192 protein-coding genes, 6 tRNA genes, 6 rRNA genes, 2 pseudogenes and 2 riboswitches (2 of these 208 running past the window's edge) are annotated in these 230,686 nt (G+C 51.5%); of the genes and pseudogenes, 110 read left to right on the top strand and 96 right to left on the bottom strand.

Annotation, left to right across the window (positions count from 1 at the left end):
* Positions 1–1,757, bottom strand: the 5' portion of a protein-coding gene (gene ppc / locus FEM44_RS11485) for a phosphoenolpyruvate carboxylase (protein WP_138159000.1). 895 nt of this gene lie to the left of the window's left edge; the window shows 1,757 of its 2,652 coding nt (coding positions 1–1,757); the start codon lies at positions 1,755–1,757; its stop codon lies beyond the left edge, outside the window.
* A gap of 333 nt (positions 1,758–2,090) precedes the next feature.
* Positions 2,091–3,242 carry an acetylornithine deacetylase gene (gene argE / locus FEM44_RS11490; RefSeq protein WP_130206552.1) on the bottom strand — a complete coding sequence of 384 codons (1,152 nt, stop codon included), beginning with the start codon at positions 3,240–3,242 and terminating at the stop codon, positions 2,091–2,093.
* 199 nt (positions 3,243–3,441) lie between these two features.
* On the opposite strand from argE, the pseudogene FEM44_RS25845 reads away from it, so the two are divergent.
* The 8 genes and pseudogenes from FEM44_RS25845 to oxyR all read left to right on the top strand — a co-directional run.
* Positions 3,442–3,696 (top strand): annotated as a pseudogene (locus FEM44_RS25845) (transposase); the annotation flags it as partial.
* Positions 3,697–3,771: 75 nt separating this feature from the next.
* On the top strand, positions 3,772–4,875 hold the full coding sequence (locus tag FEM44_RS11500) for an RNA-guided endonuclease InsQ/TnpB family protein (RefSeq protein ID WP_240726894.1): 1,104 nt from the start codon (positions 3,772–3,774) through the stop codon (positions 4,873–4,875).
* Positions 4,876–5,084: 209 nt separating this feature from the next.
* The gene (gene argC, locus FEM44_RS11505; protein ID WP_135523466.1) at positions 5,085–6,089 is read left to right on the top strand and encodes an N-acetyl-gamma-glutamyl-phosphate reductase; all 1,005 of its coding nucleotides are present in this window, start codon (positions 5,085–5,087) and stop codon (positions 6,087–6,089) included.
* Between the two features lie 7 nt (positions 6,090–6,096).
* Positions 6,097–6,873: an acetylglutamate kinase gene (argB, locus tag FEM44_RS11510; protein ID WP_130206548.1), complete on the top strand. Its 777-nt coding sequence runs from the start codon at positions 6,097–6,099 to the stop codon at positions 6,871–6,873.
* Positions 6,874–6,933: 60 nt separating this feature from the next.
* Positions 6,934–8,307, top strand: coding sequence for an argininosuccinate lyase (argH, locus tag FEM44_RS11515; protein ID WP_135523467.1), 1,374 nt, complete (start codon positions 6,934–6,936; stop codon positions 8,305–8,307).
* 512 nt (positions 8,308–8,819) lie between these two features.
* On the top strand, positions 8,820–10,034 hold the full coding sequence (manD, locus tag FEM44_RS11520; protein ID WP_064530325.1) for a D-mannonate dehydratase ManD: 1,215 nt from the start codon (positions 8,820–8,822) through the stop codon (positions 10,032–10,034).
* Between the two features lie 66 nt (positions 10,035–10,100).
* A complete protein-coding gene (locus FEM44_RS11525; RefSeq protein ID WP_135523468.1) occupies positions 10,101–11,384 on the top strand; it encodes an MFS transporter in 1,284 nt (427 codons plus the stop codon).
* 251 nt (positions 11,385–11,635) lie between these two features.
* Entirely contained in the window at positions 11,636–12,553 is a 918-nt protein-coding gene (gene oxyR / locus FEM44_RS11530) for a DNA-binding transcriptional regulator OxyR (protein WP_135523469.1), read from the top strand.
* Here oxyR and sthA read toward each other — a convergent pair.
* Positions 12,536–13,936: a Si-specific NAD(P)(+) transhydrogenase gene (gene sthA / locus FEM44_RS11535; protein ID WP_001120822.1), complete on the bottom strand. Its 1,401-nt coding sequence runs from the start codon at positions 13,934–13,936 to the stop codon at positions 12,536–12,538. The genes oxyR and sthA overlap by 18 nt on opposite strands.
* Positions 13,937–14,265: 329 nt before the next feature.
* Between sthA and FEM44_RS11540 the strand changes: the two genes are divergently transcribed.
* The 4 genes from FEM44_RS11540 to FEM44_RS11555 all read left to right on the top strand — a co-directional run bounded on the left by FEM44_RS11540 (position 14,266) and on the right by FEM44_RS11555 (position 17,904).
* Complete coding sequence (locus FEM44_RS11540; protein WP_135523470.1) at positions 14,266–15,432, top strand: M20 aminoacylase family protein; 1,167 nt, start codon at positions 14,266–14,268, stop codon at positions 15,430–15,432.
* Positions 15,433–15,474: 42 nt separating this feature from the next.
* Positions 15,475–16,791, top strand: a complete 1,317-nt coding sequence (locus FEM44_RS11545) for a citrate-proton symporter (protein ID WP_135523471.1) — start codon at positions 15,475–15,477, stop codon at positions 16,789–16,791.
* A gap of 103 nt (positions 16,792–16,894) precedes the next feature.
* A complete protein-coding gene (gene fabR, locus FEM44_RS11550; RefSeq protein WP_001309117.1) occupies positions 16,895–17,545 on the top strand; it encodes an HTH-type transcriptional repressor FabR in 651 nt (216 codons plus the stop codon).
* Positions 17,545–17,904, top strand: coding sequence for a YijD family membrane protein (locus FEM44_RS11555; RefSeq protein WP_135523472.1), 360 nt, complete (start codon positions 17,545–17,547; stop codon positions 17,902–17,904). The genes fabR and FEM44_RS11555 overlap by 1 nt, the downstream gene beginning before the upstream one ends.
* A gap of 39 nt (positions 17,905–17,943) precedes the next feature.
* Here the strand turns inward: FEM44_RS11555 and trmA are convergent, their stop codons facing one another.
* Positions 17,944–19,044, bottom strand: a complete 1,101-nt coding sequence (gene trmA, locus FEM44_RS11560; protein WP_135523473.1) for a tRNA (uridine(54)-C5)-methyltransferase TrmA — start codon at positions 19,042–19,044, stop codon at positions 17,944–17,946.
* A gap of 113 nt (positions 19,045–19,157) precedes the next feature.
* Positions 19,158–19,348, top strand: a riboswitch (cobalamin riboswitch).
* A 65-nt stretch (positions 19,349–19,413) separates the two neighbouring features.
* Here trmA and btuB point away from each other — a divergent pair.
* The 8 genes from btuB to birA all read left to right on the top strand — a co-directional run bounded on the left by btuB (position 19,414) and on the right by birA (position 29,737).
* Entirely contained in the window at positions 19,414–21,258 is a 1,845-nt protein-coding gene (gene btuB, locus FEM44_RS11565) for a TonB-dependent vitamin B12 receptor BtuB (RefSeq protein ID WP_135523474.1), read from the top strand.
* Positions 21,203–22,060: a glutamate racemase gene (murI, locus tag FEM44_RS11570; protein WP_130206536.1), complete on the top strand. Its 858-nt coding sequence runs from the start codon at positions 21,203–21,205 to the stop codon at positions 22,058–22,060. Before btuB ends, murI begins: the two co-directional genes overlap by 56 nt.
* A 372-nt stretch (positions 22,061–22,432) precedes the next feature.
* Positions 22,433–23,974, top strand: a 16S ribosomal RNA gene (locus FEM44_RS11575).
* Between the two features lie 85 nt (positions 23,975–24,059).
* Positions 24,060–24,135 (top strand) — tRNA-Glu (locus FEM44_RS11580).
* Positions 24,136–24,325: 190 nt separating this feature from the next.
* Positions 24,326–27,227: ribosomal RNA gene (locus FEM44_RS11585) — 23S ribosomal RNA — on the top strand.
* A 101-nt stretch (positions 27,228–27,328) separates the two neighbouring features.
* Positions 27,329–27,444, top strand: a 5S ribosomal RNA gene (rrf, locus tag FEM44_RS11590).
* The 16S, 23S and 5S rRNA genes sit together here with 1 tRNA gene alongside, the layout of an rRNA operon.
* Positions 27,445–27,746: 302 nt before the next feature.
* Entirely contained in the window at positions 27,747–28,775 is a 1,029-nt protein-coding gene (gene murB, locus FEM44_RS11600) for a UDP-N-acetylmuramate dehydrogenase (protein WP_135523477.1), read from the top strand.
* Positions 28,772–29,737, top strand: a complete 966-nt coding sequence (gene birA, locus FEM44_RS11605) for a bifunctional biotin--[acetyl-CoA-carboxylase] ligase/biotin operon repressor BirA (RefSeq protein ID WP_000654626.1) — start codon at positions 28,772–28,774, stop codon at positions 29,735–29,737. The genes murB and birA overlap by 4 nt, the downstream gene beginning before the upstream one ends.
* A 28-nt stretch (positions 29,738–29,765) precedes the next feature.
* On the opposite strand, the gene coaA is transcribed toward birA, so the two are convergent.
* Positions 29,766–30,716 carry a type I pantothenate kinase gene (gene coaA / locus FEM44_RS11610; protein WP_000023076.1) on the bottom strand — a complete coding sequence of 317 codons (951 nt, stop codon included), beginning with the start codon at positions 30,714–30,716 and terminating at the stop codon, positions 29,766–29,768.
* A 362-nt stretch (positions 30,717–31,078) separates the two neighbouring features.
* Here coaA and FEM44_RS11615 point away from each other — a divergent pair.
* From FEM44_RS11615 to rpoC, 13 genes are all read left to right on the top strand, one after another.
* A tRNA-Thr gene (locus FEM44_RS11615) sits at positions 31,079–31,154 on the top strand.
* An 8-nt stretch (positions 31,155–31,162) separates the two neighbouring features.
* Positions 31,163–31,247: transfer RNA gene (locus tag FEM44_RS11620), tRNA-Tyr, on the top strand.
* Between the two features lie 116 nt (positions 31,248–31,363).
* Positions 31,364–31,438: transfer RNA gene (locus FEM44_RS11625), tRNA-Gly, on the top strand.
* Positions 31,439–31,444: 6 nt separating this feature from the next.
* Positions 31,445–31,520 (top strand) — tRNA-Thr (locus FEM44_RS11630).
* 114 nt (positions 31,521–31,634) lie between these two features.
* Positions 31,635–32,819: an elongation factor Tu gene (tuf, locus tag FEM44_RS11635; protein ID WP_000031784.1), complete on the top strand. Its 1,185-nt coding sequence runs from the start codon at positions 31,635–31,637 to the stop codon at positions 32,817–32,819.
* A 229-nt stretch (positions 32,820–33,048) separates the two neighbouring features.
* Entirely contained in the window at positions 33,049–33,432 is a 384-nt protein-coding gene (secE, locus tag FEM44_RS11640; protein ID WP_001275702.1) for a preprotein translocase subunit SecE, read from the top strand.
* A 1-nt stretch (position 33,433) separates the two neighbouring features.
* The gene (nusG, locus tag FEM44_RS11645) at positions 33,434–33,979 is read left to right on the top strand and encodes a transcription termination/antitermination protein NusG (RefSeq protein WP_001287516.1); all 546 of its coding nucleotides are present in this window, start codon (positions 33,434–33,436) and stop codon (positions 33,977–33,979) included.
* Positions 33,980–34,137: 158 nt separating this feature from the next.
* A complete protein-coding gene (rplK, locus tag FEM44_RS11650) occupies positions 34,138–34,566 on the top strand; it encodes a 50S ribosomal protein L11 (protein ID WP_001085926.1) in 429 nt (142 codons plus the stop codon).
* A 3-nt stretch (positions 34,567–34,569) separates the two neighbouring features.
* Positions 34,570–35,274: a 50S ribosomal protein L1 gene (rplA, locus tag FEM44_RS11655; protein WP_001096684.1), complete on the top strand. Its 705-nt coding sequence runs from the start codon at positions 34,570–34,572 to the stop codon at positions 35,272–35,274.
* 412 nt (positions 35,275–35,686) lie between these two features.
* Complete coding sequence (gene rplJ / locus FEM44_RS11660; protein ID WP_001207201.1) at positions 35,687–36,184, top strand: 50S ribosomal protein L10; 498 nt, start codon at positions 35,687–35,689, stop codon at positions 36,182–36,184.
* 66 nt (positions 36,185–36,250) lie between these two features.
* Positions 36,251–36,616 (top strand): 50S ribosomal protein L7/L12, encoded by a 366-nt coding sequence (rplL, locus tag FEM44_RS11665; RefSeq protein ID WP_000028879.1) that lies wholly within the window; start codon positions 36,251–36,253, stop codon positions 36,614–36,616.
* 319 nt (positions 36,617–36,935) lie between these two features.
* Positions 36,936–40,964 (top strand): DNA-directed RNA polymerase subunit beta, encoded by a 4,029-nt coding sequence (gene rpoB, locus FEM44_RS11670; protein ID WP_135523478.1) that lies wholly within the window; start codon positions 36,936–36,938, stop codon positions 40,962–40,964.
* A 76-nt stretch (positions 40,965–41,040) separates the two neighbouring features.
* Positions 41,041–45,264, top strand: a complete 4,224-nt coding sequence (gene rpoC, locus FEM44_RS11675; RefSeq protein ID WP_135523479.1) for a DNA-directed RNA polymerase subunit beta' — start codon at positions 41,041–41,043, stop codon at positions 45,262–45,264.
* Positions 45,265–45,505: 241 nt separating this feature from the next.
* Here the strand turns inward: rpoC and thiH are convergent, their stop codons facing one another.
* From thiH to FEM44_RS11710, 7 genes are all read right to left on the bottom strand, one after another.
* The gene (thiH, locus tag FEM44_RS11680; protein ID WP_135523480.1) at positions 45,506–46,639 is read right to left on the bottom strand and encodes a 2-iminoacetate synthase ThiH; all 1,134 of its coding nucleotides are present in this window, start codon (positions 46,637–46,639) and stop codon (positions 45,506–45,508) included.
* Positions 46,636–47,406, bottom strand: coding sequence for a thiazole synthase (gene thiG, locus FEM44_RS11685; RefSeq protein WP_135523481.1), 771 nt, complete (start codon positions 47,404–47,406; stop codon positions 46,636–46,638). Before thiG ends, thiH begins: the two co-directional genes overlap by 4 nt.
* A 1-nt stretch (position 47,407) precedes the next feature.
* Positions 47,408–47,608 (bottom strand): sulfur carrier protein ThiS, encoded by a 201-nt coding sequence (gene thiS / locus FEM44_RS11690; RefSeq protein WP_001166251.1) that lies wholly within the window; start codon positions 47,606–47,608, stop codon positions 47,408–47,410.
* Positions 47,592–48,347: a thiazole biosynthesis adenylyltransferase ThiF gene (gene thiF, locus FEM44_RS11695; RefSeq protein ID WP_135523482.1), complete on the bottom strand. Its 756-nt coding sequence runs from the start codon at positions 48,345–48,347 to the stop codon at positions 47,592–47,594. Before thiF ends, thiS begins: the two co-directional genes overlap by 17 nt.
* Positions 48,340–48,975 carry a thiamine phosphate synthase gene (thiE, locus tag FEM44_RS11700; RefSeq protein ID WP_135523492.1) on the bottom strand — a complete coding sequence of 212 codons (636 nt, stop codon included), beginning with the start codon at positions 48,973–48,975 and terminating at the stop codon, positions 48,340–48,342. Before thiE ends, thiF begins: the two co-directional genes overlap by 8 nt.
* Complete coding sequence (gene thiC, locus FEM44_RS11705) at positions 48,975–50,870, bottom strand: phosphomethylpyrimidine synthase ThiC (protein ID WP_135523483.1); 1,896 nt, start codon at positions 50,868–50,870, stop codon at positions 48,975–48,977. The genes thiE and thiC overlap by 1 nt, the downstream gene beginning before the upstream one ends.
* A 78-nt stretch (positions 50,871–50,948) precedes the next feature.
* A riboswitch (TPP riboswitch) is annotated at positions 50,949–51,049 on the bottom strand.
* Between the two features lie 51 nt (positions 51,050–51,100).
* Complete coding sequence (locus FEM44_RS11710; protein WP_000934290.1) at positions 51,101–51,577, bottom strand: Rsd/AlgQ family anti-sigma factor; 477 nt, start codon at positions 51,575–51,577, stop codon at positions 51,101–51,103.
* Between the two features lie 94 nt (positions 51,578–51,671).
* On the opposite strand from FEM44_RS11710, the gene nudC reads away from it, so the two are divergent.
* The 6 genes from nudC (at position 51,672) to FEM44_RS11740 (ending at position 56,030) form a co-directional block, all read left to right on the top strand.
* Positions 51,672–52,445, top strand: coding sequence for an NAD(+) diphosphatase (gene nudC, locus FEM44_RS11715; protein ID WP_135523484.1), 774 nt, complete (start codon positions 51,672–51,674; stop codon positions 52,443–52,445).
* Between the two features lie 39 nt (positions 52,446–52,484).
* Positions 52,485–53,549: a uroporphyrinogen decarboxylase gene (hemE, locus tag FEM44_RS11720; RefSeq protein WP_135523485.1), complete on the top strand. Its 1,065-nt coding sequence runs from the start codon at positions 52,485–52,487 to the stop codon at positions 53,547–53,549.
* A 9-nt stretch (positions 53,550–53,558) separates the two neighbouring features.
* Positions 53,559–54,230 (top strand): deoxyribonuclease V, encoded by a 672-nt coding sequence (gene nfi, locus FEM44_RS11725; RefSeq protein ID WP_135523486.1) that lies wholly within the window; start codon positions 53,559–53,561, stop codon positions 54,228–54,230.
* 42 nt (positions 54,231–54,272) lie between these two features.
* A complete protein-coding gene (locus tag FEM44_RS11730) occupies positions 54,273–54,863 on the top strand; it encodes a YjaG family protein (protein WP_000940106.1) in 591 nt (196 codons plus the stop codon).
* Between the two features lie 186 nt (positions 54,864–55,049).
* A complete protein-coding gene (gene hupA / locus FEM44_RS11735; protein ID WP_001044513.1) occupies positions 55,050–55,322 on the top strand; it encodes a nucleoid-associated protein HU-alpha in 273 nt (90 codons plus the stop codon).
* Positions 55,323–55,334: 12 nt separating this feature from the next.
* A complete protein-coding gene (locus tag FEM44_RS11740) occupies positions 55,335–56,030 on the top strand; it encodes a DUF1481 domain-containing protein (protein WP_032147960.1) in 696 nt (231 codons plus the stop codon).
* 1 nt (position 56,031) lies between these two features.
* On the opposite strand, the gene zraP is transcribed toward FEM44_RS11740, so the two are convergent.
* The gene (zraP, locus tag FEM44_RS11745; RefSeq protein ID WP_135523487.1) at positions 56,032–56,454 is read right to left on the bottom strand and encodes a zinc resistance sensor/chaperone ZraP; all 423 of its coding nucleotides are present in this window, start codon (positions 56,452–56,454) and stop codon (positions 56,032–56,034) included.
* A 237-nt stretch (positions 56,455–56,691) separates the two neighbouring features.
* Here zraP and zraS point away from each other — a divergent pair, with 237 nt between their 5' ends.
* Both zraS and zraR read left to right on the top strand, forming a co-directional pair.
* Positions 56,692–58,089, top strand: coding sequence for a two-component system sensor histidine kinase ZraS (gene zraS, locus FEM44_RS11750; protein WP_135523488.1), 1,398 nt, complete (start codon positions 56,692–56,694; stop codon positions 58,087–58,089).
* Positions 58,086–59,411 (top strand): sigma-54-dependent response regulator transcription factor ZraR, encoded by a 1,326-nt coding sequence (gene zraR, locus FEM44_RS11755; protein ID WP_135523489.1) that lies wholly within the window; start codon positions 58,086–58,088, stop codon positions 59,409–59,411. The genes zraS and zraR overlap by 4 nt, the downstream gene beginning before the upstream one ends.
* Here zraR and purD read toward each other — a convergent pair.
* Positions 59,408–60,697, bottom strand: coding sequence for a phosphoribosylamine--glycine ligase (gene purD, locus FEM44_RS11760; RefSeq protein WP_135523490.1), 1,290 nt, complete (start codon positions 60,695–60,697; stop codon positions 59,408–59,410). The genes zraR and purD overlap by 4 nt on opposite strands.
* Before the next feature lie 11 nt (positions 60,698–60,708).
* Entirely contained in the window at positions 60,709–62,298 is a 1,590-nt protein-coding gene (purH, locus tag FEM44_RS11765) for a bifunctional phosphoribosylaminoimidazolecarboxamide formyltransferase/IMP cyclohydrolase (protein ID WP_135523491.1), read from the bottom strand.
* A 616-nt stretch (positions 62,299–62,914) separates the two neighbouring features.
* On the opposite strand from purH, the gene FEM44_RS11770 reads away from it, so the two are divergent.
* The 4 genes from FEM44_RS11770 to rrf (FEM44_RS11785) all read left to right on the top strand — a co-directional run bounded on the left by FEM44_RS11770 (position 62,915) and on the right by rrf (FEM44_RS11785) (position 67,926).
* Positions 62,915–64,456 (top strand): 16S ribosomal RNA (locus tag FEM44_RS11770).
* 85 nt (positions 64,457–64,541) lie between these two features.
* Positions 64,542–64,617, top strand: a tRNA-Glu gene (locus FEM44_RS11775).
* A gap of 190 nt (positions 64,618–64,807) precedes the next feature.
* A 23S ribosomal RNA gene (locus FEM44_RS11780) occupies positions 64,808–67,709 on the top strand.
* A 101-nt stretch (positions 67,710–67,810) separates the two neighbouring features.
* A 5S ribosomal RNA gene (gene rrf / locus FEM44_RS11785) occupies positions 67,811–67,926 on the top strand.
* 285 nt (positions 67,927–68,211) lie between these two features.
* Here the strand turns inward: rrf (FEM44_RS11785) and FEM44_RS11795 are convergent.
* The gene (locus tag FEM44_RS11795) at positions 68,212–68,655 is read right to left on the bottom strand and encodes an acetyltransferase (RefSeq protein WP_135523493.1); all 444 of its coding nucleotides are present in this window, start codon (positions 68,653–68,655) and stop codon (positions 68,212–68,214) included.
* Positions 68,656–68,811: 156 nt separating this feature from the next.
* On the opposite strand from FEM44_RS11795, the gene metA reads away from it, so the two are divergent.
* The 4 genes from metA to aceK all read left to right on the top strand — a co-directional run bounded on the left by metA (position 68,812) and on the right by aceK (position 75,066).
* Positions 68,812–69,741: a homoserine O-acetyltransferase MetA gene (metA, locus tag FEM44_RS11800; protein WP_135523494.1), complete on the top strand. Its 930-nt coding sequence runs from the start codon at positions 68,812–68,814 to the stop codon at positions 69,739–69,741.
* Between the two features lie 268 nt (positions 69,742–70,009).
* On the top strand, positions 70,010–71,611 hold the full coding sequence (gene aceB / locus FEM44_RS11805) for a malate synthase A (RefSeq protein ID WP_135523495.1): 1,602 nt from the start codon (positions 70,010–70,012) through the stop codon (positions 71,609–71,611).
* A gap of 29 nt (positions 71,612–71,640) precedes the next feature.
* Positions 71,641–72,945 (top strand): isocitrate lyase, encoded by a 1,305-nt coding sequence (aceA, locus tag FEM44_RS11810; RefSeq protein ID WP_000857847.1) that lies wholly within the window; start codon positions 71,641–71,643, stop codon positions 72,943–72,945.
* Between the two features lie 396 nt (positions 72,946–73,341).
* Positions 73,342–75,066 carry a bifunctional isocitrate dehydrogenase kinase/phosphatase gene (gene aceK / locus FEM44_RS11815; RefSeq protein ID WP_135523496.1) on the top strand — a complete coding sequence of 575 codons (1,725 nt, stop codon included), beginning with the start codon at positions 73,342–73,344 and terminating at the stop codon, positions 75,064–75,066.
* Between the two features lie 15 nt (positions 75,067–75,081).
* On the opposite strand, the gene iclR is transcribed toward aceK, so the two are convergent.
* Complete coding sequence (gene iclR, locus FEM44_RS11820; RefSeq protein WP_000226399.1) at positions 75,082–75,906, bottom strand: glyoxylate bypass operon transcriptional repressor IclR; 825 nt, start codon at positions 75,904–75,906, stop codon at positions 75,082–75,084.
* A gap of 199 nt (positions 75,907–76,105) precedes the next feature.
* On the opposite strand from iclR, the gene metH reads away from it, so the two are divergent.
* Both metH and FEM44_RS11830 read left to right on the top strand, forming a co-directional pair.
* Complete coding sequence (gene metH, locus FEM44_RS11825; RefSeq protein WP_135523497.1) at positions 76,106–79,789, top strand: methionine synthase; 3,684 nt, start codon at positions 76,106–76,108, stop codon at positions 79,787–79,789.
* Between the two features lie 219 nt (positions 79,790–80,008).
* Positions 80,009–81,640 carry a Na/Pi cotransporter family protein gene (locus FEM44_RS11830; RefSeq protein WP_130205749.1) on the top strand — a complete coding sequence of 544 codons (1,632 nt, stop codon included), beginning with the start codon at positions 80,009–80,011 and terminating at the stop codon, positions 81,638–81,640.
* An 89-nt stretch (positions 81,641–81,729) separates the two neighbouring features.
* Here FEM44_RS11830 and pepE read toward each other — a convergent pair whose 3' ends face one another.
* The 9 genes from pepE to FEM44_RS11875 form a co-directional block, all read right to left on the bottom strand.
* On the bottom strand, positions 81,730–82,419 hold the full coding sequence (pepE, locus tag FEM44_RS11835) for a dipeptidase PepE (RefSeq protein WP_097752848.1): 690 nt from the start codon (positions 82,417–82,419) through the stop codon (positions 81,730–81,732).
* 305 nt (positions 82,420–82,724) lie between these two features.
* Positions 82,725–83,537: a shikimate 5-dehydrogenase gene (locus FEM44_RS11840; RefSeq protein WP_135523498.1), complete on the bottom strand. Its 813-nt coding sequence runs from the start codon at positions 83,535–83,537 to the stop codon at positions 82,725–82,727.
* On the bottom strand, positions 83,530–84,759 hold the full coding sequence (sorE, locus tag FEM44_RS11845; RefSeq protein WP_135523499.1) for an L-sorbose 1-phosphate reductase: 1,230 nt from the start codon (positions 84,757–84,759) through the stop codon (positions 83,530–83,532). The genes FEM44_RS11840 and sorE overlap by 8 nt, the downstream gene beginning before the upstream one ends.
* A gap of 51 nt (positions 84,760–84,810) precedes the next feature.
* Positions 84,811–85,635: a PTS system mannose/fructose/sorbose family transporter subunit IID gene (locus tag FEM44_RS11850; RefSeq protein ID WP_135523500.1), complete on the bottom strand. Its 825-nt coding sequence runs from the start codon at positions 85,633–85,635 to the stop codon at positions 84,811–84,813.
* Between the two features lie 10 nt (positions 85,636–85,645).
* Entirely contained in the window at positions 85,646–86,443 is a 798-nt protein-coding gene (locus tag FEM44_RS11855; RefSeq protein ID WP_135523501.1) for a PTS mannose/fructose/sorbose transporter subunit IIC, read from the bottom strand.
* Between the two features lie 65 nt (positions 86,444–86,508).
* Positions 86,509–87,003 carry a PTS system mannose/fructose/N-acetylgalactosamine-transporter subunit IIB gene (locus FEM44_RS11860; protein WP_130205757.1) on the bottom strand — a complete coding sequence of 165 codons (495 nt, stop codon included), beginning with the start codon at positions 87,001–87,003 and terminating at the stop codon, positions 86,509–86,511.
* The gene (locus FEM44_RS11865) at positions 87,003–87,410 is read right to left on the bottom strand and encodes a mannose/fructose/sorbose PTS transporter subunit IIA (protein ID WP_135523502.1); all 408 of its coding nucleotides are present in this window, start codon (positions 87,408–87,410) and stop codon (positions 87,003–87,005) included. Before FEM44_RS11865 ends, FEM44_RS11860 begins: the two co-directional genes overlap by 1 nt.
* A gap of 9 nt (positions 87,411–87,419) precedes the next feature.
* Positions 87,420–88,226: an SDR family oxidoreductase gene (locus tag FEM44_RS11870; RefSeq protein ID WP_135523503.1), complete on the bottom strand. Its 807-nt coding sequence runs from the start codon at positions 88,224–88,226 to the stop codon at positions 87,420–87,422.
* Between the two features lie 70 nt (positions 88,227–88,296).
* Entirely contained in the window at positions 88,297–89,244 is a 948-nt protein-coding gene (locus FEM44_RS11875; RefSeq protein ID WP_130205763.1) for a sugar-binding transcriptional regulator, read from the bottom strand.
* 348 nt (positions 89,245–89,592) lie between these two features.
* On the opposite strand from FEM44_RS11875, the gene rluF reads away from it, so the two are divergent.
* On the top strand, positions 89,593–90,465 hold the full coding sequence (gene rluF, locus FEM44_RS11880; protein WP_130218604.1) for a 23S rRNA pseudouridine(2604) synthase RluF: 873 nt from the start codon (positions 89,593–89,595) through the stop codon (positions 90,463–90,465).
* Here rluF and FEM44_RS11885 read toward each other — a convergent pair whose 3' ends face one another.
* From FEM44_RS11885 to FEM44_RS11990, 21 genes are all read right to left on the bottom strand, one after another.
* Complete coding sequence (locus FEM44_RS11885) at positions 90,466–90,738, bottom strand: DUF3811 domain-containing protein (protein WP_001207629.1); 273 nt, start codon at positions 90,736–90,738, stop codon at positions 90,466–90,468.
* Between the two features lie 250 nt (positions 90,739–90,988).
* On the bottom strand, positions 90,989–92,131 hold the full coding sequence (locus tag FEM44_RS11890) for a lipopolysaccharide N-acetylglucosaminyltransferase (RefSeq protein ID WP_138159002.1): 1,143 nt from the start codon (positions 92,129–92,131) through the stop codon (positions 90,989–90,991).
* 371 nt (positions 92,132–92,502) lie between these two features.
* Entirely contained in the window at positions 92,503–92,958 is a 456-nt protein-coding gene (locus FEM44_RS11895; RefSeq protein ID WP_135523504.1) for a hypothetical protein, read from the bottom strand.
* A complete protein-coding gene (locus FEM44_RS11900) occupies positions 92,955–93,560 on the bottom strand; it encodes a DUF4376 domain-containing protein (RefSeq protein ID WP_135523505.1) in 606 nt (201 codons plus the stop codon). Before FEM44_RS11900 ends, FEM44_RS11895 begins: the two co-directional genes overlap by 4 nt.
* A gap of 4 nt (positions 93,561–93,564) precedes the next feature.
* On the bottom strand, positions 93,565–95,118 hold the full coding sequence (locus FEM44_RS26025; protein ID WP_135523506.1) for a phage tail-collar fiber domain-containing protein: 1,554 nt from the start codon (positions 95,116–95,118) through the stop codon (positions 93,565–93,567).
* Between the two features lie 2 nt (positions 95,119–95,120).
* A complete protein-coding gene (locus FEM44_RS11910) occupies positions 95,121–95,753 on the bottom strand; it encodes a phage tail protein I (RefSeq protein ID WP_135523507.1) in 633 nt (210 codons plus the stop codon).
* Complete coding sequence (locus FEM44_RS11915; RefSeq protein WP_135523508.1) at positions 95,746–96,861, bottom strand: baseplate assembly protein; 1,116 nt, start codon at positions 96,859–96,861, stop codon at positions 95,746–95,748. Before FEM44_RS11915 ends, FEM44_RS11910 begins: the two co-directional genes overlap by 8 nt.
* The gene (locus tag FEM44_RS11920; RefSeq protein WP_135523509.1) at positions 96,852–97,211 is read right to left on the bottom strand and encodes a GPW/gp25 family protein; all 360 of its coding nucleotides are present in this window, start codon (positions 97,209–97,211) and stop codon (positions 96,852–96,854) included. Before FEM44_RS11920 ends, FEM44_RS11915 begins: the two co-directional genes overlap by 10 nt.
* A gap of 98 nt (positions 97,212–97,309) precedes the next feature.
* Positions 97,310–98,011, bottom strand: coding sequence for a phage baseplate assembly protein V (locus FEM44_RS11925; RefSeq protein WP_135523510.1), 702 nt, complete (start codon positions 98,009–98,011; stop codon positions 97,310–97,312).
* Between the two features lie 9 nt (positions 98,012–98,020).
* The gene (locus tag FEM44_RS11930) at positions 98,021–99,061 is read right to left on the bottom strand and encodes a phage late control D family protein (protein ID WP_135523511.1); all 1,041 of its coding nucleotides are present in this window, start codon (positions 99,059–99,061) and stop codon (positions 98,021–98,023) included.
* A complete protein-coding gene (locus tag FEM44_RS11935) occupies positions 99,049–99,258 on the bottom strand; it encodes a tail protein X (protein ID WP_135523512.1) in 210 nt (69 codons plus the stop codon). Before FEM44_RS11935 ends, FEM44_RS11930 begins: the two co-directional genes overlap by 13 nt.
* Positions 99,258–100,211, bottom strand: a complete 954-nt coding sequence (locus FEM44_RS11940; RefSeq protein WP_135523513.1) for a phage tail protein — start codon at positions 100,209–100,211, stop codon at positions 99,258–99,260. Before FEM44_RS11940 ends, FEM44_RS11935 begins: the two co-directional genes overlap by 1 nt.
* Entirely contained in the window at positions 100,211–102,571 is a 2,361-nt protein-coding gene (locus FEM44_RS11945) for a phage tail tape measure protein (protein WP_135523514.1), read from the bottom strand. Before FEM44_RS11945 ends, FEM44_RS11940 begins: the two co-directional genes overlap by 1 nt.
* 189 nt (positions 102,572–102,760) lie before the next feature.
* Positions 102,761–103,078 (bottom strand): phage tail assembly protein, encoded by a 318-nt coding sequence (locus FEM44_RS11955; protein WP_001402753.1) that lies wholly within the window; start codon positions 103,076–103,078, stop codon positions 102,761–102,763.
* A gap of 49 nt (positions 103,079–103,127) precedes the next feature.
* Complete coding sequence (locus tag FEM44_RS11960) at positions 103,128–103,652, bottom strand: phage major tail tube protein (RefSeq protein WP_000907502.1); 525 nt, start codon at positions 103,650–103,652, stop codon at positions 103,128–103,130.
* Positions 103,652–105,076, bottom strand: coding sequence for a phage tail sheath subtilisin-like domain-containing protein (locus FEM44_RS11965; protein WP_135523515.1), 1,425 nt, complete (start codon positions 105,074–105,076; stop codon positions 103,652–103,654). Before FEM44_RS11965 ends, FEM44_RS11960 begins: the two co-directional genes overlap by 1 nt.
* Positions 105,066–105,263 (bottom strand): hypothetical protein, encoded by a 198-nt coding sequence (locus FEM44_RS11970; RefSeq protein ID WP_135523516.1) that lies wholly within the window; start codon positions 105,261–105,263, stop codon positions 105,066–105,068. Before FEM44_RS11970 ends, FEM44_RS11965 begins: the two co-directional genes overlap by 11 nt.
* Entirely contained in the window at positions 105,260–105,715 is a 456-nt protein-coding gene (locus FEM44_RS11975) for a Gp37 family protein (protein WP_135523517.1), read from the bottom strand. Before FEM44_RS11975 ends, FEM44_RS11970 begins: the two co-directional genes overlap by 4 nt.
* Positions 105,716–105,861: 146 nt before the next feature.
* Entirely contained in the window at positions 105,862–106,176 is a 315-nt protein-coding gene (locus tag FEM44_RS11980) for a membrane protein (RefSeq protein WP_000777272.1), read from the bottom strand.
* 12 nt (positions 106,177–106,188) lie between these two features.
* On the bottom strand, positions 106,189–106,794 hold the full coding sequence (locus FEM44_RS11985; RefSeq protein WP_135523518.1) for a lytic transglycosylase domain-containing protein: 606 nt from the start codon (positions 106,792–106,794) through the stop codon (positions 106,189–106,191).
* 2 nt (positions 106,795–106,796) lie between these two features.
* Positions 106,797–107,084 carry a putative holin gene (locus tag FEM44_RS11990; protein ID WP_001402757.1) on the bottom strand — a complete coding sequence of 96 codons (288 nt, stop codon included), beginning with the start codon at positions 107,082–107,084 and terminating at the stop codon, positions 106,797–106,799.
* Positions 107,085–107,621: 537 nt separating this feature from the next.
* On the opposite strand from FEM44_RS11990, the gene FEM44_RS11995 reads away from it, so the two are divergent.
* Positions 107,622–107,963: a Mor transcription activator family protein gene (locus FEM44_RS11995; protein WP_135523519.1), complete on the top strand. Its 342-nt coding sequence runs from the start codon at positions 107,622–107,624 to the stop codon at positions 107,961–107,963.
* Positions 107,964–108,024: 61 nt separating this feature from the next.
* Here FEM44_RS11995 and lysC read toward each other — a convergent pair whose 3' ends face one another.
* Entirely contained in the window at positions 108,025–109,374 is a 1,350-nt protein-coding gene (gene lysC, locus FEM44_RS12000; RefSeq protein ID WP_135523520.1) for a lysine-sensitive aspartokinase 3, read from the bottom strand.
* Positions 109,375–109,667: 293 nt separating this feature from the next.
* Here lysC and pgi point away from each other — a divergent pair, with 293 nt between their 5' ends.
* From pgi to FEM44_RS12025, 5 genes are all read left to right on the top strand, one after another.
* Complete coding sequence (gene pgi, locus FEM44_RS12005; RefSeq protein ID WP_135523521.1) at positions 109,668–111,317, top strand: glucose-6-phosphate isomerase; 1,650 nt, start codon at positions 109,668–109,670, stop codon at positions 111,315–111,317.
* A gap of 511 nt (positions 111,318–111,828) precedes the next feature.
* Entirely contained in the window at positions 111,829–112,071 is a 243-nt protein-coding gene (gene yjbE / locus FEM44_RS12010; RefSeq protein ID WP_000757333.1) for an exopolysaccharide production protein YjbE, read from the top strand.
* A gap of 113 nt (positions 112,072–112,184) precedes the next feature.
* Positions 112,185–112,823, top strand: coding sequence for a YjbF family lipoprotein (locus tag FEM44_RS12015; protein WP_001296632.1), 639 nt, complete (start codon positions 112,185–112,187; stop codon positions 112,821–112,823).
* The gene (locus tag FEM44_RS12020; RefSeq protein ID WP_135523522.1) at positions 112,820–113,557 is read left to right on the top strand and encodes a capsule biosynthesis GfcC family protein; all 738 of its coding nucleotides are present in this window, start codon (positions 112,820–112,822) and stop codon (positions 113,555–113,557) included. Before FEM44_RS12015 ends, FEM44_RS12020 begins: the two co-directional genes overlap by 4 nt.
* On the top strand, positions 113,557–115,653 hold the full coding sequence (locus tag FEM44_RS12025) for a YjbH domain-containing protein (RefSeq protein WP_001550422.1): 2,097 nt from the start codon (positions 113,557–113,559) through the stop codon (positions 115,651–115,653). Before FEM44_RS12020 ends, FEM44_RS12025 begins: the two co-directional genes overlap by 1 nt.
* 46 nt (positions 115,654–115,699) lie before the next feature.
* Here FEM44_RS12025 and FEM44_RS12030 read toward each other — a convergent pair whose 3' ends face one another.
* The gene (locus FEM44_RS12030; RefSeq protein ID WP_024212568.1) at positions 115,700–115,978 is read right to left on the bottom strand and encodes a hypothetical protein; all 279 of its coding nucleotides are present in this window, start codon (positions 115,976–115,978) and stop codon (positions 115,700–115,702) included.
* Between the two features lie 269 nt (positions 115,979–116,247).
* Here FEM44_RS12030 and psiE point away from each other — a divergent pair, with 269 nt between their 5' ends.
* Complete coding sequence (gene psiE / locus FEM44_RS12035) at positions 116,248–116,658, top strand: phosphate-starvation-inducible protein PsiE (RefSeq protein WP_000202902.1); 411 nt, start codon at positions 116,248–116,250, stop codon at positions 116,656–116,658.
* Between the two features lie 94 nt (positions 116,659–116,752).
* Here the strand turns inward: psiE and malG are convergent, their stop codons facing one another.
* The 3 genes from malG to malE form a co-directional block, all read right to left on the bottom strand.
* The gene (malG, locus tag FEM44_RS12040; RefSeq protein ID WP_001252058.1) at positions 116,753–117,643 is read right to left on the bottom strand and encodes a maltose ABC transporter permease MalG; all 891 of its coding nucleotides are present in this window, start codon (positions 117,641–117,643) and stop codon (positions 116,753–116,755) included.
* Between the two features lie 14 nt (positions 117,644–117,657).
* Complete coding sequence (gene malF / locus FEM44_RS12045; protein ID WP_135523523.1) at positions 117,658–119,202, bottom strand: maltose ABC transporter permease MalF; 1,545 nt, start codon at positions 119,200–119,202, stop codon at positions 117,658–117,660.
* 336 nt (positions 119,203–119,538) lie between these two features.
* The gene (malE, locus tag FEM44_RS12050) at positions 119,539–120,729 is read right to left on the bottom strand and encodes a maltose/maltodextrin ABC transporter substrate-binding protein MalE (RefSeq protein ID WP_135523524.1); all 1,191 of its coding nucleotides are present in this window, start codon (positions 120,727–120,729) and stop codon (positions 119,539–119,541) included.
* Positions 120,730–121,093: 364 nt separating this feature from the next.
* On the opposite strand from malE, the gene malK reads away from it, so the two are divergent.
* The 5 genes from malK to ubiA all read left to right on the top strand — a co-directional run bounded on the left by malK (position 121,094) and on the right by ubiA (position 126,343).
* Entirely contained in the window at positions 121,094–122,209 is a 1,116-nt protein-coding gene (malK, locus tag FEM44_RS12055; RefSeq protein ID WP_135523525.1) for a maltose/maltodextrin ABC transporter ATP-binding protein MalK, read from the top strand.
* A gap of 71 nt (positions 122,210–122,280) precedes the next feature.
* Complete coding sequence (lamB, locus tag FEM44_RS12060; protein WP_135523526.1) at positions 122,281–123,621, top strand: maltoporin LamB; 1,341 nt, start codon at positions 122,281–122,283, stop codon at positions 123,619–123,621.
* Between the two features lie 241 nt (positions 123,622–123,862).
* Positions 123,863–124,783 carry a maltose operon protein MalM gene (malM, locus tag FEM44_RS12065; RefSeq protein ID WP_135523527.1) on the top strand — a complete coding sequence of 307 codons (921 nt, stop codon included), beginning with the start codon at positions 123,863–123,865 and terminating at the stop codon, positions 124,781–124,783.
* A gap of 177 nt (positions 124,784–124,960) precedes the next feature.
* Positions 124,961–125,458, top strand: a complete 498-nt coding sequence (gene ubiC, locus FEM44_RS12070) for a chorismate lyase (protein ID WP_000019214.1) — start codon at positions 124,961–124,963, stop codon at positions 125,456–125,458.
* A gap of 12 nt (positions 125,459–125,470) precedes the next feature.
* On the top strand, positions 125,471–126,343 hold the full coding sequence (gene ubiA, locus FEM44_RS12075; protein WP_135523528.1) for a 4-hydroxybenzoate octaprenyltransferase: 873 nt from the start codon (positions 125,471–125,473) through the stop codon (positions 126,341–126,343).
* 153 nt (positions 126,344–126,496) lie between these two features.
* Here ubiA and plsB read toward each other — a convergent pair whose 3' ends face one another.
* Positions 126,497–128,920 (bottom strand): glycerol-3-phosphate 1-O-acyltransferase PlsB, encoded by a 2,424-nt coding sequence (gene plsB / locus FEM44_RS12080; protein WP_135523543.1) that lies wholly within the window; start codon positions 128,918–128,920, stop codon positions 126,497–126,499.
* Positions 128,921–129,089: 169 nt separating this feature from the next.
* On the opposite strand from plsB, the gene dgkA reads away from it, so the two are divergent.
* From dgkA to FEM44_RS12100, 4 genes are all read left to right on the top strand, one after another.
* Positions 129,090–129,458, top strand: a complete 369-nt coding sequence (gene dgkA, locus FEM44_RS12085; RefSeq protein WP_135523529.1) for a diacylglycerol kinase — start codon at positions 129,090–129,092, stop codon at positions 129,456–129,458.
* A gap of 109 nt (positions 129,459–129,567) precedes the next feature.
* Positions 129,568–130,176, top strand: coding sequence for a transcriptional repressor LexA (gene lexA, locus FEM44_RS12090; protein WP_064525560.1), 609 nt, complete (start codon positions 129,568–129,570; stop codon positions 130,174–130,176).
* A gap of 72 nt (positions 130,177–130,248) precedes the next feature.
* Positions 130,249–131,574, top strand: a complete 1,326-nt coding sequence (gene dinF, locus FEM44_RS12095) for an MATE family efflux transporter DinF (protein ID WP_135523530.1) — start codon at positions 130,249–130,251, stop codon at positions 131,572–131,574.
* Positions 131,575–131,689: 115 nt separating this feature from the next.
* Positions 131,690–131,899 carry a CsbD family protein gene (locus tag FEM44_RS12100; RefSeq protein WP_001030602.1) on the top strand — a complete coding sequence of 70 codons (210 nt, stop codon included), beginning with the start codon at positions 131,690–131,692 and terminating at the stop codon, positions 131,897–131,899.
* 41 nt (positions 131,900–131,940) lie between these two features.
* On the opposite strand, the gene zur is transcribed toward FEM44_RS12100, so the two are convergent.
* Positions 131,941–132,456, bottom strand: a complete 516-nt coding sequence (gene zur, locus FEM44_RS12105; protein WP_000416266.1) for a zinc uptake transcriptional repressor Zur — start codon at positions 132,454–132,456, stop codon at positions 131,941–131,943.
* A gap of 155 nt (positions 132,457–132,611) precedes the next feature.
* Here zur and dusA point away from each other — a divergent pair, with 155 nt between their 5' ends.
* Entirely contained in the window at positions 132,612–133,607 is a 996-nt protein-coding gene (dusA, locus tag FEM44_RS12110; protein ID WP_130224280.1) for a tRNA dihydrouridine(20/20a) synthase DusA, read from the top strand.
* A gap of 132 nt (positions 133,608–133,739) precedes the next feature.
* Positions 133,740–133,982: an envelope stress response protein PspG gene (gene pspG, locus FEM44_RS12115; RefSeq protein ID WP_000891404.1), complete on the top strand. Its 243-nt coding sequence runs from the start codon at positions 133,740–133,742 to the stop codon at positions 133,980–133,982.
* A 163-nt stretch (positions 133,983–134,145) separates the two neighbouring features.
* Here pspG and FEM44_RS12120 read toward each other — a convergent pair whose 3' ends face one another.
* Positions 134,146–135,129, bottom strand: a complete 984-nt coding sequence (locus FEM44_RS12120; protein ID WP_135523531.1) for a quinone oxidoreductase — start codon at positions 135,127–135,129, stop codon at positions 134,146–134,148.
* A gap of 82 nt (positions 135,130–135,211) precedes the next feature.
* Between FEM44_RS12120 and dnaB the strand changes: the two genes are divergently transcribed.
* The gene (gene dnaB / locus FEM44_RS12125; protein WP_135523532.1) at positions 135,212–136,627 is read left to right on the top strand and encodes a replicative DNA helicase; all 1,416 of its coding nucleotides are present in this window, start codon (positions 135,212–135,214) and stop codon (positions 136,625–136,627) included.
* 35 nt (positions 136,628–136,662) lie between these two features.
* On the opposite strand, the gene FEM44_RS12130 is transcribed toward dnaB, so the two are convergent.
* A complete protein-coding gene (locus FEM44_RS12130) occupies positions 136,663–137,223 on the bottom strand; it encodes a DUF3828 domain-containing protein (protein WP_135523533.1) in 561 nt (186 codons plus the stop codon).
* Between the two features lie 126 nt (positions 137,224–137,349).
* Between FEM44_RS12130 and alr the strand changes: the two genes are divergently transcribed.
* The 5 genes from alr to FEM44_RS12160 all read left to right on the top strand — a co-directional run bounded on the left by alr (position 137,350) and on the right by FEM44_RS12160 (position 141,816).
* Complete coding sequence (gene alr, locus FEM44_RS12135; protein ID WP_130218569.1) at positions 137,350–138,429, top strand: alanine racemase; 1,080 nt, start codon at positions 137,350–137,352, stop codon at positions 138,427–138,429.
* A 253-nt stretch (positions 138,430–138,682) separates the two neighbouring features.
* A complete protein-coding gene (gene tyrB / locus FEM44_RS12140) occupies positions 138,683–139,876 on the top strand; it encodes an aromatic amino acid transaminase (RefSeq protein WP_135385193.1) in 1,194 nt (397 codons plus the stop codon).
* 339 nt (positions 139,877–140,215) lie between these two features.
* On the top strand, positions 140,216–140,929 hold the full coding sequence (gene aphA / locus FEM44_RS12150; RefSeq protein WP_130205816.1) for an acid phosphatase AphA: 714 nt from the start codon (positions 140,216–140,218) through the stop codon (positions 140,927–140,929).
* Positions 140,930–141,039: 110 nt separating this feature from the next.
* Entirely contained in the window at positions 141,040–141,456 is a 417-nt protein-coding gene (locus FEM44_RS12155) for a secondary thiamine-phosphate synthase enzyme YjbQ (RefSeq protein WP_138159004.1), read from the top strand.
* Positions 141,457–141,459: 3 nt separating this feature from the next.
* Positions 141,460–141,816: an MmcQ/YjbR family DNA-binding protein gene (locus tag FEM44_RS12160; RefSeq protein WP_130218565.1), complete on the top strand. Its 357-nt coding sequence runs from the start codon at positions 141,460–141,462 to the stop codon at positions 141,814–141,816.
* Positions 141,817–142,023: 207 nt separating this feature from the next.
* Here FEM44_RS12160 and uvrA read toward each other — a convergent pair whose 3' ends face one another.
* Positions 142,024–144,846, bottom strand: a complete 2,823-nt coding sequence (uvrA, locus tag FEM44_RS12165) for an excinuclease ABC subunit UvrA (RefSeq protein ID WP_135523534.1) — start codon at positions 144,844–144,846, stop codon at positions 142,024–142,026.
* 251 nt (positions 144,847–145,097) lie between these two features.
* Here uvrA and ssb1 point away from each other — a divergent pair, with 251 nt between their 5' ends.
* Positions 145,098–145,634 (top strand): single-stranded DNA-binding protein SSB1, encoded by a 537-nt coding sequence (ssb1, locus tag FEM44_RS12170; RefSeq protein WP_000168309.1) that lies wholly within the window; start codon positions 145,098–145,100, stop codon positions 145,632–145,634.
* 98 nt (positions 145,635–145,732) lie between these two features.
* Here ssb1 and FEM44_RS12175 read toward each other — a convergent pair whose 3' ends face one another.
* Complete coding sequence (locus FEM44_RS12175) at positions 145,733–146,014, bottom strand: YjcB family protein (protein ID WP_130224293.1); 282 nt, start codon at positions 146,012–146,014, stop codon at positions 145,733–145,735.
* Positions 146,015–146,452: 438 nt separating this feature from the next.
* Here FEM44_RS12175 and FEM44_RS12180 point away from each other — a divergent pair, with 438 nt between their 5' ends.
* A complete protein-coding gene (locus tag FEM44_RS12180) occupies positions 146,453–148,039 on the top strand; it encodes an EAL domain-containing protein (RefSeq protein ID WP_135523535.1) in 1,587 nt (528 codons plus the stop codon).
* A gap of 2 nt (positions 148,040–148,041) precedes the next feature.
* On the opposite strand, the gene soxS is transcribed toward FEM44_RS12180, so the two are convergent.
* Positions 148,042–148,365: a superoxide response transcriptional regulator SoxS gene (gene soxS / locus FEM44_RS12185; RefSeq protein WP_000019357.1), complete on the bottom strand. Its 324-nt coding sequence runs from the start codon at positions 148,363–148,365 to the stop codon at positions 148,042–148,044.
* An 85-nt stretch (positions 148,366–148,450) separates the two neighbouring features.
* Between soxS and soxR the strand changes: the two genes are divergently transcribed.
* The 3 genes from soxR (at position 148,451) to FEM44_RS12200 (ending at position 152,607) form a co-directional block, all read left to right on the top strand.
* Positions 148,451–148,915, top strand: a complete 465-nt coding sequence (gene soxR / locus FEM44_RS12190; RefSeq protein ID WP_000412432.1) for a redox-sensitive transcriptional activator SoxR — start codon at positions 148,451–148,453, stop codon at positions 148,913–148,915.
* A gap of 543 nt (positions 148,916–149,458) precedes the next feature.
* Positions 149,459–150,808: a guanine/hypoxanthine transporter GhxP gene (gene ghxP / locus FEM44_RS12195; protein ID WP_130205830.1), complete on the top strand. Its 1,350-nt coding sequence runs from the start codon at positions 149,459–149,461 to the stop codon at positions 150,806–150,808.
* A 149-nt stretch (positions 150,809–150,957) separates the two neighbouring features.
* Positions 150,958–152,607 (top strand): Na+/H+ antiporter, encoded by a 1,650-nt coding sequence (locus FEM44_RS12200; RefSeq protein ID WP_130205832.1) that lies wholly within the window; start codon positions 150,958–150,960, stop codon positions 152,605–152,607.
* An 82-nt stretch (positions 152,608–152,689) separates the two neighbouring features.
* On the opposite strand, the gene actP is transcribed toward FEM44_RS12200, so the two are convergent.
* From actP to acs, 3 genes are all read right to left on the bottom strand, one after another.
* Entirely contained in the window at positions 152,690–154,339 is a 1,650-nt protein-coding gene (gene actP / locus FEM44_RS12205) for a cation/acetate symporter ActP (RefSeq protein WP_000832548.1), read from the bottom strand.
* A complete protein-coding gene (locus tag FEM44_RS12210) occupies positions 154,336–154,650 on the bottom strand; it encodes a DUF485 domain-containing protein (RefSeq protein WP_001337746.1) in 315 nt (104 codons plus the stop codon). The genes actP and FEM44_RS12210 overlap by 4 nt, the downstream gene beginning before the upstream one ends.
* A gap of 515 nt (positions 154,651–155,165) precedes the next feature.
* Positions 155,166–157,124, bottom strand: coding sequence for an acetate--CoA ligase (acs, locus tag FEM44_RS12215; protein ID WP_135523536.1), 1,959 nt, complete (start codon positions 157,122–157,124; stop codon positions 155,166–155,168).
* Positions 157,125–157,517: 393 nt separating this feature from the next.
* On the opposite strand from acs, the gene nrfA reads away from it, so the two are divergent.
* From nrfA to gltP, 8 genes are all read left to right on the top strand, one after another.
* Positions 157,518–158,954, top strand: coding sequence for an ammonia-forming nitrite reductase cytochrome c552 subunit (gene nrfA, locus FEM44_RS12225; RefSeq protein WP_135523537.1), 1,437 nt, complete (start codon positions 157,518–157,520; stop codon positions 158,952–158,954).
* Positions 158,955–158,998: 44 nt separating this feature from the next.
* Positions 158,999–159,565, top strand: a complete 567-nt coding sequence (nrfB, locus tag FEM44_RS12230) for a cytochrome c nitrite reductase pentaheme subunit (RefSeq protein WP_001437857.1) — start codon at positions 158,999–159,001, stop codon at positions 159,563–159,565.
* Entirely contained in the window at positions 159,562–160,233 is a 672-nt protein-coding gene (gene nrfC / locus FEM44_RS12235; RefSeq protein ID WP_000220281.1) for a cytochrome c nitrite reductase Fe-S protein, read from the top strand. The genes nrfB and nrfC overlap by 4 nt, the downstream gene beginning before the upstream one ends.
* Complete coding sequence (gene nrfD, locus FEM44_RS12240; RefSeq protein WP_135523538.1) at positions 160,230–161,186, top strand: cytochrome c nitrite reductase subunit NrfD; 957 nt, start codon at positions 160,230–160,232, stop codon at positions 161,184–161,186. Before nrfC ends, nrfD begins: the two co-directional genes overlap by 4 nt.
* A 19-nt stretch (positions 161,187–161,205) precedes the next feature.
* On the top strand, positions 161,206–162,924 hold the full coding sequence (locus tag FEM44_RS12245; RefSeq protein ID WP_167850678.1) for a heme lyase CcmF/NrfE family subunit: 1,719 nt from the start codon (positions 161,206–161,208) through the stop codon (positions 162,922–162,924).
* The gene (gene nrfF / locus FEM44_RS12250) at positions 162,917–163,300 is read left to right on the top strand and encodes a heme lyase NrfEFG subunit NrfF (protein WP_135523540.1); all 384 of its coding nucleotides are present in this window, start codon (positions 162,917–162,919) and stop codon (positions 163,298–163,300) included. The genes FEM44_RS12245 and nrfF overlap by 8 nt, the downstream gene beginning before the upstream one ends.
* Positions 163,297–163,893 carry a heme lyase NrfEFG subunit NrfG gene (nrfG, locus tag FEM44_RS12255; RefSeq protein ID WP_135523541.1) on the top strand — a complete coding sequence of 199 codons (597 nt, stop codon included), beginning with the start codon at positions 163,297–163,299 and terminating at the stop codon, positions 163,891–163,893. The genes nrfF and nrfG overlap by 4 nt, the downstream gene beginning before the upstream one ends.
* Positions 163,894–164,234: 341 nt before the next feature.
* Positions 164,235–165,548 (top strand): glutamate/aspartate:proton symporter GltP, encoded by a 1,314-nt coding sequence (gene gltP / locus FEM44_RS12260; protein ID WP_135523542.1) that lies wholly within the window; start codon positions 164,235–164,237, stop codon positions 165,546–165,548.
* A gap of 530 nt (positions 165,549–166,078) precedes the next feature.
* Here the strand turns inward: gltP and yjcO are convergent.
* The 7 genes from yjcO to yjcS form a co-directional block, all read right to left on the bottom strand.
* Positions 166,079–166,768 (bottom strand): Sel1 family TPR-like repeat protein YjcO, encoded by a 690-nt coding sequence (gene yjcO, locus FEM44_RS12265; RefSeq protein ID WP_135523544.1) that lies wholly within the window; start codon positions 166,766–166,768, stop codon positions 166,079–166,081.
* Between the two features lie 93 nt (positions 166,769–166,861).
* Complete coding sequence (gene fdhF / locus FEM44_RS12270) at positions 166,862–169,009, bottom strand: formate dehydrogenase subunit alpha (RefSeq protein WP_077629246.1); 2,148 nt, start codon at positions 169,007–169,009, stop codon at positions 166,862–166,864.
* 197 nt (positions 169,010–169,206) lie between these two features.
* Positions 169,207–170,673: a multidrug efflux transporter outer membrane subunit MdtP gene (gene mdtP, locus FEM44_RS12275; RefSeq protein ID WP_135523545.1), complete on the bottom strand. Its 1,467-nt coding sequence runs from the start codon at positions 170,671–170,673 to the stop codon at positions 169,207–169,209.
* A complete protein-coding gene (mdtO, locus tag FEM44_RS12280) occupies positions 170,670–172,721 on the bottom strand; it encodes a multidrug efflux transporter permease subunit MdtO (RefSeq protein WP_135523546.1) in 2,052 nt (683 codons plus the stop codon). The genes mdtP and mdtO overlap by 4 nt, the downstream gene beginning before the upstream one ends.
* Positions 172,721–173,752 carry a multidrug efflux transporter periplasmic adaptor subunit MdtN gene (mdtN, locus tag FEM44_RS12285; protein ID WP_135523547.1) on the bottom strand — a complete coding sequence of 344 codons (1,032 nt, stop codon included), beginning with the start codon at positions 173,750–173,752 and terminating at the stop codon, positions 172,721–172,723. The genes mdtO and mdtN overlap by 1 nt, the downstream gene beginning before the upstream one ends.
* 18 nt (positions 173,753–173,770) lie before the next feature.
* Positions 173,771–174,046: a YtcA family lipoprotein gene (locus FEM44_RS12290; RefSeq protein WP_001308208.1), complete on the bottom strand. Its 276-nt coding sequence runs from the start codon at positions 174,044–174,046 to the stop codon at positions 173,771–173,773.
* 208 nt (positions 174,047–174,254) lie between these two features.
* Positions 174,255–176,240, bottom strand: a complete 1,986-nt coding sequence (gene yjcS / locus FEM44_RS12295; RefSeq protein ID WP_135523548.1) for an alkyl sulfatase YjcS — start codon at positions 176,238–176,240, stop codon at positions 174,255–174,257.
* A 290-nt stretch (positions 176,241–176,530) separates the two neighbouring features.
* Between yjcS and FEM44_RS12300 the strand changes: the two genes are divergently transcribed.
* On the top strand, positions 176,531–177,238 hold the full coding sequence (locus FEM44_RS12300) for a response regulator transcription factor (protein ID WP_130205859.1): 708 nt from the start codon (positions 176,531–176,533) through the stop codon (positions 177,236–177,238).
* Here FEM44_RS12300 and FEM44_RS12305 read toward each other — a convergent pair.
* Genes FEM44_RS12305 through FEM44_RS12330 form a run of 6 tightly spaced genes read right to left on the bottom strand, consistent with a single transcriptional unit; the run spans position 177,235 to position 183,309 of the window.
* Positions 177,235–178,236 carry a carbohydrate kinase family protein gene (locus FEM44_RS12305; RefSeq protein WP_135523549.1) on the bottom strand — a complete coding sequence of 334 codons (1,002 nt, stop codon included), beginning with the start codon at positions 178,234–178,236 and terminating at the stop codon, positions 177,235–177,237. The genes FEM44_RS12300 and FEM44_RS12305 overlap by 4 nt on opposite strands.
* Positions 178,233–179,093: a ketose 1,6-bisphosphate aldolase gene (locus tag FEM44_RS12310; protein WP_135523550.1), complete on the bottom strand. Its 861-nt coding sequence runs from the start codon at positions 179,091–179,093 to the stop codon at positions 178,233–178,235. Before FEM44_RS12310 ends, FEM44_RS12305 begins: the two co-directional genes overlap by 4 nt.
* Positions 179,094–179,107: 14 nt before the next feature.
* Positions 179,108–179,791, bottom strand: coding sequence for a D-lyxose/D-mannose isomerase (locus tag FEM44_RS12315; protein WP_135523551.1), 684 nt, complete (start codon positions 179,789–179,791; stop codon positions 179,108–179,110).
* 54 nt (positions 179,792–179,845) lie between these two features.
* Complete coding sequence (locus tag FEM44_RS12320; protein ID WP_135523552.1) at positions 179,846–180,787, bottom strand: ABC transporter substrate-binding protein; 942 nt, start codon at positions 180,785–180,787, stop codon at positions 179,846–179,848.
* A gap of 30 nt (positions 180,788–180,817) precedes the next feature.
* Entirely contained in the window at positions 180,818–181,792 is a 975-nt protein-coding gene (locus tag FEM44_RS12325; RefSeq protein WP_000213465.1) for an ABC transporter permease subunit, read from the bottom strand.
* Positions 181,789–183,309, bottom strand: a complete 1,521-nt coding sequence (locus tag FEM44_RS12330) for a sugar ABC transporter ATP-binding protein (protein ID WP_138159006.1) — start codon at positions 183,307–183,309, stop codon at positions 181,789–181,791. Before FEM44_RS12330 ends, FEM44_RS12325 begins: the two co-directional genes overlap by 4 nt.
* A 113-nt stretch (positions 183,310–183,422) precedes the next feature.
* Between FEM44_RS12330 and FEM44_RS12340 the strand changes: the two genes are divergently transcribed.
* The gene (locus tag FEM44_RS12340) at positions 183,423–185,684 is read left to right on the top strand and encodes a hybrid sensor histidine kinase/response regulator (protein WP_135523553.1); all 2,262 of its coding nucleotides are present in this window, start codon (positions 183,423–183,425) and stop codon (positions 185,682–185,684) included.
* A gap of 68 nt (positions 185,685–185,752) precedes the next feature.
* Positions 185,753–186,082 (top strand): DDRRRQL repeat protein YjdP, encoded by a 330-nt coding sequence (yjdP, locus tag FEM44_RS12345; protein ID WP_135523554.1) that lies wholly within the window; start codon positions 185,753–185,755, stop codon positions 186,080–186,082.
* Between the two features lie 122 nt (positions 186,083–186,204).
* On the opposite strand, the gene phnO is transcribed toward yjdP, so the two are convergent.
* From phnO to FEM44_RS12365, 4 genes and pseudogenes are all read right to left on the bottom strand, one after another.
* The gene (gene phnO / locus FEM44_RS12350) at positions 186,205–186,639 is read right to left on the bottom strand and encodes an aminoalkylphosphonate N-acetyltransferase (protein ID WP_135523555.1); all 435 of its coding nucleotides are present in this window, start codon (positions 186,637–186,639) and stop codon (positions 186,205–186,207) included.
* A pseudogene (locus FEM44_RS12355) lies at positions 186,626–186,709 on the bottom strand (ribose 1,5-bisphosphokinase); the annotation flags it as partial. The gene phnO and the pseudogene FEM44_RS12355, both read right to left, overlap by 14 nt.
* Positions 186,702–187,136 (bottom strand): VOC family metalloprotein YjdN, encoded by a 435-nt coding sequence (yjdN, locus tag FEM44_RS12360; RefSeq protein WP_135523556.1) that lies wholly within the window; start codon positions 187,134–187,136, stop codon positions 186,702–186,704. The pseudogene FEM44_RS12355 and the gene yjdN, both read right to left, overlap by 8 nt.
* Positions 187,137–187,313: 177 nt before the next feature.
* Positions 187,314–187,649, bottom strand: coding sequence for a zinc ribbon domain-containing protein YjdM (locus FEM44_RS12365; protein WP_001300891.1), 336 nt, complete (start codon positions 187,647–187,649; stop codon positions 187,314–187,316).
* 397 nt (positions 187,650–188,046) lie between these two features.
* Between FEM44_RS12365 and crfC the strand changes: the two genes are divergently transcribed.
* From crfC to pmrR, 4 genes are all read left to right on the top strand, one after another.
* Positions 188,047–190,275 carry a clamp-binding protein CrfC gene (crfC, locus tag FEM44_RS12370; protein WP_135523557.1) on the top strand — a complete coding sequence of 743 codons (2,229 nt, stop codon included), beginning with the start codon at positions 188,047–188,049 and terminating at the stop codon, positions 190,273–190,275.
* Positions 190,272–191,150 (top strand): diguanylate cyclase regulator RdcB family protein, encoded by an 879-nt coding sequence (locus tag FEM44_RS12375; protein WP_135523558.1) that lies wholly within the window; start codon positions 190,272–190,274, stop codon positions 191,148–191,150. Before crfC ends, FEM44_RS12375 begins: the two co-directional genes overlap by 4 nt.
* Positions 191,151–191,412: 262 nt before the next feature.
* Positions 191,413–192,915: a glycine betaine/L-proline transporter ProP gene (gene proP / locus FEM44_RS12380; RefSeq protein WP_130216781.1), complete on the top strand. Its 1,503-nt coding sequence runs from the start codon at positions 191,413–191,415 to the stop codon at positions 192,913–192,915.
* 114 nt (positions 192,916–193,029) lie between these two features.
* Complete coding sequence (pmrR, locus tag FEM44_RS12385; RefSeq protein ID WP_074399408.1) at positions 193,030–193,119, top strand: LpxT activity modulator PmrR; 90 nt, start codon at positions 193,030–193,032, stop codon at positions 193,117–193,119.
* Here pmrR and pmrB read toward each other — a convergent pair.
* The 7 genes from pmrB to melR all read right to left on the bottom strand — a co-directional run bounded on the left by pmrB (position 193,095) and on the right by melR (position 202,551).
* On the bottom strand, positions 193,095–194,195 hold the full coding sequence (gene pmrB, locus FEM44_RS12390) for a two-component system sensor histidine kinase PmrB (RefSeq protein ID WP_167850680.1): 1,101 nt from the start codon (positions 194,193–194,195) through the stop codon (positions 193,095–193,097). The genes pmrR and pmrB overlap by 25 nt on opposite strands.
* The gene (gene basR / locus FEM44_RS12395) at positions 194,196–194,864 is read right to left on the bottom strand and encodes a two-component system response regulator BasR (protein WP_000697915.1); all 669 of its coding nucleotides are present in this window, start codon (positions 194,862–194,864) and stop codon (positions 194,196–194,198) included. It abuts the gene before it with no gap.
* Positions 194,861–196,504, bottom strand: a complete 1,644-nt coding sequence (gene eptA / locus FEM44_RS12400) for a phosphoethanolamine transferase EptA (protein WP_135523559.1) — start codon at positions 196,502–196,504, stop codon at positions 194,861–194,863. The genes basR and eptA overlap by 4 nt, the downstream gene beginning before the upstream one ends.
* 104 nt (positions 196,505–196,608) lie before the next feature.
* Complete coding sequence (adiC, locus tag FEM44_RS12405) at positions 196,609–197,946, bottom strand: arginine/agmatine antiporter (protein WP_135523560.1); 1,338 nt, start codon at positions 197,944–197,946, stop codon at positions 196,609–196,611.
* Positions 197,947–198,082: 136 nt separating this feature from the next.
* Positions 198,083–198,844 carry a DNA-binding transcriptional activator AdiY gene (adiY, locus tag FEM44_RS12410; protein WP_130221796.1) on the bottom strand — a complete coding sequence of 254 codons (762 nt, stop codon included), beginning with the start codon at positions 198,842–198,844 and terminating at the stop codon, positions 198,083–198,085.
* 333 nt (positions 198,845–199,177) lie between these two features.
* Positions 199,178–201,445, bottom strand: a complete 2,268-nt coding sequence (gene adiA / locus FEM44_RS12415; RefSeq protein WP_135523615.1) for an arginine decarboxylase — start codon at positions 201,443–201,445, stop codon at positions 199,178–199,180.
* Positions 201,446–201,642: 197 nt separating this feature from the next.
* Positions 201,643–202,551, bottom strand: a complete 909-nt coding sequence (gene melR, locus FEM44_RS12420; protein WP_135385157.1) for a transcriptional regulator MelR — start codon at positions 202,549–202,551, stop codon at positions 201,643–201,645.
* 282 nt (positions 202,552–202,833) lie between these two features.
* On the opposite strand from melR, the gene melA reads away from it, so the two are divergent.
* Positions 202,834–204,189: an alpha-galactosidase gene (gene melA / locus FEM44_RS12425; RefSeq protein WP_135523561.1), complete on the top strand. Its 1,356-nt coding sequence runs from the start codon at positions 202,834–202,836 to the stop codon at positions 204,187–204,189.
* On the opposite strand, the gene FEM44_RS12430 is transcribed toward melA, so the two are convergent.
* The 5 genes from FEM44_RS12430 to FEM44_RS12450 all read right to left on the bottom strand — a co-directional run bounded on the left by FEM44_RS12430 (position 204,186) and on the right by FEM44_RS12450 (position 210,927).
* The gene (locus FEM44_RS12430) at positions 204,186–204,836 is read right to left on the bottom strand and encodes a DUF2238 domain-containing protein (RefSeq protein ID WP_135523562.1); all 651 of its coding nucleotides are present in this window, start codon (positions 204,834–204,836) and stop codon (positions 204,186–204,188) included. The genes melA and FEM44_RS12430 overlap by 4 nt on opposite strands.
* Positions 204,837–204,958: 122 nt before the next feature.
* Positions 204,959–206,605, bottom strand: coding sequence for a class I fumarate hydratase (gene fumB, locus FEM44_RS12435; protein ID WP_135523563.1), 1,647 nt, complete (start codon positions 206,603–206,605; stop codon positions 204,959–204,961).
* Between the two features lie 77 nt (positions 206,606–206,682).
* Positions 206,683–208,023 (bottom strand): anaerobic C4-dicarboxylate transporter DcuB, encoded by a 1,341-nt coding sequence (dcuB, locus tag FEM44_RS12440; RefSeq protein ID WP_135523564.1) that lies wholly within the window; start codon positions 208,021–208,023, stop codon positions 206,683–206,685.
* Positions 208,024–208,579: 556 nt separating this feature from the next.
* Positions 208,580–209,299 (bottom strand): two-component system response regulator DcuR, encoded by a 720-nt coding sequence (gene dcuR / locus FEM44_RS12445; protein ID WP_073511157.1) that lies wholly within the window; start codon positions 209,297–209,299, stop codon positions 208,580–208,582.
* Positions 209,296–210,927 carry a sensor histidine kinase gene (locus FEM44_RS12450; protein WP_135523565.1) on the bottom strand — a complete coding sequence of 544 codons (1,632 nt, stop codon included), beginning with the start codon at positions 210,925–210,927 and terminating at the stop codon, positions 209,296–209,298. Before FEM44_RS12450 ends, dcuR begins: the two co-directional genes overlap by 4 nt.
* Before the next feature lie 179 nt (positions 210,928–211,106).
* Between FEM44_RS12450 and yjdI the strand changes: the two genes are divergently transcribed.
* The 4 genes from yjdI to ghoT all read left to right on the top strand — a co-directional run bounded on the left by yjdI (position 211,107) and on the right by ghoT (position 212,335).
* A complete protein-coding gene (gene yjdI / locus FEM44_RS12455) occupies positions 211,107–211,337 on the top strand; it encodes a 4Fe-4S mono-cluster protein YjdI (protein WP_135523566.1) in 231 nt (76 codons plus the stop codon).
* Positions 211,338–211,348: 11 nt separating this feature from the next.
* Complete coding sequence (locus FEM44_RS12460) at positions 211,349–211,621, top strand: GNAT family N-acetyltransferase (RefSeq protein ID WP_000405647.1); 273 nt, start codon at positions 211,349–211,351, stop codon at positions 211,619–211,621.
* A 217-nt stretch (positions 211,622–211,838) separates the two neighbouring features.
* Positions 211,839–212,135, top strand: a complete 297-nt coding sequence (gene ghoS, locus FEM44_RS12465; protein WP_130205929.1) for a type V toxin-antitoxin system endoribonuclease antitoxin GhoS — start codon at positions 211,839–211,841, stop codon at positions 212,133–212,135.
* 26 nt (positions 212,136–212,161) lie between these two features.
* A complete protein-coding gene (gene ghoT / locus FEM44_RS12470; RefSeq protein WP_064525730.1) occupies positions 212,162–212,335 on the top strand; it encodes a type V toxin-antitoxin system toxin GhoT in 174 nt (57 codons plus the stop codon).
* A gap of 118 nt (positions 212,336–212,453) precedes the next feature.
* On the opposite strand, the gene lysS is transcribed toward ghoT, so the two are convergent.
* The 5 genes from lysS to cadC all read right to left on the bottom strand — a co-directional run bounded on the left by lysS (position 212,454) and on the right by cadC (position 221,185).
* On the bottom strand, positions 212,454–213,971 hold the full coding sequence (gene lysS, locus FEM44_RS12475) for a lysine--tRNA ligase (protein WP_135523567.1): 1,518 nt from the start codon (positions 213,969–213,971) through the stop codon (positions 212,454–212,456).
* 236 nt (positions 213,972–214,207) lie between these two features.
* Positions 214,208–215,665, bottom strand: coding sequence for a dipeptide/tripeptide permease DtpC (gene dtpC / locus FEM44_RS12480; protein WP_135523568.1), 1,458 nt, complete (start codon positions 215,663–215,665; stop codon positions 214,208–214,210).
* A 58-nt stretch (positions 215,666–215,723) separates the two neighbouring features.
* Entirely contained in the window at positions 215,724–217,871 is a 2,148-nt protein-coding gene (gene cadA, locus FEM44_RS12485; protein WP_135523569.1) for a lysine decarboxylase CadA, read from the bottom strand.
* A 79-nt stretch (positions 217,872–217,950) separates the two neighbouring features.
* Positions 217,951–219,285, bottom strand: a complete 1,335-nt coding sequence (cadB, locus tag FEM44_RS12490) for a cadaverine/lysine antiporter (protein ID WP_135523570.1) — start codon at positions 219,283–219,285, stop codon at positions 217,951–217,953.
* A gap of 361 nt (positions 219,286–219,646) precedes the next feature.
* Positions 219,647–221,185, bottom strand: coding sequence for a lysine decarboxylation/transport transcriptional activator CadC (cadC, locus tag FEM44_RS12495; protein ID WP_135523571.1), 1,539 nt, complete (start codon positions 221,183–221,185; stop codon positions 219,647–219,649).
* A gap of 707 nt (positions 221,186–221,892) precedes the next feature.
* Between cadC and FEM44_RS12505 the strand changes: the two genes are divergently transcribed.
* The 9 genes from FEM44_RS12505 to FEM44_RS12545 form a co-directional block, all read left to right on the top strand.
* Entirely contained in the window at positions 221,893–222,768 is an 876-nt protein-coding gene (locus tag FEM44_RS12505; protein WP_087901594.1) for a ParA family protein, read from the top strand.
* A complete protein-coding gene (locus FEM44_RS12510) occupies positions 222,768–223,157 on the top strand; it encodes a hypothetical protein (RefSeq protein WP_087901595.1) in 390 nt (129 codons plus the stop codon). The genes FEM44_RS12505 and FEM44_RS12510 overlap by 1 nt, the downstream gene beginning before the upstream one ends.
* Positions 223,150–224,502, top strand: a complete 1,353-nt coding sequence (gene dnaB-PI, locus FEM44_RS12515) for an SPI-7-type island replicative DNA helicase (RefSeq protein ID WP_135523572.1) — start codon at positions 223,150–223,152, stop codon at positions 224,500–224,502. Before FEM44_RS12510 ends, dnaB-PI begins: the two co-directional genes overlap by 8 nt.
* Positions 224,492–226,108 carry a ParB family protein gene (locus FEM44_RS12520; protein WP_135523573.1) on the top strand — a complete coding sequence of 539 codons (1,617 nt, stop codon included), beginning with the start codon at positions 224,492–224,494 and terminating at the stop codon, positions 226,106–226,108. Before dnaB-PI ends, FEM44_RS12520 begins: the two co-directional genes overlap by 11 nt.
* A complete protein-coding gene (locus tag FEM44_RS12525) occupies positions 226,105–226,347 on the top strand; it encodes a TraR/DksA C4-type zinc finger protein (RefSeq protein ID WP_135523574.1) in 243 nt (80 codons plus the stop codon). Before FEM44_RS12520 ends, FEM44_RS12525 begins: the two co-directional genes overlap by 4 nt.
* 81 nt (positions 226,348–226,428) lie before the next feature.
* On the top strand, positions 226,429–226,953 hold the full coding sequence (locus FEM44_RS12530) for a DUF2857 domain-containing protein (protein ID WP_135487275.1): 525 nt from the start codon (positions 226,429–226,431) through the stop codon (positions 226,951–226,953).
* On the top strand, positions 226,953–228,161 hold the full coding sequence (locus FEM44_RS12535) for an STY4528 family pathogenicity island replication protein (RefSeq protein ID WP_135523575.1): 1,209 nt from the start codon (positions 226,953–226,955) through the stop codon (positions 228,159–228,161). The genes FEM44_RS12530 and FEM44_RS12535 overlap by 1 nt, the downstream gene beginning before the upstream one ends.
* 207 nt (positions 228,162–228,368) lie before the next feature.
* Positions 228,369–230,024 (top strand): YadA C-terminal domain-containing protein, encoded by a 1,656-nt coding sequence (locus FEM44_RS12540; protein WP_138159008.1) that lies wholly within the window; start codon positions 228,369–228,371, stop codon positions 230,022–230,024.
* 130 nt (positions 230,025–230,154) lie between these two features.
* Positions 230,155–230,686: the 5' portion of a PFL_4669 family integrating conjugative element protein gene (locus FEM44_RS12545; RefSeq protein WP_135523578.1), read on the top strand. Its footprint extends 218 nt past the window's final position; only the first 532 of its 750 coding nucleotides appear in the window; its start codon is at positions 230,155–230,157; its stop codon lies beyond the right edge, outside the window.

A 230,686-nucleotide genomic window follows, 5' to 3' on the forward strand; every position in this document is an offset into this window, starting at 1 on the left:
CCAATGGAACCGCCACGACCGTGGAACAGCGTCAGTTCAATACCCGCTTTTTCGCAGGTTTTGATTAACGCATCCTGTGCCTGATATTGCGCCCAGGAAGCCGCCATCACGCCCGCATCTTTTGCCGAGTCGGAATAGCCAATCATCACCATCTGTTTGCCCTGAATCAGACCGCGATACCAGTCGATATTCAGCAGTTGAGTCATGACGTCATTGGCGTTGTTCAGGTCATCGAGAGTTTCAAACAGCGGTGCTACCGGCATCGCAAATCCAATACCTGCTTCTTTCAGCAGCAGGTGCACGGCCAGTACGTCGGACGGCGTTTTCGCCATCGAGATCACGTAGGCGGCAATTGAACCTTGCGGCGCTTCGGCAATCACCTGACAGGTATCAAGCACTTCGCGCGTTTCGGCGCTTGGTTGCCAGTTGCGCGGCAGAAGCGGGCGTTTGGAGTTCAGTTCGCGGATCAGGAACGCCTGTTTGTCGGCCTCTGACCAGCTTTCATAATCGCCGATGCCGAGGTAGCGGGTCAGTTCACCCAGCGCTTCGGTATGGCGGGTGCTCTCCTGACGGATATCAATACGCACCAGCGGTACGCCGAAACATTTCACGCGGCGCAGGGTGTCGAGCAGATCGCCGTTGGCAATAATGCCCATGCCACACGCCTGAAGGGACTGGTAGCAAGCGTAGAGCGGCTCCCACAGTTCTTCGTTCTGCGTCAGCAGACCTTCCGGCTTCGGCTGTTCTTCGCCTTTCAGACGCGCCTCCAGCCAGGCCTGTGTCGCCATCAGGCGAGAACGCAGGTTTTTCATCAGATAGCGATACGGTTCTGCGGCACCTTCTTCGCCGACCAGCGCCAGCAGTTCTGGGGTGGCCTCAACCATCGACAGTTCAGAAACCAGAACCTGAATATCTTTCAGGAACAGGTCGGTGGCTTTCCAGCGGCTGAGCAGCAGGACGTGGCGGGTGATATCGGCAGTGACGTTCGGGTTGCCGTCGCGATCACCGCCCATCCACGAAGTAAAACGGACTGGAACAAATTCGACGGGCAGTTTGTAGCCGAGGTTCTCTTCCAGTTGTTCGTTTAGTTCGCGCAGGTAATTCGGTACGCCTTGCCACAGGCTGTTTTCCACTACGGCAAAGCCCCATTTCGCTTCATCAACCGGAGTTGGGCGCAGCTTACGGATTTCATCAGTATGCCAGGACTGAGCGATCAACTGGCGCAGGCGGCGCATCAGCTGGTGGTGTTCGTAGTCGGCGATATCTTTGTTATCGAGCTGTTTTAAGCAGGCGTTCACTTCCACCATTTTGTGGATCAGTGTCCGACGGGTAATTTCGGTAGGGTGAGCCGTGAGGACCAGTTCCAGCGACAGCGATTCCACTGCTTTTTTGATGGTGTCTTCGCTCAGTTCCGGCTGGTTTTTCAGTTTACGCAGGGTGCGGGCGATCACTTCCGGATTGCTGGCAGCCTCGCCTTTCGGCGAAATGCTGTGGTATTGCTCGGCGGTGTTGGCCAGGTTCAGGAACTGACTAAACGCACGCGCAACGGGCAGCAGCTCGTCGTTCGACAAATTTTGTAAGGTGGTGAGCAACTCCTGGCGGTTAGCATCATTGCCAGCGCGTGAAGATTTGGACAACTTACGGATAGTTTCTACGCGTTCAAGAATGTGTTCTCCTAACGCATCCTTGATGGTTTCTCCCAGCACTTTGCCGAGCATGCTGACATTACTACGCAATGCGGAATATTGTTCGTTCATATTACCCCAGACACCCCATCTTATTGTTTGAAGCCCGGTATCCTTCACGTCGCATTGGCGCGAATATGCTCGGGCTTTGCTTTTCGTCGTCTTTTATAAAGCCACGTAAAAGCGGTGACGTCAAATGCTGCGAAATCGCTTCAGCAAACGAATAAATAGCAGGAATTTACGCCATTAAATTCACGACGTTTTAAATAAGCGTAACTTATGGGAATGTTAAAAAATCGCCATACATAACACCAAAGGTGTAGGTCGGATAAGATGCGCAAGCATCGCATCCGACATTATTTGTGGCACCGGAGTTTGGCAACAGTGCCGGATGCGGCGTACGTTTTAATGCCAGCAAAAATGGTGAATTACCTGGGTAATCAACTCACGGGTGGGTTTAATAAACCGCGTCTCCAGATATTCATCAGGCTGATGAGCTTGATTGATGGAGCCCGGACCGAGCACCAGCGTCGGGCATAACGTTTGTATAAACGGCGCTTCGGTACAGTAGTTAACCACTTCGGTCTTTGCTCCGAGCAACTTCTCAACCACTTCAACCAGTTGATGATTTGGCGGGCATTCATAGCCTGGGATCGGTGGGTGTAACTCTTCGACCGTCAGACGACCCGGCCAGCGTTCGCTCACCGGAGCCAGCGCGTCGTTGAGCAAACCATTAAGTTCGTTGAGCGTCATGCCCGGCAGCGGGCGAATATCCATATGCAACTCACAGCAGGCGCAAATTCGGTTAGAGGCGTCGCCACCGTGAATATGCCCGAGGTTGAGCGTGGGGTATGGCACGGTAAACGCTTCGTAGTGATAACGTTCTTTCAGGTTATCGCGTAATTGCAAAATATGGCCGATGGCGTCGTGCATCAGTTCGATAGCGTTAACCCCGCGCGACGGATCGCTGGAGTGGCCCGACTGACCCATAATTCGAATGGCATTTGAGATGTGGCCTTTATGCGCGCGTACTGGTTGCAGCGACGTCGGTTCGCCAATGATGGCGCAATCCGGTCGCAGGGAGGTGGTTTCGGCAAAATAACGCGCTCCCGCCATGCTGGTTTCTTCATCGGCAGTCGCCAGAATGTAGAGCGGTTTTTTCAGTTTAGTGACGTCGACATCGCGTAGCGCATCGAGGATAAACGCAAAGAAGCCTTTCATGTCGGCAGTGCCTAAGCCGTAAAGCTTGCCGTCATGCTCCGTCAGCGTAAACGGATCACGCGTCCAACGACCATCATCAAACGGCACCGTATCGGTATGACCCGCCAGCAGCAAGCCGCCAGCACCCTGTCCGGTACTTGCCAGCATATTAAATTTGTTGCGGGTTCCTGGTACGGGCTGCACTTCCACATTGAAGCCCAAATCTTTAAACCAGTCCGCCAACAGAGTGATTAAATCTGCATTGCTTTGATCGAGTGCCTCTTCCGTGGCGCTTATTGAAGGTGTGGCAATCAGAGCACGGTAAATCTCGATAAATGGCGGTAATTTGTTTTTCATAGAGCCTCCGCAAGGAAATCCTCGACTTGAGTCGAGGGAGGGATTGCGCGAAGCGCAACATGTAATGCATATCCAAATGCATAGTTAATATTTTTAAGAAAAGAAATTGCGTCTATCAAACGGCATATCATGTGATGTAGTGCCCCAAATATCGACATGATATTCTTGTGGGAGCTATAGCTAGTGCCGAGTCCAAAAAACGCTGAACAAACTTTGCGCAGAGTGGGACTGTGCGGTTATATCCAAAGCGTTCCGGCCAGACCATTACCATCTGTTTGTCAGCTTTCCGCATGTAATAGTAATAGCCAATGCCGTTAAGGTTTTGAAATGGGGAACAGCACGTTGGCTGTTTCAGCTTTTTCGACCAATAAAAAAACGGTTTTGGGGTGGGTATTTGGGGGCCGCTTCGTATTATGTGGGTACAGCAGTCAATGTTAGCCCCAGGACAATATAGCGTTATATTGAGCGTTCCGGACATGTAAACAAAAGGCGGTAAACGATGCTGCGGACAGCGTGCATACGACTGGATGTGAAGGCAGAACAAAGTAAACAACTCTCCGTCCTGCGAGAAGTGTATGCTGATGCCTGTAACCGTCTTGTGTCTGTTGTATGTGAACATCGAATCTGGAACCGGGTTGGGCTGCACAATATGGTTTACCGTGATTTGCGTGAACATACCCCTCTTGGAAGCCAGATGTGCTGCAACGTTATTTTTTCTGTTTGTAAAGCCTATAAATCTCAGAAAGAACGGGGGCACATACATAAAGCGAAAGCTGTGCCGACGATTCGCTTCAACGGTACCAGTGTTCACTTCGATAAAAAGACGTACAGTCTGCGCGATAATAGCCTGTCTCTTTACACGCTCAATGGGCGGATACGTGTTCCAATGATCATCGGCGAACATCAGCAACGAATGTTGTCGTCCGGTCACCCCAAAGAGGCAGAGCTTGTCTTCCGTAAAGGTCTCTGGTTCTTCAATCTTGTTGTTGAAATAATAGATACAACAATGGTTGTTTCTGAGAAAACGATGGGCGTTGATATGGGAGAAAACAACCTTGCCGCCCACAGTCTGGGTAAGCTGTTTGGTGGTGAACAACTTCGTGACGAAAGAGATCGTCACCTTGCCCTCCGTCGTCGTCTCCAATCCAATGGCAGCCAAAGTGCAAAACAGAAGCTGAGGCAGGTCTCCGGTAAAGAGATGAGACGGGTAAAACAAACCAACCACGAAACGAGTAAAGTTATCGTTGCTGCTGCCGCTGAAGCGGGTATTGGCACAATTATACTGGAAGATTTGACTCATATTCGTGACCGGATAAAAGCTGGTAAACGGGTCCGTTCCCGCCTGCGCCGCTGGGCATGGCGTCAGCTTCAGACGTTTATCGAATATAAAGCCCGTGCGGTCGGAATAATGGTTAAATATGTTAACCCTGCTTACAGCAGTCAGAGTTGCTCGTGCTGCGGCTGTCTGGGTAAACGACATAAGCATCGTTTCGAATGTCCTCACTGTGGTTTCCGTGCGCACAGCGACTTGAATGCAAGTCGAAATCTGGCATGGATTGGTGAAACAGCCGTTTTGCCAAGGGCGTCTGTAAATACGCCTGATGTTGGGAGCCCATCACTGGCTCCACAATAAGCCTCGTCGGTGTCGTCGCAGTTTAAAGTCTGCGACTTCAGTTGCGGATTATTTACTGTTGACACACCTCTGGTCATGATAGTATCAATATTCATGCAGTATTTGTGAATAAAAATACACTAACGTTGAGCGTAATAAAACCCACCAGCCGTAAGGTGAATGTTTTACGTTTAACCTGGCAACCAGACATAAGAAGGTGAATAGCCCCGATGTTGAATACGCTGATTGTGGGTGCCAGCGGCTACGCTGGCGCAGAGCTAGTGACCTATGTAAATCGCCATCCGCATATGAACATAACCGCTTTGACTGTTTCAGCGCAAAGCAATGATGCGGGAAAGTTAATCTCCGATTTGCATCCGCAGCTAAAAGGCATCGTTGATCTGCCGTTGCAGCCGATGTCGGATATCAGCGAGTTTAGCCCAGGGGTGGACGTGGTGTTTCTTGCCACTGCCCATGAAGTTAGCCACGATTTAGCGCCGCAATTTCTTGAAGCGGGCTGTGTGGTGTTCGACCTTTCCGGCGCGTTTCGCGTTAATGACGCCGCCTTCTATGAAAAATATTACGGCTTTACCCATCAATATCCGGAATTGCTGGAACAAGCCGCTTATGGCCTGGCGGAGTGGTGCGGCAATAAATTAAAAGAAGCGAACTTGATTGCGGTGCCGGGCTGTTATCCGACGGCGGCACAGCTGGCGCTGAAACCGTTGATTGATGCCGATCTTCTCGACCTCAGTCAGTGGCCTGTGATTAACGCCACCAGCGGCGTGAGCGGAGCAGGGCGTAAAGCGGCAATTTCAAATAGCTTTTGTGAAGTGAGCCTGCAACCGTATGGCGTCTTTACCCATCGCCACCAGCCGGAGATCGCTACGCATCTCGGTGCTGACGTCATCTTCATCCCGCATCTGGGCAATTTCCCGCGTGGCATTCTCGAAACCATTACTTGCCGCCTGAAGCCTGGCGTGAACCAGGCACAAGTCGCGCAAGCGTTACAGCAGGCGTATGCGCATAAACCGTTGGTGCGGTTATATGACAAAGGCGTTCCGGCGCTGAAAAATGTCGTCGGGCTGCCGTTTTGCGATATCGGATTTGCCGTTCAGGGCGAGCATCTGATTATTGTGGCGACCGAAGATAACTTACTGAAAGGCGCGGCGGCACAGGCAATCCAGTGTGCCAATATTCGTTTCGGCTATGCGGAAACGCAGTCTCTTATTTAAGGGTGCAATGATGAATCCATTAATTATCAAGCTGGGCGGCGTACTGCTGGATAGCGAAGAGGCGCTGGAACGGCTGTTCAGCGCACTGGTGAAATATCGTGAGTCACATCAGCGTCCGCTGGTGATTGTCCACGGCGGCGGCTGCGTGGTGGATGAGCTGATGAAAGGGCTGAATCTGCCGGTGAAAAAGAAAAACGGCCTGCGGGTGACGCCTGCGGATCAGATAGACATTATCACCGGAGCGCTGGCGGGAACGGCAAATAAAACTCTGCTGGCATGGGCGAAGAAACATCAGATTGCGGCCGTAGGTTTGTTTCTCGGTGACGGCGACAGCGTCAAAGTGACCCAGCTTGATGAAGAGTTAGGCCATGTTGGACTGGCGCAGCCAGGTTCGCCTAAGCTTATCAATACGTTGCTGGAAAACGGTTATCTGCCGGTGGTCAGTTCCATTGGTGTTACGGACGAAGGGCAACTGATGAACGTCAATGCTGACCAGGCGGCGACGGCGCTGGCGGCAACGCTGGGTGCGGATCTGATTTTGCTCTCCGACGTCAGCGGCATTCTCGACGGTAAAGGGCAACGTATTGCCGAAATGACCGCCGCGAAAGCGGAACAACTGATTGAGCAGGGCATTATTACCGACGGCATGATTGTAAAAGTGAACGCGGCGCTGGATGCTGCGCGCACGTTGGGCCGTCCGGTAGATATCGCCTCCTGGCGTCATGCGGAACAGCTTCCGGCACTGTTTAACGGTATGCCGATGGGTACGCGGATTTTAGCTTAAGTTTTGTTGGCCGGAGGCGCAGCTTTCCGGCATTGAATTTCAAAATAAGGAAACAGAGTTATGGCACTTTGGGGCGGGCGTTTTACCCAGGCAGCAGATCAACGGTTCAAACAATTCAACGACTCACTGCGCTTTGATTACCGTCTGGCGGAGCAGGATATTGTTGGCTCTGTGGCTTGGTCTAAAGCCCTGGTAACGGTCGGCGTGTTAACCGCAGAAGAGCAGGCGCAACTGGAAGAGGCGCTGAACGTGCTGCTGGAAGATGTTCGCGCCAGGCCACAACAAATCCTTGAAAGCGACGCTGAAGATATCCATAGCTGGGTGGAAGGTAAACTGATCGACAAAGTGGGTCAGTTAGGCAAAAAACTGCATACCGGGCGTAGCCGTAATGATCAGGTAGCGACTGACCTGAAACTGTGGTGCAAAGATACCGTTAGCGAGTTACTGACGGCTAACCGGCAGCTGCAATCGGCGCTGGTGGAAACCGCACAAAACAATCAGGACGCGGTAATGCCAGGTTACACTCACCTGCAACGCGCCCAGCCGGTGACGTTCGCTCACTGGTGCCTGGCGTATGTTGAGATGCTGGCGCGTGATGAAAGCCGTTTGCAGGATGCGCTTAAGCGTCTGGATGTCAGCCCGTTAGGCTGTGGCGCGCTGGCGGGAACGGCCTATGAAATTGACCGTGAACAGTTAGCAGGCTGGCTGGGCTTTGCCTCGGCGACCCGTAACAGTCTGGACAGCGTTTCTGACCGTGATCATGTGCTGGAACTGCTTTCTGCTGCCGCTATTGGCATGGTGCATCTGTCACGTTTTGCTGAAGATCTGATTTTCTTTAACACCGGCGAAGCAGGTTTTGTGGAGCTTTCTGACCGCGTGACTTCTGGTTCATCATTAATGCCGCAGAAGAAAAACCCGGATGCGCTGGAGCTGATTCGCGGTAAATGCGGGCGGGTGCAGGGCGCGTTAACTGGCATGATGATGACGCTGAAAGGTTTGCCGCTGGCTTACAACAAAGATATGCAGGAAGACAAAGAAGGTCTGTTCGACGCGCTCGATACCTGGCTGGACTGCCTGCATATGGCGGCGCTGGTGCTGGACGGCATTCAGGTGAAACGCCCGCGTTGCCAGGAAGCGGCGCAGCAAGGTTACGCGAACGCCACTGAACTGGCGGATTACCTGGTGGCGAAAGGCGTACCGTTCCGCGAGGCGCACCATATTGTTGGTGAAGCGGTGGTGGAAGCCATTCGTCAGGGCAAACCGCTGGAAGAGCTGCCGCTCAGTGAGTTGCGGAAATTCAGCCAGGTGATTGGCGAAGATGTCTATCCGATTCTGTCGCTGCAATCGTGCCTCGACAAGCGTGCGGCAAAAGGCGGCGTCTCACCGCAGCAGGTGGCGCAGGCGATTGCTTTTGCAAGGGCGCGTTTGGGGTAACCTTGTTATTTTGCTCCCCTGAGAATGGGGAGTTTGCCTGATGCGCTTCGCTTATCATGCCTACGTAGTGTCGCACTTTGTAGGCGGATAGGTGTTTACGCCGCATCAGGCAGAAATTTGCCAGCATTCTGATGACCTTAAATTTAACGCCCAACCAGAACCATTATTTGTCACATTCCTTTTTATTCCAGTGCCTTCTTTTACGTTCGTTCCTCGCATTAAAATATTTTTAAATACATCAAACAATACACATTTTAATTAATTGAATATAATTAAATTCTACAGTTGTGTTCATTTTTAAGATTAATGGGTCTTGTTATGTGATTATTTAACGCGTTGTTTTAACAATGGTGATTAATAGTGTGGATGAGATTTGAGGATATTCTTGTTCCTCGGCGGAAATTTTTGTTTTTAATGTGATCACGGTTGAATAATCGCCCTTTCTCTCTTGTATGGTAGTAGGCGTAAATTTAAGTTTGAAACGTCTATTTACAACACAGGAGATTGCAATAATGAAAATTATTGCTGCAGATGTTTTTGTTACTTGCCCCGGGCGTAATTTCGTTACGCTTAAAATAACCACGGAAAGCGGACTTTGCGGACTGGGAGATGCTACGTTAAATGGTCGCGAATTGTCGGTCGCTTCTTATCTGAAAGATCATCTTTGCCCACAATTAATTGGTCGTGATGCCAGTCGAATCGAAGATATCTGGCAATTCTTTTATAAAGGCGCTTACTGGCGGCGTGGCCCCGTCACGATGTCTGCCATTTCTGCTATCGATATGGCGTTGTGGGATATCAAAGCCAAAGCAGCCAATATGCCTCTGTATCAACTACTTGGTGGTGCTTCTCGTGAGGGTGTGATGGTTTATTGCCATACCACCGGGCGCACGATTGATGAAGTCCTTGAGGACTATGCAAAGCACCAGCAGATGGGCTTTAAGGCGATTCGTGTGCAGTGCGGTGTGCCAGGGATGCAAACCACCTATGGCCTGGCGAAGGGCAAAGGGCTAGCGTACGAACCGGCAACTAAGGGTCAGTGGCCGGAAGAGCAGTTGTGGTCGACGGAGAAGTATCTCGATTTCACGCCGAAGTTATTTGAGGCAGTGCGCAATAAGTTCGGTTTTAACGAACATCTGTTGCATGACATGCACCATCGCCTGACCCCTATCGAAGCGGCGCGCTTTGGGAAGAGTATTGAGGATTACCGCCTGTTCTGGATGGAAGATCCGACACCTGCCGAGAATCAGGAATGTTTCCGTTTGATTCGCCAGCATACCGTGACGCCGATTGCGGTCGGTGAAGTGTTTAACAGTATCTGGGACTGCAAGCAGTTAATCGAAGAGCAGCTGATTGACTATATTCGCACGACGATTACCCATGCCGGCGGCATTACCGGGATGCGGCGGATTGCTGATTTTGCATCGCTTTATCAGGTACGCACCGGTTCGCACGGTCCTTCTGATTTATCGCCCATTTGCCATGCGGCGGCGCTGCATTTTGACCTCTGGGTACCAAACTTTGGCGTTCAGGAGTACATGGGCTATTCCGAACAAATGCTTGAAGTCTTCCCGCACAGCTGGCGCTTCGATGAGGGTTATATGCACCCGGGCGATGAGCCGGGGCTGGGTATTTCTTTCGATGAGAAACTGGCGGCGAAATATCCGTATGACCCGGCATATCTTCCTGTCGCACGACTGGAAGACGGTACATTGTGGAACTGGTAATAACGGTTCGCTTAATTATTTTCTGAATAGTCATCAAATCGATTAATTCCGCTCAAGGGGCTAAAAATGGACGTTGATGTGTCAGGTAGTGTTGCGGGTAATAAGCCGCAACGGATTCGTCGTATTCAGACAGTGACGTTGGTTTTATTATTTATGGCGGGGATCGTTAATTTCCTCGACCGTTCGTCATTGAGTGTGGCAGGCGAAGCAATTCGTGGCGAGTTAGGATTATCGGCAACAGAATTTGGCGTTTTGCTTTCTGCATTTTCTCTGTCTTATGGTTTTTCACAACTTCCTTCCGGTATTTTGCTAGACCGCTTTGGTCCACGAATAGTCTTAGGCGCAGGTTTAATATTCTGGTCATTAATGCAGGCATTAACAGGAATGGTTAATTCCTTTAGCCATTTTATTATTATGCGTATTGGGCTGGGTATTGGTGAAGCGCCGTTTATGCCAGCAGGGGTGAAATCTATTACCGACTGGTATGCACAAAAAGAACGCGGCACGGCGTTGGGGATTTTTAACTCATCTACCGTTATCGGTCAGGCCATCGCGCCTCCTGCTCTTGTATTGATGCAACTGGCATGGGGATGGCGGACAATGTTCGTCATCATCGGCGTGGCGGGGATTCTGGTTGGGGTCTGCTGGTACGCGTGGTATCGCAACCGGGCGCAGTTTGTCCTGACCGAGGAAGAACGGACATATCTCTCCGCGCCGGTTAAACCGCGTCCACAGTTACAATTTAGCGAGTGGCTGGCGCTGTTTAAGCATCGGACAACGTGGGGGATGATTTTAGGTTTCTCTGGCGTCAACTATACAGGCTGGCTCTACATCGCGTGGTTACCCGGTTATTTGCAAGCCGAGCAAGGTTTCAGTCTGGCGAAAACGGGTTGGGTGGCGGCGATTCCTTTCCTCGCGGCGGCAGTCGGAATGTGGGTTAACGGTATTGTTGTTGATCGGCTGGCGAAAAAAGGCTACGACCTGGCGAAGACGCGTAAAACGGCTATTGTCTGCGGTTTGATGATGTCGGCATTAGGCACGTTGCTGGTCGTGCAATCTTCCTCGCCTGCGCAAGCGGTGGCATTTATCTCAATGGCGCTGTTCTGTGTGCATTTCGCGGGAACATCTGCATGGGGACTGGTGCAGGTGATGGTGTCTGAAACCAAAGTGGCTTCCATCGCCGGGATTCAAAACTTTGGCAGTTTTGTCTTTGCTTCCTTTGCTCCGATCGTAACCGGTTGGGTAGTGGATACTACGCACTCGTTTAATCTTGCGTTGGTTATCGCTGCCTGTGTGACCTTCACTGGTGCGCTGTGTTACTTCTTTATCGTCAAAGATCGCATTGAGTAACCGTTACTTTCAGGCTCTCTTGCTGTGGGCCTGTAGAATAAAAAAAAGCGGATCCTGGAGATCCGCAAAAGTTCACGTTGGCTTTAGTTATTCGAGTTGAGAAACTCTCGAAACGGGCAGTGACTTCAAGGGTTAAAAGAGGTGCCGCTCCGTTTCTGTGAGCAATTATCAGTCACAATGCTTGATAGGGATAATCGTTCGTTGCTATGCTACCTATCGCCATGAACTATCGTGGCGATGGAGGATGGATAATGAATATTCGTGATCTTGAGTACCTGGTGGCATTGGCCGAGCACCGCCATTTTCGCCGTGCGGCAGATTCCTGCCACGTCAGCCAGCCAACCTTGAGTGGGCAAATTCGTAAGCTGGAAGATGAGCTGGGCGTGATGTTGCTGGAGCGGACCAGCCGTAAAGTGTTATTCACCCAGGCGGGAATGCTACTGGTGGATCAGGCGCGTACCGTGCTGCGCGAGGTGAAAGTCCTTAAAGAGATGGCAAGCCAGCAAGGGGAGACGATGTCCGGGCCGCTGCATATTGGTTTGATTCCCACGGTTGGGCCTTACCTGTTGCCGCATATTATCCCGATGCTGCACCAGACCTTTCCGAAGCTGGAAATGTATCTGCATGAAGCGCAGACCCACCAGTTACTGGCACAACTAGACAGTGGCAAACTCGACTGCGTGATCCTCGCGCTGGTGAAAGAGAGCGAAGCATTCATTGAAGTACCGTTGTTTGATGAACCCATGTTGTTAGCGGTCTATGAAGATCACCCGTGGTCTAATCGCGAATGCGTGCCGATGGCCGATCTGGCAGGGGAAAAACTGTTGATGCTGGAAGATGGTCACTGTCTGCGCGATCAGGCAATGGGCTTCTGCTTTGAAGCTGGGGCGGATGAAGATACACACTTCCGCGCGACCAGTCTGGAGACGCTGCGCAACATGGTGGCCGCAGGTAGCGGGATCACTTTATTGCCTGCGCTGGCTGTACCGCCAGAACGTAAACGCGATGGCGTGGTTTATCTGCCGTGCATTAAGCCGGAACCACGCCGTACCATTGGTCTGGTTTATCGCCCAGGCTCACCGCTGCGCAGCCGCTATGAGCAGCTGGCAGAGGCCATCCGCGAAAAAATGGATGGCCATTTCGATAAAGCATTAAAACAGGCGGTTTAAGCCGTTTAATGCCGCTACCCGATAGGCTTCCGCCATGGTCGGGTAGTTAAAGGTGGTGTTGACGAAGTACTCAATGGTGTTGCCGCCACCTTTTTGTTCCATAATCGCCTGACCGATATGAATAATTTCGGCAGCGCGCTCGCCAAAGCAATGGATCCCCAGAATCTCTTTCGTTTCCCGATGGAACAAAATTTTCAGCGTACCCACGTTCATACCGACGATTTGTGCGCGAGCCAGATGTTTAAACTGGGCGCGGCCTACTTCATACGGCACCTTCATCGCGGTCAGTTGCTGTTCCGTTTTACCGACCGAACTGATTTCCGGAATGGTGTAGATGCCGGTAGGGATATCTTCAATCAAGTGCGCGGTGGCTTCACCTTTTACCAGCGCCTGCGCGGCAATGCGCCCCTGGTCATAGGCCGCTGAAGCCAGGCTTGGATAACCAATCACGTCGCCCACCGCGTAAACGTGCGGCTGCGCGGTCTGATACATACTGTTGACCTTAAGCTGTCCGCGACTGTCAGTTTCCAGCCCAATGTTCTGTAACGCCAGCGAATCGGTATTACCCGTGCGACCGTTGGCATAGAGCAGACAGTCGGCTTTCAGTTTTTTGCCCGACTTCAGGTGCATGATCACGCCGTCGTCACAGCCTTCGATCTTCTCGTACTCTTCGTTGTGACGAATCACTACGCCACTGTTCCAGAAGTGATAGGAGAGCGAATCTGACATCTCTTGATCGAGAAACGCCAATAGGCGATCGCGGGTGTTGATCAGATCCACTTTCACATCCATTCCACGGAAGATCGATGCGTATTCACAGCCGATCACTCCAGCACCGTAAATAAGTACATGGCGCGGTTCGTGGTGCATGCTAAGAATTGAGTCGCTGTCGTAAATGCGTGGATGGGTGAAATCGACGTCTGCTGGATGATATGGACGAGAACCGCAGGCAATAACAAATTTTTCTGCGGTCAGCGTTTCGACCGTGCCGTCCGGGCAATCCAGGGCCAGCGTGTGCTCGTCAACAAAGCGGGCGTTCCCCTGCAATATTTCGCAGTGATTACGTTCGTAAAATCCCTGACGCATGCGCGTTTGTTGATTTATCACGTTATCGGCATGGTTAAGGATATCGGCAAAAGAAGAGCGGAGCAGTCGCGAATGGTCGCTGTAAAGTGGGTTTTGATTAAATTCTATAATGCGGCTAACAGCGTGGCGGAGGGCTTTTGACGGGATGGTGCCCCAATGGGTGCAACCGCCGCCAACATTTTGATAACGCTCGATAACTGCGACGCGCGCACCTTGCTTAACAAGACCCATTGCAGCGCCTTCGCCGCCGGGGCCGGAACCTATTACTATGGCATCGTAATCGTAGGAATGTGGCATGGTAGGGCTTACCTGTTCTTATACATAAAAGCAACAGAATGGTAACATTTTATCGCGGGTAAGCCAATTGATCCCCGTCATTTATCTGGCTATATCGTGAGCGGCCTTTGCTTTGTCTGCCCCCTTCTTAATCCATTAATTCGCTATTAATTGCTTTTTCTTATGGCTGATAGTTTTATCTTGCCGAAGCGTGCTTTTTTGTTATTGTCTATGTTAAATATTCTTATAAAACAAATATATAAATATTTCATATTGATTCGTTATTTATATTTACACCATCAATAAAACCCGTTAATTAAATTATTTATAAGTGAATAAAGGAATAGCCGATGATCGAACACTACATTCGTGGGTTTGAGGAAGAGTTGCGCGAGATCCGCCACCAAATCCACGAAACTCCGGAGCTGGGATTACAAGAATTTAAAACCAGTGCTTTGGTGGCGGAAAAGCTGCGCCAGTGGGGCTATGAGGTAGAGCAAGGGCTGGCAACGACGGGGATAGTGGCCACGTTAATAGTGGGTGACGGAGAGAAAAGTATTGGTCTGCGTGCTGATATGGATGCGTTGCCAATTTATGAAAATAGCGGCAAGCCTTGGGCCAGTAAACATCCCGGTTTAATGCACGCATGCGGGCATGACGGTCATACCACGATATTACTTGGCGCTGCGCGTTATCTTGCCGAAACTCGTCGTTTTAACGGCACATTACGTCTTATCTTCCAGCCCGCAGAAGAGATGATTAACGGCGGCGAGATCATGGTTAAAGAGGGGCTTTTTGACCACTTCCCCTGCGATGTGATTTTCGGCATGCATAACATGCCGGGCTTGCCGGTTGGCAAGTTTTTCTTCCAGCCCGGGGCGCTAATGGCGTCAATGGATCAGTTCCACATCACAGTTCGTGGCTGTGGAGGGCATGGTGCAATTCCTCACAAAGCCATCGATCCGGTGCTGGTCGCGGCACATATCACCACCGCATTACAAAGCATTGTGTCGCGCAATGTCGATCCGCTGGAAGCGGCGGTAATTACCGTTGGCAGCATTGTTGCAGGGGAGGCGGCTAACGTCATTCCTGACAGTGCTGAGATGAAAATCAGCGTCCGCTCTCTTAGCCGCGATACCCGACAACTTCTTCTGACCCGTATTCCGGCTCTGGCGCAAGCCCAGGCTGTCAGCTTTGGCGCTACGGCTGAGGTTACGCATGTTAACGGTACGCCGGTATTAGTGAATGACGAGGAGATGGCGCGCTTCGCCTGGCAGGTGGCGTGTAAAACGTTTGGTGAAGATCGGGCCGAGTTTGGCATCAAACCCCTGATGGGCAGTGAGGATTTCTCTTTCATGCTGGAAGCCCAGCCGAAAGGCGCTTTTTTGCTGTTCGGTAATGGCGATGTCGGGGAAGGTTCCTGCATGGTGCATAACCCGGGCTATGACTTCAACGATGCAAGTCTGGTCCCGGCGTGCAGCTACTGGGGCGCACTGGTAGAAGCCTGGCTGCAATAAATAAAACAACACACAACAACACTTTCTGGCAAGGAACATGGAATGACGGCGATCGTAAATGGAAGCGTGATTGTGAAGAAAAAGCCCAGCGGTAAGCGGGTGATTTTTGCTTCGGCGTTTGGCAATGCGCTCGAATTTTTTGATTTTGGCGTTTACAACTTTTTTGTGGTCTATATCAGTACGCTTTTCTTCCCGCCCAGCGCTGATCACAATGTCGCGCTGTTACTGGCATTTGCAACGTTTGGCGTGAGTTTTTTTATGCGCCCGCTTGGTGGAATTATCGTCGGGGCCTGGGCCGATCGTTTCGGACGCAAACCCGCGATGGTGTTCACCATTGCCCTGATGAGCCTCGGTACGCTGATGATCGGCATCGCGCCGACATATGCGACGGCGGGCTATTGGGGAACGGCGACGTTGGTACTGGCGCGTCTGATTCAGGGTATTGCAGCAGGTGGTGAAGTCGGCGCCTCAATGTCTTTACTGGTTGAATCAGCTCCGGCAAATCGTCGCGGTTTTTACAGCAGTTGGTCGCTGGCGACCCAGGGGCTGGCAACGACCTTTGGTGGTGTTGTCGCTTTAGGTCTGAGCGCATGGCTACCGTTCGCCACAGGTTCAGAAACCGTAATGGCAGAATGGGGCTGGCGTGTGCCATTTTTTATTGGTGTGCTTTTAGCGCCCATCGGTTGCTGGCTGCGTCTGAGCCTGGAAAATGATGTGCCTGAACCTGTACACAATAAAAAAGCTGCTGCCAGCGAAAGCGCGTTCTCTCTGCTCCTGCAACATAAAGCGACTATCATTAACGGCGTTTTACTCGCTATTGGTAGCACGGTAGCAACCTATATTTCCCTCTTTTACTATGGCACCTGGGCGGCGAAGTATCTGGCAATGCCTCAACACTATTCTCATGCAGCGATGTTACTGGCGGGCGTTATTACGTTTGTGGGCGCGCTGCTGGTGGGGATGCTATGTGATTCGGTCGGGCGTAAAAAGCTGATTTTAATCTCTCGTGTGATGGTGCTTCTCTGTAGCTGGCCTTCGTTCTGGCTGTTGGTGACTTACCCAAGCCCTGGCATGTTGCTGACGGTGGTTTTCGTGATGGTCAGCTTTACTACGCTTGGCGGTGTGCCGGTAATGTTGTTGATTTCCGAATTATTGCCGAAACGGATTCGGGCATTAGGCTTCGCGCTGGTTTATAGCATTGGCGTAGCAATCTTCGGCGGTTTTGCGCAATATTTCGCCACGCAATCCATCGTGTTACTGGATAGCCTAACGGCTCCTGCGTGGTATCTGGGCGGAGGCACGTTGCTGTCGATGCTGGCGTTGTTGTTTGTGAAAGAACCAGCCAAAGAGTTGCAGTAAATATGTTTTATTGCCTTACCGTTCATTCACAACACTGGAGCAATCCAGTATGTTCATTCTCTGGTATAGTGCCAGCAGTACTTTTGGCAAGGATTCAGACATCGTGATGGGCGTAAGAGCGCAGCAAAAAGAAAAAACCCGACGTTCGCTGGTAGAAGCCGCATTTAGCCAATTAAGTGCTGAACGCAGCTTCGCCAGCCTGAGTTTACGTGAAGTGGCGCGTGAAGCGGGCATTGCTCCCACCTCTTTTTATCGGCATTTCCGCGACGTAGACGAACTTGGCCTGACCATGGTTGACGAGAGTGGTTTGATGCTGCGTCAGCTTATGCGCCAGGCGCGTCAGCGTATCGCTAAAGGCGGGAGTGTGATCCGCACCTCGGTCTCCACATTTATGGAGTTCATCGGTAATAATCCTAACGCCTTCCGGTTATTATTGCGGGAACGCTCCGGCACCTCCGCCGCGTTTCGTGCCGCCGTTGCGCGTGAAATTCAGCACTTCATTGCGGAACTTGCGGACTATCTTGAACTCGAAAACCATATGCCTCGTGCGTTTACTGAAGCGCAAGCCGAAGCAATGGTGACGATTGTCTTCAGTGCGGGTGCCGAGGCGTTGGATGTCGGCGTCGAACAACGTCGGCAATTAGAAGAGCGACTGGTACTGCAACTGCGAATGATTTCGAAAGGGGCTTATTACTGGTATCGCCGTGAACAAGAGAAAACCGCAATTATTCCGGGAAATGTGAAGGACGAGTAATGAAACAAACAAATCAAGATAGAGGTACGCTGCTGCTGGCGTTAGTTGCTGGCTTATCGATTAATGGTACTTTCGCAGCGCTGTTTAGCTCCATTGTGCCATTTTCTGTATTCCCGATTATTTCCCTGGTGCTGACGGTTTACTGCCTGCATCAACGTTATCTTAATCGCACTATGCCGGTCGGCTTGCCGGGTCTGGCAGCTGCCTGTTTTATTCTCGGCGTTTTGCTTTATAGCACTGTGGTTCGTGCGGAATATCCGGATATCGGTTCTAACTTCTTCCCGGCTGTGCTGTCGGTCATTATGGTGTTCTGGATTGGCGCGAAGATGCGTAACCGTAAGCAGGAAGTTGCTGAGTAATCGGTAAGATGCCGGATGCTGGCGCATCCGGCATGGGTTTTACTTCGCGGTCAGTAACACGCCGCACTCCATATGGTGCGTGTAGGGGAACTGATCAAACAGAGCCAGACGTTCAACCTTGTGCGTCTGGCTTAATGTTTCCAGATTCTTACATAACGTTTCCGGGTTGCAGGAGATGTACAAAATACGCGGATACGCCTGCACCATTTTCTCGGTTTCACTGTCCAGACCGCTGCGCGGTGGGTCGACAAAAATGGTTTCGCACTGATAACTCTTTAAGTCGATCCCTTGCAGGCGGTTAAACTCGCGCACACCATTCATCGCCTGAGTAAATTCTTCTGCCGCCATACGAATAATTTGTACGTTATCAATATGGTTAGCTGCGATGTTGTATTGCGCAGCAGCGACCGACGGCTTGGCGATTTCGGTAGCTAATACCCGATCAAAATTGCGCGCCAGGGCTAATGAGAAGTTACCGTTGCCGCAGTACAGCTCCAGTAAATCGCCTTTTGAGCCTTTGGTTACGTCCAGCGCCCATTCCAGCATCTGAATATTCATCGCCGCGTTCGGCTGAGTGAAGCTGTTCTCTACCTGACGGTAGATCATCTCTTTTCCGGCGACCGGCAGACGCTCGTCGATGTAATCCTGATCCAGCGCGATTTTAGTTTTCGTTGCCCGACCAATCAGATGCACATTCAGATTCTGCGCTCGCAACGCATCGCGCAGGGCTTCCGCCTGCTGACGCCATTCGTCACCCAGCTTTTTATGGTACAGCAGGGAAACCACCGCCTGATTACTCAGCGTGGTGAGGTAATCAATCTGGAACAACTTGTGGCGCAGAACGGGATTATTACGCACACCCGCAATCATCGCCGTCATCAACTGGTTGATGAGTTCACTGGCGGCGGGGAAGCTATCCACGCGGATACGGCTTTTGGTTTGTTGATCGAAAATGATGTGGTACAGGTCATCGCCATCGTGCCAGATGCGGAACTCCGCACGCATCCGGTAATGGCTGACCGGCGAGCGAAACACTTCCGGAACCAGGTCAGAAAACGGTGCCATCATACTTTGCAAACGTACCACTTTTTCGGCTAACTGCGCTTCATACTGTTCTGTTGGAAGGTGTTCGGGGGTCATGATGTATCCTGAAAAATTAAAGTACGCGGCGATTGTAGGGATTGCTCATCAGATGTCCAGATCTTGATGAATTCCTATTTGTGAACTACGTCTGGACAGCAACTTGTTACAACCTGTAGCATCCTCTCGCCGGTCCTGTGAGTTAATAGGGAATCCAGTGCGAATCTGGAGCTGACGCGCAGCGGTAAGGAAAGGTGCGATGATTGCGTAATGCGGACACTGCCATCCGGTGGGAAGTCATCATCTCTTTGTATCTTCAGATACCCCTCCAAGCCCGAAGACCTGCCGGCCAACGTCGCATCTGGTTCTCATCATCGCGTAATATTGATGAAACCTGCGGCATCCTTCTTCTATTGTGGATGCTTTACAATGATTAAAAAAGTTTCGCTGTTGACGGCGTGTTCTGTCACAGCCTTTTCTGCTTGGGCACAGGATACCAGCCCGGATACTCTCGTTGTTACTGCTAACCGTTTTGAACAGCCGCGCAGCACTGTGCTTGCACCAACTACCGTTGTGACGCGTCAGGATATCGATCGCTGGCAATCGACCTCAGTCAATGATGTGCTGCGCCGTCTCCCGGGCGTGGATATCACCCAAAACGGCGGTTCAGGTCAGCTCTCTTCTATTTTTATTCGCGGTACAAATGCCAGTCATGTGTTGGTGTTAATTGATGGTGTTCGCCTGAATCTGGCGGGGGTAAGTGGTTCTGCCGACCTTAGTCAATTCCCCATTGCACTTGTTCAGCGTGTCGAATATATCCGTGGGCCGCGTTCCGCCGTTTATGGTTCTGATGCAATAGGCGGGGTGGTGAATATCATCACGACGCGCGATGAACCTGGAACGGAAATTTCAGCGGGGTGGGGAAGCCATAGTTATCAGAACTACGATGTCTCTACGCAGCAACAACTGGGGGATAAGACACGGGTAACTCTGTTGGGCGATTACGCTTATACCCATGGTTATGATGTTGTCGCTTACGGCAATACAGGAATGCAAGCGCAGCCTGATAACGATGGTTTCTTAAGTAAAACGCTTTATGGTGCGCTGGAACATAATTTTACCGATGCCTGGAGCGGCTTTGTACGTGGCTATGGCTATGATAATCGGACCAATTATGACGCGTATTATTCTCCGGGGTCACCATTGGTCGATACCCGTAAACTCTATAGTCAAAGTTGGGACGCCGGGCTGCGCTATAACGGCGAACTGATTAAATCACAACTCATTACCAGCTATAGCCATAGCAAAGATTACAACTACGATCCGCATTATGGTCGTTATGATTCGTCGGCGACGCTCGATGAGATGAAGCAATACACCGTCCAGTGGGCAAACAATGTCATCGTTGGTCACGGTAGTATTGGTGCGGGTGTTGACTGGCAAAAGCAGAGCACGTCTCCTGGCACCGGATATGTTGAGGATGGGTATGATCAACGTAACACTGGTATCTATCTGACCGGATTGCAACAAGTCGGCGATTTTACGTTTGAAGGCGCAGCACGCAGCGACGATAACTCACAGTTTGGTCGTCATGGAACCTGGCAAACGAGCGTCGGTTGGGAATTCATCGAAGGTTATCGCTTCATTGCTTCCTACGGGACATCTTATAAGGCACCAAATCTTGGACAACTGTACGGCTTCTACGGTAATCCGGATCTGGATCCTGAGAAAAGCAAACAGTGGGAAGGCGCGTTTGAAGGTTTAACAGCAGGAGTGAACTGGCGTATTTCCGGATATCGTAATGATGTTAGTGACTTAATCGATTACGATGATCACACCCTGAAATACTACAACGAAGGGAAAGCGCGGATTAAAGGTGTCGAGGCGACCGCCAATTTTGATACCGGACCGCTGACGCATACTGTGAGTTACGATTATGTTGATGCCCGTAACGCAATTACCGACACACCGTTGTTACGCCGTGCTAAACAGCAGGTGAAATACCAGCTCGACTGGCAGCTGTATGACTTCGACTGGGGTATTACTTATCAGTATTTAGGCTCTCGCTATGATAAGGATTACTCCTCCTGGCCGTATAAAACTGTGAAAATGGGCGGTGTGAGCTTGTGGGATCTTGCGGTTGCATATCCGGTCACCTCTCACCTGACAGTTCGTGGTAAAATAGCCAACCTGTTCGACAAAGATTACGAGACAGTCTATGGCTACCAAACTGCAGGACGGGAATACACCTTGTCTGGCAGCTACACCTTCTGAACCACGTCCCACCGTGCTGGTGTTTGACTCCGGCGTCGGTGGGTTGTCGGTCTATGACGAGATCCGGCATCTCTTACCGGATCTCCATTACATTTATGCTTTCGATAACGTCGCTTTCCCGTATGGCGAAAAAAGCGAAGAGTTTATTGTTGAGCGTGTGGTGGAAATTGTCACCGCAGTGCAAGAGCGTTATCCCCTTGCGCTGGCTGTGGTCGCTTGCAACACCGCCAGTACCGTCTCACTTCCTGCGTTACGCGAAAAGTTTGCGTTCCCGGTTGTCGGCGTCGTTCCGGCAATTAAGCCAGCGGCACGCCTGACAGCTAATGGCATTGTCGGATTGCTGGCAACTCGTGGTACGGTAAAACGTTCTTATACCCACGAGCTAATCGCGCGTTTCGCTAATGAATGTCAGATAGAGATGCTGGGCTCGGCAGAAATGGTTGAGCTGGCTGAAGCGAAGTTGCATGGCGAAGAAATCTCTCTGGATGCGCTAAAACGTATCCTGCGCCCGTGGTTAAGAATGAAAGAGCCGCCAGATACCGTTGTTCTGGGGTGCACCCATTTTCCTCTACTACAAGAAGAACTGTTAAAGGTGCTGCCAGAGGGAACCCGGCTGGTGGATTCTGGCGCAGCGATTGCCCGCCGAACGGCCTGGCTGCTGGAACATGAAGCTCCTGAGGCAAAATCTGCCGATGCGAACATTGCCTTTTGCATGGCCATGACGCCAGAAGCTGAACAGTTATTACCCGTTTTACAGCGTTACGGCTTCAAAACGCTCGAAAAACTGGCAGTTTCAGGCTGATTTGGTTGAATGTTGCGCATTCGGAAAATTATTTTAAATTTCCTCTTGTCAGCTCAGAATAACTCCCTATAATGCGCCACCACTGACACGGAACAACGGCGAACAAGCCGCCGGGTCAGCGGGGTTCTCCTGAGAATCCTGACAGAGAAAAGCAAAAAAATGCTTGACTCTGTGGCGGGAAAGCGTATTATGCACACCCCGCGACGCTGAGAAAAAGCGAAGCGGCACTGCTCTTTAACAATTTATCAGACAATCTGTGTGGGCACTCGAAGATACGGATTCTTAACGTCGCAAGACGATAAATGAATACCAAGTCTCAAGAGTGAACACGTAATTCATTACGAAGTTTAATTCTTTGAGCATCAAGCTTTTAAATTGAAGAGTTTGATCATGGCTCAGATTGAACGCTGGCGGCAGGCCTAACACATGCAAGTCGAACGGTAACAGGAAGCAGCTTGCTGTTTCGCTGACGAGTGGCGGACGGGTGAGTAATGTCTGGGAAACTGCCCGATGGAGGGGGATAACTACTGGAAACGGTAGCTAATACCGCATAATGTCGCAAGACCAAAGAGGGGGACCTTCGGGCCTCTTGCCATCGGATGTGCCCAGATGGGATTAGCTAGTAGGTGGGGTAACGGCTCACCTAGGCGACGATCCCTAGCTGGTCTGAGAGGATGACCAGCCACACTGGAACTGAGACACGGTCCAGACTCCTACGGGAGGCAGCAGTGGGGAATATTGCACAATGGGCGCAAGCCTGATGCAGCCATGCCGCGTGTATGAAGAAGGCCTTCGGGTTGTAAAGTACTTTCAGCGGGGAGGAAGGGAGTAAAGTTAATACCTTTGCTCATTGACGTTACCCGCAGAAGAAGCACCGGCTAACTCCGTGCCAGCAGCCGCGGTAATACGGAGGGTGCAAGCGTTAATCGGAATTACTGGGCGTAAAGCGCACGCAGGCGGTTTGTTAAGTCAGATGTGAAATCCCCGGGCTCAACCTGGGAACTGCATCTGATACTGGCAAGCTTGAGTCTCGTAGAGGGGGGTAGAATTCCAGGTGTAGCGGTGAAATGCGTAGAGATCTGGAGGAATACCGGTGGCGAAGGCGGCCCCCTGGACGAAGACTGACGCTCAGGTGCGAAAGCGTGGGGAGCAAACAGGATTAGATACCCTGGTAGTCCACGCCGTAAACGATGTCGACTTGGAGGTTGTGCCCTTGAGGCGTGGCTTCCGGAGCTAACGCGTTAAGTCGACCGCCTGGGGAGTACGGCCGCAAGGTTAAAACTCAAATGAATTGACGGGGGCCCGCACAAGCGGTGGAGCATGTGGTTTAATTCGATGCAACGCGAAGAACCTTACCTGGTCTTGACATCCACGGAAGTTTTCAGAGATGAGAATGTGCCTTCGGGAACCGTGAGACAGGTGCTGCATGGCTGTCGTCAGCTCGTGTTGTGAAATGTTGGGTTAAGTCCCGCAACGAGCGCAACCCTTATCCTTTGTTGCCAGCGGTCCGGCCGGGAACTCAAAGGAGACTGCCAGTGATAAACTGGAGGAAGGTGGGGATGACGTCAAGTCATCATGGCCCTTACGACCAGGGCTACACACGTGCTACAATGGCGCATACAAAGAGAAGCGACCTCGCGAGAGCAAGCGGACCTCATAAAGTGCGTCGTAGTCCGGATTGGAGTCTGCAACTCGACTCCATGAAGTCGGAATCGCTAGTAATCGTGGATCAGAATGCCACGGTGAATACGTTCCCGGGCCTTGTACACACCGCCCGTCACACCATGGGAGTGGGTTGCAAAAGAAGTAGGTAGCTTAACCTTCGGGAGGGCGCTTACCACTTTGTGATTCATGACTGGGGTGAAGTCGTAACAAGGTAACCGTAGGGGAACCTGCGGTTGGATCACCTCCTTACCTTAAAGAAGCGTACTTTGCAGTGCTCACACAGATTGTCTGATAGAAAGTGAAAAGCAAGGCGTCTTGCGAAGCAGACTGATACGTCCCCTTCGTCTAGAGGCCCAGGACACCGCCCTTTCACGGCGGTAACAGGGGTTCGAATCCCCTAGGGGACGCCACTTGCTGGTTTGTGAGTGAAAGTCGCCGACCTCTGTATCTCAAAACTCACTTACGAGTGATGTTTGAGATATTTGCTCTTTAAAAATCTGGATCAAGCTGAAAATTGAAACGACACACTATTTAAGTGTGTTCGAGTCTCTCAAATTTTCGCAACACGATGGTGTTTTACGAAACATCTTCGGGTTGTGAGGTTAAGCGACTAAGCGTACACGGTGGATGCCCTGGCAGTCAGAGGCGATGAAGGACGTGCTAATCTGCGATAAGCGTCGGTAAGGTGATATGAACCGTTATAACCGGCGATTTCCGAATGGGGAAACCCAGTGTGTTTCGACACACTATCATTAACTGAATCCATAGGTTAATGAGGCGAACCGGGGGAACTGAAACATCTAAGTACCCCGAGGAAAAGAAATCAACCGAGATTCCCCCAGTAGCGGCGAGCGAACGGGGAGCAGCCCAGAGCCTGAATCAGTGTGTGTGTTAGTGGAAGCGTCTGGAAAGGCGCGCGATACAGGGTGACAGCCCCGTACACAAAAATGCACATGCTGTGAGCTCGATGAGTAGGGCGGGACACGTGGTATCCTGTCTGAATATGGGGGGACCATCCTCCAAGGCTAAATACTCCTGACTGACCGATAGTGAACCAGTACCGTGAGGGAAAGGCGAAAAGAACCCCGGCGAGGGGAGTGAAAAAGAACCTGAAACCGTGTACGTACAAGCAGTGGGAGCCTCTTTATGGGGTGACTGCGTACCTTTTGTATAATGGGTCAGCGACTTATATTCTGTAGCAAGGTTAACCGAATAGGGGAGCCGAAGGGAAACCGAGTCTTAACTGGGCGTTAAGTTGCAGGGTATAGACCCGAAACCCGGTGATCTAGCCATGGGCAGGTTGAAGGTTGGGTAACACTAACTGGAGGACCGAACCGACTAATGTTGAAAAATTAGCGGATGACTTGTGGCTGGGGGTGAAAGGCCAATCAAACCGGGAGATAGCTGGTTCTCCCCGAAAGCTATTTAGGTAGCGCCTCGTGAATTCATCTCCGGGGGTAGAGCACTGTTTCGGCAAGGGGGTCATCCCGACTTACCAACCCGATGCAAACTGCGAATACCGGAGAATGTTATCACGGGAGACACACGGCGGGTGCTAACGTCCGTCGTGAAGAGGGAAACAACCCAGACCGCCAGCTAAGGTCCCAAAGTCATGGTTAAGTGGGAAACGATGTGGGAAGGCCCAGACAGCCAGGATGTTGGCTTAGAAGCAGCCATCATTTAAAGAAAGCGTAATAGCTCACTGGTCGAGTCGGCCTGCGCGGAAGATGTAACGGGGCTAAACCATGCACCGAAGCTGCGGCAGCGACACTATGTGTTGTTGGGTAGGGGAGCGTTCTGTAAGCCTGCGAAGGTGTGCTGTGAGGCATGCTGGAGGTATCAGAAGTGCGAATGCTGACATAAGTAACGATAAAGCGGGTGAAAAGCCCGCTCGCCGGAAGACCAAGGGTTCCTGTCCAACGTTAATCGGGGCAGGGTGAGTCGACCCCTAAGGCGAGGCCGAAAGGCGTAGTCGATGGGAAACAGGTTAATATTCCTGTACTTGGTGTTACTGCGAAGGGGGGACGGAGAAGGCTATGTTGGCCGGGCGACGGTTGTCCCGGTTTAAGCGTGTAGGCTGATTTTCCAGGCAAATCCGGAAAATCAAGGCTGAGGCGTGATGACGAGGCACTACGGTGCTGAAGCAACAAATGCCCTGCTTCCAGGAAAAGCCTCTAAGCATCAGGTAACATCAAATCGTACCCCAAACCGACACAGGTGGTCAGGTAGAGAATACCAAGGCGCTTGAGAGAACTCGGGTGAAGGAACTAGGCAAAATGGTGCCGTAACTTCGGGAGAAGGCACGCTGATATGTAGGTGAAGCGACTTGCTCGTGGAGCTGAAATCAGTCGAAGATACCAGCTGGCTGCAACTGTTTATTAAAAACACAGCACTGTGCAAACACGAAAGTGGACGTATACGGTGTGACGCCTGCCCGGTGCCGGAAGGTTAATTGATGGGGTCAGCGCAAGCGAAGCTCTTGATCGAAGCCCCGGTAAACGGCGGCCGTAACTATAACGGTCCTAAGGTAGCGAAATTCCTTGTCGGGTAAGTTCCGACCTGCACGAATGGCGTAATGATGGCCAGGCTGTCTCCACCCGAGACTCAGTGAAATTGAACTCGCTGTGAAGATGCAGTGTACCCGCGGCAAGACGGAAAGACCCCGTGAACCTTTACTATAGCTTGACACTGAACATTGAGCCTTGATGTGTAGGATAGGTGGGAGGCTTTGAAGCGTGGACGCCAGTCTGCGTGGAGCCGACCTTGAAATACCACCCTTTAATGTTTGATGTTCTAACGTAGACCCGTGATCCGGGTTGCGGACAGTGTCTGGTGGGTAGTTTGACTGGGGCGGTCTCCTCCTAAAGAGTAACGGAGGAGCACGAAGGTTGGCTAATCCTGGTCGGACATCAGGAGGTTAGTGCAATGGCATAAGCCAGCTTGACTGCGAGCGTGACGGCGCGAGCAGGTGCGAAAGCAGGTCATAGTGATCCGGTGGTTCTGAATGGAAGGGCCATCGCTCAACGGATAAAAGGTACTCCGGGGATAACAGGCTGATACCGCCCAAGAGTTCATATCGACGGCGGTGTTTGGCACCTCGATGTCGGCTCATCACATCCTGGGGCTGAAGTAGGTCCCAAGGGTATGGCTGTTCGCCATTTAAAGTGGTACGCGAGCTGGGTTTAGAACGTCGTGAGACAGTTCGGTCCCTATCTGCCGTGGGCGCTGGAGAACTGAGGGGGGCTGCTCCTAGTACGAGAGGACCGGAGTGGACGCATCACTGGTGTTCGGGTTGTCATGCCAATGGCACTGCCCGGTAGCTAAATGCGGAAGAGATAAGTGCTGAAAGCATCTAAGCACGAAACTTGCCCCGAGATGAGTTCTCCCTGACTCCTTGAGAGTCCTGAAGGAACGTTGAAGACGACGACGTTGATAGGCCGGGTGTGTAAGCGCAGCGATGCGTTGAGCTAACCGGTACTAATGAACCGTGAGGCTTAACCTTACAACGCCGAAGATGTTTTGGCGGATTGAGAGAAAGATTTTCAGCCTGATACAGATTACATCGACATGTCGAAGAAAGACGTGTTGATAAAACAGAATTTGCCTGGCGGCCTTAGCGCGGTGGTCCCACCTGACCCCATGCCGAACTCAGAAGTGAAACGCCGTAGCGCCGATGGTAGTGTGGGGTCTCCCCATGCGAGAGTAGGGAACTGCCAGGCATCAAATAAAACGAAAGGCTCAGTCGGAAGACTGGGCCTTTTGTTTTATCTGTTGCTTGCCGGTGAACGCTCTCCTGAGTAGGACAAATCCGCCGGGAGCGGATTTGAACGTTGCGAAGCAACGGCCCGGAGGGTGGCGGGCAGGATGCCCGCCATAAACTGCCAGGCATCAGATAAAGCGAAAGGCCATCCGGAAGGGTGGCCTTTTTGCGTTTCTACAAACTCTTCCTGTCGTCATATCTACAAGCCATCCCCCCGCAGATACGGTAAACTAGCCTCGTTTTTGCATCAGGAAAGCAGCTATGAACCACTCCTTAAAACCCTGGAATACATTTGGCATTGATCATAATGCTCAGCACATTGTATGTGCCGAAGACGAACAACAATTACTCAATGCCTGGCAGCATGCAACCGCAGAAGGACAACCCGTTCTTATTCTGGGTGAAGGAAGTAATGTTCTTTTTCTGGAAGACTATCGCGGTACGGTGATCATCAACCGGATCAAAGGTATCGAAATTCATGATGAACCTGATGCGTGGTATTTACATGTAGGAGCCGGAGAAAACTGGCATCGCCTGGTAAAATACACTTTGCAGGAAGGTATGCCTGGTCTGGAAAATCTAGCATTAATTCCTGGTTGTGTTGGTTCATCACCTATCCAGAATATTGGGGCTTATGGCGTAGAATTACAGCGAGTTTGCGCTTATGTTGACTGTGTTGAACTGGCGACAGGCAAGCAAGAGCGTTTAACAGCTAAAGAGTGCCGTTTTGGCTATCGCGACAGTATTTTTAAACATGAATACCAGGACCGCTTCGCCATTGTAGCCGTAGGTCTGCGTCTGCCAAAAGAGTGGCAACCTGTACTAACGTATGGTGACTTAACTCGTCTGGATCCTACAACAGTAACGCCACAGCAAGTATTTGATGCGGTGTGTCATATGCGCACCACCAAACTCCCTGACCCAAAAGTGAATGGCAATGCCGGTAGTTTCTTCAAAAACCCTGTTGTATCTTCCGAAACGGCTAAAGCATTACTGGCACAATTTCCAACAGCACCAAATTACCCCCAGGCGGATGGTTCAGTAAAACTGGCAGCAGGTTGGCTTATCGATCAGTGCCAGCTAAAAGGGATGCAAATGGGTGGAGCTGCGGTGCACCGTCAACAGGCGTTAGTTCTCATTAATGAAGACAATGCAAAAAGCGAAGATGTCGTGCAACTGGCACATCATGTAAGACAGAAAGTGGGTGAAAAATTTAATGTCTGGCTTGAGCCAGAAGTTCGCTTTATTGGTGCATCAGGTGAAGTTAGCGCAGTGGAGACGATTTCATGAAGGATAATACCGTTCCACTGAAATTAATCGCGCTGTTAGCGAATGGTGAATTTCACTCTGGCGAGCAGCTGGGTGAAACGTTAGGAATGAGCCGGGCGGCTATTAATAAACACATTCAGACACTGCGTGACTGGGGTGTTGATGTCTTTACCGTTCCGGGTAAAGGATACAGCCTGCCTGAGCCCATCCAGTTACTTAATGCTGAACAGATATTGAGTCAGCTGGATGGCGGTAGTGTAGCCGTGCTGCCAGTTATTGACTCCACGAATCAATATCTCCTTGACCGTATCGGAGAGCTTAAATCGGGCGATGCCTGCGTTGCAGAATACCAGCAGGCTGGCCGTGGTCGTCGTGGTCGGAAATGGTTTTCGCCTTTTGGCGCAAACTTATATTTGTCGATGTTCTGGCGTCTGGAACAAGGCCCGGCGGCGGCGATTGGTTTAAGTCTGGTTATCGGTATCGTGATGGCGGAAGTATTACGCAAGCTAGGAGCTGATAAAGTCCGCGTTAAATGGCCTAATGACCTCTATCTGCAGGATCGCAAGCTGGCAGGCATTCTTGTGGAGCTGACTGGCAAAACCGGCGATGCGGCGCAAATAGTCATTGGAGCCGGGATCAACATGGCAATGCGTCGTGTTGAAGAGAGTGTCGTTAATCAGGGGTGGATCACGCTGCAGGAAGCGGGGATCAATCTCGATCGTAATACGTTGGCGGCCATGCTAATACGTGAATTACGCGCGGCGCTGGAACTCTTCGAGCAAGAAGGATTGGCACCTTATCTTTCGCGCTGGGAAAAGTTGGATAATTTTATTAATCGCCCAGTGAAACTTATCATTGGTGATAAAGAAATATTTGGCATTTCACGCGGAATAGACAAACAGGGCGCTTTATTGCTTGAGCAGGATGGAATAATAAAACCCTGGATGGGCGGTGAAATATCCCTGCGTAGTGCAGAAAAATAAGAAAGGGGAGCACTAGCTCCCCTGAAAATTATTTGCGTAGTCTAACCTCTTCTACAGCATGATTAGCACTCTTTGTCAGGATTAAACTGGCGCGCTCGCGAGTAGGTAGAATATTTTGCTTTAAGTTCAGCCAGTTGATCTCTTTCCACAACGTCATGGCAGTCTTAATAGCTTCTTCTTTAGTTAATTTCGCGTAGTTATGAAAATAGGAATCCGGGTCTGTAAAAGCCCCTTCGCGGAATTTCAGAAAACGGTTGATATACCACGTCTGAAGTAAGTCTTCTGGTGCATCAACATATATCGAAAAATCGACAAAATCAGAAACAAATACATGATGTGGATCGTGTGGATAATCCATCCCGCTCTGTAAGACATTTAACCCTTCAAGAATTAAAATATCAGGCTGAACAACAGTTTTATCTCCATCCGGGATCACATCATAAATAAGATGCGAGTAAACAGGTGCTGTAACGTTTGGCACGCCGGATTTGAGATCGGAAACAAACTTCACCAGACGATGCATATCATACGATTCCGGGAAGCCTTTCTTCTTCATCAGGCCACGTTCTTTAAGCACTTTGTTGGGATGAAGAAAACCATCGGTGGTGATCAGTTCAACACGACGATGTTCCGGCCAACGGCTTAATAGTGCCTGTAACACACGAGCAGTCGTACTTTTCCCTACCGCGACGCTACCAGCAATACTGATAATGTAAGGAATGCGTTGTCCGTTAGTACCAAGAAACTGTTCCAGAACAGCCTGACGGCGCAGGTTCGAGCTTATATAGAAGTTCAGCAAACGCGATAAAGGCAAATAAATCTCGGCAACTTCTTCTAACGAGAGATCTTCATTTATACCTTTGAGACGGGCGATCTCATCTTCCGATAACGTCATCGGTACGGAATCACGCAGAGCTGCCCACTGGTTGCGGTCAAACTGTAGGTAAGGCGTCATTAACGTTTGCTCTTTTATACTCATAAGCATGTTTCTGGCGGTCATAGCTCTATCGGCAAAGCGATATTTGCCATGGCGCGTCACAGTTCTGTTGAATGGGTTAATGGGCAGGAGGGTAACACCAGATGGGGAGGAATAATAAGAAAAAATCTCTTCCAGGAAGCTATCGTTGAAAAGCAATGTGACAGATATTCCATCTGATAAAAAGAATTGTGTTTTAGCTGGCGCGCATTGTTAATGCAGAGTGATGCTGAAAAAGTATGCTAATCTGCTCGCAATTCGGCTGTTTATTCATCGTGTCGCGCAAAATGTGACCAATAAAACAAATTATGCAATTTTTTAGTTGCATGAACTCGCATGTCTCCATAGAATGCGCGCTACTTGATGCCGACTTAGCTCAGTAGGTAGAGCAACTGACTTGTAATCAGTAGGTCACCAGTTCGATTCCGGTAGTCGGCACCATCAAGTCCGGTGGGGTTCCCGAGCGGCCAAAGGGAGCAGACTGTAAATCTGCCGTCACAGACTTCGAAGGTTCGAATCCTTCCCCCACCACCAATTTCGGCCACGCGATGGCGTAGCCCGAGACGATAAGTTCGCTTACCGGCTCGAATAAAGAGAGCTTCTCTCGATATTCAGTGCAGAATGAAAATCAGGTAGCCGAGTTCCAGGATGCGGGCATCGTATAATGGCTATTACCTCAGCCTTCCAAGCTGATGATGCGGGTTCGATTCCCGCTGCCCGCTCCAAGATGTGCTGATATAGCTCAGTTGGTAGAGCGCACCCTTGGTAAGGGTGAGGTCGGCAGTTCGAATCTGCCTATCAGCACCACTTCTTTTCTCCTCCCTGTTTTTTCCTTCTGTTTATTGCATTCAACAAGTCGGGCATGTTGCCTGGTTGATGTGGTGATATCACCGATTTATCCGTGTCTTAGAGGGACAATCGATGTCTAAAGAAAAGTTTGAACGTACAAAACCGCACGTTAACGTCGGTACTATCGGCCACGTTGACCATGGTAAAACAACGCTGACCGCTGCAATCACTACCGTACTGGCTAAAACCTACGGCGGTGCTGCTCGCGCATTCGACCAGATCGATAACGCGCCGGAAGAAAAAGCTCGTGGTATCACCATCAACACTTCTCACGTTGAATATGACACCCCGACCCGTCACTACGCACACGTAGACTGCCCGGGGCACGCCGACTATGTTAAAAACATGATCACCGGTGCTGCTCAGATGGACGGCGCGATCCTGGTAGTTGCTGCGACTGACGGCCCGATGCCGCAGACTCGTGAGCACATCCTGCTGGGTCGTCAGGTAGGCGTTCCGTACATCATCGTGTTCCTGAACAAATGCGACATGGTTGATGACGAAGAGCTGCTGGAACTGGTTGAAATGGAAGTTCGTGAACTTCTGTCTCAGTACGACTTCCCGGGCGACGACACTCCGATCGTTCGTGGTTCTGCTCTGAAAGCGCTGGAAGGCGACGCAGAGTGGGAAGCGAAAATCCTGGAACTGGCTGGCTTCCTGGATTCTTACATTCCGGAACCAGAGCGTGCGATTGACAAGCCGTTCCTGCTGCCGATCGAAGACGTATTCTCCATCTCCGGTCGTGGTACCGTTGTTACCGGTCGTGTAGAACGCGGTATCATCAAAGTTGGTGAAGAAGTTGAAATCGTTGGTATCAAAGAGACTCAGAAGTCTACCTGTACTGGCGTTGAAATGTTCCGCAAACTGCTGGACGAAGGCCGTGCTGGTGAGAACGTAGGTGTTCTGCTGCGTGGTATCAAACGTGAAGAAATCGAACGTGGTCAGGTACTGGCTAAGCCGGGCACCATCAAGCCGCACACCAAGTTCGAATCTGAAGTGTACATTCTGTCCAAAGATGAAGGCGGTCGTCATACTCCGTTCTTCAAAGGCTACCGTCCGCAGTTCTACTTCCGTACTACTGACGTGACTGGTACCATCGAACTGCCGGAAGGCGTAGAGATGGTAATGCCGGGCGACAACATCAAAATGGTTGTTACCCTGATCCACCCGATCGCGATGGACGACGGTCTGCGTTTCGCAATCCGTGAAGGTGGTCGTACCGTTGGCGCGGGCGTTGTAGCAAAAGTTCTGAGCTAATTGCCGATAACATTTGACGCAATGCGCACTAAAAGGGCATCATTTGATGCCCTTTTTGCACGCTTTCGTACCAGAACCTGGCTCATCAGTGATTTTCTTTGTCATAATCATTGCTGAGACAGGCTCTGTTGAGGGCGTATAATCCGAAAAGCTAATACGCGTTTCGATTTGGTTTGCCTCGCGATCGCGGGGTGAAAATGTTTGTAGAATACTTCTGACAGGTTGGTTTATGAGTGCGAATACCGAAGCTCAAGGAAGCGGGCGCGGCCTGGAAGCGATGAAGTGGGTCGTTGTGGTGGCATTGCTCCTGGTGGCAATTGTCGGCAACTACCTTTATCGCGACATTATGCTGCCGCTGCGTGCGCTGGCCGTAGTAATTCTGATTGCTGCAGCGGGTGGTGTCGCGCTGTTAACGACAAAAGGTAAAGCAACCGTTGCTTTTGCCCGTGAAGCGCGTACCGAAGTCCGTAAGGTCATTTGGCCGACTCGCCAGGAAACATTGCACACCACGCTGATTGTGGCTGCGGTTACCGCAGTAATGTCACTGATCCTGTGGGGACTGGATGGTATTCTGGTTCGCCTGGTATCCTTTATCACTGGCCTGAGGTTCTGAGATGTCTGAAGCTCCTAAAAAGCGCTGGTACGTCGTTCAGGCGTTTTCCGGTTTTGAAGGTCGCGTAGCAACATCGCTGCGTGAGCATATCAAATTACACAACATGGAAGATTTGTTTGGTGAAGTCATGGTACCAACCGAAGAAGTGGTTGAAATCCGTGGCGGTCAGCGTCGCAAAAGCGAACGCAAATTCTTCCCTGGTTACGTCCTCGTTCAGATGGTGATGAACGACGCTAGCTGGCACCTGGTGCGCAGCGTACCGCGTGTGATGGGCTTCATCGGCGGTACTTCCGATCGTCCCGCGCCAATCAGCGATAAAGAAGTTGATGCGATTATGAACCGCCTGCAGCAGGTTGGTGATAAGCCGCGTCCGAAAACGCTGTTTGAACCGGGTGAAATGGTCCGTGTTAATGATGGTCCGTTCGCTGACTTCAACGGTGTTGTTGAAGAAGTGGATTACGAGAAATCTCGTCTGAAAGTGTCTGTTTCTATCTTCGGTCGTGCGACCCCGGTAGAACTTGACTTCAGCCAGGTTGAAAAAGCCTAACCCAGCGATCAAAAAAGCGGCGATTTAATCGTTGCACAAGGCGCGAGATTGGAATACAATTTCGCGCCTTTTGTTTTTATGGGCCTTGCCCGTAAAACGATTTTTTATATCACGGGGAGCCTCTCAGAGGCGTTATTACCCAACTTGAGGAATTTATAATGGCTAAGAAAGTACAAGCCTATGTCAAGCTGCAGGTTGCAGCTGGTATGGCTAACCCGAGTCCGCCAGTAGGTCCGGCTCTGGGTCAGCAGGGCGTAAACATCATGGAATTCTGCAAAGCGTTCAACGCAAAAACTGATTCCATCGAAAAAGGTCTGCCGATTCCGGTAGTAATCACCGTTTACGCTGACCGTTCTTTCACTTTCGTTACCAAGACTCCGCCGGCAGCAGTTCTGCTGAAAAAAGCGGCTGGTATCAAGTCTGGTTCCGGTAAGCCGAACAAAGACAAAGTGGGTAAAATTTCCCGCGCTCAGCTGCAGGAAATCGCGCAGACCAAAGCTGCCGACATGACTGGTGCCGACATTGAAGCGATGACTCGCTCCATCGAAGGTACTGCACGTTCCATGGGCCTGGTAGTGGAGGACTAAGAAATGGCTAAACTGACCAAGCGCATGCGTGTTATCCGCGAGAAAGTTGATGCGACCAAACAGTACGACATCAACGAAGCTATCGCTCTGCTGAAAGAGCTGGCGACTGCTAAATTCGTAGAAAGCGTGGACGTTGCTGTTAACCTCGGCATCGACGCTCGTAAATCTGACCAGAACGTACGTGGTGCAACTGTACTGCCGCACGGTACTGGCCGTTCCGTTCGCGTAGCCGTATTTACCCAGGGTGCAAACGCTGAAGCTGCTAAAGCTGCAGGCGCTGAACTGGTAGGTATGGAAGATCTGGCTGACCAGATCAAGAAAGGCGAAATGAACTTTGACGTTGTTATTGCTTCTCCGGATGCAATGCGCGTTGTTGGCCAGCTGGGCCAGGTTCTGGGTCCGCGCGGCCTGATGCCAAACCCGAAAGTTGGTACTGTAACGCCGAACGTTGCTGAAGCGGTTAAAAACGCTAAAGCTGGCCAGGTTCGTTACCGTAACGACAAAAACGGCATCATCCATACCACCATCGGTAAAGTGGACTTTGACGCTGACAAACTGAAAGAAAACCTGGAAGCTCTGCTGGTTGCGCTGAAAAAAGCAAAACCGACTCAGGCAAAAGGCGTGTACATCAAGAAAGTTAGCATCTCCACCACCATGGGTGCAGGTGTTGCAGTTGACCAGGCTGGCCTGAGCGCTTCTGTAAACTAATGCCTTTACGTGGGCGGTGATTTTGTCTACAATCTTACCCCCACGTATAATGCTTAATGCAGACGTATATCCGAGATATTCGGGTTGTGGCAAGGCGGCAACTGAGTGAGTCGCCAGGAGCATAGCTAACTATGTGACTGGTGCGAACGAAGGAAGCCAACGCCGCCACAAGCTGAATAGCGACGGATAGAAAAGATTTGTTCGTTGGAGCCTGGCCTATCCAGGCCTCCGTCGAAGACCGCAGGAGTTTCGTAAGAAACTTAATCCCCTGCGTAGACGGTGACAGAACGCTAAGATTATTCTTTTATATTCTGGCTTGTTTCTGCTCACCGTAATTAAGACGCTCTCTCCATTTGGAGGAGTGAAGTGAGTTCCAGAGATTTTCTCTGGCAAACATCCAGGAGCAAAGCTAATGGCTTTAAATCTTCAAGACAAACAAGCGATTGTTGCTGAAGTCAGCGAAGTAGCCAAAGGCGCGCTGTCTGCAGTAGTTGCGGATTCCCGTGGCGTAACTGTAGATAAAATGACTGAACTGCGTAAAGCAGGTCGCGAAGCTGGCGTATACATGCGTGTTGTTCGTAACACCCTGCTGCGCCGTGCTGTTGAAGGTACTCCGTTCGAGTGCCTGAAAGACGCGTTTGTTGGTCCGACCCTGATTGCATACTCTATGGAACACCCGGGCGCTGCTGCTCGTCTGTTCAAAGAGTTCGCGAAAGCGAATGCAAAATTTGAGGTCAAAGCCGCTGCCTTTGAAGGTGAGCTGATCCCGGCGTCTCAGATCGACCGCCTGGCAACTCTGCCGACCTACGAAGAAGCAATTGCACGCCTGATGGCAACCATGAAAGAAGCTTCGGCTGGCAAACTGGTTCGTACTCTGGCTGCTGTACGCGATGCGAAAGAAGCTGCTTAATCGCAGTTATCTTTTTAACGCATTCGCTTACGTATAAACTTATTCTGATATTCAGGAACAATTTAAATGTCTATCACTAAAGATCAAATCATTGAAGCAGTTGCAGCTATGTCTGTAATGGACGTTGTAGAACTGATCTCTGCAATGGAAGAAAAATTCGGTGTTTCCGCTGCTGCTGCTGTAGCTGTAGCTGCTGGCCCGGTTGAAGCTGCTGAAGAAAAAACTGAATTCGACGTAATTCTGAAAGCTGCTGGCGCTAACAAAGTTGCTGTTATCAAAGCAGTACGTGGCGCAACTGGCCTGGGTCTGAAAGAAGCTAAAGACCTGGTAGAATCTGCACCGGCTGCTCTGAAAGAAGGCGTGAGCAAAGACGACGCAGAAGCACTGAAAAAATCCCTGGAAGAAGCTGGCGCTGAAGTTGAAGTTAAATAAGCCAACCCTTCCGGTTGCAGCCTGAGAAATCAGGCTGATGGCTGGTGACTTTTTGGTCACCAGCCTTTTTGCGCTGTAAGGCGCCAGTAGCGTTTCACACTGTTTGACTACTGCTGTGCCTTTCAATGCTTGTTTCTATCGACGACTTAATATACTGCGACAGGACGCCCGTTCTGTGTAAATCGCAATGAAATGGTTTAAGCGTGATAGCAACAGGCATTGCGGAAAGTGTTCCATTTTCCGGTCAACAAAATAGTGTTGCACAAACTGTCCGCTCAATGGACAGATGGGTCGACTTGTCAGCGAGCTGAGGAACCCTATGGTTTACTCCTATACCGAGAAAAAACGTATTCGTAAGGATTTTGGTAAACGTCCACAAGTTCTGGATGTACCTTATCTCCTTTCTATCCAGCTTGACTCGTTTCAGAAATTTATCGAGCAAGATCCTGAAGGGCAGTATGGTCTGGAAGCTGCTTTCCGTTCCGTATTCCCGATTCAGAGCTACAGCGGTAATTCCGAGCTGCAATACGTCAGCTACCGCCTTGGCGAACCGGTGTTTGACGTCCAGGAATGTCAAATCCGTGGCGTGACCTATTCCGCACCGCTGCGCGTTAAACTGCGTCTGGTGATCTATGAGCGCGAAGCGCCGGAAGGCACCGTAAAAGACATTAAAGAACAAGAAGTCTACATGGGCGAAATTCCGCTCATGACAGACAACGGTACCTTTGTTATCAACGGTACTGAGCGTGTTATCGTTTCCCAGCTGCACCGTAGTCCGGGCGTCTTCTTTGACTCCGACAAAGGTAAAACCCACTCTTCGGGTAAAGTGCTGTATAACGCGCGTATCATTCCTTACCGTGGTTCCTGGCTGGACTTCGAATTCGATCCGAAGGACAACCTGTTCGTACGTATCGACCGTCGCCGTAAACTGCCTGCGACCATCATTCTGCGTGCCCTGAACTACACCACAGAGCAGATCCTCGACCTGTTCTTTGAAAAAGTTATCTTTGAAATCCGTGATAACAAGCTGCAGATGGAACTGGTGCCGGAACGCCTGCGTGGTGAAACCGCATCTTTTGACATCGAAGCTAACGGTAAAGTGTACGTAGAAAAAGGTCGCCGTATTACTGCGCGCCATATTCGCCAACTGGAAAAAGACGACGTCAAACTGATCGAAGTCCCGGTTGAGTACATCGCAGGTAAAGTGGTTGCTAAAGACTATATTGATGAGTCTACTGGCGAGCTGATTTGCGCAGCGAACATGGAGCTGAGCCTGGATCTGCTGGCTAAGCTGAGCCAGTCTGGTCACAAGCGTATCGAAACGCTGTTCACCAACGACCTGGATCACGGCCCGTATATCTCTGAAACCTTACGTGTCGACCCAACTAACGACCGTCTGAGCGCACTGGTAGAAATCTACCGCATGATGCGCCCTGGCGAGCCGCCGACTCGTGAAGCTGCTGAAAGCCTGTTTGAGAACCTGTTCTTCTCCGAAGACCGTTATGACCTGTCTGCGGTTGGTCGTATGAAGTTCAACCGTTCTCTGCTGCGCGAAGAAATCGAAGGTTCCGGTATCCTGAGCAAAGACGACATCATTGATGTTATGAAAAAGCTCATCGATATCCGTAACGGTAAAGGTGAAGTCGATGATATCGACCACCTCGGCAACCGTCGTATCCGTTCCGTTGGCGAAATGGCGGAAAACCAGTTCCGCGTTGGCCTGGTACGTGTAGAGCGTGCGGTGAAAGAGCGTCTGTCTCTGGGCGATCTGGATACCCTGATGCCTCAGGATATGATCAACGCCAAGCCGATTTCCGCAGCAGTGAAAGAGTTCTTCGGTTCCAGCCAGCTGTCTCAGTTTATGGACCAGAACAACCCGCTGTCTGAGATTACGCACAAACGTCGTATCTCCGCACTCGGCCCAGGCGGTCTGACCCGTGAACGTGCAGGCTTCGAAGTTCGAGACGTACACCCGACTCACTATGGTCGCGTATGTCCAATCGAAACCCCTGAAGGTCCGAACATCGGTCTGATCAACTCCCTGTCCGTGTACGCACAGACTAACGAATACGGCTTCCTTGAGACTCCGTATCGTAAAGTGACCGACGGTGTTGTAACTGACGAAATTCACTACCTGTCTGCTATCGAAGAAGGCAACTACGTTATCGCCCAGGCGAACTCCAACCTGGATGAAGAAGGCCACTTCGTAGAAGACCTGGTAACTTGCCGTAGCAAAGGCGAATCCAGCTTGTTCAGCCGCGACCAGGTTGACTACATGGACGTATCCACCCAGCAGGTGGTATCCGTCGGTGCGTCCCTGATCCCGTTCCTGGAACACGATGACGCCAACCGTGCATTGATGGGTGCGAACATGCAACGTCAGGCCGTTCCGACTTTGCGCGCTGATAAGCCGCTGGTTGGTACTGGTATGGAACGTGCTGTTGCCGTTGACTCCGGTGTAACTGCGGTTGCTAAACGTGGCGGTACTGTTCAGTACGTGGATGCTTCCCGTATCGTTATCAAAGTTAACGAAGACGAGATGTACCCGGGCGAAGCGGGTATCGATATCTACAACCTGACCAAATACACCCGTTCTAACCAGAACACCTGTATCAACCAGATGCCATGTGTTTCTCTGGGTGAACCGGTAGAACGCGGCGACGTGCTGGCAGACGGTCCGTCCACCGACCTCGGTGAACTGGCACTCGGTCAGAACATGCGCGTAGCGTTCATGCCGTGGAATGGTTACAACTTCGAAGACTCCATCCTCGTATCCGAGCGTGTTGTTCAGGAAGACCGTTTCACCACCATCCACATTCAGGAACTGGCGTGTGTGTCCCGTGACACCAAGCTGGGGCCGGAAGAGATCACTGCCGACATCCCGAACGTGGGTGAAGCTGCGCTCTCCAAACTGGATGAATCCGGTATCGTTTACATTGGTGCGGAAGTGACCGGTGGCGACATTCTGGTTGGTAAGGTAACGCCGAAAGGTGAAACTCAGCTGACCCCAGAAGAAAAACTGCTGCGTGCGATCTTCGGTGAGAAAGCGTCTGATGTTAAAGACTCTTCTCTGCGCGTACCAAACGGTGTATCCGGTACGGTTATCGACGTTCAGGTCTTTACTCGCGATGGCGTAGAAAAAGACAAACGTGCGCTGGAAATCGAAGAAATGCAGCTCAAACAGGCGAAGAAAGACCTGTCTGAAGAACTGCAGATCCTCGAAGCTGGTCTGTTCAGCCGTATCCGTGCTGTGCTGGTAGCCGGTGGCGTTGAAGCTGAGAAGCTCGACAAACTGCCGCGCGATCGCTGGCTGGAGCTGGGCCTGACCGACGAAGAGAAACAAAATCAGCTGGAACAGCTGGCTGAGCAGTATGACGAACTGAAACACGAGTTCGAGAAGAAACTCGAAGCGAAACGCCGCAAAATCACCCAGGGCGACGATCTGGCACCGGGCGTGCTGAAGATTGTTAAGGTATATCTGGCGGTTAAACGCCGTATCCAGCCTGGTGACAAGATGGCAGGTCGTCACGGTAACAAGGGTGTAATTTCTAAGATCAACCCGATCGAAGATATGCCTTACGATGAAAACGGTACGCCGGTAGACATCGTACTGAACCCGCTGGGCGTACCGTCTCGTATGAACATCGGTCAGATCCTCGAAACCCACCTGGGTATGGCTGCGAAAGGTATCGGCGACAAGATCAACGCCATGCTGAAACAGCAGCAAGAAGTCGCGAAACTGCGCGAATTCATCCAGCGTGCGTACGATCTGGGCGCTGACGTTCGTCAGAAAGTTGACCTGAGTACCTTCAGCGATGAAGAAGTTATGCGTCTGGCTGAAAACCTGCGCAAAGGTATGCCAATCGCAACGCCGGTGTTCGACGGTGCGAAAGAAGCAGAAATTAAAGAACTGCTGAAACTTGGCGACCTGCCGACTTCTGGTCAGATCCGCCTGTACGACGGCCGCACTGGTGAACAGTTCGAACGTCCGGTAACCGTCGGTTACATGTACATGCTGAAACTGAACCACCTGGTCGACGACAAGATGCACGCGCGTTCCACCGGTTCTTACAGCCTGGTTACTCAGCAGCCGCTGGGTGGTAAGGCACAGTTCGGTGGTCAGCGTTTCGGGGAGATGGAAGTGTGGGCGCTGGAAGCATACGGCGCAGCATACACCCTGCAGGAAATGCTCACCGTTAAGTCTGATGACGTGAACGGTCGTACTAAGATGTATAAAAACATCGTGGACGGCAACCATCAGATGGAGCCGGGCATGCCAGAATCCTTCAACGTATTGTTGAAAGAGATTCGTTCGCTGGGTATCAACATCGAACTGGAAGACGAGTAATTCTCGCTCAAACAGGTCACTGCTGCCGGGGTAAAACCCGGCAGCGGATTGTGCTAACTCCGACGGGAGCAAATCCGTGAAAGATTTATTAAAGTTTCTGAAAGCGCAGACTAAAACCGAAGAGTTTGATGCGATCAAAATTGCTCTGGCATCGCCAGACATGATCCGTTCATGGTCTTTCGGTGAAGTTAAAAAGCCGGAAACCATCAACTACCGTACGTTCAAACCTGAGCGTGACGGCCTTTTCTGCGCCCGTATCTTTGGGCCGGTAAAAGATTACGAGTGCCTGTGCGGTAAGTACAAGCGCCTGAAACACCGTGGCGTCATCTGTGAGAAGTGCGGCGTTGAAGTGACCCAGACTAAAGTACGCCGTGAGCGTATGGGCCACATCGAACTGGCTTCCCCGACTGCGCACATCTGGTTCCTGAAATCGCTACCGTCCCGTATCGGCCTGCTGCTCGATATGCCGCTGCGCGATATCGAACGCGTACTGTACTTCGAATCCTATGTGGTTATTGAAGGCGGTATGACCAACCTGGAACGCCAGCAGATCCTGACTGAAGAGCAGTATCTGGACGCGCTGGAAGAGTTCGGTGACGAATTCGACGCGAAGATGGGGGCGGAAGCAATCCAGGCCCTGCTGAAGAGCATGGATCTGGAGCAAGAGTGCGAACAGCTGCGTGAAGAGCTGAACGAAACCAACTCCGAAACCAAGCGTAAAAAGCTGACCAAGCGTATCAAACTGCTGGAAGCGTTCGTTCAGTCTGGTAACAAGCCTGAGTGGATGATCCTGACCGTTCTGCCGGTACTGCCGCCAGATCTGCGTCCGCTGGTTCCGCTGGATGGTGGTCGTTTCGCGACTTCTGACCTGAACGATCTGTATCGTCGCGTCATTAACCGTAACAACCGTCTGAAACGTCTGCTGGATCTGGCTGCGCCGGATATCATCGTACGCAACGAAAAACGTATGCTGCAGGAAGCGGTCGACGCCCTGCTGGATAACGGTCGTCGCGGTCGTGCGATCACCGGTTCTAACAAGCGTCCTCTGAAATCTTTGGCCGACATGATCAAAGGTAAACAAGGTCGTTTCCGTCAGAACCTGCTCGGTAAGCGTGTTGACTACTCCGGTCGTTCTGTAATCACCGTAGGTCCATACCTGCGTCTGCATCAGTGCGGTCTGCCGAAGAAAATGGCACTGGAGCTGTTCAAACCGTTCATCTACGGCAAGCTGGAACTGCGTGGTCTTGCTACCACCATTAAAGCTGCGAAGAAAATGGTTGAGCGCGAAGAAGCTGTCGTTTGGGATATCCTGGACGAAGTTATCCGCGAACACCCGGTACTGCTGAACCGTGCACCGACTCTGCACCGTCTGGGTATCCAGGCATTTGAACCGGTACTGATCGAAGGTAAAGCTATCCAGCTGCACCCGCTGGTTTGTGCGGCATATAATGCCGACTTCGATGGTGACCAGATGGCTGTTCACGTACCGCTGACGCTGGAAGCCCAGCTGGAAGCGCGTGCGCTGATGATGTCTACCAACAACATCCTGTCCCCGGCGAACGGCGAACCAATTATCGTTCCGTCTCAGGACGTTGTACTGGGTCTGTACTACATGACCCGTGACTGTGTTAACGCCAAAGGCGAAGGCATGGTGCTGACTGGCCCGAAAGAAGCAGAACGTCTGTATCGCTCTGGTCTGGCTTCTCTGCATGCGCGCGTTAAAGTGCGTATCACCGAGTATGAAAAAGATGCTAACGGTGAATTAGTAGCGAAAACCAGCCTGAAAGACACGACTGTTGGCCGTGCCATTCTGTGGATGATTGTACCGAAAGGTCTGCCTTACTCCATCGTCAACCAGGCGCTGGGTAAAAAAGCAATCTCCAAAATGCTGAACACCTGCTACCGCATTCTCGGTCTGAAACCGACCGTTATTTTTGCGGACCAGATCATGTACACCGGCTTTGCATATGCAGCGCGTTCTGGTGCATCGGTTGGTATCGATGACATGGTCATCCCGGAGAAGAAACACGAAATCATCTCCGAGGCAGAAGCAGAAGTTGCTGAAATTCAGGAGCAGTTCCAGTCTGGTCTGGTAACTGCGGGCGAACGCTACAACAAAGTTATCGATATCTGGGCTGCGGCGAACGATCGTGTATCCAAAGCGATGATGGATAACCTGCAAACTGAAACCGTTATTAACCGTGACGGTCAGGAAGAGAAGCAGGTTTCCTTCAACAGCATCTACATGATGGCCGACTCCGGTGCGCGTGGTTCTGCGGCACAGATTCGTCAGCTTGCTGGTATGCGTGGTCTGATGGCGAAGCCGGATGGCTCCATCATCGAAACGCCAATCACCGCGAACTTCCGTGAAGGTCTGAACGTACTCCAGTACTTCATCTCCACCCACGGTGCTCGTAAAGGTCTGGCGGATACCGCACTGAAAACGGCGAACTCCGGTTACCTGACTCGTCGTCTGGTTGACGTGGCGCAGGATCTGGTGGTTACTGAAGACGATTGTGGTACTCATGAAGGTATCATGATGACCCCGGTTATCGAGGGTGGCGACGTTAAAGAACCGCTGCGCGATCGCGTACTGGGTCGTGTAACTGCTGAAGACGTTCTGAAGCCGGGTACTGCTGATATCCTCGTTCCGCGCAACACGCTGCTGCACGAACAGTGGTGTGACCTGCTGGAAGAGAACTCTGTCGACGCGGTTAAAGTACGTTCTGTTGTATCTTGTGACACCGACTTTGGTGTATGTGCGCACTGCTACGGTCGTGACCTGGCGCGTGGCCACATCATCAACAAAGGTGAAGCAATCGGTGTTATCGCGGCACAGTCCATCGGTGAACCGGGTACACAGCTGACCATGCGTACGTTCCACATCGGTGGTGCGGCGTCCCGTGCGGCTGCTGAATCCAGCATCCAGGTGAAAAACAAAGGTAGCATCAAGCTCAGCAACGTGAAGTCGGTTGTGAACTCCAGCGGTAAACTGGTTATCACTTCCCGTAACACCGAACTGAAACTGATCGACGAATTCGGTCGTACCAAAGAAAGCTACAAAGTACCTTACGGTGCGGTACTGGCGAAAGGCGATGGCGAACAGGTTGCTGGCGGCGAAACCGTTGCAAACTGGGACCCGCATACAATGCCGGTTATCACCGAAGTAAGCGGTTTTGTACGCTTTACTGACATGATCGACGGCCAGACCATTACTCGTCAGACCGACGAACTGACCGGTCTGTCTTCGCTGGTAGTTCTGGATTCTGCAGAACGTACCGCAGGTGGTAAAGATTTGCGTCCGGCACTGAAAATCGTTGATGCTCAGGGTAACGACGTTCTGATCCCTGGTACCGATATGCCTGCGCAGTACTTCCTGCCGGGTAAAGCGATTGTTCAGCTGGAAGATGGCGTACAGATAAGCTCCGGTGACACCCTGGCGCGTATTCCGCAGGAATCTGGCGGTACTAAGGATATCACCGGTGGTCTGCCGCGCGTTGCGGATCTGTTCGAAGCACGTCGTCCGAAAGAGCCGGCAATCCTGGCTGAAATCAGCGGTGTCGTTTCCTTCGGTAAAGAAACCAAAGGTAAACGTCGTCTGGTTATCACTCCGGTAGACGGCAGCGAACCTTACGAAGAGATGATTCCGAAATGGCGTCAGCTCAACGTGTTCGAAGGTGAACGTGTAGAACGTGGTGACGTCATTTCCGACGGTCCGGAAGCGCCGCACGACATTCTGCGTCTGCGTGGTGTTCATGCTGTGACTCGTTACATCGTTAACGAAGTACAGGACGTATACCGTCTGCAGGGCGTTAAGATTAACGATAAACACATCGAAGTTATCGTTCGTCAGATGCTGCGTAAAGCCACCATCGTTAACGCGGGTAGCTCCGACTTCCTGGAAGGCGAACAGGTTGAATACTCTCGCGTCAAGATCGCAAACCGCGAACTGGAAGCGAACGGCAAAGTGGGTGCAACTTACGCCCGCGATCTGCTGGGTATCACCAAAGCGTCTCTGGCAACCGAGTCGTTCATCTCTGCGGCATCGTTCCAGGAGACCACTCGCGTTCTGACCGAAGCAGCTGTTGCGGGCAAACGCGATGAACTGCGCGGCCTGAAAGAGAACGTTATCGTAGGTCGTCTGATCCCGGCAGGTACCGGTTACGCGTACCACCAGGATCGTATGCGTCGCCGTGCTGCGGGTGAAGCTCCGGCTGCACCGCAGGTGACTGCAGAAGACGCATCTGCCAGCCTGGCAGAACTGCTGAACGCAGGTCTGGGCGGTTCTGATAACGAGTAATCGTTAATCCGCAAATAACGTAAAAACCCGCTTCGGCGGGTTTTTTTATGGGGGCGATTCAGAGGGTAAAGTCTTCACGGGAAATATTAAGAAAGGCAGGGCGAAACGAGGAAGAAGCTTTTCGCCCTGGACAACATTCCTGCTGACGGCACTACCATAAAAAAACACAACGCTTTCAACAACCTTGCGTTTTTCATCTTCCGTAGCGGCTCGGAATAAATTTACGTTCTTACATTCCGTCTCATGGCCTTTGCGAGGCGCGTCCCAGATAGCTGTCCCAGTCTTTCCATACCGGCTGCAAACCCTGAGCGGTTAACGCGGCAGCAACCGCTTCCGGTCTGCGATCGTCGTGCGGTGAGAACTGTTCCAGCTCGGGGTGATTGTCGGCATAGCCACCTGGCTGCGTTTTCGAGAAGGCGCTGACGTTATTGATTGCCAGCGGAATAACTCGATCGCGAAACCACGATGATTCCCGCGTGGAGAGTGACAGTTCAATCTCCGGTGCAAGCAGCCGGAAGGCGCAGATGGTTTGCACTAACTGGTGTTCATCCATAATCGACGCAGGCTCAATGCCGCCAGTACACGGGCGCAGGCGCGGGAAGGAGACAGAGTAACGGGTTTGCCAGTAATGCTGTTGCAGCCATAGCAAATGTTCGGCAACTATATAGCAGTCAACGCGCCAGCTGTCGGAAAGACCAATTAGCGCGCCGAGGCCAATCTTATCAATCCCCGCCCGACCCAGCCGATCCGGCGTTTCCAGCCGCCAGAAGAAGTCCTGTTTTTTGCCCTTCAAATGATGGCGGGCATAAGTCGCCTCGTGATATGTCTCTTGATAAACCATCACCCCATCCAGACCAAGCTGCTTTAACTCGGCGTATTCCGCTTCCGCCAGCGGCTGTACTTCCATCTGCAATGAAGAGAACTGTTCACGCAGGGCAGGGAGATGGCGGCGAAAGTAATCCATCCCCACTTTCGCCTGATGTTCACCAGTGACCAGCAACAGATGCTCAAAGCCCATTTCCCGTATAGCGGCGCTTTCCCTGGCGATATCCGCTTCATCCAGCGTTTTGCGCTTGATGCGGTTGCTCATGGAAAATCCGCAATACGTGCAGTCGTTAGCGCAAAGATTAGAAAGATAGAGCGGGATGTAGAAGCTAACTGTGTTGCCAAATCGCTGACGGGTCAGACGCTGCGCCCGTTGGGCCAGTGGTTCCAGATAGCCACTGGCGGCTGGCGATAACAGCGCCATCATATCGTCGCGGGTGAGTTGCGAGGTATTTAGCGCCCGCTCTACGTCAGCAGCCGTTTTGCCGTTGATACGCAGGCGGATGTCGTCCCAGTCCAGTTGTCGCCAGCGATCGCTGAAGGTTTTCATGCCGATGCCTCCAGAAATCCGGTCAGCGGGCTGGTGGCAAGGGCAAAATGACTGCGGCTGCCCGGTCCTGACTGACGTGCCAGCAGGCCTGCTTCTACTGCCAGACGAAATGCCTTCGCCATGTTGACGGGATCGTCCGCGACGGCAATCGCCGTATTCACTAACACCGCGTCGGCCCCCATTTCCAGCGCCTGCGCGGCATGGCTGGGAACGCCGATGCCAGCATCGACAACCACCGGAACCGTGGCCTGCTGGATAATAATCTCCAGCATGGCGCGGGTTTCCAGCCCCTGATTAGAGCCAATCGGCGCGCCGAGCGGCATCACCGCGGCACAGCCGACTTCTTCCAGACGTTTACACAATACCGGATCGGCTCCGCAGTAAGGCAGCACGACAAATCCCTGTTGTACCAGTGTTTCGGTGGCTTTCAGGGTTTCGATGGGATCGGGCAACAGCCAGCGGGCGTCAGGGTGAATCTCTAATTTTAGCCAGTTTGTGCCTAACGCTTCACGAGCCAGATGGGCGGCGAAGATAGCTTCTTCCGCCGTTTTCGCTCCGGAAGTATTCGGCAGCAGTGTTACACCCGCCGCGATAAGCGGATCGAGGATAGCGTCATTGTGCTGGCGCAAGTCGACGCGTTTCATCGCCAGCGTCACCAGCTGACTACCGGAAGCACGGATCGCCTCCACCATCAGTTGTGAAGAGGCGAATTTCCCGGTGCCGGTAAACAGATGTGAATCAAACGTTTTGTCCGCGATACGTAACATCTCAACCTCCTGCAATAACCTGAAAAAGCAGGATCTGGTCACCATCCTGCACGATATGTTGTGCCCACTGCTCACGCGGGACGATTTGCTGATTAATAGCCAGTGCCGCGCCCACTTTTAGCTGATCGAGTTGTTCCAGCAGCTCGTGAACAGTTTGCCCGGCGACGCACTGCATTGGTTGGTCGTTAAACAGGATCTGCATTGCATCCTCCACATACCGGGCAACCATTGGCACGGCGCAACGACAGGCTGCGCCATTGGCTCGATTTACCGTCGAACAGCCGGAGTTCTCCCGCAGGTGTTTCTATACCGCTCAATAACTTAATTGCTTCCAGTGCCTGCAAAGTGCCCATAACCCCGACCACCGGGCCAACCACGCCCGCCGTGCGGCAGTTGCGTTCTGGCTCCTGGTTATCCGGCCACAGGCAGCGATAACAACCGTGCTCCCAGGGCGGCGTCAGTACCATCAACTGACCGCCAAATCCGACCGCGCAGGCGGTGATGAGCGGCGTGTTACGTGCCACGCAGGCGGCATTAATCTCCTGGCGAGTCGCCATATTGTCGGTACAGTCGAGCACCACATCGGCCCGATCTACCGCATCTTTTAACGCCTCACCCGTTAACCGTTGTTGTAATGCTGTCAGTTGAATATCGGGATTCAACAGTGTCAGTCGCTGTTGGCTGACCTGCGATTTCGGGTGATCGATATCTTCAGTGGTAAAGAGGATTTGTCGTTGCAGATTGCTTAAATGCACATCGTCGTCATCTGCCAGCACCAGCGTCCCGACGCCAGCACCCGCCAGGTACAACGCAGCGGGCGTACCCAGCCCGCCAAGGCCGATAATCAGTACCTGGCTGTCGAGCAGTTTTTGCTGCCCTTCAATGGCAATATCATCGAGCAGGATTTGACGGCTGTAACGCATAAAGTCACGGTCATTCATCGCCAACTCCTGCAATTTCCAGCAACTGTGCCGTTGCCAAACGCCAGTCTGCCGCCTGGGTAATGGCACTGACGACGGCGATACTGCCGACACCCGTCGCCATCACCGCAGGCGCGCGCGGCAGACTGATACCGCCAATCGCGACGGAGGGATAATCCCCCAGACGCTCAATATGCCGTGCCAGTTGCTCCAGCCCCTGCGGTGCAGAAGGCATCTGTTTGGTTTGTGTCGGGAACACATGTCCCAGCGCGATATAAGAAGGGCGTGCTGCCAGCGCGACGTCGATTTCCATATCGTCATGGGTCGAAACGCCCAGCCGCAGGTCTGCCGCGCGGATGGCCTCAAGATCGGTAGATTGCAAATCTTCCTGCCCCAAATGGACGCCATATGCCTGATGCTTAATCGCCAGCCGCCAGTAATCGTTGATAAACAGCCGCGCGTTATAGCGGCGGCCCAGCGCAATTGCCGCTACTACATCGGCTTCCACCTCTTCATCGCGCTGATCTTTGATGCGTAGCTGGAGAGTACGTACGCCTGCATCCAACAGACGTTCGATCCACTGTACGCTGTCCACCACCGGGTACAGTCCTAAACGAAAAGGTACAGGAGGAAAATCAGGTTGATACATCACGCTTCCTCCTTACACAGGTAGATTTCTCCGCCTCTGGCGCGGAAGTTCTCCGACATATCCGCCATTCCCACTTCAATAGTTTGCGCGGCGGCGTAATCGCGCACTTCCTGACTGATTTTCATCGAGCAGAATTTCGGCCCACACATGGAGCAAAAATGGGCGACTTTGCCGGATTCTTGCGGCAGGGTTTCATCGTGATAAGCGCGGGCGGTAAACGGATCGAGGGCCAGATTAAACTGGTCTTCCCAGCGAAATTCGAAGCGGGCTTTCGACATGGCGTTATCGCGAATTTGCGCGCCCGGATGCCCTTTCGCCAGATCAGCGGCGTGGGCGGCAATCTTATAGGTGATAAGCCCCTGCTTAACATCTTCTTTATTGGGCAGACCCAGGTGCTCTTTCGGCGTTACGTAACAGAGCATCGCGCAGCCAAACCAGCCGATCATCGCCGCGCCAATCCCCGACGTGAAGTGGTCATAGCCCGGCGCGATATCGGTAGTCAGCGGCCCGAGGGTATAGAAGGGCGCTTCATGGCAGTGCTCTAACTCCTCGGTCATATTGCGGCGGATCATCTGCATCGGTACATGCCCAGGACCTTCAATCATCACCTGCACGTCATATTCCCAGGCGATTTTGGTCAGTTCGCCCAGCGTATGCAGCTCGGCAAACTGCGCTTCATCGTTGGCGTCCTGAATAGAACCGGGGCGCAGGCCGTCGCCCAACGACAGCGAAACGTCATAGGCGGCGCAGATTTCACAAATTTCGCGGAAGTGTTGATAGAGGAAATTTTCCTGATGATGGGAGAGGCACCATTTCGCCATAATCGAACCACCGCGCGACACAATACCGGTCAGGCGTTTAGCGGTCATTGGCACGTAGCGCAGCAGCACGCCCGCATGAATCGTGAAGTAATCCACGCCCTGTTCGGCCTGTTCCAGCAGCGTGTCGCGGAACGCTTCCCAGGTAAGATCTTCGGCGATCCCGTTAACCTTCTCCAGCGCCTGGTAGATCGGCACAGTACCGATCGGCACCGGGCTGTTACGCAAAATCCACTCGCGGGTTTCGTGAATATAGCGACCAGTGGAAAGATCCATCACGGTATCCGCTCCCCAGCGAGTGGACCATACCAGCTTTTCCACTTCTTCTTCGATGGAAGAGGTGACCGCCGAGTTGCCGATATTGGCGTTAACTTTTACCAGGAAGTTGCGACCAATAATCATCGGCTCCGATTCCGGATGATTAATGTTGGCCGGGATAATCGCACGTCCGGCAGCAACTTCATCACGGACAAATTCCGCAGTGATATTTTCCGGCAGACGTGCGCCAAAGCTCATTCCCGGATGCTGGTGGCGTAAAACTTCGCTACGGATGCGCTCGCGACCCATATTTTCGCGAATGGCGATGAACTCCATCTCCGGCGTGATGATACCCTGGCGGGCATAGTGCAGTTGTGTGACGCGGCGCCCTGCTTTGGCGCGTTTTGGCGTTAATACGCCGCTAAAACGCAGCTCGTCGAGGCCATCATCTGCCAGCCGCGCTTTAGTGTAATCGGAACTGCGCACGGTGAGTTCTTCGGTATCGCCGCGTGCGTCGATCCACGGCTGGCGCAGTTTTGCCAGCCCTTGCTGCACGTTAATGGCGATCTGCGGATCGCCATACGGGCCGGAGGTGTCGTAGACCGGAATCGCTTCGTTTTCTTCGTACTGCAGCTGTTCTTTGCTGCCGCCAATTAGTGTCGGGCTAAGCTGGATCTCACGCATCGGCACGCGCACGCCGGGGTGTGTGCCAGTGATGTAAATGCGTTTTGAGTTAGGAAAGGCGGTGCCTTCCAGGGTGTCGATAAAATGTTGCGCCTGGGCGCGTTGTTCGCGGCGGGTCAGTTTTGTTGCAGACATAGCTCATTCCAAAAGTTAAGGACGTGGCTTGTCAGACGACGGATGAAGCAAGAGACGATCGCGCAAAGGCGATGCGATAGCAGATTAACTCTTGTTCCCTTCGCAGGTATTAGCCTGATCAGGTTCCGCGGATCCCGAATAAACGGTCTCAGCCAGTTAAGGCACTCCGACAAGAAATTAGCCCCGAAAACGGGGCGTTGAATGTAAATTACGCGTTAACAGCGCAGAACTCAAGCAAGATGTTTGACGCGGGCGGCGTCAAGCACCAGCAGAATCAGCTTATCTTCCAGCACAAAGCGTGCTTCCAGCGCCTCGCCGATGTCAGATAAAACCTGTTGAAACTCAAGGTAATTATCATGATCGATGGCGGTTTCCAGGCTGGAATCGTAGTAATCCATAATCTGTTGTGTATTGGCTTCCAGTTGCGGCCAAATCTTCGCGGCATGAGCAAGCTGCCCGTTGCCTTCCAGTTTATGCAGAATGCGTTCATAAATACTGAAATGTCCGGCAGACAGATAATCGACCAGACTCTGGCAAAAATCATCAAGGGCTTTTTCATTCAGCCTCATGTACGATTCTTTGCCAGGCTTAATGCCAACCAGATTGTAGTAAGCCACGAGCAGATGCTTACGTACATGTAGCCAGCGATCAACCAGTTTGTTACTTCCTCTGACGTGCTCCGTCAGGTTATCGAGCTGGTTAAGCATGATTGACTCCGCAAGTTTGTATTCAAAAACTGCTCAGTGAGAAATGTAAAAACCATGTTAAACATGCCAGTGATGCAAAGGTAGTGCAAGAGCTATGGATCGTATAATTGAAAAATTAGATCACGGCTGGTGGGTCGTCAGTCATGAGCAAAAATTATGGTTGCCGAAGGGTGAATTGCCATATGGCACAGCGGCAAATTTTGATCTTGTGGGCCAGCGCGCACTACAAATCGGCGAATGGCAGGGAGAACCTGTTTGGCTAGTGCAACAGCAGCGTCGCCATGATATGGGCTCGGTGCGCCAGGTCATTGATCTGGACGTAGGGCTGTTTCAATTAGCCGGACGTGGTGTGCAACTGGCGGAGTTTTATCGCTCGCATAAATACTGCGGTTACTGCGGGCATGAAATGTACCCAAGCAAAACCGAATGGGCGATGCTGTGCAGCCACTGCCGTGAGCGTTATTACCCGCAAATCGCACCCTGCATTATTGTTGCCATCCGTCGTGATGATTCGATCCTTCTCGCCCAGCATACCCGCCATCGTAACGGTGTCCATACGGTACTCGCCGGATTCGTCGAAGTGGGCGAAACTCTCGAACAGGCAGTCGCGCGGGAAGTGATGGAAGAGAGTGGCATCAAAGTCAAAAACTTGCGTTACGTGACTTCCCAGCCGTGGCCGTTTCCTCAGTCATTAATGACTGCGTTTATGGCGGACTATGACAGCGGCGACATCGTGATCGACCCGAAAGAATTGCTCGAGGCGAACTGGTATCGCTATGACGATTTGCCGTTACTTCCACCGCCCGGCACCGTAGCGCGCCGTCTGATAGAAGATACGGTGGCGATGTGTCGGGCAGAGTATGAGTGATGATACACTGACCGCCTGACGCACTAAGGAACAGCCAAAATGACCGAACTTAAAAACGATCGTTATCTGCGGGCGCTGCTGCGCCAGCCCGTTGATGTCACTCCAGTATGGATGATGCGCCAGGCGGGTCGCTATCTACCAGAATATAAAGCCACGCGCGCTCAGGCGGGCGATTTTATGTCGCTGTGCAAAAACGCCGAACTGGCGTGCGAAGTGACTTTGCAACCGCTGCGTCGCTATCCGCTGGATGCGGCAATCCTCTTTTCCGATATCCTCACCGTTCCGGACGCGATGGGGTTAGGGCTCTATTTTGAAGTCGGAGAAGGCCCGCGTTTTACCACACCAGTCACCTGCAAAGCTGACGTCGATAAACTGCCAATTCCGGACCCGGAAGATGAGCTGGGTTACGTGATGAACGCGGTGCGTACCATTCGTCGCGAACTGAAAGGCGAAGTGCCGCTGATTGGTTTTTCCGGCAGCCCGTGGACGCTGGCGACCTACATGGTGGAAGGCGGCAGCAGCAAAGCGTTCACCGTGATCAAAAAAATGATGTATGCCGATCCGCAGGCGCTGCACGCGCTACTCGATAAACTGGCGAAAAGCGTCACTCTGTACCTGAACGCGCAGATTAAAGCCGGTGCTCAGGCAGTGATGATTTTCGACACCTGGGGCGGCGTGCTTACCGGGCGCGATTATCAACAGTTCTCGCTTTATTACATGCATAAAATTGTTGATGGTTTACTGCGTGAAAACGACGGTCGCCGCGTACCGGTCACGCTGTTTACCAAAGGCGGCGGACAGTGGCTGGAAGCCATGGCAGAAACCGGTTGCGATGCGCTGGGCCTCGACTGGACAACGGACATCGCCGATGCACGCCGCCGCGTCGGCAATAAAGTCGCGTTGCAGGGCAATATGGACCCGTCGATGCTGTATGCGCCGCCTGCCCGCATTGAAGAAGAAGTAGCGACTATACTTGCAGGTTTCGGTCACGGCGAAGGTCATGTCTTTAACCTCGGCCACGGTATCCATCAGGATGTGCCGCCAGAACATGCTGGCGTGTTTGTGGAGGCAGTGCATCGCCTGTCTGCGCCTTATCATCAGTAAGGAGTGGTTATGGATCTCGCGTCATTACGCACACAACAACTTGAACTGGCTTCTTCTGTGATCCGCGAGGATCGACTCGATAAAGATCCGCCGGATCTGATCGCCGGAGCCGATGTCGGGTTTGAGCAGGGCGGAGAAGTGACGCGAGCGGCGATGGTGCTGCTGAAATACCCCTCGCTTGAGCTGGTGGAGTATAAAGTGGCCCGCATCGCTACTACCATGCCTTACATTCCAGGTTTTCTTTCCTTCCGCGAATATCCTGCGCTGCTGGCCGCGTGGGAGATGCTGCCGCAAAAGCCGGATTTAGTGTTTGTCGATGGTCACGGGATCTCGCATCCTCGCCGTCTTGGCGTCGCCAGCCATTTTGGCTTATTGGTGGATGTGCCGACCATTGGCGTGGCGAAAAAACGGCTATGCGGTAAATTCGAACCGCTCTCCAGCGAACCGGGCGCGCTGGCGCCGCTGATGGATAAAGGCGAGCAGCTGGCCTGGGTCTGGCGCAGCAAAGCGCGCTGTAACCCTCTGTTTATTTCTACCGGCCATCGGGTCAGTGTGGATAGCGCGCTGGCGTGGGTACAACGCTGCATGAAAGGCTATCGTCTGCCGGAGCCAACGCGCTGGGCGGACGCGGTGGCCTCGGAACGTCCGGCGTTCGTGCGCTATACAGCAAATCAGCCCTAATTCAGGTAAACTGCGGATAATTTCCGTATTTGAGAACTCAACATGTTACAAAACCCGATTCATCTGCGTCTGGAGCGACTGGAAAGCTGGCAGCACGTCACTTTCATGGCTTGCTTATGCGAACGCATGTACCCCAATTACGCCATGTTCTGCCAGCAAACCGGTTTTGGTGATGGGCAAATTTATCGCCGCATTCTCGATCTCATCTGGGAAACGCTGACCGTCAAAGACGCAAAAGTAAATTTCGACAGCCAACTGGAGAAATTTGAAGAAGCGATCCCGTCAGCCGACGATTTCGATCTGTACGGCGTTTATCCGGCAATCGATGCCTGCGTGGCGTTAAGTGAACTGGTTCATTCGCGTTTGAGTGGTGAAACGCTCGAACACGCGGTGGAAGTGAGTAAGACCTCCATCACTACCGTGGCGATGTTGGAAATGACTCAGGCTGGTCGCGAAATGAGCGATGAAGAGCTCAAAGAAAACCCAGCTGTAGAGCAAGAATGGGACATTCAGTGGGAAATATTCCGACTTTTAGCCGAGTGTGAAGAACGTGACATCGAGCTGATAAAAGGCCTTAGAGCCGACCTGCGTGAGGCGGGTGAGAGCAATATTGGTATAATTTTTCAGCAATAAGACCAGAAAACGTGAATTAACGCCTGATTTGTCGTACCTGGAGTCTTCCCTTTCGCCCCCCGTCTGGTCTACATTTGGGGGGCGAAAAAAAGTGGCTATCGGTGCGTGTATGCAGGAGAGTGCTATTCTGGCATTTCCGTCGCACTCGATGCTTAGCAAGCGATAAACACATTGTAAGGATAACTTATGAACAAGACTCAACTGATTGATGTAATTGCAGAGAAAGCAGAACTGTCCAAAACCCAGGCTAAAGCTGCTCTGGAGTCCACTCTGGCTGCAATTACTGAGTCTCTGAAAGAAGGCGATGCTGTACAACTGGTTGGTTTCGGTACCTTCAAAGTGAACCACCGCGCTGAGCGTACTGGCCGCAACCCGCAGACCGGTAAAGAAATCAAAATCGCCGCTGCGAACGTACCGGCATTTGTTTCTGGCAAGGCACTGAAAGACGCAGTTAAGTAAGATTGCGTGGCAGTGAACAGTTTTAACGAAGGGGTGGTTTCACCCCTTTTGTCTTTCTGGCGTCGCTCATTGATGCTGGCAGGCGCGCTGTTTCTTACTGCTTGTAGCCATAACTCCTCACTTCCTCCCTTTACCGCCAGTGGATTTGCTGAAGATCAGGGCGCGGTACGCATCTGGCGAAAAGACAGCGGCGATAATGTCCATCTGCTTGCCGTATTTAGCCCGTGGCGCAATGGCGATACCACGACGCGAGAGTATCGCTGGCAGGGCGATAACCTCACGCTTATCAATATCAATGTTTACAGCAAACCGCCGGTGAACATTCGCGCGCGTTTTGACGATCGCGGCGATCTGAGCTTTATGCAACGTGAATCCGACGGGGAAAAGCAGCAGCTTTCTAACGACCAAATCGATTTATACCGTTATCGTGCTGACCAAATCCGCCAGATTAGCGATGCCTTACGTCAGGGGAGAGTGGTGCTGCGTCAGGGACGCTGGCATGCGATGGAACAGACCGTGACCACCTGCGAAGGGCAAACCATTAAACCTGATTTAGATTCGCAGGCTATAGCGCATATCGAGCGCCGCCAGAGCCGCTCTTCTGTTGATGTCAGCGTGGCATGGCTGGAAGCGCCCGAAGGTTCGCAATTACTGTTAGTGGCAAACTCTGATTTCTGTCGCTGGCAACCCAACGAGAAAACGTTCTGATTTACCAGTGGCCCATCCCCATATGACCACCGTCGCAGCCACCGTAACCCATGCCCATTCCGGCACCGCGCGGAATACCCGCTTCAGCCATCGCGATATCCCGTTTCACCCGCAACTCATCTAACGACTGACGCAAAGTCTCCATCTCTTTGGCGACCGCATTAATTTTGCTGCTATCCGGTGGGTTAGCGGCTAACAGAGCGTTGTATTCATAACGCTTCGTCACCAGTTGCTGTTGCAGCGCGCTGCTTTGGGCGTAAAAGTCATTATGGATTTTCTGCCACGCAGTTTGTTGTTCGCTGGTCAAAGGCGCGGCATTTTGCTGCCACATACCGTGTCCGCCGTGAGCAAATGCAGATGTCGCTCCCATCGTCATTGCTGAAAGCGCCATCATCACCAGGGCAATTTTCGTGTTCCGTTTCATGGTTAATCCTCCAGTGGTTGTCTTACTTTGGGTATTGCATCTTTCGTGCCAACAACGAAACGCTGATATGACGGGCAATCTGGCGTGATAAGCGAGTAAAAATGACTCGCCTGATGTGGGTAGCGAGTCATTTTTACTCATTGAAACTTAAGTCTTTGTGTTACAGCGCAGGGTAAGCGCTGCTAAAAGATGGCATGATTTCTGCTGTCAAAAAGGGATGAACAGGCAAAGAAGAAGATACGTTTTATGCAACGTTCAAAAGACACCTTAGCCAAATGGTTAAGCGCGATCCTCCCCGTGGTCATTGTTGGGCTGGTGGGATTGTTTGCGGTAACTGTGATTCGTGATTATGGGCGGGCAAGCGAGGCCGACCGTCAGGCATTACTGGAAAAAGGTAATGTGCTCATTCGCGCTCTGGAGTCAGGAAGCCGCGTAGGGATGGGGATGCGAATGCACCATGTGCAGCAACAGGCGCTTCTGGAAGAGATGGCAGGCCAGCCTGGGGTGTTGTGGTTTGCGGTCACTGATGCGCAGGGCATCATCATTCTTCACAGTAACCCCGAAATGGTCGGGCGTGCACTCTATTCGCCGGATGAAATGCAGCAGTTAAAGCCAGAGGAAAACTTCCGCTGGCGACTGCTTGAGAAAGCGGAAACTGCGCCTGCGCTTGAGGTCTACCGTTTGTTCCAGCCAATGTCATCGCCCTGGCGGCATGGTATGCACAATATGCCGCGCTGTAACGGCAAAGCTGTGCCACAGGCAGAAGCACAACAGGCTATTTTCATCGCCGTTGACGCCAGCGATTTGGTTGCAACCCAGATTGGGGAGAAGCGCAACACCCTGATTATCCTCTTCGCTCTGGCGACGGTAATGCTGGCAAGCGTGTTGTCATTCTTCTGGTATCGCCGATATCTGCGCTCGCGCCAGCTTCTACAAGATGAGATGAAGCGCAAAGAGAAGCTGGTGGCACTGGGGCATCTTGCGGCAGGCGTCGCCCACGAAATCCGTAACCCGCTTTCCTCGATTAAAGGGCTGGCAAAATACTTTGCCGAGCGCGCGCCTGCGGGGGGCGAAGCGCATCAACTGGCGCAGGTAATGGCGAAAGAAGCCGACCGTTTAAACCGCGTGGTGAGTGAGTTGCTGGAACTGGTTAAGCCAACGCATCTGGCTTTGCAGGCGGTGGATCTCAACACTCTGATTAACCACTCATTGCAGCTGGTAAGCCAGGATGCAAATAGCCGGGAGATCCAGTTACGCTTTACCGCCAGCGACACGTTGCCGGAAATCCAGGCCGATCCGGACAGGCTGACTCAGGTTCTGTTGAATCTCTATCTCAATGCCATTCAGGCGATTGGTCAGCATGGCGTGATTAGCGTGACGGCCAGCGAAAGCGGCGCAGGCGTGAAAATTAGCGTTACTGATAGCGGTAAGGGAATTGCGGCGAATCAGCTTGAAGCCATCTTCACCCCGTACTTCACCACTAAAGCCGAAGGCACCGGGCTGGGGCTGGCGGTCGTGCATAATATTGTTGAACAACACGGTGGTACAATTCAGGTCGCAAGCCAGGAGGGGAAAGGTGCAACGTTCACTCTCTGGCTTCCGGTCAATATTACGCGTAAGGACCCACAAGGATGACGCACGATAATATCGATATTCTGGTGGTGGATGATGACATTAGCCACTGCACTATTTTGCAGGCATTGCTGCGCGGCTGGGGCTATAACGTCGCGCTGGCGAACAGCGGGCGACAGGCGTTGGAGCAGGTGCGGGAACAGGTTTTTGATCTAGTGCTTTGCGATGTGCGAATGGCAGAGATGGATGGCATCGCCACGCTGAAAGAGATCAAAGCGTTAAATCCGGCGATTCCGGTACTGATTATGACCGCTTACTCCAGCGTCGAGACGGCGGTAGAAGCACTGAAAACCGGGGCGCTGGATTATCTCATCAAGCCGCTGGATTTCGATAACCTGCAGGCGACGCTGGAAAAGGCGCTCGCGCATACGCACAGTGTCGATGCTGAAATACCTGCGGTGTCCGCCAGCCAGTTCGGGATGGTTGGTAAAAGCCCGGCGATGCAACACCTGCTCGGTGAAATCGCCCTTGTCGCGCCATCGGAAGCCACGGTGCTGATCCACGGCGATTCCGGTACCGGTAAAGAGCTGGTCGCCAGGGCGATTCACGCCAGTAGCGCACGTAGCGAAAAACCGCTGGTGACGCTCAACTGTGCGGCGCTCAACGAATCCTTACTGGAATCTGAATTGTTCGGTCACGAAAAAGGGGCATTTACCGGCGCCGACAAACGGCGTGAAGGGCGCTTTGTTGAGGCGGACGGCGGCACGCTGTTTCTCGATGAAATTGGCGATATCTCACCGATGATGCAGGTTCGTCTGCTGCGTGCGATTCAGGAGCGCGAAGTGCAACGTGTCGGCAGCAACCAGACTATCTCGGTTGATGTCAGACTGATTGCGGCGACCCATCGCGATCTTGCCGCTGAGGTAAAGGCCGGGCGTTTTCGCCAGGATCTCTACTATCGTCTGAACGTGGTGGCGATTGAAGTACCGTCGCTGCGTCAGCGGCGGGAAGATATTCCTCTGCTGGCTAACCATTTTCTTCAGCGGTTTGCCGAGCGTAATCGCAAGGCGGTAAAAGGTTTTACACCCCAGGCGATGGATCTACTGATTCACTACGACTGGCCGGGAAATATTCGCGAGCTGGAAAACGCGGTGGAACGGGCGGTGGTGCTACTGACCGGGGAATATATTTCCGAACGCGAGCTGCCGCTGGCGATTGCCGGTACGCCGATCCCGCTAGCGCAAAGTCAGGATATTCAGCCGCTGGTGGAGGTGGAAAAAGAGGTGATTCTGGCGGCGCTGGAGAAAACGGGCGGCAACAAAACCGAAGCCGCCCGTCAGTTAGGGATCACGCGTAAAACGCTATTGGCAAAACTGTCGCGTTAGTTCTGCTCGCGCTCGATAGCGCGCCAGCCGATATCTTTCCGGCAGAAGCAGTCGTCCCAGTGGATATCGGTCATTAAGGCATAAGCGCGTTTCTGCGCTTCTGCTACGGTATGACCCAGCGCGGTGACGCACAGTACGCGCCCGCCGCTGGTCACGACCTGCTCGTCATCCGCCAGTTTTGTGCCCGCGTGGAACACTTTGCCGCCTGCCACTTCTTCCAGCGGCAGGCCGTGGATCACATCGCCGGTGCGGTAATCGCCCGGATATCCACCCGCAGCCATCACCACGCCGAGAGAAGCTCGCTCATCCCACTCTGACGTTTTCTCGTCCAGCTTGCCTTCACAGGCCGCCAGGCAGAGCTCAACCAGATCGGACTTCATGCGCAGCATAATCGGCTGGGTTTCCGGATCGCCAAAGCGGCAGTTAAATTCGATAACCTTTGGATTGCCCTGTTTGTCGATCATCAGGCCCGCGTAGAGAAAACCGGTGTAGGTGTTGCCTTCCGCCGCCATGCCTTTCACGGTTGGCCAGATGATACGTTCCATGGTGCGCTGATGAACCTCATCGGTCACTACTGGCGCAGGGGAGTAAGCGCCCATCCCGCCGGTGTTCGGTCCGGTATCTTTATCACCTACGCGTTTGTGATCCTGGCTGGTGGCCATCGGTAGCACATGCTCGCCGTCCACCATCACGATAAAACTCGCTTCTTCGCCATCGAGGAACTCTTCGATAACGATGCGATGACCCGCGTCGCCAAAAGCGTTGCCCGCCAGCATATCGTGAACAGCCGCTTCCGCTTCTTCCAGCGTCATCGCTACGATAACGCCTTTCCCGGCAGCCAGACCGTCAGCTTTAATGACGATTGGCGCGCCTTTCTCACGCAGATACGCCAGCGCAGGTTCTACCTCGGTGAAGTTCTGGTATTCCGCCGTAGGGATCTTATGGCGGGCCAGGAAATCTTTGGTAAACGCTTTCGAACCTTCAAGTTGCGCGGCACCTGCGGTTGGGCCGAAGATTTTCATCCCGGCGGCACGGAAGGTATCGACCACGCCTTTCACCAGCGGCGCTTCCGGGCCGACGATGGTCAGATCTACCTTTTCGTTTTGTGCGAAATCCAGCAGCGCCGGGATATCGGTCACGCCGATGGCGACGTTTTGCAGCGTGGGTTCCAGCGCAGTGCCTGCATTACCCGGAGCAACAAAAACAGTTTCAACCAGCGGCGACTGGGCCGCTTTCCAGGCCAGCGCGTGCTCGCGCCCGCCGTTACCAATCACTAATACTTTCATCTATTGCTCCATTAATGGCGGAAGTGGCGCATGTCGGTGAAGAGCATCGCAATACCGTGTTCATCGGCGGCGGCAATCACTTCGTCATCACGGATAGAACCGCCAGGCTGGATTACGCAGGTCACGCCCGCAGCGGCGGCGGCATCAATACCGTCGCGGAACGGGAAGAACGCGTCAGAAGCCATCGAGGAACCTTTCACTTCCAGGCCTTCATCGGCAGCTTTAATACCGGCGATTTTCGCGGAGTACACGCGGCTCATCTGGCCCGCGCCAATACCGATGGTCATATTGTTTTTGGCATAGACAATGGCGTTAGATTTCACGAACTTCGCCACTTTCCAGCAGAACAGCGCATCACGCAGTTCCTGTTCGGTCGGCTGGCGTTTGGTGACGACACGCAGTTCTTCCGCACCGACCATCCCCAGATCGCGATCCTGAACCAGCAGACCGCCGTTCACACGTTTGAAATCGAGGCCCGGAATACGTTCGCCCCACTGACCGCAGGTCAGAACGCGTACGTTCTGCTTGGCGGCGGTGATTTTCAGGGCTTCTTCGCTGGCGGACGGCGCAATAATCACTTCGACAAACTGACGAGAAATGATGGCCTGTGCGGTTTCCGCATCCAGCTCGCGGTTAAAGGCAATGATGCCACCGAATGCGGAGGTTGGGTCGGTTTTGTACGCGCGATCGTAAGCATCAAGAAGGGAATTGCCGATAGCCACGCCGCAAGGGTTAGCGTGCTTCACAATCACACATGCCGGCTCGGCGAACTCTTTCACGCACTCCAGCGCCGCATCGGTATCGGCGATGTTGTTATAAGAGAGGGCTTTACCCTGAACCTGGGTTGCGGTGGCAACGGAGGCTTCTTTCACATTCTCTTCTATATAGAAGGCAGCCTGCTGGTGGCTGTTCTCGCCGTAGCGCATATCCTGCTTCTTAATGAAGTTCAGGTTCAGCGTGCGCGGGAAGCGACCGGCAGCTTCTTTGCTTTCACCGTGGTAAGCCGGAACCATGCTGCCAAAGTAGTTGGCAATCATGCTGTCGTAAGCGGCGGTGTGCTCGAAGGCTTTGATGGCGAGGTCGAAACGGGTTGCAAGCGTCAGCGATCCTTCGTTGGCATCCATCTCATTAATAATGGCGTCGTAGTCGCTGCTCTTCACGACGATTGCGACATCTTTATGGTTCTTGGCGGCGGAGCGCACCATCGTTGGGCCACCGATATCAATGTTCTCAACCGCATCTTCCAGCGAGCAGCCTTCACGAGCAACGGTCTGGGCGAATGGATACAGGTTAACAACCACCATATCGATAGGCTGGATCTGATGTTCTTCCATAATGGCATCGTCCTGGCCGCGACGGCCCAGAATGCCACCATGTACTTTCGGATGCAGAGTCTTCACACGTCCATCCATCATCTCCGGGAAACCGGTGTAATCGGAAACTTCGGTCACCGGCAGACCTTTTTCTGCTAACAGACGGGCAGTGCCTCCTGTAGATAGCAGCTCCACACCACGTGCGGAAAGTGCCTGGGCGAATTCGACGATACCGGCTTTGTCAGAAACACTGAGCAGAGCGCGGCGGACTGGACGACGTTGTTGCATGGTAAATCCCCTGGATTTGACTATTACAGAGAGCGTTAGCTGAATTTTTCGCGAAAAACTCAGCTAACGCCCCTAACGGGGCATCCTTATTTTTCGCCAGCATTGTAACGAAAACGTTTGCGCAACGCTCGCGAATTTTTCTCTTTCAATGGTGATCACAATTTTGACAGTGGTTACCGTGGGAAAAATACAGAAATTGCATTGATGATTGTGGATAACTCTGTGTGTAAAAAGGTATAAAGCGGGGTTTTGCTGGGGAATGCAGCAGTCAGTCATTTTTCTGCAATTTTTCTATTGCGGCCTGCGGAGAACTCCCTATAATGCGCCTCCATCGACACGGCGGATGTGAATCACTTCACACAAACAGCCGGTTCGGTTAAAGAGAAAAATCCTGAAATTCAGGGTTGACTCTGAAAGAGGAAAGCGTAATATACGCCACCTCGCGACAGTGAGCTGAAAGCCGCGTCGCAACTGCTCTTTAACAATTTATCAGACAATCTGTGTGGGCACTCGAAGATACGGATTCTTAACGTCGCAAGACGATAAATGAATACCAAGTCTCAAGAGTGAACACGTAATTCATTACGAAGTTTAATTCTTTGAGCATCAAACTTTTAAATTGAAGAGTTTGATCATGGCTCAGATTGAACGCTGGCGGCAGGCCTAACACATGCAAGTCGAACGGTAACAGGAAACAGCTTGCTGTTTCGCTGACGAGTGGCGGACGGGTGAGTAATGTCTGGGAAACTGCCTGATGGAGGGGGATAACTACTGGAAACGGTAGCTAATACCGCATAATGTCGCAAGACCAAAGAGGGGGACCTTCGGGCCTCTTGCCATCGGATGTGCCCAGATGGGATTAGCTAGTAGGTGGGGTAACGGCTCACCTAGGCGACGATCCCTAGCTGGTCTGAGAGGATGACCAGCCACACTGGAACTGAGACACGGTCCAGACTCCTACGGGAGGCAGCAGTGGGGAATATTGCACAATGGGCGCAAGCCTGATGCAGCCATGCCGCGTGTATGAAGAAGGCCTTCGGGTTGTAAAGTACTTTCAGCGGGGAGGAAGGGAGTAAAGTTAATACCTTTGCTCATTGACGTTACCCGCAGAAGAAGCACCGGCTAACTCCGTGCCAGCAGCCGCGGTAATACGGAGGGTGCAAGCGTTAATCGGAATTACTGGGCGTAAAGCGCACGCAGGCGGTTTGTTAAGTCGGATGTGAAATCCCCGGGCTCAACCTGGGAACTGCATCTGATACTGGCAAGCTTGAGTCTCGTAGAGGGGGGTAGAATTCCAGGTGTAGCGGTGAAATGCGTAGAGATCTGGAGGAATACCGGTGGCGAAGGCGGCCCCCTGGACGAAGACTGACGCTCAGGTGCGAAAGCGTGGGGAGCAAACAGGATTAGATACCCTGGTAGTCCACGCCGTAAACGATGTCGACTTGGAGGTTGTGCCCTTGAGGCGTGGCTTCCGGAGCTAACGCGTTAAGTCGACCGCCTGGGGAGTACGGCCGCAAGGTTAAAACTCAAATGAATTGACGGGGGCCCGCACAAGCGGTGGAGCATGTGGTTTAATTCGATGCAACGCGAAGAACCTTACCTGGTCTTGACATACACAGAACTTTCCAGAGATGGATTGGTGCCTTCGGGAACTGTGAGACAGGTGCTGCATGGCTGTCGTCAGCTCGTGTTGTGAAATGTTGGGTTAAGTCCCGCAACGAGCGCAACCCTTATCCTTTGTTGCCAGCGGTCCGGCCGGGAACTCAAAGGAGACTGCCAGTGATAAACTGGAGGAAGGTGGGGATGACGTCAAGTCATCATGGCCCTTACGACCAGGGCTACACACGTGCTACAATGGCGCATACAAAGAGAAGCGACCTCGCGAGAGCAAGCGGACCTCATAAAGTGCGTCGTAGTCCGGATTGGAGTCTGCAACTCGACTCCATGAAGTCGGAATCGCTAGTAATCGTGGATCAGAATGCCACGGTGAATACGTTCCCGGGCCTTGTACACACCGCCCGTCACACCATGGGAGTGGGTTGCAAAAGAAGTAGGTAGCTTAACCTTCGGGAGGGCGCTTACCACTTTGTGATTCATGACTGGGGTGAAGTCGTAACAAGGTAACCGTAGGGGAACCTGCGGTTGGATCACCTCCTTACCTTAAAGAACTGTTCTTTGCAGTGCTCACACAGATTGTCTGATAGAAAGTGAAAAGCAAGGCGTCTTGCGAAGCAGACTGATACGTCCCCTTCGTCTAGAGGCCCAGGACACCGCCCTTTCACGGCGGTAACAGGGGTTCGAATCCCCTAGGGGACGCCACTTGCTGGTTTGTGAGTGAAAGTCGCCGACCTCTGTATCTCAAAACTCACTTACGAGTGATGTTTGAGATATTTGCTCTTTAAAAATCTGGATCAAGCTGAAAATTGAAACGACACACTATTTAAGTGTGTTCGAGTCTCTCAAATTTTCGCAACACGATGGTGTTTTACGAAACATCTTCGGGTTGTGAGGTTAAGCGACTAAGCGTACACGGTGGATGCCCTGGCAGTCAGAGGCGATGAAGGACGTGCTAATCTGCGATAAGCGTCGGTAAGGTGATATGAACCGTTATAACCGGCGATTTCCGAATGGGGAAACCCAGTGTGTTTCGACACACTATCATTAACTGAATCCATAGGTTAATGAGGCGAACCGGGGGAACTGAAACATCTAAGTACCCCGAGGAAAAGAAATCAACCGAGATTCCCCCAGTAGCGGCGAGCGAACGGGGAGCAGCCCAGAGCCTGAATCAGTGTGTGTGTTAGTGGAAGCGTCTGGAAAGGCGCGCGATACAGGGTGACAGCCCCGTACACAAAAATGCACATGCTGTGAGCTCGATGAGTAGGGCGGGACACGTGGTATCCTGTCTGAATATGGGGGGACCATCCTCCAAGGCTAAATACTCCTGACTGACCGATAGTGAACCAGTACCGTGAGGGAAAGGCGAAAAGAACCCCGGCGAGGGGAGTGAAAAAGAACCTGAAACCGTGTACGTACAAGCAGTGGGAGCCTCTTTATGGGGTGACTGCGTACCTTTTGTATAATGGGTCAGCGACTTATATTCTGTAGCAAGGTTAACCGAATAGGGGAGCCGAAGGGAAACCGAGTCTTAACTGGGCGTTAAGTTGCAGGGTATAGACCCGAAACCCGGTGATCTAGCCATGGGCAGGTTGAAGGTTGGGTAACACTAACTGGAGGACCGAACCGACTAATGTTGAAAAATTAGCGGATGACTTGTGGCTGGGGGTGAAAGGCCAATCAAACCGGGAGATAGCTGGTTCTCCCCGAAAGCTATTTAGGTAGCGCCTCGTGAATTCATCTCCGGGGGTAGAGCACTGTTTCGGCAAGGGGGTCATCCCGACTTACCAACCCGATGCAAACTGCGAATACCGGAGAATGTTATCACGGGAGACACACGGCGGGTGCTAACGTCCGTCGTGAAGAGGGAAACAACCCAGACCGCCAGCTAAGGTCCCAAAGTCATGGTTAAGTGGGAAACGATGTGGGAAGGCCCAGACAGCCAGGATGTTGGCTTAGAAGCAGCCATCATTTAAAGAAAGCGTAATAGCTCACTGGTCGAGTCGGCCTGCGCGGAAGATGTAACGGGGCTAAACCATGCACCGAAGCTGCGGCAGCGACACTATGTGTTGTTGGGTAGGGGAGCGTTCTGTAAGCCTGCGAAGGTGTGCTGTGAGGCATGCTGGAGGTATCAGAAGTGCGAATGCTGACATAAGTAACGATAAAGCGGGTGAAAAGCCCGCTCGCCGGAAGACCAAGGGTTCCTGTCCAACGTTAATCGGGGCAGGGTGAGTCGACCCCTAAGGCGAGGCCGAAAGGCGTAGTCGATGGGAAACAGGTTAATATTCCTGTACTTGGTGTTACTGCGAAGGGGGGACGGAGAAGGCTATGTTGGCCGGGCGACGGTTGTCCCGGTTTAAGCGTGTAGGCTGATTTTCCAGGCAAATCCGGAAAATCAAGGCTGAGGCGTGATGACGAGGCACTACGGTGCTGAAGCAACAAATGCCCTGCTTCCAGGAAAAGCCTCTAAGCATCAGGTAACATCAAATCGTACCCCAAACCGACACAGGTGGTCAGGTAGAGAATACCAAGGCGCTTGAGAGAACTCGGGTGAAGGAACTAGGCAAAATGGTGCCGTAACTTCGGGAGAAGGCACGCTGATATGTAGGTGAAGCGACTTGCTCGTGGAGCTGAAATCAGTCGAAGATACCAGCTGGCTGCAACTGTTTATTAAAAACACAGCACTGTGCAAACACGAAAGTGGACGTATACGGTGTGACGCCTGCCCGGTGCCGGAAGGTTAATTGATGGGGTCAGCGCAAGCGAAGCTCTTGATCGAAGCCCCGGTAAACGGCGGCCGTAACTATAACGGTCCTAAGGTAGCGAAATTCCTTGTCGGGTAAGTTCCGACCTGCACGAATGGCGTAATGATGGCCAGGCTGTCTCCACCCGAGACTCAGTGAAATTGAACTCGCTGTGAAGATGCAGTGTACCCGCGGCAAGACGGAAAGACCCCGTGAACCTTTACTATAGCTTGACACTGAACATTGAGCCTTGATGTGTAGGATAGGTGGGAGGCTTTGAAGCGTGGACGCCAGTCTGCGTGGAGCCGACCTTGAAATACCACCCTTTAATGTTTGATGTTCTAACGTAGACCCGTGATCCGGGTTGCGGACAGTGTCTGGTGGGTAGTTTGACTGGGGCGGTCTCCTCCTAAAGAGTAACGGAGGAGCACGAAGGTTGGCTAATCCTGGTCGGACATCAGGAGGTTAGTGCAATGGCATAAGCCAGCTTGACTGCGAGCGTGACGGCGCGAGCAGGTGCGAAAGCAGGTCATAGTGATCCGGTGGTTCTGAATGGAAGGGCCATCGCTCAACGGATAAAAGGTACTCCGGGGATAACAGGCTGATACCGCCCAAGAGTTCATATCGACGGCGGTGTTTGGCACCTCGATGTCGGCTCATCACATCCTGGGGCTGAAGTAGGTCCCAAGGGTATGGCTGTTCGCCATTTAAAGTGGTACGCGAGCTGGGTTTAGAACGTCGTGAGACAGTTCGGTCCCTATCTGCCGTGGGCGCTGGAGAACTGAGGGGGGCTGCTCCTAGTACGAGAGGACCGGAGTGGACGCATCACTGGTGTTCGGGTTGTCATGCCAATGGCACTGCCCGGTAGCTAAATGCGGAAGAGATAAGTGCTGAAAGCATCTAAGCACGAAACTTGCCCCGAGATGAGTTCTCCCTGACTCCTTGAGAGTCCTGAAGGAACGTTGAAGACGACGACGTTGATAGGCCGGGTGTGTAAGCGCAGCGATGCGTTGAGCTAACCGGTACTAATGAACCGTGAGGCTTAACCTTACAACGCCGAAGATGTTTTGGCGGATTGAGAGAAAGATTTTCAGCCTGATACAGATTACATCGACATGTCGAAGAAAGACGTGTTGATAAAACAGAATTTGCCTGGCGGCCTTAGCGCGGTGGTCCCACCTGACCCCATGCCGAACTCAGAAGTGAAACGCCGTAGCGCCGATGGTAGTGTGGGGTCTCCCCATGCGAGAGTAGGGAACTGCCAGGCATCAAATAAAACGAAAGGCTCAGTCGGAAGACTGGGCCTTTTGTTTTATCTGTTGCTTGCCGGTGAACGCTCTCCTGAGTAGGACAAATCCGCCGGGAGCGGATTTGAACGTTGCGAAGCAACGGCCCGGAGGGTGGCGGGCAGGACGCCCGCCATAAACTGCCAGGCATCAGATAAAGCGAAAGGCCATCCGGAAGGGTGGCCTTTTTGCGTTGATGCAGAAAAAATGCCGGATGCGACGCTGGCGCGTCTTATCCAGCCTACGCAGGCACGGTAGGGGGCAGCTTATTCCTCCACATACGCCAGATTCAGCAACGGATACGGTTTCCCCAAATCGTCCACCTCAGAGCGTCCCGTAACCTTAAAACCCACCTTCTTATAGAACCCCACCGCCTGAGCATTTTGTTCATTAACGTTAGTTGTCAGTACCGGTGCCATCGAGAGCGCATGCTTCACCAGCATCCGACCCACGCCGCAGCCGCGCACATCAGGATCGATAAACAGCGCATCCATATGCTGCCCACTTAGCAACATAAACCCAACCGGCTGATCTTGCTCATTAACCGCGACCCACAACGGCGCTTCCGGCAGAAAGGAACGCACCAGCTCTTCCAGCTCGGCCCGATACCCTGCTGATAAAAATTCGTGGGTGGCATCGACAGATCGACACCAAATCGCAACGAGTTCCTCCCCTTCCTCATGCCGTGAGCGGCGAATACTAATAACCATTTTCTCTCCTTTTAGTCATTCTTATATTCTAACGTAGCCTTTTCCTTGAAACTTTCTCACCTTCAACATGCAGGCTCGACATTGGCAAATTTTCTGGTTATCTTCAGCTATCTGGATGTCTAAACGTATAAACGTATGTAAAGAGGTAATCAGGTTATGCCGATTCGTGTGCCGGACGAGCTACCCGCCGTCAATTTCTTGCGTGAAGAAAACGTCTTTGTAATGACAACTTCTCGCGCGTCTGGTCAGGAAATTCGTCCACTAAAGGTGCTTATCCTTAACCTGATGCCGAAGAAGATCGAAACTGAAAATCAGTTTTTACGCCTGCTTTCAAACTCTCCTTTGCAGGTCGATATTCAGTTGTTGCGCATCGATTCCCGCGAGTCGCGCAACACGCCCGCAGAGCATCTGAACAATTTCTACTGCAACTTTGAAGATATACAGGAACAGAACTTTGATGGTCTTATTGTAACTGGCGCGCCGCTGGGTCTGGTGGAGTTTAATGACGTCGCTTACTGGCCGCAGATCAAACAGGTGCTGGAATGGTCGAAAGATCACGTCACCTCAACACTTTTTGTCTGTTGGGCGGTTCAGGCCGCACTCAATATTCTCTACGGCATTCCTAAGCAAACCCGCACTGACAAACTCTCTGGCGTTTACGAGCACCACATTCTCCATCCTCATGCGCTTCTGACGCGTGGTTTTGATGATTCATTTCTGGCGCCACATTCGCGCTATGCAGACTTTCCGGCAGCGTTGATTCGTGATTACACCGATCTGGAGATTCTGGCAGAGACAGAGGAAGGGGACGCATATCTGTTTGCCAGCAAAGATAAGCGTATTGCCTTTGTAACGGGCCATCCCGAATATGATGCGCAAACGCTGGCGCAGGAATATTTCCGTGATGTTGAAGCCGGGCTAACCCCAGATGTGCCGTATAACTATTTCCCGCACAACGATCCGCAAAACAAACCGAGAGCGAGCTGGCGCAGCCACGGCAATTTGCTGTTTACTAACTGGCTCAACTATTACGTCTACCAGATCACGCCATACGATCTGCGTCACATGAATCCAACGCTGGATTAATCTTCTGTGATAGTCGATCGTTAAGCGATTCAGCACCTTACCTCAGGCACCTTCGGGTGCCTTTTTTATTTCCGAAACACCCATCAACAGGTGAATAAATTTTATTCTCATTGTTATCAGTAAGTTAAATGTAATTTAAATTAAAAATGGAAATTGTTTTTGATTTTGCATTTTAAATGAGTAGTCTTAGTTGTGCTGAACGAAAAGCGCACAACGATCCTTCGTTCACAGTGGGGAAGTTTTCGGATCCATGACGAGGAGCTGCACGATGACTGAACAGGCAACAACAACCGATGAACTGGCTTTCACAAGGCCGTATGGCGAGCAGGAGAAGCAAATTCTTACTGCCCAAGCGGTAGAATTTCTGACTGAGCTGGTGACGCATTTTACGCCACAACGCAATAAACTTCTGGCAGCGCGCATTCAGCAGCAGCAGGATATCGATAACGGAATGTTGCCTGATTTTATTTCGGAAACAGCTTCCATTCGTGATGCTGACTGGAAAATTCGCGGAATTCCTGCGGACTTAGAAGATCGTCGCGTAGAGATTACCGGACCTGTTGAGCGCAAGATGGTGATCAACGCACTGAACGCCAATGTGAAAGTCTTTATGGCCGATTTCGAGGATTCGCTGGCTCCGGACTGGAACAAAGTGATCGATGGGCAAATTAACCTGCGCGATGCGGTTAACGGCACCATCAGTTACACCAACGAAGCAGGCAAAATCTATCAGCTCAAGCCAAATCCCGCGGTGTTGATTTGCCGGGTACGCGGTCTGCACTTGCCGGAAAAACATGTCACCTGGCGCGGCGAAGCGATTCCTGGCAGCCTGTTTGATTTTGCGCTCTATTTCTTTCACAACTACCAGGCACTGTTGGCAAAAGGCAGCGGCCCCTATTTCTATCTGCCGAAAACCCAGTCCTGGCAGGAAGCGGCCTGGTGGAGCGAAGTCTTCAGCTATGCAGAAGATCGCTTTAATCTGCCGCGCGGCACTATCAAGGCGACGTTGCTGATTGAAACGCTGCCTGCCGTGTTCCAGATGGACGAAATCCTTCACGCGCTGCGTGACCATATTGTTGGTCTGAACTGCGGTCGCTGGGATTACATCTTCAGCTATATCAAAACGTTGAAAAATTATCCCGATCGCGTCCTGCCAGACAGACAGGCAGTAACGATGGATAAACCCTTCCTGAATGCTTACTCACGCCTGTTGATTAAAACCTGCCATAAACGCGGTGCTTTTGCGATGGGCGGCATGGCGGCGTTTATTCCGAGCAAAGATGAAGAGCGCAATAACCAGGTGCTCAACAAAGTAAAAGCGGATAAATCGCTGGAAGCCAACAACGGTCACGATGGCACATGGATTGCACACCCAGGCCTTGCTGATACGGCAATGGCGGTATTCAACGATATTCTCGGCTCCCGCAAAAACCAGCTTGACGTAATGCGCGAACAAGACGCGCCGATTACTGCCGATCAACTGCTGGCACCTTGTGATGGTGAACGCACCGAAGAAGGTATGCGCGGCAACATTCGCGTGGCTGTGCAGTACATCGAAGCGTGGATCTCAGGCAACGGCTGCGTGCCGATTTATGGCCTGATGGAAGATGCGGCGACGGCTGAAATTTCCCGTACCTCGATCTGGCAGTGGATCCATCATCAAAAAACGTTGAGTAATGGCAAACCGGTAACCAAAGCCTTGTTCCGCCAGATGCTGAGCGAAGAGATGAAGGTCATTGCCAGCGAACTGGGCGAAGAACGTTTCTCCCAGGGGCGTTTTGACGACGCCGCACGTCTGATGGAACAGATCACCACTTCCGATGAGTTAATTGATTTCCTGACCCTGCCAGGCTACCGCCTGTTAGCGTAAACCACCACATAACTATGGAGCATCTGCACATGAAAACCCGTACACAACAAATTGAAGAATTACAGAAAGAGTGGACTCAACCGCGTTGGGAAGGCATTACTCGCCCGTACAGCGCGGAAGATGTGGTGAAATTACGTGGTTCAGTCAATCCGGAATGCACGCTGGCGCAACTGGGCGCGGCGAAAATGTGGCGTCTGCTGCACGGTGAGTCGAAAAAAGGCTACATCAACAGCCTCGGTGCGCTGACTGGCGGTCAGGCGCTGCAACAGGCGAAAGCGGGCATTGAAGCAGTCTATCTGTCGGGATGGCAGGTAGCGGCGGACGCTAACCTGGCGGCCAGCATGTATCCGGATCAGTCGCTCTATCCGGCGAACTCGGTTCCTGCCGTAGTGGAGCGGATCAACAATACTTTCCGCCGAGCCGATCAGATCCAGTGGTCCGCGGGCATTGAGCCGGGCGATCCGCGCTATGTCGATTACTTCCTGCCGATCGTTGCCGATGCGGAAGCCGGTTTTGGCGGTGTCCTGAATGCCTTTGAACTGATGAAAGCGATGATTGAAGCCGGTGCAGCGGCAGTTCACTTCGAAGATCAGCTCGCATCAGTGAAAAAATGCGGTCATATGGGCGGCAAAGTGCTGGTGCCAACTCAGGAAGCTATTCAGAAACTGGTCGCGGCGCGTCTGGCAGCCGACGTGACGGGCGTTCCGACCCTGCTGGTTGCACGTACCGATGCCGATGCGGCGGATCTGATCACCTCCGATTGCGACCCGTATGATAGCGAATTTATTACCGGCGAGCGCACCAACGAAGGTTTCTTCCGTACTCATGCAGGTATTGAACAAGCGATCAGCCGCGGCCTGGCGTATGCGCCGTATGCTGACCTGGTATGGTGTGAAACCTCCACGCCAGACCTGGAACTGGCGCGTCGCTTTGCGGAAGCCATCCACGCGAAATATCCGGGTAAACTGCTGGCTTATAACTGCTCGCCGTCGTTCAACTGGCAGAAAAACCTCGACGACAAAACTATTGCCAGCTTCCAGCAGCAGCTGTCGGATATGGGTTACAAGTTCCAGTTCATCACCCTGGCAGGCATCCACAGCATGTGGTTCAACATGTTCGACCTGGCAAACGCCTATGCGCAGGGCGAGGGCATGAAGCATTACGTTGAGAAAGTGCAGCAGCCGGAATTCGCTGCCGCGAAAGATGGCTACACCTTCGTATCTCACCAGCAGGAAGTGGGTACAGGTTACTTCGATAAAGTGACGACCATTATTCAGGGCGGCACGTCTTCAGTTACCGCGCTGACCGGCTCCACCGAAGAATCGCAGTTCTAAGCAACCTACAAACGTTGCTGACTGTAGGCCGGATAAGGCGTTTACGCCGCATCCGGCAATCAACGCCTGATGCGACGCTTGCGCGTCTTATCATGCCTACAAAGTTGCTGACTGTAGGCCGGATAAGGCGTTCACGCCGCATCCGGCAATCAGCGCCTGATGCGACGCAGACGCGTCTTATCAGGCCTACAAATGTTGCTGACTGTAGGCCGGATAAGGCGTTTACGCCGCATCCGGCAATCAACGCCTGATGCGACGCTTGCGCGTCTTATCATGCCTACAAATGTTGCTGACTGTAGGCCGGATAAGGTGTTCACGCCGCATCCGGCAATGAGCGCCTGGTGCGACGCTTGCGCGTCTTATCCGGCAATTCTCTGCTCCCGATGAGGGCAATAAATGCCGCGTGGCCTGGAATTATTGATTGCACAAACCATTTTGCAAGGTTTCGACGCTCAGTATGGTCGATTCCTCGAAGTGACTTCCGGGGCGCAGCAGCGTTTCGAACAGGCCGACTGGCACGCTGTCCAGCAGGCGATGAAAAACCGTATCCATCTTTACGATCATCACGTTGGTCTGGTCGTGGAGCAACTGCGCTGTATTACTAACGGCCAAAGCACGGACGCGGCATTTTTACTACGTGTTAAAGAGCATTACACCCGGCTGTTGCCGGATTACCCGCGCTTCGAGATTGCGGAGAGCTTTTTTAACTCCGTGTACTGTCGGTTATTTGACCACCGCTCGCTTACTCCCGAGCGGCTTTTTATCTTTAGCTCCCAGCCAGAGCGTCGCTTTCGTACCATTCCACGCCCGCTGGCGAAAGACTTTTACCCCGATCACGGCTGGGAATCGCTACTAATACGTGTTATCAGCGATCTGCCGCTGCGCCTGCACTGGCAGAATAAAAGCCGTGATATCAACTACATCGTTCGCCATCTGACCGAAACGCTGGGGACAAACAACCTCGCGGAAAGTCATTTACAGGTGGCGAACGAACTGTTTTACCGCAATAAAGCAGCGTGGCTGGTGGGCAAACTGATCACGCCTTCCGGCACATTGCCCTTTTTGCTGCCGATCCACCAGACGGACGACGGCGAGCTGTTTATTGATACCTGCCTGACGACCACCGCCGAAGCGAGCATCGTCTTTGGCTTCGCGCGTTCCTATTTTATGGTTTACGCGCCGCTACCTGCCGCACTGGTCGAGTGGCTACGGGAAATTCTACCGGGCAAAACGACCGCAGAACTGTATATGGCTATCGGCTGCCAGAAACACGCCAAAACCGAAAGTTACCGTGAATATCTGATTTATCTGCAAGGCTGTAATGAGCAATTTATTGAAGCGCCGGGTATTCGTGGAATGGTGATGCTGGTGTTCACGCTGCCGGGCTTTGATCGGGTATTCAAAGTCATCAAAGACAAGTTCGCGCCTCAGAAAGAGATGTCTGCCGCTCACGTCCGCGCCTGCTATCAACTGGTTAAAGAACACGATCGCGTGGGCCGAATGGCGGACACCCAGGAGTTTGAAAACTTTGTGCTGGAGAAGCGGCATATTTCCCTGGCATTAATGGAATTACTGTTCCAGGAAGCGCCGGAAAAAATCACCGATCTCGGCGAACAGATTGTGATTCGCCATCTCTATATCGAACGGCGGATGGTGCCGCTCAATATCTGGCTGGAACAGGTTGAGGGCCAACAACTGCGCGACGCTATTGAGGAGTACGGCAACGCTATTCGCCAACTTGCCGCCGCCAATATTTTCCCTGGCGACATGTTATTTAAAAACTTTGGTGTCACTCGTCACGGACGCGTGGTGTTTTATGATTACGATGAAATTTGTTACATGACGGAAGTGAATTTCCGCGACATCCCACCGCCGCGCTATCCGGAGGACGAACTTGCCAGTGAGCCGTGGTACAGCGTCTCGCCGGGCGATGTTTTCCCGGAAGAGTTTCGTCACTGGTTATGTGCCGACCCGCGCATTGGGCCACTCTTTGAAGAGATGCACGCCGACCTGTTCCGCGCCGATTACTGGCGAGCGCTACAAAACCGTATCCGTGAAGGGCACGTGGAAGATGTTTATGCGTATCGGCGCAGGCAGCGGTTTAGCGTGCGATTCGTATAAATCAGAGACGAAAAGTCACCGCATACCGCCATACGCCAGCGTGACTTCCTTCGCCGCTTTAATCACCATCGCGCCAAACTCGGTTACGCGATCATCGGTAATACGTGAAATCGGCCCGGAAATCGAAATTGCGGCAAATGGTTCGCGGTGTTCATCGAAAATACACGCTGCAAGGCAACGTAGCCCCAACGCATGTTCTTCATCGTCAAATGAATAGCCACGTTTACGCGTCTGGGCGAGGTCCTCTTTTAAATGCACAGGAGACACCAGCGTCGCGTGGGTATAGGCATGTAACCCTTTGCGATGCAGCAGTTTCGTCACCTGTTCTTCGCTCAGTTGGGCTAAAAAGGCTTTACCGGCACCAGAGGCATGCATCGGTAACTTACCGCCGATAGGGGCTGACATACGCATCAGATGCGTACACTGTACCTGGTCGATAATAATCGCTTCGTGATCGCTATGATCCAGCACCGCCATATTTACTGTTTCGCCAGACTCTTCCATCAGATTGCGCAGAATAGGATGGACAATGGCTAACAAATTACGGCTCTGGAGAAAGCTGCTGCCGACCATAAAAGCATGTGCGCCGATCGCCCAGTGACCCAGTTCGCCAACCTGACGGACAAAGCCCTGTTGTTGCATCGTGGTTAGCAGGCGGTGAGTAGTGGAGTTGGGTAATCCGGCTTGCTGAGCCAGTTCCGTTAGTGCCACACTGCCATTGGATTCGGCAATCCACTCCAGTAATTTCAGCCCACGCGTTAAAGACTGAACCTGTCCAGTCGCGGGTGCGGTGGCAACGGCGGGTTTTCTGCCGCGTTTTGCGGGAATGGGTGCGACCATGACAGCCTCCTTTTTCTGTATCGTGGAAATCATTTTCATTTTTATTGCGGTGTAATGCAATAGTTGCCACACTGATCCGATGAGTTAATGTTGAACAAATCTCATGTTGCGTGGTGGTCGCTTTTACCACTGATGCGTTTATGCCAGTATGGTCTGTTGAATTTTTTTACAGTCTGGGTTGAGCGTGTCGGGAGCGAGTGTGAGCAGCAAAGTTGAACAACTGCGTACGCAGTTAAATGAACGTATTCTGGTGCTGGACGGCGGTATGGGCACCATGATCCAGAGTTATCGACTGAACGAGGCAGATTTTCGCGGTGAACGTTTTGCCGACTGGCCTTGCGATCTTAAAGGTAACAACGACCTGCTGGTTCTCAGCAAACCGGAAGTGATCTCCGCCATCCACAACGCTTACTTTGAAGCGGGCGCAGATATCATCGAAACCAACACCTTCAACTCCACGACTATTGCGATGGCGGATTACCAGATGGAATCCCTGTCGGCAGAAATCAACTTTGCGGCAGCGAAACTAGCGCGTGCCTGTGCTGATGAGTGGACCGCGCGCACGCCGGAGAAACCGCGCTACGTTGCTGGTGTTCTCGGCCCAACCAACCGCACGGCGTCTATATCTCCGGACGTAAACGATCCAGCATTCCGCAACATCACTTTTGACCAGCTGGTGGCGGCTTATCGTGAATCCACCAAAGCATTAGTCGAAGGTGGTGCGGATCTGATTCTGATTGAAACCGTCTTCGACACTCTCAACGCCAAAGCGGCGATTTTTGCGGTGAAAACGGAGTTCGAAGCGCTGGGCGTTGAACTGCCGATTATGATCTCCGGCACCATCACCGACGCCTCCGGCCGCACGCTCTCCGGGCAGACCACCGAAGCATTTTACAACTCATTGCGCCACGCCGAAGCGCTGACCTTTGGCCTGAACTGTGCGCTGGGACCCGATGAACTGCGCCAGTATGTGCAGGAGTTGTCGCGTATAGCAGAATGCTACGTCACCGCTCACCCGAACGCTGGGCTGCCCAACGCCTTTGGTGAATACGATCTCGACGCCGACACGATGGCGAAGCACATCCGCGAATGGGCGGAAGCGGGATTCCTCAATATCGTCGGCGGTTGCTGCGGTACCACGCCACGACATATTGCGGCGATGAGTCGCGCAGTAGAAGGATTAGCGCCGCGCAAACTGCCGGAGATTCCCGTAGCCTGCCGTTTGTCCGGTCTGGAGCCGCTGAACATTGGCGATGACAGCCTGTTTGTTAACGTCGGTGAGCGGACTAACGTCACCGGTTCTGCCAAATTCAAACGCCTGATTAAAGAAGATAAATACAGCGAGGCGCTGGATGTGGCGCGCCAGCAGGTGGAAAACGGCGCGCAGATTATCGATATCAACATGGATGAAGGGATGCTCGACGCCGAAGCGGCGATGGTGCGTTTCCTCAGCCTGATTGCCGGTGAACCGGATATCGCCCGCGTGCCGATTATGATCGACTCCTCAAAATGGGAGGTCATCGAAAAGGGGCTGAAGTGTATTCAGGGCAAAGGCATTGTTAACTCTATCTCAATGAAAGAGGGCGTCGACGCCTTTATCCATCATGCGAAACTGTTGCGTCGTTACGGTGCAGCGGTGGTGGTAATGGCCTTTGACGAACAGGGCCAGGCCGATACCCGCGCACGGAAAATCGAGATTTGCCGTCGGGCGTACAAAATCCTCACTGAAGAGGTTGGCTTCCCGCCGGAAGATATCATCTTTGATCCGAACATTTTCGCGGTCGCAACTGGCATTGAAGAGCACAACAACTACGCGCAGGACTTTATCGGCGCGTGTGAAGACATCAAACGCGAACTGCCGCACGCGCTGATTTCCGGTGGTGTCTCTAACGTCTCGTTCTCGTTTCGTGGTAACGATCCGGTGCGCGAAGCCATTCACGCGGTGTTCCTCTACTACGCTATCCGCAACGGTATGGATATGGGGATCGTCAACGCCGGGCAACTGGCGATTTACGACGACCTGCCCGCCGAACTGCGCGACGCGGTGGAAGATGTGATCCTCAATCGTCGCGACGATGGCACCGAGCGTTTACTGGAACTTGCCGAGAAATATCGCGGCAGCAAAACCGACGATACCGCTAATGCCCAGCAGGCAGAGTGGCGCTCGTGGGAAGTGAATAAACGTCTGGAATACTCGCTGGTCAAAGGTATTACCGAATTTATTGAACAGGACACCGAAGAAGCGCGCCAGCAGGCGGAGCGCCCTATTCAGGTGATTGAAGGCCCGCTGATGGACGGCATGAACGTGGTAGGCGATCTGTTCGGCGAAGGGAAAATGTTCTTGCCGCAGGTGGTGAAATCGGCACGCGTTATGAAGCAGGCGGTGGCGTATCTCGAACCGTTTATCGAAGCCAGCAAAGAGCAGGGTAAAACCAACGGCAAGATGGTGATCGCCACCGTGAAGGGCGACGTCCACGATATCGGTAAAAATATCGTTGGTGTGGTGCTGCAATGTAACAACTACGAAATCGTCGATCTCGGCGTGATGGTGCCTGCGGAAAAAATCCTCCGCACCGCCAAAGAAGTGAATGCTGATTTGATTGGCCTTTCGGGGCTTATCACGCCGTCGCTGGACGAGATGGTTAACGTGGCTAAGGAGATGGAGCGTCAGGGCTTCACCATTCCGCTATTGATTGGCGGTGCGACCACCTCAAAAGCGCACACGGCGGTGAAAATCGAGCAAAACTACAGCGGCCCGACGGTGTATGTTCAGAACGCCTCGCGCACCGTTGGTGTGGTGGCGGCGCTGCTTTCTGACACTCAGCATGACGACTTTGTCGCTCGTACCCGCAAGGAGTACGAAACCGTGCGTATTCAGCACGGGCGCAAGAAACCGCGCACACCGCCAGTTACGCTGGAAGCGGCGCGCGATAACGATTTCGCTTTTGACTGGGAAAGCTACACACCGCCGGTAGCGCACCGTCTCGGCGTGCAGGAAGTTGAAGCCAGCATCGAAACGCTGCGTAATTACATCGACTGGACGCCGTTCTTTATGACCTGGTCGCTGGCCGGGAAGTATCCGCGCATTCTGGAAGATGAAGTGGTAGGCGAAGAGGCGAAGCGGCTGTTTAAAGACGCCAACGACATGTTGGATAAATTAAGCGCCGAGAAAACGCTGAATCCGCGTGGCGTGGTGGGCCTGTTCCCGGCAAACCGTGTGGGCGATGACATTGAAATCTACCGCGACGAAACGCGCACCCATGTGATTAATGTCAGCCATCATCTGCGCCAACAGACCGAAAAAACCGGCTTCGCCAACTACTGCCTCGCTGATTTTGTGGCGCCGAAGCTTTCTGGTAAAGCAGATTACATCGGCGCATTTGCCGTGACTGGTGGGTTGGAAGAAGACGCGCTGGCTGATGCGTTCGAAGCGCAGCACGATGATTACAACAAAATCATGGTGAAGGCCCTTGCCGATCGTCTGGCGGAAGCCTTTGCGGAATATCTCCATGAGCGCGTGCGTAAAGTTTACTGGGGCTATGCGCCGAACGAGAACCTCAGCAACGAAGAGCTGATCCGCGAAAACTACCAGGGCATCCGTCCGGCACCGGGCTATCCGGCCTGCCCGGAACATACGGAAAAAGCCACCATCTGGGAGCTGCTGGAAGTGGAAAAACACACTGGCATGAAACTCACGGAATCTTTCGCGATGTGGCCCGGTGCATCGGTTTCGGGTTGGTACTTCAGCCATCCGGACAGCAAGTACTATGCCGTGGCGCAGATTCAACGCGATCAGGTCGAAGACTATGCCCGTCGTAAAGGAATGAGCGTTACCGAAGTTGAGCGCTGGCTGGCGCCGAATCTGGGGTATGACGCGGACTGATTCACAAATCTGTCACTTTTCCTTACAACAAACAGGGCACTCAATGGGTGCCCTGTCTCTTTATTAATATGAAACACTTATACTGGAATCAGGCTGGAATAATCTTAGCCGGAAAAACGAATGTCAAAAGGCACAGTAAAGATGCCAGTCAGCGTGTTTCCGGTCCTTTGGTCATTCAATTGCTTCAGGAACATATAACGATAAGGAGAACCTGAACTCGTGTTAACGCTGCTTCACCTGCTTTCTGCCGTCGCCCTGTTGGTCTGGGGGACGCATATTGTCCGAACGGGCGTAATGCGCGTCTTTGGTGCACGACTGCGTACAGTCCTTAGCCGGAGTGTCGAAAAGAAGCCGCTCGCCTTTTGCGCGGGGATCGGCGTTACCGCACTGGTACAGAGCAGTAATGCCACCACCATGCTGGTGACCTCGTTTGTCGCCCAGGATCTGGTTGCTCTCGCGCCCGCGCTGGTGATTGTGCTGGGAGCTGATGTCGGGACGGCGCTAATGGCGCGGGTCCTCACCTTCGATTTATCCTGGTTGTCACCACTGCTCATTTTTATCGGCGTGATTTTTTTCCTCGGACGCAAACAGTCACGCGCCGGGCAACTGGGCCGAGTCGGTATTGGTCTTGGGCTGATTTTGCTGGCGCTGGAGTTGATTGTGCAGGCCGTAACGCCGATCACCCAGGCAAACGGCGTTCAGGTGATCTTTGCTTCGTTGACTGGCGATATTCTGCTGGATGCACTGATTGGTGCGATGTTCGCCGTTATCAGCTACTCCAGCCTTGCTGCTGTATTGCTGACCGCTACTTTGACCGCCGCAGGCATTATCTCCTTCCCGGTGGCGCTCTGTCTGGTAATCGGAGCCAACCTCGGTTCCGGCCTGCTGGCGATGCTCAACAATAGTGCCGCCAATGCCGCCGCTCGCCGTGTTGCGATGGGTAGCTTGTTGTTTAAGCTGGTGGGGAGCTTGATTATCCTGCCATTTGTCCATGTTCTGGCTGAATCAATGGATAAACTGCCTTTGCCAAAAGCGGAACTGGTTATCTATTTCCACGTCTTCTACAACCTCGTTCGTTGCCTGGTCATGCTGCCGTTTGTCGATCCAATGGCGCGATTTTGCAAAACGATTATTCGCGATGAACCTGAGTTGGATGCCCATCTGAAACCAAAACATCTGGACGTTAGTGCGCTGGATACTCCGACTCTTGCTCTGGCGAATGCCGCCCGTGAAACACTGCGCATCGGTGACGCGATGGAACAGATGATGGAAGGGCTGAATAAAGTGATGCACGGTGAACCGCGTGAAGAGAAGGAGTTGCGCAAGCTGGCGGATGATATCAACGTCCTCTACACCGCGATTAAACTTTATTTGGCGCGGATGCCAAAAGAAGAGCTGGCGGAAGAAGAGTCGCGCCGCTGGGCGGAGATTATCGAAATGGCTCTCAACCTGGAGCAGGCTTCCGATATCGTCGAGCGCATGGGCAGCGAAATTGCTGACAAATCACTGGCAGCACGGCGGGCATTTTCGCTTGATGGGTTGAAGGAACTGGATGCGCTCTATGAGCAATTGCTCAGTAATTTAAAGCTGGCAATGTCGGTGTTCTTCTCTGGCGATGTCACCAGCGCCCGTCGTTTACGCCGTAGTAAGCATCGTTTTCGCATTCTTAATCGCCGTTATTCCCATGCTCACGTCGATCGCCTGCATCAGCAAAACGTGCAAAGCATTGAAACCAGTTCGCTACATTTAGGCTTACTGGGAGATATGCAGCGCCTGAACTCGCTGTTTTGTTCGGTGGCTTACAGTGTGCTGGAACAGCCGGATGAAGATGAGGGACGGGACGAGTATTAATACCGTGACCCTGTAGGCCTGATAAGACGCGTAAAGCGTCGCATCAGGCACTATGAACAAGATGCCGGATCATGCATCCGGCAATTCACTTAAAAACGGTGACCCGCTTCCAGCGGCACCGCTTCCTCACCAGCTTTAAATACATAAGTGGTATTCGGGCCGCCCAGCGTAGCGTGACCTTTACTTACTGTGATCCAGTTACCTTCCGGCAGGCCAATAATGGTCAGTTCTGGCGCGACGACCAGCAGTTCGCGAATACGCTGCTCGCGCGTTTCCCCTTTATGGCCTTCCGGCAGCGCGTTGGTGAAGTGCGGGTTGATTTGCAGCGGGAACAGATTCAGCGCATCGAAACCTTGCGGATCGACAATCGGCATATCGTTAGTAGTACGGATGGTTGGGCAAGCAAGGTTAGCGCCTGCACTCCAGCCGATATACAGCGCGCCACGTTTTACTACGTCGGCAATGGGTGCCAAAAGCCCGCGTACGCGGCATTCTTTCAGCAACTGGAAAGTGTTGCCGCCGCCGACAATCACGATCTCAGCATTTTCAATCGCGGCAACAGGATCGGCCACGCTATGAATACCGGTGACAGAAACGCCAAGTGGGGCAAGGACCGCAGCCGTTTTGGCCGTATAATCATCCCAGGTTTGCGTTACGCCAGCGAAAGGAATAAACACCGCTGAACGGCGACCTTGCAACTGTTCAGCAATCAACGGCAGCGCATGTTCCAGCCAGGCTTTACCCGGCAGCGTCGAGTTACTCAATAAAAGCAGTTCCATTACTTCTCCGGTTAGTAAGAAATCACGGGAGGCATGCTACCACTGTGATTTTAACCGCTTACTGACATGGCTCACGATGTCGCGCATTGAACCAGGCGTTCTGAGGATAGTTAGCAAACAAGGCGCTGAGCCTGATGACAAACACAGCATTGCCTGATGCGCTACGCTTATCAGGCCTACAAGCTAATTGCAATGCATTGAATTTTCGCGATTTTGTAGGCCGAATAAGGCGTTCGCGCCGCATCCGGCATGAACAACGTGCACTTTGCCACCAATCTGAGCGCCCCTTAAGGCGCTGATGTTTCTTATCCTTCTCGTGCAAATTGTGCCGCTTCAGTAATCAGCCGCGCATCAGGTCGCACACCGGTATACATCGCGAACTGCTCGACGGCCTGTAAAGCAATCACCTCTGCGCCGCTGATCGTCTGCTTATCAAGCCGTTGCGCCAGGCAAATGAGCGGCGTTTCCGGCGGTAATGCCACGACGTCAAAAACGACGCTTGCCGTTGAGATCATCGCTTCGCTGAAGGCCAGCTCATGGCTCTCTTTACCACCGCTCATGCCGACAGGGGTAACGTTAACCAGAATGTCGCAGTCGATTCCTTCTGGCTGCGGTTGCCACTGGAAGCCATACTGCTTCGCCAGCGCCGGGCCGCTCTCGTGGTTGCGGGCGGCGATGATGACATCGGTAAACCCCGCGTCGCGAAAGGCGGCAATGACCGCTTTGCCCATGCCGCCACTACCGCGAATCATCACGCGTGCGGCGCTATTGAGCTGGTGGTGAATAACCAGGTTTTTCACCGCGATGTAGTCGGTGTTAAACCCGGTCAGCCTGCCGTCGTCATTCACGATGGTATTCACTGAGTCAATGATTTTCGCTGACGGATCGATCGCATCGAGAAAGGGCATACAGCTTTCTTTAAACGGCATCGACACGGCACAGCCGCGAATACCTAATGCACGAACACCTTTCACCGCCGCCTCAATATCCTGGGTGGTGAACGCTTTGTAGATGAAATTCAGCCCCAGCTTTTCATACAGATAATTGTGAAAACGCGTGCCGAAGTTGCCGGGGCGACCGGCCAGCGACATGCACAGTTGAGTATCGCGATTAATCATGGCTAATTGCCTCTGCATGAGTGAGCAGATATTGCTCCGCCTCACCGGACCAGATCCCCTGATGACGCGCCAGAATCGCCGCCAGTGCTTGATCCTGAATCTGCGTGAGTGACGTCAGCGGCAGGTCTTTCCCGGTATACACCAGTTTTTTGCCGCCGCCGACGGCAGGCAATTCAAGCGTGGTTTCGCCCGCAGCATTCAGCCCAAGAATATGTGTTACCACTTTTGCGGCCTGCACTTTTTTCTCTTCGATCAGTTTGACCGCCGCACGCATGTCATCGGTATTGCCGCCCGACGTGCCAACGTAATGAGTAAAGGCATAATGCACATCGTAGAAATTAATTGGCGCGCTGAAGTGCTTATCCTGCGGTCCGGCGAAGAAATTCAGACAACCATCTGTCGCCAGCAAGGAAGAGGCGAGAGTCACCAGTCCTTCATTAGACACAAAGACGAAAATATCATCGAAGCCGTGACCGCCACTCAGAGCCATTAACGTATCAAATGCTGCATCGGCGGCATTGAGATAATGAATCAGTGTTTGCGGTTCTGATGGATAGTGCTTGCGCGCATAACTCAATTTGTTGTTGTCGGTATCGGTAATGACGAGCTGCGACGGGTTAACTGGTCCATGTAGCGCATAATCAATCGCCAACAGTCCCATTGGTCCGGTGCCGCCGAGGATCAGTGTGCGCCCTTGCGGGCGAATCCCCATCTTGTGGTTATAGGTGCCTTCCTGAAGATGATAGTTGGCGTTGAACGCGCCGATCACGCAGGAAAGCGGTTCAACCAGCGAGCCTTCAAAGTAGGTTTCGCCGTCGTATGCCAGCAGGCAATCCTGTTCCATAACCTCATTTGGGATAACCACATGTGTGGCTTCACCACCCACCCACGGGAAAGAGTAACCGGGGCAGTCCGGGCGATCCGGCAATTGCAGGTTGGCCTGAATCACATAGCGCTGGCCCGGCTGAAATTTGTGCTGCCACTTTTTACCCACGGCCAGAATATCGCCGCAAAACTCGTGGCCGATGATGATGGGATGGGTTGCCACATCGTCGGGCACTTTTTTGTGGTTTTCGCCCAGATTGGCCTCTTTCCAGGAGGAAAGACACAGGCTGTCGGTGACCACCGTCGCGAGGATTTCATCCTCCTGCATTTCAGGAAGATCAAAGGTTTCCAGGCGTAAATCACGTTTACCATAAAGACGCAGAGCTGTTGTTTTCATAAACCACCTCGTGTTGAACGATGGCCCCGACGGTTGCGCCGGGGCGAAGAATCAGGACAGGAAGCCCAGCGCATTGCCGATAATCCCTAAACCAAACAGGGCGAAAATCAGCCATACCGGGTTAATTTTTTTGTTGAGCAGACGCACCATCAGCAGCGTCAGACCGAGCGCCAGCAAACCAGGACAAAGTTGGTCGAGAATGTTCTGCACGGTCATGGTGACGGTGGAGCCATCGGCGGCAGGCGTTTGTGAAACCACCAACGGCACGTTGATCGACGTCCATTTGGTGACCAGCACGCCCATCACAAACAGTCCGAGAATCGACGCGCCTTCGGTGAGTTTTTGCAGCACATTCCCGCCCATATCGCTGACGATATTCACCCCTTTGCGAAAGCCGAGTTGTAGGCCATACCACTTCATCGCCAGACGCACCGCGTTGAAAATAAAGAAGAACAGCAGCGGGCCGAGAATGTTGCCCGAAAGTGCCAGAGATGCGCCGAGCGCGGCGGTAATCGGGCGCAGCGTTCCCCAGACCAGTGGATCGCCAACCCCTGCCAATGGTCCCATCAGGCCAACTTTGATGCCGTTAATGGTGCCGTCATCAATTTCCGCGCCGTTGGCCCGCGCCTCTTCCATGGCGGCAGTGACGCCGATGACCGGACCACATACGGCTGGTGTGGTATTGAAGAACACCAGGTGTCGCTTGAGCGCCGCAACCTGATCCTCTTTTAATGGGTAGAGTCGCTTGATGGCGGGGATCATGTCGTAACAAAAGCCCAGCCCATGAATGCGTTCAAAGTTGAAGGACGCCTGTTGCAGGTTGGAGCGCAGAAACATGCTCACCAGATCGCTGCGTGTAATTTTTCTCTGTTCCATGATGGCTCCGTTAATCATCAAGTTGGTCAAGGGCGGTGATAGTGGTGGTCTGGGGATGTGGTTCAGCTTTACGCCACTGTGGATTTAACTGGATGTAGAGCAGGGCCATGATTACGCCGACGCCACCGAAAGCCAGCAGACTGAGATCGAGGTAGCCACCTGCGAGGAAACCGAGGAAAAAGAAAGGCATCAAATATTTCACGCCCATCATGCGAAGCACCATGGCGTAACCGACCACCACGATAAAACCGCCAGCAATCTGCAGTCCATGGGTCACAAATTCGGGAATGGCGCTCAGCATATTGCTCACCATATCGGCGCTGACGAACAGCGAGACAATCAGTGCCGGAATCGCAACGCGCAGTGCCTGCACGCCAAGCGCGGAGACATGCAGAATATCGAGAGTGCGAAACCGCGCCTCTTCCGCTGCTTTATCCGCCGCGTGCTGGAACACTACGGTGATGGTACGGGCAAACACCGTCAGCACCTGGCCTGCCGCAGCCACAGGCAACGCGATGGCAATACCGGTGGCGATGCTTTGCTGACCAACGATAACCAGAATGGCGGAGATTATGCTGGCGAGTGCAGAATCCGGAGATTGCGCCGCGCCGACGTTCATCCAGCCGAGAGCTATCAATTCCAGCGTACCACCGAGCATAATTCCGGTTTTTAAATCACCGAGAATTAAACCAATCACCGTACAGGCAATTAACGGGCGATGAGTCTGAAATTCATCCAGCACGCTGCCCATTCCGGCAATACAGGAAAAAAGAAATATGGCAATGATTTGTAGGGTACTTATTTCCATGATTTGTCACCTTTTAAGTGTCGTCATCCCTGCCTGTTAAAGCATATGTACACAGGCGCTATTATTTAATTTGCGACTAACTGTTCTTTTATTTTGTCGATAATATTGATTGAAGGATCTGATGCTACAACGCGTAAATCCAGCGTGACGCCAAGATTATTTAACTCATGAAATGCGTTAATATCATCGTCATCTAATGAAACTGCTTTGGTTAACTGTTTTTTACCGGGTCGCCAGGCCATGCCGCCAATATTCAGGGTGCCGATTTTTACTCCCTGGCGAACCATCGCTAAGGCATCCTGAGGTCGGGTAAAAAGATAAAATACGGTTTCGTCCTGATATTGCGGGTTGTGATACACCGCGACGGCTTTTTCAATATTGACCACGTTAACTTTCATTCCCGGCGGGGCGGCCTGACGCAATAATGTCCGGCGCACTTCATCGTTATACACCTCGTCATTGCAGATAATAATGCGCTGGGCGTTAGCCACTTTCGACCAGACGGTAGTGACCTGGCCGTGGATTAGGCGGTCATCAATGCGGGCGAGCGTAATGTTCATCAGAAATCCTCCTCTGCCGTTGCCAGTTGTTTCCAGACAACGCAGGTTTGCTTTGCGATTTGCGTCAGGTGTTCACACAGTTCATCAACGTTCATGCTGTCCTGGTTATCGACCAGTTCGAGCGCCAGTGGCAGGGAAAGGCCGCTTATCACCCGCAGGTGCGGATTGCACATCGCAAGTGCCGCTGCTGCATTCCACGGGCTACCGCACTGTAAATCCACGGCGATTAGCCACTCGTCATGATTGTGAATGCTCGCTAACTTTTCCAGCTTTGCCACAATGTCTCCGGCGTTCTCGCCGGGCACAAATTCAACTGCCTCGACCCTAGCGTCGCCGTACACCATCTGAACCGATTCCAGCATGGCGCAGGCTAATTTGCCATGGGCGCAAAAAATGGCATTGACCATAAAGCCTCCTTAGCCGCGCGTTTTTCCGCCCGCAATGTTAGTGGTTACTCCGGTGATATAACTGGCGCGTTCAGATAGCAGATAACTAACAAAATCAGCAACTTCTGCTAATTTTCCGGCGCGCCCAATAGGAATGGCGTTTTTGGTATAGCCTTCACGCAGCTGTTCGACGGTGATATTGCGCGTCCACGCCAGCGCCTCTTCATATTCCGGCGTGCGCAGCCCGGTTTTTTCCAGAATCCCCGGCGCGATGCCCACCACGCGGATACCATGTTTACCCAACTCTTTCGACCAGGAGCGCGTGAAGCTATTGAGCGCAGCTTTGGTGGCGGCGTAACAGCTTTGGCCTTCTGAGCCTTCCAGACCGCTTTCCGAGGAAACATTCACAATCACGCCATCGTGTTGTTTTACCATCTGCCGCGCCACCGCCTGCGACATCAGAAAAACGCCTTTCTGGTTGATATTGACCATTTTTTCGAATGCAGCTTCGTTGAGTTCATACTGCCCGGTAGGCGCTTTCTCATCGACCAGTAGACGCGGGAAATTGACCCCGGCGTTATTGACCAGACCGTCGATGCGACCAAAATGCTGAATAATTTCCGCTACCGTATGATTTACCTCTTTGGCGCTGGAAATATCGGTCGGCCAGAACTGATAACCTTTATGACTTTCATATTGACCATCGCCACCGTGAATATCGACCATCTGTACATTCGCGCCTTGTGCTAATAATTCATCCACAATCGCCAGACCAATGCCGGATGCGCCACCGGTGACAATAATGATTTTATCCTGCAAATTTAACCAATTTGGCATAACAGACTCCTGGTTTTAGGTAATAGAGGCCCGCCGTAATTTTCTATTACGGTAAAAATCGGGCAGATTTTTATTTCAGTAATAGTTCAGCTGTGTTGCTATTCGTTACCAGACAATTAATATATTTTCCACGCAGTGCGCCAATAATTCCGCTATATTTCTCTTCACCTATAGCAATACCAATGGAATAACGTGCCTGCTTTAGTTTATTCATTTCGATAGAGAGTGTTTTCTCGCTCATATTCGTTTCGACCATTGCGCCATGAATATCAAAAAAGCGTGAGCAAATATCACCGGCAACCTGACGGGCATTCAGGTCGTCACTCTCTTCGCCGCCATAAAATGCATGCCAGTTGGCGCCATCGCGAATAGCCGGTGAGCCAATCCCCACCAGGGCGACATCCAGATTATCCCAGTAGGCTGAGATGGTTTTAAAGTGCTGAGACTGCATGATCCCATTACGAATTAAGGGGTTATCCAGCAGAGCTGGAAAATCCGCGAGCTGCGATTCCCCTTTCAGCTTTGCCGCCGCGCTGTAGGTTAATGTGTTTACGTGATAGCGGCTTTCGAGTTTACCGGACGGGCCGCCAATAATCGGCACGCAAATTAACTGCCGCGATTGCCCCGCCTGCGGCAAGTTTTCAACCAGTGCGCTCACCGCGCGGCCCCAGGAAAAACCAACAATATCACCAGGTTCCAGCAAACGATCTAACAATTGCGCGCCGTGTAACCCCATTACCGCCAACTGAGCGTCTTCCTCTTCATCGCGCCCTGATACCACCACAGCTTCTTTCAGACCAAACTTTTGCTTCAGTTGCTGCTCCAGCCAGAGGTTTTCGTTGTAGTCATAGTTGATGGCGATGGTGACAATTCCCTGTTCGCGGCCCCGTTTAAGTAAGCGGCTGATGGTGGTCCGATAAATACCCAGTTCGCGGGCGATTTGCGCCTGCGTCATGTCCTGTTCGTAATAGAGTTGGGCAATCTTCACAATCAAACGGATATCGTCACTGTTTTCCATCGCCGCCTCCTGATTTTGCACATTTGTGCAAATATGCTTTTTAACCGCTTGATCTGATATAACTCCATCATGGTGACCTTTAAAAGCGATTTTTCACTCTTTGTTTGGGCTGAAATGGCGCTTTATCTTGCACATTTGTTTCTCTGCGTAGCAGTCATCAGCACAGGTGTGCAGAGATTCGTAATAGGTTGATTATCCTGGTTTTCGCTAGGCAAATTTGCATCAGGCTTCTGGTGACACTTTTGTGATAAAAGGCGCGGCAGATCACATTTAATTTCGACGTTGCCGCATAACCCTGTTTTTCCCCGCTAAGAGGTACGGTATATTCCGCGTTTTACAGGAGAATTTATGCTGCCCGACTCATCAGTCCGTTTAAATAAATACATCAGCGAAAGCGGAATTTGCTCACGCCGCGAAGCGGATCGCTATATCGAGCAAGGCAATGTGTTCCTTAATGGCAAGCGTGCCACCATTGGCGATCAGGTGAAACCCGGCGACGTTGTGAAAGTAAACGGTCAGTTGATTGAGCCTCGGGAAGCCGAAGATTTGGTACTTATCGCCCTGAACAAGCCCGTAGGCATTGTCAGCACCACCGAAGATGGCGAGCGCGATAACATTGTCGATTTCGTTAACCACAGCAAACGCGTGTTCCCGATTGGTCGCCTGGATAAAGACTCCCAGGGGCTGATTTTCCTCACCAATCACGGCGATCTGGTGAATAAGATCCTCCGTGCGGGTAACGATCATGAGAAAGAATATCTGGTGACGGTCGATAAACCGATCACCGAGGAGTTTATTCGCGGCATGAGTGCGGGGGTGCCAATCCTCGGGACAGTGACCAAAAAGTGCAAAGTTAAAAAAGAAGCGCCGTTTGTCTTTCGCATTACGTTAGTGCAGGGGCTGAACCGTCAGATCCGTCGCATGTGCGAGCACTTTGGTTACGAAGTGAAAAAGCTGGAACGTACGCGCATTATGAACGTCAGCTTAAGCGGCATTCCGCTGGGAGAATGGCGCGATTTAACCGACGACGAGCTTATCGATCTCTTTAAGCTCATTGAAAATTCCTCTTCCGAGGCGAAGCCCAAAGCGAAGGCCAAACCGAAAACGGCAGGCATCAAACGCCCGGTGGTGAAGGTAGAAAAAACGGCGGAGAAAGGTGGCCGCCCGGCATCAAACGGCAAGCGTTTCGCCTCGCCGGGGCGGAAGAAAAAAGGTCGTTAATCAGCGTTTGCCGCGCGTCGACGTATTTGCCGACCAACTGAATGACGCTTCAGGATCCGGTTTATAAGCCTGCTTTTTTTTCAACTGGCGGGCTTTTTTCGCTTCAGCCTCACGCTCAACCATTAATTTATCGATGTACTCTTTCTTAATGCTGTTGGTTTCGGCGTTGGTCAGCACGCGACCATGTGCAATACGCGCTCGATCCAGCAGCGTCTTCAGTTCGCGCTGCTCGCGTTCAGTCATCTCTTTTTGAGTAATACGGGGGAGTGCCATGATGGTGCCCTCTGTTAATCGGATAGTTCAGTGTACGGGAATTTACCCCAGAGCAGAATAGGAGAATGAGTCAGGATGTTGTTTTTTGGAAAAAATTATCCATTTGACAGTTTCTTTTAATTCGTGGCTTCAGATCTGGTTGTGATTTTAGGATAAAAAGTAGTATACCGGGCATAAAGCCCGGTATTGTTTTTTTATCACATCAATAGTATTTCTAAAAATAAAACTAGTCGCTAAAATTTTAATTAGATCAATCAAACCAATTGCTAATTACAGTTTCAAACTTGTGAGTGACTTGCCACCATAAATAATTTTCCATGACAAATTGTTTTCCGTGATGGGCAACACTAAGTAAATCAGGATTGTTAAGTGTTTTTTCTATATCCACAGCAATTGTTTCGGGTGTCATCGGTTCTTGCAGGTGATAGCCAGTATCTTTATCTTTTACAAATTCTATCATTCCACCTCGAGTACTCACCAGTACAGGTTTACCTGCGCTCATAGCTTCTATTGCCACCATACAAAATGGCTCCTGAAATTGAGATGGAATAACAACTAAATCAGCTAAAGAATAATATTGATGCATTTCCTCAGGAGTGACACCTCCTAACATATGGCAGTGTGAACCTGGTTGTTTTGCTAATTCTCGAATTTTCTGTTGGTAAATTCCTTTTTCACCCTTACTTTTGCTCGCATAATCTCCGATAACAACCAGTTCTATATCATCACGGGTTCTGATGAGTAGTTCAAACGCTTGTAGAAGTAACATCAATCCTTTTTCAGGAGATATCCTTCCCGCATAAAATATAATCTTCTTGTCAGGGGGGATGTTCAGATCAGATCTGTTTATTTTGGCATGGTGCTTGTCCGTATTATATGGATCTGTTCCATTTGGAACTATAGCGATATCTGCATCAGGAAGAAGCCTTTGATAATAGTCTTTTAAATAGTTACTGGGGACGAGCATTTTGACATTGACATCCATTCCTTTTGGCTCATAAGCGTTATGCATATGCATCACTATTTTTGCATGAGGTGAACGCTCACGAATCTGGCGATATAATTTCATGCTATTATGCACAACGATTACACTGTTATCCGTAATATTGAAATCGTTAGCGACATTCAAAATTCGTTGAGAATAAGGAAAGGGATCTATACGCGTCAATTTCTGAAATATGCGTTTATAAATTCGACCGAATCCGATGCGATGAATTGAACATCGTTCACTGACAGTGGTGATATCAGAATAACCTTCTTCTTTTATACAAACAATTCTATTCGGTATTCTTGTCATCTTAGCAACCTGATAAATCCAGGTTTCTACAGCAGCGGCGCAACGTGGAGGAATGGAAAAAATTGGCGTAACAGTGAAAATTATTTTATCAACCATGACGTATTATCCTTTCTTTTATTACCTTACTTTTCCAGAGGAGTGAGGCAGTAAACATGTGGTTTCCTCGCATCGTCTATGAGGGTACCCAAAGGACAAACTATATTTGAAGTGATTTATAACGCAATATATTTATGTTTAAAAATCGCTTCTTATTCTTCACGTGAATGTTTTGTTTGGGATAATATTTTTTATAAATACGTTATAGCCTAATTATAAATAGCCAAGCGGAATAGTTCTCCATTTTCGGTCAGCCCTTTCGGGGTAAGGCGCAGAGGCCATTCTCTCTGTCTGACCGTGCTTGCATCGGGGAGGTGTACATATAAGCTATTTAGAGTATATAAGGAACCGGGCATTGTGCCCGGTGTTATTTACGGATGGGATTGCCAGCTACTTACTAAGGCATACAAGTGATTTGGTGAGTATCGCCAGCTATCTTTTAATTGCAGGAATTCAGCACAAAACTCACTGCAAAACAGGCGATCGCGCTGTTCTTTATTGCCGGTGATAATTCCTAAGGCTCCGCGCCAGTCATAGCGTTTGCCATCATGTTTACGGAAAAAAGCTTCCACATCCTGAAGATTGGCCTGGAGCGGTAGCATATCCCACTTGTCTGGAGGTAATGGCATTATCTTTCCCCGAACGCCTCGATCGCGCAGAGATGCGGAGTAACAAAGGTAACTCTTTTCGCCATGTACTACGGCTAATTCACAGTGGGAATAACTACCACGTGTGATTTTGCGTGTAAGCCAGTCAGCCAGTCTCGCAATACCCCGGTGCTCTGTTCGGCCCTTATAACAAGCGAGCCAGACAGTGGTTTTACTCATGGTTGCCAGCCTGTGGAGTAATCGTAGTCGAGCACCGCCTGAATATCGTCCAGAGCTTCCACTGCTGCGATATGGCGCTGGGCGTTGGCGAACAAGCGCATATCGTGATCCATTGTTACCGATTCAAACTGGGCAGCGATTTCGTTGGTTAACTCGATCAGACCGTGGTTTTTGGTCTGCCACATTAAACCTGCCGGGATCTGCTTCGCCAGGCCCATTTTGGTTAACGACATCTGCTGGATACGGCTGTTTGTATCACTGTGGAAGTGATGGTTATTGATGATGATGTAGTCTACCGTTATTTCATCTCGTCGATTTTTTATTTCCTGTGTAACCTGGGTCTTGGTATTCTCTAGTGCAATGGTAAATAACGTTTTGTCATATACCCATTTATCATTCTCTAAGATATAAAAGTTATCCGGAGGTGGTGTGGTGATAATTTTGAATGGGTCAAGACATATCCAGCAGATATTATCCTTTAATTTCCATTGCTCATCATTTACTGGTATTACCGAGTCCAGTAACACAACATTTAATAAAGAATCGTCTATCCAGTCAATAACTTCAAAAGTTACTGGATTGTAATATGCATATTGTGTCATATTTTCACCATGATATTTTTACAAAGCCATCTGAGCCGCGTCCGCCGGAAAAAGATGCTGATGTTTGATTATTTGCTGCACTACCACCAGCACCACCGGCACCATAACCAACGGCATTACCTCCGTTAGAAAGGGCTAAACCAATCCCCCCTAGGCCATATAGTGAATTCATTCCATTCCCACCAGGAGCAGAGTGTTGGTCAACCATGGTATTCCCACTACCGTTTCCACCTGTTCCCCCGTAAGCTACGCTGTCAGCAAATGATGAGTTCCCGCCTTGCATGCCATCTGAGGCATGAACATTCCAAAGAATACCTCCAGTTGATCCCATCTTTGATTCTAATTTTCCCCCTTGACCACCTACACCTCCCGCTCCGACAGTGACAGCGTAATTTGTTCCTGGAATGACTGTGACTATTGATAATTTTGTTTCTCCGCATTGACCGCCAAAACCCTGCGTACTATATGGAAAACCAGAGTTGCCTTTTGCGTATCCACCGCCACCGCCACCGCCTCCGCCACCGAGCATTTCTATAAAAAGTAAGGACACCCCATCAGGAACAGTAAACGTTCCATTGGTGGTAAAGAACTGGATGTGAGAATTCGTTGACCTACTATATGCAGCATTAGCCTTATCTATTGCCGCCTTCACCGCGCTCGGTGTCGCCGCCTCCGTCGTACTGTTGCTATCCGTCGCGTTATTAAGCTTCACAATCCCTTTTTGTGTCAGGGTACCATCCGGAACACCCGTAATCTGTCCCCAGGGATGCGTATGACTACCCGCAGCTTTACTATTCGCCAGGTCATACGCCGCCTTAACCGCGCTCGGTGTTGCCGCCTCTGTCGTGCTGTTGCTATTGGTTGCGTTATTAAGCTTCACAATCCCTTTTTGCGTCAGCGTACTATCTGGTATATCAGTAATCTGACTCCAGGTATGACGATGATTTCGAGCCTCAATCATTGCCGCTTTCACCGCTTTTGGCGTAGCCGCTTTGGTTTCGTCATCACTGTCAGTGGCGTTACTCAACTGTGTAAAGCCTTTTTGCGTTAACGTAGCATCAGGATGATTAGTCGAACGCTCATGTTCATCCAGTTGTGAATCAACATAATCCCGTGTTGCCAGTACAATACTGGGGTCAACGGTGAGTGTTACCGCAGCCGTGTTGGACACTTCCATAATGAGACGAATGCAAACTTGCTTACCGCAGCCGCCGGGTAATAGCGGTTTATACGATTCCGGGAATTTACCGATAGCGATCAATTCACCATCAGTATCATAAACGCCAACTTCACGTACATACCAGCCGCCGATATTTTCGGGCAGCACGAGTTCCGCAATTAACCAGTTAGGGTTATTTGGTGCAACTGTTAATGTATTTAAATCACCGCGCCATACTTCATGGCGTAATTTAGTTTGGCTGACGGTGGGTTCATAATATTGTCCTCCGCTGTCGCCAACAGCCATTTTTTGTAGATGAAGCTGTTTTTTATCCGCCAGAGCATTGGCAATTTTTGCCATTCCCCTGTCGGTGAGTAGAGTATAAAACTCATTATCCATAATTACTCCGGGTAAATAGATGTAATTTCAAGGCTCCATTGCCCTGTTCCGTAATAAATCGATGTGTTGTGCTGTACTTCCCGTATCTGGAAAGGTAAAACCGTCGTCAGTTCACCACCATAAAGTGCACAGCCAATAACAGGAATAGCACTTTGGTTAATGATCCAGACGATTAATGCTTCCAGTTTTGAACGTGTGTTTTTATATTCATGAATGAGTTCTACCAAATCATTGAAAAGGTTTTCATCCATACCTTTATCCACCAGCTCTATATCCACCTTAAAAAAATAAGCCCTTCCCCCATATTCAAACCATTCTGAAATAGTTCCGGGTAATGAGAGTATTTCCAGCACCCGCCGCACCGCCCAAATTGTTCCTTTATATTTATGCAGTTCAATGGCTTGTTTAATTAACTCGCGTTTCTCCCGCTCATCGGTGGTAAATAACCAACCTTCCAGCCCCTGAACGTGAAATTGTTCTGCAAGGGCTGGTAATGCCGAAGCATCAACCAGGTCGACCAGATAAACCATCAACGCCGTCAGATCGAGTTGGGCAAAACGCTCGGCGGCGATGTTTGCCAGAATGGAAAAACGCTCATCGCTGGCAAGCGGCGGCGGTGGCAGCAATTTATCCATCGCTGACTCCGGCAATCGTGACGTCTATTGCGGTGCATTCCGCCCACTCATGCGCCTGCAAAATACGTTTTGTAGGCATATTCAGCGCAACGTCATAGACGCCATCGACCTGTAACACTTTGATTATCTGGTTTGGCACAATGTCCTGCCCCAGATGTTTCTGCCGCTGTTGCGTCCAGAGGCTAATCGCTTTACGCGCCGCAGCCAGCGTTGTCTCCTGATCGGCGGTGGTAAACAGCATTAGCTGCGCACGGATCTCATACGGCACTCGAAGAGCGCATTTCGCACTCACTTTGTCGGTCAGCGGACGTTTTTTCTCCTTGCTAACCTCCTGTTCAATTTGCGCGAGCAGTTCCACTCCCGGCAGACCATTCAGCGTTAGCGGGTAGATCTCCACGCAGCCTTCTGGCAATCCCTCGTCCGGCCCCAGTACTGAAACGTCAATAATCGACTGGCTAACAGAAAGCGTATGGAAGCGGTATGCGCCATAGCTGCCCGCATTACTAAAGCTTTCTGGTGCCAGTTGGATACGCTGGCGCAATGCGTCATCGCTCTCTTCACCGCAGCCGCCCGTTGACGCAGTCAGGTTGGTTACGTTGATGTCATAATGACCAATCCTGTCGACCAGTGCGCTAATTTGTGCAGGCTGCCAGCCGTTACCCTGTTCACCTGCTGCGAGGCTGGTGGCAGGAACGGCGATATGCAAACTCCTGGCCGGAAGCAGAACATCTTCATCGGTGGCGAACATCACGCTATCAGAGGCACTGGCCCGCGTCCCCTGGGGAATCAGGATATTGCTGGTATACGCACTGACGACCGAAAACTGCAACGTCGTTTTTGCCGGTTGTGCAGGCAAACGGTGAACGCCCACCAGCTCCCCTAAATAATCCAGCATTGGCGCGCGGGAATACGCGACCAGGTTTTGTTTCGCCGCTTCCTGAATGGCGATGCGTACAAGGTTTTCACGATAGGCAAACAGGTCGATGAGCAACCGCTCAGCCTGTGCAGGATAGAGTTTTTTACCGCTGGCATCTTCGTATTGCGCAATCATCTCACTGGTAATTTGCGCTGGATCGCGGTCAATAAAATTGGGTTCGGCTATCGCCATAACACCTCCGTTGAGTTGATTACGCCGTCAGCGGCGCGCCATTGCACACGTAACGTCAGATGTTCACCGTCGATTACAGGTGTCACCTTCAGCAACCGACAGCGCGGTTCCCACTGGCGAATGGCTTCCACCGACTCCCGTACCACATGCGGGATTGCCCGCTCGATGGGGTAATCGATGTAGTGCCACAAATTGCTGCCAAACAGCGGTCTGTGGGGATCACTGCCGCGCGGTGTACGCAGAATGATGTGTATTGCCTGGTGAATATCATCCAGTCCGCAGACGTATTTTTCAGGCCGCTGCAAGGCCGGTTGCCAGTGCAGCGTTGAGGGTCGTGTTTTTGTGTTCATGAGGGTATTTTCGCCCTGAACGGGCTGCGGGGATATTAAAGCGATTTAGAAAACTGATTGATTAAAAAGAGAAAACCCGCCATCAGGCGGGTTAAACGTCAGTGTGAATGGTGGTTGGAGTTGCCACCGCTGTCCTGCAATGCGCCGCTGGCCTGAACGTTGCCGATCACGTTGACATTGCCAGTTATTGTGGCGGCGTTACCGATGCCTCCACTTCCTGCCATCCCGCCAAGCCAGGTGAGTTTTTTCATTACCGTCACGTTACCAGTAAAGGTGCTCATGGGCGCATCTACCGTCACTGCTGCCGCTTTAACATCGACCTTAGTGGCGTCGATGCTGACATCGGTCGCTTTAACATCGACAGTATCGGAAGTCACGATGACCTGTTGGGCTTTAATCTCAACGTTGGGCGATGTCAGGCTGGTACGGTCGATAACCTCAATCACGATTTTCTCGATACCGCCGTTAATCGTCAGCTGGTGCGTGCTGCGGTCATATTCAAACGCTGCGCCATCAGAAAACTGGACGTAACGTTTATCGCGCGAGGCCACAGGCGCGGTGTCAACCGTAGAATAAACTGCGCCCAGCACCACGCCATCTTCACCGTTATTGTCCAGCAGAACTTCCACTTGCTCGCCCATATCCGGTAGCCAGTAGTCTTTATTGTCCTGGGAATTGCGTTGAAGTACCGCAAGCCAGTTGCTCTTCAGATTGTCACACTCCGGAAGCGTGACTCGCACCCGAACGCTGGTTTCGTCAATATCGCTGATAATCCCCGTTTGCCGGGTTACTCCTTTCATATTTCCTCCTTACTGGCTGGTCGCTGGCCCGCGCGACACGTCGATTTCAGTGGTATAGCCGCTGCGCACAAAACTGTGAGTCGATTTATCAATCAGCCACTGACCGGAAAGCACGCCAAAATCGGTCAGTTCAATTTTATTGCCCGCCGTCAGATCCGGGCAGCCCATCATTGTGAGCGTTCCGGTTTGCTGATATTCGTTGTGGCTGTCGAGTGCAGCGTTGGCCTTTGCCTGTGCTGCGCCAACGTCCGTCGCCCGACTGTTCAGTTTTAGCGTGTCGGCACTGGTGCCGACTCCACGGGCAGACGGTTTTTGCTGGCTGTCGTGAGTGTAGATAACCAGTTCTTTTTTCTTACTATTTTGATGCTGTACGGTGGCGTTTTTGTAGATACGGTTAATGGTATCTTTGAAGGTGAAATGCGAAACGTCTTTGCGGTTGATCTTTTTAACCGACGCCAGGCAGCGCAGCGTGGGTAAATGCGAAAAAATCAGCTCTTTGGTGCTCACCTTTACTGCATAGCCATATTCGCAGGCCAGGCGCTTGAGAAATCCAACATCGGTTTCGCCGTACTGTGTCACCCGGTCAATCGTCAGCGGCTCGATTTTGCCCACCAGCTTTAGGCCGTGAGTTTGTGCGATACGGCTGGCGATAGCCGAAAGCGTCGTTTCTTCAAAACCCTGGCTGTTACGGGTGCGCAGCGCCTGATTGACGGAAGTGGCGATGCCATCAATATTTACCGTAGAAGGTGGCGCTGAAATGTCGATTTTATCAATAATATACTGACCACAATCGAGCAGCTTTTCCCCCTGATAACCCATATGCAGCGCCAGCGTATCGCCTTTGCCGGGATACCACTCTTTTATCCAGCGTCCATCAGTGTCATCCAGTGTAATTGCGATGGTATCTGACTCGTTTTTGATGCTGTCGTGGTAACTGATGCTGGTGACATAGGGTGTGATGTCATAAGTGATATCTTTATGCCCATACCAGAGGGTAAAAATGGGCGTGAGTGTGGCAAAGACGCCACCAGTTACGCTTATCTCAGCCATGGTGGGATCTCCGATAAGGTTTTATTGACGGAAATGACCGGAATAATGAGCTGAATACCGGAAGGCAGCACCGGGTAAATGGCGACATGTGGATTGGCGGCGATTATGCGTTCATAAGCCAGCGCATCACCGTAGTAATGCCATGCCAGATTATCCCAGCGTTCGCTGTCGGTGGTGATATGTTCAAGGTATCGCATCACCAGCTCCTCGTAATGGTCGCGGCAGCAAACTGGCTCACTGTGGGAGTGGTTTGTTGTACCGTTGTTCGTGCCTGATCAACCAACGTTGCGGCTTTATCGAACGTCGCTTGGGCGATGCCGCTGGTAATGTCGTCGAAAAGCGCCTGAGCATGGTCAACCAGCGTACTGGCGTCATTGGCGCAGTCCCGGATACCTGGCATGTTACCCAGTAAAGCTTTAATCTGCGCCGACAACGCTTTTGGGAGTCCTGCCAGCGTTTGCAGATCCGTTGGCTGTTTAAACAGGGTTTCGATGGCGTCGATTGTCTTTTTCAATGACGTAATTATCTTTTCACACTTTTCTTTTAACGCTTTGGCCTCTTTAATCATTGCTTTCACTTTTGCCACCGTTTTTTTAATATCTTCAATGGCTTGTGTCAGTTCATCCAGCATCTCTTTGGCCTTACGCATACCTTCTTCAATGGCGTTTAATATCTGATCAAACCAGGACTCCACCATGTCGGGAAAATTGCTCGCCTTTTCCTCAATGTTAGGCTCCTGGGTGGTAATCGCCGGAGGTAAAAGTGGATTTTTAGGATCGCCGGTGTACTCCTGGAGCGACATCGTTCCGTTTTGGGCAATCACATTGCCCCAGGGATCGGTGTGCTGGTGGGTGGCGGTTAGCTCTGTAATTACAAACCAGCCGCGATAATCGCCATTGCCAAATACCAGTGCCATCGCCTTGTGAGCAAGCATGGCTTCACGCAGTCGATTCAGCTCTGTTGTGGGCTGGCAAAACTGGCTGTGCAGGGAAAATTCCAGCGCCAGTATATCCAGCTTATCGCCAATAAACTGCACGCCGGGCTTGCCTTCTATACGGGCATGTGTGGCGTAATCCACGCCCATTGTGCTTTTAAAGCCGTCCCAGAATGTGACAACCTTAAATTCAATCTCTCCTAAAACGGCATACATCAGGCATACCCCCGGCGCTGTTGTTGCGCCATTACGTCGTTAATTATTCTTTCCAGTTCGCGTTTACTCATCGTCAACACGTTCTGAATCTCTTTAGTATTGTTTGGTCCGTTACCCTGCACGGTAATCTGTGGCGAAAAAGTCACCTGGACTTTTCCAGGGGAACGGGAGGGTAGCGTCGCCGGTTTGGTTACGGATTTATCTGGTAAAGAGGTCGACGCGAGTTTTGCGGCAGGCACTGATGACGGCGTTGTCGTTTTGCTGGATGGCGCGAGTTGTTTCCCCACTGGAGGCGTTAAAATCGCACCGGCAACGCCTGGAACAACGGTCGCGGGGGAGACTGAGGCAGAATTAGTGGTGCCTGTAGCAGCCGCAGCCGATCCTTCTGTGCTGATACCCATTGTGGATTTTAGCCAGTCTGGTATGGCGTTTTTGACCTGGTCAATAATGCCTTTCAGAGCGGGAAAAGCATTCATTATGCCGTCAGCCAGGCTACCCAGTATATTGCTGCCGAACTCGCTAAAACTCGCAGGCATCTCAACACCAAACCAATTCATCACTCCGGCAAAGGCGCTGTAGAACAGCCCCAGTGGCGACCAGTCGCAAATCAAACGGCTAATACCAGCAATACCGCCATTAAAGGCCGTTGTGATACGCAGCCAGATGGCGGAAAAGAACCTGGAGATAGGTTCCCAGTTGCGATAAATCAGATAAGCAGCGCCCGCAATCGCAGTGATGACCAGACCAATGGGATTCATCAATAACACCCGGCCTAGCGAGAGAACGGTTCGACCAACCAGTTTCAATGCTCCGAGCAGGCTACGACCAAGCAGTTGCGTTAGCCATTTTGCGCCGCCACCCAATGACTTAACCGCCGATAACACCTTACTCGCTGCGCCGCCGAGCGCCAGACTTGCCCTGACTTTCAGGAAGATATCGACCAGACGAATTAACGGCGAGGCGATGAAGTTCGCGCCCAGCTTTAAAACATTCAGCGCGCCGTTAAACAGCCAAATCGCCCCGACGATTTTCGCAATGTTTTGCACCAGCGCCGGGTGTTCACGTAGCCATGCGCTGAACTGGCGAACAACCGGAGTAAGGCTTTGCGCCAGCTCGCCAATCAGCGGCATTAATTGCAAGCCAATGCTGAGCCATAAATCATTTAACGCCAGCTGTAACGCTTTAGTTTGTTCAATGGGCGAGGCCATCTGCGCAGAAAAGTCAGCGTCAATCAGATTCTTACTGCTGGCTTGCATGGCAGAGGCTTTTAACTGGCGATATTCCTCCATATTCGCCAGCACAGGTGCCAGGAATTCCACTGTTTGCGCATCGCCGAACATTTCGCCCAGATTAAACTGCGTCACCATCGATTGCAGCGCAGTGCTGCGAGCAGATAAATCTTCAATCTTCATGGTGCGTTTGAAGGTGTCGAGGATCGCCGGATTCATCTTCTCAAGCTGCATTTGCACGATATGAGTCATGGCTTCGCTAACACCCATACCGTTTTGCTGATGCTCAAGCAGAGAACCTTGCAGATCAACGCCCTGGCTGGCGAACCAGTTATCGGTTTTTTTCGAAAAGGTGGTTTGCAGAAAGTGGTCGAAATTCTCCGCCGCCGCACTGGCACTGGCCCCGTTTTTTATGGCGATCTGCATGGTGGCGGTCAGTTCAGCCATACCTTCCAGACCCTGAGCGCCGATTTTACCTGCAAATTTCTCTATCCACTGCGTTTGTTCGGCAACGGCAGGCCCACCGCTTTTGCTAATGCCATACATCATGTTTTGCGCGGCGTGGAAATTTTCTGGGGCAATATTCAGTCGATCATGAGTCGCGAGCGCGGCATTCGCCCACGTTTCAGCACTTTCGCGCGTGGCGGTGGCAGCTTTGGCGATCTCCGGCATATAACGGTTGAGATCCTGCATCGACGACAAATTGCCTTCGATCAGCGTTTGGGCTGCGTTCTGTAAGGTGGTCTGCTGCTGGTTAAAATCCATGCTCCAGCCGCGCAGATTAAGGCTGAGCGTCTCGCGGGTTGTAGCATTCATCCCACCTTTGGTCGCCATATTGACCATGTTGTCCTGGAACTCATATGGCAACTTCCAGTCGGGGGCTTCAACATTGAATACCTTGCTAAATTGCCCGGCAAATGTTTGGGTTTTCTCCATTAGATCAGCGCGGTTCCGGCTATTTTCCTCCAGGCGGAGAGCAGAATCGGCAAGTTGCTGCGTTAGTTTGATTACTGTCGCTTGCTGAGAAGAGAGAGCTAACAAAGTTCTGGCGTTGAGTGAGCCGTAACGGGCTATTGCCTGCGTCAACGTCTCATTACGCGCCTGAAGCTGGGTAATAATATCGTTGGCCAAAATTGTTTCTCTTTAATTATTGATAATGGCCCACTGGTTATTTTTCTAAAAAAGGGGCTGGGAAGAAATAAACCTGGCGGGCTTTGAAGAACTCGCAGACATCAGGTCTGCGAGCCATATTCGATCTTTATTTGGTCGCTGGCTTCATCCAGCCAGTTGCTAAAGTCATCTATGGTGAGCGCGTCTATCTCACTGGGTGGAAAGCGAAACCATCTCGCCAGTAGCGCCATTGCCTGCCATAGCTGGGGAGGATTCTGTAACCACGGTAAGCATGGATTGAAATCGTTTCTGCAATGCCTGGTAATCCAGCAAATCCATTTCAGCTAAATCTTCTGGCACCAGTCCGGTCATCGCCGCCATTAGCGGTTCATCCCACTCTTCGGGTTTTTCGCTGATCCGGCGCGCGTTGCGCATATCTTTTACTTTCAGGCGACGTAATTGCAGCGAGTCGATAGTATTTCCTGCTGCCGACGTAAATGGGAACTGTAAGATATAATGCTCTTTCATTTTGTATCCTTATTTATGTTGCGAAGTTCGGGGCCGTAGCCCCGAATAATTAGCCACCGATGTTATTGCGATAGGTACTTAATTGATCCACGCCGTTAACCCGAAAAATATTCGCCATATAATCAAGTTCAAGCAGCGTTTCACCATCGACCACTTGCTTAATATAAGTACAGCCAAAGGCGCTGCTGAATTCCGGGTTTTCATTCTGTTTAAATGTGCCCAGTGGATTCTTTTTAAACATCACGGTTAAATGTGTCACTAACGCTAATTGATTCGCTTTCCCCTGGGAGTTATAGCAATCAATACTGGAGCGGCACTGTAATGCTACCGCCTGCCACGGGTTTGCCGTTTTACGCATTACGTCCTGATAAAAGGAGTTCCATTTAATTTCCCCCTCCAGTTTATCGAAACCAGCCGGGAGTTCGATTTTGCCGACCATACCCAGTGCCTTATGCTCTTGCATAATTAAACTGACATCAGGCAATTTAATTTCGGTTGCACGACCTAAAAGGTTATTACCATCGAGATAAATATTGGCGTTGGTAATACGGTTAATTTGAATTTTTCCAGCCATTAGCTATTGCTCTCCAGAGAGACTAAATATTCAGAAGTAATTTCAGTTTCAAACGTCAGACGTTCCAGCGGCGGCGGCGGGGTGAATTTATAGCTCAGCAATAAATGACCGGCGCTGAGTTCAGCCGGTGAATTTCGTGCCGGATCGTACCAGCACTCAAAGCCAAGCAGTGCGCCGTCGGCAATTAGTTTTCGGCCCCAGGTATTTACCGATTCGGTCAGTGCGTCAATAATTGCCTGATTAATAGGCATATCAATATACTGCTGACTGAAATAACGGATTGACTCATTGATTACATCGCCTGTCCGGCGGACGTTTTCAAAGTTACGCATATGGGTCACGGTAGGCCATGCCGCTGTGCGGTTACCCCACAAGCGCAGACCAGAACCGTAACTATTGAAAATAGTGGTAATGCCGTTTTCGTTGAGCTGATTCACTTCGCTTTGTGGATCATCAATCATTGCGGAAAGCGAACGTTCAATACCGGTAATACCCTGAATTTCCTGGTTTGAGTTGCTCCACCAGAAACCTTTTTCGAGGTCTACTTTGGCACGTAGCCCGGCAGCGCGCGAAGAGAGTGGTTCGAGAACTTCCTGGTTAGTGATGCCATCGTAAACTTTGACGTGTGGGTAACATAAACGCACACGATCAGAGCTGGTATTGAAGTTGATAGCCCCTTGCGAACCGCGTCCAGCCAATACCTGCTGGAATGTCGTCCCAATCGGAGCATCAATGTAGGTAATCGCACCGAGTTTTTCCGCTTGTGCAATCAGCTCAGTAGTTACTGATTTTTGCGTACAAAACACGGGAGCAAGCAGGATTTTGGCGTAGAAACCGTACAGGTTATAGGTGTCCTGAAGGAGTTTCATCCCCGTGCGGTCGCCTGCGGTATTTAGGGCACCGATAATATCGGCTGCGGTGACCTTTGTAGGGTCGCACCAGGAATAATAGGCGCAAACTTTCGCTCCAGGAGGAATGTCGGCTCCTTTACGAGTGATTATGCCTGTTTGTTCATCTACGCTAAATGCTGTGGTGTTAAAGGTTGATGAATTTGATGAAGAGGGCTTTAGTACCACGTTACGCACATTGCGGTGAGCGAGCTTCGCCTGGTTGTTAGCATCAAAAGTGATACTCTCATTGCTGATGCTGGAGCTATGTTTTGCCGGATCCAGCACGTTAATCACCACCACCGTACCGGCACCGTGGTCATAAATCGCCTTCAGTGCCTGTGGGATCGTAAAGTTAGCCAGAGTCGAGCCAAACTGCGCAGCATCGCTTTCAGAAAGACATAATGTTGGTTTATTTACCGGACCACAGGGGGCCGTACCGATTAAAGCGATGACGGCGGATTTTACCGCTTTAACCGGACGAGGGCCGGTTTCAATTTCAATGGTTTCTACACCGTGCAGGTAATTAGCTGCCATGTACAATTTCCTCTACGTTATTTTGTTCTTCCTGAGTGATGACAGGAGTCAGATGATTGCGGGCAATCATGGTTATGACCCACTCGTTGTCTTCTGGCAGATCAATTTCACTGTTCGGCCACAATAAGATTTCTTGTCCGTCGGCAAGGGTGACGCCGCTTGCCGGGCCGTTGTAGATGTATTTCATTCAGTTTCCTCGTAATTAACTTCCGTAAGCAGGGGAAGATCCGTGCTTTCCTGTTCAGCGATAAACAGCGAGCTGGTCGCCATTTCCAGGATGTAGCGGCAGAAACCGCCGCTCTCACCCGTATTAATTTCTTTTTCAAGCCAAAGCAGACGATCGCAATCAGGAAGCTGAAGGCCACCCAATGCTCTGCGTATGCGATCAAGAGCGTTTAACGCGTCACAATTTTTGCCAACAATAACGGTGGCGGTTAAGCGGAGTATTTGCTGTTGCACGATGGCATCACTGCTTTCGGGCGTGGCAAAGAAAGAACCGCTATAATTAATAATCACTGCAACTTGCTGTGTCTGTGGAATATATTTCTGGGCATCCGTAGCTGAAATAAATACGTCCATTTCGGGGTTGTGTTCACGTAATCTGGTCACAACAGAATTCATTACAGATAAAATTTCCATATGGGTTGTACCTTAATTACCGCTCACTTCGTTATCGTTGAAATATATTCTGAAGCAGTGAAGGTGAAGAATCTTTTAATGTAATTTAGAGAAAAAATTGAATGGCTATAAAAAATCCCCACACTTACGTAAAGGTGGGGATGTATTTAATAGCTGCCACGTTGTAACAGCTCGATTTTGCTATATAAGGCATCCAGCTTTGCTTCTAATACTGCTTGCCCACGAAGATAATCTTCTCTGCGGACATAATGCAGCGGAAGCTCGGCACGAAATTCAAGAAACTCTCTTTCCAGTTTCGACCAACTTGTTTCTGATTCCCTGCGGGCATTTTCCAGAGACTCAAAACGCTCATTAAGTCGTTTTTCAATTTGCGCTAACAGCAGTTTTCCGGCAGCAAACATTAATCCAACGAAGGAAAGCATAAGGGAGATCACTTCCCAAAAATCGATACTGAGTTTCATCGGCCCCTCTGATTAGTGAAGACAGCTTGCCTGTCCCCAGAGTAAATAGCGGGCGGCGTGTAGATAGAGGATCATCTTTGGATAGCGACGATTTTCTCGCCAGTTAGCAGCGCTGCGCCCGGCGTTGACTCGCTCGACATGACCAAACCAGCTAGTGGCATCTAACCCTTTGGATGCAGCTAGTTTTTTATCCCGGTTAACCCACCCCTGACCGCCGTTATAGGCGCTTAGGGTAAACGCCATACGCTGACAGTCATTTTTCGCAGAGATGTTTTTCCACAAATGCTGGTCATATTGCACCAGCGCGCGAATCGCCCAGGTTGGGTTATACGGTTTGTTTTCACGCAATTGTGGATACAACTGGCTTATCCATGTCGCTGTAGCAGGCATAAATTGCGCCATACCTTGTGCGCCAACGGGGGAACGTACCATTGGCTGCCAGGCGGACTCCAGGTGTAATTGCCCGGCAAAGTCGGCCACTGGGGCATTCAGCCCCCAGACTTCTCGAGCGGTACGAATTAGTTCGTTTCGCCATGCCAGAGAGGCTCGCGGCGGTTCAGAGGCGTTAAGCGGGAAAAGAACGAAAATAATCATAGACGCGATATATTTCAGCCACATCACTATAGCCCTAAGGCGACGGAAAGACAGACGGCGGCAACGATGATGGCGCGGCGAATCATTGCCGCCGCGCAGCAACGCGGTTCCTTCCAGGGGCTAAAAGAGTCAGGCCGTGCCCAGGGGAACAAACTGCGATCGAGCCAGTATCCCAGCACCGCGGAAAGCGAAACCAGGCTTAGTTTATAAATGACGACCGGGATCTGTGCTGAAGAGGTCCAGCCGATCACGACAAACAGCGCGACGGAAGCGACCAGCCAGCCGGAAAGCCGGGGAAAAGTGACTTTTTTCATACGATATCTCCTGATAAGTGAGCGTTTAGTGTCGTCAGAACCCTCCAGTGAAGAATGAAAAAAGCTTTAATAAATAAGTTTAAAAAATAGATTCTCTATAAATGAACAAGCCCGCTAATAAATCGACTCATCAATTAAAGAGCAAAAGGTGACCTGGCGAATAAGCGCGTCATTATGCAGGGGAAAGATGATGGTGGATCGTAGGAATAGTCTATAGTTATTTGATTTTTAAAGTTTGTTTAAGAAAGTCAGCTACTGTGAGGGAAACGATCTTTTAACACTACAGGTAAAAATAATACTGTATACGTATACAGTATAGTGTAAAATGATACTCCTGTTGACAAGAAACATAATGCAAACAATATATTTATTTCGTGAATTTATGGCGTTCATTAATACTAAAAATTTATATTTTGGGTGATTATTTATTTGTTTGTTGAATGTATTGAGTAGCAGTAATGACAACTGCTTAGCGTATATCCGTGGTTTTACACGCATCGGGTCTTATTCAGGATGCAAGATATATGGAGATGAAAAATGATACGAAAATCAAAAGAGATGGCCCGGACACCGGAGATTATTAACGACCTGGCTTTTCATGCATCGCAAGTTCTGATTGAAAGCATCATTCTCGACAGTTCATCGGCAGAAAATGTGGGTTTTGCCATTGCCGACCGAATGATGCGTAACTGGGGCGGACAAAGCATCTATTTCCCTAAGGGGATCTCCGGACGAGCATCGGAGCGTGACTACCAAATCTATAGCGAGTGCGATGGGCGCAACTACGCTGAATTAGCGAAGAAATATAATCTGACGCTGCAATGGATTTATAAGATAGTCAAACGTGTACATACGGAGAAGCAGCAGAGTCGTATGTAGTGGTGATTGCACCGGCATGGCGAGTAGCGATATGGGGTCGCAACTCGCCTGTACTGGTCGTTTACTCAAACAAATTAAAATGCAGTTTCTGCACTACCTGTTCCGCATCTTCGCCCGGCACCAGGAAGCACAGGTTATGACTGGAAGCGCCGTAGCAAATCATGCGAATGTTGAACGGTTCAAGTACGCCAAACACCTCTTTGCCAACACCACAGGCTTTTGACAGGTCGTTACCAATCAGAGCCACCAGCGCCAGGCCTTCTTCCACTTCTACCCGACACAGCGCTGAAAGCTCCATCAGCAGCGATTGTGTCAGCAACGTATCTCCAGTTGACGTTGAACCGGTAGTGTCGAGGGTCAGCGCCACGCTTACCTCCGACGTAGTAATTAAATCCACCGAAATATTATGCCGTGCGAGAATGCCGAAAACTTCCGCGAGGAAGCCGCGAGAATGCAGCATATTCAGGCTATGCAGGGTTAACAGCGTTTGTTTGCGACGCAGAGCCAGCGCACGGAACAACGGCGGATTTTCGGTTTTATTACACACCAAAGTACCGCCAGCACGCGGATCTTTACTTGAACCGACAAACACCGGGATATCGCTGCGAACAGCAGGCAGTAAGGTTGCTGGATGAAGTACTTTGGCGCCAAAGGTTGCCATCTCAGCCGCTTCTTCAAAGGCGATTTCATCAATTCGTTTGGCATCAGGCACGACGCGCGGGTCGGTAGTATAAATCCCCGGCACATCTGTCCAGATATCGACGCGAGCAGCGTTTAACGCTTCTGCCAATAGTGCCGCCGTGTAGTCACTACCGCCGCGACCAAGCGTTGTGGTGCGCCCTTTACTTTCACTGCCAATAAAGCCCTGGGTGATGACTAAACCTTCGCTGAGACGTGGGGTTAGTTGCAGCGCAGACAGTTCCGCCAGTGCAGCAATATCTGGCTCCGCGCGGCCAAAGCGATCGTTTGTGCGCATCACTTTACGCACATCAAACCACTGGGCCTGAACATTGCGCTCACGCAGAATCTCCACAAACAGTAGGGTAGACATCAGTTCGCCGTGGCTGACCAGTTCATCAGTTAGCGCTGGAGAGGTTGCCAGTGCAGCAGCTTCGGCCAGAACGGTAATGTTCTCCAGCAAACGTTCAATCTCTTCACGGATGACGTTCGGGTAACGCAGGCGCTCCAGAATGGCGAACTGAATATTGCGAATGGCATCGAGTTTTTCGAAACGCTCAACCGGTTCCAGACCTTCAGCCAGTGCAACCAACAGATTGGTAATGCCCGCAGAAGCAGAAAGCACAACTAAACGCACATTCACATCAGAAAGCACAATGTCGGCGCTGCGGTTCATGGCGTCGAAATCAGCCACGCTAGTACCACCAAATTTGGAGACAACAATATCGGGCATAACAACCTCGTGTCAGGGAATGAAAGAAGCGACCTTGGCACAAAGGCAAAACAGAAACCGGTGCAGGCGCAGACCGTATTTATAAATAAAAGGTGTAGGGGAGTGTGTCAACGCCGGGATTATGCGGATTATTCATGCAGCGGGCGTGGTCAGAAATTGTGCTTATAACGTCTATACTTTTTATCCTTTTCAGTGGTTAGCTGAGCTAACGGCACTAAAACCATCACATTTTTCTGTGACTGGCGCTACAATCTTCCACAGTCACAATTCTCAATATCAGAAGAGTATTGCTAATGAAAAACATCAATCCAACGCAGACCGCGGCCTGGCAGGCACTACAGAAACACTTCGATGAAATGAAAGACGTTACGATCGCCGATCTTTTTGCTAAAGACGGCGATCGTTTTTCTAAGTTCTCCGCAACCTTCGACGATCAGATGCTGGTGGATTACTCCAAAAACCGCATCACCGAAGAAACGCTGGCGAAATTACAAGATCTGGCGAAAGAGTGCGATCTGGCGGGCGCGATTAAGTCGATGTTCTCTGGCGAGAAGATCAACCGCACCGAAAACCGTGCCGTACTGCACGTGGCGCTGCGTAACCGTAGCAATACGCCGATTCTGGTTGATGGCAAAGATGTTATGCCGGAAGTCAACGCGGTGCTGGCGAAGATGAAAACCTTCTCGGAAGCGATTATTTCCGGTGAGTGGAAAGGTTATACCGGCAAAGCAATCACCGACGTAGTGAACATTGGTATCGGCGGTTCTGACCTTGGTCCGTACATGGTGACTGAAGCACTGCGCCCTTACAAAAACCACCTGAACATGCACTTTGTTTCTAACGTCGATGGCACTCACATCGCGGAAGTGCTGAAAAAAGTAAACCCGGAAACCACGCTGTTCCTGGTAGCATCTAAAACCTTCACTACTCAGGAAACCATGACCAACGCCCATAGTGCGCGTGACTGGTTCCTGAAAGCGGCTGGTGATGAGAAGCACGTTGCGAAACACTTTGCGGCGCTTTCCACCAATGCGAAAGCCGTTGGCGAGTTTGGTATTGATACCGCCAACATGTTCGAGTTCTGGGACTGGGTTGGCGGTCGTTACTCTTTGTGGTCAGCGATTGGCCTGTCGATTGTTCTCTCCATCGGCTTTGATAACTTCGTTGAACTGCTTTCCGGCGCACACGCGATGGACAAGCATTTCTCCACCACGCCTGCAGAGAAAAACCTGCCTGTACTGCTGGCGCTGATTGGCATCTGGTACAACAATTTCTTTGGCGCGGAAACTGAAGCGATTCTGCCGTATGACCAGTATATGCACCGTTTCGCGGCGTACTTCCAGCAGGGCAATATGGAGTCCAACGGCAAATATGTTGACCGTAACGGTAACGTGGTGGATTACCAGACTGGCCCGATTATCTGGGGTGAGCCGGGTACGAACGGTCAGCACGCGTTCTACCAGCTGATCCACCAGGGAACCAAAATGGTGCCATGCGATTTCATCGCTCCGGCTATTACCCATAACCCGCTCTCTGATCATCACCAGAAACTGCTGTCTAACTTCTTCGCTCAGACCGAAGCACTGGCGTTTGGTAAATCCCGCGAAGTGGTTGAGCAGGAATATCGCGATCAGGGTAAAGATCCGGCAACGCTTGACTACGTGGTGCCGTTCAAAGTGTTCGAAGGTAACCGCCCGACCAACTCCATCCTGCTGCGCGAAATCACTCCGTTCAGCCTGGGTGCGTTGATTGCGCTGTATGAGCACAAAATCTTTACTCAGGGCGTGATTCTGAACATCTTCACCTTCGACCAGTGGGGCGTGGAGCTGGGTAAACAGCTGGCGAACCGTATTCTGCCAGAGCTGAAAGATGACAAAGAAATCAGCAGCCACGATAGCTCGACCAATGGTCTGATTAACCGCTATAAAGCGTGGCGCGGTTAATCATCGTGCATGTTTGATGCCGATATGTAGGCCGGATAAGGCGTTCACGCCGCATCCGGCAACCGGTGCCTGATGCGACGCGGTCGCGTCTTATCAGGCCTACAGGTCGATGCCGATATGTACATCGTATTCGGCAATTAATACATAGCACGATTGATTAAATAACCTTAATAACAATGCCGACTATAAGTCGGCATTGTTTTATCAGATAAATCCCCTTGTCTGTGATTTAACGAAAATCATACCGTGAGGTTAATCCTAAAATAGATTTTTAATCGTGGTTGATTTCGGAAAGTACGCAGATTAATTACTTTTTATTTTATTTTAAGTTCATGATTTTTAATCTTATTTATATATAAGTTAAAGCTTATATTTGATATTCATTCCAATTGTCCTAAAACTCCTTCACTAATTCCCCGCGCCGTAATTCGCATGCTTTAGTTGTGTATACTCGATCCCGCCCGAAATGTTTTTGGGTAAATCTCCATTCATTCAATGAAGGGAAATTGTTATGAAAAAAGTTCTGTATGGCATTTTTGCCATATCTGCGCTTGCGGCGACTTCTGCGTGGGCTGCACCTGTACAGGTGGGCGAAGCGGCAGGGTCGGCAGCAACGTCGGTTTCGGCGGGGAGTTCCTCCGCGACCAGCGTCAGCACCGTAAGCTCGGCGGTGGGTGTCGCGCTCGCGGCAACCGGTGGCGGTGATGGTTCTAATACCGGGACCACAACTACCACAACCACCAGTACCCAGTAATAAAGTATGTATCCCCAAAATAATTCGAGTCATCGCATCTGTGGCTTGAAGTATGAAGGGATTTACCATAACCACACTCCGGTGTGGTTATTCTGCCCCTCTGGAGAAGAGTCGTGAAGCGACCTGCACTCATTCTTATCTGCCTGCTATTACAGGCCTGTTCAGCCACGACTAAAGAGCTGGGCAATTCACTGTGGGACAGTCTGTTCGGTACGCCAGGCGTACAACTGACGGACGATGATATTCAAAATATGCCCTACGCCAGCCAGTACATGCAGCTTAATGGCGGGCCGCAGTTGTTTGTGGTGCTGGCCTTCGCTGAAGACGGACAACAAAAATGGGTCACTCAGGATCAGGCCACTCTCGTCACACAACATGGTCGTCTGGTGAAGACTTTGCTTGGCGGCGACAACCTGATTGAAGTGAATAACCTTGCCGCTGACCCGCTGATCAAACCCGCACAAATTGTTGATGGTGCAACCTGGACTCGCACGATGGGCTGGACCGAGTACCAACAGGTACGCTACGCCACCGCACGCTCAGTCTTCAAATGGGATGGCACTGATACCGTCAAGGTCGGCAGCGATGAAACTCCGGTTCGCGTGCTGGACGAAGAAGTCTCCACCGACCAGGCGCGCTGGCATAACCGCTATTGGATCGACAGCGAAGGGCAAATTCGCCAGTCGGAACAGTATCTCGGCGCGGATTATTTCCCGGTGAAAACCACGCTCATCAAGGCGGCAAAACAATGATTAAACAAACTATTGTCGCGTTGCTTTTGAGTGTGGGAGCGTCATCGGTCTTTGCGGCAGGAACCGTCAAGGTGTTCAGCAATGGTAGTGGTGAGGCCAAAACGCTGACGGGCGCGGAGTATTTAATCGATCTGGTAGGCCAACCACGGCTGGCAAACAGCTGGTGGCCCGGTGCGGTCATTAGCGAAGAGCTGGCAACAGCGGCAGCATTGCGTCAGCAGCAGGCGTTGCTGACACGGCTGGCTGAACAGGCCGCAGACTCCAGCGCCGACGATGCCGCCGCCATTAACGCCTTACGCCAGCAAATTCAGGCGTTGAAGGTGACGGGCAGACAAAAAATCAATCTTGATCCTGATATCGTGCGCGTTGCCGAACGCGGTAACCCGCCGTTGCAGGGCAACTACACGCTGTGGGTCGGACCACCGCCGTCCACGGTCACGTTGTTCGGGCTTATCAGCCGTCCTGGCAATCAGCCATTCACTCCCGGTCGCGACGTGGCGAGCTATCTCTCCGGGCAAAGTCTGCTTAGCGGTGCGGATCGCAGCTACGCGTGGGTCGTTTACCCGGACGGACGCACGCAAAAAGCGCCGGTGGCTTACTGGAACAAGCGTCACGTAGAGCCGATGCCCGGCAGCATTATTTATGTTGGCCTCGCGGACTCCGTCTGGAGTGAGACGCCTGATGCCCTTAACGCCGACATTCTTCAGACTCTGACGCAGCGGATACCCCAATAATGAAAAAAAGACATCTGCTTAGCTTACTGGCGCTGGGCATTAGCACAGCTTGCTACGGCGAAACATATCCTGCGCCCATTGGTCCGTCGCAGTCGGATTTCGGTGGCGTAGGATTATTACAAACGCCCACCGCGCGCATGGCGCGGGAAGGGGAGTTGAGTTTGAACTATCGCGATAACGATCAGTACCGTTATTACTCAGCTTCAGTGCAACTCTTCCCGTGGCTGGAAACAACGCTGCGTTATACCGACGTGCGCACCCGGCAGTACAGCAGCGTCGAAGCGTTCTCTGGTGATCAAACGTATAAAGATAAAGCCTTCGATCTCAAACTGCGTTTGTGGGAAGAGAGTTATTGGCTGCCGCAAGTGGCGGTTGGCGCGCGGGATATCGGTGGCACGGGGCTGTTTGATGCAGAATATCTTGTCGCCAGTAAAGCCTGGGGGCCGTTCGATTTTACACTCGGTCTGGGCTGGGGATATCTGGGCACCAGCGGTAATGTGAAAAATCCGCTCTGTTCAGCCAGTGATAAATATTGCTATCGCGATAACAGCTACAAACAGGCGGGATCTATCGACGGCAGCCAGATGTTCCACGGTCCTGCCTCACTGTTTGGCGGCGTGGAATACCAGACGCCCTGGCAGCCACTGCGCCTGAAACTGGAGTATGAAGGCAATAATTATCAGCAGGATTTTGCCGGGAAGCTGGAGCAAAAAAGTAAGTTTAACGTCGGTGCGATTTATCGCGTTACCGATTGGGCCGACGTTAACCTTAGCTATGAACGTGGTAACACCTTTATGTTTGGCGTCACGCTGCGCACCAACTTTAACGATCTGCGCCCGTCTTACAACGATAACGCCCGCCCGCAATATCAACCGCAGCCGCAGGATGCCATTTTGCAGCATTCGGTGGTGGCGAATCAGTTAACGCTGTTGAAATACAACGCCGGACTTGCTGATCCGCAGATCCAGGCGAAAGGCGATACGCTGTATGTCACCGGCGAGCAAGTGAAATATCGTGATTCGCGCGAAGGGATCATCCGCGCCAATCGGATCGTGATGAACGATCTGCCGGATGGGATCAAAACGATCCGTATCACGGAAAACCGCCTTAACATGCCGCAGGTGACGACGGAAACCGATGTCGCCAGCCTGAAAAATCATCTCGCCGGAGAGCCGTTGGGCCACGAAACGACGCTGGCGCAAAAACGCGTCGAGCCAGTGGTTCCAAAGTCCACCGAGCAGGGCTGGTATATCGACAAATCGCGTTTTGATTTCCATATCGATCCGGTGCTGAACCAGTCGGTCGGTGGCCCGGAAAACTTTTACATGTATCAGCTGGGCGTGATGGGAACGGCAGATTTGTGGCTGACGGACCATTTGCTCACCACCGGCAGCCTTTTTGCAAATCTTGCCAACAACTACGACAAGTTTAACTACACCAATCCGCCGCAGGACTCGCACTTACCGCGTGTTCGTACCCATGTGCGCGAGTATGTGCAGAATGATGTCTATGTGAATAACCTGCAAGCCAACTACTTCCAGCATCTGGGCAATGGCTTCTACGGTCAGGTCTACGGAGGTTATCTCGAAACCATGTTTGGCGGTGCGGGGGCAGAAGTGTTGTATCGCCCGCTGGACAGCAACTGGGCGTTTGGTCTGGATGCCAACTACGTTAAACAGCGCGACTGGCGTAGCGCAAAAGATATGATGAAATTCACCGACTACAGCGTGAAAACCGGGCATCTGACCGCGTACTGGACGCCATCTTTCGCCCAGGACGTGTTGGTGAAAGCGAGCGTCGGGCAGTATCTGGCAGGGGATAAAGGCGGCACGCTGGAAATAGCCAAACGCTTTGATAGCGGCGTGGTGGTGGGTGGCTATGCCACGATCACTAATGTTTCGAAAGAGGAGTACGGCGAAGGGGACTTCACCAAAGGCGTGTATGTCTCTGTACCGCTGGATCTCTTCTCGTCTGGCCCGACACGCAGCCGTGCGGCGATTGGCTGGACGCCGCTGACGCGTGACGGTGGTCAGCAACTTGGGCGTAAGTTCCAGTTGTATGATATGACCAGCGACCGTAGCGTAAATTTCCGCTAAGTCATGGGAAAGGTGCCAGTTTTCGCAATCACTGGCACCCTCATTCTTAATGGCCTGTTGAGCCATCAGGAACGCAGTTCACCCCCGGTTTGCGATCTGGTGTGTAAAGGCGAAAACATTCTGTCTTCCTGTCCGTCGATATCGGTTGCAGGTCTGGTTGCCTGAGCGACTGAGCCATCATTGGGCTGGAGACATTGCTTTGCGGTAGGTCGGCTTTATCAGCAGTGCCGAGCGGACCAGCATAAGCAGGAAGAACAGAGACTGATAACAACAAAGCAGCAAAATAAGGCTTCATTTTTACCACCTTTATCAGGTTACGTTTCATTTGTTCCAGAGGAACATTGTCGATTTTTCGCGCTTTACTGGGGGTAGGGAATCACCTGAATGGGTGATTTTTGCATTACCGACTTTGGTGCGGTTTGCCTTGCCGGATGCGCCGCCAGGCGCGGCTTATTCGGCCTACGGGTAGGTACATCCGGCGTTGGTGGAGGCGCGTCCCAAATCCAGGTTGAACAAAACATACACAAAAAATATAGATCTCCGTCACATTTTTACGTTATACAGGAAGCTCGCCACTGTGAAGGAGGTACTGCTATGACGTCACTCTCTCGTCCGCGCGTGGAGTTTATCTCCACCATTTTGCAGACCGTTCTCAATCTTGGCCTGCTGTGTCTCGGCCTGATTTTGGTTGTCTTCCTCGGCAAAGAAACGGTGCATCTGGCTGATGTGCTGTTCGCGCCAGAACAAACCAGCAAATATGAGCTGGTAGAAGGGCTGGTGGTTTATTTTCTCTATTTCGAATTTATCGCGCTGATTGTGAAGTACTTTCAGTCCGGTTTTCACTTCCCGCTACGTTACTTTGTCTATATCGGGATCACCGCCATTGTGCGCTTGATCATCGTCGATCATAAATCGCCACTGGATGTGTTGATCTACTCGGCAGCGATCCTGTTGCTGGTGATCACCCTGTGGTTATGTAATTCGAAACGGTTGAAGCGGGAGTAAAAAAGAGGCGCTCCGAAGAGCGCCGAATAACAGTCACAAGTTAGGATAACGTAAGTTGAGGGTCTAGCGGCATAACATTGGCAGAACAACATCTTTAACCTTTCACACCACCTGCCGTCAGGCCGTTAACCAACCAGCGTTGAGCCAGCAAGAAGACGATGGTGATTGGTAATGCAGACATCACGGCAGCGGCGGCAAAGTCACCCCACAGGTAGTTTTGCGGGTTAAGGTATTGCTGCATCCCCACGGCCAGGGTGTAACTGTTCACGTCACGCAGTAACAACGACGCGACCGGAACTTCGGTAATGGCAGCGATAAACGACAGGATGAACACCACCGCCAGAATCGGTACAGATAATGGCAACAGGACAAGGCGGAAAGCCTGCCACGGTGTCGCACCATCCAGCGCCGCCGCTTCTTCCAGCGAGCTATCGATGGTTTCGAAATAACCTTTAATCGTCCAGACGTGCAGCGCAATCCCGCCCAGGTAAGCAAAGATAACGCCGCCGTGGGTATTCAGACCGATAAACGGAATGTACTCGCCCAAACGGTCAAACAACGCATACAACGCCACCAGTGAGAGTACCGCCGGGAACATCTGGAAAATCAGCATTCCTTTCAGCAGCGTCGCTTTGCCAGGGAAGCGCATACGGGCGAAGGCATAAGCGCAGGTGGTGGAGAGCGCCACAATACCAATCGCGGAAATACCGGCGACCTTTACCGAGTTCCACAGCCACAGCAGTACCGGAAATGGTGGTGGCGTAATGCGGCCATCCGCCTGTTCAACGCTAAAACCTAACGCCAGTTTCCAGTGATCCCACGAGATTTGCTCCGGGATCAGGCTACCGGTCGCGAAGTTCCCCTGGCGCAGCGAGATGGCGACGACCATCAGCAGCGGGAACATAATCGCCGCGATAAAAAGTAGTAGTAGCAGGTGAGTAATAAACAAACGTGCTTTTTGCGATTTCGGTTGGACCATTGCCATTTTTGTTATCTCCCTTAATCAAACTTCATTCGCGTGGCTTTCAGGTTCACTATCGCCAGCGCACCTACCAGCAGGAAGATCAGTGTGGCAATTGCTGCCGCCAGACCGAAGTCCTGACCCCCGCCGCCTTCAAAGGCGATACGGTAGGTGTAGTTAACGAGCAGATCGGTATAACCGGCTGGCGTGGTGGTGCCAAGACGATCCGGGCCACCGTTGGTCAACAGTTGAATCAGCACGAAGTTGTTAAAGTTAAAGGCGAAGCTGGCGATCATTAGCGGTGTGAGCGGCTTAATCAGCAGCGGTAGCGTAATCTTAAAAAAGTTCTGGAACGGACTTGCGCCATCCATCGCTGAGGCTTCATACAGATCGTCCGGAATCGCTTTCAACAAGCCCATGCAGAGGATCATCATGTACGGATAACCCAGCCAGGTGTTGACGATAATCAGCATCGTTCGTGCGGTGGTCGGGTCGCTGAACCAGGCGGGCTTCACGCCAAACAGCGTGCTCAACATCATGTTGATTTCACCAAAGCTCTGGTTGAACAACCCTTTGAAAATCAAAATTGAAATAAACGATGGCACTGCGTAGGGCAGAATCAGCAGGACACGATAGACCGCTTTGCCGCGCAACGCTTCCCACTGCACCAGACACGCCAGCACCATGCCGACCGCCACCGTTAAAAAGACGGTAATAAGTGAGAACACTACGGTCCAGACGAAAATTGCAAGGAACGGTTTTTGGATCCCTTCGTCGGTGAAGACGCGGGTAAAGTTTTTCCAGCCAGTAGTCACGGTATAACCCGGACTGAGTTTTTCGTCACCCCAGTTACCGTCAGCAGTGATGGACTGGTAAAAACCAATCTGGTCGTTTGGACGATATTTTACGCCACTCTGGTTATTGGTCAGCGTACCGTCATCGCCTAATGTGTACAGCGGCTGAGTGCCGGAGAACTGGCGCAGGGAGCTCATCATCACTTTGTTGCCATCCGGCAGAATGGCGGTAATGTTGCTCAGGGCTTGACGATTCTGGGTAATCACGCGCAGATTCGTGCGCTCGCCTTCAGGCTGTGTGGCGCTTTCTTTCAATTGCAGTTTTTGCTCGCCGCCAAATTTGAAAGCGTCTGAGAGATAATTTTTTCCGGTTTCGCCGTCGGTGAGCGCCAGTTGCCACTCATCGCCCGCCGGGTAAAGACCAAAGTTATAGGTTTTGCCTGCTTGCCAGGAGCGATCTAGCAACACTTCCTGCGCACGTTCAAAAGTTAGCTGGTTAGTGCTGCTGTAGTTGGTAAAAGCAATGGCGATGGTGCAGACCAGAGGGAAGAGGACGAATAGCCCCATCCCGGCCATTCCCGGGTAGACATAGCGCCAGGCGTAGGCTTTCCGGTTGGCGAAAATATACAGCCCCGCTGAGCTCAAAATCAGCGTGGTAATGGCGAACAGGTATTCCCCTTGTGCGTACATTAAAACAACAAGGTAACCCACCAGCAGACCGAGCAGACCTAACACTGACCATTTCAGCGCGTCGCTTTGCCACCAATGTTTCTTTTTAATGACATCCATGGGGTTCTTCCTCATTCCAGGACAGATAAGGCGTTTACGCCGCATCCGGCAACAACTGCCTGATGCGACGCTGACGCGTCTTATCAGGCCTACATACGTTTCGGCTTCGTAGGCCGGATAAGGCGTTTACGCCGCATCCGGCAATCAATGCCTGATGCGACGCAGGTGCGTCTTATCAGGCCTACATACGTTTCGGCTTCGTAGGCCGGATAAGGCGTTCACGCCGCATCCGGCAATCAATGCCTGATGCGACGCAGGTGCGTCTTATCAGGCCTACATACGTTTCGTTTTCGTAGGCCGGATAAGGCGTTCACGCCGCATCCGGCATTTCAAGCATTACTTAGTGATACGACCCTGTGCATCTTTCAGCGCGGCATCAACGGTCTGACGACCACTGGCAGCGTTGATTACTGCGGTACGCACGGCATACCAGAAGGCGGACATCTGCGGGATGTTCGGCATGATTTCACCGTTCTTGGCGTTATCCATGGTGGCGGCGATACGTTGATCTTTCGCCAGCTGATCCTGGTAAGACTTCAGCGCCACGGCACCCAGCGGTTTGTCTTTATTCACCGCTTCCAGACCTTCGTCGGTCAGCAGGTAGTTTTCGAGGAACTCTTTCGCCAGCTCTTTGTTCGGACTGGCCGCGTTAATGCCTGCGCTCAGCACGCCAACGAACGGTTTGGACGGTTGTCCCTTGAAGGTTGGCAGCATCGTCACACCGTAGTTCACTTTGCTGGTGTCGATGTTAGACCATGCCCACGGACCATTAATGGTCATCGCAGTTTCACCTTTGTTAAAGGCTGCCTCTGCAATGGAGTAGTCAGTATCCGCATTCATGTGTTTGTTTTTAATCAGATCAACCAGGAAGGTCAGACCCGCTTTCGCGCCAGCGTTATCCACGCCAACGTCTTTCACGTTGTATTTGTCGTTTTCATACTTGAACGCATAACCACCGTCGGCAGCAATCAGCGGCCAGGTAAAGTACGGTTCTTGCAGGTTGAACATCAGCGCGCTCTTACCTTTCGCTTTCAGTTCTTTATCCAGCGCTGGGATCTCTTCCCAGGTTTTTGGCGGGTTCGGCAGCAGATCTTTGTTATAAATCAGCGATAACGCTTCAACGGCAATCGGGTAAGCAATGAGTTTGCCGTTAAAACGCACGGCATCCCAGGTGAACGGATATATCTTGTCCTGGAGCGCTTTGTCCGGGGAAATTTCAGCCAGCAGGCCTGACTGGGCGTAGCCGCCAAAGCGGTCGTGCGCCCAGAAGATGATGTCCGGACCATCGCCAGTTGCCGCAACTTGAGGGAATTTCTCTTCCAGTTTATCCGGGTGCTCAACGGTGACTTTAATTCCAGTATCTTTCTCGAATTTTTTACCGACTTCAGCGAGGCCGTTGTAGCCTTTATCGCCGTTAATCCAGATTACCAGTTTACCTTCTTCAATTTTGGCGAGAGCCGTGGCGGAAAACATCATCGTCGTTAATGCGGATAATGCGAGGATGCGTGCACCTGTTTTTATTTTCATAATCTCTGGTCCTTGTTGGTGAAGTGCTTGTGAAAACACCTATACGGACTCTAGTTTCTTTATACGGCAACCTCTTTCCATCCTCCTTGCCCCTACGCCCCACCTTTGCTTTGTGTGATCTCCATCACAGAAATAGCAGTATTGCGGGTTGGCGCACATAAAATCGCCATGATTTTTGCAAGCAACTTCACGAATTTCCGTACTTTTCATCGGATTAGTATGCAGATGCCTTCTTCTCGTCCTCCCGCCTCCTCCCCCATAAAAAAGCCTGGGGGTGGAGGATTTAAGCCATCAGTCGATCAAGCATAGTCACCGCATCATGAATGTTGCTGTCGATGACAGGTTGTAACGAAGGGAGAAGGGCATGGCGAGCGTACAGCTGCAAAATGTAACGAAAGCCTGGGGTGAGGTCGTGGTATCGAAAGATATCAATCTCGAGATCCACGAAGGCGAATTTGTGGTGTTTGTCGGGCCATCTGGCTGCGGTAAATCAACGTTACTGCGCATGATTGCCGGCCTTGAGACAATTACCAGCGGCGACCTGTTCATCGGTGAGAAACGAATGAACGACACCCCACCAGCCGAACGCGGCGTCGGAATGGTGTTCCAGTCCTATGCGCTCTATCCCCATCTGTCAGTGGCAGAAAACATGTCCTTTGGCCTGAAACTGGCGGGCGCGAAGAAAGATGTGATCAACCAGCGCGTTAACCAGGTGGCGGAAGTACTGCAACTGGCGCACTTGCTTGATCGCAAACCGAAGGCGCTCTCCGGCGGGCAGCGTCAGCGAGTGGCGATTGGTCGAACACTGGTGGCAGAGCCAAGCGTGTTTTTACTTGATGAACCGCTATCCAACCTTGACGCTGCGCTGCGTGTGCAGATGCGTATCGAAATCTCCCGCCTGCATAAACGTCTGGGCCGCACGATGATTTACGTCACCCACGATCAGGTCGAGGCGATGACGCTGGCCGATAAAATCGTGGTGCTGGATGCCGGGCGCGTGGCGCAGGTCGGGAAACCACTCGAACTGTATCACTATCCGGCAGACCGCTTTGTCGCTGGTTTTATTGGTTCGCCGAAAATGAACTTCTTACCGGTAAAAGTGACCGCCGTTGCAATCGATCAAGTTCAGGTTGAGCTGCCGATGCCAAACCTCCAGCAAGTCTGGCTTCCGGTTGAAAGCCACAACGTTCAGGTCGGAGCCAACATGTCACTGGGTATTCGCCCGGAACATCTACTGCCAAGTGATATCGCCGACGTCATCCTTGAAGGTGAAGTTCAGGTCGTCGAGCAACTCGGCAACGAAACCCAAATTCATATCCAGATCCCTTCCATTCGTCAAAACCTGGTGTACCGCCAGTCTGACGTGGTGTTGGTAGAAGAAGGTGCCACATTCGCTATCGGCCTGCCGCCAGAGCGTTGCCATCTGTTCCGTGAAGATGGCACTGCGTGTCGTCGACTGCATCAGGAGCCGGGCGTTTAAGCACCCTACAAAAGACACAAAACCTGTGACAGGTGATGTGAAAAAAGAAAAGCAATGACTCAGGAGATAGAATGATGATTACTCTGCGCAAACTTCCTCTGGCGGTTGCCGTCGCAGCGGGCGTAATGTCTGCTCAGGCAATGGCTGTGGATTTCCACGGTTACGCTCGTTCCGGTATCGGCTGGACAGGGAGCGGCGGTGAACAACAGTGTTTCCAGACTACCGGTGCTCAAAGTAAATACCGTCTTGGTAACGAATGTGAAACTTACGCTGAATTAAAATTGGGACAGGAAGTGTGGAAAGAGGGCGATAAGAGCTTCTATTTCGACACTAACGTGGCCTATTCCGTAGCACAACAGAATGACTGGGAAGCCACCGATCCGGCCTTCCGTGAAGCGAACGTGCAGGGTAAAAACCTGATTGAATGGCTGCCTGGTTCCACCATCTGGGCGGGTAAGCGTTTCTATCAACGTCATGACGTTCATATGATCGACTTCTACTACTGGGATATTTCTGGTCCTGGTGCCGGTCTGGAAAACATCGATGTTGGCTTCGGTAAGCTCTCTCTGGCAGCAACGCGTTCTTCTGAAGCGGGCGGTTCGTCTTCTTTCGCCAGCAACAATATCTATGACTATACCAACGAAACCGCGAACGATGTTTTCGACGTGCGTTTAGCGCAGATGGAAATTAACCCGGGTGGCACATTAGAACTGGGGGTCGACTACGGTCGCGCTAACCTACGTGATAACTATCGTCTGGTTGATGGTGCATCGAAAGACGGTTGGTTATTCACTGCTGAACATACTCAGAGCATCCTGAAGGGCTTCAACAAGTTTGTTGTTCAGTACGCAACTGACTCGATGACCTCGCAGGGTAAAGGTCTGTCGCAGGGCTCTGGCGTCGCGTTTGATAACGAACACTTTGCCTACAACATCAACAACAACGGTCACATGCTGCGTATTCTTGATCACGGTGCGATCTCGATGGGCGACAACTGGGACATGATGTACGTGGGTATGTATCAGGACATCAACTGGGATAACGATAACGGCACCAAGTGGTGGACTGTCGGTATTCGCCCGATGTACAAGTGGACGCCAATCATGAGCACCTTGATGGAGATCGGCTACGACAACGTCGAATCCCAGCGCACTGGCGACAAGAACAATCAGTACAAAATTACCTTCGCACAACAATGGCAGGCTGGCGACAGCATCTGGTCACGTCCGGCTATTCGTGTCTTCGCGACCTACGCCAAGTGGGATGAGAAATGGGGCTATGACTACAACGGTAGTTCCTCTTCCAACCCGAACTACGGTAAAGCCGTTCCGGCGAACTTCGAAGGCGGTAGCTTCGGTCGCGGTGATAGCGATGAGTGGACCTTCGGCGCCCAGATGGAAATCTGGTGGTAATAACAAAGCGTAGGCCGGATAAGGCATTCACGCCGCATCCGGCAACCAGCGCCTGATGCGACGCTGTCGCGTCTTATCAGGCCGACAACTGTTGCCGAATGTAGGCCGGATAAAGTGCTTGCACCGCATCCGGCATAAAAACACGTTGTCATTATCTATAAGGGGCGCAAGCCCCTCTGATTATCGGTTTAGCGCGCTATTGCCTGGCTACCGCTGAACTCCAGATTTTGAGGTGAAAACAATGAAAATGAATAAAAGTCTCATCGCCCTCTGTTTATCAGCAGGGTTGCTGGCGAGCGCGCCTGGAATTAGCCTCGCCGACGTCAACTACGTACCGCAAAACACCAGTGACGCACCAGCTATTCCATCTGCCGCGCTACAACAATTAACCTGGACACCAGTCGAACAATCCAAAACTCAGACTACCCAATTAGCGACTGGCGGCCAACGGTTGAACGTTCCTGGTATCAGTGGTCCGGTTGCGGCATACAGCGTTCCGGCAAACATTGGCGAACTGACCCTAACGCTGACCAGCGAAGTGAACAAACAAACCAGTGTATTTGCGCCAAATGTGCTGATTCTTGATCAGAGCATGACCCCATCAGCCTTCTTCCCCAGCAGTTATTTCACCTACCAGGAACCCGGCGTCATGAGCGCAGATCGTCTGGAAGGAGTGATGCGCCTGACGCCAGCACTGGGACAGCAAAAACTTTATGTTCTGGTCTTTACCACTGAAAAAGATCTCCAGCAGACGACCCAACTGCTCGACCCGGCAAAAGCCTATGCCAAAGGCGTCGGTAACTCGGTGCCGGATATTCCAGACCCGGTTGCTCGTCATACCACCGATGGCCTGCTGAAACTGAAAGTGAAAACGAACTCCAGCTCCAGTGTGCTGGTGGGGCCGCTGTTTGGTTCTTCCGCTCCTGCTCCGGTTACGGTAGGCAACACGGCAGCGCCAGCCGTAGCTGCGCCTGCTCCAGTGTCAGCGAAGAAAAGCGAACCTATGCTCAACGACACGGAAAGTTATTTTAATACCGCGATCAAAAACGCTGTCGCGAAAGGTGATGTTGATAAGGCGTTAAAACTGCTTGATGAAGCTGAACGCCTGGGATCGACATCTGCCCGTTCCACCTTTATCAGCAGTGTAAAAGGCAAGGGGTAATTACGCCCCACAGTGCTGATTTTGCAACAACTGGTGCGTCTTCTGGCGCACCTTTTTTTCTCCCCCCAGTGATTGTTGCGTGATTGTTGCGTATTAGATCACTTAATATGCTTTACATCTCCCGTTATCGCTTTTCTGCGATACAATGCCTTTACGTTATGTAACGGAGAGTTCGGCATGTCACACCCCGCGTTAACGCAACTGCGTGCGCTGCGCTATTTTGCAGAGATCCCTGCGCTGGAACCGCAACTGCTCGACTGGTTGTTGCTGGAAGATTCCATGACTAAACGTTTTGAACAGCAGGGAAAAACGGTGAGCGTGACGATGATCCGCGAAGGATTTGTCGAACAGAATGAAATCCCCGAAGAATTACCGCTGCTGCCGAAAGAATCCCGTTACTGGTTACGTGAAATTTTGCTATGTGCCGATGGGGAACCCTGGCTTGCCGGGCGTACCGTCGTTCCTGTATCAACATTAAGTGGCCCTGAGCTGGCGTTACAAAAATTGGGTAAAACGCCATTAGGACGTTATCTGTTCACATCATCGACATTAACCCGGGACTTTATTGAGATAGGCCGTGATGCCGGACTTTGGGGGCGCCGTTCCCGCCTGCGATTAAGCGGTAAGCCGCTGTTGCTGACTGAACTGTTTTTACCGGCGTCACCGTTGTACTAAGAGGAAAAAAATATGGAGTGGAGTCTGACGCAGAATAAGCTGCTGGCGTTTCATCGCTTAATGCGTACGGATAAGCCAATAGGCGCGTTACTGCTGCTCTGGCCAACGTTGTGGGCGCTGTGGGTGGCGACCCCAGGTGTTCCCCAACTCTGGATTCTGGCGGTGTTTGTCGCTGGCGTCTGGCTGATGCGCGCCGCCGGTTGTGTAGTGAATGACTATGCTGACCGTAAGTTTGACGGTCATGTTAAGCGCACGGCAAACCGACCGCTTCCCAGCGGTGCGGTGACGGAGAAAGAGGCGCGTGCGCTGTTTGTGGTACTGGTGCTAATTTCGTTCTTACTGGTGCTGACGCTGAATACGATGACTATTTTGTTGTCGATTGCCGGACTGGCGTTGGCGTGGGTGTACCCGTTTATGAAGCGGTATACCCATTTACCGCAAGTGGTGCTGGGTGCGGCGTTTGGTTGGTCGATTCCAATGGCTTTTGCCGCGGTGAGTGAATCGGTGCCGTTAAGCTGCTGGCTGATGTTCCTTGCCAATATTCTGTGGGCGGTGGCCTACGACACGCAATATGCGATGGTCGACCGTGACGATGACGTGAAGATTGGCATTAAGTCCACCGCTATCTTGTTCGGCCAATACGATAAGTTGATTATCGGTATTTTGCAGATTGGCGTGCTGGTGCTGATGGCGATTATCGGCGAGTTAAATGGCTTACGCTGGGGATATTATTGGTCAATTCTGGTCGCGGGCGCGCTGTTTGTATATCAACAAAAACTGATTGCCAACCGCGAGCGTGAAGCCTGCTTTAAAGCATTTATGAATAATAACTATGTTGGCCTGGTGCTGTTTTTAGGGCTGGCAATGAGTTACTGGCATTTCTGATGATGTAAAAAAGCCGGATGGTCATGGTCATCCGGCTTTTTTTCTGTGAAAAGCATGCCTGATGCGCTGCGCTTATCAGGCCTACATAACATATCGCAATTTATTGAATTTGCAGGTCATGGTAGGCCGGATACATCTGGCAACTCTCATCAGTTACCCTTCGCCTTGCGTCGCACTCTCAATCGTTAAGCGCACATCGGACGTAATCAACTCCGCCAGCAACTGATAAACCTTCATCGTTTCTGCCGGTTCGGCGTCGCCGCTGTCGCTGATATACCCTTCATCACGCAGCGTCAGCACCAGAGAACTAAACACCGCTTTGTCGAAGAACTCCGGTGCGTTGATGCCGTGAAGCACGGAGAGACGTTGCGCCACGGTGCGGCTCTCTTTCTCCAGCGTACCGCGGTTGATCGACGGGTTGGCGCTCAGCAGCCAGAAAGTGATGGCATAACGTTGCAGCGTTTCGCGCGCGCCTGCGGCAAGCAACTGAAGCGTGCGGGAATGCGCCGGATTGATATGCAGCTCGTCATTTTGCAGTGTAATTAGCCCCTGACGTTGCATTTCATTCGCCAGCGCATCAATAACGCCCGGCAACTCGTCGCGATCCCAGCGCAGGAACAGCTCCGCTTTCAGCATTGGGTAAAGCACATTGACGTGCTCCATCAAAACGTCGCGGGAGATGTGGCGATGCTGGGTGACAATTGCCGCCATCAGCGAAGGCAGCACCAACATATGCGCAATGTTGTTGCGATAGTAGGTCATCAGCACCGCTTGCTCGCGCGGTAGAATGATGATGTCGCCGATAGTATCCTTCTCAACTTCAAACTTGTTCATCTGCAGCGCGTGATCGATAAGCTCGCTGGCGCTGGCTGAAGGAACGGTAGAGTCCGTGGAGTAAGGCACGTTGCGCATTAAATCCAGATAGCAGTTGAGTTGCTCGGTTAACTGCTCGCGGGTGAGTGAGCGCTGACGTGACGCCAGCAGCGCAGTACAGCACAGGTTCATGGCGTTTGCCGCGCCTGCGTTGTTAATGCGAACCATCAGATCGGCAGCAATGTTATTGACCGTCGGCGTTAACCAGGCCGGACGCACCGCTTCGATGGGATCGATAGATTCACGCCAGTCTGGTACATGCTGGTTAAGGTAGGTCATCAACGGCATTGGTTCACCGAAGTTGACATAGCCCTGACCGAGATTACGCAGCTTGCTTAAACCGCGCAGCATCTGCAGCAGGCTCTCTTTCTCTTTCGTCGCGCCGCGCAGTTCTTTGGCGTAAGTACCCACTTCCATGACGTGCTCATAACCGATGTAGATCGGAATCAGCGTAATCGGACGTGTACCGCCACGCAGCATCGCCTGAATGGTCATCGACAGCGTACCGGTTTTCGGGTCCAGCAAACGGCCTGTACGCGAACGACCGCCTTCCACAAAGTACTCGACGGAATAACCACGGCTGAACAGTTCGCCGAGATACTCACGGAAAACCGTAGAATAGAGCTTATTGCCTTTAAACGTGCGGCGAATAAAGAACGCACCCAGACGGCGGAAAATCGGCCCGGCAGGCCAGAAGTTCAGGTTGATCCCGGCGGCGATATGCGGTGGCACCAGCCCCTGGTGATACAGCACGTAAGAAAGCAGCAGGTAGTCCATGTGGCTACGGTGGCATGGCACATACACCAGCTCATGACCGTCGTGGGCCAGCTGACGAACGCGTTCGGCATTATGGACGTTGATGCCCTGATAAAGCCGGTTCCAGGTGAAGCCCAGAATACGGTCAGTCAGGCGGATCATCTCGTAAGAGAAATTCGCCGCAATCTCTTCCATCAGCGCAATCGCGTTCTGCTGCGCTTTTTCATGGGAGATTTTTTTGCTGCGTGCTTCATCTTCTACCGCTTTGGCAATGGCGCGGGAGGCGAGCAGCTTGTTAAACAGATCCTGACGAGCAGGCAGACGTGGACCCACGGCAGCCAGACGTTGACGGGCAAAGTGCATGCGCGCCACGCGTGCCAGTTTCTGAGCGATAGTTTTATCCGTGCCGTGTTCATCCGCCATACGGCGCAGCGAAACTGACGGAGAGAAACGCACAAAACTGTCGCGACCGAGCCATAGCACGGCGAAAAATTTCTGTACGCCGTTGAGCATGCGCAGTGGCGGGTTAACCTCACCTTTTTCACGCCCTGGCGCACGACCAAACATCACCGATACAGGCACCATCTGCACATCCAGATTTGGGTTGCTACGGTGCAGATCGAGATAGTCGTGGAACAGCTTAATAGACTCTTCTTTCGGCGTGTAATAGGTGAAAACACGCGGCCCGCCATGAATAAACACATAGCGCGGCAGTAGCGTACCGTCTACCTCCAGCGGCTCTAATGGATCAGGCAGGTCATGCGCCAGGCACTGGGCGCGCAACGTCAGCAAATCCGCTTTTGAGTTGTACGGTAAAACGTACATAATTGGACGAGAGGTATCGAGCCCCAATTCCGGGGCAGGATCTGCCGGAATAGACTTGCTTTTTACCAGGATGCTTAATGGTAAATTCAGTAATTTGTAGTAAATTCGTGGCCAGCCGGACATAAACGATGTAAAGCCTCTGGTTAATAATGCAAATGCGCGGGAAGGATAGCAGAAAGTCATGGGAAATTCTGTGGTATCCGCTCATGTTTCGCGCGGCGCTACGCTACCGGAATCATCGGATTCAACGGTACACTGATATTGACGCTCATAATGTAAAAAGGTTCTTTCAATGGCCAATAATACCACTGGATTCACTCGAATTATCAAAGCCGCTGGCTATTCCTGGAAAGGTTTACGTGCTGCATGGATCAACGAAGCGGCATTCCGTCAGGAAGGCGTGGCGGTATTGTTGGCGGTGGTCATCGCCTGCTGGCTGGATGTGGACGCGATTACCCGCGTGCTGCTTATTAGCTCCGTCATGTTGGTGATGATTGTGGAAATTCTCAATAGCGCCATCGAAGCGGTGGTTGATCGAATTGGCTCTGAATACCACGAGCTTTCCGGGCGGGCAAAAGATATGGGGTCCGCTGCGGTGCTGATCGCCATTATCGTCGCCGTGATTACCTGGGTCATTCTGTTATGGTCACATTTTGGATAACCCTTCCAGAATTCGATAAATCTCTGGTTTATTGTGTAGTTTATGGTTCCAAAATCGCCTTTTGCTGTATATACTCACAGCATAACTGTATATACACCCAGGGGGCGGAATGAAAGCGTTAACGGCCAGGCAACAAGAGGTGTTTGATCTCATTCGTGATCACATCAGCCAGACAGGTATGCCGCCGACGCGTGCGGAAATCGCGCAGCGTTTGGGGTTCCGTTCCCCAAACGCGGCTGAAGAACATCTGAAGGCGCTGGCACGCAAAGGCGTGATTGAAATTGTTTCCGGCGCATCGCGCGGGATTCGTCTGTTGCAGGAAGAGGAAGAAGGGTTGCCGTTGGTGGGCCGTGTGGCTGCCGGTGAACCGCTTCTGGCGCAGCAGCATATTGAAGGTCATTATCAGGTCGATCCTTCCTTGTTCAAGCCGAATGCTGATTTCCTGCTGCGCGTCAGCGGAATGTCGATGAAAGATATCGGCATTATGGACGGCGACTTGCTGGCAGTGCATAAAACCCAGGATGTGCGTAATGGTCAGGTCGTTGTCGCGCGTATAGATGACGAAGTTACCGTTAAGCGTCTGAAAAAACAGGGTAATAAAGTCGAACTTCTGCCAGAAAATAGCGAGTTTAAACCAATTGTCGTTGACCTTCGTCAGCAGAGCTTCAGCATTGAAGGGCTGGCGGTTGGTGTTATTCGCAACGGCGACTGGCTGTAATCTATCTCTGATACCGCGATGCCGCCTGGCATCGCGGTTTGTTTTTAATCTCTCTTCATCAGGCTTGTCTGCATGGCATTCCTCACTTCATCTGATAAAGCACTCTGGCATCTGGCTTTACCCATGATTTTCTCCAATATCACCGTTCCCTTGCTGGGACTGGTTGATACGGCGGTCATTGGTCATCTTGATAGTCCGGTTTATCTGGGCGGCGTGGCGGTTGGCGCAACGGCGACAAGTTTTCTCTTTATGCTGTTGCTGTTTTTGCGTATGAGCACTACCGGGCTTACTGCACAGGCTTATGGTGCCAAAAATCCTCAGGCATTGGCGCGTGCGCTGGTGCAGCCGTTGCTGTTGGCACTGGGGGCCGGAGCGTTGATTGCGTTACTGCGTACGCCGATTATCGAGCTGGCGCTGCATATTGTTGGTGGTAGCGAAGCTGTTCTGGAACAGGCGCGGCGCTTTCTTGAAATTCGCTGGTTAAGCGCACCGGCGTCGCTGGCGAATCTGGTGCTGCTCGGCTGGTTGCTCGGCGTGCAATATGCCCGCGCGCCAGTGATTTTGTTAGTGGTTGGCAATATCCTCAACATTGTGCTGGATGTCTGGCTGGTGATGGGGCTGCATATGAACGTGCAGGGCGCGGCGCTGGCGACGGTTATTGCGGAATATGCAACATTGCTGATTGGTCTGCTCATGGTGCGTAAAATCCTCATACTACGTGGTATCTCCGGCGAAATGCTGAAAACAGCCTGGCGTGGAAACTTCCGTCGCTTGCTGGCGCTTAACCGCGACATTATGCTGCGCTCACTGCTGCTACAACTCTGTTTTGGCGCAATAACGGTTCTTGGTGCGCGACTGGGGAGCGATATTATTGCCGTCAACGCGGTCCTGATGACGCTACTCACCTTTACTGCCTATGCGCTGGATGGTTTTGCCTACGCGGTTGAAGCCCACTCCGGTCAGGCGTATGGTGCGCGCGACGGTAGCCAGTTACTGGATGTCTGGCGCGCAGCGTGCCGCCAGTCGGGGATCGTGGCATTGTTGTTTTCGGTGGTTTATTTGCTGGCGGGTGAACATATCATCGCGTTGCTAACGTCGTTAACGCAGATCCAGAATCTGGCCGATCGCTACCTAATCTGGCAGGTTATTTTACCGCTGGTGGGAGTCTGGTGTTATCTGCTGGACGGTATGTTTATTGGCGCAACGCGCGCTGCCGAAATGCGCAATAGTATGGCGGTGGCCGCCGCAGGTTTTGCGCTGACGCTCCTTACGCTGCCGTGGTTGGGTAACCATGGTTTATGGCTGGCGTTAACCGTCTTTCTGGCGCTGCGCGGGCTTTCACTGGCGGTTATCTGGCGTCGTCACTGGCGTAATGGAACCTGGTTTTCAGCAACATGACGGTTAAAAGTTCTGAATAAATAATCCTAAGCCAAATTCCTGACTACACTTAATCCCACGTTCAGAAGAAAAGTGAGCGTACACTCATTCACCACCTAACGATGAGGATTTGAATATGAATAAAGACGAAGTCGGCGGTAACTGGAAACAGTTCAAAGGTAAAGTGAAAGAGCAATGGGGCAAACTGACCGATGATGACATGACGGTCATTGAAGGTAAGCGTGACCAGTTAGTGGGTAAAATCCAGGAACGTTACGGTTACCAGAAAGATCAGGCAGAGAAAGAGGTTGATAGCTGGGAAAAACGCCATGATTACCGCTGGTAATTAATCCCTCCTGCCCGACGTGTACAAGGATGTACGCCCTCTTAACGAGGTTTCTTTTTCACCTGAATAGAGTGGTCATGATGGCACTGTTCAGGATGACGACACGCTTCCACTTCTACACATGCTGAACATAATCCATGCGCTTCAATCACATTATGGCGCAGGGCAAAACCCATTTTTGCCGCCAGCGTATGCATGATGTCTTCCACACCTTCCGCACATTCTTCTTTCACTGCGCCGCAGCGATCGCAAATAAACATGGCTGAAGTATGCGTAGGCTGATCGAACAGATGGCACAGCACATAGCTGTTGGTGGATTCAACCTTATGCACAAAACCTTGTTCAAGCAGAAAATCGAGCGCGCGATAAACCGTCGGCGGCTTGGCTTGGGGCTCGGCTTCGCGCAGCAAATCAAGTAGATCGTAGGCGCTGATAGCCCCTTCTTGCAGGCTCATAAGGCGCAGCACTTCGAGACGTTGCGGAGTCAGGCGCACATTACGCTGCGCGCAGAGTTTTTCAGCCTGCGCCAATAACTCTTGCGTTGTGGTCTTTTCCATTGTGCACCTCGAAAGTGGGGTTAAGAATGTCCTTACTTTACCATAATTCTCACTTAAACGCCGACAACCGGGCGTCGAAGCTGCCACATTGCCTGATCGCATATTCGTTATGCTATAGTAGCGCCCCCAATTCATCAGGTGCTTAAAAAATCGCCATGTCAGCAGAATCACAAACCGCTTATCCCGCATACCGTTTCTCTATTGCTCCTATGCTCGACTGGACGGACAGACACTGCCGTTATTTCCTGCGTCTGCTTTCCCGCAATACGTTGCTCTATACCGAAATGGTGACCACAGGGGCGATTATTCACGGTAAAGGTGATTACCTGGCATACAGTGAAGAAGAGCATCCGGTGGCGTTACAGTTGGGCGGTAGCGATCCGGCGGCGCTGGCGCAGTGCGCGAAGCTGGCAGAAGCGCGCGGATATGATGAGATCAACCTGAATGTCGGCTGCCCGTCAGACCGGGTACAGAACGGCATGTTTGGCGCGTGCCTGATGGGGAATGCGCAACTGGTGGCTGACTGCGTAAAAGCGATGCGCGATGTAGTGTCGATTCCAGTGACGGTGAAAACGCGTATTGGCATTGACGACCAGGACAGCTATGAATTTCTCTGTGATTTTATCGACACCGTTTCCGGCAAAGGCGAATGCGAGATGTTTATCATCCACGCGCGTAAAGCCTGGCTCTCCGGTTTAAGCCCAAAAGAAAACCGTGAGATCCCGCCGCTCGATTACCCGCGTGTCTATCAACTGAAGCGTGATTTCCCGCATCTGGCTATGTCAATTAACGGCGGTATCAAGTCTCTGGAAGAGGCTAAAGCACACCTGCAACATATGGATGGCGTGATGGTCGGGCGTGAAGCGTATCAAAACCCAGGCATTCTGGCGGCGGTGGATCGAGAGATATTTGGTTCCTCGGATACCGATGCCGACCCGGTGGCAGTGGTGCGCGCCATGTACCCGTACATTGAGCGTGAACTCAGCCAGGGAACTTATCTGGGCCATATCACCCGGCATATGCTGGGGCTGTTCCAGGGGATTCCCGGCGCGCGTCAGTGGCGGCGGTATTTAAGTGAAAATGCTCATAAAGCGGGCGCTGACATTAACGTGTTGGAACACGCGCTCAAACTGGTGGCTGATAAGCGTTAATTTTCACCACAAAGTAGTCAAATTCACCACGCCCTGCGCTTCGACGCGGGGCGTTTTGTTGATAAATCAATATGTTATTTCTGGCATGATTCTTGTAAAGCCAGCAAGAGATTTCATTTTTGGGAGAACATCATGCTGGAACTACTTTTTGTGATTGGCTTTTTTGTCATGTTGATGGTCACTGGCGTTTCATTGCTGGGCATTATCGCTGCGCTGGTTGTGGCGACGGCCATTATGTTCCTCGGCGGTATGCTGGCATTGATGATTAAGTTGCTGCCGTGGCTGTTATTGGCGATTGCGGTAGTGTGGGTGATCAAGGCGATTAAAGCACCAAAAGTGCCGAAATATCAGCGTTATGACCGCTGGCGTTACTAAGGGATTGTGCGGATGATCACAACCTCAGGTTTTATCCTTAGAACAAAATAGGAATTGATAATCAAATCTGTCACTATTGCGCGTCAAACAAATTCATCGAGCTGTACCCTACATACAGCCGAACTATAAAAGAAAGGGCTTCCCAGGTGGAAGCCCAATTTCTTTATGGAATCAGTAAGCTGGAACCCTGCGTCGCCCGGCTTTCCAGAATCTCATGCGCACGCCGCGCATCCTTCAGCGGGTATTTCTGATGTTCTGCGACATCCACTTTAATTACACCGCTGGCAATCAAAGAAAACAGTTCATTACTGGCTTCGGTTAACTCATCCCGCGTAGTGATATAGCCTTGCAGGGAAGGGCGTGTCACATACAGCGAGCCTTTCTGATTGAGAATGCCTAAGTTCACACCCGTCACTGCGCCTGATGAGTTGCCAAAACTGACCATTAAACCGCGACGTTGCAGGCAATCCAGCGACCGTTCCCAGGTGTCTCTGCCCACGGAATCGTATACCACACGCACTTTCTTGCCGTCGGTGATCTCTTTTAATCGTTCGACCAGATTCTCTTCGCGATAGTTAATCACCTTCCACGCGCCTGCTTTTAAGGCGCTTTGCGCTTTTTGCGCGCTGCCGACGGTGCCAATAAGTTTTGCCCCTAAGGCTTTTGCCCACTGACAGGCAATTAAGCCAACGCCGCCAGCAGCCGCATGGAACAGGAACTGTTCGTCAGGTTTGATTTCATACGTTTTGCGTAGCAGATAATAAACCGTTAAGCCTTTCAGGAATGATGCGGCGGCTTGCTCAAAAGAGATCGCCGCGGGCAGAATTGCGGCTTTATCGGCATTGACGTTATGCACAGAACTGTAAGCCCCTAACGTTGACTGCGCATAAACCACGCGATCACCCGCTTTAATATGCTTCACGCCGCTGCCGACTTTGCTCACGATGCCAGCCGCTTCTGTGCCTAATCTGCTGGGTAGCGATGGCGGCGGATAAAGGCCGCTGCGGATATACGTGTCGATAAAATTAATGCCAATGGCTTTATTTTCGACCTGGATTTCATTCTCTGCCGGATCGACAGGAGTAAACTCCACGGCTTGTAGTACTTCCGGGCCACCGTGCTTGTGAAATTCAATTCGTGTTGCCATGTGTCCTCCAGAACGTATCGTCAGGGTCTGCTTCATATGGTAAAGTTTCGACCCATTCTTTATCTCGGTAACTCCATTCACTATGGCAGGAAATAAACCCTTCAACAAACAGCAGGCTGAACCCCGCGACCGCGATCCACAAGTTGCCGGGCTGAAAGTACCTCCGCACTCGATCGAAGCGGAGCAGTCGGTGTTGGGCGGTTTAATGCTGGATAACGAACGCTGGGACGATGTAGCCGAGCGTGTAGTGGCAGATGATTTCTATACCCGTCCGCACCGCCATATCTTTACCGAAATGGCGCGTTTGCAGGAAGGCGGTAGCCCGATAGACCTGATAACTCTGGCGGAATCGCTGGAGCGCCAGGGGCAACTTGATAGCGTCGGTGGTTTCGCTTATCTGGCAGAGTTGTCAAAAAATACGCCAAGTGCGGCGAACATCAGCGCTTATGCTGACATCGTGCGCGAGCGCGCCGTTGTCCGCGAGATGATCTCGGTTGCGAATGAGATTGCCGAAGCCGGTTTTGATCCGCAAGGGCGCACCAGTGAAGACCTGCTCGACCTTGCTGAATCCCGCGTCTTTAAAATTGCCGAAAGTCGCGCCAATAAAGACGAAGGGCCGAAGAACATTGCCGACGTGCTTGACGCCACCGTGGCGCGTATTGAGCAACTGTTCCAGCAGCCGCACGATGGCGTTACCGGGGTAAACACCGGCTATGACGATCTCAACAAAAAAACCGCTGGCTTGCAGCCGTCGGATTTGATCATCGTCGCGGCGCGTCCGTCGATGGGTAAAACGACATTTGCGATGAACCTCGTCGAAAATGCGGCGATGTTGCAGGATAAACCGGTGCTTATCTTCTCGCTGGAGATGCCATCGGAACAGATTATGATGCGTTCTCTGGCATCGCTGTCGCGCGTTGACCAGACCAAAATCCGTACCGGGCAGCTGGATGATGAAGACTGGGCGCGTATTTCCGGCACGATGGGCATTTTGCTCGAGAAACGTAACATCTATATTGATGACTCCTCCGGTCTGACGCCAACGGAAGTGCGCTCGCGCGCGCGTCGTATTGCCCGTGAGCACGGCGGCATCGGGCTTATCATGATCGACTACCTGCAGCTGATGCGTGTGCCGTCACTTTCCGACAACCGTACGTTGGAAATTGCGGAAATCTCCCGCTCGCTGAAGGCGCTGGCAAAAGAACTGAATGTGCCGGTGGTGGCCCTGTCCCAGTTGAACCGTTCTCTGGAACAACGTGCCGACAAACGTCCGGTCAACTCCGACTTGCGTGAATCCGGCTCCATCGAGCAGGATGCGGACTTGATCATGTTTATCTATCGTGATGAGGTTTATCACGAGAACAGTGATTTGAAAGGCATCGCGGAAATTATTATCGGTAAACAACGTAACGGCCCAATCGGGACGGTACGCCTGACCTTTAACGGTCAATGGTCGCGCTTCGACAACTACGCGGGGCCGCAGTACGATGACGAATAATATTTCGGCCAGTTAGTTAAACACTGGCCGAAATATTATTCCGCCGGACGTTCAATCCCGTTTTTTAACCACTCTTTAAGGGTCAAAACCGGGTTATCGTAGTCGTCATGAAATGTGACATTGTCGATACGCCAGCAACCATCTTCAGCGGAACGAACCATTAACGCTTCGTCCTGCCAGGCCTTTTTATCGTCAACAGTAAAATGAAAGTTAAGCGCAATAGTGGCGCTTTTATCGGCGGGCGTATACGCAGGCGGCAATGTTACGCCATCAAACTTTTCATATCCCACATCCGAGGGGTAAGACGTAAAGATAATCCCGTCACCAAAAGTGGGTTTGGCGGTTGGATCGATGGCGTAGTCGCGTCTGTTTCTGTCATACGCGCCAACAATAAGTTGATAAAGCGAGGGAGTGAGGTATTTCTGAAAAAAGGCCAGACGGTCTTTTTCACTTTTAAAGCCGGTATCAGAAAAAACATAGGTTGAATAAAATTTAGCAGCTACGGCGTCTGGTGTATGTGCTGGACAATCCCCGATGGCAGAAGGCGTTACACCTGAAAACAGCAGGAAAAAGAAAACAAATTTTATCTTTGTCATGGCTGAAAATCCGATATCATCTTGCCGTTAATAAGCCCATCCCTGGATGTGGAATAGCATACTCTGGTCATATCTGTTTAGCGAGGTTTTGCGCTTGTGGGCAGAACCTGAAAAAAAGGAATACAAATGCAAGCGGCAACTGTAGTGATTAACCGCCGCGCTCTGCGACACAACCTGCAGCGTCTGCGTGAACTGGCCCCCGCCAGTAAACTGGTTGCGGTGGTGAAAGCGAACGCTTATGGTCACGGTCTTCTTGAAACCGCGCGAACGCTTCCTGATGCCGACGCCTTTGGCGTAGCCCGTCTCGAAGAAGCCCTGCGGCTTAGAGCAGGGGGCATCACGCAACCTATATTGTTACTGGAAGGCTTTTTTGAAGCAGACGATCTGCCGACGATCTCCGCTGAACATCTGCATACCGCCGTGCATAACGAAGAACAGCTTGCTGCTCTGGAAGAGGCCAGTCTGGAGGAGCCAGTTACCGTCTGGATGAAACTCGACACCGGTATGCACCGACTGGGCGTGTTACCGGAACAAGCTGAGGCGTTTTATCAACGTCTTACGCAATGTAAAAACGTCCGTCAGCCGGTGAATATTGTCAGCCACTTTGCTCGCGCTGATGAGCCAAAATGCGGCGCGACTGAGAAACAACTCGATATCTTCAATACCTTTTGCGAAGGCAAACCCGGCAAACGTTCAATCGCCGCATCGGGTGGAATTTTGTTATGGCCGCAGTCGCATTTTGATTGGGTGCGCCCGGGCATCATTCTTTACGGCGTGTCACCGCTGGAAGATGGCTCCACCGGTGCTGATTTCGGTTGCCAACCAGTGATGTCATTGACCTCCAGCCTGATTGCCGTGCGTGAGCATAAAGCGGGTGAACCGGTAGGCTATGGCGGCACCTGGATTAGCGAGCGCGATACCCGCCTTGGCGTGGTGGCGATGGGCTATGGCGATGGCTACCCGCGCGCCGCGCCGTCCGGTACGCCAGTGCTGGTTAATGGTCGTGAAGTGCCGATTGTCGGTCGCGTGGCGATGGATATGATCTGCGTAGATTTAGGTCCACAGGCGCAGGATAAAGCCGGGGACCAGGTCATTTTATGGGGTGAAGGTTTGCCCGTAGAGCGTATCGCAGAAATAACAAAAGTGAGTGCTTACGAACTTATCACGCGCCTGACGTCAAGGGTCGCGATGAAATACGTGGATTAATCGTTCTGTAATAGTTGATTGTCTGTGCCGGATGCGGCGTGAATGCCTTATCCGGCACGTAATATCTTGTAAATTCAATAAATTGATATTCTCGCATAGGCCTGATAAACGTCATGCATCTGGTGGTTTTGCGTTTGTCATCAGTCTTACCCTCTGGTTAATTGCCGTTCGTCGCTGAACATCCTCTCGATCTTCGCCATCTTCCGGTTTATTGTGTTTTAACCACCTGCCCGTAAACCAGGAGAACCATCGCGTGTTTCAAAAAGTTGACGCCTATGCTGGCGACCCGATTCTTTCGCTTATGGAGCGTTTTAAAGAAGACACTCGCAGCGACAAAGTGAATTTGAGTATCGGCCTGTACTACAACGAAGACGGGATTATTCCGCAACTAAAAGCTGTCGCGGAAGCGGAAGCGCGTCTGAATGCACAACCTCATGGCGCTTCGCTTTATTTGCCGATGGAAGGGCTGAACAGTTATCGCCATGCCATTTCGCCGCTGCTGTTTGGCGCTGACCATCCGGTGCTACAACAACAGCGTGTGGCGACCATTCAGACGCTCGGTGGTTCGGGGGCATTAAAAGTAGGCGCTGACTTCCTGAAACGCTACTTCCCGGAATCAGGCGTCTGGGTCAGCGATCCCACCTGGGAAAACCATGTGGCAATATTCGCGGGGGCTGGATTTGAAGTGAGTACTTACCCCTGGTATGACGAAGCAACCAACGGCGTGCGTTTTAATGACTTGTTGGCGACGCTGAAAACATTACCTGCCCGCAGCATTGTGCTGCTGCATCCGTGCTGCCATAACCCAACGGGCGCCGATCTCGCCAACGACCAGTGGGACGCGGTGATTGAAATTCTCAAAGCACGCGAGCTTATCCCATTCCTCGATATTGCCTATCAAGGATTTGGTGCCGGTATGGAAGAAGATGCCTATGCCATTCGCGCGATCGCCAGCGCCGGATTACCTGCTCTGGTGAGCAATTCATTCTCGAAAATTTTCTCCCTTTACGGCGAGCGTGTTGGCGGTCTTTCTGTGGTGTGTGAAGATGCCGAAGCCGCAGGCCGCGTACTGGGGCAGTTGAAAGCAACAGTACGTCGCAACTACTCCAGCCCGCCAAATTTTGGTGCGCAGGTGGTGGCTACGGTGCTGAATGATGCGGCGTTAAAAGCTAGCTGGCTGGCAGAAGTGGAAGAAATGCGTACCCGTATTCTGGCGATGCGTCAGGAACTGGTGAAGGTATTGAGTAAAGAGATGCCAGAACGCAATTTTGATTATCTGCTTAAGCAGCGCGGCATGTTCAGCTATACCGGTTTAAGCGCTGCTCAGGTTGACCGACTGCGTGAAGAGTTTGGTGTTTACCTGATTGCCAGCGGCCGCATGTGTGTTGCCGGACTTAATGCACAAAATGTGCATCGCGTGGCGAAGGCGTTTGCAGCCGTGATGTAATGTCGTTAGCAGGTGGTTAAACAGCCGCCTGCTCAATTTTAACTTGTTGATATAATTAGTATCATTGAGAATAGAGAGAAGGAAATATTCTACCCCTCATATAAAGCCGCTCACTTCTGGTAAGCGATATTAACCACGGACTAAATGGATATACCTACTCCATGGATAGACATTAAGCTATTAAAAAACACGAACTTCTCTCATGTGATCCTGCTCCCTTTCTCTAACAAAACCGCAGATAATCCTTTCTTTCCCCCGCTGCTGGCGTTATGGTCAGATGGTTTTTTCAACAAATCTCACAATAAAAAGTTTTAACTTACTGACTATTTAGGGAAAAATATGCGCAAGATCACACAGGCATTGAGTGCCGTTTGCTTATTGTTCGCTCTAAACAGTTCCGCTGTTGCCCTGGCCTCATCACCTTCACCGCTTAATCCGGGTACTAACGTAGCCAAACTCGCTGAACAGGCGCCAATTCATTGGGTTTCAGTCGCCCAAATTGAAAACAGTCTGGCAGGACGCCCACAGATGGCAGTTGGGTTTGATATTGATGACACTGTTCTGTTTTCTAGCCCTGGATTCTGGCGCGGCAAAAAAACGTTCTCGCCAGAAAGCGAAGATTATCTAAAAAACCCGGCATTCTGGGAAAAGATGAACAACGGTTGGGATGAATTCAGTATTCCAAAAGAGGTCGCGCGTCAGCTAATTGATATGCATGTCCGCCGTGGCGACACCATTTTCTTTGTGACAGGTCGTAGTCCTACGAAAACTGAAACAGTGTCAAAAACGCTGGCTGATGACTTTCACATTCCTGCAACCAGTATGAACCCGGTGATTTTTGCGGGCGATAAAGCAGGACAAAATACAAAAACGCAGTGGCTACAGGATAAAAATATCCGAATTTTTTATGGTGATTCCGATAACGATATTACCGCTGCGCGTGATGTTGGCATCCGTGGCATCCGCATTCTACGAGCCTCTAACTCTACCTACAAACCCTTGCCACAAGCGGGTGCATTCGATGAAGAGGTGATCATCAATTCAGAATACTGATAAGTCGGGAGAGCGCCTGACTCTCCCGAATGCTGTTTTTTTAATCACACCTTTATCCTTTCGCTGTCTTGCTGCAAACTGATTAAGAGAGTTTTATCAAGGAGCAGCACATGTGGTTTCAAAAGACGCTCACGCTTAGCGCTAAATCTCGAGGGTTTCATTTGGTAACGGATGAAATCCTGACTCAACTAGCTGATATGCCGCGAGTTAATGTCGGTTTACTGCACCTGTTGCTGCAACACACCTCCGCCTCTCTGACACTTAATGAGAATTGCGACCCCACAGTACGCTATGACATGGAGCGTTTTTTCCTACGCACCGTTCCCGACAACGGAAACTATGAGCATGACTATGAAGGGGCAGACGATATGCCTTCTCATATCAAATCCTCGATGCTGGGGGTATCGCTCGTATTGCCAGTGCATCAGGGGCGTATTCAGACCGGCACCTGGCAGGGAATATGGTTTGGGGAACATCGCATCCACGGCGGTTCGCGTCGCATCATCGCGACACTACAAGGGGAGTAAAAAATGACCATTTCGGAGTTGCTACAATATTGCATGGCAAAACCAGGCGCAGAACAGAGTGTGCATAGTGACTGGAAAGCAACGCAAATCAAAGTGGAAGATGTGCTGTTTGCGATGGTGAAAGAAGTGGAAAATCGCCCAGCGGTTTCGCTGAAAACCAGCCCTGCGCTGGCCGAGCTTTTGCGACAGCAGCATAGCGATGTTCGTCCCAGTCGGCATCTGAACAAAGCGCACTGGAGCACTGTTTATCTCGATGGCTCGTTGCCAGATTCGCAAATCTATTATTTGGTCGATGCGTCGTATCAGCAGGCGGTGAATTTGCTGCCGGAAGAAAAACGTAAATTGCTGGTGCAACTCTGAAAGGAAAAGACCGTTCAGCAAGCGGCCTGAGAATGATGACAAACGCAAAATTGCCTGATGCGCTACGCTTATCAGGCCTACGTAATCCCTGCAATATATTGAAATTGCATGTTTTTGTAGGCCGGATAAGGCGTTCATGCCGCATCCGGCAAGAACAAAGCGCACTTTGTCAATAATCTGAGGCCGCTCAGAAAGCGGCCTTAACGATTACAGCATCGGCTTGAGGAAGCGTGCCGTGTGTGATGCTTCGCACTCCGCGACGGTTTCTGGCGTACCGGAGACGAGGATCTCGCCGCCACCGCTGCCGCCTTCCGGCCCCAGGTCGACAATCCAGTCGGCGGTTTTGATTACGTCGAGATTGTGCTCAATCACCACAATGGTGTTGCCCTGATCGCGCAGTTTATGCAGCACGTCGAGCAGTTGCTGAATATCGGCGAAGTGCAGGCCGGTAGTCGGCTCGTCGAGAATATACAGCGTCTGCCCGGTGCCGCGTTTTGACAGCTCACGCGCCAGCTTCACGCGCTGGGCTTCACCGCCGGAAAGCGTGGTTGCGGACTGCCCGAGGCGGATATATGTCAGGCCAACGTCCATCAACGTTTGCAGCTTACGCGCCAGCGCCGGTACGGCATCGAAGAACTCACGCGCCTCTTCGATGGTCATATCCAGCACTTCGTGGATGGTTTTGCCTTTGTACTTAATCTCCAGCGTTTCACGGTTATAGCGTTTACCTTTGCACTGGTCGCACGGTACGTAGATATCCGGCAGGAAGTGCATCTCCACTTTGATCACGCCGTCGCCCTGACAGGCTTCGCAACGACCGCCACGGACGTTAAAGCTGAAACGTCCTGGCGTATAACCGCGCGCGCGGGATTCCGGTACGCCCGCAAACAGTTCACGTACAGGCGTAAACACGCCGGTATAGGTCGCCGGGTTAGAACGCGGAGTACGACCAATCGGGCTTTGGTCGATATCGATGACTTTATCGAAATGCTCAAGTCCCTGAATATCGCGATATGGTGCCGGTTCGGCGATGGTCGCACCATTCAACTGACGTTGGGCAATCGGGAACAGCGTGTCGTTAATTAGCGTGGATTTACCGGAACCTGAAACACCTGTAATGCAGGTAAACAGACCGACTGGCAGTGTCAGCGTCACGTCTTTCAGGTTGTTGCCACGCGCGCCTGTCAGCTTCAACACTTTTTCCGGATTCGCCGGAACGCGTTTCTTCGGCACTTCAATCTTGCGTTTACCGCTCATGTACTGCCCGGTCAACGACTCTGGCACTGCCATAATCGCTTCCAGCGGACCTTCCGCGACCACTTCACCGCCGTGTACACCAGCGCCCGGGCCAATGTCGATCACATGGTCAGCGGCGCGAATCGCGTCTTCATCGTGCTCCACCACAATCACGGTATTACCGAGATCGCGCAGATGGATAAGTGTACCCAGCAGGCGTTCGTTATCGCGCTGATGCAGGCCGATAGACGGTTCATCCAGCACGTACATCACACCAACCAGGCCCGCGCCAATCTGGCTCGCCAGACGGATACGCTGGGCTTCACCGCCGGAAAGTGTTTCTGCCGAGCGGGAAAGTGTCAGATAGTTCAGGCCGACGTTAACGAGGAATTTCAGGCGATCGCCAATCTCTTTGAGGATTTTTTCCGCAATCTTCGCCCGCTGACCAGCGAGTTTGAGATTGTTGAAAAACTCCATCGCATGACCAATGCTCATGTCGGAGATAGCAGGCAGCGGCGTATTCTCGACATACACGTGGCGTGCTTCCCGACGCAGACGTGTTCCGTCGCAGCTGGTACACGGGCGATTGCTGATAAACTTGGCTAACTCTTCGCGTACCGCGCTGGATTCCGTCTCTTTATAACGGCGCTCCATATTGTGCAGCACGCCTTCGAACGGATGACGACGAATGGAGGTATCGCCGCGATCGTTCATGTATTTGAATTCAATGTTTTCTTTGCCAGAACCGTACAACACCACTTTATGCACGTTCGCGCTCAGGCTGCCCCACGGCGCTTCGACGTCGAACTTATAGTGATCTGCCAGCGATTTCAGCATCTGGAAGTAATAGAAGTTGCGGCGATCCCAGCCGCGGATCGCACCGCCAGCCAGCGACAGTTCCGGATTCTGGATCACGCGATCGGGATCGAAATATTGCTGTACGCCGAGGCCATCACAGGTCGGGCAGGCCCCCGCCGGATTGTTAAACGAAAACAGACGCGGTTCCAGTTCACGCATACTGTAGCCGCAAATCGGACAGGCGAAGTTGGCGGAGAAAAGCAGTTCTTCCGCTTTTGGATCGTCCATATCAGCGACGACCGCTGTACCGCCAGAAAGCTCCAGCGCCGTTTCAAACGACTCAGCCAGACGTTGGGTAAGATCGTCACGCACCTTGAAGCGATCAACCACCACTTCAATGGTGTGTTTCTTTTGCAGCTCCAGTTTCGGTGGATCGGAAAGATCGCAGACTTCGCCATCTATGCGTGCACGGATGTAGCCCTGACTTGCCAGATTCTCCAGCGTTTTCGTGTGTTCGCCTTTGCGCTCTTTAATAATCGGCGCCAGCAGCATCAGACGTTTACCTTCCGGCTGCGAAAGCACGTTATCCACCATCTGGCTGACGGTTTGCGCCGCCAGCGGAACATCGTGGTCCGGGCAGCGCGGCTCACCGACGCGAGCGTACAGAAGACGCAAATAGTCGTGGATTTCGGTGATTGTCCCCACCGTAGAGCGCGGGTTATGAGACGTCGATTTCTGTTCAATTGAGATGGCAGGAGAAAGCCCCTCAATATGGTCGACATCCGGCTTTTCCATCAGTGACAGAAATTGCCGCGCGTAGGCGGAAAGGGATTCAACGTAACGACGCTGCCCTTCGGCATATAAGGTGTCGAAAGCGAGCGAGGATTTGCCAGAACCCGAAAGCCCGGTCACGACAATGAGTTTGTCGCGGGGGATAACGAGGTTGATGTTTTTGAGATTATGGGTGCGGGCGCCCCGAACTTCGATCTTATCCATTCACCTTTCCCGGATTAAACGCTTTTTTGCCCGGTGGCATGGTGCTACCGGCGATCACAAACGGTTAATTATGACACAGAATGACCTGAATGAATATACAGTGTTGGAATGCAAAACCCAGAGCGCTATGTAACAATGTTTGACCAGAATTGTTTAGCGGAACCGAGGTCACAACATAGTAAAACCGCTATTGGTAATGCTACAATCGCGCGTTTACACTTATTAGAACGTTTTTTTCAGGAGACATGAACATGGCCAGCAGAGGCGTAAACAAGGTTATTCTCGTTGGTAATCTGGGTCAGGACCCGGAAGTACGCTACATGCCAAATGGTGGCGCAGTTGCCAACATTACGCTGGCTACTTCCGAATCCTGGCGTGATAAAGCGACCGGCGAGATGAAAGAGCAGACTGAATGGCACCGCGTTGTGCTGTTCGGCAAACTGGCTGAAGTGGCCAGCGAATATCTGCGTAAAGGTTCCCAGGTTTATATCGAAGGTCAGCTGCGTACCCGCAAATGGACCGATCAATCCGGTCAGGATCGCTACACCACGGAAGTGGTGGTGAACGTTGGCGGCACCATGCAGATGCTGGGTGGTCGTCAGGGCGGTGGCGCTCCGGCTGGCGGTAACGTCGGTGGCGGTCAGCCGCAGGGCGGTTGGGGCCAGCCTCAGCAACCGCAGGGTGGTAATCAGTTCAGCGGCGGCGCGCAGTCTCGCCCGCAGCAGTCCGCTCCGGCAGCGCCGTCTAACGAGCCGCCGATGGATTTCGATGACGATATCCCATTCTGATTTTGTTTTAAAACAATAGATTATATTGTTTTAAGGTAGGTGATTAACGCATCTGCCAGGGATAAAAAAGAAGCCTCCATTATGGAGGCTTCTGCATATCACACCAAAATCATCGGCCATTGTGGCGGTGCCTGATTTGTGGCTTCCACTATTACCGACTCAATATTGTGCCAGATTGCGGCAATATCCATCATTGTGATTCCGAGCAGTCCCATCGCGAACCAGCAGGCGGAAATAACGCCCAGGCCACTACTGATCACCGCGAGCCCAACGTAATCAGACCGCCGAAAACGGATGTTGAGCGTACTTGCCAGAAACATCAGTACGGCGCTAAGAAGCTGCCAGCGAAGAAGAACCACGCCAGTGGTGAGGGTAGCCATCGAACATTTCCTCTGAAAATAACCGATGCCCTGGACAGCACGGTGTTGTTCACAGGAGGCGTGATGCACTCTGGCTATCATGGGGCTTACAAAATACCAAAATGAAACAATTAGTGTGTTTCATTATTTTTGTGAACTATATCACAATTGGTTGTTTGTTAGCCAGATAGAGTCGCTATTTTTATTAGCGTGCTTATTTTGTGGTTTTTCAGTGGCGTCGTGGAAATACAAAATATCGTACATTCCTGACTGACCCGCATTTTTAGTAAATTCTTTTTGATATCAGCGTGTTATTTTTATTAAAACAACGATTATAAAGGTATCAATTTCAAATCAGGCAAAAGTGCTATTTATACCGTAAGATTTATCTAACGTCGTCGGTGGCCAGGGTTTTCACCTTGCAATGACCAGCTATAACCAGACAGGGAATTGATAGAAATGAGTCATCGTGCACGACACAAGTTGCTGGCGTTGCCGGGCATTATCTTTGTAGCACTTCTTCCCATCATCCTGTCACTATGGATTGCCTTCATTTGGGCAAAATCAGAAGTGAACAATCAGCTTCGTGTCTTTGCCCAACTGGCGCTGGATAAATCCGAGCTGGTCATTCAACAGGCTGATTCAGCGAGCGATGAAGCGGAACGCTATCAGGGGCAAGTTTGTACTCCGGATCATCAGAAGCGAATGTTGAATATTATTCGTGGCTATCTTTATATCAATGAACTGATATATGCCCAGGATAACCGTTTTTTATGTTCTTCGCTTATCGCTCCCGCTGACGGATATATGATCGCCCCCGCGGATTATAAGCGTGACCCTGACATTTCTATCTATTATTACCGCGATACCCCTTTTTTCTCCGGTTATAAAATGACTTATATGCAGCGGGGTAATTATGTGGCGGTCATCAATCCTTTATTCTGGAGTGAGGTGATATCTGACGATCCGACGCTGCAATGGGGCGTGTATGATACGGTGACGAAAACCTTTTTTTCGTTAAGTCATCAGGCCTCGGCTGAAACGTTTACTCCGTTAATTCATCTGAATGATTTAACGGTGCAAAGAAATGGTCATTTGTATGCAATGGTACATTCAACAAAACGCCCAATAGCGGCCATTGTTGCCACTTCAAATAAACGTCTTATCGCTCATTTTTATAATCATCTTATCTTTGCTTTGCCCGCAGGTATTTTTTGCAGTCTGGTACTACTGTTACTTTGGTTCCGGATTAGCCAGGAGTACCAGTCACCCAAACGCAAATTGCAACGCGCCCTCGAAAAAAGACAGCTTTGTCTTTATTACCAGCCAATTATCGATATCAAAACAGAAAAATGTATTGGCGCTGAAGCGTTGCTACGTTGGCCAGGTGGCCAGGGGCAAGTGATGAGTCCGGCAGAGTTTATCCCATTGGCGGAAAAAGAGGGGATGATTGAGTTAGTCACTGATTATGTTATTGATAATGTATTCAGCGATCTGGGGGCGTATCTGGCAACACATGCCGATCGCTATGTTTCTATTAACCTGTCGGCCTCCGACTTTCATACATCGCGTTTAATTGCGCGAACCAATCAGAAAATAGAGCAATACGCGGTGCGTCCGCAGCAAATTAAATTTGAAGTTACTGAACATGCGTTTCTTGATGTCACCAAAATGACGCCGATTATTCATGCTTTCCGTCAGGCCGGTTATGAAGTTGCGATTGATGACTTCGGTATTGGCTACTCCAACTTACACAACCTTAATTCATTGAATATCGATATTTTGAAAATCGATAAATCGTTTGTTGAGACGCTGACCACGCACAAAACCAGCCATTTGATTGCGGAACACATCATTGAACTGGCGCATAGTCTGGGGCTAAAAACGATAGCGGAAGGGGTAGAAACCTCGGAGCAGGTTAATTGGCTGCGCAAACGCGGCGTGCGTTATTGCCAGGGCTGGTATTTTGCAAAGGCGATGCCGCCGCAAATATTTATGGAATGGACAGGGAAATTACCCGCACATGAGTTAATGTGCGGGCAATAATTCTAGATACGGTGGCGATAATCGCTGGGAGTGCGATCAAACTGCCGACGGAAAACGCGGGAAAAGGTCTGCTGCGAGACATACCCAAGATCCATTGCGATATCAAAAATAGGGCGCTCGGTGGTGCGCAACTCGACGGCAGCCAGTAACAGGCGGCGTTGACGAATGTAATCACCAAGTGTCTGATGCGTTACCGTGCGGAACATCCGCTGCAAGTACCACTTTGAATAACCTGATTTTTTCGCGACGACATCAATGTTCAGTGGCTGGTCAATATGCTCGTCAATCCATGCGATAAGATCCTGAATAATTTTCTGATGGGACATAAATCTGCCTCTTTTCAGTGTTCAGTTCGTTAATTCATCTGTTGGGGAGTATAATTCCTCAAGTTAACTTGAGGTAAAGCGATTTATGGAAAAGAAATTACCCCGCATTAAAGCCTTGCTCACCCCAGGCGAAGTGGCGAAACGCAGTGGGGTAGCGGTATCTGCACTGCATTTCTATGAGAGCAAAGGGCTGATTACCAGTATTCGAAATAGCGGCAATCAGCGACGATATAAGCGTGATGTGTTGCGATATGTGGCGATTATCAAGATTGCTCAACGTATTGGCATTCCATTGGCGACTATTAGCGAAGCATTTGGTGTGTTGCCTGAAGGGCATACATTAAGCGCCAAAGAGTGGAAGCAGCTTTCTTCGCAATGGCGAGAAGAATTAGATCGGCGCATTCATACCTTAGTGGCTCTGCGAGATGAACTGGACGGTTGTATTGGCTGCGGCTGCCTTTCGCGTAGCGACTGCCCGTTGCGTAACCCGGGCGACCGCTTAGGTGAAGAAGGTACTGGTGCGCGTTTGCTGGAAGACGAGCAAAACTAAAGCGCCACAAGGGCGCTTTAGTTTGTTTCCGGTCTTTGTCTTTCACTCTATCCCGCTGGTACACAGGAGGGTTTCCCCCGACGTCAACACACCTCATTCGAGCACGTGGTGGAGGTTCCGGTTGGTGTTGATACTTTAATTGTATGCCGCCTCCGTATCTTCGCCAGTGCAAAAAGACGTTTTTTAGCCGCAATATTTTTGCCATCTTGCACGATTTTTTACTGCAACCCTTCGCTACAAGCTACCTACAAATGCCGTAATTTTGCGCATCGACGATAACGTTTGCGCATCAATTGCCTGGTTTTTCATCGTCAATATAAGAAAAGGGAAAAAAGCAGCAAACTTAGGTTGAAAAAGCCGCTATGATCGCCGGATAATCGTTTGCTTTTTTTACCACCCGTTTTGTATGCGCGGAGCTAAACGTTTGCTTTTTTGCGACGCCCCACATTGTCGCAAACCTGGAGCAGGAAGATAACGTTTCGCTGGCAGGGGATTGTCCGCCACGCATCTTGACGAAAAATAAACTCTCAGGGGATGTTTTCTATGTCTACGCCATCAGCGCGTACCGGCGGTTCACTCGACGCCTGGTTTAAAATTTCACAACGTGGAAGCACTGTCCGTCAGGAAGTGGTTGCCGGGTTAACAACGTTTCTGGCGATGGTCTACTCGGTCATCGTCGTTCCGGGCATGCTGGGTAAAGCGGGCTTCCCACCAGCAGCAGTTTTTGTTGCGACCTGTCTGGTTGCCGGAATTGGTTCTATCGCGATGGGGCTGTGGGCCAATTTGCCGCTGGCTATCGGTTGCGCTATCTCCCTGACCGCGTTTACTGCATTCAGCCTGGTGCTGGGGCAGCATATTAGCGTTCCGGTCGCGCTGGGCGCCGTGTTCCTGATGGGGGTGCTGTTTACAGTCATTTCTGCAACGGGTATCCGTAGCTGGATTTTGCGCAACTTGCCACACGGTGTGGCGCACGGTACGGGGATTGGTATCGGCCTGTTCCTGCTGCTGATTGCTGCGAATGGTGTTGGCCTGGTCATTAAAAATCCGCTCGACGGTCTGCCGGTTGCGCTGGGTGATTTCGCCACCTTCCCGGTTATTATGTCGCTGGTAGGTTTGGCGGTGATCGTCGGTCTGGAAAAACTGAAAGTGCCGGGCGGCATTCTGCTGACCATTATCGGTATCTCGATTGTGGGCCTGATCTTCGATCCTAACGTTCATTTCTCCGGCGTTTTCGCTATGCCGTCATTGAGCGATGAAAATGGTAACTCGCTGATTGGTAGCCTGGATATTATGGGCGCGCTGAATCCGGTGGTACTGCCGAGCGTACTGGCGCTGGTGATGACGGCGGTCTTTGATGCGACCGGAACCATCCGTGCAGTCGCCGGTCAGGCGAACCTGCTGGATAAAGACGGGCAGATCATTGATGGCGGCAAAGCGCTGACCACCGACTCCCTGAGCAGCGTTTTCTCAGGCCTGGTGGGGGCGGCTCCGGCCGCGGTATACATCGAGTCTGCGGCGGGTACGGCAGCGGGTGGTAAAACCGGTCTGACGGCAATCACTGTTGGCGTGCTGTTCCTGCTGATTCTGTTCCTCTCTCCGCTCTCTTACCTTGTTCCAGGTTACGCAACGGCTCCGGCGCTGATGTATGTTGGCCTGCTGATGTTGAGCAACGTGGCGAAAATCGACTTTGCTGATTTTGTCGATGCGATGGCGGGGCTGGTGACGGCGGTATTCATTGTACTGACCTGTAACATCGTAACCGGCATTATGATCGGTTTCGCTACCCTGGTTATTGGGCGTCTGGTTTCTGGCGAATGGCGTAAGCTGAACATTGGTACGGTTGTTATCGCCGCGGCACTGGTGACCTTCTACGCGGGTGGCTGGGCTATCTAATCTTTAATAAGATTCTGAAAACGGGTGGCAATGGCTGCCCGTTTTTATTTTCTCCGTACATTGTGTGAGCTTTTGCGATATTCTGAAAAAACTGAGAATTCAGGCATAACGCCTTTCTCAAACCATAAAACATCGCAAACAGGGAACGCATGGAAATCTTCTTTACCATACTGATAATGACCCTCGTGGTTTCGCTGTCCGGGGTGGTCACTCGTGTCATGCCCTTTCAGATCCCGCTTCCGCTTATGCAAATCGCCATTGGTGCGCTACTGGCGTGGCCGACGTTTGGTTTGCATGTGGAGTTTGATCCTGAACTCTTTTTAGTTTTGTTTATCCCGCCGCTGCTGTTTGCTGATGGCTGGAAAACGCCGACTCGTGAATTTCTCGAACATGGTCGGGAGATCTTCGGTCTTGCGCTGGCGCTGGTGGTAGTCACCGTAGTCGGCATTGGCTTCCTCATTTATTGGGTAGTGCCAGGTATTCCGCTAATTCCGGCCTTTGCGCTGGCGGCGGTGCTCTCTCCGACCGATGCCGTGGCGCTCTCCGGGATTGTTGGCGAAGGGCGAATACCGAAAAAAATCATGGGCATTTTGCAGGGCGAAGCGTTGATGAATGACGCCTCCGGCCTGGTGTCGCTGAAGTTTGCCGTGGCAGTCGCGATGGGGACCATGATCTTCACTGTTGGCGGTGCGACGGTCGAATTTATGAAAGTCGCGATCGGCGGTATTCTCGCGGGGTTTGTGGTGAGTTGGCTATATGGTCGCTCGCTGCGCTTCCTGAGTCGCTGGGGCGGCGATGAACCTGCGACACAGATAGTCCTGCTGTTCCTGCTGCCGTTCGCCTCTTATCTGATTGCCGAACATATTGGCGTTTCCGGTATCCTTGCGGCAGTTGCTGCCGGGATGACCATTACCCGTTCAGGCGTGATGCGCCGTGCGCCGCTGGCGATGCGTCTGCGTGCGAACAGCACCTGGGCGATGCTGGAGTTTGTCTTTAACGGCATGGTGTTCTTGCTGTTGGGCCTGCAACTGCCGGGCATTCTGGAGACGTCGCTGATGGCGGCAGAGATCGACCCGAACGTCGAAATTTGGATGCTGTTTACCGACATCATCTTGATTTACGCAGCGCTCATGCTGGTCCGTTTCGGCTGGCTGTGGACGATGAAAAAGTTCAGTAACCGCTTCCTGAAGAAGAAACCGATGGAGTTTGGTTCGTGGACCACACGAGAAATTCTTATCGCGTCTTTTGCCGGGGTTCGCGGGGCTATCACCCTGGCTGGTGTGCTCTCTATTCCGCTGCTGTTGCCGGATGGCAACGTCTTCCCGGCGCGTTATGAGCTGGTGTTCCTGGCGGCTGGCGTCATTCTCTTCTCGCTGTTTGTTGGCGTGGTGATGCTGCCTGTTCTGCTGCAACACATTGAAGTCGCAGATCATTCTCAGCAGTTGAAAGAGGAACGCATTGCGCGCGCGGCAACGGCAGAAGTGGCGATTGTGGCGATCCAGAAAATGGAAGAGAGACTGGCGGCGGACACTGAAGAGAATATCGACAACCAGCTGCTTACCGAAGTCAGCTCTCGCGTCATCGGTAACCTGCGTCGTCGCGCCGACGGCCGAAATGACGTTGAAAGTTCTGTCCAGGAAGAGAACCTGGAGCGTCGCTTCCGTCTGGCGGCGTTGCGTTCTGAACGTGCGGAACTTTATCACCTGCGCGCCACGCGGGAGATCAGCAACGAAACGCTGCAAAAGTTGCTACACGATCTCGATCTGCTGGAAGCGTTGTTAATTGAAGAGAACCAATAACGCTTTGGCGGTGTAATCGGTAAAAAGGTGCAGTACATCGCACCTTTTTACCGTTGGTCAGGTGACCAGAGGCTAGTGGAGATTAATGCGCGCGGCCTTGCTCAACGCCAAAGCCGGTCTGGGAACGGATAAATTGCGCACGGAACAGTTCACGCTCACGCGCCCCTTCCGCTGAATTATCGGTTGCCGAGAAGAACCAGATGCCGAGGAATGCCACGCTGATTGAGAACAGCGCCGGGTATTCGTACGGGAAGATGGCTTTTTCGTGACCGAGGATCTGTACCCAAATAGTCGGGCCGAGGATCATCAGCACCACCGCAGTAATCAATCCTAACCAGCCGCCCAGCATCGCACCACGCGTGGTCAGTTTCGACCAGTACATAGAAAGCAGAATGATTGGGAAGTTACAGCTCGCCGCGATGGCAAACGCCAGACCCACCATGAAGGCGATGTTCTGATTCTCAAACAGGACGCCGAGGATAATGGCAATCACGCCGAGGATCAGCACGGTAATTTTCGATACCCGCAGCTCTTCACGTTCCGTTGCGCCTTTTTTGAATACGTTGGCGTACAGGTCGTGAGAAACCGCCGATGCACCTGCCAGCGTCAGACCTGCAACCACCGCGAGGATAGTGGCGAAAGCAACTGCTGAAATAAAGCCGAGGAACAGGTTGCCGCCCACCGCATTGGCCAGGTGAACTGCCGCCATGTTGTTACCACCAATCAGATGGCCCGCCGCGTCTTTATATTCCGGATTCGCACCGACCAACATGATCGCGCCGAAGCCGATAATAAAGGTCAGGATGTAGAAGTAGCCCATAAATCCGGTGGCGTAGAACACGCTCTTACGTGCTTCGCGGGCATCGCTGACCGTAAAGAAGCGCATCAGAATATGCGGCAAGCCAGCCGTACCAAACATCAGTCCAAGCCCCAGAGAGAGCGCAGAGATTGGATCTTTCACCAACCCGCCCGGCTTCATGATGTCGACACCTTTTGGGTGTACCGCCATCGCTTCGCTGAACAGATTGTTGAAGCTAAAGCCGACGTGTTTCATCACCATAAAGGCCATAAAGCTGGCACCGAACAGCAACAGAACGGCTTTGATAATCTGTACCCAGGTGGTCGCCAGCATGCCGCCGAACAGAACGTACATCATCATCAGCACGCCGACCAGCACCACGGCAATGTGATAGTTAAGGCCAAACAGCAGTTCAATCAATTTACCGGCGCCGACCATCTGGGCGATAAGGTAAAGCGCCACCACCACCAGAGAACCACAAGCCGAAAGAATACGAATCGGCCCTTGTTTCAGGCGGTAAGAGGCTACATCGGCAAAGGTATAGCGGCCCAGGTTACGCAGACGTTCAGCAATCAGGAACAGAATGATTGGCCAGCCTACCAGGAAGCCCAGCGAGTAGATCAGCCCGTCATAGCCGGAAGTAAACACCAGCGCGGAGATCCCCAAAAATGAGGCGGCAGACATATAGTCCCCGGCAATCGCCAGCCCGTTCTGGAAGCCAGTGATATTGCCGCCTGCGGTGTAGTAGTCATTACGAGAACGTACGCGTTTTGACGCCCAGTAGGTAATGCCGAGCGTGAACACGACGAAAATCAGGAACATAATAATCGCCTGCCAGTTTGTTGGCTGGCGCTCAACGGCCCCGCTAATAGCATCCGCGGCGTTAGCTGCGAAAGGGAGTGTGGCGGCAAGCGCCGTCAGAACTCTTTTCATGATGCTTGTACCTCATGCAGGACTTCATTATTCAGACGGTCGAATTCGCCGTTCGCCCGCCAGATGTAGATACCAGTGAGAACAAAGGAGATAACAATTACCCCAACGCCAACGGGAATACCGCGTGTGACGCTGGTGTTCGGATTCAGCGGGGTGCCCAGCCAGCCGGGCGCGAAGGCGATCAGTAAAATAAAGCTGATATAAACTGCCAGCATAATAATCGACAGTATGGTGGCAAACCGTTGCCGTTTTTCGACTAACTCCCTGAAATGCGCATTGTCTTCTATCCGCTGATAAATCGTACCATTCATCACAGATTCTCCAGAGGTAATGTAGGGATTGTTTTAATTCCCGCTCCCTTATGGGAGAAGGTTAACGCTCGGGTAACCCATAGCCTGATGCGTCTTATCAGGCCTACAGCTCTTGCCGAATGTAGGCCGGATAAGGCGTTTACGCCGCATCCGGCAATCAACGCCTGATGCGTCGCTGTCGCGTCTTATCAGGCCTACAGCCGTTGCCGAATGTAGGCCGGATAAGGCGTTCACGCCGCATCCGGCAATCAACGCCTGATGCGCCGCTGTCGCGTCTTATCAGGCCTACAGCCGTTGCCAGATGTAGGCCGGATAAGGCGTTCACGCCGCATCCGGCAACCAGCGCCGGATGCGCCGCTGTCGCGTCTTATCAGGCCTACAGCCGTTGCCGAATGTAGGCCGAATAAGGCGTTTACGCCGCATCCGGCAATCAACGCCTGATGCGCCGCTGTCGCGTCTTATCAGGCCTACAACCGTTGCCAAATGTAGGCCGACTCGCATCCGGCAATTGAGAGTTACGATGGCATCGCGATAGCCTGCTTCTCTTCAAGCAGCTTTTCGACCACGCCTGGATCGGCAAGCGTCGAGGTATCGCCCAGGTTGCTGGTATCGCCCGCCGCAATTTTGCGAAGAATACGGCGCATAATTTTGCCTGAGCGGGTTTTAGGCAGGGAGTCGGTCCAGTGCAGCACGTCTGGCGTTGCCAGCGGGCCAATCTCTTTACGCACCCAGTTGCGGACTTCTGCGTACAGTTCTGGTGACGGTTCCTCCCCGTGATTAAGCGTGACGTAGGCGTAAATCGCCTGGCCTTTAATATTGTGCGGAATACCCACCACGGCGGCTTCGGCAATCTTCGGATGCGCTACCAGTGCTGATTCAATCTCCGCCGTCCCCAGACGGTGACCAGAGACGTTCAGCACGTCGTCCACACGCCCGGTGATCCAGTAATAGCCATCTTCATCTCGACGCGCGCCGTCGCCGCTGAAATACATATTTTTGAAGGTGGAGAAGTAGGTCTGTTCAAAACGTTCGTGATCGCCAAACAGCGTACGCGCCTGACCCGGCCAGGAGTCGGTGATCACCAGACTGCCTTCAGCGGCACCTTCTTGTGGATTACCTTCGTTATCCACCAGCGCCGGTTGTACGCCGAAGAACGGACGCGTCGCAGAACCGGCTTTCAGTTCGGTCGCCCCAGGCAGCGGCGTAATCATGAAACCGCCAGTTTCGGTCTGCCACCAGGTATCGACCACCGGGCATTTCTCGTTGCCGATCTTCTTCCAGTACCACTCCCACGCTTCCGGGTTAATTGGCTCGCCCACGGAACCGAGAATACGTAGCGACGAACGGTCGGTGCCTTCAATCGCTTTATCGCCTTCCGCCATCAGTGCGCGAATCGCCGTTGGCGCGGTGTAAAGAATATTGACCTGATGCTTATCCACCACCTGCGCCATACGGGCAGGCGTCGGCCAGTTCGGTACACCTTCAAACATCAGCGTCGTCGCGCCGCAGGCCAGCGGGCCGTACAGTAAATAACTGTGTCCGGTAACCCAGCCCACATCAGCGGTACACCAGTAGATATCGCCCGGATGATAATCAAAGACATATTTAAAGGTCAGCGCCGCGTACACCAGATAACCGCCGGTAGTGTGTAGCACGCCTTTCGGCTTACCGGTAGAGCCGGAGGTGTAGAGAATAAATAGCGGATCTTCTGCGTTTACTTCTTCCGGCTGGTGCTGATCGCTGGCTTGCTCAACCAGGTCGTGCCACCACAGGTCGCGCCCTTCCTGCCAGTCAATTTTTCCGCCAGTACGCTTCAGTACCACCACATGTTCAATGCTGGTGACGTTCGGGTTTTTCAGCGCGTCATCGACGTTTTTCTTCAGCGGAATACTGCGCCCGGCGCGCACACCTTCGTCGGAAGTGATCACCAACCGTGAGTTAGAATCGATAATGCGTCCGGCAACGGCTTCCGGCGAGAAACCGCCGAAAATCACCGAATGCACCGCGCCAATGCGGGCGCAGGCCAGCATCGCGACTGCGGCTTCCGGCACCATCGGCATATAAATCGCGACTACGTCACCTTTTTTAATGCCCAGCTCGAGCAGGGTATTGGCGAAGCGGCAGACGTCGCGGTGCAGCTCTTTATAGCTGATATGTTTGCTCTGACTGGCGTCATCGCCTTCCCAGATAATAGCGGTACGATCGCCGTTTTCTTGCAGATGACGGTCGAGGCAGTTTGCCGCCAGATTCAGCGTGCCGTCTTCGTACCATTTAATGGACACATTACCGGGGGCAAAGGAGGTGTTTTTCACCTTCTGGTACGGTTTGATCCAGTCGAGAATTTTTCCCTGTTCGCCCCAAAAGGTATCTGGTGCGTTAATTGATTGTTGGTACATCGCCTCGTACTGCTGAGGGCTTATCAGGCAATGGTCTGCGATGTTGGCAGGAATGGTGTGTTTGTGTATTTGGCTCATGCTTTTGTTCTCCTTGTAGGATGTTAATAATATGTGTCATAAGCGTTAAATGTAGGGGTATTGGCAGTTTTGTTTAGTATTTGGGCGGCAGATCACGCAAAAGTAGAATTGTGCAAATAAACGACAGGATTATTTTTGAAGGACACCAACAAAAGTTGGCATTTTCTTTCTGGAACATGCAGTTATGCATGTGTTTGAAATGGAGGAAATTATCGACTAACTCTAAAGTGGTATTTTACATGCACTTACAATTGATTAAAGACAACATTCAGCATGTGGTTATTTGTTACACATAGGGGCGAGCAATGTCATGACAGTGTATGTGCGGTTACTGTCATGAAAAAACAATAAAAACTGCCATTGCCTCAATGGCAAAATTTGGATAAAGCCCCTATGACAAGGATAAAAATAAACGCACGCCGTATCTTCAGCTTGTTGATTCCTTTTTTCTTTTTCACTTCTGTTCACGCTGAACAAACGGCCGCTCCCGCGAAACCTGTAACTGTGGAAGCGAAGAACGAAACCTTTGCCCCGCAGCATCCCGATCAATATCTCTCCTGGAAAGCCACCTCGGAACAGTCAGAGCGTGTTGACGCGCTGGCGGAAGATCCTCGGCTGGTGATCCTGTGGGCGGGGTATCCCTTCTCGCGCGATTACAACAAGCCGCGCGGACATGCCTTTGCTGTGACCGATGTCCGTGAAACCCTGCGTACCGGTGCGCCGAAAAACGCTGAAGATGGTCCGCTACCGATGGCATGCTGGAGTTGTAAAAGCCCGGATGTGGCGCGTCTGATCCAGAAAGACGGAGAAGATGGCTACTTCCACGGTAAATGGGCGCGCGGCGGCCCGGAAATCGTCAACAACTTAGGTTGTGCCGACTGCCATAACACCGCTTCGCCAGAGTTCGCCAAAGGCAAGCCGGAGTTAACACTTTCACGTCCGTATGCGGCTCGTGCGATGGAAGCCATTGGTAAACCTTTTGAGAAAGGCGGACGCTTCGACCAGCAGTCAATGGTCTGCGGTCAATGCCACGTGGAATATTACTTTGACGGTAAAGATAAGGCCGTTAAATTCCCGTGGGATAACGGCATGAAAGTCGAAAACATGGAGCAGTATTACGACAAAATTGCCTTCTCTGACTGGACTAACTCCCTGTCAAAAACACCAATGCTGAAAGCGCAGCACCCGGAATATGAAACCTGGAGTGCGGGTATTCACGGCAAGAACAACGTGACCTGTATCGACTGCCATATGCCGAAAGTGCAGAACGCCGAAGGCAAACTCTACACCGACCATAAAATTGGCAATCCGTTTGATAACTTCGCCCAGACTTGTGCGAACTGCCATACCCAGGACAAAGCTGCCTTGCAAAAAGTGGTCGCGGAACGTAAGCAGTCGATTAACGACCTGAAAATCAAGGTTGAAGATCAACTGGTTCACGCTCACTTCGAAGCGAAAGCGGCGCTGGACGCAGGCGCGACAGAAGCCGAAATGAAGCCGATTCAGGACGATATCCGTCATGCCCAGTGGCGTTGGGATCTGGCGATCGCTTCCCACGGTATTCATATGCACGCACCGGAAGAAGGTCTGCGGATGCTCGGTACTGCGATGGATAAAGCGGCGGATGCGCGTACCAAACTGGCGCGCCTGCTGGCGACCAAAGGCATCACCCATGAAATCCAGATCCCGGATATCTCGACCAAAGAGAAAGCCCAGCAGGCAATTGGCCTGAACATGGAACAAATCAAGGCCGAGAAGCAGGACTTCATCAAAACGGTGATCCCGCAGTGGGAAGAGCAGGCACGTAAAAACGGTCTGTTAAGCCAATAACCCCGTTCCGCCTCGCAAGGGGCGGAAAACACAATGGAGTGAATATGAGCGTATTACGTTCGTTATTAACTGCCGGGGTGCTGGCGTCGGGCCTGTTGTGGAGCCTGAACGGAATTACCGCTACCCCTGCGGCGCAGGTATCTGATGATCGCTACGAAGTTACCCAGCAGCGTAACCCGGATGCCGCCTGCCTGGACTGTCATAAACCAGATACCGAAGGTATGCATGGCAAACATGCTTCCGTTATCAACCCGAATAACAAACTGCCGGTCACCTGCACCAACTGTCACGGTCAGCCATCACCGCAACACCGCGAAGGGGTGAAAGATGTGATGCGCTTTAACGAGCCGATGTACAAGGTTGGAGAGCAGAACAGCGTCTGTATGTCCTGCCATCTGCCGGAACAGTTGCAAAAAGCGTTCTGGCCGCACGATGTCCACGTAACCAAAGTGGCGTGCGCCAGCTGCCATTCCCTGCATCCACAGCAAGATACGATGCAGACGTTAAGTGACAAAGGACGGATCAAGATTTGCGTCGATTGCCACAGCGATCAGCGCACCAATCCGAACTTTAACCCGGCGTCTGTTCCGTTGCTTAAGGAGCAGCCATGACCTGGTCACGTCGCCAGTTTCTCACCGGCGTCGGCGTGCTGGCAGCCGTCAGCGGCACCGCAGGGCGCGTGGTGGCGAAAACGTTGAATATCAATGGAGTGCGTTACGGCATGGTGCATGACGAATCGTTATGTATCGGCTGTACCGCCTGTATGGATGCTTGTCGGGAAGTGAACAAGGTGCCGGAAGGTGTCTCGCGCCTGACGATTATTCGTAGCGAGCCGCAGGGCGAATTTCCTGATGTGAAATATCGCTTCTTCCGTAAGTCTTGTCAGCACTGCGACCATGCGCCGTGCGTTGACGTCTGCCCAACGGGTGCCTCTTTTCGCGATGCCGCCAGCGGGATTGTCGATGTTAACCCGGATCTCTGCGTCGGTTGTCAGTACTGCATCGCCGCTTGTCCGTACCGCGTGCGCTTTATCCATCCGGTCACGAAGACGGCGGACAAATGCGATTTCTGCCGTAAGACCAATTTGCAGGCCGGTAAGCTGCCCGCGTGCGTTGAGGCTTGCCCGACGAAGGCGCTGACGTTTGGCAATCTGGACGATCCCAACAGTGAGATTTCGCAACTGCTGCGCCAGAAGCCCACTTACCGCTACAAGCTGGCGCTGGGAACCAAACCGAAGCTGTACCGCGTACCGTTTAAATACGGGGAGGTGAGCCAATGACGCAGGCTTCCGCATTTCATTTTGAATCGCTGGTGTGGGACTGGCCGATTGCCATCTACCTGTTTTTGATTGGTATTTCTGCCGGTCTGGTGACGCTCGCCGTGCTGTTACGTCGCTTTTACCCGCAGGCGGGCGGTGCAGACAGTATGTTGCTGCGCACCACGCTGATTGTCGGGCCTGGCGCGGTGATCCTCGGTCTGTTGATCCTCGTCTTCCACCTGACAAAGCCGTGGACCTTCTGGAAGCTGATGTTCCACTACAGTTTTACCTCGGTGATGTCGATGGGGGTGATGCTGTTTCAGCTCTACATGGTGGTGCTGGTGCTGTGGCTGGCGAAAATCTTTGAACACGATTTGCTTGTCCTGCAACAACGCTGGTTGCCGAAGCTGGGGATCGTGCAAAAGTTTCTGAGCCTGCTGACGCCCGTTCATCGTGGGCTGGAAACATTGATGCTGGTGCTGGCTGTGCTGCTGGGGGCTTATACCGGTTTTCTGCTGTCGGCGCTGAAATCGTATCCGTTCCTCAATAACCCAATCCTGCCGGTGCTGTTCCTGTTCTCCGGCATCTCGTCCGGTGCGGCAGTGGCGCTGATCGCCATGGCGATACGGCAGCGCAATAACCCGCATTCCACGGAAGCGCACTTTGTTCACCGGATGGAAATCCCTGTGGTATGGGGTGAAATCTTCCTGCTGGTGGCGTTTTTCGTCGGACTGGCACTGGGTGATGACGGTAAAGTGCGTGCGCTGGTGGCGGCATTGGGTGGCGGTTTCTGGACGTGGTGGTTCTGGCTTGGTGTCGCCGGGCTGGGGCTAATTGTGCCGATGTTGCTCAAACCGTGGGTGAATCGCAGTTCTGGCATTCCTGCCGTGCTGGCGGCGTGTGGAGCCAGCCTGGTCGGTGTATTGATGCTGCGCTTTTTCATTCTCTACGCCGGACAGTTAACGGTGGCGTAAGCCAGAAAAGAGGTGGTTTCTGGACGTATTCCTTCCTGAAGTCGGTTTTCTGGCGTTGTTGTTAAGTCTCGGGGTCAACGTGTTGACCCCGTTGACGACCTTCGCGGGAGTGCGGTTGCGCTGGCCTGCCATGATGCGACTCACTTGCATCGGCATTCTGGCGCAGTTCACACTCCTGCTGCTCGCCTTTGGCGTACTGACGTATTGTTTTCTCATCAGCGATTTCTCGGTCATTTATGTCGCCCAACATAGCTACAGCCTGCTGTCGTGGGAACTTAAACTGGCGGCGGTGTGGGGCGGCCATGAAGGTTCGCTGCTGCTTTGGGTGCTGTTGCTTTCCGCCTGGAGTACGCTGTTTGCCTGGCATTATCGGCAGCAAACCGATCCGCTATTTCCGCTGACGCTAGCCGTTTTATCTCTCATGCTCGCCGCGCTGCTACTGTTTGTGGTGCTGTGGTCCGATCCCTTCGTGCGGATATTTCCACCAGCAATCGAAGGCCGCGATCTCAATCCGATGCTGCAACATCCTGGTCTTATCTTCCATCCGCCGCTGCTTTATCTCGGCTATGGCGGTTTGATGGTAGCGGCGAGCGTGGCGCTGGCGAGTCTACTGCGCGGCGAGTTTGATGCGGCCAGCGCCCGAATTTGCTGGCGCTGGGCGTTACCTGGCTGGAGTGCATTAACGGCGGGGATCATCCTCGGTTCCTGGTGGGCCTATTGCGAACTGGGCTGGGGCGGCTGGTGGTTCTGGGATCCGGTGGAAAACGCCTCTTTATTACCCTGGCTTTCTGCCACTGCGCTGCTGCACAGTTTGTCCCTGACACGTCAGCGGGGGATTTTCTGCCACTGGTCGCTGCTGCTGGCGATAGTTACCCTGATGTTGTCGTTGCTGGGCACGTTGATTGTCCGTTCTGGCATTCTGGTTTCGGTTCATGCGTTCGCGCTGGATAACGTCCGCGCCGTGCCGTTGTTCAGCCTGTTTGCGCTGATTAGCCTTGCGTCTCTGGCTCTGTATGGCTGGCGAGCGCGGGACGGTGGCCCGGCGGTGCGTTTTGCGGGGTTATCGCGGGAAATGTTAATCCTCGCTACGCTGTTGCTGTTTTGCGCAGTGCTACTGATCGTGCTGGTGGGAACGCTTTATCCGATGATTTACGGCCTGCTGGGCTGGGGACGCCTCTCCGTTGGCGCGCCGTATTTTAACCGCGCGACGTTACCGTTTGGTCTGTTGATGCAGGTGGTGATTGTGCTGGCGACGTTTGTCACTGGCAAACGCGCGCAGCTTCCGGCGCTGCTGGCGCATGCGGGCGTGCTGTTATTTGCCGCGGGGATCGTGGTTTCCAGCATTAGCCGTCAGGAGATCAGCCTGAATTTACAGCCGGGTCAACAGGTGACGCTGGCAGGATACACCTTCCGTTTTGAACGCCTCGATCTGCAAGCCAAAGGCAATTACACCAGCGAAAAAGCGATAGTGACACTGTTTGACCATCAGCAACGTATTGGTGAATTAACGCCGGAGCGGCGTTTTTACGAAGCACGTCGTCAGCAAATGATGGAGCCGTCAATTCGCTGGAACGGCATCCATGACTGGTATGCGGTCATGGGTGAAAAAACCGGAGCGGATCGTTACGCTTTTCGTTTGTATGTACAAAGCGGTGTGCGCTGGATCTGGGGGGGAGGATTGTTGATGATTGCGGGCGCGTTATTAAGCGGATGGCGGGGGAGGAAGCGCGATGAATAAAGGGCTTCTCATTTTGCTGCTGCTATTTACCTGTTTTGCGCACGCTCAGGTCGTAGACACCTGGCAATTTGCCAATCCACAACAACAGGAACAGGCGTTAAATATTGCCAGCCAGTTACGCTGCCCGCAGTGCCAGAATCAAAACTTACTGGAATCCAACGCGCCGGTGGCGGTCAGTATGCGCCATCAGGTTTACAGCATGGTGGCGGAGGGGAAGAACGAAGCCGAAATCATCGGCTGGATGACCGAACGCTACGGTGATTTTGTTCGTTATAACCCACCGCTGACCGGTCAGACGCTGGTGTTGTGGGCGCTGCCAGTGGTGTTGTTACTGCTGATGGTGTTGATCCTCTGGCGGGTGAGGGTGAAGCGATGAAACAGCCTCAAATACCGGTGAACATGCTGACAACACTCGCGATATTGATGGTATTTCTCTGTGTCGGCAGTTATCTGTTAAGCCCAAAATGGCAGGCGGTACGTGCGGAGTATCAGCGTCAGCGCGATCCGCTACATCAGTTTGCCAGCCAGCAAACCCCCGAGACACAGCTTCAGGCATTGCAGGATAAAATCCGCGCCAATCCACAAAACAGCGAACAGTGGGCGTTACTGGGCGAGTACTATCTGTGGCAAAACGATTACAGCAATGCGCTGCTGGCGTACCGTCAGGCGTTGCAACTACGTGGTGAGAACGCTGAACTGTATGCGGCGCTGGCGACGGTGCTTTATTACCAGGCCAGCCAGCATATGACCGCCCAGACTCGCGCAATGATCGACAAAGCCCTCGCGCTGGACAGTAATGAAATAACCGCCCTGATGCTGCTGGCTTCAGATGCGTTTATGCAGGCGAACTACGCGCAAGCCATCGAACTATGGCAAAAAGTGATGGATCTCAACTCACCGCGAGTTAACCGAACACAGCTGGTTGAGTCGATTAATATGGCAAAACTGCTACAGCGGCGATCGGATTAATCATCCGGCGTTGGAGATTATGTCATTGAGCTGCATAAAAAATAATCGAATGAACATATGCCAAAAATAATCACTAATCAGTATTATTGCAGATTAAACAAATAAAAATCTTTCCATAACAAATGGTTATTCATTAATCCTGCCATAAACTCGCGTTATTATGCATTAATGCAGCGAAAAGCTCTGTTGTTAAAGGGTTGCGCAACATACCGCGCAAATGATACTGATCATAAGCGTTAAAAAAATCTACAAACCAACGCAACACAATTCATGCCCTGGCAGTATGTCACGTTCTCACGTTTCTGAACGGGGAACGGCGCTCCATTGAGGAAGTCATTCATATGAAAAATATAAAATTCAGCCTGGCCTGGCAGATTCTGTTTGCTATGGTGCTGGGCATTCTCCTGGGAAGTTACCTGCACTACCATAGCGACAGCCGCGAATGGCTGGTCGTCAATTTGCTCTCTCCAGCGGGTGATATCTTCATCCACCTGATCAAAATGATTGTTGTGCCGATTGTAATTTCCACGCTGGTGGTCGGTATCGCAGGTGTCGGCGACGCCAAACAGCTCGGGAGAATTGGTGCGAAAACCATTATCTACTTCGAGGTGATCACCACCATCGCTATCATTTTGGGGATCACTCTGGCGAACGTCTTCCAGCCCGGCTCCGGGGTGGATATGTCGCAGCTGGCGACCGTCGATATCTCGAAATATCAGAGCACTACGGAAGCAGTCCAAAGCAGTTCCCACGGCATTATGGGGACGATTTTGTCGCTGGTGCCGACGAACATTGTGGCGTCGATGGCGAAAGGCGAAATGCTGCCAATCATCTTCTTCTCGGTGCTGTTTGGTCTGGGGCTTTCCTCCCTGCCTGCGTTGCATCGTGAACCGCTGGTGACCGTGTTCCGCTCCATCTCTGAAACCATGTTTAAAGTGACTCACATGGTGATGCGCTATGCCCCAGTGGGTGTGTTTGCGCTGATTGCGGTGACGGTGGCTAACTTTGGTTTCTCTTCTCTGTGGCCACTGGCGAAACTGGTGCTGCTGGTGCATTTCGCCATTCTGTTCTTCGCGCTGGTAGTGCTGGGAATTGTGGCGCGCCTGTGCGGGTTAAGTGTCTGGATCCTGATTCGTATTCTGAAAGATGAGTTGATTCTGGCGTACTCCACTGCCAGCTCCGAAAGTGTGCTGCCGCGAATTATTGAGAAGATGGAAGCCTACGGTGCCCCGGCGTCGATCACCAGTTTCGTGGTGCCGACCGGTTACTCTTTTAACCTTGATGGTTCGACGCTGTATCAAAGTATTGCCGCTATTTTCATCGCGCAGTTGTATGGTATTGACCTGTCCATCTGGCAGGAAATCATTCTGGTGCTGACGCTGATGGTGACCTCGAAAGGGATTGCTGGCGTGCCGGGCGTGTCGTTTGTGGTGCTGCTGGCAACGCTGGGTAGCGTAGGTATTCCGCTGGAAGGTCTGGCGTTTATTGCCGGTGTTGATCGTATCCTCGACATGGCGCGTACCGCGCTGAACGTGGTAGGTAATGCGCTAGCGGTGCTGGTGATTGCCAAGTGGGAACACAAATTTGACCACAAAAAAGCGATGGCCTACGAGCGTGAAGTGTTGGGCAAATTTGATAAGACTGCGGATCAGTAATTGAAGATTGCCGGGGATATCCACCCGGCAATGTGTGGATGCCTGATGCGACGCTTACCGCGTCTTATCAGGCCTACGCCAGACAGCGCAATAGCCTGATTTAGCGTGATTTTGTAGGTCGGATAAGGCGTTTACGCCGCATCCGACATCAATGCCTGATACGACGATTACCGCGTCTTATCAGGGCTACGCCAGGCAGCGCAATAGCCTGATTTAGCGTGATTTTGTAGGTCGGATAAGGCGTTTACGCCGCATCCGACATCAACGCCTGATGCGACGCTTACCGCGTCTTATCAGGCCTACGCCAGACAGCGCAATAGTTTGATTTAGCGTGATTTTGTAGGTCGGATAAGGCGTTTACGCCGCATCCGACATCAATGCCTGATGCGACGCTTGCCGTGTCTTATCAGGCCTACGCCAGACTGCGCAATAGTTTGATTTAGCGTGATTTTGTAGGTCGGATAAGGCGTTTACGCCGCATCCGACATCAATGCCTGATGCGACGATTACCGCGTTTTATCAGGGCTACCTTAACCATTGGTTAATTTTTCAAACTCTTCACACCCGGTATCAAACCCTTCCATACAGCTCAGGTTCAACCAGTGCAGCGCCTTCTGTTTGTTCTTCTCGATAAAACCTTCTTCACCGTTTAAGAACATCATTCCTGCCCAGTACTCGGAATAACCGGTACGGGAAATCGCAGAGCTACGCTTGAAATACCAGGTCGCTTTCTCATCATCGGCCTTAATGCCTATGCCGTTGGCGTAAATCAAACCAAGCAGCATCTGGGCATCGACGGCGGAGTCGTTCTCCAGATCTTCCGAGGCGTTTTCTAACAGCGAAATCGCCTTCGGATAATCCGGTTTACCTGCCTGAGTATTCACCAGAATATGTGCCAGCGTCACTTCACCTTCTTTACTGCCCGCTTGCGCTGCTTTTTCGGCGAGAATTTTTGCTTGTGGATAGTCCAGACTGACCGGATTGGTGATTTTAATCTGCGCCAACAGCGCGCAGGCATCGGCATCACCACTGTCGGCGGCTTTCTGTGCCCAATATTCGGCTTTGCTCAAATCGCCGGAGCTAAACCAGCTGTCGGCAAGAAAATATTGTGCGCGTTTATCTCCGGCCTCTGCCGCCTTTACATACTGGCTGCCAGGCTCAGAGTCATTCGCGTGGGCAAAGAATGTCAAAAACAACATCAATGCGATAATTTTTTTCATTTTGATAATACGATTGGGTAGGGTGTATCCAGTATAAAGAGTTCGAATGGATAAAAAAACAGCCTCCCAGTGGAGGCTGTAGAAGGGACTTATTTACGCCAGTGCCGCTTCGCGCAGGCGAGTTTTCAACTTGTTGTACTCGTCAATCACGTACTGCTCGGCGGCGCGCTGATCGGCGATCGGCTCGACGCGTACGGCGCAGTATTTGTACTCCGGCGTTTTCGTAATCGGGCTTAAGTTCTCGGTGACCAGCTCGTTACAGGCGCCAATCCACCACTGGTAGGTCATGTAAATCGCCCCTTTGTTAGGACGATCGCTGACCTGCGCACGTGTGATAATTTTGCCTTTACGCGAGTGCACCCAAACCAATGCCTCATCTTCAATACCCAGACGTTTGGCGTCTTCGGTATTGATTTGTGCGTAGCCGGGTTCATCAGCCAGCGCCGCCAGTGCCGCACAGTTACCGGTCATCGAACGGCAAGAGTAGTGACCGACTTCACGCACTGTTGACAGCACCATCGGGTACTCGTCGGTGAGCTTGTCGATTGGCGCTACCCAGTCGCAGGTGAAGAACTGCGCCAGACCGTTCGGGGTATCAAACTTCTCTTTAAACAGATAAGAAGTCCCCTGATCGGCATCTGACGTATCGCGGCAAGGCCACTGAATGAAGCCCAGTTCGCCCATTTTCTCGTAAGTCGCACCGTAGAAATCCGGGCACAGATGACGCAACTCGTCCCAGATCTCCTGGGTATTGTTGTAGTGCATCGGATAACCCATACGGGTGGCGATTTCACTGATAATCTGCCAGTCCGTTTTCAGATCCCACTTCGGTTCAACCGCCTTGAAGAAACGCTGGAAGCCACGGTCAGCCGCAGTATAGACACCTTCATGCTCGCCCCACGACGTTGACGGTAAAATGACATCCGCCGCCGACGCGGTTTTGGTCATAAAGATGTCCTGAACGATGACCAGTTCCAGATCTTCAAAGGCTTTACGTACTGCCGACAGTTCCGCATCCGTTTGCAGCGGATCTTCGCCCATAATGTACGCGGCACGCACTTCGCCATGCGCTGCGCGGTGTGGCAGCTCGCTGATGCGATAGCCGGTATGAGCAGGCAGGCTTTCCACGCCCCAGGCTTTGGCGAATTTCTCGCGGTTAGCCGGATCTTTCACGTACTGGTATCCCGGATACGTATCCGGCAGCGCGCCCATATCACAGGCACCCTGCACGTTGTTCTGACCACGAACCGGGTTAACGCCCGCATGCGGCTTACCGAGGTTACCGGTCAGCATCGCGAGGCTGGTCAGAGAACGCACGGTTTCCACGCCCTGATAGAACTGGGTCACACCCATGCCCCACAGAATAGATGCGCTTTCCGCCTGGGCATACATCCGCGCCGCCTGACGAATCTCACTGGCGCTAACGCCGGTGATATCTTCAACCGACTCCGGCGTGTAGCCTTCAACGATTTTACGATACTCTTCAAAGCCTTCCGTACGGGAAGCGACAAACGCTTTGTCGTACAGATTTTCTTCAATAATGACATGGCCCATCGCATTCAACAGCGCGATGTTCGAGCCGTTTTTCAGTGCGATGTGCATGTCAGCAATGCGCGCGGTTTCAATTTTGCGCGGATCGCAGACGATAATTTTCGCCCCGTTACGTTTAGCGTTAATCACGTGATTCGCCACGATAGGGTGGGAATCCGCCGGGTTGTACCCGAAAACGAACACTAAATCGGTATTATCAATTTCGTTAATGGCATTGCTCATTGCGCCGTTACCGACCGATTGGTGCAGACCTGCAACCGATGGGCCGTGTCAGACGCGAGCGCAGCAGTCAACGTTATTGGTACCAATAACGGCGCGCGCAAATTTTTGCATTACATAGTTGGTTTCGTTACCCGTACCACGCGAGGAGCCTGTCGTCTGGATGGCATCCGGACCGTACTTCTCTTTGATGGCGCTCAGGCGCTCGGCAACGTAATTCAGTGCCTCATCCCAGGAAACAGGTTCGAGTTTGCCGCCACGCTGGCGACGGATCATGGGGGTTTTCAGGCGCGGGGTCAGGATCTGGGTATCGTTAATAAAATCCCAGCCATAATAACCCTTCAGACACAGAGTACCCTGGTTGGTTTTCCCCTGCGCTGCCTCCGCCCGGACGATTTTGCCGTTATCGACGACCAGGTTGATTTTGCAACCTGATGCGCAATATGGGCAAACCGTGACGACTTTTTTCATCAGTCTCGCTCCAGTTAATCAAATCACGCATACGCGCTCTCGACCACAGTATGCATCTTTTATGCCACATTTTATTTGAGGCTATTCCCTGATATTACGGGCACTATTTATTCAAAACTCTGACGAAAAACAGGCTGTCGTCAGTTTTGACGTGACGAAACGAAATACCGCGTGACAGCCATCACGCGGCAGACATTTTATTTTTTCTCAACGACGGGAGCCGCCTGATACCCGCCGCCCAGCGATTTCATCAACTGAATACTTTGAATCACACGGCGGCTGTCCAGCATCAGTAATGACATCTCTTCGGAAAGCACCGGCAACTGAGCTTCGGTGGCCAGTAAGCGGCTGGTTAGACCGCGTTGGTAGGCGGCGTCGGCGGCACGCTGGGTGAAGCGGGTTGCTTCTACGCGTTCTGCCTGCATCTCCCGCTCGTCGTTGAGCGTTTGCAGACGCGTGCCATTGACTGCAACGTCGCGCACCGCGTTCAGTACTGACTGGTTGTAACGTTCAATCATCATGTTGCTGGCGGCGCGAGTGCCTTCGAGATTGGCATTCAACCGTCCACCGTCAAACAGTGGCAATTTCAGACCCGGTATGAAGTTGAACTGACGACTGGTCTTTTTGAATAAGGTATCCAGGTGGATGGAGTCCAGACCGAAAAACGCTTTGATATCAAAGCTCGGGTAGAACAGCGCCCGCGCGGAATCTACCTGATCTAATGACGCCTGAACATACCAGCGCATGGCTTGCAGATCCGGGCGTCTGGCGAGCAACTCATAAGAGAGCGTCGCCGGAATGCCGGTCTGTACTTGCGGTAATGCCACCGGCTTGATCTCCGGCATATCGCTGGCCCCCGCGCCAATCAATGCGCGCAGAGATTCTCGCGTTTCGGTGATTTGCCCTTTGACGGCAGCAATTTGTTTATCGACCGCCAGAATCTGTGCCCGCGCGCCGTGGAAAGGCACTTGCGCTTCCAGGCCGTGTGCCACTTTACTCTGGTGCGCTTTAACCGCGTAATCAATCACATCGCGAGTTTGTTCTAACAGATCAAGCATCTGATAGCTGGCCTGGATACTGTAATAAAGCTGCGCTACGCCAGTGGTCAGCGATAGCTCTACTGCTGCGGTTTCTGCCAGCGCGGCATTATGCGCGCCAATAGCGGCGGCAACCGCCGAGCGATGTACACCCCACAAATCAAGATCCAGTCCGGCAAACAAACCTACTGTGGCTTCCGTATAGTACGGCCCGTCCATACCCAGTGCTGGCGCATCCATTGAATAAGGGCTTAAAAAACCGTTCGCCGAGACACGTTGGCGGTTGAGCATCCCTAACGCAGCCACCTGCAATTGTGAACCGGCATCTAACAGGTCGGCCTGTGATTGCGCTTTTTCTTCCCGCAGTTTCGCTTCAGCAAGCGTGTGTGAACCTTGCAGCGTGCGCTGGATCAGGGTATCCAGTTGCGGATCGTTAAATTGTTTCCACCACTGCGCCTGTGGCCAGCCGGAACTGGCCAGATGAATATCATCGGCAAGTTTGATTTGTTCCGGTTTGAGCTGTTGATGAGGCGCAGAATCCTTACGTACCAGGGCACAGCCGGAAAGCAGCGTCGTGCTGCCGAGAATGCAGCACAACAGCAGGCGTGAAAGTTGACGATTGATCATTGCGTGGCTCCTTGTGCCTGTTCCGTGGCGGGCGTTAATGCCGGGGCTGTCCAGTCTGGCAAGCGGGCGAAAAGCTGGCAGACGTGTTGCTCCTGTTTTAATAAAGTCGGCAGGATGGCCTGCGAGGCGGGTGTTTCTTCAAGCGTTATTTGAGGAGAACGGCTGAGTGCGGTTGCCAGACCGGCGGCGTATTTCTCCAGTGCGTCGGCAAACTGGCCTGCTCTGTCCGGCTGTAGTGCGTTATCCAGCGCCTGCGCCGAGTTCCAGGTCGCATCCCAGGCGTGAAGAATGTCGCGTCCCTGACGAATAACCGTTTGCGAACGTTCAATCAGTAATGCGCGTTCTTCGCTGTCTAGTTGACGCTCCAGCGCCACGCGTTGGCACATCTCTTCACAGGCATTAAACGCCGCATGCAGACCTATACGAATTTGCAGATAAGTGCGCAGAGCCGTGGCTTCCTGCTGGCGTGGGATCCGCATTACTTTACTCAACATACCCAGCGCGCCAGCCAGTTTTTGCGGCAGTGTGCGCGCTTCACTTTCAGGCCAGACAAAGGTGTAAATCACCGCGGACACCACGGTACCAATGATGATACCCAGGGCGCGATCGCGAATTTCCACCAGGTCGTACACCGGGCCAAAAACGTTTTCGAGCGTGGCGAGCGCGAAGGTGACCACCATCTGTGTGCCGATATAAGAAGAGCGTTCGGAGCTGGTGGCAATCCATGCGCCCAACAGGAAAATCGGTGCCAGCACAAACAGCAATTCGACAATATTGTCCAGCCAGGGCATGACCAGTAGCGTGAATAACAGCGCCAGAATCGCGCCGCAAAAGGCCCCGCCAAAACGCAGCACCATCTTCTGGTACGACGAACCGACGTTCGGGTTAGCGACGATCACGCAGGTCAGCATACAGGTATGAATACCTTCCCAGTCGACGCCGCTGTAGAAGGTGTAACAGATCAAACAGGCGAGCAGCGTTTTTACCGCGTAGCGAATATAGTCTGGATTGGTAAAAGCATCGGCGACCATTGACGGCGGTTTGGCTGCGGGCGTTGGCGGCGTATTCGGGTCCATCTGACCCAGTTGCAACAACGTCTGGCAGATATTCTCCAGGTTACATTCCCGTGCTGCCATCGCTTCACTTTCACTAAGCCGCCAGTCGCTTTGCCAGCACTGCCCTTTGGCAATAGCATGTTGCAGTTTGTTGATTTCAGAGGCTAATTTTTGCCGAAACTCAATGATTGCCTGTGAATCAGCAAAAGAGGTGGGATCGTAGCGATTCAGCGTCGAGTAAATGTAGGTTACCGTTGCCACGCAGCTTTGCCACCATGCGCTTTGAGTTCGCCAGTTGGCATCGTCCGCGAGACAAAAGACATTGAGTTTTTGCAGTGCCAGTGCCTCTCTTTCAATCCGCGTTTCGGGTAGCGGTGCGAGGCTGTCCGTCAGGTGACTAATGGCATCATCAAGCCGATTATTAAGCGCCTGATGCATTTGCGTAATGGCACGACTGGGAAACCACAGCACGCCGATTAACGTCATCAATAACGTCGGGTAGAGGCCGACAACGATACACCACAGCGTTAAGCGCACGACCACTTCCGGATAGTCGAGCATGGCGGGGAAGGTTTGCCCGTAAATAGCGACAATGGCGACGGCGAAAAAGACCAGCCCCAGCCGATGGGTACGCATCAAAAACATGCAACCCATCAGGACAGGACCTGCGATGATCAATCTGATCAACGGTTCGCCGTATGACCATTTGTAGATCAAAAACAGGCTGGCGATCTCCAGCACCGTGGCGACCACAAATAAGATCGCCACAAATTTGGTGTAAAACGCGTTCGACTGAATACCGTAAAACAGCACTGCCAGCGATAACGCCACAAAAGGGATCTCAAAGGTCATCGAGATCAGAATCACCAGCAGGCAGCCTACCCAGAGTTGCACGGTCTGCGGCACGCGGCCAGGTCGCCGCTCGCTTAACTCTTCATGAAAGAACGCCAGCAGCCTGACCACCGGTAATGGCAGGGAGTTGAGCGCGCTCATTATTGCGGCTCAAGATTAGCGACTGCCGAAGCGCCGATGCGGAACATTTCCGGGTCAGGTTTATCAACCATGATTTTGACCGGAAAACGCTGGGCGACGCGGACCCAGTTAATAGACCGTGACACTTTCGGCAGGCCGCCCAGCACCAGGCCGCCGTCATCCGGTAGCACGCCGTAGCCAATCGAATCCACTTTACCCTCGAAGGTTTTGCCGCTGTCGCTCATCAGGCGAATCGTTGCGGGTGTACCTGAGCGAATATTTTTCAGATCGGTTTCGCGGAAGTTGGCGATCACGTACCAGTGACGAGTGTCGATTAGGGTGAAAATAGGGCGCATGGCAGAAGCAAATTGCCCAACCGAGGTTTTAAGGGAAATGACCCGGCCATCAAACGGCGCGCGGACGGTCGCCATTTCCAGATGCAGTTTGGTCAGGGCAATATCCGCTTCGACCGCCGCACGTTGCGCCACCAGCGCATCGACGCCGCTGACGGCGCTGGCGGCTGACTGCGCCTGTAACAATACGGCATTAAGATCCGCTTCTGCAGCGCGCTGCGCCGTTCTTGCACGGTCAACGTCTTCCGCTGAGACAAAACCTTCTTTCAGTAATGGCTCGGTGCGGCGTAATGTATCGCTGGCCTGTTTTGCAGCGGCACGGGCTTTTTCTACCGTGGCATTAACCGAGTCGGCACCAAGCTGTTGCGCGTCAACGCTACGCTGGGTGAGCATAATTTGCTTATCCAGCGCCGCGAGGGAGGCTTCGGCTTTCGCCAGATTGGCCTCGTATGGGCGCGGGTCGATGCGGAACAGCAAATCGCCCTGTTTGACTGCCTGGTTGTCGGTGACCGCCAGTTCTACAATGCGCCCGCTGACTTCCGGCACCACATCAATGGTATCTGCTGACGCGTAAGCGTCATTAGTTGATGGCGCACTGTCTACGCGCCAGATAACGAAAACAAGGGCAACCAGCGCCAACGCAACCACTAACAGAGCAGGGAATTTACTGCGAGGAGCTTTTTTCGGCGTACTTTCCATGAGCGCGTCTCAAATAGATTAGAAAAATGCCAGCCAGAACAGCATGGCGTAGAGAGCAAAAAGGGCGGTATAAATAATTCCGACAAATGCCAGATTGATATTTGTCCGCTGAATAATTCGCCTCGTGATGAGCGTCAAAATAAGGCTGGCAATGGCGCAGAAAAACCAGCTGGGATAATAAGCGCCGATCACCGGGATTGCCGGAGATAATGAGCATCCCGAAACCATGAAAACGGGAATTATCCACGCTGTTTTTTTGAGTTGCATCGCCATGCGAGAGAGAACTGTTGGCATATTAAATACATCCTGTCTGCTGCGAACAATATCTGTAGTGAATATCAATATCCATTGAAGGCGTCAGTATGGCTATTTTCTCGATGAATAAAAATAGCTTTATTCAGCCACCGCATTCATAACTTATATATTTTATTTATTAATTGGCTGTATATATTTTTAAAATAAATGCTTTTGGGGGCTTCAGCGCCCCCAAAAGCGAGTGGCATTAATTTGGGGTTACAATATTCACCCACAAATCGAAATTATCCAGACAAGCAATAATTTCTTCCAGTTTCGCGCCATTGCCAATAATTTTGGCTTTCTTCGCTTTTACCAGATCCGCCATTTTGGCTTGTCCGGTCAGCACGGCGTGCAGATCTTCACGGCTGATGTAGAAAGAGGCGTTGGCTTGTGGTTGCAGCGTTTTACGGTAGTTAAGCACGCTATCGTTCAGGGTCAGGTTGAGGTTATCGCCGTTACTCATATTGAAGTTCAGGCTGATGTTCTTCCCGGCAGCTTTTTCGCTATCGAGTCGAACGGCCATAAAGTCGAACAGCATTTCGACCGACATCCCGCGAATGGTATCCGGGGAACCGGTGGTACCGTGACTGAACTTATGTACCCCTTCGCGCAGCTCTTTCGCGCCAGTCAGGTAGAAACCGCGCCAGGTGGCGGACTCGGCCTGATAGCCCAGCTGTTCAAAGTTATTCGCTTGCAGATTCTTCGCGACCTGGTCACCCGGGTTGGCGGCAATCACCTGTTTCAGCAACTCTGCGGACCAGCGATAATCACCTTGCTTGTTCGCTTCTTTCGCCAGGTTGATGACACGGGCAGAACCGCCCAGCGCCTGCACATAACGTTTACCCATCTCCACCTGACCATACGGATGCAGGTTAGCCGGGTTACCGTCGTAATAGCCAAGATAGAAGTTATACACCGCGCGGGCGTTGTGGCTGACAGAACCGTAATAGCCGCGGCTGGCCCAGTTATTGGCAAGCGCAGGCGGCAGCTTAATCATGTCGCCGATTTCATTCATGGTGTAGCCCTGGTTCGCCAGGTGCAGGGTCTGGTCGTGAATGTACTTGATAGTATCGCGATATTTACCAATATAATCATTGATATGCTTATTGCCCCACACCGGCCAGGTGTGCGGCATAAACAGTACTTCTGCGTCGTTACCCCACATATCCAGCGTTTCGTTCAGATACTCGGTCCACTTGCTGGTGTCGCGGGTTTTCGCGCCGCGCAGAGTGTAGAAGTTGTGCAGGGTATGCGTGGCGTTCTCGGCGGTACACAGGGCTTTCAGGGCCGGAATATAGAAGTGCATTTCGGCTGGCGCTTCGCTGCCTGGGGTCATCAGGAAGTCAAACTCCAGGCCGTCGATAATCATCTTCTCGCCAGTTCTGACGATAGTTTTAGTCGGTGCAATAATGCTCGGGTCGCCCGTTGCCAGCGTCACGCCAAGGCCATTACCCACGTTACCTTGCGCGTTGTGCGGCAGTAACAGACCGTAAGAGTAGAGCGCACGGCGGCTCATGATGTTACCCGCCAGCACGTTTTCGCTGATGGCTTCGTCCATAAAGCCAGCCGGAGCGATTACCTGAACTTTGCCGGATTTAACATCAGCTTCAGAGATAATGCCTTTCACGCCGCCATAGTGGTCAGTGTGGCTGTGAGTGTAGATAACGGCAACAATCGGTTTTTGCGGACGATGCTGGAAGTAAAGGTCAAGTGCGGCTTTTGCGGCAGGCGGCGTTACCAGCGGGTCGATAACAATAATGCCTTTCTCACCCTCAACGAACGTAATGTTAGAGATATCCTGGCCGCGCACCTGATACATTTTATCGGTGACTTTGAACAGGCCAGAAATACCGTTGATCTGCGACTGACGCCACAGGCTGGGGTTTACGGTTTCCGGCGCTGCGGCATTAATATCAAATTTGTAATCGTCCGCGCGGTAGTAAACTTTACCGTTAGCATCACGCAGAATACCTTCATCCAGCAGCGGGGCGATAAATCCTCGCTGGGCATCGTCAAAATCCTGCCGATCGCTAAACGGTAATGATTTGGCGTAATTCTGATTAACCTGCTGGGTATATTGAGTAGCGACTTTCGCTTCATCTGTTGCGTAAGCGGTATTTATCATCATGCCGCTGACGGTGGTTAACGCAATAACAATCCTGCTCAAACGGAATAACCGAGAGTTATTCATATAAATCTCCATTTATCATTTATGTCGTAAATATATAATCCATGCAAAATACGTCATTTAAAGCTGGCGTTATCATAATTGGGAATTTGCGACTTTAATAAGTGGAAGTGTGAGCGGAACGAGCCATTTTATTAGGCATTTGTGCTGAAGAGGGAAAATGACGGCATATTTATTATTGCCATCAATAATGTGACCTGACTTATGTTTTTATTATATATATTGCTTTTCTCTTTCACTTCGGCAAGAAGTCCGCACAATGATTAATCAGGTGAATAATTCGGAGTATAACCATGAAACCTGTTGTGCTGGTGGTGGATGATGACACGGCTATCTGCGCACTGTTGCAGGACGTGTTAAGTGAACATGTCTTTACGGTTTCAGTCTGCCATACCGGGCAGGAGGCAATATCACGTGTTGAGGGCGATCCTGATATCGCGCTGGTGGTGCTGGATATGATGCTACCCGATACCAACGGCCTGAGGGTATTGCAACAATTACAGAAAATGCGTCCTGCACTGCCGGTGGTGATGCTGACCGGCCTGGGCAGCGAGTCTGATGTGGTGGTCGGGCTGGAAATGGGCGCAGATGATTACATCTGCAAGCCGTTTACCCCACGGGTAGTGGTCGCGCGACTAAAAGCGGTGCTACGGCGCGTTGGCGCGCTGGTGGTCAATGAGGAGAAAAACGCCGGGCTGTCATTCAATGGCTGGTATCTCGATACCACGCGCTGCCAGTTGCACAATCCGCTACAGCAACATGTCGAGCTGACCCAGGGCGAATATGGCTTGTTACTGGCCCTGGCGCAAAACGCTCGTCGGGTGTTAAGCCGCGAGCAGTTGCTGGAGTTCACCCACAGCGATAGCGTGGAGGTGTTTGATCGCACTATCGACGTATTAATCATGCGCTTACGACGCAAAATCGAACTAAACCCGCATCAGCCGATGTTGATTAAAACTCTGCGCGGTCTGGGGTATGTCTTCGCTGCCGACGTGCACTAATCCGACATTTCTGTTTGCAGTTCTTCCAGCGTTTTTGCCCCGTCGATGGCATTGGCGCATAACAGACTTGCCCGCGCGCAGGCGTGTGCCAGTTTTATGCTCTCGGTAAGCGTCCAGCGTTCATGGCAGCCATATAAAAATCCGGCACAAAATGCATCGCACGCGCCGACACTGCCGATAATTTCTCGTTGTTCTAACTTTTGCGAAGGGATCCACACGCCGCCATGTTCCGGTGTCTCTCCCCAGGCACCTTCCGGACAGTGGATCACCACTCTCTGGCGTACGCCCGCATCTAACAGTTCACGCGCGGCGGCAGCAATATGCACGATATGCGGTTCGCCGTTGGGTAAGCGAATTTCCAGCCCACTAAACTCCCCGGCCTCCAGTTCGTTAATTACCAGATAATCCAGATGGCGCAACGTGGGCAGCACCATCGGCTGATAACGCGGATCGCCCTTGCGGGAGACAAGGTCGAGCGAGGTTTCAAAGCCAGTATCACGCATTTGCGCCAGCAGACGTGCGCTACGAGTACCGTAAACATCGTCCGGCATATCCAGGCTGTCGAGCAACAGTAAATAGCCGAGATGGAAAATCTTCATGCTGTTATCAAGCTGATCGAATGCCGGAAGATCAAGCAGTCGGTTAGCGCCCGGCGAATGGAAAAAGGTGCGCTGCCCGCCTGGGTCGGTCATCACCTGCGACATCGACGTCGGGGCAAAGGTGGTGCGCTGCACATGCTGGCGATTGACGTGATATTGCTCAAGCATCGCCATGATGTAATCGCCGTCGCTGTCCTGACCGATTAGCCCGACCGCCTGTAACGGCAACCCGGAGCGCATTTTCGCCAGCGTCAGCAGGACGTTAAGCGGCGCGCCTCCGGTTGAGCGTTCGCTGTGGGTGATCTCCGCCAGCCAGCCGCGCTCTGGCCACTGGATAATCTGATGGACGTGGTCAACCAGCATATTGCCTGCGGCGATAATCCCTTTACGTTCCATCATGCTTGCCCCGCACTGCCGAAAATACGCATCTGTTGTGCAACCGTATCGCTGATGGCGGCTTCCACTGCCAGCAGTAACTCGGCGAACTCGTCATACATCGGCTGACGGCGCGCCATTCGGGTCTCAACGGCTGCCAGCGCCGCTTGCGACATACCCGTGTAGAAATTGATTTTGTGGATACCTATTTCTATGGCGCGGTGGAAATCGGCATCGCTAATCCCTGAGCCGCCGTGTAACACTAGCGGGATAGCCGCCTGCTGGCGGATAGCGTCGAGGCGCGGGAAATCGAGTTTCGGTTCGCCGCGATATTTGCCGTGTGCATTGCCAATCGCCACGGCCAGCGCGTCAATGCCGGTACGGTCGACAAAATCTCGCGCCAGTTGCGGATCGGTAAACAGAGATTCATCGGCATGACCGTAAAGCGCACCGCCTTCGTCGCCACCTACCGCGCCCAGTTCAGCTTCTACCGATACGCCAACGGCATGGCACATTTTCACCACTTCCCGCGTCTGGCGGACATTTTCTTCATACTCCAGCGTGGAGCCGTCAAACATTACCGAGCTGAATCCCAGCCGCAACGCTTGCACCACCGATTCAAAATGCAGCCCGTGATCGAGATTTAACACCACCGGAATGGCATGGCGCGCCGCTTCAAATTTCACGGCTTCGACCAGGGAATCCAGCGAGATATATTTAAAATGTACTTCGGCAATGTTGATAATAAACGGCGAACGTTCTTGTCTGGCCGCAGCGAATAGTGCGCGTAAAAAGTGTGAGTCCAGCACATTAAACGCACCTAACGCATAGTGATGTTCGCGGGCATGAGCCAGCCCTTCAGCGAGAGAAATCAACGGCATAACGTTCTCCTTATTCAGCGGAACTGGCGGTATTCGTTACACAACACCAACTGGGCCGGTTCGTCTTCGTCAATCAGGTTGTAGCGGTCCAGCGGCTGTAAAAAGTGGTTATCGTGGTCGTCGTCATTAACAGAAGAGACTTCGCCAACCAGCACATCGCCAAAACCGGCTTCTGCCCAAAAGCTGTGATAAAGGCCTGGCGGCAGGCAGATACTTTCGCCGGGAGACAGGCGCAACTGACTGCCTGCGGTATGTTTCTGGCGGCAGCCGTCGATCACCACCGTAACGTCGCTATCAACCGTTTGCTCGTTGCTATCGGCATTCCATAGTTCAACAATCAAATTGCCGCCGCCGCGATTGATAATGTCCTCACGCTTACGCCAGTGAAAATGCATTGGCGTTACCTGCGCATCGCGCACATGCATGATCTTCTCGGCGTAACATTTCGCATACGGCATTCCTTTTGGCGAACCGTTACGCAGGGTAAACAGCGTCAGCCCCTGTGCAGCAAAGTCGTTGCTACCAAAAGCGGTAACATCCCAGCCGAGTTTGAGATCAAAAACTTCCTCCCACGCGGTGGTGTCGAGTTGTTGCCATTGGGCAGGTGTGAAACTGGCAAAGGGCGGAAGATGCACGTCATGTTGCGAAAAGAATTGCCGTGTATGGCCGAGAATGTCGTTTATAGCGGAGCGTTTCATCGAAAGCGTTCTCCTTAGCGGTGGCCGGGCAGCTGCGCCGCCCGGTGTGTGGACTTATTTCACCGTCCAGCCTTTGTAATTGCCGACGTTGTTTTTGTCGATCATCGTCACCGGGATCAGCACCGGCTCTTTCGGCGCGGGTTTGCCCTGCAAAATGTCATAACCGATCTCAACCGCTTTCGCTGCCATCACCTGGGGATCTTGCGCAGGGGTGGCGACAAACAACGAGTTCTCACGTTTCAGCGCCTCTTCGGCGTCTGGGCTTCCGTCAACGCCGACAATAAAGAACTCGTTACGTTGAGCCTGTTTTGCTGCCAGATCGGCACCGATCGCGGTGGGATCGTTAATCGCAAATACGCCGTCAATCTTCGGATTTGCCGCCAGCAGCCCGGTCATCACCTCCAGCCCGCCTTCACGGCTGCCTTTGGCGTTCTGGTTGTCAGAGAGCACCTTGATGTCAGGATGGCGTTTAAATTCAGTCTGGCAGCCTTCAACGCGGTTTTGCACGGCGGACACCGGAGGCCCGTTGATGATCACCACGTTGCCTTTGCCTTTCAGGCGATCGGTGATGTATTTACAGGCCATTTCGCCCGCCTGGGTGTTATCGGAGGTGATGGTCGCATCGGCGCCTTCTGCCGCTACGTCAACTGCGACGACCACGATCCCGGCATCTTTCGCCCGTTTCACCGCCGGGCCGATCCCTTTTGAATCGGCAGCGTTGAGGATGATCATATCGACGTTAGCGGCGATAAAGTTGTCTATTTGCGACACCTGCTGGCCCAGATCGTAGCCGCTGGACACCAGCGTCACTTTGACGTTATCGCCCGCCAGTTTGTGCGCTTCCAGCTCCGCACCTTTGGTGATCTGCACGAAGAATGGGTTTGCCAGATCGCCTACCGTCACGCCTATCGATTTCAATTCTTTTGCCTGGGCGAACGGTGCTGCGGCCAGCAGCGCGCCTGCACAGAGCGCGGTCACTAAGGGCTTCAATCTCATGCTGTATTCCTCATGTGTAGGGTATTGTTGTTATGCGCTTTGATGATGTCGGGTACGGTATTTATCGATCAGCACCGCAATGATGATCACCGCCCCTTTGATCACCAGTTGCCAGAAGTAAGAGACGCCCATTAGGGTCATGCCGTTGTTTAGCGTGGCGATAATCAGCGCCCCAACCAGCGTGCCGGTGATGGTGCCGATGCCGCCAACGAAACTGGTGCCGCCGAGGATCACCGCCGCAATGGCATCCAGTTCGTACCCCATGCCTAAGTTGCCGTTGGCGCTGTACAGCCGCGAGGCGCTCATAATCCCGCCAAGCCCTGAAAGCAGGCCGCTCATGCCATAAACAAACAGCAGCACGAGCCAGACCTTAATGCCGGTAAGACGCGCCGCCTGCATATTGCCGCCGACGGCGTAGATATGAACGCCAAGCGTGGTGCGGCGCAGAATAAACCAGCACAGCACAATCACTGCGAGGGCAATCACCACCAGCCACGGGATCGGCCCGAGATAGTTATTACCTATCCACTCGAAATTAATGTTGGAGTTGATGACCGTGGTGCCGTCCGCCAGCAGATACGCCGCCCCGCGTAGCGCCGTATAGGTGCCGAGCGTGACGATAAACGGTGGCAATCCGGCAAAGGCCACCAGCGCGCCGTTGAACAACCCCAGCAGCAGGCCGAGCATCAGCGCCGCTGGAATCGACAGCATGGCGAACTCCGGGCTAAGGGAGACGACCATCGCCGCCACCGCCGTGGTGCCGAGAATCGACCCTACGGAAAGGTCGATCCCGCCGGTCAAAATGATGAAGGTCATCCCCGCCGCCAGCACAATGTTGATCGACGCCTGGCGGGTAATATTCAGCAGGTTGCTTTCGGTAAAAAAGTTCGGTGCGATAAAGCCAAATACCGCCACGATCAGAATTAAAATGGGCAAAATGCCGACCGTTTGCATCAGATCGCTCATCAGCATTTTTTTGGCAGAGGTCTTTGCAGAGGTCGTCATGAGGGCACCGCCTGGGAATGGGCGTCGTTGACGCCAGTCGCTAAGGTCATAATGTTTTCCTGGGTGATGTTTTTGCCGTTTAACTCACCGGCAATGCTGCCTTCGCGCATCACATAGACGCGATCGCTCATGCCGACTATCTCCGGCAGTTCGCTGGAGATCATCAGGATCGCCACGCCCTTGCGCGCCATCTCGTTCATGATCCGGTAGATCTCGCTTTTTGCGCCGACGTCCACGCCGCGGGTGGGTTCGTCGAGCAGTAAAATGCGTGGGCCAATTGCCACCCAGCGGGAGATCAACAGTTTTTGCTGATTGCCGCCCGAAAGCCCGCCCGCTCGCACCTGGGCATGAGGCACGCGGATGTTGAGCAACTTGATAGCGTCATCGGAGATGGTTTGTGCTTTTTTGCGGTTGAGCATTCCCCAGCTGGCATCGCGCTCCAGGGTTGCCATGGTGATGTTTTCGGCTGCCGCCATTTCAAGGAATAAGCCTTGTTCTTTGCGATTTTCGGTGAGAAAACCAATGCCAAGATCGATGGCTTCGCGCGGGGAGTGGATCACCACCGGTTCACCATCGATTTCAATCATTCCGCCCGTCGCTTTATGCACGCCGAAGATCAACTGCGCCAGTTCGGAACGTCCGGCTCCTACCAGCCCGGCGAGGCCAACAATTTCGCCGGAACGCACCAGCAGGCTGCTCGGCTGGACTTTGCCACCGTCGGTCAGGTGGTGAACATTCAGGCGGGCTTTGCCGAGCGGGATATCGCGCTCTTTATTGAACAGATCGCTCAGTGGCCTACCGACCATCATCCGCACCAGTTCAGCGGCGTTGAGATTGTCGCGGGTCAGGCTGCCAACGTATTGCCCGTCGCGCAGCACGCTGACGCGATCGGACAGCTCATACACTTCCGCCATGCGGTGGCTGATATAGATAATCGCCATCCCTTCATTGCGCAGCCGCATAATCAGTTCAAACAGGCGGTGAGTTTCACGCGAGGAGAGGGCGGCGGTGGGTTCGTCCATCACCAGAATGCGGCTGTTGCGATGCAGCGCGCGGGCGATTTCGACCTGTTGTTGCTCGGCAATGGTCAGCGTCATGACTTTATCGCTGGCGTTAAACTGCGCGCCGAGGCGGTCGATCACTTTTTGCGCCTGCACCAGCATCTCTTTACGCTGCACCAGCCCGCCGTGGGAAAGCTCGCTGCCGAGGAAAATATTTTCTGCCACCGTCAGATTCGGTGCCAGCTGCATCTCCTGATAAATCAGCGTAATACCGGCGCTTAAGGCATCTTTCGGTGTGCGAATGTGAAAGGGCTTGCCGTCAATCAGGATCTCGCCGCTGGTGGCGGTATACGCCCCCGCCAGCACCTTCATCAGCGTGCTTTTTCCTGCGCCGTTTTCCCCCATCAGGGCATGGATCTCGCCAGGGTAGACAGTCAAATCCACCCCCTTGAGCGCGTAAAATTTGCCGAAGGCTTTGGCAATATTGCGCATCTCCAGAACCGGCGTGCTGTTCATGGCGGACTCCTGCGAGGTTGTCGATATCAGCACTCCATCACAGGAAAGTAAATGCAAAATGTCAGAAGCCGTTCATATTTGTCATATTGCGATTTTTCTTTACGGAGCGTGATATGGCGCACCCCGGACGTCACTTTTTTGCCAGCGCGCGCGGGCGATTGCTGCTTTTAAATTTGCTGGTGGTGGCGGTGACGCTGATGGTCAGCGGCGTGGCGGTAATGGGCTTTCGCCATGCCAGCCAGATGCAGGAGCAGGTGCAGCAGCAAACGGTGGATGATATGACCGGCAGCCTGAATCTGGCGCGCGACACGGCAAACGTGGCGACGGCGGCGGTGCGATTGTCGCAGGTGGTGGGGGCGCTGGAATATAAAGGTGAAGCCGAGCGATTGCAGGAGACACAGCGGGCATTAAAAAGCTCGCTTGCACAACTGGCGAACGCGCCTTTAGCGCAGCAGGACGCCGGGCTGGTGACGCGAATCATCCAGCGCAGCAATGAACTGCAAACCAGCGTCGGCGGAATGCTGGAGCGGGGGCAAAGGCGGCATCTGGAGCGTAACGCGCTGTTAAGTTCGCTATATCAAAACTTAAGTTATCTGCGGCATCTACAAAAAGTCACTCACGCGCAAGATGATATTTTGCTTAACGAGATGAACCGGCTGATTGTCGCCGCTATTGCCACGCCCGCGCCGCAGGCGATTATTCATCAACTGGTCGGGGTGATGTCTGCATTACCGACCCACAGCGATACGCCGTTGGTTAATACGTTACTCACTGATTTTAATCGTGAACTGCGCAAACTCGCGCCACTTTCGGCAGCTCTGGAGCAAAGCGATCTGGCGATTAGCTGGTATATGTTCCACATCAAAGCGCTGGTGGCGATACTCAATAGTGACATTAACCATTATGCCGAACAGGTAGCGACGCTCTCCGGTCAGCGGGTGGCGCAAAGTTACCAGGATTTGCGCTCCGGCGAGAGGCTGATCATGATTTTCGCCCTGTTAGCGGTGGTGATCACCGCGTTTGCAGGTTGGTATATCTATCGCAATCTCGGCTCTAACCTGACGGCGATTTCCCGCGCCATGAGCCGCCTGGCGCACGGCGAAGCGGACGTCACTTTTCCGGCGTTACAGCGGCGCGATGAGTTAGGTGAACTGGCGCGCGCCTTTAACGTTTTTGCCCGCAATACCGCATCACTCGAACGAACGTCCCGGCTGTTGAAAGAGAAAACCACGCAGATGGAGATTGCCCAAACCGAGCGGCAGGGGCTGGAAGAGGCGCTATTGCACAGCCAGAAGCTGAAAGCGGTCGGGCAACTGACAGGCGGGCTGGCACATGATTTTAATAATCTGCTGGCGGTGATCGTTGGCAGCCTGGAGCTGGTGAACACGGATTCGCCCGACGCGCCGCGAATACAGCGGGCGCTGCAAGCCGCCGAACGTGGGGCGCTACTGACCCAGCGGCTACTGGCGTTTTCCCGCAAGCAGTCCTTACATCCGCAAGCCGTTGAACTGAAAACTCTGCTGGAAGAGTTAAGCGAATTAATGCGCCACTCCTTACCGGCAACGCTGGCGCTGGAGATTGAAGCGCAGTCTCCGGCGTGGCCCGCGTGGATTGACGTCAGCCAGCTGGAAAACGCCATCATCAATCTGGTAGTGAACGCCCGCGATGCGATGGAAGGGCAGACGGGAATCATAAAAATTCGCACCTGGAATCAGCGCGTTACTCGCAGCAGTGGGCAGCGACAGGATATGGTGGCGCTGGAGGTCATCGATCATGGCAGCGGCATGTCGCAGGAGGTGAAAAGCCAGGTGTTCGAGCCGTTCTTTACCACCAAACAGACGGGCAGTGGCAGCGGACTAGGCTTGTCGATGGTCTATGGTTTCGTGCGCCAGTCCGGCGGGCGCGTGGAAATTGAAAGTGCGCCGGGGCAGGGAACAACGGTCAGATTACAGCTTCCCCGCGCGCTGGTGGCGGCGAAAAACGTATTGCCAGCGGTGGTAGAGCAGACAGCCGTCAGCGGCGATAAACTGGTGTTAGTGCTGGAAGATGAAGCCGCGGTGCGCCAGACCATCAGCGAACAATTGCACCTGCTGGGCTATTTGACGCTGGAAGCGAGCAGCGGCGAACAGGCGCTGGGGCTGCTGGCGGCATCAGCAGAAATCGATATCTTTATCAGTGACTTAATGCTCCCCGGCGGCATGAGCGGCGCAGAAGTGGTCAATGCGGCCCGCAAACTTTACCCGCACCTGACGCTGCTACTCATCAGCGGCCAGGATTTACGCCCCAGCCATAACCCCGCGCTGCCAGACGTGGCGCTGCTGCGCAAACCCTTTACCCGCGCGCAGCTGGCGCAGGCGCTGGGGCAAGAGAATTGAGAATCCTCCGCTACTCGCAGCAGGCACCTTTGCCTACCTTGTATTAACTTTGTTGCGAGGCCGAGTTTATGAAACGCCACTCCACGCTCTTTCTTTTTACCCTGCTCACGCTGACCACCGTTCCGGCCCAGGCCGATATTATCGACGACACCATTGGCAATATTCAGCAGGCGATTAACGACGCTTATAACCCTGACCGTGGGCGAGACTATGAAGATTCGCGCGACGACGGCTGGCAGCGTCAAGTGAGCGACGATCGGCGTAGACAATATGACGACCGCCACCGCCAGTTTGAAGATCGCCGCAGGCAGCTGGACGATCGCCAGCGCCAGCTTGATCAGGAGCGTCGGCAACTGGAGGATGAAGAGCGGAGAATGGAAGATGAGTATGAGCGATGATGTAGGGTATGGAGCAGGCATCGCCCCTCACCCTCTCCCCAGAGGGGCGAGGTGAGGGGCCAGCGCGCAGATGACCCACCCCATCACGCCATCCCCGACTGTGCGCCGCCGGGAGGCTTTTCTTACAGCGCCTTCGTGAAGCGGAAGTGGCTCTGCTCGTAGCCTTCGCGCAGATAGAAACGGTGCGCGTCGTGGCGCTTGACGTTGGTGGAAAGTTCGGTCATTTCGGCCCCGGCCTGGCGGGCTTCTTCTTCTGCCCATGCCAGCAACTTGCTGCCCACGTTCAAACCGCGCGCCTGCGGCATCACCACCAGTTCCTGAATTTCGCCGATCCAGTTGACATGATGCAGATGAAACTGCAAATGCAGGCCGATCATGCCGATAACTTCGCCATCCAGCAGCGCCAGATGGTAGCGCATATTCGGGTCGCGCAGGTTGGCGTTAAAGCCCACGCGAAACGCGTGATGGTCAAACTCCGCCTGTTTTAGCTCACAAATCAGCGCGTAAACCGCGTCGGTATCGTACTGCGTGGCCGGGCGAAGCTCACAAGCAAGCATGGTGTTTCTCCTTCTGATGGATCAGCGTCAGCAGCGTGTCGACCGACTGTCGCAGACTGCCGTCATTGTTGTTTGACGACATTAATCATCCACGGCACGCCATATTTATCGGTGACTTTACCGAAGCCATGCGCCCAGAAGGTTTCCTGCCAGTCCATTTCGATTTTTCCGTTGGCGGCAAGATTATCAAACCACTGTTTTCCTTGTTCGACCTGTTGCGAATCGAGCACCAGCGTAAAGCCGGAGTAGCTGGCTTTTCCTGATGGCATGGCATCGCTCATCATGATATCGCTACCAGCAATGCGCACGTTAGCATGGGCGATGGCGGTATCGGGAAATTGCATCCCGGAAGGGCAGCCTTCGGCGCTTTCCTGCGCTGATTTCGGCATTTCCCCGAAGCTGATTTTATAGAGCAGTTCCGCGCCCAATGTGCGTTGATAATAAGCAATTGCGTCGGCACAGTTACCGGCAAAAGAGAGGTAGGGACTTAACGGCATGATTGTGACCTCAGTTAAGAGAAGCCAGTTAAGTGTAGTTCGAAATTTGTACAGATGAGAGGCTGCCTGATAAGACGCGTGAGCGTCGCATCAGGCATCTGGCACCGTTGCCGGATGCGGCGCGAGCGCCTTATCCGGCCTACCGATCATGTGCCAACATTAGATTGAGCAATACAATCAGTTCTTTTTCACAAACTCAGATTTCAGTTTCATCGGACCAAAACCGTCGATTTTGCAGTCGATGTTATGGTCGCCTTCAACCAGGCGGATGTTTTTCACTTTGGTGCCGATCTTCAGCATCGAAGAGCTACCTTTTACCTTCAGATCTTTAATGATGGTAACGCTGTCGCCGTCAGCCAGCAGATTGCCGTTAGCATCTTTAACGATCAGCTCGTCACTTTCCTGTGCAGGTTCTGCGTCGTTCCATTCGTAGGCGCATTCCGGGCAGATGTACATGCCGTTATCTTCGTAAGTGTATTCGGAGTTGCATTTTGGACAGTGTGGTAATGACATGTGGTTTTCCTCAAAAGTCAGCGGGGCAAAAGCGCCAAAAAACGGCAGATTGCCGAAAAAGGCCGCAATTATACACAAAATCCCTGAGTTTGTCGGGGGTACTGCTGATTTTAGACGACGATCGTTTTCATTTGAAAGAGAAGGCAAAAAGAAAATAATCTTTTTGCCTCAGTTTATTATTTGAGATAAGGTTAACTTTATTCTTGTTATTTTTTTAATTTAATTGTTTTTTATCTTTCTGACTTTTAAACGTGTCGGAAGAGACTTCGACATTCTAATAAAAACAACAAATTAAATATAAATTATTTCCCGCAGTAATTATAAAAGCCGAAAACAGAACTAAAAAACGATCTGGCTAAATAAAAGTAATAAAATTTGCTTTAAGGAAGAACTTTCCATGTGCACACAGACAATATATGAGTTAAGTCAGGAGGCGGAACGTCTGTTACTGCTTTCCCGACAACAGTTGCAGTTACTGGAAAAAATGCCTCTCACTGTACCTGGAGAAGTGGCGCCGCCTCTAACTTTACCCTGGAGTCAACATAATATCGTCGAGCGCCACGCGATGCTGAATAATGAGCTGCGTAAAATTTCCCGTCTGGAAATGGTACTGGCGATTGTCGGCACTATGAAAGCAGGGAAATCAACCACCATTAATGCCATTGTTGGCACTGAAGTTCTTCCTAATCGCAATCGCCCTATGACTGCGCTGCCAACGCTTATTCGCCATACGCCGGGGCAAAAAGAACCCGTGCTGCATTTTTCACATGTCGCGCCAATTGACCGTTTAATCCAACAATTACAACAGCGCCTGCGTGATTACGATATTAAGCATCTGACCGATCTGCTGGAAATAGATAAAGATATGCGTGCACTTATGCAGCGGATCGAAAATGGCGTCGCTTTCGAAAAATATTACCTGGGCGCCCAGCCTATTTTTCATTGTCTGAAAAGTTTGAATGATTTGGTGCGCATGGCGAAAGCGCTGGACGTTGATTTTCCTTTTTCTGCTTACGCAGCCATCGAACATATCCCAGTGATTGAAGTGGAGTTCGTCCATCTGGCGGGGCTGGAAAGTTATCCGGGGCAGTTAACATTACTGGATACTCCCGGGCCAAACGAAGCCGGGCAACCACATCTGCAAAAAATGCTTAATGAGCAGCTGGCGCGTGCTTCTGCGGTGCTGGCGGTGATGGATTATACGCAACTGAAATCGATCTCCGATGAAGAGGTGCGCGCGGCGGTTATGGCCGTCGGCAAGTCAGTACCGCTGTATGTATTGGTCAATAAATTCGATCAGCAGGATCGTAACAGCGACGATGCCGAACAGGTGCGGGCGCTGATTTCCGGTACGTTGATGAAAGGCTGTGTTACGCCAGGGCAGATATTTCCGGTATCGTCTATGTGGGGCTATCTGGCGAATCGGGCGCGCCATGAGTTAGCTAGCAGCGGCAGGTTGCCCGATCCTCAACAGCAACGTTGGGTGGAGGATTTCGCTCATGCGGCGCTCGGCAGGCGCTGGTGTAACGCGGATCTGGAGGATATCGACCATATTCGCCATGCAGTTGAGCAATTGTGGGAAGACTCGTTATTCGAACAGCCGGTGCAGGCGTTGCTTCATGCCGCGTACGCCAACGCGTCGTTGTACGCTCTGCGTTCTGCCTCGCATAAATTGTTGAATTACGCCCAGCAGGCGCGGGAGTACCTTGATTTTCGCGCCCACGGCCTGACTGTCGCCTGCGAGCTATTGCGGCAAAATATCCACCAACTCGAAGAAAATTTGCAGCTATTGCAACTCAATCAGACGCAGGTGAGCGGTGAGATTCAACATGAAATAGAGCTGGCTCTGGCATCAGCCAACGACTTTTTGCGTCAGCAGCAAGATCAGGTGAATGCCCAGTTAGCCGTGCTGTTTCAACATGATTCGTGGCCATTAAGCGAGATTCGTACTCGCTGCGAGACACTGTTACAGACGGCACAGACCCAAATCAGCCGGGATTTCACGCTGCGTTTTGCTGAACTGGAATCAACCCTTTGCCGGGTACTAACCGATGTTATTCGTCCCATTGAACAACGGGTTAAAGTGGCATTGAGTGAGTCTGGGTTTCGCCCTGGATTTGAGTTTCCTGTTTTTCGCAGCGTGGTTCCCCACTTCAATACTCGCCAGCTATTCAGCGATGCAATATCACTCCAGGAAATACCGGATGAGCAGGTCACCCGTTTAGGTGTTGTACGTGAGACTTTCTCGCGCTGGTTGAATCAACCAGACTGGGGACGGAGTAGTGAGAAATCCCCGACGAAGACCGTTGATTACAGTGTGCTACAACGTACTTTAACCGAAGAAATTGACCTCTATTGCCAACAAATGGCTAAAGTTTTAGCGGTTCAGGTCGATGATTCTGTCACGGCAGGAATGAGCGCATTTTTCGCTGATTTCGCTGTATGTTTGACGGAATTGCACACGCGCTTACGCGAAAGTCTGGCTTTGCGACAGCAAAATGAATCCGTGGTGAAAATTATGCAGCAGCAATTGCTGCAGACTGCAACAACGCACGGCTGGATTTATACGGACTCTCAGTTGTTACGCGATGATATTCAAACTCTTTTCACGGCAGAACAGTATTGACAAAGACGTTACTGGACGGCCCAGGTCGCGTGCTGGAGTCGGTTCATCCCCGCTTTTTAGTGGATCTGGCGCTGGGCGATGATACTCGCCATCCGCAAGCCCATCAGCAGCAGTTTCGTGAACGACTGATCCAGGAGATCCTTGCTCGCACACAGCTTCAGACGTGGGCGAATGCCGGAATGTTAAATGCGCCGCTTAGTCTACGCCTGGCATTGGTGGAAAAACTGGCGGCAATGCTTGACCCCGGTCATCTGGCGTTGACACAGATCGCACAATATCTGGCGTTACTGCAAAAAAGGGATCTCCGCCCACAATCCGCTTTCCCGGAACTCCAGCAGCAAATTACCGCTTTATATGAGTGGTTTTCAGCCCGTTGTCACTGGAAGGAAAAAGCCTTAACGCAACGAGGGTTACTGGTGCAGGCGGGCGAACAGAGCGAGCAAATTTTTACTCGCTGGCATGCCGGTGCGTATGACAGTTGGTCGCTGCCTGGACGTTGTTTCATCGTTCTGGAAGAGCTGCGTTGGGGGGCGTTTGGCGATGCCTGCCGTCTGGGAAGTCCGCAAGCGGCAGCGTTGTTGCTTGATGATTTGCGCGTGAAAGCGACGCAATACCTGGCTGAAAGTATCAACGCAGCACCGACTACTCGTCATTATTACCACCAGTGGTTCACATCATCTACAGCTCTAAGTAGTGTGGAACATGCTGACTTTTTAGGTTGGTTGGGTAAGTGGTCCGATGCAGATAAACAGCCCGTTTGCTGGTCGGTGACTCAACGTTGGCAAACTGTCGCGGTGGGGATGCCACGGCTTTGTTCAGCACAACGTCTGGTGGAGGCCATGGTCGAGGAAATCTTCTCTGTAAATCACGTGTAAATAATCAGTTACATTAGTGAGTGTTTAACGAAATTCATGTGTGAAGTTGATCACAAATTTAAACGCTGGTAGGGTAAAAAGGTCATTAACTGCCCAATTCAGGCGTCAACTGGTTTGGTTGTACAATTCTTAATCGGAACGTGTAAGTAAACCCGCTACGCTTGTTACAGAGATTGCACCCTGCAATTCCCGCTTCCCTTTTGCGGGCGCCACGTTATTTGCCTGACGTGTGCGGAAATGGGCTTACTCTGCGAGGAAAGCTATGCTGAAAAGGAAAAAAGTAAAACCGATTACCCTTCGTGACGTCACTATTATTGATGACGGTAAACTGCGCAAAGCCATTACCGCAGCATCGCTGGGTAATGCAATGGAATGGTTCGATTTTGGTGTTTATGGTTTTGTTGCCTACGCGTTAGGTAAGGTCTTTTTCCCGGGGGCAGACCCCAGCGTGCAGATGGTTGCTGCACTTGCCACCTTCTCCGTTCCCTTTCTGATTCGACCGCTTGGCGGGCTCTTCTTCGGTATGTTGGGCGATAAATATGGTCGCCAGAAGATCCTTGCGATCACCATTGTGATTATGTCGATCAGTACGTTCTGTATTGGATTAATACCGTCCTACGCCTCTATTGGTATTTGGGCACCGATTCTGTTGTTGATCTGTAAGATGGCGCAAGGGTTCTCGGTGGGGGGTGAATATACCGGGGCGTCGATATTTGTTGCGGAATACTCTCCTGACCGTAAACGCGGCTTTATGGGCAGTTGGCTGGATTTCGGTTCTATTGCCGGGTTTGTGCTGGGTGCGGGCGTGGTAGTGTTAATTTCGACCATCGTCGGCGAAGAAAACTTCCTCGACTGGGGCTGGCGTATTCCGTTCTTTATCGCTCTGCCTTTAGGGATTATCGGGCTTTACTTGCGCCATGCGCTGGAAGAGACGCCTGCTTTCCAGCAACATGTTGAGAAACTGGAGCAGGGCGACCGGGAAGGTCTGCAGGATGGTCCGAAAGTCTCGTTTAAAGAGATTGCTACCAAACACTGGCGCAGTCTGTTGACGTGTATTGGCCTGGTGATTGCCACCAACGTCACTTACTACATGCTGCTGACCTATATGCCGAGTTATTTGTCGCATAACCTGCACTACTCCGAAGACCACGGAGTGCTGATTATTATCGCCATTATGATTGGTATGCTGTTTGTGCAACCGGTGATGGGGCTGCTTAGTGACCGTTTTGGCCGTCGTCCGTTTGTGATCCTCGGTAGTGTTGCGCTGTTTGCGCTGGCGATCCCGGCGTTCATCCTGATTAACAGTAATATCATCGGCCTGATTTTCGCCGGGTTGTTGATGCTGGCAGTGATCCTTAACTGCTTTACGGGTGTTATGGCCTCAACGCTGCCAGCGATGTTCCCGACGCATATCCGTTACAGTGCGCTGGCGGCGGCATTTAATATTTCGGTGCTGATTGCCGGTCTGACGCCAACGCTGGCGGCCTGGCTGGTCGAAAGCTCGCAGGATCTGATGATGCCCGCCTATTATCTGATGGTCGTGGCGGTGGTTGGTTTAATCACCGGCGTAACCATGAAAGAGACGGCGAATCAGCCATTGAAAGGTGCGACGCCAGCGGCGTCAGATTTACAGGAAGCGAAGGAAATTCTTGTCGAGCATTACGATAATATTGAGCAAAAAATCGAGGATATTGACCACGAGATTGCCGATTTGCAGGCGAAACGTTCTCGCCTGGTGCAGCAACATCCGCGTATTGATGAGTAATCTGAAATGGATGGCCTGATGCGACGCTGTCTTATCAGGCGTACACCCGAACTCTTAAGGTTCACTTAATCTCTGACGCGCATACTCTCCTCCAGGTTAACGGAGGAGAGTGCAATGAAAAACCGTATTTATGAACGTTTAACTACCGTGTTCAGCGTGCTGGTAGTCAGCAGCTTTCTCTATATCTGGTTTGCCACGTACTGATCTTTCTTCAGCCGTACCCAGGCACGCGTGCCCGAGGTTTCTTCCCGGTTTTGCAGGAAAAACTGCCCGTGATGTAACTGCGTGATGCGGCTGACAATACTTAATCCCAGACCAATTCCGCCATAACGGCTGTCCATTCGTACAAACGCTTTGCTTAATTCCCCGCATTTACTCTCATCAATACCTGGTCCTTCATCTTCAACCGCCATTACCGCACCGCCATCTTCTTGCAGCTTAATCATAATGTTGCTGCCTTGTGGGCTGTAACGATGGGCGTTTTCCACCAGGTTTCGCAATAACATCCGCAGCAGGGTCGCGTCGCCCTGAACAGTGATGTCAGCGGCGCTCTCTGGTAACAGCAAAGTTTGTTGACGCTGGTCGAGCATGGTGCTGAGTTCGTCATAGGAGGGCAGGATCACATCTTCCAGCAGTTTTACATGCTGATAATTACCGGATGAAAATGACTGACCCGCACGCGCCAGTTGTAACAACTGGGAGACGCTCTCCATCATCTGATCAAGCCGCGCCACTAACGGCGCTACATCAATGTGATGCGTTTTCGCCATCAACTCCAGATGCAAACGTACCCCCGCCAGCGGCGTTCGCAGTTCGTGAGCGACGTCAGCGGTAAACAACCGTTCGTTATCTAGCGTGCTGGTCAGGCGAGATACCAGATCGTTCAAAGCTGAAACCACCGATTCGATTTCGAGGGTGGCACTGTGAATGGCAATGGGCGTTAAGTTGTCGGCGGTACGCGCTTCCAGCTCTTTTTGCAACTCCGCCAGTGGACGGGTGATGCGCCGTACCGCCTGATAGCAGATGAATAGCGTCAGGCTGACCATAAACACGCCGGGGACAATCAGGCTGGCAACCGCTTCGCGGATCTCACGCATGATGTGGCGATCGTTGTTGCGATTGTCGCGTAACGCCTGCTCAAATAGCTGAATCTGCTCGGTACTTTCATGCCATAGCCAGAAGACGCTGATCAGCTCAAACACCAACAGAATGGCCCCGATGGTCAATATCAGCCTTTGGCGCAGCGATATTGGTCGGCGCAGAAAACGCATCAGACTCAATTAGTTTTCCTCATTCGCGACCAGCATATAGCCAAAGCCGCGCACGGTGCGGATACGGGCTTTGCCCACTTTGTCGCGCAGATTGTGGATATGCACTTCCAGGGTGTTGGTCGAGGGTTCATTGTCCCAGTTATAGATGTCGTTGTAGAGAATTTCCCGATGTACCGGACTGCCCGCTTTGAGCATCAACCGCGACAGCAGAGCATATTCTTTCGGTGTCAGAATCAACTCTTCACCGCCCATCCATACCTGACGGCGCCCCATATTCAGCGTCAGATTGCCAACAATCAGTTCACTTTCGCCCTGATTATTATGGCGTCGTAGCAGGGCGCGGATACGGGCGTGTAACTCTTCCAGCGCAAAAGGCTTCACCAGATAGTCGTCGGCACCGACATCCAGCCCGGCGATTTTGTCGGTCAGAGTGTCGCGGGCGGTGAGGATCAGCACCGGCAGGGTGTATTTTTTCTGCCGGATACGGGCGAGAAAATGCAGTCCATCTTCGTCAGGTAACCCTAAATCCAGTACCACCAGGCTGTAATGACCGGCCTCAAGGCTTTGTTCCGCCATCCGCGCGGTCGTGACGCCGTCGCAGGCGTAGCCTTCCGTTTGTGCCGCCAGAATCAGTCCCTGCAATAACAGTGTATCGTCTTCAACAATCAGAATTTTCATTCACTCACTCTCCTGCATGTTTGCAGAATATCATCCGCGGCCTGGTAATACTTCGTCTCAACGCCGGTTAATCCCAACAGGGTTGAGAATAAATTGTCTTGTGAATAGTGCTGCGTTTGTGCCTGTTTTTGCAGGCAGTTCTGGTCAACCTGATACCGCTTTTGATAATCCTCCGACAGCCACAGCAGCATTGGCACCTGTTTTTGGCTATCCGGGGCGATGGCATAAGGCAGGCCGTGCAGATAGAGGCCATTTTCACCTAACGATTCACCGTGATCAGAAAGATAAACCAGGCTGGTGGTAAATTTATCCTGATGTTCTTTCAGTAGATTAATCGCTTTATCAACAATATAGTCGACGTAGACCAGTGTATTGTCGTAAGTGTTTACCAGTTGTTCTTTCGAGCAGGTTTGGATCTCGTTGGTGTCGCAAGTAGGGGTAAATTTCCTGAACTGCGGCGGATAGCGGTTGTAATAGGTCGGGCCGTGGCTGCCGATAGTGTGTAATACAATCACGCCATCACCTTGCAGATTATTGATGTACTCTTCCAGCCCGTGGAATAGCACCTCGTCATAGCATTCGCCGTTGATGCACTGACCAGGCAAGTTCAGCGCAGTGACGTTCTGGTGAGGCACGCGGTCGCAGACGCCTTTACAGCCGCCATCGTTATCATTCCACAGTACATTAATGCCCGCCCGTTGGATGATATCCAGAACACCTTCCTGATGCTGTGCCAGTTCTTCCTTGTAATGCTCACGCGGCATATCCGAGAACATGCATGGCACTGAAACTGCCGTTGCCGTGCCGCAAGACGCGGTATTTGGGAAATAGACCACGTTATCTTTCGCCAGCCGTGGGTTAGTTTCACGCGGGTAGCCGTTGAGCGAGAAGTTCTCTGCCCGCGAGGTTTCGCCGACGATCAGGATGGTCAAATTTTTACGTTTCTCGTTTTGCATTAACGGGTTGCGGTGAGCATCCTCACCAATGCGCACCAGCGGCAGATTTGCCCGTCGCTGGTGGGAATACCATGACCAGCTGGCGACAATGCTGTTAGACGGGCTTAAGGATTTCACCAGCTCTTTGTTGTTGCGAAACAGCGAGGCGTAGTCTTTATAAAACAGCGCGGCGACCAGCAGAATCAGCAGCACAGAAATCAGGATATTAGCCCCACGGAAAAGAACGCTGCGCAGGCGCGAGTTGGCGGGTTTAATTTTAATCCAGCAGGCTATCAGCGCCGCAAATACGCCGCTTAACCCCAGCGTTAATAACATTTGTGGTGTCATCAGCGCATAACTTTCTGCCGGAGTGGTATCAATAATATTGGCAATCATCGAGCGGTCGATGACGATGCCATAGGTCATGATGAAATATTGCGCCGACGCGCCGACCAGAATAAACAGGCACGCCAGCGGGCGATTAAGCCATAAGAAAGAGCCTAGCGTCAGAACAATATTCATCACACTAAACGCGACGACTGGCATTGATAAGAAAACCAGTACGTTATGCAGTGAATCCAGCGGTAACGCCTGCAACACTTGTTTAAAAAAGGCAATATTCAGGCAGATAGAGATATAAAAAGCAGCCAGCAATAGCCAGGCGAGTAAATTCAAAGAGGGTCTTTTTAGAAGGCGCTTCAACATCACGGTATTTCCATCGAACAAAGTGCGCATATGTTCGCAAAGCAAAGTTAAGCCAACCTTAAGTTCTTAAGGTTGGCTTATGCGTTTGCTGGATTAAGGGGGGCTTAATCTTTACTGATCGGTGCATCTAAAGGATAGGGGTTTTTATGCATCCGGTTGTAGTTCAGTGCATACATGGCTGTGATTACCATCAGAGTGACGAATGACCACATGACCTCTTGTGCGCCAGAACCGACCACCGCCCAGATACAGTAAAGGAAGGCGATAGTCGTAATGGTCAGGTACGCCGGGCGCGCTTTGCCAAAGTGACCGTGACCTAAAAGCAGTAAAGCGGCACAGGTGTACAGATAAGGCACGAGGGTAAAGATCACCGATACGGAAGACACCAGACCAAACTCTTTGGTGGCGTTTGGCGAGATGCTGCTGAACTGGAAGATAGTCATCAGAATACCAACGATAATCAACCCGGCAACCGGGGTACCCGCTTTGTTAACGCGGGCAAAAATGGGGGGAAACAGGCCGTCATCGGCAGCCGCTTTCGCCGTTTGCCCGGCCAGTAGTGTCCAGCCGCCCAGCGAGCCTAAGCAACCTGCCGCTGCGCAGAAGGAGACAATGGCCCCAGCGGTATCACCCAGCGCCATCCGCGCTGCATCGCCAAAAGGTGAGGCGGAAACGCGCAGCGCGGCATTAGGGATCATCCCCATAATTGCAGTGGTCGAGAGCACATAGCAGACGGCGGCAATCAACACCCCGCCAATGGTGGCGATAGGCACGTTGCGTTTCGGGTTTTTCACTACGCCCGCCGCAACGGAAGCACTTTCTACCCCGATAAACGACCACAACGTGACGTTTAAGGTACTTTGAATCGCACCGAAAGTACCCTGACCACTCACGTTCCAGGCTGCCATATACGTTTCACTGTGGAACCAGAACCAGCCGAATACTGCAATTCCGACAATGGGGATCAGTGCCAGCACAGTGGCGACAGCCTGCACGCGGGTGATCATTTTTGGACCGACGATATTAAGCAGAACGAAGATCCACAGCACCACCACACAGGTGATGGTTAATACCATAGGATCTTTGAGGATAGGGAAGAAGTAGCTTAAATACCCCACGCCAATGACCACCATGGCAATATTGCCGATCCAGCAGGCCAGCCAGTAGAGAACGTTTGTTTGATACCCGAGGAAAGGGCCAAAGCAGCGGCGCGCGTAGGCATATGAACCGCCAGGGCTGGGATCAAGGAAAGACATTTTGGCGTAGACCATCGACAAAGCCAGCGCACCGATAATCGTCACCAACCAACCATATATGGCTATCCCGCCTGTCGAGGCCAGGTTTGCAGGTAACAGAAAAACCCCTGACCCCATAATATTCCCCGACACCATCAGGGTGACGGGGATTAAGCCCACTTTGTGAGCGTCAGCATCCGAAGACATAATTAAACTCCTGCGAAGGCGAGCTTCGTGACAATAAATTACGTCATATCATACGCCTACACTCGCGCGTTGAATTATCTTCACCCGGGTTATCGCTGATGCTGTTATTAATATAGCTCTTCGTTCAGGTTATAAATCAGGCGACAGAACGTTCTCTGTGCTGACTAACATAATGGAGAGGCGTCATACCATAGAAGTCTTTAAATACAGATATAAAATAGGAAGTGCTGTTGTAGCCGCAGGATTGTGATACCTGTGAGATATTTTTGCCGTCCATCATTAATTCATTTACGGCATAACGCATACGGCAGGTGGTGATTATTTGGCTATAACTGGTGTTTTCACTTTTCAGTTTTTTCTTTAACAAGCTTGGGCTTAGACATAAACAGCTGGCTACCATACTAAGATTCCAGTCTTTATGAATATCGCTTTCAATTATTTGATAAACGCTATCACTTACACAATTACGTAACATATACATCATAAGAGAAAGGAATTTTTTACTGTCGAGAAAACGTGATAGCACAGTGAATAATAATGCACGAGTGCGCTCTTTTTCTGACTCTGTTTCAGCGGGCATCATGCTATGTTGAGCGGCGACGCGAAAGAGGTCCAGTGTCAGGCATGGTAAGGCCAGAACTGGGGTGGCGCTTCGTTGCCAGACGGGTATTTTTGAGAGATCTTTATTCAGAAAACGGAGGTAATCTTTGATGATGTTATGACTAATATGCGCAACCAAAGTGTTATTAAGTGAGGAGACATCAATAATATTATTTTCACAACTTAATAACGCCATGTGGTTAGCCTTCAGGCTTATAGGTTCTTTCCCATTCACCCTTAACCAGACATCTTTTTCAGTCAATAAAACAATACAAGGTTGGTCGCTGCAAATCCTCATACATGTACTCCTGAATGCAAATAAAAGACCCGTTTTCGCCAGGAAGAGCGATACGGGGAAATGGTTATATAATTGTATGACGAATCAAAACATGCATAAAAATAACGTGTTTTACTAATATTACAAATTTTTATAGTAATTTCTCATGTACAAAAAATTTTACATGCTGAAAAAGTGTAAATAACAGGCAAAAAAAAGCGCGGGGTGGGACCGCGCAAAAAGTATGACATTTTTGTTTGCAGCAATTTTTATGAAAACGTTGCCATACTCAAAAGGCCTCAGGTCAGGCGGCGTAATGTTATTTAAACAATTACGCCTTCAGCGGAATAGTGGTTACGCTTTCACACACATCACGTGGTAAATACCGTCAATAATTTCGGTACCTTCAGTTTCGTGTTCAAAACCAGGGAAATGATGATCCCAGGATTGTAGTGAGCGTAAATAGCTTACCTGCGGGCTGTTTTTATCGCCGAAGTTTTCGCCAGAGAGCAGCATTGGGATTCCTGGCGGATACGGGATGACAGAGTTCGCCGCAATACGTCCCGGCAGGTTTTCAATGGATACCAGTTCGACGTTGTTATCGACAATGGCGTTGTAGGCTTCACGCGGGGTGATTTCAGCCACCGGCAGCCCAGAATAGGCTTCGTTCAACCGTGCGCCTGGGTTGTTTTCTTTCAGCCAGGCAAACATTTTGTCGCCCAGATCGTGAATACCCATATTCGCGTAAGTGTCAGGATATTGTTCAGCAAGTTCCGGCATCACCTGCGCCAGCGGTGTATTAGCGTCGTAGTGGCGTTTGAAAGAGCAAAGTGTGTTAACCAGAGTTCCCCATTTCCCACGGGTTACGCCCATAGAGAACAGGAACATAATCTGGAAGTCAGTGGTGCGGGTTGGCACAATGCCGTGACGACCAAGCCAGGCGGTGACCAGTGCGGCAGGTACGCCAGTCTCTTCCAGTTCGCCGTCTTCTCCCATCCCCGGTGCGAGGATGCTGACTTTAATCGGGTCGAGCATGCTCCAGTTGTCCGGGATATCTTTAAAGCCGTGCCAGCTTTCGCCTGGGTGCATTACCCAGCAGTCCTGAACGGTGGTCAGCAGTTTGCTCGGCGCGTCGGCAAAGTCATAGGTTTTGCCAGTTTCCGGGTCGGTAACTACTTCTTTATTCCACGGTTTAAAGAACCAGTTTCCTTCGTCGGTAAATTCTTTATACAACCGCGCCATTGCCTGACGGAAATCGACCGCTTCGTCGATCACTTCCTGCGTCAGAGACTGGCCGCTGTTGCCGTCCATCATCGATACTGCTACATCGTTTGATGCACAGATGGCATACAACGGGGAAGTGGTGGCATGCATCATATATGCCTGATTAAAGCGGGAGAAGTTGACAGCGCCACGGCCTTCGCGCACATGAATGTAAGACGCCTGCGACAGCGCATTCAGCAGTTTGTGAGTGGAGTGGGTAGCGAACACGGTTGGGCCGTTATGATCGCCAGGTTCACCGCGCATGGCATAGTGATCGGCATAGATCGGATTAAAGCGCGCATAACCGTACCAGGCTTCGTCGAAGTGCAGACGATCGGAGGTTTTTTCCAGCAGATCCTGCGCTTCTTTGGCGTTGTAGCATACGCCGTCGTAGGTGCAGTTGGTTACCACGCAGTAAGAAGGTTTTTGCCCAACTTTATCTTTGGTCAGCGGGCTTTCGCTGATTTTCTTCTGTAAAGTTTCTGGTTGCATTTCCTGCGGGTAGATTGGCCCGATAATGCCGTAGCGGTTGCGACTTGGCACCATGTAGACGGGTTTCGCGCCAGTCAGCATTAAGCCTTGTTCGATGGATTTGTGGCAGTTACGGTCAACGACCACCACATCGTTATCGGTCATGCAAGCCTGCATGATGGTGCGGTTAGAGCCGGAAGTCCCGACGACGACTGACCAGGAGCGATCGGCACCAAATACGCGCGCGGCATATTTTTCACTTTCGCCAAATGCGCCAGTATGGTCAAGTAAAGAACCGAGGGAAGTTCTTTCGATGCCCATGTCGGTACGGAACAGATTTTCACCATAATAGTCATGGTAGAAACGTCCGGCTGGCGTTTTGGTGAAGCCGACGCCGCCCTGGTGGCCCGGTGCAGCCCAGGAATACTCGTGGATGTCGCTATATTTCATCAGCGCGCTGAACAGTGGCGGCAACAGTTGCTGGCGGTAGCGGGTCATCGCGGCAACGGCGCGTCCGGCGATAAAGTCGGCGGTATCTTCCAGAATCCAGGCGAATTCATCGACAAGCTCCAGCAGGTCGCGATCCATTGCGGCGAGGGCTTTTTCCCGATCGCCTAACAGGAATACCGGCACATTTTGCTGGCGTTCGTGAAGCTTACCGATCAATTCTCTGACGTTTTGATGTTCGTCCGGATGTTCCATTTGATAGCTGAACATCAGACAATCAATGGCCTCATTTGAAGAGAGAATGGCAAAGCCGTCATCAAATGAGGTTGATTTAATGACAGTGACATTTTGCTGGCTTAAGGCATTCGCCAGACGCTCAACGGCGTTACCGACCCAGGTGTCCTGATGGAGAAACTCGCTTTCAACAATTAATACTTTCATCATTGCTTACCCGGTTATGAAGGAATCTTCGTTGCGGGCAAGTATCTTCTGGGTATTTCAGGCTGTAAAGCGAGTAAAAAACAATCGCTTTTGTTTTTTTATTTTTATAAACAAACGATTACATTGATTTCTAAAGTTGTTTTCACTGCTTATTATCGACAGCTAAACTATTTTTTTGGCTGATACTGATATCATCTTTATCCAGGAAGCGTCTGGCGGTGTTGTTGGCTAAGTTTGCGGTATTTTTGCGGCGACATGCCGACATATTTGCCGAACGTGCTGTAAAAGCGGCTGCTCGAACGAAAGCCTGCTGTCAGGGCAATATCGAGAATACTTTTATCGGTATCGCTCAGTAACGCGCGAACGTGGTTGATGCGCATCGCCGTAATGTACTGTTTCATCGTCAATTGCATGACCCGCTGGAAGATCCCCATCGCATAGTTGGCGTTAAGTTTGACGTGCTCGGCCACGTCGTTGATGGTTAGCGCTTGATCATAGTTTTCTGCAATAAAGCCCAACATCTGGCTGACATAAAACTGTGCATGACGCGAGACGCTGTTTTTGTGCGTACGCGAGGTTTTATTGACCAGAACCGGCTCCCAGCCAGAGAGACTAAATCGCTTGAGCATCAGGCCGATTTCATCAATGGCGAGCTGGCGGATTTGCTCATTTGGGCTGTTGAGTTCCTGCTGCCAGCGACGCACTTCAAACGGACTAAGCTGCTGTGTCGCCAGTGATTTGATCACCATACCGTGAGTGACGTGGTTTATAAGGTCTTTATCCAGCGGCCAGGAGAGAAACAGATGCATCGGCAGATTAAAAATCGCCATGCTCTGACAGGTTCCGGTATCTGTTAGTTGGTGCGGTGTACAGGCCCAGAACAGTGTGATATGCCCTTGGTTGATCTTCACTTTTTCATTGTTGATCAGGTATTCCACATCACCATCGAAAGGCACATTCACTTCGACCTGACCATGCCAGTGGCTGGTGGGCATGATATGCGGTGCGCGAAACTCAATCTCCATTCGCTGATATTCTGAGTACAGTGATAGCGGGCTGCGGGTCTGCTTTTCATCGCTGCTACACATAAAGTTATCAGTATTCATGGATGGCTCTCTTTCCTGGATTATCAGAATTATGACATGAGTGGGTGAGGATGACTGCGAATGGGAGCACGGTTTTCACCCTCTACCCAGAGGGACGCGGGGACAGTCCTGGGATAAGGAGGCCGAAATCTCTGCTTTTCAGTTAATTTATTCCCATAAACTCAGATTTACTGATGCTTCACTCAGGATCTGAGTTTATGGGAATGCTCGACGGGGAAGCCGGAAGTTTTCTGTGGTATCGCCTGCCATGATGAAGACATTCAAGCAAGCCTGGAGATCTGAATGATGTCTGCACCCAAAATTACATTTATCGGCGCTGGCTCGACAATTTTCGTTAAAAATATTCTTGGTGATGTGTTTCATCGTGAGGCGCTGAAAACGGCGCATATCGCTCTGATGGACATTGATCCCACCCGCCTGGAAGAGTCGCACATTGTGGTGCGCAAGTTGATGGATTCAGCAGGGGCCAGCGGCAAAATCACCTGTCACAGCGAACAGAAAGAAGCCTTACAGGACGCCGATTTTGTCGTGGTGGCGTTTCAGATTGGCGGTTATGAACCCTGCACAGTGACTGATTTTGAGGTCTGTAAGCGCCACGGTCTGGAACAAACCATTGCCGATACGCTGGGGCCGGGCGGCATTATGCGTGCGCTACGTACCATTCCACATCTGTGGCAGATTTGCGAGGACATGACGGAAGTTTGCCCCGATGCCACCATGCTCAATTACGTAAACCCGATGGCGATGAATACCTGGGCGATGTATGCCCGCTATCCGCATATCAAACAGGTGGGGCTGTGCCACTCGGTGCAGGGAACGGCGGAAGAGCTGGCCCGCGACCTGAATATCGATCCGTCCACGCTGCGTTATCGTTGCGCTGGTATCAACCATATGGCGTTCTACCTGGAGCTGGAGCGCAAAACCGCAGACGGCAGTTACGTGAATCTCTACCCGGAACTGCTGGCAGCGTATGACGCAGGCCAGGCACCGAAACCGAATATTCATGGTAATACTCGCTGCCAGAATATTGTGCGCTATGAAATGTTCAAAAAGCTGGGCTACTTCGTCACGGAGTCGTCAGAACATTTTGCCGAATATACGCCGTGGTTTATTAAGCCAGGTCGTGAGGATTTGATTGAGCGTTATAAAGTGCCGCTGGATGAGTACCCGAAACGCTGTGTTGAACAGTTGGCGAACTGGCATAAAGAGCTGGAGGAGTATAAGAACGCCTCCCGGATTGATATTAAACCGTCGCGGGAATATGCCAGCACGATTATGAACGCTATCTGGACCGGTGAACCGAGTGTGATTTACGGCAACGTCCGTAACGATGGTTTGATTGATAACCTGCCGCAAGGATGCTGTGTGGAAGTGGCCTGTCTGGTTGACGCCAATGGTATTCAGCCAACCAAAGTTGGTGCACTGCCTTCGCATCTGGCTGCCCTGATGCAAACCAACATCAACGTACAGACGCTGCTGACCGAAGCCATTCTCACCGAAAATCGTGACCGTGTTTACCACGCCGCAATGATGGACCCGCACACCGCCGCCGTGCTGGGCATTGACGAAATTTATGCCCTGGTTGACGATCTGATTACCGCTCACGGCGACTGGCTACCTGGCTGGTTGCACCGCTAAGGTGTAATAGCGTCCGGCGCTCTGGTGATTAAGCCATAGCGCCGTAACTGGCGACAGTGAAGACGAGCGAGCAATATCACTGTCGTTAATGCGCCAAGCAACGCACAGAACATATCGGATTGCGTGTCCCACTGGTCGCCCTGCGTACCGAGAAAATCATCCGCTCCCTGGCCCATCGCCAGTGCCGCCCACCACTCGATCAACTCATACATGGCGCTTATCGCCAGCGCTACGCAGCAGACCAGGAACGCCAACATTTTACGTCCGCGCACGTACATCCCGCGCACGAGAATTTCTCGTGCCACCAGTGCAGGCACCAGCCCCTGGAAAAAATGCCCCAGCTTGTCATACGGATTACGGCTCAACCCTAACCATTCCTGCACCTCAAAACCGATGGGGACTTTCGCGTAGGTGTACTGCCCGCCGACCATCAGGATGATGGCGTGAAAGAAAATGAGCGTATAGAGCAGCGGCGTTAACGGGTAACGTCTGGCGGTGGCAAGCAGTAGCGGCACGACGATAATCACTGGTGTTACTTCCATCAACCAGGTGAGTTTGTCATGGGCCGAAATGCCGGTATAAATCAGGATTAACGTTAGCGCCAGTGCGCCGGTGTTAAGAATTAACGGCTTAAGTGTGCGGGTCATGGTGAGCTCGCAAGTCAGGGAAAATACTGACTATTCACCAGCAAGCGTGAAATTACAACCGCAGAAGAGGTGGCCCGGGGGGATCACCTGGCAGCATGCCGCCAGGCGCCGGGCCGAAGAGGTTACTTAGTGCAGTTCGCGCACTGTTTGTTGACGATCTGCTGGAAGAAGTCGTTGCCTTTGTCATCGACCAGGATAAACGCCGGGAAATCTTCTACTTCGATTTTCCAGATTGCTTCCATACCCAGTTCCGGATAAGCGACACATTCCAGATGCTTGATGCTCTGCTGCGCCAGTACCGCCGCCGGACCACCGATGCTACCGAGGTAGAAGCCGCCGTGTTTATGACACGCGTCGGTAACCTGCTGACTGCGGTTACCTTTCGCCAGCATGATCATGCTGCCGCCGTGGGATTGCAGCAGATCCACGTAGGAGTCCATACGACCTGCGGTGGTTGGGCCAAGTGAACCTGATGGATAACCGGCAGGGGTTTTCGCCGGACCCGCGTAGTAGATCGGGTGATCTTTGATGTACTGCGGCAGTTCTTTACCGGCGTCAATCAGCTCTTTCAGCTTGGCGTGTGCAATATCGCGACCAACAATAATGGTGCCGGTGAGGGACAAACGAGTGGAAACCGGATATTGCGAAAGCTGGGCGAGAATCTCTTTCATCGGGCGGTTAAGGTCTACTTTCACCGCTTCGCCTTCACCCGCCTGGCGCAGTTCTTCCGGAATGTATTGGCCTGGGTTGTGTTCCAGTTTTTCGATCCAGATACCTTCGCGGTTAATTTTCGCTTTGATGTTACGGTCAGCGGAGCAGGAAACGCCCATACCCACCGGGCAGGATGCGCCGTGGCGCGGCAGGCGGATTACGCGGATATCGTGAGCAAAATATTTACCGCCAAATTGCGCGCCGAGGCCGAGTTTCTGGGCTTCTTCCAGCAGTTCCTGTTCCAGCTGGACATCGCGGAACGCCTGACCGTGTTCGTTCCCTTCGGTCGGCAGTTTATCGTAATAGTGAGCGCTTGCTAACTTGACAGTTTTCAGGTTGGTTTCCGCAGAGGTGCCGCCAATCACAAACGCGATATGGTACGGCGGGCAGGCTGCAGTACCGAGGGTGCGCATTTTCTCGACGAGGAAGTTTTTCAGTTTACCCGGAGTCAGCAGGGCTTTAGTTTCCTGATAGAGATACGTTTTGTTGGCAGAGCCGCCGCCTTTCGCAACGCAAAGGAATTTGTATTCGTCGCCATCTACCGCGTACAGGTCGATTTGCGCAGGCAGGTTAGTGCCAGTGTTGACCTCTTTGTACATGTCCAGCGGCGCGTTCTGTGAATAGCGCAGGTTATCTTCGATATAGGTGTTATAGACGCCTTTCGACAGCGCTTCTTCATCACCACCGCCGGTCCATACGCGCTGACCTTTTTTACCAACAATGATCGCGGTGCCGGTATCCTGGCAGGTCGGTAGCACGCCTTTGGCGGCGATTTCGGAGTTTCTCAAGAATTGCAGCGCCACGTATTTATCGTTCTCGCTGGCTTCTGGGTCGTGAAGAATAGAAGCAACCTGTTTCTGGTGTGCCGGGCGGAGCATGAAAGACGCGTCGTGGAAGGCTTGCTGCGCCAGCAGGGTCAGGGCTTCTGGTTCCACTTTCAGGATGGTTTCGCCATTGAATTCGGCAACGCTAACGTAATCGGAAGTGAGCAGATAGTATTCGGTGTTGTCTTTCCCCATCGGGAAAGGCGCCTGGTAGATAAATGGTTTGTTTGACATAGCTTCCAGCCTGTAACTCTGTATTTGTTATACGAAAATGGCGTGCCGCACAGCGACGGGCGGCACGCAAAGTGCATTTATAAGAACCCGTACATCGCGGCGAAGACCCAGCCAAAGACGCAAGATACGCTCACGCCAATCAACCCTGGCAGAATAAAGCTGTGGTTGATGACGAAGCGACCGATGTGGGTGGTGCCGGAACGGTCAAACTGAATCGCTGCCAGATCGCTCGGATAGGTCGGCAGGATATAATAACCGTAGCAAGCCGGTGCTGAAGCCACGATGTAAGCCGGGTCAACGCCAATCGCCAGTGCGACAGGAACAATCGCCGCCAGCGCCGCGGCCTGGGAGTTTACAAACTTGGAAACCAGCAGCAGAACAATGGCATAGGCCCACGGATACTCTTTCACCATTTCGCCCAGTACGCCCTGAATTTCAGACATATGCGCCCCGAACATGGTTTCTGCCATCCATGCGATACCGTACACCGCCACGATGGCGATCATACCGGAACGGAAGACTTCGTTTTTTGAGATAGACGCGGGATTGGTTTTGGTCAGGATAATAATCAGTGCGCCGGTTAGCAGCATAAACATCTGAATAACCAAGACCATCGACAGCGGTTTGCCGCCGAAGGACGGACGCAGGTCCGAATCAGCACCGAGAAGTGCGACCACGGCGATTGCCCCGAGGAAGATCCACATTGCCAGCCAGTTGCTTTTCGGCAGTTTTTTATCCAGCAGCGTCGCGGTGTCACCGTAAACGTACTCACGGTTTTCCGGTACGGAGATGAATTTCTGGAACTCTTCGTCTTTATCCAGATCTTTACCGCGGAACCAACTGAAAATACCGATCGCCAGGATACCGAGTAACGTCGATGGAATGGTGATTGCCAGCAGGTCGAGGAACTCAAGGTGACGACCATCAAAGGTAACGTTACCCAACATCGCGACCAGTGATACTACCGCAACCGACACCGGACTGGCGATAATCCCCATCTGTGCACCGATAGAACTTGCCGCCATCGGACGTTCCGGACGGATATTGTTCTTAATTGCCACGTCGTAGATGATTGGCAGGATGGTGTAAACCACGTGACCTGTACCGCAAAGAATGGTCAGCGTACAGGTGATAAATGGCGCGACGATGGAAACATATTTCGGATTGCGACGCAGCAGTTTCTCGGCAATTTGCAGCATGACGTCAAGGCCGCCCGAGGCTTGCAACGTGGCCGATGCCGCCACCACCGCGATGATAACCAGCATAACATCAACCGGTGGTTTACCTGGCTGAAGATGGAAGACGAATACCAGAATGACGAGGCCGATACCGCCTAATAAACCTAGCGCGATACCGCCCTTTCTGGCGCCATAGAACAGACATATCAATATTATGATAAGTTGGATAGTAAATAACATTTGTGAACCCTCGCGATAATCCCATTTAAATTTCTACTGAATAGAACGCAGTCTCGTTCTGTTTGTATGAATTTTTTTCAGAGCCTGACTAATATCCTTTTGGTCGTTACTGGCCTGAGTAATTACTTCACAGTGAATATTGGCTGATTCAGGCAGCAATAAATTAATACACTGTGATAAGCGACTTTTTCAGAGAAAAATACTCTCTGGCGATGGGGTTATAGTTTGTGCTGCGCAGATGTTAATAGTTTGTTTTCTACTATCTTATTGATATGTATTGGTATATTTTTTGTTCTAATGGCGGTTATAGATTATTCTGATATACCTATTTATGGGTAAAAATACACATAATGCGGGTGACATAATAGTTAATTAACTTTTGTTAGCGTTTTGAAACTAAAAACACTATTTATCCTAAAGAATATTAAATCGATGAAATGAGAAGGGGATAATTATATTTGATCTGGCACAAGTTTTACTGATGGACGATGTAACTTGTGCCAGTGCTCTTTTGCATTACTGCAATAACTGTTACTTGCGGATAACCAATGGTGCGTTATTGGCAATATTGTTTCAGCAATGAGTAATGTTCCGCTTGAATACGGTAACGGTAAACCGGACGACCCGTGACGCCATAATGGATGCTGGTAAATAAGATGTGGCAGTTGACCAGCCAGATCAGGTACTTGCGGCAGGAAACGCGCGAGATGTTCACCTCGTTGGCCAACTCGTCGGTTGAAAACTCATAGTCCTGATGCGCGTCAATCCACTGGCACAGCGTGCGTAACGTCTGCGGCGTTAAGCCTTTTGGCAAGCGACGAGGATCCTGCTCGTTGGAGCTGCTGCCGTGGATTAGCTGGTCCAGCTCGGCCTGGTCATAATACTGATGTTTTTCCAGCGCCATTTTCTTTTGTCGCCAGCCGGTGAGTGCCTCTTCAAAGCGTGATGCCTGGAAGGGTTTTATCAGGTAATCAACAACGCCGTAATGCAGCGAATCTTTAATCGTCGCGGCATCGGCGGCGGAAGAGATGACTATCACATCGCTTTTGCAGCGAGCGTTATGCAGTACCGGAAGTAAATCGAGCCCGTTCTCTTTCTGCATATAGATATCGAGCAATATCAGGTCAATAGACGTGTCGCTGTTGAAAATTATCTCTTTGGCTTTTTCCAGTGTCGAGGCCGTTCCGCAGCATTGAAAGCCCGGGATCTGCGCCACGTATCGGCGATTCAGCTCCGCCACCATTGCGTCGTCATCGATAATTAATACATTGATCATTTGCTCGACTTCTCCCCGTCCCAGGGTATCTGGACAAAAAATTGTGTGAAAATCCCGGGTTCCGATTCTACGGCGATACTGCCGTCGAGATTTTCTACCTGTTGTTTGACAAGAGCTAAACCGACGCCTCGTTCGCTTCCTTTTGTTGAGACACCTTTGTCAAAAATGTGAGCGATTTTGTCGGGGGCGATCCCCGGTCCATCATCGTTAACTTCACAGTGCAGCCAGCCGTGACGGTAGTGCAATGTTACGCTAATTTCGCCTCCGGGTTCCGGCCCTAATGCCTCCAGCGCGTTTTCTATCAGATTTCCCAACGTGGTAATCAGCGTCGCGACCTGGTCTTCACTGCCGCTGTCGGGCAACTGGCTTTCGCTGTTTAAAATCAGCGTATGGCCTAAATCGGTCGCGCGGTTAATCTTGCTGATTAAAAAACCAGCAATAACCGGCGATTTGATCTTGCCCAACAGAGAGCCAATCTCTTCCTGATAGTTATTGGCTGTTTTGAGAATGTAATCTTCCAACTGCTTATAACTCTTCAGATGCAATAATCCGAGAATCACGTGCAATTTATTCATAAATTCGTGGGATCGTTCACGAAGTGCGTCAGCATAGTTGACCAGACCATCCAGTCGCTGCATCAGTTTACGTACTTCAGTTTTATCCCTGAAGGTAGAAATGGCACCGATGATAACGCCATTACTGCGCACCGGAACGGTGTTGATCAGCAATAGCCGATCTTTGACGGTAATCTCTTCGTCGCGGCGCGGCGTACCGTCGCGTAACACTTCCGAGACATCCACCACCTGTGACCATGCCTGACTTAGCGTGGAGAGATTCTCGTCATCCTGCGATTTGTGGTAGTTAAGCAACTCCTGCGCGGCATCGTTGATTAGCGTGACTTCGCCGCGCTCGTCCACGGCAACGACGCCTTCTTTTATTGACTGCAACATGGCCTGGCGTTGCTCAAACAGTGTGGATATTTCGTAGGGTTCCAGGCCGAAAAGCATTTTTTTCAGCACCTTAACCAGAATGCAGGTGCCGATGAGGCCGACCAGCATGCCAAATAACACCGACCAGATAATGCTCCAGCGACTGTCATTGATCTGTTTGGTCACGCGGCTTAACTCAAGGCCGATCGCCACCACGCCAATCTGTTTATTATTCTCATCATAGATGGGGGTAAATACGCGTAAAGCCTGCGCCAGAAAGCCGCGATTGATAGCGACATTTTCTTCGCCATTCAGCGCTTTAAGGATGTCATCACCTTTAAATGGCTGACCAATACGCTGGGCTTCAGGATGCGAGTAGCGAAGACTTTGCATATCGGTAACGACAATAAACAGCAGATCGTTACGTTTGCGCACAGCTTCCGCGATGGCCTGGATCCCGCTGTCCTGCGGTTTTTTCTGCAAGCCCTGACGGATTTCTGGCGAATCGGCAAGGGTACGCGCCACCGCCAGCGCCTTGTTGGCCAGTCCGTCACGCGTCATGTCACTGATTTGCGAGAAGTAAATCAGATGCACCACCAACAGCACCGAGAACAGCACCGCGCTGACCATTAAGATCACTGTGGTACTCAATTTCATCGGACGTTTGCGTAACTTGCGGTAGGGCAATGAATGTCTCATCAGCTTCCTTGTGTGACAAATTTCTTAAGCATTATCTCTGATGAGGCGGGTAATTCAAAGGGAGTAAGAATAATTGGCTATATAGGGGGAGAGGCTCTGGAAACTGAAACTGCCGGTGCTGTATGAAGATTCCGGGCTATGCTTATTGCGAAAACCATACTGATGAGAGAGGGAAGGTCATGGATCAGGATTTACTGAACGGTGGTTATCGCTGCTATACCGGCGAAAAGATCGATGTCTGGTTCAACACTGCAATATGTCAGCATTCTGGCAATTGCGTACGTGGCAACGGCAAGTTATTTAATCTCAAACGTAAGCCGTGGATCATGCCGGATGAAGTGGACGTCGCCACTGTAGTGAAAGTGATTGATACGTGCCCGAGCGGCGCGCTGAAATACCGTCATAAATAAGCGAGGGAAAAATGGAAATACGTGAAGGCCACAATAAATTTTACATCAATGACGAGCAGGGTAAGCAAATCGCTGAAATTGTCTTTGTGCCGACTGGAGAGAATTTAGCGATTATCGAACATACCGATGTTGATGAAAGCCTGAAAGGGCAAGGGATTGGTAAACAGCTGGTTGCGAAAGTCGTGGAAAAAATGCGCCGGGAAAAACGAAAAATTATCCCACTGTGCCCATTTGCGAAACACGAATTTGATAAAACGCGTGAGTATGATGATATTCGCAGTTGATGAGTAACGATATTTTTCATGCTCTCCGTAATGCGATGCAGGGGAGTATCTGAAAGGTAGGGGGATGCACAAAGAATGGTCAGAGAGAGCGTTTTCTTGTCCCAAGTCATCCCCTTTAGTGAGCAAAAAAAAAAGAATATCTACTATATGAGAATCATCAATCAGGGTTAATAAACTTTGCATCCCCAGGGCATTTAATATTGATAGGAGTCTTATTATGGAAGGTAAAAAAAAGTTCAATACTTATGTCGTTTCTTTTGATTATCCATCATCTTATTCCTCAGTTTTCTTAAGGTTAAGATCATTGATGCATGATATGAACTTCTCCTCTATAGTGGCTGATGAATATGGAATACCACGACAATTGAATGAGAATTCTTTCGCAATAACGACATCATTAGCCGCAAGTGAAATTGAAGATTTAATCAGGATCAAATGCTTAGACTTGCCAGATATTGATTTTGACCTCAACATTATGATAGTTGATGACTATTTCCGTCAGTTTTACAAATAGATGGAAGGGATAAGAAGATATTCAAAATGACACTATTCTCTAAAATATTAATTTTTTATGTGATTGGTGTGAACATATCCTTTGTCATTATCTGGTTTATCTCACATGAGAAAACACATATTCGTTTACTTAGTGCATTCCTGGTGGGAATAACCTGGCCAATGAGTCTGCCTGTGGCATTACTTTTTTCTCTCTTTTAGGAGCTGTGGTTGAGTGGATCCGCTGGTTATCTTGAAACGAAGCGTCTCTCCTCAAAATTTGATTTGCGGAACGACGAACGAAGCAGTCGCCTGGCTGCTTCGTTCATTAAAGTGAAACTTATTTCTGTGGACGCATCGCCGGGAAGAGAATAACGTCGCGAATAGTATGACTGTTAGTAAACAGCATAATCATTCGGTCGATACCAATACCCAGACCTGCGGTTGGCGGCAGACCATATTCCAGCGCAGTCACGTAATCTTCGTCGTAGAACATCGCTTCGTCGTCACCTGCAGCTTTGGCGTTAACCTGTTCCTGGAAACGTTCAGCCTGATCTTCTGCGTCGTTTAATTCGCTAAAACCATTACCGATTTCACGACCACCGATGAAGAATTCAAAACGGTCGGTGATTTCCGGGTTAACATCGTTACGGCGCGCCAGCGGTGACACTTCTGCCGGATACTCAGTAATAAAGGTTGGCTGAATCAGATGTGCTTCTGCCACTTCATCAAAGATCTCCGTGACAATACGTCCCAGCCCCCAGCTTTTCTCTACCGTAATACCGATAGATTCAGCTAATGCTTTAGCGGCATCAAAATTATCCAGGTCGGCCATATCGGTTTCTGGACGATATTTTTTGATTGCTTCGCGCATGGTGAGTTTTTCAAACGGTTTGCCGAAATCAAACACATGCTCGCCATAAGTGACTTTAGTGGTACCCAGTACCTCTTGTGCCAGGGTACGGAACAGTGACTCTGTCAGTTCAATCAAATCGTGGTAATCCGCATACGCCATGTAGAGTTCCATCATCGTGAACTCAGGATTATGACGAACAGAAATACCTTCATTACGGAAGTTACGGTTGATTTCGAATACCCGTTCAAAACCACCTACAACCAAACGTTTCAGATACAGCTCCGGCGCGATACGCAGATACATATCTAAATCCAGAGCATTATGATGGGTAATAAACGGGCGAGCAGATGCCCCACCTGGAATTACCTGCATCATCGGGGTTTCTACTTCCATAAAGCCGCGCGCAACCATGAACTGGCGGATAGCGGCCAGAATTTTTGAACGGACAACAAACGTTTGACGGGATTTATCGTTAGCGATGAGGTCCAGATAACGTTGACGATAACGGACTTCCTGATCCTGCAGACCATGGAATTTATCTGGTAAAGGACGTAGTGCTTTAGTCAGCAGGCGTAACTCAGTACAGTGAATGGAAAGCTCACCAGTTTGCGTCTTAAACAGCGTACCGCGGGCACCGATAATGTCACCCAGGTCCCATTTTTTAAACTGATCGTTATAAACACCTTCTGGCAGGCTATCTCGTGCAACGTACAGTTGAATACGGCCACCTACATCCTGCAATGTTACAAAGGAGGCTTTCCCCATGATACGACGGGTCATCATTCTGCCAGCAACCGAGACTTCAATGTTTAAGGATTCCAGTTCCTGGTTATCCTTCGCATCAAACTCTTCGTGCAACTGGTCAGAGGTATGGTTGCGGCGAAAATCATTGGGAAACGCCACACCTTGCTGACGCAGTGCTGCCAGTTTTTCGCGACGATTTCTCATTTCATCGTTAAAATCAATAGCCTCATCGGCTCCCTGTGTTTCTCGTTCAGACATTTTGGTTCCTCTTAATCCAGCTTTCAATTTAGCGTAGATAAAGAGACAGATCGGTACACTGTATTATCTGCCTCGACTATTAATAACTCAGTTTATCTTATCTAAACCAACGCTTACCTCAAGTTGATATCACTAATAAATCATCATAAAAATGGTTTAAATATCTTATTAATCTTGATTTGCTAGTGTGATTAACTGAAAGTGAATTTATTCATAACTAATTGTTTTTACAAAAGTTAATCGTTGCTTTCCTGTATCATATTAGTCGGCGTGCTAAACAGAAATCGGGTAGCAAAGGCCAGTACCACGATGATCGCGACACAAGCCAACGTCCACTCTCCCATCTGGGAAAAGAATCGCTGGTAAGCTGCAATTGCCATACCGCTAATTTGCGACTCTGTTGTCTGTTGTGCCACTACGCCTGCCAGCCAGTTGGCGACCGCGCCTGTTGCCAGCATATAAATACCGGTTAATACGCCAGACATTTTCAGACGCGTGATTTGCGCAATCGCCACCGGGTCAATAAAGAGTTCGGCAAAGCCCATTAGCGCCAGCCCGGATATCATCACACCCATTGACGCTTGACCGCCAGCCGCTGCATGTCGGGCATCAAATGCCAGCAACATAAAGCCACATGCCATCAGCAGTAAGCCAAAGGCAAACTTCAACCAGACGCGCAATGTTGAGTTGCCGTGGCTTTCTGGCGACGCCAGCCAGGCAAGTACAACCCCAGCGAGCATCACCGCAATTGCATTCACCGACTGGAATAGCGCAGTAGGTACTTCAATATTGAATGCCTGACGATTCACAAAGCGATCGATAAACAAGCTGATGGTACTGCCGCCCTGTTGTGCCAGTACCCAGAACAACGTCCCGACAAACATCAATAATACAATTTGCCAAAGAGCACGGCGGTGTTCTGGGAATTTGATCATCATGCGGGCAATGATTTGTGCAGCAATAAGGCAAACAATCGCCAGCAAATATCCGGACCAGTCGTTCTCCAGCAGCAGGGTAAAAAATACTGGGGCTAAACAGAGCATCACCACTAACCAGCTCCATACCGGTAAGGCAAATTTCACGCGAGTGAGCGCTTTTTTATCCATACTACGCGTGGACTGGAAATGACGATGACCACTTAAGAAAATCAACAAACCGATAAACATCCCGCCACCCGCAAGGGCAAAGCCAACATGCCATCCATACCACTGAGCAGCCAGGCCGCAGGCGATGGGGGCTGCGATAGAGCCAATATTGCCCGCGGCATACAGCAGCGAAAAACCGCCATCACGTCGATGATCGTTCTCGTCGTAGAGCTCGCCAAGCAAACAGCTGATGTTTGATTTGAATAAACCGTAGCCACAAATAATGATTGCCAGCGCCAGATACAGGCTAAAGGTTGAGTTTGTATCAATGCCCAGCACCACATGGCCAAGGGTCATTAACAGCGCGCCGGCAATCACCGCAGTGCGGTTGCCGAGCAGGCGGTCGGCAAGCCAGCCGCCGAGAATAGGGGTAACGTAAACCAAAGAAGCGTATGCGCTGAACAGGCTGATGGCATGGTTATCATCAAAACCAAGCTGATGGGTGAGATAGAGAATGAGTAAGGCACGCATGCCGTAAAAACTGAAGTACTCCCAGATCTGGATCGCCACGATATAGTATATCGCGCGCGGCTGTGAGGGTGTTTTCATGTGTTCTCCTTATGAGCAAAAAAGGGAAGTGGCAAGCCACTTCCCTTGTACTAGCTAATTATTTTTTGCTTTCTTCTTTCAATACCTTAACGGTATAGCGGCCATCAGCCTGACGGTATGCACCGTGAATATCGGTTTCAAAGCCCGGATAGTGAGCGCCGATTTCACACAGCATCTGCAGGAACTCCAGAACCGGACGGCTTTCTTCGGTGATCATTTCACCCGGCATTACCAGAGGAACTCCCGGCGGATACGGAAGGATCATATTGGCGTTAATACGACCTACCATTTCGTCGAGGTAAACTTCTTCGGTCATACCGTTCAGCTCTTTCTGGAACGCAGCATACGGAGTCATTACCATTGTCGGCAGCACTTCAAATGCGCGATACATCAGATCCGGCAGATTGTGGTGAACAATCAGTTTGTGGATATTCTGAGCCAGTTCCTGAATACGCATGTTTTCATAGAATTCAGGATCTTCACGATACAGAGACGGCAGCATGTTTTTCACACGCAGGTTCAGGTCGAACGCACGTTTGAAGTCAGTCAGAGCACGCAGCAGGCTCAGTGCTTTGGTCTTATCGATACCGATGCTGAACAGGAACAGCAGGTTATACGGACCGGTTTTCTCAACAATGATGCCATGTTCGTCGAGGTATTTCGCCACGATGCTGGCCGGAATACCGAAGTCGCTCATGGTGCCGTCTTTTTCCATCCCCGGAGTCAGCAGAGTGACTTTGATCGGGTCAAGATACATGTGCTCGTTATCGATGTTTTTGAAGCCGTGCCAGGTGCTGTCAGAACGCAGCGGCCAGCATTCAGTGGTATCGATATGATCCGGCTGCCATACATCAAAGAACCAGCCATCAGATTCCGTTCTCAGACGTTTGATCTCTTTACGGAATTTGATTGCACGTTCAATGGAACCGTTGATCAGACGTTTACCTGCATTGCCTTTCATCATCGCCGCAGCGGTTTCAGTGGACGCCACGATACCGTAGTGCGGAGAGGTGGTGGTGTGCATCATATAGGCTTCGTTAAAGGTTTCTTCGTTTACGTCACCTTTAACGTGGATCATGGAAGCCTGAGAGAACGCCGCCAGCAGTTTGTGAGTGGACTGGGTTTCGTAAATCACTTTCCCTTCTACACGGCCACCGCTCATACCGCATTTACCTTCGTAAATCGGTGAGAAGTTGGTGTAAGGCACCCACGCAGAGTCAAAGTGGATGGATTTCACATCCAGCGTTTTCTTGATGAAGTCGGTGTTGTACAGCAGACCATCATAGGTAGAGTTGGTAATTACGGCATGTACCGGCCAGGTTGCGTTTGGTGTTTCTTTAACGCGCTTAGCAATGGTTGCGTGCTGGAATTCACTCTGTGGGATACCGCCAAGAATACCGTAAGCGTTACGGGTCGGGCGGAAATAGATTGGCGTAACATCGCTCATCATCATCAGATGGGTCAGCGATTTGTGGCAGTTACGGTCAATCAGAATGGTGCTGCCTGCCGGAGCAGAGTACATACCAACAATTTTGTTCGCAGTGGAAGTACCGTTGGTCACCATGTAGCTGCGGTCTGCGTTAAAGACGCGAGCGATATACTGTTCTGCTTCTTTGTGTGGACCGCTGTGATCCAGCAGGGAACCCAGTTCAGATACTGAAATGGAAATATCAGATTTCATGGTGTTCGGACCAAAGAAATCATAGAACAGGCTACCTACCGGGCTTTTCTGGAATGCAGTACCGCCCATGTGACCAGGAGTACAGAAAGTATATTTACCTTCACGAACATATTTAAACAGCGCTTTGGTCAGCGGAGGCAGAATAGTGTTGATATATTCGTCAGTGGTCTGCTTGATCTTGTTAGCAATATCATCAGCAGCACCCAGCGCATATTCAAAGAAGCTAATCTGTAAACGCAGATCGTTCAGGCTTACATCGAGTGTGGAATATGTATTAGCGAACGCGTACAACGGCAGGTTCTCGTTCATTTTGCTAATTTCTTCGCACAACTCGAGATTATATTTATCCCAGTCAAAAATAACACCGCACAGACGCGCATTGTTTTCGATCAGTTTTAATAAGTCGTCACGGTCGTTCGGGTAAACAATCTGGAAGTTCAGACGTTCAAGCGCGCGATGAAGTTCACGGATGGGTTCTTCTTTAAAATAAACCCCCATGTGATTCAATATTGCAATAACGTTCATAGTCATATCTCCAGGTAAAAAAGGCCCCTCCCAACACATGGGACAAAATGAAAGGAGGAGCCTCGGAAAATACTTTTAATTAATGTGCGTTAGATGCTGTGTGGTTATCCATTGAGTGGCTCTGGCGCTCGTGCATTTTGCGAGCGTAGAACATCAGGATAATCAGGCTGACGATGAAGGTACCTGCCAGCTCGAAGGAGCTTGCGCCCATCAGAGCGATGAAGCAGAACACGCAACCCAGTACAGAGCAGATCAGGCTGACAAAGTTGCGGATGTTAACGCCTTCAAAACGAATCAGGTCAACGCAAGAGTAGAAGTACGGCAGCATAGTCAGCAGTACTGCGATACCGGTCAGTTCACCGAACAGGTCAGATGCTTTACCACCAGCAGAGTTCATCAGAGTGATGAGGATCATCAGGGCAGTCATTTTCACTGCAGCCAGCAGCAGACCTTTTTTCGGAATACCGTTGCTGTCGACTTCACCATAAACTTTCGGGAAGTTACCGTCGTTAGCGGCACGTACACCTGCCTGGCCTACCAGCATCATCCAGGAACCCAGGGAAGTCAGGCACGCAAAGGCGGTGAATGCAGAAACCATCGGCGCAGCCCAGTTACCCAGGATAGTAGAAGCACTGATTGCAAACGGAGCACCGGAAGCTGCCATTACAGAAGACGGATACATACCGGAAAGCACCTGAGTCGCAGCAATGTAAACAATACCTGCTAAACCAGTACCCAGCATGGTTGCCAGTGGAACGGTACGTTTCGGGTTTTTAACCATACCAGTACTTACAGCTGCGGATTCAACACCCACGAAGGCCCACAGGCAGAGCAGAATACTTTTAATGATCGCATGACCATCAGTGGTACCCGCAGTATTCCAGTTAGCTGCATAAGTTGCAGCATCAAACCAATGCCAGCCAACAATAGCAGTCATAACCACAGGAATAAGAACCAGCACCAGGCCAATAGTGGTTAAACGGCTTACCCAGGTACCGCCGAGCATATTTACAAAGGTAAATACCCAGACGATAGCAATACAGGCGATACCCGCCGGAACAGGATCATTTAATACTGGGAAGAAGGTGGAAAGATAAGATACAGCGGTAATACCAATCGCCAGGTTACCAATCCAGTTAGCATGGTAATAAAGAACACCTGTCTGAAAACCAAATGCAGGGGAAATTTCTCCAGCATAAGCAATTGGGCCACCTTGTTGCGGGTTCTTTGTTGCCAGTCGGGCATATACATAAGCCAGCGACATTGCACCAATAATAGAGATGATCCAACCCCAGATAGCAATACCACCGATACTTGCAAGGTTCGCGGGTAATAATGCAATACCGCTCCCCATCATATTACCGGCAACAACACCGGTACAGGCAAATAGCCCAATCTTCTTGGCAGAACTCATGCTCTTCTCCTAATTTCATTTTAGAATTTGGAGTCCGGGTCATGATGTATAACTATTTACTGACCAGACCAAACTGGCGACAAGACTACTCAAAAAAAAAGATTAATCCTAAAGATTAGGTGAAATAATACAAAAGTTTATGTCAGTGAGGATTTTAGCTCTTCATTAACAGATCAGAATCGCAAGTTGATATCATGAAAAGATAAACATTCAATATTTACAATGAATTACGAGAAAGTTTCCGGTTAAATTTATGTAATAAAAATTATGCAGCAAATAAATTGCTGCAACATGTTGTGTCAATAAATATACAAGCGTTTAACGCTAAAAATCCCCGCGAATGAATCAACCCAGGATTCGTTTATTCTGAAGCGAGAAATTTGTCGAGATAAGGAACAACATAAGAAACAGAAGTCTGGAATATGCCATTTTCAATCCAGTAAAGGGTGTTTGCTCCTGGGCGTAAATTAAAGGCGGTGAGATATGCATCAGCAGCTTCTCGGTTCATCCCCTTCATCTCATAAACTTTGCCAAGCAACACATAATTTAACCAGGACATTTCAAGGTCAATGCCAGTATTTATCGCCTGGTAAGATTCGTCTGTTTTTCCTTTTGCCAGAGCACTGACCGCTTTTATTTGATAGAGAATGGCCAGATTATTCATTCCTGGCAGTGTAGCAATGTTATCAATTTCTGTGTTCAGTGCTGCTAATTGTTTTTCATCTAAAGGATGCTGAGAATGACGTACTATATCAACTAATGCTTTCTCTGCTCTCGCATAGGTAAATTCAGGAGATGATTGAACTATCTCACCTAATAACTCACTGGCACGGTTCAATGATTTATCATCACCATGCATTAAATAATCATGTGCCTGATAAAAATTAGTTAATAACGCACCACGATGAGGCAAAATTTGTTGGAGCATCTCCTGCATTCGTTGTGGCCACGGTTGATTTAACGCTTTTGACAAACTCTCCAGTAAATCATTTTGAATCGCCAGCTGATTACCGTTAGTGATGACATAACGTTTATCCAGCATGGTCGAACCATCTGCATTGTCTACCAATTTTACCGACATAAAGCACTGTTGAGCGCGGTATTGGCGCTGATTAACAAACGCAATAGATAATGTTTTACCGGAACTGCTCGGTTCATCAATGTTGTAGTTGATTTTGTCATGAACCATAAAAGTGGAGAAGGTATTAAGTGACGTAGCCACCAAATCACCCACGCCTATCGCGTAAGAGAGCTGATACGGGGAAGTCCAACTGTTACAACTCTTATTCACCATATTAATGTCAATATCGCGTGGATTGAGCAAAATCCGCGATTTACTCATAGGAAGACGCGTTTCAAGACTGGAAAACGCCACCAGTGCTACACAGATACCTAACGACAACAGGAAAAAAAACCATACCCAAAAGGTAGTGAATCGTTTGCTTTTAACTGGGGATTGTTCAGGTGGCGTTGCGGTGTTTTGAATGTTAAGACTGTGGGAAGGGGAATCTGTGTCAGGAATCGCCTCTGGTATAGGGGGAGGCGAAGATTGCATTATTTCTTCTCCCTCCTCTTCGCTGTACCAGATAACTGGCACCATTAATTTATAACCGCGCTTTGGTACAGTAGCGATATAGACAAGACTATCTTCATCATTATCTTTTAATGACTTACGCAGTTCTGAGATACTCTGCGTAACAACGTGATTGGTAACAATACTTCTCTTCCAGACATTATCGATAAGTTCATCTCTGCTAAGTACTTCGCCACTGTGTTGAGCAAAGAAAACCAGAAGATCGATTAGTCTCGGCTCAAGGGTAAGTTGACGCCCATTGCGACTAATTTGGTTTATGGACGGAGTAACAAGCCACTCGCCAACGCGAACTACAGGTTGTTGCATAATAAAAGCTCATTCGAAAAGGGAATGGTGCAATGATAATTGCCATAACCTATTTTTACCAACTATAGATGGATGCGTTTACATATTGCCGGTGAATATGAGACGTTATTTTTACCAGCCGTAAACCTCTTGATTACATCGCCTTACGAAAGGACTTTAATGAGAATCAGAAGTAATTTGCCTTACCACCAAGATTGATTATCTTTGCCAAAGAAAACGTTCAGAAAACAATCCTCGGAAAATTGCCTGGAACGCTTACTATTTTAATGGATTGTTAGTCTTTGCATGATCAAACGGACTGATACATTTCTCTTTGTTCGCATCCAGAAAATCTCATCAGTCGGCGTTCTGTTTATGGATGCGTTACGCTCCGGATGACGTCATTTGACGTTCAACAGCATCACGGGGCCGCACGACATTTCGCGTCAGTCAGTGTCATAGCTCCGGGACAAATTTTCTCAAACAGGGGGATACCCGCAAAATGCTGGTGATGTGGGGAGAATTTGGTTGAGTTTGGTGGGAGTGATTTGGAGGAAGAACGGTTAAATCGTGGCGTCCTGAAACGAAAAACGGACCTCCGTGGAGGTCCGTTTATATGAATTTGGTGCCCGGACTCGGAATCGAACCAAGGACACGGGGATTTTCAATCCCTGATTTAAACACGCATAGAACGTTTGTTACCTGTAAATCATATACAGGTGACTTATATGCATGTAATTTCAGTAATTTCTACCAAAGGCGGTGAAGGTAAGTCTACTAAATCTGCCAACCTGGCAGGCTTATGTGCCGATGCCGGTCTCAAAACTCTCCTGCTTGATGGCGATTACCGTCAGCCAACCGTCTCCAGTTATTACCCTCTTCGTTATGAAGCTCCATGTGGTCTGTATGAGCTGCTTATGCAGACTGTAGATCTTAACCATCCGGAACAGTTAATTTCCCATACCTGCATTGAAAATCTTGATCTGATAATTTCCAACGATCCTCACGGACAACTAAAAACGGCAATGATGCACGCGCCGGATGGGCGCATCCGATTACGTAATCAGCTACAGCATCCATTATTTGCTTCTTATGACGTAATTATTGGTGACACACAAGGCGCTCGCTCAATCATGCTGGAGCAGATGCTTCTGGCGACAACACATACCGCGCTGGCAGTTGTAAAGCCTGTAATGCCTGATATTCGGGAATTCTTACGAGGAACGGTGGGATTGATGGAAGAACTGCTTCCCTACCGTGGGTTTGGTATTGCGTTGCCGCCAATGAAGATATTGGTCAACTGCATGGATTACACTCTGCTGGCCGAAGAAGCGCTGAGCGCATTAACTACGATAATTACAGATGGAACGTATAGCAAAGCGGATATTCCCCCCGTCACTCTGCTCGAAACCCAAATCTACGATCTTGAAGTCTACAAACTGGGCCATACGCGGGGACAACCCGCTCACCGTCTTGAATACCATACTGACCGTAAGAGTCTGCCAGCGGCGCAGACTATGCATGATCTGGCCTGTGAATTATTCCCCCAGTGGCGCGACCGTTTTGATGCAGTACTGCAAAACCAGCCGAAGGGGGATAAGTGATGAGACTCTATCGGGCAACGTACAGCCTCTTAAACCGCGATGGCCGGATCACAGTTGATGAGCAGTGGGTCTTTTTTGAAGCCGAAACTTACGCTGATGCACTGGAAAAAATACCCGGTCTATTGATGACGATGTGGGATTGCTGTGAATCCCAGCTCGAAGTATGGAACCTGATGCCGGATAACCAGCTTGTTGATCTCAGTATGGATATGGAGATTGATTCTCCCCGGGAGTGGCGTTTCTTTGAAGTTGGCTATTCTGCTGGTTCTGCCGTTTATCTTGATGTCGAACGGGATGGCTGGCCGCTGTTTCTTGTCTCCCCGTCCTGGCTGGCTCGTCTGAATAAAGCGTTGGCTGAATGTCGTAGCGTCGGAGGCCAGCATGAATAACGCCGAAAAGATATCGCCGCCGCACTCCATCAGCGCCGAACAAGCCGTTCTTGGTGGCCTGATGCTCGATAACGATCGCTGGGATGATATCGCAACGATTATTTCTGCCGACAGCTTTTATTCGCGACCGCATGGCGTGATTTTCTCAGTGATGCAGGCTCTTCTGCTTCAGAACAAGCCCATCGATCTGATTACTCTGGCTGAATCAATGGAGCAGCAGGGGACATTAGAACAGTGTGGCGGTTTTGCCTATCTCGCTGAACTCTCCAAAAATACGCCCAGTGCGGCCAATATTGTGGCTTATGCGGAGTATGTTGCCAGCTACGGCCAAAAGCGTCGGTTGCTGGAACTGGGGCATGATCTGGTCGGACAGGCCAGCGATGCCAGAAGTGACCTGACGGTATTACTGGATGAAGCTGAGCGCCGCATCTTTGCTATTGCCGAACAACAATCTCCGGATGGCGACGTTGATCTGTATGCCTCACTGGAATCCTTCCTCAATCAATTAGAGCAACGTTGCAGTAGTGAAGATCTCATTACCGGTACGCCTACCGGTTTTGCTCAACTGAATACGATGACCAGCGGCTTCCAGCCCAGCGACCTGATTTTGCTGGCTGGCCGTCCGTCAATGGGGAAAACTGCTTTTGGATTGGCATTCTGCGAAGGGGCGTTGAATGAACGACCGGACATGGCTGTACAGGTTTACAGTCTGGAAATGCCTACCGAGCAGTTGCTAATGCGCTTTACCGCCATGCTGGGGCGTGTGCCTCTGCAACACCTGCGCAATGGCGATATGCAGGATGAAGACTGGGCGCGTGTTAGTGCAGCAATGAAAGTCCTGCTTGAAGACTGGAAAGGAAGGCTGGTAATCGATGATTCCAGTTACATGACTCCGACAATCCTGCGTTCAAAGGTACGGCGGAATATCCGTAAATACGGTAATCCATCCCTGATCCTGCTGGATTACCTGCAACTGATGCGCTGCCCGGGGCAGGAGAACCGGACGCAGGAGATCGCGGAAATCTCCCGCTCACTCAAGGCGCTGGCGAAAGAAATTGGTTGTCCGGTGGTGGCGTTATCACAGCTTAACCGGTCACTGGAAAGCCGGGCAGATAAGCGCCCGAATAATGGCGATCTGCGTGACTCCGGGGCGCTGGAGCAGGATGCCGATCTGATTATGTTTGTTTATCGGGATGAAGTGTATGACGCCGATACGTCTGAACCCGGTGTGGCCGAAATTATTCTTGGCAAGCAGCGTAATGGCCCGATTGGTACTGTAAAAGTACAGTACCAGGCGGAGATTACCCGTTTTGAGGATTTCACAGGAGGTCGCTATGACTTCTAAGAAATCCAGCCAGTTAGGCGAAAAGTTGCTTCAGCGGGGCCGTACCCCGAATACTGGAAGCTCTGCTGTGGTGTTGCCGATAAATGAAATGCCGATGGTATTAACGCTGGAGCAGTTGCGCCCTAATCCTGATAACCCCCGAACATCCCGCAACCCGAAGTATGAAGATATCAAAGCGTCGATCCGCGCCCGGGGGCTGGATTCGGTGCCTAAAGTTACCAAAGATCCGGAAAATCCTGAGGATGTTTATATCTTCAGCGACGGCGGAAACACTCGCTATTCCGCCCTGACTGAACTGTATATAGAAACCGGTGATGAACGCTTTAACCGCGTCCAGTGCATAGTAAAGCCGTGGCCGGGACGTTTGCAGTGTGTCATCGGTCATCTGGCCGAGAATGATGTGCGTGGCGAGCTGTCATTTATTGAGAAAGCCTTTGGTATCGAAAAGGCGAGAGCTATTTACGAGGAACAGCTGGGGCGCGAAGTGAGCCAGCGTGAGCTGGCCGATCTGCTGAAAGAGGCGGGTTATCCGGTTCACCATTCGAATATCAGTCGTATGGTGGCGACAATTGAGTACCTTTATCCGTGGATGCCCAACTTGCTTAATTCAGGTATGGGACGACCTCAGATCGCCCAGCTAATTACGTTGCGAACAGCGGCAGAAAAAGCTTGGCAAGCCTTCAGTCAGAACGTCGCGTTGCCTCCGGAACAGGAATTTAATGATGTCTTTGGTGGTGTTTGTCGCGCTTTTGACGACGCGGATCACTACTCAGCCGATGTCTTTAAAGAAGAGCTGATTACGGCCCTGTTGAAGGCGATGCCCGATCCGCAACTGACCTACGATAGCTGGCTGATTGAACTCGATCCACAGGAACAGAACCGGCGCAAACTCTTCGGTGCGCCGGAGCCGCTTCCCCAGCATGTTCTGGATGCGGACAAAATCCATGATGAGCCTTCACAACCACCGGCTGCTGAACCGCCCTCCGTTGCTACTGATTCCGGGTTAAAGGAGAAAAGGCCTGTCACAACTGAGGGCAATTCCTCCAATGATCTGGATCACCCGCCCGATGAAGAACCGCTAGATCTTTATGATGGGAATACCCTCCGGGATTCAACACCTGACTTACCCGACACTCTTCCGGGCGCTGAGCCAGGACCTTCTGCTGGTGACGAGCCGCTCCTGGAACCACCTGCAAATACTATCACTTTTGCCGCGAACGGGCTGGAGCCGGTAACCGATATCTGGCATATCCCGGCGTTACAGGATGATGTTGAACATCTACAGGACATCGCGTTTCGCCTGGCTTTCGAACTGGCGGAGGTGATGGGGGTTGAAGATGCTGTTCAGGAAGATAAATCTCTCCTGGGAACGGGTTATTCCCTCTCATCAAACCCAGATGGCGAACCTCTGGCTACGTTGTGCGGTGAGGCGACGGATATGCCTATATCGATATTAACCGGGTTTCTTATCGGTGCATCCAGTTCCGGTCCGTTAGATGCTCCATTATTTGATGATGTGTATGCGGTGAAATTCCTGCGTTTAATCAGGGTAGTGCGCCGTTTGCGCGAGCTGCAACGTGAGACATTAAGGGGGGAAACAGCATGAAAGCTGACTGGATTGATGAGGCGCAGGAAGTGACCCAATTGATGGTCGATAGCCAGGTAGAACGCATTCGCTCTTCATTTATATCACCGGCGATATCTTCCGCTGAATGCGAACGATGTGGACATGAGATCCCGGAGGCCCGTCGCAGAGCTGTTATGGGCGTCAGGCTGTGCGTTGAATGTCAGACCATTGCAGAGTTTCGGTGGCGTGTTGGATATGGAGGATACGATGAAAGCTGAAGCCACATCATGGATCATCATTCTGTTTTGTTTTCTGGCATGGGCTGTTGATATTGCGATTATTTATGGAGGGCGTGCGTAATGAATGCACTTTTAACGCAGATTGTAATGGAGCTGAAATCCGGCAATATCCGCCGTTGTGAGGCGATGGGGTTAACGCTGGAAGAGATTCAGGAACTAAACAGCTTAACCGTCGAGGATCTGCATTATCTGGTGAATACGCAGGTATCGCTTCTGACCTTCCGCATTAACCATACCAACCTGAACACCATGCTGGCGCAGGCCCGTCGTGAACAGAGCCGGACGCAGCGTATCGACAGGGCGTTAACGCTGGGTGGCTCTATCGAGCTGATGCAGCATTTTTTTGGCCTGACGGCGACGGAGGTCAGCTCCCGGCGACGCCTTGTTGGCGTTGTAACCCGACAGGGGCGCACTCAGATCCCTACAGAAGAGCAGGAACTGGAGGTGTGGCGGCAATGGAAGGCATCGAACGTTGACAACTTGGAATCACTGGATGCACTAGAGGCCATGATGCTAATCGCTGAGCAGCAGGACATTTCGTTAACCGCAGTCTGGACGTTAACCAAAGGATGGAGTGCCGCCTGATGGCCGTTGTTCCCGTCGATGATGTTATCCAGTGTACGCTGGCGAAGATGCAAAACCGGATTGAGCAAAAAACACAATCCGGCGAGCAGACTAATGAGCAGAGTGGATTGCTCTTTCTGGGGAACGTGCATGACGCCGTTCCTCGGCACTTATTTCTGGATAGCCGATTATCGCCACTGGATAAGATGGCGTGGGTGATGATCCGGCTGTACGCCCAGCAGAACGAGGGCGCTGTTTTTCCTACCTACGACGAATTGCAATGTCAACTGGCATTACCTCATTCGGATAAAGCCTCTCGTGAGACGATCAGCAGGGCGCTGTTAATGCTACGTCTTACCGGATGGCTGAGCCTTTGCAAGCGAGTCAGAGATAAATCTGGGCGCATTCGCGGCAATATCTATGCCCAACATGATGAGCCACTGGGACTGTTTGACGCGGAATATTTCGACCCCGGCTGGCTTGACGCCGTTGCTGATGCCTGCCGACACACCAATAAAACGATACGCCTGACGGCGCTGGCCGTTTTGCAGGAAATCAAATCCGATACCCGTATGCGTCACCGGCATTCGCGCGTTGCGCTGATAGAAGCGCGTTTGTCCGCTCCACAAACTCCGCAGGAAATAGTGTCATCATGGCAGAAGAAAATCCCCAGTTCTGAAACCGAACCGGGTCAAAAATCACAGAGTTCGGAATCCGAACTGGGCTGTCTGAAGGGGGATATTTTACCGGGTTCAGATTCCGAACTAAGCCGGAAATCAAGGGATGGCGGCTTAGTTCGAAAATCGAACCGTTACGTACGTAGTTTTACACAGAGTGTAAAAGATACGTACGTAGGGGGCGAAAGTCGGTTGTCATGGCCGACAGCGGTAATCGAACGACTGAATATGCCCGACCGGGATATGCTGGAGCGGCAGCTTGGAGCGTTACCTGGAGAGTTAGGGCAGCGAATCCTGGACGATCTGGCTGGTCGTATGAAAGCAACGGAAGTCAGGAACGTCACTGCGTATCTGCTGGCAAACCTGAAACGGGCAAGAGAGGGACTGTTTAATATAGGAGATAAAGGGGATATACCTAAGCTTGCGCCTGTGAAACAAAAAATTGTTAGCATATCGGCAACAAAAGAGTTCAACCGTGAGATAAAGCGAAGCAGACGTGAGTTTGTCTCACGAACGATGGACAAGATCCGTAGTAGTTATTTTAGCTCATAAAATAACCAGTGTTGACAGTGTCAACACTAAAAGTCTTGATGGTGGTTTAAGGAACAGAAGATAAATGAGATTTAGTCTGAAAATGTTTCTGCCGAGATCTATTGCAGTTAACCCTGAAAAAATACTAAAAATGCGAATATGGTTTTCTGTGGGGGAAATATCGTAGTTTTTGTTTACTTCCTTTTTTGCTAGAAAAAGGAAATTTAAATGAAATACTCTAAAATTTATTTACTTGTTATGTCTTCACTGTTGTCAGGTCCTGCGATGGCTGATTTTACTGATGATGGTTCTCATGTTCGCTGGACTAATGAGTGCACTCGCTCAGGCGGCGGGGATGAACACTGTACGCAGATGGATGAACCAGATGTTGCAGACGCTGTTAATAAAGGAATAGATATATCAAAAGATTATACAGACCAAAGATACGACGAAATGAAATCGTATGTTGAAAATAATGGAGTTGATAAAAGTTATGTTGATGCCGCTGATGCTGCGTCAAAAAAATATGCAGATCAGAAGGCTGCAACAGCGGAACAGAACGCTAAAAATCATGCAGATTCAAAAGCTGCGGCGGCTGAATCGAACGCAAATGCATACACTGACTCTAAATTTAGTGACATGCAATCATACGTAGATAATACAATTTCAAATATCAGTAACGGCGTGGATCAAAGTTATGTTGATGCTGGTGATGCAGGTGCGAAATCATATGCTGATCAGCAAGCAAATAACGCTGAAGATAATGCAAACGTATATACAGATTCGAAAATAAAAGACGCTACCAATGATATGCGCTCCTACACCGATAATTCATCGGCGCAGACGCTTGTTGATGCCAATACGTACACCGATACTCAGGTAACGAACGCTACCAATGATATGCGCTCCTACACCGATAACTCATCGGCGCAGACACTGGTTGATGCCAATACGTACACCGACACTCAGGTAACGAACGCCACCGATGATATGCGCTCCTACACTGATAACTCATCGGCGCAGACGCTGGTCGATGCCAATACGTACACCGATACTCAGGTAACGAACGCCACCAATGATATGCGCTCCTACACTGATAACTCATCGGCGCAGACGCTGGTCGATGCCAATACGTACACAGATACTCAGGTAACGAACGCCACCAATGATATGCGCTCCTACACTGATAATTCATCGGCGCAGACACTTGTTGATGCCAATACGTACACCGATACTCAGGTAACGAACGCCACCAATGATATGCGCTCCTACACTGATAACTCATCGGCGCAGACGCTGGTCGATGCCAATACGTACACAGATACTCAGGTAACGAACGCCACCAATGATATGCGCTCCTACACTGATAACTCATCGGCGCAGACGCTTGTTGATGCCAATACATACACCGATAATTCGTCAAAGAATACATATGACAAAGCAATTGAATATACTGATTCGAGAGTTAATCAGGGTAATAGTTATGCAATTGATATCTCGAAAAGTTACACAGACACATCCACAAGAAATACGTTAAATCAAGCAACAACGTATACCGATAACCGATTCAATCAATCTATCGATTATACGAACTCGCAAATAAATAAAGTGAACGGACGAATTGAACAATTAGATAGCAAAGTTGATAAAAATCGTCAGAAAGCTGCTGCGGGTATCGCTGGCGCGATGGCGATGGCAAGTATCCCCCAAAACTTCTCTTATGATTTCAACTTCGGTATGGGTATGGCGAACTTCGACAGTGAGCAAGCGATTTCAGCCGGTGGCTATTACCGTGTCAACGATAGAACTATTGTTTCATTAAAGTCATCCTTTGATACACAAAATAATCTTGGTGTTGCGGCGGGAGTGTCTTACGGTTGGTAATTATTAAGAGGGCAGATTTTTCTGCCCTCCTAGAATAAATTTTATTTTTGTACAATGATTTTATTATTGTGCTTCGTATCACCAATACACAACTATTTCCATCTCGTTGAACTTTTATAGATGGAAAATCATGTCAGACAAGATAGAAAAGAAAGCCGGTGCGTTGCATTCTGAGCTGCGCATCGAGTTGCACACCCAATACGCGATTAACACTTGGGGTGGGCGGCCAGCTTCGGAGGATAAGCCTTCACTTATCGGAATGCCGCTGTTTTTCAAGTTAATTTCCACGGTAAACCGAGATTCACTGGCCGATAATCCGTGGGCGGATGCGGCTCTGATGGAAGTGGAAACATTGCTGGAGACAGCCAGTCAGCAGCTCCAGAAATGGCTGAATGATATCGATGCCCTGATGGCAATGTTGCCAGTTAACGCCTCCCTTTCGGGAGTAACCTCTACTGCACCGCTGAATATTGCCGTTCACAGCCATACTCCGCTGGGATACCGCTGCGTTTACCTCTTGGTTGGATTCGATCAGTTGATCTTGCGCGTCTTCCAGGCGCATCACTACGGTCTGATGTCGCTGAAAGAGCGAAAAGCCTGGTTACATCGCGGTAGCCATCAAATTCGGCAAATCTTCTCTGTAGCCCTGCGCTACCGTTCTC

This window comes from Escherichia sp. E4742, assembly GCF_005843885.1.
In the GTDB taxonomy this organism is placed as follows: Bacteria; Pseudomonadota; Gammaproteobacteria; order Enterobacterales; family Enterobacteriaceae; genus Escherichia.

Coding starts and splice junctions, on each gene's coding strand:
- FEM44_RS12155 (WP_138159004.1), top strand. CDS start 141,040: ATGTGGTTTCAAAAGACGCTCACGCTTAGCGCTAAATCTCGAGGGTTT.
- malE (WP_135523524.1), bottom strand. CDS start 120,729: ATGAAAATAAAAACAGGTGCACGCATCCTCGCATTATCCGCATTAACG.
- aceK (WP_135523496.1), top strand. CDS start 73,342: ATGCCGCGTGGCCTGGAATTATTGATTGCACAAACCATTTTGCAAGGT.
- FEM44_RS12365 (WP_001300891.1), bottom strand. CDS start 187,649: ATGTCATTACCACACTGTCCAAAATGCAACTCCGAATACACTTACGAA.
- dcuR (WP_073511157.1), bottom strand. CDS start 209,299: ATGATCAATGTATTAATTATCGATGACGACGCAATGGTGGCGGAGCTG.
- thiC (WP_135523483.1), bottom strand. CDS start 50,870: ATGTCTGCAACAAAACTGACCCGCCGCGAACAACGCGCCCAGGCGCAA.
- ubiA (WP_135523528.1), top strand. CDS start 125,471: ATGGAGTGGAGTCTGACGCAGAATAAGCTGCTGGCGTTTCATCGCTTA.
- zraP (WP_135523487.1), bottom strand. CDS start 56,454: ATGAAACGGAACACGAAAATTGCCCTGGTGATGATGGCGCTTTCAGCA.
- FEM44_RS26025 (WP_135523506.1), bottom strand. CDS start 95,118: ATGGATAATGAGTTTTATACTCTACTCACCGACAGGGGAATGGCAAAA.
- ghxP (WP_130205830.1), top strand. CDS start 149,459: ATGTCTACGCCATCAGCGCGTACCGGCGGTTCACTCGACGCCTGGTTT.
- cadB (WP_135523570.1), bottom strand. CDS start 219,285: ATGAGTTCTGCCAAGAAGATTGGGCTATTTGCCTGTACCGGTGTTGTT.
- FEM44_RS11980 (WP_000777272.1), bottom strand. CDS start 106,176: ATGAAACTCAGTATCGATTTTTGGGAAGTGATCTCCCTTATGCTTTCC.
- mdtN (WP_135523547.1), bottom strand. CDS start 173,752: ATGGAAAGTACGCCGAAAAAAGCTCCTCGCAGTAAATTCCCTGCTCTG.
- argE (WP_130206552.1), bottom strand. CDS start 3,242: ATGAAAAACAAATTACCGCCATTTATCGAGATTTACCGTGCTCTGATT.
- thiE (WP_135523492.1), bottom strand. CDS start 48,975: ATGTATCAACCTGATTTTCCTCCTGTACCTTTTCGTTTAGGACTGTAC.
- FEM44_RS12310 (WP_135523550.1), bottom strand. CDS start 179,093: ATGCCGTTGATTTCTCTCGCTGAAGGGCTGGCTCATGCCCGCGAACAT.
- uvrA (WP_135523534.1), bottom strand. CDS start 144,846: ATGGATAAGATCGAAGTTCGGGGCGCCCGCACCCATAATCTCAAAAAC.
- purD (WP_135523490.1), bottom strand. CDS start 60,697: ATGAAAGTATTAGTGATTGGTAACGGCGGGCGCGAGCACGCGCTGGCC.
- FEM44_RS11960 (WP_000907502.1), bottom strand. CDS start 103,652: ATGGCTGGAAAAATTCAAATTAACCGTATTACCAACGCCAATATTTAT.
- FEM44_RS11860 (WP_130205757.1), bottom strand. CDS start 87,003: ATGAACATTACGCTCGCCCGCATTGATGACCGCCTAATCCACGGCCAG.
- btuB (WP_135523474.1), top strand. CDS start 19,414: ATGATTAAAAAAGTTTCGCTGTTGACGGCGTGTTCTGTCACAGCCTTT.
- FEM44_RS11935 (WP_135523512.1), bottom strand. CDS start 99,258: ATGCGATACCTTGAACATATCACCACCGACAGCGAACGCTGGGATAAT.
- FEM44_RS11870 (WP_135523503.1), bottom strand. CDS start 88,226: ATGCCAAATTGGTTAAATTTGCAGGATAAAATCATTATTGTCACCGGT.
- cadA (WP_135523569.1), bottom strand. CDS start 217,871: ATGAACGTTATTGCAATATTGAATCACATGGGGGTTTATTTTAAAGAA.
- FEM44_RS12160 (WP_130218565.1), top strand. CDS start 141,460: ATGACCATTTCGGAGTTGCTACAATATTGCATGGCAAAACCAGGCGCA.
- nrfD (WP_135523538.1), top strand. CDS start 160,230: ATGACGCAGGCTTCCGCATTTCATTTTGAATCGCTGGTGTGGGACTGG.
- FEM44_RS11970 (WP_135523516.1), bottom strand. CDS start 105,263: ATGAAATACATCTACAACGGCCCGGCAAGCGGCGTCACCCTTGCCGAC.
- FEM44_RS11900 (WP_135523505.1), bottom strand. CDS start 93,560: ATGACACAATATGCATATTACAATCCAGTAACTTTTGAAGTTATTGAC.
- sthA (WP_001120822.1), bottom strand. CDS start 13,936: ATGCCACATTCCTACGATTACGATGCCATAGTAATAGGTTCCGGCCCC.
- FEM44_RS12530 (WP_135487275.1), top strand. CDS start 226,429: ATGAATGCACTTTTAACGCAGATTGTAATGGAGCTGAAATCCGGCAAT.
- crfC (WP_135523557.1), top strand. CDS start 188,047: ATGTGCACACAGACAATATATGAGTTAAGTCAGGAGGCGGAACGTCTG.
- dnaB-PI (WP_135523572.1), top strand. CDS start 223,150: ATGAATAACGCCGAAAAGATATCGCCGCCGCACTCCATCAGCGCCGAA.
- melR (WP_135385157.1), bottom strand. CDS start 202,551: ATGAATACTGATAACTTTATGTGTAGCAGCGATGAAAAGCAGACCCGC.
- sorE (WP_135523499.1), bottom strand. CDS start 84,759: ATGAAAACAACAGCTCTGCGTCTTTATGGTAAACGTGATTTACGCCTG.
- FEM44_RS11545 (WP_135523471.1), top strand. CDS start 15,475: ATGACGGCGATCGTAAATGGAAGCGTGATTGTGAAGAAAAAGCCCAGC.
- coaA (WP_000023076.1), bottom strand. CDS start 30,716: ATGAGTATAAAAGAGCAAACGTTAATGACGCCTTACCTACAGTTTGAC.
- rplA (WP_001096684.1), top strand. CDS start 34,570: ATGGCTAAACTGACCAAGCGCATGCGTGTTATCCGCGAGAAAGTTGAT.
- nrfB (WP_001437857.1), top strand. CDS start 158,999: ATGAGCGTATTACGTTCGTTATTAACTGCCGGGGTGCTGGCGTCGGGC.
- hupA (WP_001044513.1), top strand. CDS start 55,050: ATGAACAAGACTCAACTGATTGATGTAATTGCAGAGAAAGCAGAACTG.
- fumB (WP_135523563.1), bottom strand. CDS start 206,605: ATGTCAAACAAACCATTTATCTACCAGGCGCCTTTCCCGATGGGGAAA.
- FEM44_RS12175 (WP_130224293.1), bottom strand. CDS start 146,014: ATGGCTACCCTCACCACTGGCGTGGTTCTTCTTCGCTGGCAGCTTCTT.
- melA (WP_135523561.1), top strand. CDS start 202,834: ATGATGTCTGCACCCAAAATTACATTTATCGGCGCTGGCTCGACAATT.
- aceB (WP_135523495.1), top strand. CDS start 70,010: ATGACTGAACAGGCAACAACAACCGATGAACTGGCTTTCACAAGGCCG.
- FEM44_RS12025 (WP_001550422.1), top strand. CDS start 113,557: ATGAAAAAAAGACATCTGCTTAGCTTACTGGCGCTGGGCATTAGCACA.
- FEM44_RS12520 (WP_135523573.1), top strand. CDS start 224,492: ATGACTTCTAAGAAATCCAGCCAGTTAGGCGAAAAGTTGCTTCAGCGG.
- phnO (WP_135523555.1), bottom strand. CDS start 186,639: ATGCTTGCTTGTGAGCTTCGCCCGGCCACGCAGTACGATACCGACGCG.
- metA (WP_135523494.1), top strand. CDS start 68,812: ATGCCGATTCGTGTGCCGGACGAGCTACCCGCCGTCAATTTCTTGCGT.
- malG (WP_001252058.1), bottom strand. CDS start 117,643: ATGGCAATGGTCCAACCGAAATCGCAAAAAGCACGTTTGTTTATTACT.
- psiE (WP_000202902.1), top strand. CDS start 116,248: ATGACGTCACTCTCTCGTCCGCGCGTGGAGTTTATCTCCACCATTTTG.
- nrfF (WP_135523540.1), top strand. CDS start 162,917: ATGAATAAAGGGCTTCTCATTTTGCTGCTGCTATTTACCTGTTTTGCG.
- thiH (WP_135523480.1), bottom strand. CDS start 46,639: ATGAAAACCTTCAGCGATCGCTGGCGACAACTGGACTGGGACGACATC.
- yjbE (WP_000757333.1), top strand. CDS start 111,829: ATGAAAAAAGTTCTGTATGGCATTTTTGCCATATCTGCGCTTGCGGCG.
- FEM44_RS12505 (WP_087901594.1), top strand. CDS start 221,893: ATGCATGTAATTTCAGTAATTTCTACCAAAGGCGGTGAAGGTAAGTCT.
- rplL (WP_000028879.1), top strand. CDS start 36,251: ATGTCTATCACTAAAGATCAAATCATTGAAGCAGTTGCAGCTATGTCT.
- basR (WP_000697915.1), bottom strand. CDS start 194,864: ATGAAAATTCTGATTGTTGAAGACGATACACTGTTATTGCAGGGACTG.
- dnaB (WP_135523532.1), top strand. CDS start 135,212: ATGGCAGGAAATAAACCCTTCAACAAACAGCAGGCTGAACCCCGCGAC.
- malK (WP_135523525.1), top strand. CDS start 121,094: ATGGCGAGCGTACAGCTGCAAAATGTAACGAAAGCCTGGGGTGAGGTC.
- FEM44_RS11895 (WP_135523504.1), bottom strand. CDS start 92,958: ATGAGTAAAACCACTGTCTGGCTCGCTTGTTATAAGGGCCGAACAGAG.
- pmrR (WP_074399408.1), top strand. CDS start 193,030: ATGAAAAACCGTATTTATGAACGTTTAACTACCGTGTTCAGCGTGCTG.
- FEM44_RS11525 (WP_135523468.1), top strand. CDS start 10,101: ATGGACGTTGATGTGTCAGGTAGTGTTGCGGGTAATAAGCCGCAACGG.
- ghoS (WP_130205929.1), top strand. CDS start 211,839: ATGGAAGGTAAAAAAAAGTTCAATACTTATGTCGTTTCTTTTGATTAT.
- aceA (WP_000857847.1), top strand. CDS start 71,641: ATGAAAACCCGTACACAACAAATTGAAGAATTACAGAAAGAGTGGACT.
- FEM44_RS11885 (WP_001207629.1), bottom strand. CDS start 90,738: ATGGCACTCCCCCGTATTACTCAAAAAGAGATGACTGAACGCGAGCAG.
- thiF (WP_135523482.1), bottom strand. CDS start 48,347: ATGAATGACCGTGACTTTATGCGTTACAGCCGTCAAATCCTGCTCGAT.
- cadC (WP_135523571.1), bottom strand. CDS start 221,185: ATGCAACAACCTGTAGTTCGCGTTGGCGAGTGGCTTGTTACTCCGTCC.
- purH (WP_135523491.1), bottom strand. CDS start 62,298: ATGCAACAACGTCGTCCAGTCCGCCGCGCTCTGCTCAGTGTTTCTGAC.
- yjcS (WP_135523548.1), bottom strand. CDS start 176,240: ATGAATAACTCTCGGTTATTCCGTTTGAGCAGGATTGTTATTGCGTTA.
- argC (WP_135523466.1), top strand. CDS start 5,085: ATGTTGAATACGCTGATTGTGGGTGCCAGCGGCTACGCTGGCGCAGAG.
- FEM44_RS12120 (WP_135523531.1), bottom strand. CDS start 135,129: ATGGCAACACGAATTGAATTTCACAAGCACGGTGGCCCGGAAGTACTA.
- FEM44_RS11965 (WP_135523515.1), bottom strand. CDS start 105,076: ATGGCAGCTAATTACCTGCACGGTGTAGAAACCATTGAAATTGAAACC.
- FEM44_RS12460 (WP_000405647.1), top strand. CDS start 211,349: ATGGAAATACGTGAAGGCCACAATAAATTTTACATCAATGACGAGCAG.
- gltP (WP_135523542.1), top strand. CDS start 164,235: ATGAAAAATATAAAATTCAGCCTGGCCTGGCAGATTCTGTTTGCTATG.
- FEM44_RS11985 (WP_135523518.1), bottom strand. CDS start 106,794: ATGTGGCTGAAATATATCGCGTCTATGATTATTTTCGTTCTTTTCCCG.
- pepE (WP_097752848.1), bottom strand. CDS start 82,419: ATGGAACTGCTTTTATTGAGTAACTCGACGCTGCCGGGTAAAGCCTGG.
- aphA (WP_130205816.1), top strand. CDS start 140,216: ATGCGCAAGATCACACAGGCATTGAGTGCCGTTTGCTTATTGTTCGCT.
- tuf (WP_000031784.1), top strand. CDS start 31,635: ATGTCTAAAGAAAAGTTTGAACGTACAAAACCGCACGTTAACGTCGGT.
- FEM44_RS11730 (WP_000940106.1), top strand. CDS start 54,273: ATGTTACAAAACCCGATTCATCTGCGTCTGGAGCGACTGGAAAGCTGG.
- dtpC (WP_135523568.1), bottom strand. CDS start 215,665: ATGAAAACACCCTCACAGCCGCGCGCGATATACTATATCGTGGCGATC.
- FEM44_RS12300 (WP_130205859.1), top strand. CDS start 176,531: ATGAAACCTGTTGTGCTGGTGGTGGATGATGACACGGCTATCTGCGCA.
- argB (WP_130206548.1), top strand. CDS start 6,097: ATGATGAATCCATTAATTATCAAGCTGGGCGGCGTACTGCTGGATAGC.
- lexA (WP_064525560.1), top strand. CDS start 129,568: ATGAAAGCGTTAACGGCCAGGCAACAAGAGGTGTTTGATCTCATTCGT.
- secE (WP_001275702.1), top strand. CDS start 33,049: ATGAGTGCGAATACCGAAGCTCAAGGAAGCGGGCGCGGCCTGGAAGCG.
- nudC (WP_135523484.1), top strand. CDS start 51,672: ATGGATCGTATAATTGAAAAATTAGATCACGGCTGGTGGGTCGTCAGT.
- FEM44_RS11910 (WP_135523507.1), bottom strand. CDS start 95,753: ATGGATAAATTGCTGCCACCGCCGCCGCTTGCCAGCGATGAGCGTTTT.
- FEM44_RS12325 (WP_000213465.1), bottom strand. CDS start 181,792: ATGACGACCTCTGCAAAGACCTCTGCCAAAAAAATGCTGATGAGCGAT.
- FEM44_RS12130 (WP_135523533.1), bottom strand. CDS start 137,223: ATGACAAAGATAAAATTTGTTTTCTTTTTCCTGCTGTTTTCAGGTGTA.
- FEM44_RS12340 (WP_135523553.1), top strand. CDS start 183,423: ATGGCGCACCCCGGACGTCACTTTTTTGCCAGCGCGCGCGGGCGATTG.
- FEM44_RS12315 (WP_135523551.1), bottom strand. CDS start 179,791: ATGAAACGCTCCGCTATAAACGACATTCTCGGCCATACACGGCAATTC.
- rplJ (WP_001207201.1), top strand. CDS start 35,687: ATGGCTTTAAATCTTCAAGACAAACAAGCGATTGTTGCTGAAGTCAGC.
- FEM44_RS11795 (WP_135523493.1), bottom strand. CDS start 68,655: ATGGTTATTAGTATTCGCCGCTCACGGCATGAGGAAGGGGAGGAACTC.
- thiS (WP_001166251.1), bottom strand. CDS start 47,608: ATGCAGATCCTGTTTAACGACCAACCAATGCAGTGCGTCGCCGGGCAA.
- FEM44_RS12200 (WP_130205832.1), top strand. CDS start 150,958: ATGGAAATCTTCTTTACCATACTGATAATGACCCTCGTGGTTTCGCTG.
- ubiC (WP_000019214.1), top strand. CDS start 124,961: ATGTCACACCCCGCGTTAACGCAACTGCGTGCGCTGCGCTATTTTGCA.
- yjcO (WP_135523544.1), bottom strand. CDS start 166,768: ATGAAAAAAATTATCGCATTGATGTTGTTTTTGACATTCTTTGCCCAC.
- FEM44_RS11855 (WP_135523501.1), bottom strand. CDS start 86,443: ATGGAAATAAGTACCCTACAAATCATTGCCATATTTCTTTTTTCCTGT.
- ghoT (WP_064525730.1), top strand. CDS start 212,162: ATGACACTATTCTCTAAAATATTAATTTTTTATGTGATTGGTGTGAAC.
- oxyR (WP_135523469.1), top strand. CDS start 11,636: ATGAATATTCGTGATCTTGAGTACCTGGTGGCATTGGCCGAGCACCGC.
- nfi (WP_135523486.1), top strand. CDS start 53,559: ATGGATCTCGCGTCATTACGCACACAACAACTTGAACTGGCTTCTTCT.
- thiG (WP_135523481.1), bottom strand. CDS start 47,406: ATGTTACGTATCGCGGACAAAACGTTTGATTCACATCTGTTTACCGGC.
- FEM44_RS12330 (WP_138159006.1), bottom strand. CDS start 183,309: ATGAACAGCACGCCGGTTCTGGAGATGCGCAATATTGCCAAAGCCTTC.
- dusA (WP_130224280.1), top strand. CDS start 132,612: ATGTCAGCAGAATCACAAACCGCTTATCCCGCATACCGTTTCTCTATT.
- trmA (WP_135523473.1), bottom strand. CDS start 19,044: ATGACCCCCGAACACCTTCCAACAGAACAGTATGAAGCGCAGTTAGCC.
- soxR (WP_000412432.1), top strand. CDS start 148,451: ATGGAAAAGAAATTACCCCGCATTAAAGCCTTGCTCACCCCAGGCGAA.
- FEM44_RS12430 (WP_135523562.1), bottom strand. CDS start 204,836: ATGACCCGCACACTTAAGCCGTTAATTCTTAACACCGGCGCACTGGCG.
- FEM44_RS11540 (WP_135523470.1), top strand. CDS start 14,266: ATGATCGAACACTACATTCGTGGGTTTGAGGAAGAGTTGCGCGAGATC.
- nrfA (WP_135523537.1), top strand. CDS start 157,518: ATGACAAGGATAAAAATAAACGCACGCCGTATCTTCAGCTTGTTGATT.
- FEM44_RS11850 (WP_135523500.1), bottom strand. CDS start 85,635: ATGGAACAGAGAAAAATTACACGCAGCGATCTGGTGAGCATGTTTCTG.
- FEM44_RS11875 (WP_130205763.1), bottom strand. CDS start 89,244: ATGGAAAACAGTGACGATATCCGTTTGATTGTGAAGATTGCCCAACTC.
- mdtP (WP_135523545.1), bottom strand. CDS start 170,673: ATGATCAATCGTCAACTTTCACGCCTGCTGTTGTGCTGCATTCTCGGC.
- FEM44_RS12540 (WP_138159008.1), top strand. CDS start 228,369: ATGAAATACTCTAAAATTTATTTACTTGTTATGTCTTCACTGTTGTCA.
- FEM44_RS12020 (WP_135523522.1), top strand. CDS start 112,820: ATGATTAAACAAACTATTGTCGCGTTGCTTTTGAGTGTGGGAGCGTCA.
- lamB (WP_135523526.1), top strand. CDS start 122,281: ATGATGATTACTCTGCGCAAACTTCCTCTGGCGGTTGCCGTCGCAGCG.
- murI (WP_130206536.1), top strand. CDS start 21,203: ATGGCTACCAAACTGCAGGACGGGAATACACCTTGTCTGGCAGCTACA.
- FEM44_RS12510 (WP_087901595.1), top strand. CDS start 222,768: ATGAGACTCTATCGGGCAACGTACAGCCTCTTAAACCGCGATGGCCGG.
- FEM44_RS11940 (WP_135523513.1), bottom strand. CDS start 100,211: ATGTATGCCGTTTTAGGAGAGATTGAATTTAAGGTTGTCACATTCTGG.
- zur (WP_000416266.1), bottom strand. CDS start 132,456: ATGGAAAAGACCACAACGCAAGAGTTATTGGCGCAGGCTGAAAAACTC.
- FEM44_RS12100 (WP_001030602.1), top strand. CDS start 131,690: ATGAATAAAGACGAAGTCGGCGGTAACTGGAAACAGTTCAAAGGTAAA.
- eptA (WP_135523559.1), bottom strand. CDS start 196,504: ATGTTGAAGCGCCTTCTAAAAAGACCCTCTTTGAATTTACTCGCCTGG.
- adiA (WP_135523615.1), bottom strand. CDS start 201,445: ATGAAAGTATTAATTGTTGAAAGCGAGTTTCTCCATCAGGACACCTGG.
- dcuB (WP_135523564.1), bottom strand. CDS start 208,023: ATGTTATTTACTATCCAACTTATCATAATATTGATATGTCTGTTCTAT.
- proP (WP_130216781.1), top strand. CDS start 191,413: ATGCTGAAAAGGAAAAAAGTAAAACCGATTACCCTTCGTGACGTCACT.
- FEM44_RS12525 (WP_135523574.1), top strand. CDS start 226,105: ATGAAAGCTGACTGGATTGATGAGGCGCAGGAAGTGACCCAATTGATG.
- hemE (WP_135523485.1), top strand. CDS start 52,485: ATGACCGAACTTAAAAACGATCGTTATCTGCGGGCGCTGCTGCGCCAG.
- yjdP (WP_135523554.1), top strand. CDS start 185,753: ATGAAACGCCACTCCACGCTCTTTCTTTTTACCCTGCTCACGCTGACC.
- iclR (WP_000226399.1), bottom strand. CDS start 75,906: ATGGTCGCACCCATTCCCGCAAAACGCGGCAGAAAACCCGCCGTTGCC.
- FEM44_RS12210 (WP_001337746.1), bottom strand. CDS start 154,650: ATGAATGGTACGATTTATCAGCGGATAGAAGACAATGCGCATTTCAGG.
- FEM44_RS11925 (WP_135523510.1), bottom strand. CDS start 98,011: ATGAAAGGAGTAACCCGGCAAACGGGGATTATCAGCGATATTGACGAA.
- rpoB (WP_135523478.1), top strand. CDS start 36,936: ATGGTTTACTCCTATACCGAGAAAAAACGTATTCGTAAGGATTTTGGT.
- lysC (WP_135523520.1), bottom strand. CDS start 109,374: ATGCCCGATATTGTTGTCTCCAAATTTGGTGGTACTAGCGTGGCTGAT.
- plsB (WP_135523543.1), bottom strand. CDS start 128,920: ATGTCCGGCTGGCCACGAATTTACTACAAATTACTGAATTTACCATTA.
- soxS (WP_000019357.1), bottom strand. CDS start 148,365: ATGTCCCATCAGAAAATTATTCAGGATCTTATCGCATGGATTGACGAG.
- malM (WP_135523527.1), top strand. CDS start 123,863: ATGAAAATGAATAAAAGTCTCATCGCCCTCTGTTTATCAGCAGGGTTG.
- FEM44_RS12305 (WP_135523549.1), bottom strand. CDS start 178,236: ATGATGGAACGTAAAGGGATTATCGCCGCAGGCAATATGCTGGTTGAC.
- FEM44_RS11995 (WP_135523519.1), top strand. CDS start 107,622: ATGATACGAAAATCAAAAGAGATGGCCCGGACACCGGAGATTATTAAC.
- FEM44_RS12180 (WP_135523535.1), top strand. CDS start 146,453: ATGAGTCATCGTGCACGACACAAGTTGCTGGCGTTGCCGGGCATTATC.
- mdtO (WP_135523546.1), bottom strand. CDS start 172,721: ATGAGCGCGCTCAACTCCCTGCCATTACCGGTGGTCAGGCTGCTGGCG.
- FEM44_RS12450 (WP_135523565.1), bottom strand. CDS start 210,927: ATGAGACATTCATTGCCCTACCGCAAGTTACGCAAACGTCCGATGAAA.
- dgkA (WP_135523529.1), top strand. CDS start 129,090: ATGGCCAATAATACCACTGGATTCACTCGAATTATCAAAGCCGCTGGC.
- FEM44_RS11555 (WP_135523472.1), top strand. CDS start 17,545: ATGAAACAAACAAATCAAGATAGAGGTACGCTGCTGCTGGCGTTAGTT.
- nrfG (WP_135523541.1), top strand. CDS start 163,297: ATGAAACAGCCTCAAATACCGGTGAACATGCTGACAACACTCGCGATA.
- manD (WP_064530325.1), top strand. CDS start 8,820: ATGAAAATTATTGCTGCAGATGTTTTTGTTACTTGCCCCGGGCGTAAT.
- lysS (WP_135523567.1), bottom strand. CDS start 213,971: ATGTCTGAACGAGAAACACAGGGAGCCGATGAGGCTATTGATTTTAAC.
- FEM44_RS11930 (WP_135523511.1), bottom strand. CDS start 99,061: ATGGCTGAGATAAGCGTAACTGGTGGCGTCTTTGCCACACTCACGCCC.
- FEM44_RS12290 (WP_001308208.1), bottom strand. CDS start 174,046: ATGCCAACAGTTCTCTCTCGCATGGCGATGCAACTCAAAAAAACAGCG.
- zraR (WP_135523489.1), top strand. CDS start 58,086: ATGACGCACGATAATATCGATATTCTGGTGGTGGATGATGACATTAGC.
- pspG (WP_000891404.1), top strand. CDS start 133,740: ATGCTGGAACTACTTTTTGTGATTGGCTTTTTTGTCATGTTGATGGTC.
- FEM44_RS11840 (WP_135523498.1), bottom strand. CDS start 83,537: ATGATTAATCGCGATACTCAACTGTGCATGTCGCTGGCCGGTCGCCCC.
- FEM44_RS11865 (WP_135523502.1), bottom strand. CDS start 87,410: ATGGTCAATGCCATTTTTTGCGCCCATGGCAAATTAGCCTGCGCCATG.
- murB (WP_135523477.1), top strand. CDS start 27,747: ATGAACCACTCCTTAAAACCCTGGAATACATTTGGCATTGATCATAAT.
- FEM44_RS11975 (WP_135523517.1), bottom strand. CDS start 105,715: ATGGAAATTTTATCTGTAATGAATTCTGTTGTGACCAGATTACGTGAA.
- FEM44_RS11915 (WP_135523508.1), bottom strand. CDS start 96,861: ATGGCGATAGCCGAACCCAATTTTATTGACCGCGATCCAGCGCAAATT.
- FEM44_RS11920 (WP_135523509.1), bottom strand. CDS start 97,211: ATGAACACAAAAACACGACCCTCAACGCTGCACTGGCAACCGGCCTTG.
- FEM44_RS11955 (WP_001402753.1), bottom strand. CDS start 103,078: ATGAAAGAGCATTATATCTTACAGTTCCCATTTACGTCGGCAGCAGGA.
- yjdN (WP_135523556.1), bottom strand. CDS start 187,136: ATGCCGTTAAGTCCCTACCTCTCTTTTGCCGGTAACTGTGCCGACGCA.
- FEM44_RS12535 (WP_135523575.1), top strand. CDS start 226,953: ATGGCCGTTGTTCCCGTCGATGATGTTATCCAGTGTACGCTGGCGAAG.
- nrfC (WP_000220281.1), top strand. CDS start 159,562: ATGACCTGGTCACGTCGCCAGTTTCTCACCGGCGTCGGCGTGCTGGCA.
- FEM44_RS12030 (WP_024212568.1), bottom strand. CDS start 115,978: ATGAAACGTAACCTGATAAAGGTGGTAAAAATGAAGCCTTATTTTGCT.
- yjdI (WP_135523566.1), top strand. CDS start 211,107: ATGGATCAGGATTTACTGAACGGTGGTTATCGCTGCTATACCGGCGAA.
- nusG (WP_001287516.1), top strand. CDS start 33,434: ATGTCTGAAGCTCCTAAAAAGCGCTGGTACGTCGTTCAGGCGTTTTCC.
- dinF (WP_135523530.1), top strand. CDS start 130,249: ATGGCATTCCTCACTTCATCTGATAAAGCACTCTGGCATCTGGCTTTA.
- alr (WP_130218569.1), top strand. CDS start 137,350: ATGCAAGCGGCAACTGTAGTGATTAACCGCCGCGCTCTGCGACACAAC.
- FEM44_RS11990 (WP_001402757.1), bottom strand. CDS start 107,084: ATGAAAAAAGTCACTTTTCCCCGGCTTTCCGGCTGGCTGGTCGCTTCC.
- FEM44_RS11890 (WP_138159002.1), bottom strand. CDS start 92,131: ATGGTTGATAAAATAATTTTCACTGTTACGCCAATTTTTTCCATTCCT.
- FEM44_RS11710 (WP_000934290.1), bottom strand. CDS start 51,577: ATGCTTAACCAGCTCGATAACCTGACGGAGCACGTCAGAGGAAGTAAC.
- adiY (WP_130221796.1), bottom strand. CDS start 198,844: ATGAGGATTTGCAGCGACCAACCTTGTATTGTTTTATTGACTGAAAAA.
- argH (WP_135523467.1), top strand. CDS start 6,934: ATGGCACTTTGGGGCGGGCGTTTTACCCAGGCAGCAGATCAACGGTTC.
- FEM44_RS12320 (WP_135523552.1), bottom strand. CDS start 180,787: ATGAGATTGAAGCCCTTAGTGACCGCGCTCTGTGCAGGCGCGCTGCTG.
- malF (WP_135523523.1), bottom strand. CDS start 119,202: ATGGATGTCATTAAAAAGAAACATTGGTGGCAAAGCGACGCGCTGAAA.
- acs (WP_135523536.1), bottom strand. CDS start 157,124: ATGAGCCAAATACACAAACACACCATTCCTGCCAACATCGCAGACCAT.
- ssb1 (WP_000168309.1), top strand. CDS start 145,098: ATGGCCAGCAGAGGCGTAAACAAGGTTATTCTCGTTGGTAATCTGGGT.
- pgi (WP_135523521.1), top strand. CDS start 109,668: ATGAAAAACATCAATCCAACGCAGACCGCGGCCTGGCAGGCACTACAG.
- actP (WP_000832548.1), bottom strand. CDS start 154,339: ATGAAAAGAGTTCTGACGGCGCTTGCCGCCACACTCCCTTTCGCAGCT.
- rplK (WP_001085926.1), top strand. CDS start 34,138: ATGGCTAAGAAAGTACAAGCCTATGTCAAGCTGCAGGTTGCAGCTGGT.
- rluF (WP_130218604.1), top strand. CDS start 89,593: ATGCTGCCCGACTCATCAGTCCGTTTAAATAAATACATCAGCGAAAGC.
- adiC (WP_135523560.1), bottom strand. CDS start 197,946: ATGTCTTCGGATGCTGACGCTCACAAAGTGGGCTTAATCCCCGTCACC.
- birA (WP_000654626.1), top strand. CDS start 28,772: ATGAAGGATAATACCGTTCCACTGAAATTAATCGCGCTGTTAGCGAAT.